At 50.4% G+C, this 230,686-nt stretch carries 191 protein-coding genes and 4 tRNA genes (1 of these 195 only partly in view); 70 read left to right on the top strand and 125 right to left on the bottom strand.

Annotation, left to right across the window (positions count from 1 at the left end; genetic code table 11):
• The 11 genes from OGY01_RS16395 to OGY01_RS16345 all read right to left on the bottom strand — a co-directional run.
• A protein-coding gene (locus tag OGY01_RS16395; RefSeq protein ID WP_045446722.1) for a YjiG family protein crosses the window boundary here: on the bottom strand, positions 1–21 show its beginning. The gene continues 444 nt to the left of window position 1, outside the view; 21 of the gene's 465 nt are visible here — the first part of the coding sequence; it begins with the start codon at positions 19–21; its stop codon lies beyond the left edge, outside the window.
• On the bottom strand, positions 18–737 hold the full coding sequence (locus tag OGY01_RS16390) for a nucleoside recognition domain-containing protein (RefSeq protein ID WP_045446725.1): 720 nt from the start codon (positions 735–737) through the stop codon (positions 18–20). Before OGY01_RS16390 ends, OGY01_RS16395 begins: the two co-directional genes overlap by 4 nt.
• A 291-nt stretch (positions 738–1,028) precedes the next feature.
• The gene (locus OGY01_RS16385) at positions 1,029–1,388 is read right to left on the bottom strand and encodes a hypothetical protein (RefSeq protein ID WP_045446728.1); all 360 of its coding nucleotides are present in this window, start codon (positions 1,386–1,388) and stop codon (positions 1,029–1,031) included.
• Positions 1,372–1,896 carry a chemotaxis protein CheW gene (locus OGY01_RS16380; RefSeq protein WP_045446731.1) on the bottom strand — a complete coding sequence of 175 codons (525 nt, stop codon included), beginning with the start codon at positions 1,894–1,896 and terminating at the stop codon, positions 1,372–1,374. The genes OGY01_RS16385 and OGY01_RS16380 overlap by 17 nt, the downstream gene beginning before the upstream one ends.
• Positions 1,893–3,584 carry a diguanylate cyclase gene (locus tag OGY01_RS16375; RefSeq protein WP_136345260.1) on the bottom strand — a complete coding sequence of 564 codons (1,692 nt, stop codon included), beginning with the start codon at positions 3,582–3,584 and terminating at the stop codon, positions 1,893–1,895. The genes OGY01_RS16380 and OGY01_RS16375 overlap by 4 nt, the downstream gene beginning before the upstream one ends.
• 14 nt (positions 3,585–3,598) lie before the next feature.
• A complete protein-coding gene (locus OGY01_RS16370; RefSeq protein ID WP_045446737.1) occupies positions 3,599–3,961 on the bottom strand; it encodes a response regulator in 363 nt (120 codons plus the stop codon).
• 22 nt (positions 3,962–3,983) lie between these two features.
• Complete coding sequence (locus OGY01_RS16365) at positions 3,984–6,110, bottom strand: hybrid sensor histidine kinase/response regulator (protein WP_048220680.1); 2,127 nt, start codon at positions 6,108–6,110, stop codon at positions 3,984–3,986.
• Between the two features lie 11 nt (positions 6,111–6,121).
• Positions 6,122–7,534: a CheR family methyltransferase gene (locus OGY01_RS16360; RefSeq protein ID WP_286493374.1), complete on the bottom strand. Its 1,413-nt coding sequence runs from the start codon at positions 7,532–7,534 to the stop codon at positions 6,122–6,124.
• Positions 7,531–8,598 carry a chemotaxis protein CheB gene (locus OGY01_RS16355; RefSeq protein ID WP_286493373.1) on the bottom strand — a complete coding sequence of 356 codons (1,068 nt, stop codon included), beginning with the start codon at positions 8,596–8,598 and terminating at the stop codon, positions 7,531–7,533. The genes OGY01_RS16360 and OGY01_RS16355 overlap by 4 nt, the downstream gene beginning before the upstream one ends.
• Entirely contained in the window at positions 8,595–10,685 is a 2,091-nt protein-coding gene (locus tag OGY01_RS16350) for a methyl-accepting chemotaxis protein (RefSeq protein WP_048220677.1), read from the bottom strand. The genes OGY01_RS16355 and OGY01_RS16350 overlap by 4 nt, the downstream gene beginning before the upstream one ends.
• A gap of 64 nt (positions 10,686–10,749) precedes the next feature.
• Positions 10,750–12,717 carry a sensor domain-containing phosphodiesterase gene (locus tag OGY01_RS16345; protein WP_353622515.1) on the bottom strand — a complete coding sequence of 656 codons (1,968 nt, stop codon included), beginning with the start codon at positions 12,715–12,717 and terminating at the stop codon, positions 10,750–10,752.
• A gap of 1,025 nt (positions 12,718–13,742) precedes the next feature.
• Here OGY01_RS16345 and OGY01_RS16340 point away from each other — a divergent pair.
• Genes OGY01_RS16340 through OGY01_RS16320 form a run of 5 tightly spaced genes read left to right on the top strand, consistent with a single transcriptional unit; the run spans position 13,743 to position 20,376 of the window.
• Positions 13,743–15,935, top strand: coding sequence for a putative bifunctional diguanylate cyclase/phosphodiesterase (locus OGY01_RS16340; RefSeq protein WP_048220675.1), 2,193 nt, complete (start codon positions 13,743–13,745; stop codon positions 15,933–15,935).
• A complete protein-coding gene (locus OGY01_RS16335; protein WP_286493371.1) occupies positions 15,901–16,860 on the top strand; it encodes an amino acid ABC transporter substrate-binding protein in 960 nt (319 codons plus the stop codon). Before OGY01_RS16340 ends, OGY01_RS16335 begins: the two co-directional genes overlap by 35 nt.
• 13 nt (positions 16,861–16,873) lie before the next feature.
• The gene (locus tag OGY01_RS16330) at positions 16,874–17,737 is read left to right on the top strand and encodes a transporter substrate-binding domain-containing protein (RefSeq protein ID WP_286493370.1); all 864 of its coding nucleotides are present in this window, start codon (positions 16,874–16,876) and stop codon (positions 17,735–17,737) included.
• Complete coding sequence (gene lapG, locus OGY01_RS16325) at positions 17,734–18,432, top strand: cysteine protease LapG (RefSeq protein WP_225761611.1); 699 nt, start codon at positions 17,734–17,736, stop codon at positions 18,430–18,432. The genes OGY01_RS16330 and lapG overlap by 4 nt, the downstream gene beginning before the upstream one ends.
• Before the next feature lie 9 nt (positions 18,433–18,441).
• Complete coding sequence (locus OGY01_RS16320) at positions 18,442–20,376, top strand: bifunctional diguanylate cyclase/phosphodiesterase (protein ID WP_286493368.1); 1,935 nt, start codon at positions 18,442–18,444, stop codon at positions 20,374–20,376.
• Positions 20,377–20,414: 38 nt separating this feature from the next.
• On the opposite strand, the gene OGY01_RS16315 is transcribed toward OGY01_RS16320, so the two are convergent.
• Complete coding sequence (locus tag OGY01_RS16315) at positions 20,415–20,696, bottom strand: hypothetical protein (RefSeq protein ID WP_045446764.1); 282 nt, start codon at positions 20,694–20,696, stop codon at positions 20,415–20,417.
• Between the two features lie 478 nt (positions 20,697–21,174).
• On the opposite strand from OGY01_RS16315, the gene OGY01_RS16310 reads away from it, so the two are divergent.
• The 3 genes from OGY01_RS16310 (at position 21,175) to OGY01_RS16300 (ending at position 26,157) form a co-directional block, all read left to right on the top strand.
• On the top strand, positions 21,175–22,518 hold the full coding sequence (locus OGY01_RS16310; RefSeq protein ID WP_286493367.1) for a TolC family outer membrane protein: 1,344 nt from the start codon (positions 21,175–21,177) through the stop codon (positions 22,516–22,518).
• Positions 22,519–22,604: 86 nt separating this feature from the next.
• Positions 22,605–24,797 carry a type I secretion system permease/ATPase gene (locus OGY01_RS16305; protein ID WP_286493365.1) on the top strand — a complete coding sequence of 731 codons (2,193 nt, stop codon included), beginning with the start codon at positions 22,605–22,607 and terminating at the stop codon, positions 24,795–24,797.
• Complete coding sequence (locus OGY01_RS16300) at positions 24,784–26,157, top strand: HlyD family type I secretion periplasmic adaptor subunit (RefSeq protein ID WP_048220669.1); 1,374 nt, start codon at positions 24,784–24,786, stop codon at positions 26,155–26,157. The genes OGY01_RS16305 and OGY01_RS16300 overlap by 14 nt, the downstream gene beginning before the upstream one ends.
• A 42-nt stretch (positions 26,158–26,199) precedes the next feature.
• Here OGY01_RS16300 and OGY01_RS16295 read toward each other — a convergent pair whose 3' ends face one another.
• Positions 26,200–26,805 (bottom strand): helix-turn-helix domain-containing protein, encoded by a 606-nt coding sequence (locus OGY01_RS16295; protein WP_045449769.1) that lies wholly within the window; start codon positions 26,803–26,805, stop codon positions 26,200–26,202.
• Positions 26,806–27,307: 502 nt separating this feature from the next.
• On the opposite strand from OGY01_RS16295, the gene OGY01_RS16290 reads away from it, so the two are divergent.
• From OGY01_RS16290 to mutS, 3 genes are all read left to right on the top strand, one after another.
• A complete protein-coding gene (locus OGY01_RS16290; RefSeq protein ID WP_048220668.1) occupies positions 27,308–28,093 on the top strand; it encodes a winged helix-turn-helix domain-containing protein in 786 nt (261 codons plus the stop codon).
• Complete coding sequence (locus OGY01_RS16285; protein ID WP_045446774.1) at positions 28,093–28,611, top strand: hypothetical protein; 519 nt, start codon at positions 28,093–28,095, stop codon at positions 28,609–28,611. Before OGY01_RS16290 ends, OGY01_RS16285 begins: the two co-directional genes overlap by 1 nt.
• Before the next feature lie 273 nt (positions 28,612–28,884).
• On the top strand, positions 28,885–31,452 hold the full coding sequence (gene mutS / locus OGY01_RS16280) for a DNA mismatch repair protein MutS (protein ID WP_045446776.1): 2,568 nt from the start codon (positions 28,885–28,887) through the stop codon (positions 31,450–31,452).
• 125 nt (positions 31,453–31,577) lie between these two features.
• Here mutS and rpoS read toward each other — a convergent pair whose 3' ends face one another.
• The 12 genes from rpoS to cysD all read right to left on the bottom strand — a co-directional run bounded on the left by rpoS (position 31,578) and on the right by cysD (position 41,369).
• Positions 31,578–32,570, bottom strand: coding sequence for an RNA polymerase sigma factor RpoS (gene rpoS, locus OGY01_RS16275; protein ID WP_000081498.1), 993 nt, complete (start codon positions 32,568–32,570; stop codon positions 31,578–31,580).
• Between the two features lie 61 nt (positions 32,571–32,631).
• A complete protein-coding gene (gene nlpD, locus OGY01_RS16270; protein ID WP_223307009.1) occupies positions 32,632–33,714 on the bottom strand; it encodes a murein hydrolase activator NlpD in 1,083 nt (360 codons plus the stop codon).
• Between the two features lie 185 nt (positions 33,715–33,899).
• Positions 33,900–34,526: a protein-L-isoaspartate O-methyltransferase gene (gene pcm, locus OGY01_RS16265; protein ID WP_045446783.1), complete on the bottom strand. Its 627-nt coding sequence runs from the start codon at positions 34,524–34,526 to the stop codon at positions 33,900–33,902.
• Positions 34,520–35,281: a 5'/3'-nucleotidase SurE gene (gene surE, locus OGY01_RS16260; protein ID WP_045446786.1), complete on the bottom strand. Its 762-nt coding sequence runs from the start codon at positions 35,279–35,281 to the stop codon at positions 34,520–34,522. Before surE ends, pcm begins: the two co-directional genes overlap by 7 nt.
• Positions 35,262–36,311, bottom strand: coding sequence for a tRNA pseudouridine(13) synthase TruD (truD, locus tag OGY01_RS16255; protein ID WP_045446790.1), 1,050 nt, complete (start codon positions 36,309–36,311; stop codon positions 35,262–35,264). Before truD ends, surE begins: the two co-directional genes overlap by 20 nt.
• Positions 36,308–36,787 (bottom strand): 2-C-methyl-D-erythritol 2,4-cyclodiphosphate synthase, encoded by a 480-nt coding sequence (gene ispF, locus OGY01_RS16250; RefSeq protein ID WP_003034167.1) that lies wholly within the window; start codon positions 36,785–36,787, stop codon positions 36,308–36,310. The genes truD and ispF overlap by 4 nt, the downstream gene beginning before the upstream one ends.
• Complete coding sequence (gene ispD, locus OGY01_RS16245) at positions 36,787–37,497, bottom strand: 2-C-methyl-D-erythritol 4-phosphate cytidylyltransferase (RefSeq protein ID WP_286493364.1); 711 nt, start codon at positions 37,495–37,497, stop codon at positions 36,787–36,789. Before ispD ends, ispF begins: the two co-directional genes overlap by 1 nt.
• Positions 37,498–37,515: 18 nt before the next feature.
• On the bottom strand, positions 37,516–37,827 hold the full coding sequence (gene ftsB / locus OGY01_RS16240) for a cell division protein FtsB (RefSeq protein ID WP_003034163.1): 312 nt from the start codon (positions 37,825–37,827) through the stop codon (positions 37,516–37,518).
• Between the two features lie 218 nt (positions 37,828–38,045).
• The gene (locus tag OGY01_RS16235) at positions 38,046–38,369 is read right to left on the bottom strand and encodes a DUF3561 family protein (RefSeq protein ID WP_045446796.1); all 324 of its coding nucleotides are present in this window, start codon (positions 38,367–38,369) and stop codon (positions 38,046–38,048) included.
• A gap of 49 nt (positions 38,370–38,418) precedes the next feature.
• On the bottom strand, positions 38,419–39,024 hold the full coding sequence (cysC, locus tag OGY01_RS16230) for an adenylyl-sulfate kinase (protein WP_045446799.1): 606 nt from the start codon (positions 39,022–39,024) through the stop codon (positions 38,419–38,421).
• On the bottom strand, positions 39,024–40,451 hold the full coding sequence (gene cysN / locus OGY01_RS16225; RefSeq protein ID WP_045446802.1) for a sulfate adenylyltransferase subunit CysN: 1,428 nt from the start codon (positions 40,449–40,451) through the stop codon (positions 39,024–39,026). Before cysN ends, cysC begins: the two co-directional genes overlap by 1 nt.
• Before the next feature lie 9 nt (positions 40,452–40,460).
• The gene (gene cysD, locus OGY01_RS16220) at positions 40,461–41,369 is read right to left on the bottom strand and encodes a sulfate adenylyltransferase subunit CysD (protein WP_003034152.1); all 909 of its coding nucleotides are present in this window, start codon (positions 41,367–41,369) and stop codon (positions 40,461–40,463) included.
• Between the two features lie 254 nt (positions 41,370–41,623).
• On the opposite strand from cysD, the gene OGY01_RS16215 reads away from it, so the two are divergent.
• Positions 41,624–42,661 carry an aminopeptidase gene (locus tag OGY01_RS16215; protein WP_045446805.1) on the top strand — a complete coding sequence of 346 codons (1,038 nt, stop codon included), beginning with the start codon at positions 41,624–41,626 and terminating at the stop codon, positions 42,659–42,661.
• 53 nt (positions 42,662–42,714) lie between these two features.
• Here OGY01_RS16215 and cysH read toward each other — a convergent pair whose 3' ends face one another.
• The 3 genes from cysH to cysJ form a co-directional block, all read right to left on the bottom strand.
• Positions 42,715–43,449 (bottom strand): phosphoadenosine phosphosulfate reductase, encoded by a 735-nt coding sequence (gene cysH / locus OGY01_RS16210; protein ID WP_048220666.1) that lies wholly within the window; start codon positions 43,447–43,449, stop codon positions 42,715–42,717.
• Positions 43,450–43,548: 99 nt separating this feature from the next.
• Entirely contained in the window at positions 43,549–45,261 is a 1,713-nt protein-coding gene (gene cysI, locus OGY01_RS16205) for an assimilatory sulfite reductase (NADPH) hemoprotein subunit (protein WP_286493363.1), read from the bottom strand.
• A complete protein-coding gene (gene cysJ / locus OGY01_RS16200; RefSeq protein ID WP_286493361.1) occupies positions 45,261–47,060 on the bottom strand; it encodes an NADPH-dependent assimilatory sulfite reductase flavoprotein subunit in 1,800 nt (599 codons plus the stop codon). Before cysJ ends, cysI begins: the two co-directional genes overlap by 1 nt.
• Before the next feature lie 305 nt (positions 47,061–47,365).
• Here cysJ and queD point away from each other — a divergent pair, with 305 nt between their 5' ends.
• Complete coding sequence (gene queD, locus OGY01_RS16195; RefSeq protein WP_045446818.1) at positions 47,366–47,728, top strand: 6-carboxytetrahydropterin synthase QueD; 363 nt, start codon at positions 47,366–47,368, stop codon at positions 47,726–47,728.
• 86 nt (positions 47,729–47,814) lie between these two features.
• Here the strand turns inward: queD and queE are convergent, their stop codons facing one another.
• From queE to OGY01_RS16180, 3 genes are all read right to left on the bottom strand, one after another.
• Entirely contained in the window at positions 47,815–48,486 is a 672-nt protein-coding gene (gene queE / locus OGY01_RS16190; protein WP_045446849.1) for a 7-carboxy-7-deazaguanine synthase QueE, read from the bottom strand.
• Between the two features lie 71 nt (positions 48,487–48,557).
• Positions 48,558–49,247 carry an N-acetylmannosamine-6-phosphate 2-epimerase gene (locus OGY01_RS16185; protein ID WP_286493360.1) on the bottom strand — a complete coding sequence of 230 codons (690 nt, stop codon included), beginning with the start codon at positions 49,245–49,247 and terminating at the stop codon, positions 48,558–48,560.
• Positions 49,247–50,803, bottom strand: a complete 1,557-nt coding sequence (locus OGY01_RS16180; protein ID WP_045446856.1) for a PTS transporter subunit EIIC — start codon at positions 50,801–50,803, stop codon at positions 49,247–49,249. Before OGY01_RS16180 ends, OGY01_RS16185 begins: the two co-directional genes overlap by 1 nt.
• Positions 50,804–50,968: 165 nt before the next feature.
• On the opposite strand from OGY01_RS16180, the gene OGY01_RS16175 reads away from it, so the two are divergent.
• Positions 50,969–51,793: a MurR/RpiR family transcriptional regulator gene (locus OGY01_RS16175; protein WP_045446859.1), complete on the top strand. Its 825-nt coding sequence runs from the start codon at positions 50,969–50,971 to the stop codon at positions 51,791–51,793.
• Between the two features lie 54 nt (positions 51,794–51,847).
• Here OGY01_RS16175 and eno read toward each other — a convergent pair whose 3' ends face one another.
• From eno to rlmD, 5 genes are all read right to left on the bottom strand, one after another.
• Positions 51,848–53,146 (bottom strand): phosphopyruvate hydratase, encoded by a 1,299-nt coding sequence (gene eno / locus OGY01_RS16170; protein WP_045446862.1) that lies wholly within the window; start codon positions 53,144–53,146, stop codon positions 51,848–51,850.
• Positions 53,147–53,233: 87 nt separating this feature from the next.
• On the bottom strand, positions 53,234–54,871 hold the full coding sequence (gene pyrG, locus OGY01_RS16165) for a glutamine hydrolyzing CTP synthase (protein ID WP_045446865.1): 1,638 nt from the start codon (positions 54,869–54,871) through the stop codon (positions 53,234–53,236).
• A 224-nt stretch (positions 54,872–55,095) separates the two neighbouring features.
• Positions 55,096–55,887 (bottom strand): nucleoside triphosphate pyrophosphohydrolase, encoded by a 792-nt coding sequence (gene mazG / locus OGY01_RS16160; RefSeq protein WP_048220657.1) that lies wholly within the window; start codon positions 55,885–55,887, stop codon positions 55,096–55,098.
• A gap of 117 nt (positions 55,888–56,004) precedes the next feature.
• A complete protein-coding gene (gene relA / locus OGY01_RS16155) occupies positions 56,005–58,239 on the bottom strand; it encodes a GTP diphosphokinase (protein WP_045446871.1) in 2,235 nt (744 codons plus the stop codon).
• A 125-nt stretch (positions 58,240–58,364) separates the two neighbouring features.
• Complete coding sequence (rlmD, locus tag OGY01_RS16150; protein WP_045446874.1) at positions 58,365–59,663, bottom strand: 23S rRNA (uracil(1939)-C(5))-methyltransferase RlmD; 1,299 nt, start codon at positions 59,661–59,663, stop codon at positions 58,365–58,367.
• A gap of 57 nt (positions 59,664–59,720) precedes the next feature.
• Here rlmD and barA point away from each other — a divergent pair, with 57 nt between their 5' ends.
• A complete protein-coding gene (gene barA / locus OGY01_RS16145; protein WP_045446877.1) occupies positions 59,721–62,477 on the top strand; it encodes a two-component sensor histidine kinase BarA in 2,757 nt (918 codons plus the stop codon).
• An 80-nt stretch (positions 62,478–62,557) separates the two neighbouring features.
• Here the strand turns inward: barA and OGY01_RS16140 are convergent, their stop codons facing one another.
• The 8 genes from OGY01_RS16140 to syd form a co-directional block, all read right to left on the bottom strand.
• Complete coding sequence (locus OGY01_RS16140) at positions 62,558–63,700, bottom strand: glycerate kinase (protein ID WP_045446880.1); 1,143 nt, start codon at positions 63,698–63,700, stop codon at positions 62,558–62,560.
• Positions 63,701–63,778: 78 nt separating this feature from the next.
• A complete protein-coding gene (gene gudD / locus OGY01_RS16135) occupies positions 63,779–65,119 on the bottom strand; it encodes a glucarate dehydratase (RefSeq protein ID WP_048220655.1) in 1,341 nt (446 codons plus the stop codon).
• Between the two features lie 20 nt (positions 65,120–65,139).
• A complete protein-coding gene (locus tag OGY01_RS16130) occupies positions 65,140–66,480 on the bottom strand; it encodes an enolase C-terminal domain-like protein (protein ID WP_048220654.1) in 1,341 nt (446 codons plus the stop codon).
• Between the two features lie 2 nt (positions 66,481–66,482).
• Positions 66,483–67,835 (bottom strand): galactarate/glucarate/glycerate transporter GudP, encoded by a 1,353-nt coding sequence (gudP, locus tag OGY01_RS16125; protein ID WP_045446889.1) that lies wholly within the window; start codon positions 67,833–67,835, stop codon positions 66,483–66,485.
• Positions 67,836–68,315: 480 nt separating this feature from the next.
• The gene (locus tag OGY01_RS16120) at positions 68,316–68,765 is read right to left on the bottom strand and encodes a flavodoxin (RefSeq protein ID WP_045446892.1); all 450 of its coding nucleotides are present in this window, start codon (positions 68,763–68,765) and stop codon (positions 68,316–68,318) included.
• 18 nt (positions 68,766–68,783) lie between these two features.
• On the bottom strand, positions 68,784–69,566 hold the full coding sequence (gene truC, locus OGY01_RS16115; protein WP_045446895.1) for a tRNA pseudouridine(65) synthase TruC: 783 nt from the start codon (positions 69,564–69,566) through the stop codon (positions 68,784–68,786).
• Positions 69,566–69,895 (bottom strand): YqcC family protein, encoded by a 330-nt coding sequence (locus tag OGY01_RS16110; RefSeq protein ID WP_045446898.1) that lies wholly within the window; start codon positions 69,893–69,895, stop codon positions 69,566–69,568. Before OGY01_RS16110 ends, truC begins: the two co-directional genes overlap by 1 nt.
• Before the next feature lie 632 nt (positions 69,896–70,527).
• Positions 70,528–71,073: a SecY-interacting protein gene (syd, locus tag OGY01_RS16105; RefSeq protein WP_286493358.1), complete on the bottom strand. Its 546-nt coding sequence runs from the start codon at positions 71,071–71,073 to the stop codon at positions 70,528–70,530.
• Positions 71,074–71,141: 68 nt separating this feature from the next.
• On the opposite strand from syd, the gene queF reads away from it, so the two are divergent.
• The 5 genes from queF (at position 71,142) to xni (ending at position 77,611) form a co-directional block, all read left to right on the top strand.
• The gene (gene queF / locus OGY01_RS16100) at positions 71,142–71,990 is read left to right on the top strand and encodes an NADPH-dependent 7-cyano-7-deazaguanine reductase QueF (RefSeq protein ID WP_045446904.1); all 849 of its coding nucleotides are present in this window, start codon (positions 71,142–71,144) and stop codon (positions 71,988–71,990) included.
• 113 nt (positions 71,991–72,103) lie between these two features.
• Complete coding sequence (gene ppnN, locus OGY01_RS16095; RefSeq protein WP_045446906.1) at positions 72,104–73,468, top strand: nucleotide 5'-monophosphate nucleosidase PpnN; 1,365 nt, start codon at positions 72,104–72,106, stop codon at positions 73,466–73,468.
• A gap of 562 nt (positions 73,469–74,030) precedes the next feature.
• Positions 74,031–75,320, top strand: coding sequence for an HAAAP family serine/threonine permease (locus tag OGY01_RS16090; protein ID WP_045446909.1), 1,290 nt, complete (start codon positions 74,031–74,033; stop codon positions 75,318–75,320).
• Positions 75,321–75,370: 50 nt separating this feature from the next.
• On the top strand, positions 75,371–76,738 hold the full coding sequence (locus OGY01_RS16085) for an L-serine ammonia-lyase (protein ID WP_286493356.1): 1,368 nt from the start codon (positions 75,371–75,373) through the stop codon (positions 76,736–76,738).
• Between the two features lie 117 nt (positions 76,739–76,855).
• Positions 76,856–77,611 (top strand): flap endonuclease Xni, encoded by a 756-nt coding sequence (gene xni / locus OGY01_RS16080; RefSeq protein ID WP_286493354.1) that lies wholly within the window; start codon positions 76,856–76,858, stop codon positions 77,609–77,611.
• Between the two features lie 76 nt (positions 77,612–77,687).
• Here xni and fucO read toward each other — a convergent pair whose 3' ends face one another.
• From fucO to OGY01_RS16045, 7 genes are all read right to left on the bottom strand, one after another.
• A complete protein-coding gene (fucO, locus tag OGY01_RS16075) occupies positions 77,688–78,836 on the bottom strand; it encodes a lactaldehyde reductase (protein ID WP_286493352.1) in 1,149 nt (382 codons plus the stop codon).
• A 26-nt stretch (positions 78,837–78,862) separates the two neighbouring features.
• Positions 78,863–79,510, bottom strand: a complete 648-nt coding sequence (fucA, locus tag OGY01_RS16070) for an L-fuculose-phosphate aldolase (RefSeq protein ID WP_045446921.1) — start codon at positions 79,508–79,510, stop codon at positions 78,863–78,865.
• 232 nt (positions 79,511–79,742) lie between these two features.
• Positions 79,743–80,741 (bottom strand): LacI family DNA-binding transcriptional regulator, encoded by a 999-nt coding sequence (locus OGY01_RS16065; RefSeq protein ID WP_045446924.1) that lies wholly within the window; start codon positions 80,739–80,741, stop codon positions 79,743–79,745.
• A 65-nt stretch (positions 80,742–80,806) separates the two neighbouring features.
• On the bottom strand, positions 80,807–82,387 hold the full coding sequence (locus OGY01_RS16060; protein WP_048220647.1) for an FGGY-family carbohydrate kinase: 1,581 nt from the start codon (positions 82,385–82,387) through the stop codon (positions 80,807–80,809).
• 53 nt (positions 82,388–82,440) lie between these two features.
• On the bottom strand, positions 82,441–83,391 hold the full coding sequence (locus OGY01_RS16055; protein ID WP_045446930.1) for an ABC transporter substrate-binding protein: 951 nt from the start codon (positions 83,389–83,391) through the stop codon (positions 82,441–82,443).
• A 73-nt stretch (positions 83,392–83,464) separates the two neighbouring features.
• Entirely contained in the window at positions 83,465–84,448 is a 984-nt protein-coding gene (locus OGY01_RS16050; RefSeq protein ID WP_045446933.1) for an ABC transporter permease, read from the bottom strand.
• 3 nt (positions 84,449–84,451) lie between these two features.
• A complete protein-coding gene (locus OGY01_RS16045; protein ID WP_200009919.1) occupies positions 84,452–85,951 on the bottom strand; it encodes a sugar ABC transporter ATP-binding protein in 1,500 nt (499 codons plus the stop codon).
• Between the two features lie 464 nt (positions 85,952–86,415).
• On the opposite strand from OGY01_RS16045, the gene fucI reads away from it, so the two are divergent.
• The 4 genes from fucI (at position 86,416) to fucR (ending at position 90,942) form a co-directional block, all read left to right on the top strand.
• Complete coding sequence (fucI, locus tag OGY01_RS16040) at positions 86,416–88,191, top strand: L-fucose isomerase (RefSeq protein WP_286493350.1); 1,776 nt, start codon at positions 86,416–86,418, stop codon at positions 88,189–88,191.
• A 118-nt stretch (positions 88,192–88,309) separates the two neighbouring features.
• Positions 88,310–89,728, top strand: a complete 1,419-nt coding sequence (fucK, locus tag OGY01_RS16035; RefSeq protein ID WP_045446941.1) for an L-fuculokinase — start codon at positions 88,310–88,312, stop codon at positions 89,726–89,728.
• A gap of 1 nt (position 89,729) precedes the next feature.
• Entirely contained in the window at positions 89,730–90,152 is a 423-nt protein-coding gene (gene fucU, locus OGY01_RS16030; protein WP_045446943.1) for an L-fucose mutarotase, read from the top strand.
• A 58-nt stretch (positions 90,153–90,210) separates the two neighbouring features.
• Positions 90,211–90,942 carry an L-fucose operon activator gene (gene fucR, locus OGY01_RS16025; protein WP_286493401.1) on the top strand — a complete coding sequence of 244 codons (732 nt, stop codon included), beginning with the start codon at positions 90,211–90,213 and terminating at the stop codon, positions 90,940–90,942.
• Positions 90,943–90,977: 35 nt separating this feature from the next.
• On the opposite strand, the gene rlmM is transcribed toward fucR, so the two are convergent.
• The 4 genes from rlmM to OGY01_RS16005 form a co-directional block, all read right to left on the bottom strand.
• Positions 90,978–92,078, bottom strand: a complete 1,101-nt coding sequence (rlmM, locus tag OGY01_RS16020; protein ID WP_045446948.1) for a 23S rRNA (cytidine(2498)-2'-O)-methyltransferase RlmM — start codon at positions 92,076–92,078, stop codon at positions 90,978–90,980.
• Positions 92,071–92,466, bottom strand: a complete 396-nt coding sequence (locus OGY01_RS16015) for a DUF423 domain-containing protein (RefSeq protein WP_045446951.1) — start codon at positions 92,464–92,466, stop codon at positions 92,071–92,073. The genes rlmM and OGY01_RS16015 overlap by 8 nt, the downstream gene beginning before the upstream one ends.
• A gap of 18 nt (positions 92,467–92,484) precedes the next feature.
• Positions 92,485–93,402 carry a glycine cleavage system transcriptional regulator GcvA gene (gcvA, locus tag OGY01_RS16010; RefSeq protein ID WP_005130970.1) on the bottom strand — a complete coding sequence of 306 codons (918 nt, stop codon included), beginning with the start codon at positions 93,400–93,402 and terminating at the stop codon, positions 92,485–92,487.
• 363 nt (positions 93,403–93,765) lie between these two features.
• Complete coding sequence (locus OGY01_RS16005; RefSeq protein ID WP_045446955.1) at positions 93,766–93,993, bottom strand: YgdI/YgdR family lipoprotein; 228 nt, start codon at positions 93,991–93,993, stop codon at positions 93,766–93,768.
• Positions 93,994–94,184: 191 nt separating this feature from the next.
• Here OGY01_RS16005 and csdA point away from each other — a divergent pair, with 191 nt between their 5' ends.
• Together csdA and csdE are read left to right on the top strand one after the other, a co-directional pair.
• Entirely contained in the window at positions 94,185–95,390 is a 1,206-nt protein-coding gene (gene csdA / locus OGY01_RS16000) for a cysteine desulfurase CsdA (RefSeq protein WP_048220644.1), read from the top strand.
• Positions 95,390–95,836: a cysteine desulfurase sulfur acceptor subunit CsdE gene (csdE, locus tag OGY01_RS15995; RefSeq protein ID WP_045446961.1), complete on the top strand. Its 447-nt coding sequence runs from the start codon at positions 95,390–95,392 to the stop codon at positions 95,834–95,836. The genes csdA and csdE overlap by 1 nt, the downstream gene beginning before the upstream one ends.
• Before the next feature lie 45 nt (positions 95,837–95,881).
• On the opposite strand, the gene tcdA is transcribed toward csdE, so the two are convergent.
• Together tcdA and mltA are read right to left on the bottom strand one after the other, a co-directional pair.
• Entirely contained in the window at positions 95,882–96,688 is an 807-nt protein-coding gene (gene tcdA / locus OGY01_RS15990) for a tRNA cyclic N6-threonylcarbamoyladenosine(37) synthase TcdA (RefSeq protein WP_200009922.1), read from the bottom strand.
• A gap of 133 nt (positions 96,689–96,821) precedes the next feature.
• On the bottom strand, positions 96,822–97,919 hold the full coding sequence (mltA, locus tag OGY01_RS15985) for a murein transglycosylase A (protein ID WP_286493349.1): 1,098 nt from the start codon (positions 97,917–97,919) through the stop codon (positions 96,822–96,824).
• A gap of 205 nt (positions 97,920–98,124) precedes the next feature.
• Between mltA and OGY01_RS15980 the strand changes: the two genes are divergently transcribed.
• The 3 genes from OGY01_RS15980 (at position 98,125) to OGY01_RS15970 (ending at position 98,524) form a co-directional block, all read left to right on the top strand.
• Positions 98,125–98,201 (top strand) — tRNA-Met (locus OGY01_RS15980).
• 80 nt (positions 98,202–98,281) lie between these two features.
• Positions 98,282–98,358 (top strand) — tRNA-Met (locus OGY01_RS15975).
• An 89-nt stretch (positions 98,359–98,447) separates the two neighbouring features.
• Positions 98,448–98,524 (top strand) — tRNA-Met (locus OGY01_RS15970).
• Between the two features lie 74 nt (positions 98,525–98,598).
• Here OGY01_RS15970 and amiC read toward each other — a convergent pair.
• Entirely contained in the window at positions 98,599–99,852 is a 1,254-nt protein-coding gene (gene amiC / locus OGY01_RS15965) for an N-acetylmuramoyl-L-alanine amidase AmiC (RefSeq protein ID WP_045446970.1), read from the bottom strand.
• Positions 99,853–100,086: 234 nt separating this feature from the next.
• Between amiC and argA the strand changes: the two genes are divergently transcribed.
• A complete protein-coding gene (gene argA, locus OGY01_RS15960) occupies positions 100,087–101,418 on the top strand; it encodes an amino-acid N-acetyltransferase (RefSeq protein ID WP_045446973.1) in 1,332 nt (443 codons plus the stop codon).
• Positions 101,419–101,462: 44 nt separating this feature from the next.
• On the opposite strand, the gene recD is transcribed toward argA, so the two are convergent.
• The 12 genes from recD to rppH all read right to left on the bottom strand — a co-directional run bounded on the left by recD (position 101,463) and on the right by rppH (position 119,962).
• Positions 101,463–103,295: an exodeoxyribonuclease V subunit alpha gene (recD, locus tag OGY01_RS15955; protein ID WP_200009923.1), complete on the bottom strand. Its 1,833-nt coding sequence runs from the start codon at positions 103,293–103,295 to the stop codon at positions 101,463–101,465.
• Positions 103,292–106,837, bottom strand: coding sequence for an exodeoxyribonuclease V subunit beta (recB, locus tag OGY01_RS15950; RefSeq protein WP_286493348.1), 3,546 nt, complete (start codon positions 106,835–106,837; stop codon positions 103,292–103,294). Before recB ends, recD begins: the two co-directional genes overlap by 4 nt.
• Positions 106,830–109,718: a pitrilysin gene (gene ptrA / locus OGY01_RS15945; protein ID WP_286493347.1), complete on the bottom strand. Its 2,889-nt coding sequence runs from the start codon at positions 109,716–109,718 to the stop codon at positions 106,830–106,832. The genes recB and ptrA overlap by 8 nt, the downstream gene beginning before the upstream one ends.
• Positions 109,719–109,894: 176 nt before the next feature.
• On the bottom strand, positions 109,895–113,263 hold the full coding sequence (gene recC / locus OGY01_RS15940; protein WP_286493346.1) for an exodeoxyribonuclease V subunit gamma: 3,369 nt from the start codon (positions 113,261–113,263) through the stop codon (positions 109,895–109,897).
• 12 nt (positions 113,264–113,275) lie between these two features.
• A complete protein-coding gene (locus OGY01_RS15935) occupies positions 113,276–113,599 on the bottom strand; it encodes a prepilin-type N-terminal cleavage/methylation domain-containing protein (RefSeq protein ID WP_286493345.1) in 324 nt (107 codons plus the stop codon).
• Entirely contained in the window at positions 113,584–113,991 is a 408-nt protein-coding gene (locus OGY01_RS15930) for a DUF2509 family protein (RefSeq protein ID WP_286493344.1), read from the bottom strand. The genes OGY01_RS15935 and OGY01_RS15930 overlap by 16 nt, the downstream gene beginning before the upstream one ends.
• A complete protein-coding gene (locus OGY01_RS15925) occupies positions 113,988–114,551 on the bottom strand; it encodes a prepilin peptidase-dependent protein (RefSeq protein ID WP_225761524.1) in 564 nt (187 codons plus the stop codon). Before OGY01_RS15925 ends, OGY01_RS15930 begins: the two co-directional genes overlap by 4 nt.
• On the bottom strand, positions 114,542–115,012 hold the full coding sequence (locus OGY01_RS15920; protein ID WP_045446998.1) for a prepilin peptidase-dependent protein: 471 nt from the start codon (positions 115,010–115,012) through the stop codon (positions 114,542–114,544). The genes OGY01_RS15925 and OGY01_RS15920 overlap by 10 nt, the downstream gene beginning before the upstream one ends.
• 185 nt (positions 115,013–115,197) lie before the next feature.
• Complete coding sequence (gene thyA, locus OGY01_RS15915; protein WP_045447002.1) at positions 115,198–115,992, bottom strand: thymidylate synthase; 795 nt, start codon at positions 115,990–115,992, stop codon at positions 115,198–115,200.
• A 6-nt stretch (positions 115,993–115,998) separates the two neighbouring features.
• Entirely contained in the window at positions 115,999–116,874 is an 876-nt protein-coding gene (gene lgt, locus OGY01_RS15910; RefSeq protein ID WP_045447005.1) for a prolipoprotein diacylglyceryl transferase, read from the bottom strand.
• A 298-nt stretch (positions 116,875–117,172) separates the two neighbouring features.
• Positions 117,173–119,419, bottom strand: a complete 2,247-nt coding sequence (ptsP, locus tag OGY01_RS15905; RefSeq protein ID WP_045447008.1) for a phosphoenolpyruvate--protein phosphotransferase — start codon at positions 119,417–119,419, stop codon at positions 117,173–117,175.
• Between the two features lie 12 nt (positions 119,420–119,431).
• Positions 119,432–119,962 (bottom strand): RNA pyrophosphohydrolase, encoded by a 531-nt coding sequence (gene rppH / locus OGY01_RS15900; RefSeq protein ID WP_045447012.1) that lies wholly within the window; start codon positions 119,960–119,962, stop codon positions 119,432–119,434.
• 684 nt (positions 119,963–120,646) lie between these two features.
• Here rppH and mutH point away from each other — a divergent pair.
• The 4 genes from mutH to OGY01_RS15880 all read left to right on the top strand — a co-directional run bounded on the left by mutH (position 120,647) and on the right by OGY01_RS15880 (position 123,643).
• Positions 120,647–121,339, top strand: a complete 693-nt coding sequence (gene mutH / locus OGY01_RS15895; protein ID WP_045447015.1) for a DNA mismatch repair endonuclease MutH — start codon at positions 120,647–120,649, stop codon at positions 121,337–121,339.
• 78 nt (positions 121,340–121,417) lie between these two features.
• On the top strand, positions 121,418–122,131 hold the full coding sequence (locus OGY01_RS15890) for a TerC family protein (RefSeq protein ID WP_045447018.1): 714 nt from the start codon (positions 121,418–121,420) through the stop codon (positions 122,129–122,131).
• A 144-nt stretch (positions 122,132–122,275) separates the two neighbouring features.
• Positions 122,276–122,494, top strand: coding sequence for a lipoprotein YgdR (ygdR, locus tag OGY01_RS15885; protein WP_000758660.1), 219 nt, complete (start codon positions 122,276–122,278; stop codon positions 122,492–122,494).
• Between the two features lie 108 nt (positions 122,495–122,602).
• Entirely contained in the window at positions 122,603–123,643 is a 1,041-nt protein-coding gene (locus OGY01_RS15880; protein ID WP_045447022.1) for an NADP(H)-dependent aldo-keto reductase, read from the top strand.
• Positions 123,644–123,693: 50 nt separating this feature from the next.
• On the opposite strand, the gene lplT is transcribed toward OGY01_RS15880, so the two are convergent.
• Together lplT and aas are read right to left on the bottom strand one after the other, a co-directional pair.
• Complete coding sequence (gene lplT, locus OGY01_RS15875) at positions 123,694–124,887, bottom strand: lysophospholipid transporter LplT (RefSeq protein WP_284097302.1); 1,194 nt, start codon at positions 124,885–124,887, stop codon at positions 123,694–123,696.
• The gene (gene aas, locus OGY01_RS15870) at positions 124,880–127,039 is read right to left on the bottom strand and encodes a bifunctional acyl-ACP--phospholipid O-acyltransferase/long-chain-fatty-acid--ACP ligase (RefSeq protein ID WP_045447034.1); all 2,160 of its coding nucleotides are present in this window, start codon (positions 127,037–127,039) and stop codon (positions 124,880–124,882) included. Before aas ends, lplT begins: the two co-directional genes overlap by 8 nt.
• Positions 127,040–127,629: 590 nt before the next feature.
• Between aas and galR the strand changes: the two genes are divergently transcribed.
• A complete protein-coding gene (gene galR / locus OGY01_RS15865) occupies positions 127,630–128,658 on the top strand; it encodes an HTH-type transcriptional regulator GalR (protein ID WP_045447037.1) in 1,029 nt (342 codons plus the stop codon).
• An 11-nt stretch (positions 128,659–128,669) separates the two neighbouring features.
• Here galR and lysA read toward each other — a convergent pair whose 3' ends face one another.
• On the bottom strand, positions 128,670–129,923 hold the full coding sequence (gene lysA / locus OGY01_RS15860; protein WP_286493342.1) for a diaminopimelate decarboxylase: 1,254 nt from the start codon (positions 129,921–129,923) through the stop codon (positions 128,670–128,672).
• A 118-nt stretch (positions 129,924–130,041) separates the two neighbouring features.
• Between lysA and OGY01_RS15855 the strand changes: the two genes are divergently transcribed.
• Positions 130,042–130,977 (top strand): LysR family transcriptional regulator, encoded by a 936-nt coding sequence (locus OGY01_RS15855; RefSeq protein ID WP_045447042.1) that lies wholly within the window; start codon positions 130,042–130,044, stop codon positions 130,975–130,977.
• On the opposite strand, the gene OGY01_RS15850 is transcribed toward OGY01_RS15855, so the two are convergent.
• Positions 130,964–131,656 (bottom strand): aspartate/glutamate racemase, encoded by a 693-nt coding sequence (locus OGY01_RS15850; RefSeq protein ID WP_286493340.1) that lies wholly within the window; start codon positions 131,654–131,656, stop codon positions 130,964–130,966. The two genes, OGY01_RS15855 and OGY01_RS15850, sit on opposite strands and share 14 nt — an antisense overlap.
• A 142-nt stretch (positions 131,657–131,798) precedes the next feature.
• On the opposite strand from OGY01_RS15850, the gene OGY01_RS15845 reads away from it, so the two are divergent.
• Complete coding sequence (locus OGY01_RS15845; RefSeq protein WP_045447048.1) at positions 131,799–132,125, top strand: cupin domain-containing protein; 327 nt, start codon at positions 131,799–131,801, stop codon at positions 132,123–132,125.
• Positions 132,126–132,239: 114 nt separating this feature from the next.
• Here the strand turns inward: OGY01_RS15845 and kduD are convergent, their stop codons facing one another.
• From kduD to OGY01_RS15825, 4 genes are all read right to left on the bottom strand, one after another.
• Positions 132,240–133,001: a 2-dehydro-3-deoxy-D-gluconate 5-dehydrogenase KduD gene (gene kduD, locus OGY01_RS15840; protein WP_045447052.1), complete on the bottom strand. Its 762-nt coding sequence runs from the start codon at positions 132,999–133,001 to the stop codon at positions 132,240–132,242.
• A 57-nt stretch (positions 133,002–133,058) separates the two neighbouring features.
• A complete protein-coding gene (gene kduI, locus OGY01_RS15835) occupies positions 133,059–133,895 on the bottom strand; it encodes a 5-dehydro-4-deoxy-D-glucuronate isomerase (protein WP_045447055.1) in 837 nt (278 codons plus the stop codon).
• A 691-nt stretch (positions 133,896–134,586) separates the two neighbouring features.
• Positions 134,587–135,765, bottom strand: coding sequence for an acetyl-CoA C-acetyltransferase (locus tag OGY01_RS15830; RefSeq protein WP_045447057.1), 1,179 nt, complete (start codon positions 135,763–135,765; stop codon positions 134,587–134,589).
• Positions 135,766–135,867: 102 nt separating this feature from the next.
• Entirely contained in the window at positions 135,868–136,752 is an 885-nt protein-coding gene (locus OGY01_RS15825; RefSeq protein WP_045447059.1) for a LysR family transcriptional regulator, read from the bottom strand.
• A 101-nt stretch (positions 136,753–136,853) separates the two neighbouring features.
• Between OGY01_RS15825 and OGY01_RS15820 the strand changes: the two genes are divergently transcribed.
• Complete coding sequence (locus tag OGY01_RS15820) at positions 136,854–137,309, top strand: multidrug/biocide efflux PACE transporter (protein ID WP_045447061.1); 456 nt, start codon at positions 136,854–136,856, stop codon at positions 137,307–137,309.
• 142 nt (positions 137,310–137,451) lie between these two features.
• Entirely contained in the window at positions 137,452–138,681 is a 1,230-nt protein-coding gene (locus OGY01_RS15815) for an amino acid permease (RefSeq protein WP_286493339.1), read from the top strand.
• A 52-nt stretch (positions 138,682–138,733) separates the two neighbouring features.
• Here the strand turns inward: OGY01_RS15815 and rcnR are convergent, their stop codons facing one another.
• The gene (rcnR, locus tag OGY01_RS15810; protein ID WP_016154292.1) at positions 138,734–139,006 is read right to left on the bottom strand and encodes a Ni(II)/Co(II)-binding transcriptional repressor RcnR; all 273 of its coding nucleotides are present in this window, start codon (positions 139,004–139,006) and stop codon (positions 138,734–138,736) included.
• Positions 139,007–139,125: 119 nt separating this feature from the next.
• Here rcnR and OGY01_RS15805 point away from each other — a divergent pair, with 119 nt between their 5' ends.
• Positions 139,126–140,034, top strand: a complete 909-nt coding sequence (locus OGY01_RS15805; protein ID WP_286493337.1) for a nickel/cobalt efflux protein RcnA — start codon at positions 139,126–139,128, stop codon at positions 140,032–140,034.
• Between the two features lie 55 nt (positions 140,035–140,089).
• Here OGY01_RS15805 and OGY01_RS15800 read toward each other — a convergent pair whose 3' ends face one another.
• From OGY01_RS15800 to OGY01_RS15770, 7 genes are all read right to left on the bottom strand, one after another.
• On the bottom strand, positions 140,090–141,472 hold the full coding sequence (locus tag OGY01_RS15800; protein WP_045447070.1) for an amidohydrolase family protein: 1,383 nt from the start codon (positions 141,470–141,472) through the stop codon (positions 140,090–140,092).
• A 12-nt stretch (positions 141,473–141,484) separates the two neighbouring features.
• Positions 141,485–142,435: a carbamate kinase family protein gene (locus OGY01_RS15795; protein WP_286493335.1), complete on the bottom strand. Its 951-nt coding sequence runs from the start codon at positions 142,433–142,435 to the stop codon at positions 141,485–141,487.
• Between the two features lie 26 nt (positions 142,436–142,461).
• Positions 142,462–144,012 (bottom strand): hypothetical protein, encoded by a 1,551-nt coding sequence (locus tag OGY01_RS15790; protein WP_048220624.1) that lies wholly within the window; start codon positions 144,010–144,012, stop codon positions 142,462–142,464.
• 120 nt (positions 144,013–144,132) lie between these two features.
• A complete protein-coding gene (locus OGY01_RS15785) occupies positions 144,133–145,548 on the bottom strand; it encodes a YlbE family protein (RefSeq protein WP_286493333.1) in 1,416 nt (471 codons plus the stop codon).
• Positions 145,548–147,095: an acyl-CoA synthetase FdrA gene (gene fdrA, locus OGY01_RS15780; protein ID WP_286493331.1), complete on the bottom strand. Its 1,548-nt coding sequence runs from the start codon at positions 147,093–147,095 to the stop codon at positions 145,548–145,550. Before fdrA ends, OGY01_RS15785 begins: the two co-directional genes overlap by 1 nt.
• Positions 147,073–147,948, bottom strand: coding sequence for an oxamate carbamoyltransferase subunit AllH family protein (locus tag OGY01_RS15775; protein WP_048220621.1), 876 nt, complete (start codon positions 147,946–147,948; stop codon positions 147,073–147,075). Before OGY01_RS15775 ends, fdrA begins: the two co-directional genes overlap by 23 nt.
• Positions 147,949–147,987: 39 nt before the next feature.
• Positions 147,988–148,593 (bottom strand): ankyrin repeat domain-containing protein, encoded by a 606-nt coding sequence (locus OGY01_RS15770; RefSeq protein WP_045447086.1) that lies wholly within the window; start codon positions 148,591–148,593, stop codon positions 147,988–147,990.
• Positions 148,594–148,978: 385 nt separating this feature from the next.
• Here OGY01_RS15770 and OGY01_RS15765 point away from each other — a divergent pair, with 385 nt between their 5' ends.
• Positions 148,979–149,908, top strand: a complete 930-nt coding sequence (locus tag OGY01_RS15765; protein ID WP_045447089.1) for a LysR substrate-binding domain-containing protein — start codon at positions 148,979–148,981, stop codon at positions 149,906–149,908.
• A 69-nt stretch (positions 149,909–149,977) separates the two neighbouring features.
• On the opposite strand, the gene OGY01_RS15760 is transcribed toward OGY01_RS15765, so the two are convergent.
• The 6 genes from OGY01_RS15760 to pgaA all read right to left on the bottom strand — a co-directional run bounded on the left by OGY01_RS15760 (position 149,978) and on the right by pgaA (position 157,010).
• Positions 149,978–150,250, bottom strand: a complete 273-nt coding sequence (locus tag OGY01_RS15760; protein ID WP_045447092.1) for a GNAT family N-acetyltransferase — start codon at positions 150,248–150,250, stop codon at positions 149,978–149,980.
• A gap of 11 nt (positions 150,251–150,261) precedes the next feature.
• Positions 150,262–150,492, bottom strand: a complete 231-nt coding sequence (yjdI, locus tag OGY01_RS15755; RefSeq protein WP_048220619.1) for a 4Fe-4S mono-cluster protein YjdI — start codon at positions 150,490–150,492, stop codon at positions 150,262–150,264.
• A 190-nt stretch (positions 150,493–150,682) separates the two neighbouring features.
• Positions 150,683–151,189, bottom strand: a complete 507-nt coding sequence (gene pgaD / locus OGY01_RS15750) for a poly-beta-1,6-N-acetyl-D-glucosamine biosynthesis protein PgaD (RefSeq protein WP_045447097.1) — start codon at positions 151,187–151,189, stop codon at positions 150,683–150,685.
• Positions 151,186–152,520 (bottom strand): poly-beta-1,6-N-acetyl-D-glucosamine synthase, encoded by a 1,335-nt coding sequence (pgaC, locus tag OGY01_RS15745; protein ID WP_045447099.1) that lies wholly within the window; start codon positions 152,518–152,520, stop codon positions 151,186–151,188. The genes pgaD and pgaC overlap by 4 nt, the downstream gene beginning before the upstream one ends.
• Positions 152,517–154,538, bottom strand: coding sequence for a poly-beta-1,6-N-acetyl-D-glucosamine N-deacetylase PgaB (pgaB, locus tag OGY01_RS15740; protein ID WP_200009933.1), 2,022 nt, complete (start codon positions 154,536–154,538; stop codon positions 152,517–152,519). The genes pgaC and pgaB overlap by 4 nt, the downstream gene beginning before the upstream one ends.
• A 9-nt stretch (positions 154,539–154,547) precedes the next feature.
• Entirely contained in the window at positions 154,548–157,010 is a 2,463-nt protein-coding gene (gene pgaA, locus OGY01_RS15735) for a poly-beta-1,6 N-acetyl-D-glucosamine export porin PgaA (RefSeq protein WP_048220618.1), read from the bottom strand.
• Between the two features lie 1,132 nt (positions 157,011–158,142).
• Here pgaA and OGY01_RS15730 point away from each other — a divergent pair.
• The 6 genes from OGY01_RS15730 to OGY01_RS15705 all read left to right on the top strand — a co-directional run bounded on the left by OGY01_RS15730 (position 158,143) and on the right by OGY01_RS15705 (position 163,130).
• Positions 158,143–158,652 carry a CSS-motif domain-containing protein gene (locus OGY01_RS15730; protein ID WP_286493329.1) on the top strand — a complete coding sequence of 170 codons (510 nt, stop codon included), beginning with the start codon at positions 158,143–158,145 and terminating at the stop codon, positions 158,650–158,652.
• A gap of 96 nt (positions 158,653–158,748) precedes the next feature.
• Positions 158,749–159,627: an EAL domain-containing protein gene (locus OGY01_RS15725; protein ID WP_286493327.1), complete on the top strand. Its 879-nt coding sequence runs from the start codon at positions 158,749–158,751 to the stop codon at positions 159,625–159,627.
• Positions 159,628–159,716: 89 nt separating this feature from the next.
• Entirely contained in the window at positions 159,717–160,079 is a 363-nt protein-coding gene (locus OGY01_RS15720; protein WP_045447111.1) for a helix-turn-helix transcriptional regulator, read from the top strand.
• Between the two features lie 558 nt (positions 160,080–160,637).
• A complete protein-coding gene (locus OGY01_RS15715; RefSeq protein WP_045447114.1) occupies positions 160,638–160,979 on the top strand; it encodes a DUF3302 domain-containing protein in 342 nt (113 codons plus the stop codon).
• 2 nt (positions 160,980–160,981) lie between these two features.
• Positions 160,982–162,118, top strand: a complete 1,137-nt coding sequence (locus tag OGY01_RS15710) for an HlyD family secretion protein (RefSeq protein ID WP_045447118.1) — start codon at positions 160,982–160,984, stop codon at positions 162,116–162,118.
• A gap of 91 nt (positions 162,119–162,209) precedes the next feature.
• Positions 162,210–163,130: a LysR family transcriptional regulator gene (locus OGY01_RS15705; protein ID WP_200009936.1), complete on the top strand. Its 921-nt coding sequence runs from the start codon at positions 162,210–162,212 to the stop codon at positions 163,128–163,130.
• Positions 163,131–163,171: 41 nt separating this feature from the next.
• Here the strand turns inward: OGY01_RS15705 and OGY01_RS15700 are convergent, their stop codons facing one another.
• From OGY01_RS15700 to actS, 10 genes are all read right to left on the bottom strand, one after another.
• Positions 163,172–163,480 (bottom strand): LysR family transcriptional regulator, encoded by a 309-nt coding sequence (locus tag OGY01_RS15700; protein ID WP_045447124.1) that lies wholly within the window; start codon positions 163,478–163,480, stop codon positions 163,172–163,174.
• 524 nt (positions 163,481–164,004) lie between these two features.
• On the bottom strand, positions 164,005–164,460 hold the full coding sequence (locus tag OGY01_RS15695) for a SphA family protein (RefSeq protein ID WP_286493326.1): 456 nt from the start codon (positions 164,458–164,460) through the stop codon (positions 164,005–164,007).
• A gap of 96 nt (positions 164,461–164,556) precedes the next feature.
• Positions 164,557–165,807, bottom strand: coding sequence for a low affinity tryptophan permease TnaB (gene tnaB / locus OGY01_RS15690; protein WP_048220614.1), 1,251 nt, complete (start codon positions 165,805–165,807; stop codon positions 164,557–164,559).
• A 110-nt stretch (positions 165,808–165,917) separates the two neighbouring features.
• Positions 165,918–167,333, bottom strand: coding sequence for a tryptophanase (tnaA, locus tag OGY01_RS15685; protein WP_045447130.1), 1,416 nt, complete (start codon positions 167,331–167,333; stop codon positions 165,918–165,920).
• A gap of 272 nt (positions 167,334–167,605) precedes the next feature.
• Positions 167,606–167,683, bottom strand: a complete 78-nt coding sequence (gene tnaC / locus OGY01_RS23695) for a tryptophanase leader peptide (RefSeq protein ID WP_197086135.1) — start codon at positions 167,681–167,683, stop codon at positions 167,606–167,608.
• Between the two features lie 726 nt (positions 167,684–168,409).
• The gene (locus tag OGY01_RS15680) at positions 168,410–168,886 is read right to left on the bottom strand and encodes a hypothetical protein (protein ID WP_286493325.1); all 477 of its coding nucleotides are present in this window, start codon (positions 168,884–168,886) and stop codon (positions 168,410–168,412) included.
• A 319-nt stretch (positions 168,887–169,205) separates the two neighbouring features.
• Complete coding sequence (locus tag OGY01_RS15675; RefSeq protein WP_286493324.1) at positions 169,206–169,895, bottom strand: hypothetical protein; 690 nt, start codon at positions 169,893–169,895, stop codon at positions 169,206–169,208.
• Positions 169,896–170,627: 732 nt separating this feature from the next.
• Complete coding sequence (locus tag OGY01_RS15670) at positions 170,628–172,262, bottom strand: site-specific integrase (RefSeq protein WP_286493322.1); 1,635 nt, start codon at positions 172,260–172,262, stop codon at positions 170,628–170,630.
• A 134-nt stretch (positions 172,263–172,396) separates the two neighbouring features.
• Positions 172,397–172,470, bottom strand: a tRNA-Gly gene (locus OGY01_RS15665).
• A gap of 79 nt (positions 172,471–172,549) precedes the next feature.
• Entirely contained in the window at positions 172,550–173,308 is a 759-nt protein-coding gene (gene actS, locus OGY01_RS15660; RefSeq protein WP_200041857.1) for an amidase activator ActS, read from the bottom strand.
• Positions 173,309–173,689: 381 nt separating this feature from the next.
• Between actS and xdhA the strand changes: the two genes are divergently transcribed.
• Genes xdhA through xdhC form a run of 3 tightly spaced genes read left to right on the top strand, consistent with a single transcriptional unit; the run spans position 173,690 to position 177,352 of the window.
• Entirely contained in the window at positions 173,690–175,987 is a 2,298-nt protein-coding gene (gene xdhA / locus OGY01_RS15655; protein ID WP_045447135.1) for a xanthine dehydrogenase molybdenum-binding subunit XdhA, read from the top strand.
• Between the two features lie 10 nt (positions 175,988–175,997).
• Positions 175,998–176,873 (top strand): xanthine dehydrogenase FAD-binding subunit XdhB, encoded by an 876-nt coding sequence (gene xdhB / locus OGY01_RS15650; RefSeq protein ID WP_045447138.1) that lies wholly within the window; start codon positions 175,998–176,000, stop codon positions 176,871–176,873.
• Positions 176,873–177,352 (top strand): xanthine dehydrogenase iron sulfur-binding subunit XdhC, encoded by a 480-nt coding sequence (gene xdhC, locus OGY01_RS15645; RefSeq protein WP_286493319.1) that lies wholly within the window; start codon positions 176,873–176,875, stop codon positions 177,350–177,352. The genes xdhB and xdhC overlap by 1 nt, the downstream gene beginning before the upstream one ends.
• Before the next feature lie 39 nt (positions 177,353–177,391).
• On the opposite strand, the gene OGY01_RS15640 is transcribed toward xdhC, so the two are convergent.
• Positions 177,392–179,170 (bottom strand): sigma-54 interaction domain-containing protein, encoded by a 1,779-nt coding sequence (locus OGY01_RS15640; protein WP_048220611.1) that lies wholly within the window; start codon positions 179,168–179,170, stop codon positions 177,392–177,394.
• Positions 179,171–179,646: 476 nt separating this feature from the next.
• Between OGY01_RS15640 and ygeW the strand changes: the two genes are divergently transcribed.
• Genes ygeW through arcC form a run of 5 tightly spaced genes read left to right on the top strand, consistent with a single transcriptional unit; the run spans position 179,647 to position 185,773 of the window.
• Positions 179,647–180,834 (top strand): knotted carbamoyltransferase YgeW, encoded by a 1,188-nt coding sequence (gene ygeW / locus OGY01_RS15635; protein ID WP_286493400.1) that lies wholly within the window; start codon positions 179,647–179,649, stop codon positions 180,832–180,834.
• A gap of 56 nt (positions 180,835–180,890) precedes the next feature.
• Complete coding sequence (gene dpaL, locus OGY01_RS15630; RefSeq protein WP_045447176.1) at positions 180,891–182,087, top strand: diaminopropionate ammonia-lyase; 1,197 nt, start codon at positions 180,891–180,893, stop codon at positions 182,085–182,087.
• Positions 182,088–182,143: 56 nt separating this feature from the next.
• A complete protein-coding gene (locus tag OGY01_RS15625; protein ID WP_048220609.1) occupies positions 182,144–183,355 on the top strand; it encodes a YgeY family selenium metabolism-linked hydrolase in 1,212 nt (403 codons plus the stop codon).
• Between the two features lie 52 nt (positions 183,356–183,407).
• Complete coding sequence (gene hyuA, locus OGY01_RS15620) at positions 183,408–184,793, top strand: D-phenylhydantoinase (RefSeq protein WP_286493317.1); 1,386 nt, start codon at positions 183,408–183,410, stop codon at positions 184,791–184,793.
• A gap of 47 nt (positions 184,794–184,840) precedes the next feature.
• Positions 184,841–185,773, top strand: a complete 933-nt coding sequence (gene arcC / locus OGY01_RS15615; protein ID WP_200041851.1) for a carbamate kinase — start codon at positions 184,841–184,843, stop codon at positions 185,771–185,773.
• 38 nt (positions 185,774–185,811) lie between these two features.
• On the opposite strand, the gene yqeB is transcribed toward arcC, so the two are convergent.
• Both yqeB and yqeC read right to left on the bottom strand, forming a co-directional pair.
• Positions 185,812–187,437, bottom strand: coding sequence for a selenium-dependent molybdenum cofactor biosynthesis protein YqeB (gene yqeB, locus OGY01_RS15610; protein ID WP_286493316.1), 1,626 nt, complete (start codon positions 187,435–187,437; stop codon positions 185,812–185,814).
• A 47-nt stretch (positions 187,438–187,484) separates the two neighbouring features.
• Positions 187,485–188,255, bottom strand: coding sequence for a selenium cofactor biosynthesis protein YqeC (gene yqeC, locus OGY01_RS15605; protein ID WP_286493315.1), 771 nt, complete (start codon positions 188,253–188,255; stop codon positions 187,485–187,487).
• Positions 188,256–188,358: 103 nt separating this feature from the next.
• Between yqeC and mocA the strand changes: the two genes are divergently transcribed.
• The 8 genes from mocA (at position 188,359) to ghxQ (ending at position 201,687) form a co-directional block, all read left to right on the top strand.
• Positions 188,359–188,949, top strand: a complete 591-nt coding sequence (gene mocA, locus OGY01_RS15600; protein ID WP_286493314.1) for a molybdenum cofactor cytidylyltransferase — start codon at positions 188,359–188,361, stop codon at positions 188,947–188,949.
• A gap of 309 nt (positions 188,950–189,258) precedes the next feature.
• A complete protein-coding gene (gene ygfK / locus OGY01_RS15595; protein WP_284096802.1) occupies positions 189,259–192,357 on the top strand; it encodes a putative selenate reductase subunit YgfK in 3,099 nt (1,032 codons plus the stop codon).
• Positions 192,358–192,359: 2 nt separating this feature from the next.
• The gene (ssnA, locus tag OGY01_RS15590; protein ID WP_200041848.1) at positions 192,360–193,688 is read left to right on the top strand and encodes a putative aminohydrolase SsnA; all 1,329 of its coding nucleotides are present in this window, start codon (positions 192,360–192,362) and stop codon (positions 193,686–193,688) included.
• A gap of 50 nt (positions 193,689–193,738) precedes the next feature.
• Positions 193,739–194,518, top strand: coding sequence for a molybdopterin-dependent oxidoreductase FAD-binding subunit (gene ygfM / locus OGY01_RS15585; RefSeq protein WP_045447207.1), 780 nt, complete (start codon positions 193,739–193,741; stop codon positions 194,516–194,518).
• Complete coding sequence (locus OGY01_RS15580; RefSeq protein ID WP_286493313.1) at positions 194,515–197,385, top strand: molybdopterin-dependent oxidoreductase Mo/Fe-S-binding subunit; 2,871 nt, start codon at positions 194,515–194,517, stop codon at positions 197,383–197,385. Before ygfM ends, OGY01_RS15580 begins: the two co-directional genes overlap by 4 nt.
• 164 nt (positions 197,386–197,549) lie before the next feature.
• Entirely contained in the window at positions 197,550–198,950 is a 1,401-nt protein-coding gene (xanQ, locus tag OGY01_RS15575; RefSeq protein ID WP_045447215.1) for a xanthine/proton symporter XanQ, read from the top strand.
• Between the two features lie 17 nt (positions 198,951–198,967).
• On the top strand, positions 198,968–200,284 hold the full coding sequence (guaD, locus tag OGY01_RS15570) for a guanine deaminase (protein ID WP_045447218.1): 1,317 nt from the start codon (positions 198,968–198,970) through the stop codon (positions 200,282–200,284).
• A gap of 35 nt (positions 200,285–200,319) precedes the next feature.
• Positions 200,320–201,687 (top strand): guanine/hypoxanthine transporter GhxQ, encoded by a 1,368-nt coding sequence (gene ghxQ, locus OGY01_RS15565; protein ID WP_045447221.1) that lies wholly within the window; start codon positions 200,320–200,322, stop codon positions 201,685–201,687.
• A 35-nt stretch (positions 201,688–201,722) separates the two neighbouring features.
• Here ghxQ and OGY01_RS15560 read toward each other — a convergent pair whose 3' ends face one another.
• Complete coding sequence (locus OGY01_RS15560) at positions 201,723–202,211, bottom strand: 4Fe-4S dicluster domain-containing protein (RefSeq protein ID WP_045447224.1); 489 nt, start codon at positions 202,209–202,211, stop codon at positions 201,723–201,725.
• Positions 202,208–204,130 carry a formate-dependent uric acid utilization protein YgfT gene (ygfT, locus tag OGY01_RS15555; RefSeq protein WP_286493312.1) on the bottom strand — a complete coding sequence of 641 codons (1,923 nt, stop codon included), beginning with the start codon at positions 204,128–204,130 and terminating at the stop codon, positions 202,208–202,210. The genes OGY01_RS15560 and ygfT overlap by 4 nt, the downstream gene beginning before the upstream one ends.
• A gap of 434 nt (positions 204,131–204,564) precedes the next feature.
• Here ygfT and uacT point away from each other — a divergent pair, with 434 nt between their 5' ends.
• The 3 genes from uacT (at position 204,565) to idi (ending at position 206,811) form a co-directional block, all read left to right on the top strand.
• Positions 204,565–206,013 carry a urate/proton symporter UacT gene (gene uacT / locus OGY01_RS15550; RefSeq protein ID WP_045447229.1) on the top strand — a complete coding sequence of 483 codons (1,449 nt, stop codon included), beginning with the start codon at positions 204,565–204,567 and terminating at the stop codon, positions 206,011–206,013.
• A gap of 1 nt (position 206,014) precedes the next feature.
• Positions 206,015–206,140: a protein YqfG gene (yqfG, locus tag OGY01_RS15545; RefSeq protein WP_136345252.1), complete on the top strand. Its 126-nt coding sequence runs from the start codon at positions 206,015–206,017 to the stop codon at positions 206,138–206,140.
• A 122-nt stretch (positions 206,141–206,262) separates the two neighbouring features.
• Entirely contained in the window at positions 206,263–206,811 is a 549-nt protein-coding gene (idi, locus tag OGY01_RS15540) for an isopentenyl-diphosphate Delta-isomerase (RefSeq protein ID WP_286493311.1), read from the top strand.
• Between the two features lie 43 nt (positions 206,812–206,854).
• On the opposite strand, the gene lysS is transcribed toward idi, so the two are convergent.
• The 5 genes from lysS to xerD all read right to left on the bottom strand — a co-directional run bounded on the left by lysS (position 206,855) and on the right by xerD (position 212,943).
• Positions 206,855–208,372, bottom strand: coding sequence for a lysine--tRNA ligase (lysS, locus tag OGY01_RS15535; RefSeq protein ID WP_045447234.1), 1,518 nt, complete (start codon positions 208,370–208,372; stop codon positions 206,855–206,857).
• Positions 208,373–208,381: 9 nt separating this feature from the next.
• A protein-coding gene (gene prfB / locus OGY01_RS15530; protein ID WP_136345251.1) for a peptide chain release factor 2 occupies positions 208,382–209,480 on the bottom strand; the annotation gives its coding sequence in 2 pieces (ribosomal slippage) (positions 208,382–209,404 and positions 209,406–209,480; 1,098 coding nt in all).
• 90 nt (positions 209,481–209,570) lie between these two features.
• Complete coding sequence (gene recJ, locus OGY01_RS15525; RefSeq protein WP_200009962.1) at positions 209,571–211,304, bottom strand: single-stranded-DNA-specific exonuclease RecJ; 1,734 nt, start codon at positions 211,302–211,304, stop codon at positions 209,571–209,573.
• Between the two features lie 5 nt (positions 211,305–211,309).
• Positions 211,310–212,023, bottom strand: a complete 714-nt coding sequence (gene dsbC / locus OGY01_RS15520; RefSeq protein ID WP_045447244.1) for a bifunctional protein-disulfide isomerase/oxidoreductase DsbC — start codon at positions 212,021–212,023, stop codon at positions 211,310–211,312.
• Between the two features lie 23 nt (positions 212,024–212,046).
• Complete coding sequence (gene xerD, locus OGY01_RS15515) at positions 212,047–212,943, bottom strand: site-specific tyrosine recombinase XerD (protein WP_045447247.1); 897 nt, start codon at positions 212,941–212,943, stop codon at positions 212,047–212,049.
• Positions 212,944–213,056: 113 nt separating this feature from the next.
• On the opposite strand from xerD, the gene fldB reads away from it, so the two are divergent.
• Positions 213,057–213,578: a flavodoxin FldB gene (fldB, locus tag OGY01_RS15510; protein ID WP_045447250.1), complete on the top strand. Its 522-nt coding sequence runs from the start codon at positions 213,057–213,059 to the stop codon at positions 213,576–213,578.
• 45 nt (positions 213,579–213,623) lie between these two features.
• Here the strand turns inward: fldB and OGY01_RS15505 are convergent, their stop codons facing one another.
• On the bottom strand, positions 213,624–214,031 hold the full coding sequence (locus tag OGY01_RS15505) for a protein YgfX (RefSeq protein WP_045447253.1): 408 nt from the start codon (positions 214,029–214,031) through the stop codon (positions 213,624–213,626).
• Positions 214,012–214,278, bottom strand: coding sequence for an FAD assembly factor SdhE (gene sdhE, locus OGY01_RS15500; protein WP_045447256.1), 267 nt, complete (start codon positions 214,276–214,278; stop codon positions 214,012–214,014). Before sdhE ends, OGY01_RS15505 begins: the two co-directional genes overlap by 20 nt.
• Before the next feature lie 256 nt (positions 214,279–214,534).
• On the opposite strand from sdhE, the gene ygfZ reads away from it, so the two are divergent.
• Entirely contained in the window at positions 214,535–215,515 is a 981-nt protein-coding gene (gene ygfZ, locus OGY01_RS15495) for a tRNA-modifying protein YgfZ (RefSeq protein ID WP_045447259.1), read from the top strand.
• 78 nt (positions 215,516–215,593) lie between these two features.
• On the opposite strand, the gene trhA is transcribed toward ygfZ, so the two are convergent.
• Positions 215,594–216,253: a PAQR family membrane homeostasis protein TrhA gene (gene trhA / locus OGY01_RS15490; protein WP_045447262.1), complete on the bottom strand. Its 660-nt coding sequence runs from the start codon at positions 216,251–216,253 to the stop codon at positions 215,594–215,596.
• Positions 216,254–216,416: 163 nt separating this feature from the next.
• Positions 216,417–216,728: a N(4)-acetylcytidine aminohydrolase gene (yqfB, locus tag OGY01_RS15485; protein WP_045447266.1), complete on the bottom strand. Its 312-nt coding sequence runs from the start codon at positions 216,726–216,728 to the stop codon at positions 216,417–216,419.
• A 51-nt stretch (positions 216,729–216,779) separates the two neighbouring features.
• Here yqfB and OGY01_RS15480 point away from each other — a divergent pair, with 51 nt between their 5' ends.
• Together OGY01_RS15480 and bglA are read left to right on the top strand one after the other, a co-directional pair.
• Positions 216,780–217,508 carry a MurR/RpiR family transcriptional regulator gene (locus OGY01_RS15480; RefSeq protein ID WP_045449772.1) on the top strand — a complete coding sequence of 243 codons (729 nt, stop codon included), beginning with the start codon at positions 216,780–216,782 and terminating at the stop codon, positions 217,506–217,508.
• 120 nt (positions 217,509–217,628) lie between these two features.
• Positions 217,629–219,062, top strand: a complete 1,434-nt coding sequence (bglA, locus tag OGY01_RS15475) for a 6-phospho-beta-glucosidase BglA (protein WP_286493309.1) — start codon at positions 217,629–217,631, stop codon at positions 219,060–219,062.
• Positions 219,063–219,121: 59 nt separating this feature from the next.
• On the opposite strand, the gene OGY01_RS15470 is transcribed toward bglA, so the two are convergent.
• From OGY01_RS15470 to OGY01_RS15430, 9 genes are all read right to left on the bottom strand, one after another.
• Positions 219,122–220,024: a transporter gene (locus tag OGY01_RS15470; RefSeq protein WP_286493398.1), complete on the bottom strand. Its 903-nt coding sequence runs from the start codon at positions 220,022–220,024 to the stop codon at positions 219,122–219,124.
• Positions 220,025–220,431: 407 nt separating this feature from the next.
• Positions 220,432–221,175: an SDR family oxidoreductase gene (locus tag OGY01_RS15465; RefSeq protein ID WP_045447275.1), complete on the bottom strand. Its 744-nt coding sequence runs from the start codon at positions 221,173–221,175 to the stop codon at positions 220,432–220,434.
• Between the two features lie 72 nt (positions 221,176–221,247).
• Positions 221,248–224,121: an aminomethyl-transferring glycine dehydrogenase gene (gene gcvP / locus OGY01_RS15460; protein WP_048220595.1), complete on the bottom strand. Its 2,874-nt coding sequence runs from the start codon at positions 224,119–224,121 to the stop codon at positions 221,248–221,250.
• Between the two features lie 117 nt (positions 224,122–224,238).
• The gene (gene gcvH / locus OGY01_RS15455; protein WP_045447282.1) at positions 224,239–224,628 is read right to left on the bottom strand and encodes a glycine cleavage system protein GcvH; all 390 of its coding nucleotides are present in this window, start codon (positions 224,626–224,628) and stop codon (positions 224,239–224,241) included.
• 24 nt (positions 224,629–224,652) lie between these two features.
• Positions 224,653–225,747, bottom strand: a complete 1,095-nt coding sequence (gene gcvT, locus OGY01_RS15450; protein WP_286493307.1) for a glycine cleavage system aminomethyltransferase GcvT — start codon at positions 225,745–225,747, stop codon at positions 224,653–224,655.
• 452 nt (positions 225,748–226,199) lie between these two features.
• On the bottom strand, positions 226,200–227,402 hold the full coding sequence (gene ubiI / locus OGY01_RS15445; protein ID WP_045447288.1) for an FAD-dependent 2-octaprenylphenol hydroxylase: 1,203 nt from the start codon (positions 227,400–227,402) through the stop codon (positions 226,200–226,202).
• Between the two features lie 70 nt (positions 227,403–227,472).
• Positions 227,473–228,651, bottom strand: coding sequence for a 2-octaprenyl-6-methoxyphenyl hydroxylase (gene ubiH, locus OGY01_RS15440; protein WP_286493306.1), 1,179 nt, complete (start codon positions 228,649–228,651; stop codon positions 227,473–227,475).
• On the bottom strand, positions 228,648–229,964 hold the full coding sequence (gene pepP, locus OGY01_RS15435; protein WP_045447294.1) for a Xaa-Pro aminopeptidase: 1,317 nt from the start codon (positions 229,962–229,964) through the stop codon (positions 228,648–228,650). Before pepP ends, ubiH begins: the two co-directional genes overlap by 4 nt.
• A 24-nt stretch (positions 229,965–229,988) precedes the next feature.
• Positions 229,989–230,567: a YecA/YgfB family protein gene (locus OGY01_RS15430; protein WP_136345249.1), complete on the bottom strand. Its 579-nt coding sequence runs from the start codon at positions 230,565–230,567 to the stop codon at positions 229,989–229,991.
• Between the last annotated feature and the right edge of the window lie 119 nt (positions 230,568–230,686).

Raw genomic sequence — 230,686 nt, 5'->3', positions numbered from 1 at the left:
ATTAGAGGTTGGTGCGCTCATGATGCTTCTCCCGGTACAGTTGATTCGGCTTTTTTATTGGTAAAGGTCAGAATCAGGCGCATCACGTTGGCGCCAACAATTTTCATAATGAACATCACAGCAACGCATGCACCAATGGATGCAGGCACCGCCGGTGTGCCGTCAACCGCCATCAGGGTGAACAAGATTGCACCTGAGGAGAAGAAATTGGTGATCATAGCCCCAGCGGAAAACTGGAACATGGCAAAGATATCTTTCTCATTTTCAGTGATTTCGCCCTCATCAGCCAGGTTACGCGTCAGAGATGCGCCGACGTCTGTACTCTGCAAACTGCCGATGAGCGCAAGGCCGGTATTCCCCGGGATCCCCATCAGCGGACGCAGCAAAGGCGTTAACAAACGACGCGCCGCACGCAGGGCACCGTAGTGCTCCAGCACGTTAATCATTCCCAACGCAAACATAACCGCGGGAATCAACCCTAACGCGAAGAGGAAACCATCCATAGCCCCGTGACCACCGGTACCGCGAAACGCGCTGGTCGCCGTTGTCAGCGTATCGCCGTCAAGGCTTGCTTTACTGACTACTTTGCCAAAAGCACCATTCAGGGTGGTGAAATCAAATACGCCGTACCACTCTTTTCCCCCGAGTAATCCGGAGAAAAATACGGCGGCGAATGCCAGGGCAAAATAAGCCCCCGGCCCAACCTTATTATCCTGGGAAGGTAAACTCATATCCATTTCCTTGTTATCGTAGAGAGTCACCAAACCATTTTGAGTAAATAAAGAATAAATAAAGTGATTTAAATCATCCCAAAAGCGCTGACCATCCTGAAAAATTTAAAAATGTGACATACCTGATATTACGACCGAAATAAAGTCATCATGTAGACATTTAAACTAATCATTATTTATGTAATGAACGGTAAATAAGACGCCAGGAAAGTGAGCGACTTTAAAAATAAAAAACAAAATGATTTACAGGTAAAATAAATCATGCATATGAAAACGTTCTTGCAACCATATATAAGATCAGCGCCAGCTTAACAATGGGCTAAACGTTTCGCTGCCTACCAATGCACGAAGGGCAGGCAGGCGACAACCGCGAGCCAGAAGTGGGGGAACCGCAAATATCGTATCACTGGATAGCATTACGTTTTCCAGTTGCCCCCATAAGTACCACCCGCACTCAACACCACTATCCGGGACAAACAGATGTAAATGGCTTCCCTCTTGCGGTTCATCTGCAATACCAAGCCACTGGCTAAAACGCGGGATCTCCGGCAAAACTTGCTCTACCCGCGCACAACGCTTTACCTGGTTTGCCGGAATGTAAAAATCCTGCACGCCCAGCGTCACGCGCACCGCATCCAGATTAATGAGAGACTTCATAGCCGCTGGTCTCCTGATAGCGGTCAAAGACCAGATCCAGATCGAGCAGGGTGAACCAGGTTTCTGCCACGTTGACCACCCCAGCCGCGATGGTTTGTAGCACCGGAGGAAGAGAATCACCTGGCTGATGAATCTGACTTTCTGCCACTTCAAGAACATCAATCAGCTTATCGATCAGGATGCCACTTTGCATTTTCTCACCGCAGCCGATCAGGATCGTACGTTTTCCCGCCGGGTTAGCTACGGGTTTATCAATGAGGCTATCCAGCCTCATCACCGACTCGACCCGCCCGCGATAGTTGATCACCCCTTCCAGCATTGGCGCACAGCACGGTACCCAGGAGATAGGACGTTCCGCGAGGATCTCTTTGATCTGAGCGCCATAGAACGCAAAATTATTCTCTGCCAGTTGAAATAACACCAGCGTACGCTGCGGCTCATCAACACTTTCGCACTCAGGCTTTTCACCATGATTCAGCGCGAGAATTTGCTCCAGTTGTTGGCTCATACTCTCTCCTTTTCTTCTGCAATACAGTAGGTATTGCGCCCCTTTTGCTTCGCGGCATACAGCGCCTGATCGGAACGTTCACGGAGTACTTCAATACGATCGCCAAATTGCCACTGCGCAATACCTGCGCTAAAGGTACTGTGAAAACGGGTGTCATTGACGGAGAAAACAACCTGCTCGTAATCCTTGCGTAATCGCTCCACCACCAGCGCGGCGGTTTCGCTTTTAGTATTAGGCATAATAATTGCGAACTCCTCTCCGCCATAGCGGCCCACAATATCTGTGCTGCGCAGGCGATGGGAAAACAGTTGTGAAATCCCCACAATGACCTGATCGCCGACTACATGACCGTAGGTATCGTTAATGCTTTTAAAGCGATCCAGATCGACCATCACCAGACAGAACGGTTTACCGCTGTAGTTTGCTTCAGCGATAGCGCTTTTAAGAAAATGGGTTGTCGTCGAGTGGTTATATAAACCGCTCAGGCTGTCCTGCGACATGCGGGCGCGCAAGGCGCGCATTCTTTCCGCCCGGATAGATACCGCGTGAATGAGCTCCTGAGGATCTGCCTGCTTGAGAATAAAATCCTCCGCACCGATGCGCATTGCGCCAAGCTGCGCCGTCTTGTTGGTCTCGCTGGAGAGATAGGCAATCGGCAGACCAATATGCTGCGGTATTTGGCGGATCAGCTTAGTCAGTTCCTCACCGCTAAACTCGGGCATATGGTAGTCCATCAGGACAAGGTCGACAGGATGGGAATTCAGAACATGCAGTAAATACTGGGGTTTCTCCAGAACATGCACTTCCATTCCCGCCATACGCAGCATTTCCGCATTGTATTCCGCGACCGCTGGCTCATCATCAATCAGCAACACCTGATAGGGCTTTTTCAGCGACGGCTGGGTCAAACGATGAAGCTCCTGCACTAAGTCAGTAATGGAAGCCGGTTTGACATAATAGCCGTCACAACCTGATTTAATGGCGTTAATCCGCGCCTTAAAGTCGCTATGGCACGAGAGGAACAGTACCGGAAAAGACGTTCCAACCTTATTCTTCAGATCTGACATGGTCAGCGGACCACCGTAGGCGTTATCCGGAAAACTGACATCCATGATCACCACCGAAGGCGGCTGCGACAGCACGGCCTGAGTAAAATCATCTGTGTTGGCGAAAACATGGCAGGTAAAACCAAAACAGCGCAACTGAGTAGCAAGCAGTTCAACCTGGTCGACATCATCATCACACAGATAGATCGGTTTGCTGGTCCGACGGACGAATCCTTCATTTGTGCGTGATGAGGCGATCGGTAATTTGAAATCCGTATCGCTGATACGATGTTCAAGATTGAGTTGCTCTTGCGTCAGGGTATACAGCCACCTGATTATTCGACGTAGCTCGTCGGAATGCAGTTTGCTTTGCTCCAGCACCGGATCTGCAAGTAAACGCTCACCTTCAGCAGAGGCATTCGCCAGAGGGGTAAAACCAAACGAGCCAGCCGAACCATGGATACTGTGTAGTAGAATGTGCAACTGTTTCCGACAACCTTCACTGGGTTCTTCGACCAGTTGAATCAATAACCTTTCCGCTTGAGCCAGCATGTCGGGGATACGGCGCAAAAACCCCTGCCGCAGACGCGATATCTTTTCCTGTGCAGCCGCCATGGCAATGTGCTTATTATCTTGTTTCATCGTAAGGTTATGGCTTATTCAGTAACAGCAGCAGGCTGCAGCAACGCATTAACCGCAGCGCCCAGATTTTCCGCCAGGTTTTCATCTTTCTTCACCCAACGGTCATACGGTACGTCACTTCCAGTGACTTCATTTGCACTCAGCAAAATGAAGGGTTTAGGCCAATCCTGAGCGCGCAGAAGCGCCAGCAGATCCAGTCCGCTAATTTCAGGCATATGCAGATCGCTAATGACCAGATCGATATTTTTTTCTGAATCAAGACACGCTAAGGCGGAGATTGCACTTTCCACAATCACCACATCGTAGCCGTCCATTTCCAGGAAAACAGACGCCAGTTCAGCCGCAAAGAGATCATCATCAACTAATAAAATTCGCATCTTCTCTCTCGATTTTGCGCCATCAGCACAAAAGCATTTTTAATGTTTTTATCAGGCTGTCCTGCTCAAAATCGCCCTTCGCGATGTAAGCATCCGCCCCCACCTGAATTCCCCGACGACGGTCTTCTTCCTTCGCACGGGAGGTCACGATAATGATCGGTGTGTGTTGGTAGTTCTTCTCCCCACGCAACGATTTCGTGAAGGTAAAACCGTCCATAAACGGCATTTCCACATCGGTAAGCACGGCATCAAACTGGGTCAGCTTTGCTTTTTGCAGCCCGGACAACCCATCCTCCGCCAGCGTGACCTGATAACCGTGAGCTTCCAGCACATTTTTCTCTATCTCTCGGGTATTCAGTGAGTCATCGACCACCAGCACATGCCATGCATTTTGTACGGCGTTAACCGGCTGAATGACCGGGCTGGTTTGTCGCGATTGTTGCGCCATCGCCATCAGAGCGGGGACTTGCAGAATGCTGACCAGTTGGTTATCCGGCGTCTGAACCATTCCGGACACCAGCGACTGCTGTTGCATATGCTTTGGTAACGGTTTGATCATCATCTTGCGTTCATCGAGCAGCTTATCTACCCGCAGCGCCATCTTGCTGTACTGGTTCTGCACGATGATTAAACGTTGCCCTGTCGATGGCAAACTCCCCTGGCGCTCCTGAATCCTCAGCAGAGCACCTGCGCAGACCACCGGAATAAACTCGTTATGCAAAATAATGGCCGGGCGTCCGGCAATATCGCTAATACTCTCGGGAGTACACTCCACCACCTCAACCACATACTGAGCCGCCAACCCGAACAGATGGCCTTGCTCTTCAAATTGCAGGATGCGCATCATCGTCAGTGAGACCGGTAAACGCAGAGTGAAGCTCGTTCCTACCCCCTGTCGGCTATAAACCTGCAGATCCCCCTGCAGATCGGTGACCACCGTTTTACGCACGACATCAAGACCTACACCGCGACCTGAAAGCTCAGAAACAATCTGGCTGGTAGAAAATCCGGGATGAAAAATAAGCTCGTTACACTCCTGTTCCGAGAGCTGTCCGGCCATGGAGGCAGGCACCAATCCTTTACTCACCGCTTTTGCGCTGATTGCCGGGTAATTCAGACCACGACCATCATCCTCCACGCGCAATAATATTCCGCTGCCATCTTGCTGCGTGGTAATGGTAATCGTGCCGCGCGTGGATTTACCGAGCGCCAGTCGCTCATCGATTTCCCCAATGCCGTGATCGACCGCATTACGCAGTAAATGCGTCAGTGACTCTGACAGTCGGTCAATTAGCTGACGGTCAATTTCCACTTCTCCCCCGACAAAGCGGCAAACCACCTGCTTGTTCAGGGTGGAGGCCAGTTCACTGACCTGGAGGGAGATCGGCTCAAATAAGGTTGAAAGCGGGAGCATACGGATCCGTGCCGCCACGTCGTACAGTTCGAACATTTGCAAATGCTGGACCTGAACGCTCTCCTTCAACTGGGCACTGAAATCGCGGATTTGCTGACGAAGCTGCTCTGCGCTCAGTCCTAACAGTCGCGGAACAAGCTGACTCAGGTTTTGTATCTGCTGTTCGAGGCGGTCATGGCCAGCGACAACTTCCCCCAGAATATCTATCAGACTGTCCAGTTTATTCAGTTTTACACGAACAAAATCAGCTTGTTTAATGCCGCCGTCCACAGCGATCGAGCCCGTCGAAGCCGCATTTTTTTCTGATTGCCCGCTTGCTTCCACCACCAACGAGACACTTTCTCCGCGGCTCGCACAGGCAAGTCGTTCACACAACCCCGAATCTGCTGGCGGCAGTTGGTTATCCCCCTCACTGACAAAGAGCTGGGTCAGTTGGTTTGAAAGATACTCCACGGACTCATGAATCAGGTTGCCAAGCCCCCTGTCAGGCGTCAGTTTTTTATCCCGCAGCTCGCTCAGAACGTCCTCAAGATGATGGGTGACATCTGCGATGCTCTGCAGTTTCAACATCCGTGCGCCCCCCTTCAGGGTATGCGCGGCCCGAAACATCTCACCGATTAAAGCATCGGTATGTTCATCAGCAGAGAGCAGAAATGCCCCCTCACTGATCGTCTGCAAATGACCTCTCCCTTCATCAATAAAACGCAGCACGAATTTTTTCAGATCGATAGCCATAATCGTTCTTGTTACCCGCTTTGATGGGCGAATTGCGCCAGTTGATGTTCGCAAAGAAAACGAAACGTATTGCCAGGAAAGACCATAGGTAAACGCAGACGACAAACCGTAGAAGGATTCTTCACTTCATCGTTGAGCAATTGCATCACCACGCGATACGTGCGCTGTGCGGGTTGCCGCAGCTCGCTTTGTCGATACATTTCGGCCAGATAATAGTGGGCGGGCCAATATCCAGGCTCCTGATAGACGACCTGTTTGAACCATGCGATTGCCTGCTGTGTCTGGTGCTGCCACATCATTGCCAGGCCGAGCAGCATTTTGGCTTCCGCTGACCACTCATCCTGCGCGAGGATCTGTTGCGCATTACCAGCGGTCTGAGAAAACTCGCACTGTTCGAGGGCAATCACCCCCTGAATAATCAGCGCATCCTGATTACATGGATCATTACGCAATACGCAGGCAATACATTCCTCAGCCTCAGAAAAGCATTTTTCATCGAGGCAGACACGTGCCTTTTTCAGCCAGTCATCAGACTTAAGAGCCGTTGGCGCAGGTGGTTCGATAACAACAGGAGGTGCTGTAAGTGGCGTTCGTACCGCAACCCTGGGCGTGGGTACGACCCGGAGAGATTCGCTATGGTGGCAAAAATAGAAGATACCGTCTTCTTGCTCCAGCTTAAGGATGTCGAAATTGTTGGCCAGCGTTTCCGCATTACCAAAGAACAACGCTCCCCGTGGCTGCAGCATCTTCAGCAAATTACCGTGCAGTTCGCGGCGTGTTGGCGTGTCGAAGTAGATAGACACATTGCGCAGCAAAATGATGTCAATCTCTGGCAGGAATTGCTCTTTTATAATGTTAGCGCGGTGAAACGTGACTTTTTCACGGATCGCATCATGCAGACGATACTGATTTCCTGTACGGGTAAAGTAGCGCTGCTGGATAAGCGGTTCGACGCCACGAAACGAGTAGCTGGAATAATTGCCATTTCTGGCTTTGGCCAGGATCGCCGGGTCAATGTCACAACCGTAGATTTCGACCCGCCCCGCCATGTCATCGTGGTATTTTTCATGCAACTTGATCGCCAGCGAGTAAGCTTCTTCCCCTGATGAACATCCTGCGCTCAGGATGCGTACCGGTCCGCTACGTTGCTGCAGGAGACGAGGCACCCATTTGTCACAGATTAAATCCAGCGTATCGCTTTCGCGAAAAAAATAGGTTTCGTTAATCGTAATCAGCGTAATGAAACTATCGAACTCATCCTGAGAAAGGCGGAGTTGCTCATAGTATTCATAATAATTACTGATAGCCCGCTCAGCCATTCGTCGACTCAGCGCCGATTTCAGCAGTGCTTCCATCGCATTATCAAAGTGCAAACCAACCCGGTCCTTTATCAACCGGGCATAATCAGGGAGATTGGGTATCATGGCAATTGGCTCTCGAAATGCCCGTGAAAAGCCATCGACAGCAGGACCTTTGCGAGACCATCCAGCGGGATCGTGCGATGTATCAGTTGCTTGTCGATAGCGTTCTTGTTCATACCAAAAACAACAGAACTTTCTTCATCCTGCGCCAGCGTTCTGCCTCCACGCTGGAAAATGAGTTCAATGCCACGACAGCCGTCGCTCCCCATCCCGGTCATAATCAACCCGACAGCTTTTTCACCGAACACTTCTGCGACCGACTCCAGTAGCAGATTACAGCTCGGGTGATAAACATCACTGTCCTGTCGCGGGATCGCTGCCAGACGTTGATCGCTTTTAACAATCAAATGTTGCTCAGGCGGTAATACATACACATACCCCGCTTCCACCCGATCATCTTCCTGCGCCAGTCGCACCTTCAGATCGGTCACGCTGTCCAGCCAGTGCACCATATTTTTCGCAAAACCATCGGCAATATGTTGGGCAATGAGTACCGGACAGGGGAACGTACCGGGTAAATCCTGCAGTAGCTTGCTTAGCGCCTGCGGCCCTCCGGTCGAGCAGGCTATCGCCAGCACAAAGGGCCAGTCTGCTGTAGTCTTTATCGCATCCATCACCGGGTGAATGACCGGGATTATCGACTCTGTAGGATGGCGTAATCCCTTGATATGACGGATCACTTTCACCCCCACCAGCAGTTCCACTTTGCGATGTAGCGCGTTTGTCGATAAAGGCGCATCGCTGCGTTGGTGCAATACCGCCAGCGCCCCGCGGGAAATGTAATCCTCATCCCCGTTATTTTCAGCCCCAAAGCGCATGACCAGTATGGGAATAGCTCTGGTCGCCATAATGGTCTCAACGACCTCGACGTTATCGGCGGTCGAGTTTTCCAGCGTCAGGATCAGCAGGTCAGGCATCAGTTGTTGCAACAGTCGAATCGCCTGTCGACGATGGGCGGATTGCCCCACGACCTTAATATGCGGGTGATCTTCCAGTTGCTTAACCAGGTCATTGCGCGAGACGCTGCCCAGGTCGAGGATCAGTACCCGAATGTTGTCGCTGTTCATGCATCCATATCCGTCAGGGTAAATGACGTCGAGGCCTCTTTCAGCGCCTTCGACAACTGCGTCATATCCTGACTTACGATCAGAATGTCTTTGATGGACTGCGAGGTATAGTTACTGGCGACGACAATTTCGCGTAGCGCCATCACCACTTGATTACTTGCCGTTTTCTGCTGCTGTGTTGACAGTGAAATTTGCAGCGCAGCCGTAGACGTTTGTTCTGCGGTAACAACGATATCGTTCAGATGTTCAGCGCTCACTTTACAGGCTCTGGCTCCTGCTTTGATGCTCTCACCGCCTTTTTCCGCATTCAGCACCAGGCGGTTGATCGCATTTTGTATTTCGCTGATCTTATTCTCGATCTCAACTGTCGACTCGGTTACCGAATCGGCCAGGCGACGGATCTCAGCCGCCACAACAGAAAAACGTTTTCCAGCTTCTCCGGCACTGGCCGCTTCCAGCGCCGCATTGAAGGCAATCAGTTTAGTTTGATCCGCGACGCTATTAATAATCACCATTACGCGACTGATTTCCGTCGACTTGTTGCCGAGCATCATGATTTCTCGCATGTTTTGCTGATTATCGTTGTCGATATCCGTCATACGCATCAGCAATTGCGACATGGAATCTGAGCCTTTGTTGCAATCTTCCAGCGTCTGATTTGCAATATCGACGACCGCGCGCGAATGCTCGGCTATCTGGGTGGAGGAGGCTGACAGCTCCTCCATCGTAGAGGTGATTTCCGCTACCGAAGATGACGTCTCCACGCTGGTTGATGCCTGTCCATCTACCGCTTCAGTAATATGCAGCGATGCCTGATGTACCGAATTGGCGTGAGAGACCATATCCCCCACCAGCGAGTGCAGGCGCTGACGCATCATTTCTACCGCGCCCAGCAGTTCGCCAATCTCGTCATGGTGGTCAACCTGGACATCAACTGTTAAATCACCTTCCGCGATGGTCTGGGCAATTCTCAGCACCCGATTTAAACGGCGTGAAATAAGGAAACGGCTGGCCACGGCAATAAGAAGTAAAATGACTGGCAACAGCAGAGCGGTAAACAGCAATAAACCATTGCGAACAAGGTTGCTGCTCCTGGCAACATCATCCACGTAGCTGGTCGTGGCAATGATCCAATTGATCCCTTCAATATATTCATAGACAGCGACTTTGGTCTTGGGAGCAGCACCATAACCGCTCACCCAGTTGTAATAGGTGATCCCATTTTTATGTTCGAGGATATCGGCAAAGAGCTTATAACCATTGGCGTCAGTAATATTGATAGCCTGTTGGTTACTTAGCGAAGGATGCGCCAGCATAAGTCCCGGTTCGAATCCGGCATCCAGCACGTAGGCGTAACCATTTTTACCAATATGCACATCCAGCAGTTGCCTGATAATCGGTTGCAGGGTTTGTTTGACATCAAAACCCACCGCAACAGCGCCAACAACCTGACCGTATTTATCGGCAATTGGCTCATAGTGGCTAATAAACTGCTTTCCAAATAGCGTGACAACGCCAGAAAAAGGTTTGTTTTTCAGCAAGAGCGGTAATGCAGGGTTATCGTGTCCCAATGCTGTCGCCGTCGCCGTGTTACCAGAACTCGCCAGTAACGTACTGCTAACACGAACAAACTGTTCGCCTTGCAAAACAAAAGTACTGGCGAATACGCTGGTTAACTCGGTGAAATGCGCGTTGGTATTTGGGTTGCTCAGAACCGCTTTTAATTCAGCTGCATCCATATAGCGCAGCGGTTTTCCTGCGACGTTTTGGTAGTTGTTAATATAAACATTGCTGTAATGCTCAGCATCTCTGGTGACCCTCTGAAACTCATTAGAAATACTATTATGGAAAATGCGCGTATTGGTCTTAATCATTTCCAGCGCATTGACCTGCAATTCTTTGGACAGATAAGACGATAAAATAAAAGAGGCACCAATCAATAGCGTGGCGATGCACACAACCAGAATCATTCCGAGCTTCATCGCAACACCAGGATGAATATCGCGCAATGAGGATAATAAGCGTGTCCCCGGCCCACCTCGTGATACGGTAACCGAACGTTCTTTTACTTTAATAATGTCACTCATAATTTTTGTTCTCTACCTGAGAAGAAACTGCTCTTTTTTGAGTCATAATTGCGTTAGCGCTACGCTATTCCAGCGTGAGCAGCGGCGTCGGCTTGCCGATGTGATATCCCTGTAACCACCCCACATTCATTTTTTCCAGGCATGCCTGAATATTGGCGTTTTCAACAAACTCAGCCACCACCTGCATATTCTTCATTTCGGCGACGCGGCAGAATGACTCAACGATGTAGTAGCTGATTTCACTTTCAGTGATCCGTCGAATAAATGAGCCATCTATTTTCAAAATATCTGCTTCGATATTCATCAGACGTGCATGACTGGCGAACCCGGTACCGAAATCATCAATCGCTACGCGGCATCCCAGCTTGCGAATTAAACATAGCGTTTCAACGGTTTGTTCTTTATCTGACAGCGTATCGGCTTCGGTTATCTCAAAAATAACCCGCTGGGGATCCACCGCGTAATCCTGTAAGAGTTTTGTGATCTGCGAGACAATGTTTGAACGGCATACCGTCACCGGGGCCAGATTAATAGAGAAACAACGTTTGGGGTGGCTCGACATCGCTTTCAGCGTATTTTCTATTACCCATAAGTCGATTTCTGGTGCCAATCCAGCCTCATGCGCAACCGGCAGAAAACTATTTGGTGGAATAAATTCCCCCTTATCATTCAGCATGCGGATCAATATTTCATGATACGGATCTTCACCATTGGTACTGACTATTGGCTGAGCCATCAGTACAAATGCATTGTTATCCAGTGCATTTTGTAATGCCGTGCGAATATCCGTTTTATCGACAATGTGGTTACCGAGGATCCGACTATGCTGCGCTTCAAGATTTTCAGGTCGGCCATTGGTCAGCGATAAACCCGCAGCCATGCCCAGTTTGCCAACCAATTGATAGATGTCATCGCTAATATCATTAATCAGGCAATAACCCAGGCCACTACGAAACCCCAGCCGCTGGTTGTTATGAAAGAGGCGAAAACTGTTGGCGGCCTGATACAAATCGCATAATCGCTCGTACGTACAATTTTCAAGCCTGATCAGCAGATCATAACCGGCGTGATAATAAACTTTCTCACTTTCAACTAAATATCGCTGCAGATGTTCAGCCAGAATCTTCTGGTAGCGCGCGCGAAAATGAAAACCATAGCGGCGGGAAAAGAGTTCCAGCTCAGGCAACTGAATCAGGCAGACCGTTGCGTGATCGGTAGTAAATAACTCTGTCTTCAGCGCCCGTAAATTCGCCATTCCCGTCATCGGGTCAGTCAGCCCCAACAACAAGGCTTGGCTAAACCGCTGACGGGTAAATTTAGCCAATGCTCCCATGACAACAATAGTGAGAGAAAAGACAATGATAAGCGTTGAAACCAGCGCCTGATGCAGCATAAAACTTTCGTCGCTGGCGATATAAGTGTCGGTATGCTTACCTAAAATAATTAACACGATTGTCCACACCAGCATGGTAAACGAGTGGCCAATCTTTATGGCTCCCCACAGCATTAACGGGAACAGTAGAATCAGGCAATAGAACGAGAAAAAAATATTCGTAATATTCGGTGATGTTAAACATAACATCAGACAAACCAGCAGCGTCCACCATGTAATAACACCGTATGCGCTGACATCACTTTTACCCTGATAGCCAGGGGACTTCTTAAATGTAAACAGATACGACGGACGACGCAGGATCCGAAAGACTTTGTAGAAAAAGGGAATTCCCGTCAGACAACCGCTGGTGATCCCCTGGATGCGCACCAGCATTTCCAGACTTAATACATGTAAATTAGCCACATCCGGGCGCAGGTTGTGAGGAAAAAATACGGCCAATATTTTACTTAAAGCCAGGTACAGTAAAATATTGAAGCCACATAACCAGACTATGCGATTTAGGCTGATTTTGATGCGACCAAAGCTGGCGCGGCTACGCTTGCCCGTTATTTTGCGGTAAATTGCATAGCTCAATGTTGATGCCATCGTCAGGCATAGCGCATCCACCCGTCCATCTTGTGGACCAACCAGAAACATTACCGTCAAAAACAGAATAAATCCTGGTAGTACCCGAAAACCAAAAAGTACCAACGCGGCGGAAAAAACGGCCAACTTGAGATCGTAAACTGTTAAAATATTATTATTGAAAATACAGTAACCGTTAAGATATTGTGCCAGCAGATAAAAAAGTCCAGGCAAGGCTAGTGGCAGGCACCATTCCTGAATACTTTTGACAGAATTTGTCTTTATTATTGCGTCCAAATCAATTTATCCGCTATACACCATGCTCTGGATAATTCGAGTTGCAGGGAAAGAGTGGCTACCGACGGGCTTACTGTAGTAAGTGATTCGGATGAATAAACGCAGCCAATGCTTATACAACTTAAAGTATGACGAGCATATACCAACAGGACTTTAATCCCGGCTTTAATGTTACAAACAAATCCATTTGGGTCATTCGATTAACTATCGTGAAGTTTTTAACATTGAACGCGCACTGAGAAAATAAAGTAAGGTTCTGTAATGAAGAAACTATCTTATTCAGTTCGAATCAGAAAATAAACCATCAGTTATAGATAAAAATGGACATTGCACGAGAGAAGAAATGCTCTTTAGCCTCATAAAAAGGCGCCTAATTTATTGACGCGCCTCAAGTTATAAGTTTCACGCCACTCATTCCAGGCACATCTTACCAGTGTGCGCGAATTTAATTCTCAGACAGTATTAATGTCAACTTTAATATAATGAAGGAATGATGATAGAAAATGTATTTTAATGTACAGTTTTGCCTGTTGACGAAATGGACAGCGTTACCTATATTCGTAATCCGTTATTTTTTCATTACCCTATCTGATCACCTGTAAATCACTTGTGGTGACAGAGGGATTTCATACCTTTCATCTATTGTAAACGGTTGAATACGGTTAGCGCGTAACAACCGGAGCATACATGTAGCGCTGCGCAGTTTCAATAAAGTAAGCGAAATAGCCTAATGAGACAGGCTCTGAGCAGTAAAAAGTCTATTCAGCATATATTAGTATTATCAGGAATTAACGAAATCCGTGGCAAAGTCTCTGTTTTCCCTTAAAGCAGTTAAGGGGTGGCAACATTCAATCACCGGCAAAATAACTCAGTTTTTGCTGGCGGGGATCATCATCGCTTTTAGCGCGGGGGCCTTTACCAGTTGGAGTTTGATAGACAACTTTTCCTATCAGCAGTGGGTGCAGAGAGCTGAGGCGAATGCCCAGATCATGACCTACATTATTCGCAGCGTATATACCAACGTTTCAGTTGAAACCAGCGACGCAGGGCAGATATCCCGTATCGTATCGGACAGGCAACTTGGTGATACTGACTCTATTCTCCAGACCGGTTATAACCCTGTAGATGTTCTGGCTCTGGCATCAGTACAAACACATAACCCTACCTGGCTGTTCCTCTATACGCCAGATAAGGGATTTGTAGGCATCAACAATAAATCAGAAGAGGGAGACGGGATAATCTCCTTCGCCGATCGTCGCCCCCATGACGTACTGGTCAATTACTATATCGGGTTCGCCCAAATTAACGGCGAAGAGTGCTTCATCAGTGCTGTGCCTATTCTGACGCCGTCAGGTGAAATCCTCGGTAGTCTGATCAGCAGCATCGGTAAGAAAAGCGATCTGTACGCTGCCTACGATGCGATGCTGAAAAAAAGCGGTGTCATTTTCGTATTAATTTTACTGGTGACGCTGGCGCTGGTAACAATGTTCATGCGTCGCTTATTCCGCCCAGTTCCGCTACTGATTAACTCCCTTACCCGCATTGCCAGGGAAGAAACCGACTGCGTAACCCCTTATCTCGATCAGGACGATGAGATTGGGCATCTGGCAGGCGCTATTGAAAAATTACGGGTTGCCATGAAAGAACGCGGCTATCTGCAGCGCATGCATGAAATGTCGCAAAAGATGGAACATATGGCCCATCATGACTCGCTGACTGGCTTACCAAACCGTGTCTCTTTTGGTCTGGCGCTGGATAAGCGTGTCAGTGAAATCCATCAGGAAGGAAAGCAGTTCAACCTGCTGTTGATTGACCTCGACAACTTCAAGCCAGTGAATGATACCTTCGGCCACAAAGCGGGCGATGAAGTGTTAGTCAGCGTTGCCCAGCGTCTGCAGTTACTGCTGGGACCGGATGATATGGCGGCCCGTCTGGGCGGCGATGAATTTGCTATTTTGCAACAGGTCAGCGATAACGCCGTCAAAGAAGCTAATCGCCTGTCAAAGCGCATCATCCGTGCGCTGAGCACACCATTTAGCTCAAGCTCCCACACCTTTTCTATTAGTTGCAGCATTGGCATCACCACCGCACCTTATCAGGGCAATAACACCTCGACATTGATGATCAACGCTGACCTTGCCATGTATGCGTCTAAACATCATGGCCGCGGTTGCTTCCATTTCTTTGAAGATGGCATGGTCATGAAGCAAACACACAGCCTGTTCATTAACCAGGAAATTATTGATGGAATTGATAACGAGGAGTTCGAACTGCACTATCAGCCCATCGTTAATCTGGAAGATGAAAGTATCTGCGGATATGAATCACTGATTCGCTGGAATCACCCGACCAAGGGACTGATTTATCCTGACTATTTTATCAATATTGCCGAAAGCTCTGGTCTGATTGTGCGTTTAGGCGAATGGATTATTCGCCAGTCCTGCGAAGCGGCCGCCAAATGGCCGGAACGAATCCGCATTGCTGTCAACGTATCAGCCTACCAGTTGCACAGCCCCGGGCTGGTCGACGTCATCAAAGATGCATTACGCACCAGCCATCTTTCGGCTGACCGCCTTGAAATAGAGATCACCGAATCCGAAAAACTGGATAAATCTATTGCGCTACCCGTTCTGCAAGAGATTCGCTCAATGGGGATCGACATCGCGATGGACGATCTGGGGACAGGATATGCGGCACTGGATTATTTGCTGATCTACCCTTTCACGCGGATCAAGATTGCCCGAACGCTTATCGATAAGCTCGAGCAGGATAATGCCAGTCAGTATTTGATTGTTATGCTGATCCAGTTTGCTCACAAATACAATATCTCAGTCACTGCGGAAGGCGTGGAAACACCGCTCCAGCGCGACATCCTGCGTGATATAAAGTGCAAAAATGTTCAGGGGTACTTCTTTAGCTATCCGCTTCGCGAACGCGAGGTACTGTCTGCTTTTGCCGATGTCCTTATCGAAGAAGAGCCAGCCCATGCCTGAGATATTACGTTTGACGAAGCAAATGCTGCTCGTCGTTTCTTTGTTACTCTCTCTCTCAGCGCACTGCGCAACGAGCCTTCCGCAGGGGGTGAACACACTTGAGCAGATTGCCAGTAAGAATACGATCAGCCTCGGTTACCAGGATGATGCGTTTCCGTTCTCTTATCTGGAGGGGAAATCTCCCACTGGCTATTCCATTGATATTTGCAAAAATATCGTCAGCGCACTCAAAACCAAGCTCCAGCTTAAAAATCTGAAAATTGAGTGGGTAAAAGCAAATTCGGCATCACAGTTTGTGCTGATTAAAAAACACATGGCAGATATCATGTGCATTCCTGCTTTTTATTCAAAAAGTCGACACAACCTCAGTGAGTTCTCACTGCCGTTTTACTTTTCCAGTACCCGCTATATGATGCGGAAAAATGAATACAACAACGCTCTGGAAGAACTGTCCGGACACAGCGTCCTGGTAAAAAGCGGAACGGTATACGTAGACCAATTACAAAAAATCAATGCGGCAAATGCCCTGAATATTAACATTGAACTTGATACCAACAACACTATCGCCTTCCATGAGATCCAGAGCGGTGAATATTCTGCGCTTATTTCCAGCACCGTATTACTTAAGGGTATGATTGCACAAGCTGAAAATCCTGAGGACTATAAGTTATCCAATATTGCGCTCAGCGATCCTCTTCCCGCAGGGCTACTAATCCCTTTACACGATAAAGAATTTAAAGAGTTTGTTGATAGCACATTATCCTCACTGATAACCAGCAATGAGTTCACCGTCCTCTACACTAAATGGTTTCAGTCTCCGATACCACCAAAAGCCATCAATTTAAACATCCCCATGTCAGACAATCTGAAAGCATTAACGGCGGCTAAAAAGAAGATCAGTTTTGATTATGAAAAGTATAATTAATAATGAGATGACAATGGTGAAACGCGCCATGCACTGGTTGATCTTACTGGTTGGCATTATCGTGTCCCCTGTACTGATGGCACAGCAGGATGCCTCGACGCTTGAGCATATTCAGAACAACAGCGTACTGAACGTCGGTTATCGTCAGCTCCCTCCCTTCTCCTTTACCGACCACAACGGTAAAGTTACAGGTTATACTATTGCGGTATGTAACATCATTGCGGATAAATTACGCCTGTATTTGAAGCTCGATACCTTGACCATTCATTATATTCCGGTGAATTTTGCTGAGCGATTTTCAGCGTTAAAAAATCGTAAAATAGATATGGACTGTAGTGTAAATGCTAATGCGCCAGAACGTATTTCCAGTGTTTCCTTTTCTGTCGATTACTATATCGCAAAAATGCGAATCATCTCTTTACGTAGAAATAATATACATACGATTGAAGATCTAACAGGAAGAACGGTAAGTCTGCCAGGCAGCTCGAAGGATTTACTGGAATTCAACAAGACCAACAGAGAGAAACATCTCAATATTTCAACGATGACTTCCACAACGATAAATGGTGCATTTAATAAAATGGCGCAGAATGAATCCGCGGCATTCTTTATTGATGATATCCTGGCCTATCCTTTGATTAATCATAGTGAACATCCTGAAATATTCAGTATATCCGCAGAAACAATCGGCACTGATATGCACTATGCGATTATGATGAGGAAAAACGACCCACGGTTTGTGGCGTTTGTAGACAGTACCCTGAAGACTATTTTTGCCTCACAGACAGACGTACAGTTGCGCAAAAAATGGCTGATGCCCTATTCCTGCCAAAATATGAAAAATCAGCCACCAATCGGTTGTCCACAGCGCAATTGAACATTATCAGCGTCTGTTCACTCCCTCGATTATTGCGCCTCTGGAAGCTTCCCGGGGCGCTATTACTGCTATTAGCGGTCAATTCGTTACGTGCAGCATGGGATTTCGCCACGATCATGCAGAAGACCGATGCACTCTATGGACCAGCCAATGCAGTCGCTCAACAGCGTATCAACGCCTGGCAACAGCTTTTAATTCAATTACGTAATGCAGACGAAAAAACGCAATTACGCGAGGTAAACCGGTTTTTTAATATTCAATTACGCTACGCCGAAGATAGCGACATCTGGCATAGCGTGGACTATTGGGCAACACCCGTGGAGTCCCTGCGCAAAGGTGAAGCGGACTGTGAAGACTACGCCATCGCGAAGTATTTCACTCTCCGACAGTTGGGCGTTGCTGACGATAAACTGCGCATCACCTACGTTAAAGCCCTGCGCTATAACAGGGCGCACATGGTGTTGACCTGGTATGCCACACCTGGCGCCATTCCTCTGGTACTCGATAGCCTGACAAACACCCTTTCACCTGCCACGCAGCGTATGGATTTATTACCTGTTTACTCCTTTAACGAGAGTGGTCTCTGGCTGCCTGGCAATCAGAACAATAAACGTATTGGGGACAGCAAGAGACTTTCTCGCTGGCAGCAAGTATTCACAAAAATGCGGGAAGAAGGCTTCCCAATGGATAAATAGGAATCGTCAGTGTCTCTTTTTAAACAGTTACTATTGGCAATCTCTCTCTTTATGATGATTGTGTTCAGCGGCAGCTTTATCGTGACGCTGGAGAGTTCTCGCAATCAGTACAGCAACCAGCTTCTTGCACATGCCCAGGACGCGGCAACGGCTCTGGGCGTTTCGCTCACACCAAACATCGACGATCCGGCAATGATTGAGCTGATGGTAAGCTCAATTTTTGATAGCGGCTATTACCAAAAAATCCGCATTGTTGATCTGACAAACGGAACAACGATGCTTGAACGGCACGCTGCGGCGTCAATACCGAATGTTCCCGGCTGGTTTGTTGATCTGGTGGATGTGGCACCACAAACAGGCCACGCGACAATCATGCGGGGCTGGCAACAAGGCGCACGCGTGGACGTCACCAGCGATCCTATCTTTGCGGTTCAGCGTCTGTGGAGCAGCACATTAGGTAATCTTATCTGGATGCTTTCCTGCAGCCTCGCCTGCCTGCTCGCAGGCATTCTGCTGTTGCGTAAACTGCTGCGCCCGCTCAATTATCTGGCGAAACAATCGGAAGCCATTACACGTCGCGAATTTTTGACGTTGCAAGAACTGCCTAAAACACCGGAACTACGGCGCGTCGTCGGAGCCATGAATTTGATGGCCACTAAACTCAAATCATTATTTGAAGAACAAGCCATCAACAGCGAGCGCCTGCACAATGAAGCTTATCTCGACAGCCAGACCGGTATTGCAAATCGTCGGGCGTTCGATATGCAGTTACAGGCGCGCCTGAGTGATACCGATACCGCACCAGGATATTTGATGTTGATCCGCGTTCAGGATTTAGGGGGGCTGAACCAGCGGTTTGGCGGGCCACATACCGATAAACTGTTGCTCAACATTGCTAACCTGCTGAATACGCATAAAGCAAAGTATGCTCCCCTCGACAGTACACTCGCCCGTATTCGTGGTGGCGAGTTCGCCCTGATCTGCCCAGGTGTCACGCTGGGTGAAATGCTGGAACTGCGCCATTCACTCACGCAAAAGCTGACCTCATTTTATGCCACTGGAATGTCAGACCAGCAGCCGGTCGCCTACTCAAGCATGGTGCCATTCAGCGCTGGAGATAACGCGCAATCGCTGCTGATTCAGGCCGACCGCCAGTTGGTGGAAGCAGAAACGCACACCGACCATCAGGGCGTTACCGCCATCGGGGTGGCAACGGTGAACGAAGATCAGCATTTGTGGTTTGTTCGCCTGGAACAGGCGCTGGAGAACCAGCAATTTCAGTTGGTTTATCAGCCCGTTGTGGATTGTCATCAGCCGGATAAGATCCTACATTACAAGGTACTGTCGCGCATTGTTGATGAACAGGGTAATACCATTAATGCGGGTCGATTCCTGCCGTGGATCCACCGCTTTGGCTGGAGTCATCGCCTTGACAAGGTAATGTTAAAACTGACCTTAAATCAGCTAAAAATCGCCCCCGGAATGTTAGCATTGAGTATTTCTGGCAGCTCGCTAGCCAGTGCCAGCGCTATTTCCGAGCTCTTAAATCCACTGAGATACTCCCCTAAGCTTGCCAGTCAGTTGATCCTTGAACTGGATGAAAGCCAGTTGCCAGGGCCGGGCCAGATGGCGATGTTTGTTAAAGCAGTGAGTCAGCTTCGCTGCTCGCTGGGCCTGCAACACTTCGGTAGCCGCTTCGATATGATTGGGCATCTTTCGCAATGGGGACTTGCCTGGCTGAAAATCGACAGCAGTTACATCCGCAATATCGATAAAGAAAAAGATAAGCAGTTGTTTATTGAAGTGTTGTGCAACGCCACACGCAGTATTGATTTACCGCTAATTGCTGAGCGTGTTGAAACAGAAGGTGAACTAAAAGTACTACAGGCATTGGGGGTTGACGGTGCAATGGGGCAGCTTTTGGGTGAACCCGCTCCACGTTGAAAAAACAGGCAGGCTGCGTAGTAGTCTGCCTGTTGAGATTAAAAAATGCGATCATCGCCGCCAAGTAATTGCTCTAACCCGCCAAGTTCCTGACGGGCGTTCGCACGATTCATCAGTTTAACCTGCGCCTTCGGCGGGAGATCCGTAATGGCAATAACACCTTTACGGATCAACAGGTAAATCAGATCGTCCAGCACGCGTACCATTTCCAGGTCACTCTTTTGCAGCATGGCGAGGAACTGTTGGTTATCAATTTCAGCGCTTTTGCTGTCGTTTTCACTCGCGGACTGCATGTTTGTATCAGGTGGTAGCGAATTCATGTTATTGCCTTGTATGTGATGTGACGCGGCTGCCCTGTCCCATAGAGAAGTAATTATTGTTTGGTGAATATGTTTTTTTGGCTATCGGTGAAAACGGCGTACCGTGAACAGCACTCGGCGTTAAGCACCTCGAGTAATTTCCTGACCATAACCTTACTCAACTCTCATCATTATTTTTATAACCCTATTAATAAACTCACAAACAAATATCACATTAAATTAATGTAAACATTAAACACTCAATATGGAAAAATACACATTTTTAAAAACGTATTTATATGAGACTTGACTGACAAATGAATATAATAAAAAATAACTAAAATTAAAACACGATATGACAGAACATGTTTCTGAATAGCCGCATGCAATATTCGATCTGGATAATTCATGTTTGTTAATTAATATCACGCATTTGTAAAAATAGATGATGGTGAAGACATATGGATGTCATAACCGTGAGATACAGGGCATTCATGTTATGAAGATATTTTTAGTTTTTCTGCTTTCGTTGTTTTCAATAAATTCAGCCTCTGCAGAAGACTTACGCAACACCGTTAAAGATGCATTAGCTAATCATCCAGAAGTTAATGCGGCGATAAATAGTCGTTACTCTTCAGAACAAGATCTTCGTGCCGCACAAGGTGGGTATTTACCGTCGCTGAATTTGAATGCGGAGGCTGGACGCAAAAATATTGATGATGCAACAACCCGCGCCGCTGGCAGCGCTAACGGTATGACCCAGTCTCCCAATGAGGCAACGCTTAGCCTGGAACAAAATGTGTTTAATGGTTTTGCAACCACCAGCGAAGTCGCCCGGCAAAAAGCCACCGTTGACTCACGCGCTTACAGCGTTATGAACACCAGCGAAAACACTGCATTCTCTGTGATTCAGGCCTACTTTGATGTGCTGCAACGTGAAGAATTTGTCCGCCTTGCCGAGGACGATCTGGCAAACCATGAACGAATTTACGATCAAATAAAACTTCGTACCGATCAGGGCGTTGGCCGTTCAGGCGACTTTATGCAAGCTGAAGCTCGCCTGGCGCAAGCGCGTAACAATTTGCTGACCGAGCAAACCAATCTTGAAGATGCGAAAACCACCTTTTTCAGCGTAACAGGTATGGATCCGGAAGGATTAAGCCAACCGGAAAGCATCGATACACAGCTCCCGACCTCGCTTGAAGACGCCAAAAGTAGGATGGAGAAAAACAGTCCATTACTGAAGTCTGCCAATGCGGATATTGAAGCCGCACAACAGCAGTACGAAGCGACAAAATCAACCTTCTATCCACGTGTTGACGTTGAACTGTCACGCGGGATCAGCAACAACACGGATACCACCAGCGCGCACGCGGAACAGTGGGAGGCGATGGTAAAACTGCATTACAACCTGTACCAGGGCGGCAGCGACAAAGCGACTATGGATTCTCGCGCCTACCTGCATAAGCAGGCTCAGGATGTGCGCAATAACACATTACGACAGATGAATCAGGAATTGCGTCTGGCCTGGACTGCATTACAAAACGCACGTGCCCAGCTACCATCGGCAGAAGAATATGCCGACCGTAGCGTAAAAGTACGTACCGCTTATCAGGATCAATTCAGTCTTGGCGAACGTACACTACTGGATTTACTTGATAGTGAAAATGAAGTTTTCTCATCAAAACGTCGGCTTGTTGAATTGCGATATCTGGCTGTAACCAGTGGATATCGTATTAGCGAAAGAACGGGTGAATTAATGAATGTTCTAAAAATCACCCCGCCTCCATCAGGGCAACCAGTGGATTCTGAAGAAGAAACCAACTTGCCCGAACTGCATTAATAATAAATTAAAATAAATCTCTGACTCCGCGCACTTATCATTAGCTTGCTATTATTTTAAGTGTGCGTTCAGAAATGGTTGCTAAAATGAGTGCACAAGCCGAATTATTAAATGATGTCCCCGAGAATACTTATCGCAGCTCGTCTCAACAGCACGATCCCCGTAGCCATAATGATGACCCGCTATTAGATAGTTTGCTTATTCTCTGCTCTCTGCACGGTAAGCAGGCCAGCCGTTCAACATTAAGCAGCGGCCTGCCATTAGAAAACAATCAACTCACGCTGAATATTTTTCCACGTGCTGCGGCACGGGCTGGTTTAAAAGCGCGAGTGGTAACACGCTCACTCGATAAGATCCCAGCGATGTCTTTGCCTGCCATCCTGATACTGCGTTCCGGCGGAACAGGTGTGTTGCTGGCATGGAACGACGATGGCAGTGCCCGTTTTATGCCCAGTGAAAGTGAAGGCGGGGAAATATGTGTCGATTTAACAACGCTTGAACACAACTATGGCGGAAAGGCTATTTTTGCTCACCCGCGCCACGAATTCGATTTGCAGACAGAAGCTTTTCTGCCTCGTACTAAATCCTGGTTTAAAGACACGCTCAGGCTATCACGCTTTCTGTATCTGGATGCTGTGCTGGCCAGCCTGCTGATCAACCTGATCGCTCTCGGCACGCCGCTTTTTACCATGAACGTCTATGACCGCGTTGTACCGAATCAGGCTACGGTCACGTTGTGGGTACTGGCAGTGGGAATCTGTCTGGCCTTTATATTTGATCTGATTTTGAAAATGCTGCGCGGCATCTGCCTTGATATTGCCGGCAAAAAGAGCGATCTCATTATTTCATCGACCTTGTTCGAACGCATTGTCGGCATGGAAATGAAAGAGCGCCCACCCCGGGTGGGTAGCTTCGCGCAAAACATCCATGAGTTTCAGTCTCTGCGTGACTTTCTCTCGTCACTCACATTGACGACGATTATTGACCTGCCTTTTACCCTGCTATTACTGATTGTCATTGGCATCATCGGCGGCGCACTGGCATGGATCCCCGTACTCACGCTACCCATTGCCCTGCTGTGCAGTTGGGCACTGCAAAACCCGGTCAATGCTGCGGTGGCAAAAACCATGAGCCTGGCCAGCGAACGCCAGGCGCTGCTCATTGAGACACTCAGCAGTCTGGACGCCATAAAAGTGAATAATGCGCAGAGCGAACGCCAGTTTCAATGGGAACAAACGTTGGGTAGCCTGAGCCGCCTGGAACTCCGGGTAAAAACTTTATCCAGCCTGGCGAGCAACCTGACTGGCTGGTTCCAGCAAATTTCAGGCGTCGTGATGATCGTCGTCGGCGTGTACATGATTATCGGCGGTAAACTGAGTATGGGGGGGTTGATCGCCTGCTATATGCTTAACGGCCGCGCATTAATGCCGATGGGTCAGCTTACCGGCCTCATTGCACGTTATCAGCAGGCAAAGCTGACCATCAAAAATACTGACAAGATGATGTCGCTGGCACAGGAACGTCGTGCAGATGAAAGCCCGCTCAATCGGGAACAGTTACAGGGCAGCATTGAATTTCGCGATGTAGATTTCAGTTACCCGGAACAAAAGAACCTGACACTGCACAAAATAAACCTGACCATTCAGCCAGGTGAACGTATCGGTATTATCGGGCGTAGCGGTTCAGGTAAAAGCTCTATCAGTAAACTTCTCGTCAATCTTTATCAGCCCTGCGCCGGAAACATTCTGATAGACGGTATCGATGCCCGCCAGTTAGACGTTAACGATCTGCGTCACAGCATCGGCTACGTGCCACAGGATATCCAGTTATTCAACGGAACACTGCGGGACAACCTGCTGTGCGGAGCACGATATGTTGATGATGAAACCATGCTGCGTGCAGCGGAACTGGCAGGGGTCAACGATTTTGCGCGCCTGCATCCTGATGGCTATAACCTGCAGGTCGGCGAACGCGGCTCCCAATTGTCCGGCGGGCAGCGCCAGGCGGTCGCATTAGCACGCGCGCTGTTACTTGCTCCCCCTATTCTACTACTTGATGAACCCACCAGCTCAATGGATAACACCAGCGAGGAGAGGCTTAAACATGCTCTTGCACCCTGTATCGCGGGTAAAACATTATTACTGGTCACCCATCGCGCCTCTATGCTGTCGCTGGTTGAGCGCCTGATTATTGTTGATAAGGGACGTATCATCGCAGATGGTCCAAAAGCGGTGGTGATGGATGCGTTAAAAAAGGGGCAGATAAATGCTTCTCACTGAGATCCTGACTCGTGCTCGCCACTATATGCAGCGCTACTTTCGCGGCCGCGATGAAAATCAAACCGACAGTATCAATGAAGTCAGTTTGGCCATTATTGATGACGCCCCCAGGGTTATTCGGCTCACGCTGTGGGTGATCCTCACGTTGGTTGTCCTGTCTTTCGTGTGGGCTGGTTTTGCAAAAATTGATGAAGTGACGCGCGGTGAAGGCAAAGCCATCCCCTCATCCAAACTACAAAAAATACAGAATCTGGAAGGCGGGATCGTGACCCGGCTTTATGTCCACGAAGGGCAAATCGTCAATGCGGGTACCCCGTTACTGCATCTTGATGACACGCGCTTTGCCTCAAACGTTGGTGAAACAGAGGCCGATAAACTCGGTTTACGGGCGAAGGTAGAACGGCTGACAGCGGAAGTGGAGAACCGGGATTTTATTATCTCGCAAGACATTGCGGCTCAAGCACCTGACGTCGCCAGGGGGGAAACCGAGCTGTATAACAGCCGTCGGGAACAGTTTCGCAACGAAATATCCGGGCTTGAAGAACAACTGGTACAGAAAAAACAGGAGCTACGAGACGTTGAATCGAAGCAAGATCAGTTTAAGCACAGCCTGGACTTAATCCGCCAGGAGATCAAAATGTCGGAGCCTCTGCTCGCTTCAGGCGCAATTTCTAAAGTCGAGCTGCTGCGCCTGCGCCGCACTGAAGTGGAAACCGCCGGGCAGTTAAATTCGACGAACCTAACGCTTCCCAAAGCCTCGTCAGAGATTAAAGAGATTGAGAATAAAATCGGCGAAAACCGCGGTCGTTTTCAAAGCGATGCGCTCGCACAGTTGAACGAAGCCCGCACCAATCTGAGTAAAGCCCAGGCCAGCGTAAAAGCCCTCGAAGACAGAGTTAACCGAACCATGGTCACGTCACCGGTGCGTGGTATCGTCCAGCAGGTGATGGTGAATACAATCGGCGGAGTTATTCAACCGGGAAGCGACCTGGTTGAAATCGTCCCACTGGATGACAAGCTCCTCATCGAAGCCAAAATACAGCCTCGTGATATCGCCTTCCTTCATCCAGGACAGCATGCAATGGTGAAATTTACCGCCTACGACTACACCATCTATGGCGGTCTGAAAGGTGAAGTGGTCCAGATAAGTCCTGACACTGTTACAGATAAACAAGGCCGAAGCTTCTACGTTGTTCGCCTGCAAACGGACAAAAACTACCTGGGGACAAAAGAGCATCCAATGTTGATCATTCCAGGCATGGTCGCGACTGTCGATATTCTAACCGGCAAGAAAACGATTTTAAGCTATCTGCTGAAACCGATTCTTCGGGCGCGCGCAGAAGCGCTCAGAGAGCGTTAATCACTTACTGCGCCCCTTTCATTAAGTCAGGGGCGCGTATATTCAGGAAGGGGTATAGGAAGAGAGTTTCCCGCGATTCAGGATGATTTTTCCGTCACTCACCAGCTCCTGTAACACCTTATGGATCGCGCTTCGGGAAATATGGTTTCGCGTCAAAATGAAGGTATACACAGATGTTTTTTCGCGCACATCCGGAGCCATCGCCCAAATGAACTTTACATGTTCGATAATCAGTTCGCGGATAGTGCGGTGAGACTGCAACGTTTCGCGCTGGAAATAGCGTTGCAGATGGTGCGTTAAAATATCAAACGCCTGCTTCCACAGATTTTTAGCGGTGAACAGCAGATCGGCATTCTGCACGCTCATTGCCCACATTTCGCAATCTGTATCGCAGCGTAAATAGTGTCCAGCTACCTCCGTTCGCATTTGCGGTAGCCCCAGAATCGCTGGTGCGGAAATACTCACTGTCACTAGATCATTTTCTACACGATAAACAGAGACCGTCCCTTTCTCCAGAAACAAGATATTTCCATCGACTTTCAGATCAATACGCTGGCGTTTTTTCCGTAAGGATAACCAGGCACTGTCTGATTTTTTGATTTCTTCACCGATAAGCACTACAGACTTTTCTATTTCGTTCTGGAACATGGGGCTCTCTAACGCAGTTTTATGTTTTACAAAAAAACAGAAATAAAAATAAATGTCAGCCTGAAAATATGCTGACATTTATTTCCATTTACATTAATCGTGTTAATCCGTATACATCGCACTACAGATACTGCAACAACTTAACTATTATAGTTTAACCACCATGCTTTCCCTGGTGCAGTGGCGCGTTAACGGCGTAAGCCATATTCTCGCGTGGTGGTGCCAAACAGTATATTGCGCTGTCCATAGAGAATTAATGCTTATCACCTTTGTAGCCATTATTTCTTCTTTCTCCTCTTTACGCAATAGCCAAAAAGATACAATTCATTGATTTTAATATGTTTTATTTTCATTAAAAAATTATCGTTGTTGTTATATTATGATACTAAAATGAAACACTTCATGGCTCTTGCTGCAAAACTGGCAGGCATTGGTGCCCTTTAGCCTCGAGTGTTTTCAATACTGACCAACCATTGGATGAATCATCAAGAGTAGAGACACCATGTCCGAGACTGGTACCGTCAGTTATCTGATTGAAAGAAAAATAATCTTTACACCAGCCACACAATACCTGGCGAGAGTGGACCAACCTGAGCAACAGATAAAGCTCAAGCAAACAGCATCTTTATGTCTTTTATTACTTATTGAAAATCAAGGAAAGGTTGTCTCACAGAACGAACTGCTGGAATTTGGCTGGGGTGAAAATCATCGTCAGGCGAGCTTCAATGCCTTCTACCAGAGCATTCTCTCGCTGCGTAAAAGTTTTCTTCAGTTAGAACTGGATCCGTCCTTTATCACAACAATAAAACGCAAGGGACTGATTATTAATGAAGAGATTAGGATTGAGGAGATAGAAACTCCGCAAATTCTCGCTTCAGTAGCAGAGGAATCATGCGTACTAAACGCTGACCTGACTGAATTCTCTGATGAGACACCGCATAAGCCGCTGATAACCAAAACAGAAACGATGCTCATCGCACTCACTATTATCATCTGTGGTTTGATACTGTATCCACGAACTGCCAGTGATGATTATTTTTCAGGCTATATCACCGCACAAAATAACCCTACTGATTGTCAGTATTATTTTAATCATGATGCCAGCAATTTCACCCGGCATACCTCTTTTATCGACAGAAACCCTGGGTTATGTCAGAGCAATAAATATATTTATATAACAACCTATCCTGAATCCAAAAAGTTGTCGGTGATCCTTTGCCGCTCCCCAATGCAGAGAGAGCAGAAAAATACTTGTCAGTCTATCTATTACCCACGGTACGATAGTTAATGAATATAAATATTCGCACTCCCCGACTCCGAATACAAACAGGTATTATCCTGCTACTTTGTGTCGTGGTTATTATTCTCACTGCGTTTTATCAGCACGGTAAAAATCATAATCATCTGCATAATCTTGCCTGCCGGGCAACTATTGAAATAGTACGCAATACCGCCTCATTTCGTGGGGTCATTGATATCAAAACCGGGGATAGTAAAGGCATTGTGAATATTGATGGCATTATCAAAGATGCAACGAATAATGATCAAACCGTGCAACGAATGGTGCTCTTTACACACTCCAGTTATGGTTCAAGTCCGGTCTGGGTATCGCAGGAAATCCATATCTCAAATCGTGAAACAGCTCCCACCAGTATTATTCAGGAGCTACTCCCCGATTTATTCCTGACCAACACAAGCATCTCCAATGTCGATCTATTCGCCATGAATAGTGAAACATATCTGATTACTAAAGAAGGGATCCCTTATCTTTACTGCCAGAATTACGCGTTGCCAGGAAATGAATAATGGCTCAGCTTTCTGACGCCAGCTCCCCGAATATCGGTTTTATCGTCCGGTTCACGATGACCGGTTGACTCATCCTCGCATTGCGCTAAATCCCACGGATGAATCTCTGGGGTGGTCGGTGATAAGATACCCCATTCAGGCTGAGTCTAAGCTCGCCGTTACTGCCTTCAGGCTGCTTTCGATATAAAAATTTATGGGTTTATGTGAGTTTACAGGGGTTCACATGAAACGACCCAGGTACCCAAAAAGATTAAAAAAACGAGCTGAATCAATATGAAAGAGTCACTTGATACGGACTTCACCAATCACACCCCCATGATGCAGCAGTATCTCAAGCTGAAGGCTCAGCACCCGGAGATACTGCTGTTTTACCGCATGGGCGACTTTTACGAGCTGTTCTACGACGATGCAAAACGTGCGTCGCAACTGCTTGATATCTCGCTAACAAAACGCGGTGCGTCTGCAGGCGAGCCGATCCCGATGGCGGGTATTCCTCATCACGCGGTGGAAAATTACCTCGCCAAGCTGGTCAATCAGGGCGAGTCAGTCGCCATTTGTGAACAGATTGGTGATCCGGCCACCAGTAAAGGGCCGGTTGAACGCAAAGTTGTACGCATCGTAACGCCTGGCACTATCAGCGATGAAGCGCTGTTGCAGGAACGTCAGGACAACCTGCTGGCCGCCATCTGGCAGGACAGTAAAGGCTACGGCTACGCCACGCTGGACATTAGTTCTGGCCGTTTTCGCGTCAGTGAACCCGCCGACCGCGAGACCATGGCAGCTGAACTGCAACGAACCAACCCGGCGGAACTGCTGTATGCCGAAGATTTTGCAGAAACATCACTGATCGAAGGTCGTCGCGGACTGCGTCGCCGTCCACTGTGGGAATTTGAGATAGACACCGCCCGCCAGCAGCTTAACTTGCAGTTTGGCACGCGGGATCTGATTGGCTTTGGCGTCGAGAACGCTCCGCGCGGGCTATGTGCCGCAGGCTGCCTGCTGCAATATGTAAAAGATACGCAGCGTACTTCTCTGCCGCATATTCGCTCCATCACCATGGAACGCCAGCAGGACAGCATCATTATGGATGCTGCTACTCGCCGTAATCTGGAGATTACCCAGAATCTGGCGGGAGGCGTAGAAAACACTCTGGCCTCAGTGCTCGACTGCACCGTCACCCCCATGGGCAGCCGTATGCTTAAACGCTGGCTGCATATGCCGGTACGCGACACTAACGTCCTGACTGAACGCCAGCAGACTATCGGTGCGCTCCAGGATGCCACAGCAGAGCTACAGCCAGTGCTGCGTCAGGTTGGTGACCTGGAACGTATTCTGGCCCGCCTGGCACTGCGCACCGCGCGTCCACGCGATCTCGCCCGTATGCGTCACGCCTTTCAACAATTACCGGAACTGCGCGCACAACTGGAGAGCGTTGATAGCGCTCCGGTACAGATGCTGCGCGAGAAAATGGGCGAATTCACCGAGCTGCGTGAACTGCTGGAACGCGCCGTGGTTGATGCACCGCCAGTGCTGGTCCGCGATGGCGGTGTCATCGCGCCAGGCTATAACGAAGAGCTGGACGAGTGGCGCGCACTGGCTGATGGGGCAACTGACTATCTGGACAGACTGGAGATCCGCGAGCGCGAACGAACCGGCCTGGACACGCTGAAGGTTGGATTTAATGCCGTACACGGTTACTACATTCAGATTAGCCGTGGGCAGAGCCATCTGGCCCCCATAAACTACGTGCGCCGCCAGACTCTGAAAAACGCCGAACGCTACATTATTCCTGAGCTCAAAGAGTATGAAGACAAAGTACTGACCTCAAAAGGCAAAGCACTGGCGCTGGAAAAACAGTTGTACGATGAACTGTTCGACATGCTGTTACCACATCTGGCTGATTTGCAGCAGAGCGCCAGCGCGCTGGCAGAGCTGGATGTTCTGGTCAACCTGGCCGAGCGTGCATATACGCTGAACTACACCTGCCCGACTTTCACCGATAAACCCGGAATTCGTATTACCGAAGGTCGTCATCCGGTGGTGGAACAGGTGCTGACAGAGCCGTTTATTGCCAACCCGTTAAGCCTTTCGCCTCAGCGTCGGATGTTGATCATCACCGGCCCGAATATGGGGGGTAAAAGTACCTATATGCGCCAGACTGCGCTGATTGCGTTGCTGGCCTATATCGGCAGCTATGTTCCGGCACAAAAGGTGGAGATCGGCCCAATCGACCGCATCTTTACCCGCGTGGGTGCTGCAGATGACCTGGCTTCCGGCCGTTCAACCTTTATGGTCGAGATGACTGAAACTGCCAACATCCTGCATAACGCCACCGAGAACAGCCTGGTTCTGATGGACGAGATTGGACGCGGTACGTCAACTTACGACGGCCTGTCGCTGGCATGGGCATGTGCAGAAAATCTCGCTAATAAAATCAAAGCATTAACGTTATTCGCAACGCACTACTTCGAGCTGACACAATTACCGGAGAAAATGGAAGGCGTTGCCAACGTGCATCTGGACGCGTTAGAACACGGTGATACCATCGCCTTTATGCATAGCGTACAGGATGGTGCAGCAAGTAAGAGCTACGGCCTGGCAGTGGCTGCACTGGCAGGTGTACCGAAAGACGTTATCAAACGTGCGCGACAAAAACTTCGCGAGCTGGAAAGTATTACACCAAATGCAGCCGCTACTCAGGTAGATGGTACGCAAATGTCGCTGCTTTCCGCTCCTGAAGAAACCTCTCCAGCCATCGAAGCTCTGGAAAATCTCGACCCGGATTCCCTGACGCCACGCCAGGCGCTGGAGTGGATCTATCGGTTGAAAAGCCTGGTTTAACAGGACGATGCCCTTATCAACCGGATGAGGCATTTACTCCTCCATCCGGTAATTGAGACTTCATACCTGCGCAGGTAAAAGAAAAAGGCCAGTCTCTCGACTGGCCTTTCTTGATAGAACTTTGCTTACTCGCGGAACAGCGCTTCGATATTCAGCCCCTGAGTCTGCAGGATTTCACGCAGACGACGCAGACCTTCAACCTGAATCTGGCGAACACGTTCACGGGTGAGACCAATTTCACGGCCCACATCTTCCAGTGTCGCAGCTTCATATCCCAGCAAACCGAAACGACGTGCCAGCACTTCACGCTGTTTGGCGTTCAGTTCGAACAGCCATTTGACGATGCTCTGTTTCATATCATCGTCTTGCGTGGTGTCTTCCGGACCGTTTTCCTTTTCATCGGCCAGAATATCCAGCAACGCTTTTTCGGAATCGCCACCCAGCGGGGTGTCTACCGAGGTAATGCGCTCGTTGAGTCGGAGCATACGGCTAACGTCATCAACCGGTTTATCCAGTTGTTCTGCAATCTCTTCTGCGCTCGGTTCGTGGTCCAGTTTATGCGACAACTCACGCGCGGTACGCAGATAGACGTTCAGCTCTTTTACAATGTGGATCGGCAGTCTGATAGTACGGGTTTGGTTCATAATCGCCCGTTCTATCGTCTGGCGGATCCACCAGGTTGCGTATGTTGAGAAGCGGAACCCGCGTTCCGGGTCAAACTTCTCGACGGCACGGATAAGCCCCAGATTGCCCTCTTCAATCAGATCCAGCAATGCCAGACCACGATTGCCATAACGACGGGCAATTTTAACCACCAGACGCAGGTTACTTTCAATCATGCGACGGCGAGAGGCAACATCTCCACGCAGTGCGCGACGCGCAAAATAAACTTCTTCTTCGGCTGTTAACAGTGGTGAATACCCAATCTCACCAAGGTAAAGCTGAGTCGCGTCCAACACACGCTGTGTGGCCCCTTGCGATAACAGCTCCTCTTCAGCCAGGTCGTTATCACTGGGTTCCTCTTCACTCAAGGCTTTTTCATCAAAAGCCTCTACTCCGTTCTCATCAAATTCCGCATCTTCATTTAAATCATGAACTTTCAGCGTATTCTGACTCATAAGGTGGCTCCTACCCGTGATCCCTAACGGAACTAGCAAGTGAAAGCCTGGTTCCGCCGAATTATCGCTGCGGTAAATAACGCAGCGGGTTTACGGATTTCCCCTTGTAACGAATTTCAAAATGCAATCGTGTTGAACTGGTTCCGGTACTACCCATGGTAGCTATTTTCTGCCCCGCCTTGATTTCTTGTTGTTCCCGGACCAGCATCGTATCGTTATGGGCGTAGGCGCTCAGGTAATCATCGTTATGTTTGATGATAATAAGATTACCGTAACCACGCAGTGCGTTACCGGCATATACGACGCGCCCATCTGCGGTCGCGACAATAGCCTGTCCCTTACTGCCTGCAATGTCGATCCCTTTATTGCCACCTTCGGTAGCCGCGAAGTTTTCGATCACTTTGCCGTCAGTCGGCCAGCGCCAGGTAGAGATTGGCGCGCTGGTAGATGTTGAGCTTGCAGTCGATTCGGTTGTGCTAACTGCTGGAGCCGTTACTGGCGCTGTGACAACTGTCCCAGCAGGCTTGTTGTTCGGCAACATTTTGTTAGCACTTTGTTCACCTGAATCCTCAGAATACGTAATTGTTGGTTTCGAAGCAACAGCAACGGTGGAATTTTGTGCAGGGTTGGTCACAACTCCTTGCTGTGCTGCATCCGCCTGAGTGATTGCATTACCACCGGTAATCGGTGCACCCGACGCGTTGCCCACTTGCAGAGTCTGCCCCACATTCAGGCCATACGGGGCCGGAACGTTATTTCGTTGTGCGAGGTCACGGAAATCGTTCCCGGTAATCCAGGCAATATAGAAAAGCGTGTCACCTTTCTTAACCGTATAAGTACTGCCGCCGGTATAACTACCTTTCGGAATGTTCCCATACTTACGATTGTACACAATACGACCGTTTTCCATCTGAACCGGTTGTTCCGCAACGGGTTGGATCTGTCCGGACTGAGTGACCGGACGCTGCACCGGTTGGATCTGTGGCGTTTGCTGTGCTGTCGCCGTTGTGCCCATTTTTGGTGGAGGCGTAATTAGCATGCCGGAGCTGGTGTTCGTTGAGCCGCCACCGCCAACAGAACTGACCGGCGCTGGTGGATTCGAGGTGTTAGAACAACCTGCCAGCCATAACGAAACCAGTGACAATGCCGCAATGCGGCGAACGGTAAATTTGTGGCTTCCCGCGCTCATTTATCCCCCAGGAAAATTTGGTTAAAACCCGTGACGTAATCACCGTGCAAAGCATCGGGCTGGACACTGGAAAACGTGACCACGATACGCTTACTAATTCCAGAATATCCAGGAAAACTCCAGGTATTCAGAACCTGTATCTACGCTAATTCCCCTTTCACTAAGGGAACAAAACGTACGGCCTCCACGGTGTCGATAATAAATTCGCCCCCCCGACGACGCACCCTTTTCAAAAACTGGTGCTCATCACCCACGGGTAGGACGAGAATGCCGCCTTCATCCAACTGCGTCATTAATGCTGTTGGGATCTCCGGCGGAGCTGCCGTCACAATAATAGCGTCAAATGGGGCTCGCGCTTGCCAGCCTTGCCATCCATCACCATGACGAGTCGAAACATTGTGTAAATCGAGCTGCTTCAGACGACGTCGCGCCTGCCATTGCAAACCTTTGATCCGCTCAACGGAACAAACATGCTGCACCAGATGCGCCAGAATTGCCGTCTGGTAACCAGAACCGGTACCAATTTCCAGCACCCGCGATTGTGGCGTTAACTCAAGAAGCTCGGTCATGCGGGCAACCATATAGGGCTGCGAAATCGTCTGCCCCTGGCCAATCGGCAGGGCGATGTTTTCCCAGGCCTTATGCTCAAACGCCTCATCAATGAATTTTTCACGCGGCACGGCAGCGAGCGCATCAAGGACATGCTCGTCTCTGATGCCCTGCGCACGTAATTGTTCAAGAAGAGTGTGTACGCGTCTGCTTACCATTGCGTGTTAACTCCCACGCTGTCTAACCAGTCAGAAACGACCTCATGCGCACCGTAAGCGGTTAAATCGACATGCAGCGGAGTGACCGAGACATAGCCTTCATCTACGGCAGCAAAGTCCGTATCCGGCCCGGCATCGCATTTTTCTCCCGGAGGTCCAATCCAGTACAGCGTGTTACCACGCGGATCCTGCTGTGGAATCACTTGATCCGCCGGATGACGACTACCACAGCGAGTGACGCGAATGCCTTTAATCTGATCCAGCGGCAAATCCGGTACATTAATATTCAGAATGCGCCCGGTTCGCAGCGGTTCACGGCTCAGCGCCCGCAAAATACGGCAAGTTACCGCCGCGGCAGTATCGTAATGTTTATGACCGTCAAGGGAGACGGCCAGCGCAGGGAATCCCAAGTGTCGCCCTTCCATTGCCGCAGCGACAGTCCCTGAATAGATAACATCATCGCCCAGATTAGGGCCTGCGTTAATCCCGGAAACCACAATATCCGGGCGCGGACGCATTAACGCATTTACGCCCAGATATACGCAGTCAGTAGGTGTACCCATTTGCACAGCGATATCGCCGTTATCAAAGGTAAAGGTGCGAAGCGAGGATTCCAGCGTCAGCGAGTTAGACGCGCCACTGCGGTTACGATCCGGGGCAACTACCTGTACATCAGCAAACTCACGCAGCGCTTTCGCCAGCGTTTGTATACCGGGTGCATGAACCCCATCATCGTTACTCAGCAATATACGCATAATCACCCATTGTGTTAATAAGTTCCCTTACAACACTGGTGGCGAAGCTACCTGCCGGTAGCCAGAAGCGCAACTCAACGGTTACATCATCCCACCAGTTCCAGCTTAATTGTTGTGGATACAGCAGCATAGCGCGACGCGATGCTTCAACTTTTTCACGTAATAACAAAGACTGCAGCGTAGTTTCATCAGCAATAGCAGCCTCTTCAAACGCCAGCGCATCGCGCTGAGTTCCCCACTCACCGCTGCCCGGTAATGCTGCTGTAATCATTAATTCCTTTTCATCGACACGACGCTGTAATTCAGCCTGTTCTTCCGCTGTCGCGACAAACCAACTTCCTCGTCCCGACAATTGTAGCGCATCGCCGTCAACAACTTGATTAAAGTCTGTTTTTTTCAACCGTTCGTTGACTATCTGATTAAACAACGCGCTGCGGGCTGCCGACAACCAAAAACTGCGTTTATTGCGATCGCGCACCGGAGCATCACTTTGTGCCCAGCGTAGCGCCCCTTGCAGGTTACTGCCGCCAATGCCAAAACGCTGCGCGCCAAAATAGTTCGGCACGCCGCGCTCGCTAATTGCCTGCAAACGCGCTTCAACGTCATCACGTGCGCTGACTTCGCGCAGAACCAACGTAAATGCGTTACCTTTCAAAGCGCCTAAACGCAGCTTACGCTTGTGGCGGGAGTACTCCAGCACTTTACAGCCTTCAAGCTCAAATTTGCTTAAATCAGGCATCGTATTGCCCGGCACGCGCGCGCACAGCCACTGTTCCGTGACTGCATGCTTATCTTTCTGCCCGGCAAAGCTCACTTCACGGGCATGGATTTTCAGGAATTTAGCCAGCGCGTCAGCCACAAAACGCGTGTTACAACCATTTTTCAGGATGCGAACCAGAACGTGCTCCCCTTCACCGTCCGGTTCGAAGCCTAAATCTTCGACGACCACAAAGTCTTCCGGATTTGCTTTCAGCACGCCACTGCCTTGTGGTTTACCGTGGAGATACGTCAGAGCGTCAAATTCAGTCATTTCGTTGCCTTTATGAGTAAGGCCACAGCTTCACAGGCAATCCCTTCCCCACGTCCGGTAAATCCGAGTTTTTCCGTGGTGGTCGCTTTCACGTTAACATCATCCATATGGCAGCCGAGATCTTCGGCAATAAATACACGCATTTGCGGAATGTGCGGCAGCATCTTCGGCGCCTGAGCAATAATAGTCACATCCACATTACCAAGGGTATATCCTTTGGCCTGAATACGGCGCCAGGCTTCACGCAATAATTCGCGGCTATCCGCCCCTTTAAAGGCCGGATCGGTATCCGGAAAGAGTTTACCAATATCACCTAACGCCGCTGCCCCTAAAAGGGCATCGGTCAGTGCATGGAGTGCAACATCCCCATCAGAATGCGCCAGCAACCCCTTTTCATACGGGATGCGCACACCACCAATGATAATTGGGCCGACGCCTCCAAAGGCGTGTACGTCAAAACCGTGTCCAATTCGCATTATGCATTCTCCAGATGGGTTGTTCGGGTCAGATAAAATTCGGCAAGCGCCAGATCTTCCGGGCGGGTGACTTTAATATTGTCAGCGCGCCCTTCGACCAGTTGCGGATGAAAACCACAATATTCCAGCGCCGAGGCCTCATCTGTAATGGTCGCGCCTTCATTTAGCGCCCGGATAAGGCAGTCGTGTAACAGCTCGCGAGGAAAAAACTGCGGCGTCAACGCATGCCATAAATCAGTGCGATCTACCGTATGGGCGATGTCTGTTTTACCCGGCTCCGCACGTTTCATCGTATCTCGCACCGGTGCGGCAAGGATACCGCCAGTACGGCTGGTTTCACTTATCGCCAGCAAACGGGATAAATCGTCCTGATGCAGACACGGCCTGGCAGCATCATGCACCAGTACCCATCGGGCTTCCCCGGCGGCTTGCAAACCGGCAAGAACCGAATCGGCGCGTTCATTACCGCCATCGACAACGGTGATTTGAGGATGTTGGGCCAGAGGAAGTTGGGCAAAGCGGCTGTCGCCAGGGTTGATGGCAATGACGACTCGCGTCACCCGGGGATGCGCGAGTAGCGCATGGACCGAGTGCTCAAGAATGGTTTTATTACCAATTGAAAGGTACTGCTTAGGACACTCTGTTTGCATTCGGCGGCCAAACCCGGCAGCCGGCACCACGGCGCAAACGTCCAATAAAGTGGCTGCCATGTTAGATCCCTGGATGGTTTATCGATTGTTTTGTCCTGCAGTCTGCGCGCGTTTAGACGCGTCAGGCACCAGACGATAAAACGTTTCGCCCGGCTTAGTCATACTGAGTTCGTTGCGTGCGCGCTCTTCAATCGCTTCCTGACCGCCATTGAGATCGTCAATTTCGGCAAAGAGCTGATCGTTACGCGCCTTAAGTTTCGCGTTTGTAGCTTGTTGCGCAGCCACATCATCGTTGACGCGGCTATAGTCATGTATGCCGTTCTTACCGAACCACAGCGAATACTGCAGCCAGACTAATAAAGCCAGCAACAGCAGCGTTAGTTTACCCATCCTGCCCCCTGAAAAACGGCATCAACATCCCATAATATCCGCAGACGACTTTACGTCCGCAGGTGGGAACGCCGCGACAACGCGGGCAAATGTACCACATTTGCCCGTTGTTACGTATACCCCGTGTAAGGAGAACATAATCTCATTGTTGGTTACGGTTTGAATTATGACCAGTCCGGCATATAGCCCCGGACGTCATTAAAAAGAAGGGAGCCAGCCTAACCCAGTAGCCACATGAACAGCGCTCCGAACATCAGCCCAACCGCCAGCAGCGTAAAAGTGATACTCAGCAGCAGTTTGCCCTTCACTAAAGAGTGTAGGGCAATACCCGCCACAATCGCGACGGGCAGCAGCGCCAGGAAAAAAGGCCAGGTATAAATAAAGAAAAACAGCGTGTTAGGACCATAAATTAGACAAGGGATCCCCAGAGCCATCATCCATGCCACAAAACCAACCACGGCCCCCGGTAATGACCAGGTGGTCTCGTCGTCGGTTTTGAAGGTATCTGACTCTGTAAAAGTAATGTTATGGCTATTACGCATATCTAATCCTGTGACCTTGACTGCCCGGGCATACAAGTCCGGTGGTGTCTCAGGATCTGATAATATCTTGCTGCTTCAGCAGGTCTAATAATTGAGAGACCAAATTTGTTACCAATTGTTCACCATCCAGATGAATTTCAGGCGATTCAGGCGCTTCGTACACCGAGTCAATTCCGGTGAAATTGTGTAACTCCCCTGCACGCGCTTTTTTATACAGTCCTTTTGGATCGCGTAATTCACATATTTCCAGTGGCGTATCGACGAATACTTCAATAAAACGCCCATCACCCACACGTTCACGCACCATGTGTCGCTCAGCACGGTGCGGGGAAATAAATGCGGTCAGCACCACCAGACCGGCGTCCACCATCAGATTAGCCACTTCCCCAACCCGGCGAATGTTTTCCTTACGATCGGCATCGCTAAAACCGAGATCGCTGCACAGACCGTGACGTACGTTATCGCCATCCAACAAATACGTGCTGACGCCTTGTTTATGCAAAGCCTCTTCCAGCGCCCCCGCCACCGTCGATTTACCGGAACCAGAGAGTCCGGTAAACCACAGCACAACACCACGATGTCCGTGGCGTTGCTCCCGCTGTTGCGGCGTAACAGGATGGGCATGCCAGACGACGTTTTCGTCATGCAGCGCCATTAGTTGCCTCCCAGCAAATCGCGCGCACCCCAGTGTGGGAAGTGACGGCGTACCAGTGCATTAAGTTCCAGTTCAAAGGCGCTAAACTGGGATGCAGTGACATGCTCCTGTTCGACAGGCTCACGTACCAGCCCGGCCCCAACGGTGACGTTGGTCAGACGGTCAATGATAATCAGGCCCCCCGTAACCGGGTTCTGCTGATAGGTATCCAGCACCAGCGGTTCATCAAAGGTCAGATCAACCAGACCAATACCGTTGAGCGGTAACGCATCAACTTCACGTTGAGTCAGATTGTTGATGTCGACCTGATACTGCACGTTATCAACACGCGCACGCGTCTTTTTGCCCGCAACTTTGATGTCATAGCTCTGCCCAGGCGACAGCGGTTGTTCCGCCATCCACACGACATCCACAGCCGCACTTTGCACTGCCGGCAATGTTTCGCTGGCATCAAGCAGCAGATCGCCACGACTGATGTCGATCTCATCTTTCAGCACCAGAGTGATCGCTTCACCCGCATGAGCTTCCTGTAAGTCTCCATCGAACGTGACTATCCGCGCCACACTCGACTCAACGCCAGACGGCAGCACTTTAATCCGTTGTCCAACTTTTACGCTACCAGAGGCCAGCGTTCCGGCGTAGCCACGAAAATCGAGATTCGGTCGATTCACATACTGCACCGGGAAGCGCATCGGCTGGGTATCGACCACACGCTGGATTTCAACCGTTTCCAGAACTTCCAGCAACGTTGGGCCGCTGTACCATGGCATGCTGGCACTTTGCGAAGCCACGTTATCGCCTTCAAGCGCGGAAAGCGGCACGAAGCGGATATCCAGATTGCCCGGTAGCTGTTCAGCAAAAGTCAGATAGTCTTCGCGAATCCGGTTAAATGTCTCTTCGCGAAAGCCCACCAGATCCATTTTGTTGATTGCCACGACCAGATGCTTAATGCCAAGCAGCGTGGAGATAAAGCTGTGACGGCGAGTCTGATCCAGCACGCCTTTGCGCGCATCAATCAGCAAGATCGCCAGATCACAGGTAGACGCACCGGTCGCCATGTTGCGAGTGTATTGTTCGTGACCAGGGGTATCGGCAATGATAAATTTGCGCTTCTCGGTAGAAAAATAGCGGTAGGCCACATCGATAGTGATCCCCTGCTCACGCTCGGCTTGCAGGCCATCGACCAGCAGCGCCAGATCGAGCTTCTCGCCCTGAGTGCCATGACGTTTGCTGTCATTATGCAGCGACGAAAGCTGATCTTCGTAAATCTGACGCGTGTCATGTAGCAGACGCCCGATCAACGTACTTTTCCCATCATCCACGCTACCGCAGGTTAAAAAACGCAACAGACTTTTGTGTTGTTGGGCGACCATCCAGGCTTCAACGCCGCCTTCATTGGCAATTTGTTGTGCAAGTGTAGTGTTCATGGCGGCTCCTTAGAAATACCCCTGACGTTTCTTCAGCTCCATGGAGCCCGCCTGGTCACGATCTATTACGCGCCCCTGACGTTCACTGGTGGTTGAGACCAGCATCTCTTCAATAATTTCCGGCAGCGTTTGCGCATTCGACTCCACGGCACCGGTTAGCGGCCAGCAGCCGAGCGTGCGAAAACGCACCATACGTTTTTTGATAACTTCGCCCGGCTGCAAATCGATCCTGTCGTCGTCAATCATCATCAGCATACCGTCACGTTCAAGGACCGGACGCTCCGCTGCCAGGTACAGCGGAACAATGTCGATATTCTCCAGCCAGATGTACTGCCAGATATCCTGCTCGGTCCAGTTAGAGAGCGGAAATACGCGAATACTTTCGCCTTTGTTTATCTGCCCGTTGTAGTTGTGCCACAGTTCCGGACGCTGGTTTTTTGGGTCCCAGCGATGAAAACGGTCACGAAAGGAGTAAATACGCTCTTTAGCGCGCGATTTCTCTTCATCACGACGAGCACCACCGAACGCGGCATCAAAACCGTATTTATTCAGAGCTTGCTTCAGCCCTTCAGTTTTCATGATGTCAGTATGCTTGGCGCTACCATGGACAAACGGGTTGATCCCCATTGCCACCCCTTCCGGGTTTTTATGCACCAGCAGTTCGCAACCATAAGCTTTCGCCGTACGGTCACGAAATTCATACATCTCGCTAAATTTCCAGCCGGTATCAACGTGAAGCAAAGGGAATGGCAGCGTGCCTGGATAAAACGCTTTGCGCGCCAGATGCAGCATTACGCTGGAGTCCTTGCCGATGGAATACATCATCACCGGATTAGAAAACTCGGCGGCCACCTCACGAATGATATGGATGCTTTCCGCTTCCAGTTGCCGCAGGTGGGTAAGTCGTTTTTGATCCATAACCGTTCCTATGTAATGCCGCTATTTTGCTAACGATACTCAGATAACTCGACTATAGGGAGCGCAGGGGAGCGAATGAAATTACGAATTGGAATGAGTAGTTCCTCAAAGGAATAACGATCTGGAAAAGCAAATATCAAAAAGTGCTTAAGCTACCGAATTTCGGGCATTTAGGAGCAAATGAAATTGTTTTACCGCGATCACGGTTTCATACTAGCGGTTAAAAATTTATGCTTGGTATTTAAGGACTCATTATGTTTTCCGCATTGCGCCACCTTCCTGCTGCCCTGGCGCTCGGCGTATGCTTTATCCTTCCCGCACAGGCAACATCCGAGAAACCCGGAGTTATCGCTAATACTCAGGCTCGATATATAGCAACGTTCTTTCCTGGGCGCATGACTGGTTCTCCCGCCGAAATGTTGTCCGCTGATTATTTGCGTCAGCAATTTGAACAGATGGGATACCGCAGTGATATTCGGACATTTAATAGCCGCTATGTTTATACCGCCAAAAATAATCGTAAAAACTGGCATAACATAACGGGAAGCACCGTAATAGCAGCGCATGAAGGCAAAGCGCCACAGCAGATTATTATTATGGCGCACCTCGATACCTATGCCCCACAAAGCGATGCCGATTCCGATGCCAATCTGGGTGGATTAACCTTGCAGGGAATCGACGACAACGCCGCAGGTCTGGGCGTCATGCTGGAGCTGGCAGAAAAACTAAAAAATGTACCGACGCAATACGGCATTCGCTTTATCGCCACCAGCGGTGAGGAAGAAGGCAAGCTCGGTGCGGAGAACGTGCTCAAACGCATGAGCGCAGCAGAAAAGAAAAATACGCTGTTGGTCATTAACCTCGATAACCTTATCGTCGGCGATAAGCTCTATTTCAACAGTGGACAAAAAACCCCCGAAGCGGTACGAAAACTCACACGCGATCGGGCGCTGGCTATCGCCCATAGCCGCGGCATTACCGCCAGCACCAATCCGGGTATGAATAAGGACTATCCGAAGGGAACAGGATGTTGTAACGATGCGGAGGTTTTCGACAAAGCGGGAATTTCTGTGCTCTCCGTTGAAGCAACAAACTGGAATCTGGGCAAAAAAGACGGCTATCAGCAGCGGGCCAAAAGCGCCTCATTCCCCGCCGGCAACAGCTGGCATGATATACGGCTGGATAACCAACAGCATATCGATAAAGTGCTACCTGGCCGTATTGAACACCGTAGCCGCGACGTAGTACGCATTATGTTGCCGTTGGTGAAAGAGCTGGCGAAAGCGGGTTAATACACAAAATTAATGCCCGGTAGCGGATAGAGCTTACCGGGCCTTTTACCACTTCAACCTTCGTGCAGGCCACACTCGCGTTTAAGCCCGAAGAAGCGCGTCTCTTCTTCTGCCATGCCCGGTTCCCATTTACGGGTAGTATGGGTATCGCCCACCGAGAGGTAGCCCTGATCCCACAACGGATGATATTTCAGCCCGTGTTGCTGCAAGTACTGGTACACCGTCCGGTTGTCCCAGTCGATAATCGGTAGCAGTTTAAATACCCCGCGCTGAATGGCCAGCACCGGTAAATGCGCGCGGCTTCCGGACTGTTCACGACGCAGACCTGCAAACCAGGTTTGCGCATTCAGCTCTTTCAGCGCACGGTTCATCGGTTCAACTTTGTTGATGTCATTGTATTTCTCAATGCCCTCAACGCCCTGCTCCCACAGTTTGCCGTAGCGCGCCTCCTGCCAGGCAGCGCTCTCCTTAGCCCGATAGACCTGCAAATTAAGCTTGAGCTTGTCTGTTAACTCGTCAATGAATTGATAGGTTTCCGGGAACAGATAACCGGTATCGGTGAGGATCACCGGAATATCCGGACGGATCTGATTCACCAGATGCAAGCTGACCGCCGCCTGAATACCAAAGCTTGATGAAAGCACATACTCGCCAGGCAGGTTTTCGAGCGCCCACGCCACTCGCTCTTGCGCGCTTAGTTTTTCCAGTTGGCTGTTAGTTTCCGCCAACGCCATGACACGCTCAACTTTTGGTAGCGCGTTCAATGCGTTTAGATCGAGTTCGGACATCGTTACCTCACTTATTGCCTGATGGTGCTGCGCATCTCAGGCCTACAATCGTGCAGCAGGCCAGATAAGACATTCATGCCGCCATCCGGCAATTTCACATTATTCCCAGAGATCCCGAGCGGGATCGAGCACCGGGCGAATAATGCCCGCACGCACCGTAAAGTCTCCGAAGCCTTCACCCGCTTCGCGTTCTTTCACCCAGCGCCCAATCAGTTCATCCATCAATGCCAGAATTTCCGGCTCGGTGATATTCTCTTTGAACATGCGCGGAATGCGCGTACCGATACGGTTTCCGCCCAGATGCAGGTTGTAACGCCCTGGCGCTTTCCCCACCAGCCCAACTTCCGCCAGCATCGCGCGTCCGCAACCGTTCGGGCAGCCTGTTACACGCATTACAATATGTTCATCACTCACGTCATGCTTCGCCATCAGCGTGTCGATGTTATCAATAAACGTCGGCAGGAAGCGTTCAGCTTCAGCCATCGCCAGCGGGCAGGTCGGGAACGACACGCAAGCCATCGAGTTTTCACGTTGCGGGGTAACAGCATTCATCAGGCCGCTGTCACGCGCTATCTTTTCAATCTTCGCTTTCTGATTGTCCGGCACACCGGCAATGATCAGGTTCTGGTTCGCCGTAATACGGAACTCACCTTTGTGGATCTTCGAGATTTCCAGCAGTCCCGTTTTCAGCGGACGTCCAGGATAATCCAGAATACGACCATTCTCGATAAACAGCGTCAGGTGCCATTTATTATCGATACCCTTCACCCATCCAATACGATCGCCGCGCCCCGTAAATTCATACGGGCGAATCGGTTCGAATTTGATACCTGCACGACGCTCAACTTCCGCTTTGAAGGTCTCCACGCCCACGCGTTCCAGCGTGTATTTCGTTTTGGCATTTTTACGGTCGGTACGGTTGCCCCAGTCGCGCTGAGTCGTGACCACCGCTTCCGCCACCGCTAAAGTATGTTCCAGCGGCAGATAGCCAAATTCACTGGCTGTACGCGCATAGGTTTTCTTGTTGCCGTGCTCAATAGAAAGCCCGCCACCGACCAGAAGGTTAAAGCCCACCAGTTTGCCGTTTTCTGCGACCGCCACAAAGTTCATATCGTTAGCATGCAGATCGATATCGTTTTGCGGTGGGATCACCACCGTGGTTTTGAACTTACGCGGCAGATAGGTTTGCCCCAAAATCGGCTCTTCATCGGTCGTTGCGACTTTTTCCTGATCGAGCCAGATCTCCGCATAAGCGCGAGTGCGCGGTAGCAAATGTTCAGAGATCTTTTTCGCCCACTCGTAAGCTTCCGCGTGTAGCTCAGACTCATACGGGTTGGAGGTGCACAACACGTTACGGTTCATGTCGTTGGCGGTCGCCAGTGCGTCCAGCCCGACCGAATGCAGCATCTGATGCACCGGTTTGACGTTCTTTTTCAGAATACCGTGGAACTGGAAGGTCTGGCGGTTAGTCAGACGAATGCTGCCGTAAATGGTGTTGTCGTGGGCAAACTTATCGATCGCCTGCCACTGTTTGGTGGTGATAACACCGCCCGGCAGGCGGCAGCGCAGCAGCATCGCGTGACGCGGCTCCAGCTTCTGCTCGGCGCGTTCGGCGCGAATATCGCGGTCATCCTGCTGGTACATCCCGTGAAAACGGATCAGCAGAAAGTTATCACCTTTGAAACCACCGGTGAGACCGTCATTTAAATCTTCGGCAATGGTGCCACGCAGATAGTTGCTTTCCAGCTTCATACGTTCAGCGTCGGACAGCTTACCTTCGACCACCAGTGGTCCTGGATGTTTTTCACTCATTAGTAGACATCTCGCTGATAACGGCGCTCAACGCGCAGCTCACTTAAAAATTCATCCGCCGCTTCGGTATCCATACCACCGAATTCGGCAATCACTTCCAGCAAAGCCTGCTCAACATCTTTCGCCATGCGATTGGCGTCGCCGCAGACATAAATGTGCGCACCGTCATTAATCCAGCGCCACAGTTCCGCACCTTGTTGGCGCAGTTTATCTTGTACGTAGACTTTTTCTTTTTGGTCACGAGACCAGGCGAGATCGATACGGCTCAGCACACCCTCTTTGACGTAGCGCTGCCATTCCACCTGATACAGGAAATCTTCAGTAAAGTGCGGGTTGCCAAAGAACAACCAGTTTTTGCCCGGCGCTTCATCAGCAGCGCGTTGCTGCATAAAAGCGCGGAACGGCGCAATGCCAGTGCCAGGACCAATCATAATCACCGGCGTTTCAGGGTTAGCTGGCAGACGGAAGTTGTCGTTATGTTCAATGAACACACGCACTTCACCTTCTTCTTCAACGCGATCGGCGAGGAAGCTGGAAGCACCACCAGCACGCGCGCGGCCTTCAACTTCAAAACGCACAGCACCAACGGTGACATGCACTTCGCTTTCCACCTCTGCCTGTGAGGACGCAATGGAGTACAACCGAGGTGTCAGCGGACGCAACAGACCCGTTAACGCGTTAGCGTCCAGTTGTGCCGGAGAGAAGCGCAGCATATCGACAATCGGAGTTGTCGCCGCGTAATGTTGTAATTGCGCTTTATCGCCTACCAGCGGCAGTAATGTTTCACTGCGCGTTAAGCTGGCGTAATTCTCCACGATATTGGCTGTGTTAACCGTCAGTTCGAAATGCCACTGTAAGGCTTCAGTGAGCGGTATTAATTTCCCATCAACCGTGACAGGTTCATCACCTTTCAGCCATAACAGTTCTACGATCTCTTTCACTAAGGCTGGATCGTTTTGATACCAGACTCCTAAGGCATCGCCCGGCTGATAACGCAGACCCGAATCGCCAAGATCGATTTCAATATGGCGTACATCTTTTTCAGAGTCACGTCCGGTAATTTTCTGGTTCACAGAAAGGGAAGCACTGAGCGGCGCCTCTTTGGTATACGGACTGGTATGCACCTCGTTCACGGCACCACTTGCTGCGGTCTGGACAGAAGATGCAGCAGGGGCACGAGCCTTCAGCACATCAACCAGACGAGCACGCCATTCTGCCGCCGCGGTCTGGTATTCAACATCCGCATCCACACGATCGAGCAAACGTTCACCGCCAAGCTCCGCCAGTTTGCTATCGAAGTCTTTTCCAGACTGGCAGAAAAACTCGTAAGAGGTATCTCCGAGACCAAAAACAGCAAAAGCGGTGTTTTCAAGCTTCGGCGCTTTTTTAGAGAACAGGAACTTATGCAGCGCCACCGCTTCTTCCGCTGGTTCACCTTCCCCCTGAGTCGATGCCACCACAACCAGCAATTTTTCGTTAGCGATTTGTTTGAACTTATAGTCGCCGGCATTGATCAGGGTGACATTGAGTTTCGCGGCGAGCAGATCGTCGCGCAGAGCTTCCGCCACACGGCGGGCATTGCCGGTCTGTGAAGCGGAAATAAGCGTGATCCCCGGAACGTCAGCGACAGGCGCAGGTGAAGCAACATTTGCGCCCGGCTGCTGATTCAGCACGCCCCAGAAATAGCCAGAAACCCACGCAAGCTGCGAGGGCGAGAGATCGTTCGTGGCCGCCTGAAGGCGTGCCAGTTGCTCCGGGTTTAGCGGAAGCAAAGCAGAAGGTGGGGCCTGTGTCGTCATGCGTTGTCATGTTCCAGTAAGCAAAGCGGATTTCAGCAATAAAACCCAAACTGAAGATAAGGTTAACGGTGGTGATAGTCACAACTAAAGAAGTGATGGAAATAACAAATAACCAAATGGACTAACTTGTTTTAGCTATAGTTATTAACAGCAAAAACGATTATCTAATCGCATGAAATTAAAGAAAATAAAAAAGTTAACATCGATAAATAGTGCAATCAGGTGCTGAACGCCGTTTTAGTTAATGATAAAAAACGTACTTTCCGGTACCCTACGGCGGTTTTTCGTATCATTGAGAGCTAATCATGACCACCACCCTGTTTAAAGATTTCACCTTCGAAGCCGCCCACCGCCTGCCGCATGTACCGGAAGGACATAAATGTGGCCGCCTGCATGGTCACTCATTTATGGTGCGTCTTGAAATTACCGGTGAAGTCGATCCGCATACCGGTTGGATCATGGATTTTTCTGAGCTGAAAGCAGCGTTTAAGCCGACATACGATCGTCTGGATCACTACTACCTGAACGATATTCCGGGTCTGTCCAACCCTACCAGCGAAGTGCTGGCAAAATGGATTTGGGATGAGGTAAAACCTGTCGTCCCTCTGCTGAGCGCAGTGATGGTGAAAGAGACCTGCACGGCGGGTTGCGTCTATCGCGGCGAGTGATTCAAGACACTTGCCGGAAGGCGACGCATATTGTCTTACCCGGCCTACGAATGCGCACTATGTAGTGCCGGATAAAGACAATATATCTAGGCAATATTCAAATACTTGTGCGTTTGCATCGACAAGCGCCAGTTGCGTGCAATACAGGTATCAATACACAGGCGCGTGGCATCTTCCTTCTGACTGATTGGCTGTAAGGCAATGATTCGCGGTTTATCATCAGTCAACGTTGCCAACAGTTCATCCAACGCTTCAATATCGCGAACACGGCCAACCGGGTGCTTGATTTCATTGGCACGTTCCAGCGCCTGTGACAGCACGTCGTAGCCACCGCGCATATTCACCTTCGGCGATACTGTCACCCAGGTATTCGGCGTGCAGCGCACTTCATGTGTGCCACTGGTCTCAATCTGGCAACTGAAACCGTTCTTTTCCAGCAAATCAGTAAGTGGCATCAGGTCATGGATACAAGGTTCACCGCCGGTAATCACCACATGACGGGCGGTATAGCCCTGACGCTGAATCACCGTCAGCAGATCTTCGCTGCTTGCCGCCCCCCACTTGTCACTTTCTTTAGTTTTCGCAAGGATGCTGTATAAGGAGACTTCCCGATCCTCAAGCTTATCCCAGGTGTGTTTGGTATCGCACCAGGCACAGCCAACCGGGCATCCCTGTAAACGAATGAAAATGGCGGGGACGCCGGTAAAGTAACCCTCACCTTGCAGGGTCTGGAACATCTCGTTAATCGGGTACTGCATAGTCTTCTCAATATGGGGATAAACGATAATTATCGCAGATCCCCACCAAAGTATCATGCCCGATCGTTGCTTTACGACGCGATTGCCGTGACAAAGCGTGCCGTTATTTGCTGTGGACGGGTGATAGCGCCCCCCACCACCACGGTGTATGCGCCCAATGCCAGGCATTGTGCGGCCCGTTCAGGGGTATCGACATTCCCCTCCGCCACCACCGGCAGAGTAACCGCAGCCAGCACCTCACGTAAAAAACCACAGTCATTATCCGCAAGCACATGCCCGACAGTCTCTGCCGTATAGCCATAAAGCGTTGTACCCACGCAGTCAAAACCCAGTCGTTCGGCAGTGACGGCTTCGTCGACGTTGGAGATATCCGCCATCAACAACACGGATGGGTAGCGTGCGCGGATCTGCACAACTAGCTCTTCCAGCGTTTGCCCACCGGGACGTGGGCGCGCAGTTGCATCAAGGGCGATAATCTCTGGCTCAACGACCATCAACTCATCCACCTCCTGCATGGTAGCGGTGATAAACACTTCGCTCCCCTGGTAATCGCGTTTGATGATCCCAATGATCGGCAGTGCGACGCTCTCTTTAATGGCGCGTATGTCCGCTATACTGTTTGCACGAATACCAGCCGCCCCACCCTGCGCTGCCGCCAGCGCCATACGTGACATGATAAACGGGCTGTGCAGAGGTTCATTTTCCAGCGCCTGGCAGGAGACAATTAACTTACCTTTCAGCGAATCTAATACAGTTTTCATTACGATAAGATCTCTTCAACTTCATTTTTGATAATGGTGACGTGCGGGCCATAGATCACCTGAACACCATTGCCACGAATAATCACACCACGCGCCCCGGTTGCTTTCAGCGCCGCTTCATTAACTTTGCTGCCATCTTTCACCGTCACGCGTAAACGCGTAGCACAACAATCCACCTCTTCCAGATTCTCTTTGCCCCCAAGTCCGGCGACCACGGCTGCTGCTCGTTCACTTTGAGGCAGTGTGTTTTCTACGGATGTTGCGTTCTCGCGGCCCGGCGTCAGCCAGCCAAAGCGATTTATCAAATAGCGGAAGGTGAAGTAATACAGGAAGAACCACGGCACACCCACCATAGGCACGTACATCCAGTTGGTTTTCGCTTCGCCCTGCAACACACCAAAGAGGATGAAATCGATAAGTCCACCCGAGAAGGTTTGACCGATGGTGATATGTAAAATATGAGCAATCATAAACGCCAGTCCATCGAAGAAGGCGTGAATGACATATAAGACAGGAGCCACAAACAGGAAGGAGAACTCAATCGGCTCAGTGATGCCGGTCAGGAAAGAGGTCAAGGCGGCTGACAGCAGCAGACCGGCGACAACTTTTTTGTTCTCTGACTTAGCGGTGTGATACATCGCCAGACATGCTCCGAGCAGGCCGAACATCATGGTGATGAAGCGCCCGGACATAAAGCGTGAGGTACCCACATAGAACTGCTGGGTGTTCGGATCGGCAAGCTGAGCAAAGAAAATACGCTGCGTGCCTTCGACCAGTTGGCCGTTAACGATTTCACTGCCACCAAGCGCCGTCGTCCAGAACGGCAGATAAAAGATATGATGTAAGCCCAATGGGCCAAGCATACGCAGAATAAAGCCGTACAGCAGCGTCCCCAGGTAACCTGTTGCATCCACAAGGCCACCCAGTCCAAAAATAAGTTTCTGGAAATGAGGCCAGACAACCGTCATAGCGGCACCCACGGCAATCGCCGCGAGCGAGCTAATAATCGGCACAAAGCGTGAGCCGCTAAAGAAACCCAGAAACTGTGGTAGCGAGACTTTATTAAAGCGACTGTGCAGCGCACAAGTGACCAGACCAATCACCACACCACCAAATACTCCCGTTTCCAGCGTCTGGATACCAAGCGTCATCCCCTGACCAACAGCCCCCGGGTTTTCATGCGCCAGCGTCCCGTTCAGGATCAGCAAGGCGTTGATGGTGGCATTCATCACCAGAAACGCCAACAGCGCTGCAAGCCCCGCCGTGCCTTTATCCGTTTTCGCCAGGCCTACCGCCACCCCAACGGCAAAGAGCACCGACAGGTTGGCAAACACAATGGAACCCGCGCTGGTCATGATAGTGAAGATAGCCTGCAACCAGTCGACATCTAAAAACGGATAGGCCGTCAGCGTATTAGGGTTCGATAATGCACCACCAATGCCCAACAGCAGTCCCGCAGCGGGCAAGATCGCAATCGGCAGCATGAACGATTTACCGAACCGCTGCGCCTTTTCAAACCACGCCCCAGAGGAAGCGCCGCTAAACATTTTCATCATTTTTCATTTCTCCTGATTGTTGATGAAAATTTTTACCATAATTAATTTAATAAATGAAAATTACCATCAAAAACCAGGAAGTCGATCATACTTTTTTAAAATGTCTGGCATCTCTCCCCAGCTTTCCGCCACACTATCGACAGAGAAACGTATTAAGGATTTTGCATGTCAGAAAATGAAAACCTGCTGCTGAGATTGCGCCAGGGTGTAGACGGATATAGCCGGACACAACAGAAGCTGGGTGAGTTTGTGCTGAGCGATCCGGCGAAAGTTGTCTATCTGACGATTACCGAGCTGGCTCGCGAAAGCGACACCAGCGAGGCAAGCGTCACGCGCCTGTGCCGCACGCTGGGATGTAAGGGATATAACGAATTTAAGATGGCGCTGGCACTTGATCTCCAGCACGGACAGCCCGTAGAACACAGCGGCGATGAGATTGACAACGTGGTCAATGAATCCGTTCAGGCGTTGCAGGACACAGCAAAATTACTCGACAGAACATTACTGGAAGCAGCAGCCCTCGCACTGCACCAGGCGCAGTCGGTACAGATTTATGGCGTGGCGGCCAGTGCGATTCTGGGGGAATATCTACATTATAAACTTTTGCGCCTTGGCAAGCCCGCACAACTGTTCAGCGACATGCATCGTGCCGCCATGAATGCCACAACGCTTTCCAAAAACTCGCTGGTGGTGGCAATTTCCAGTTCAGGTTCCACTCGCGATCTGCTGCATGTGGTTAAACTTGCGCGTACACACGGCGTCCCTGTACTGTCGCTGAGCAATACGCCGCGCAGTCCGCTGGCTTCTCTGAGTGATATCCAACTGGTTGCAGCCAAACCCGAAGGACCGCTGAGCGCCGGGGCGCTGAATGCAAAAGTGGGCGTAATGCTATTAATTGAATTGCTCACCACATCACTTATTGCGTTGGATGAACAGTACAGCGATGTCAGTCAGCAAACCGCCAGTGCGACTCTGCCACTGCTACTTTAAAGACATAAAAAAACCCGCCGAAGCGGGTTTTACGTTAAGAGCTAAAGAACAGGATTAAGCCTGGCCTTTGATCTCTTTACGACCGTTGTACGGCGCTTGCTCACCCAGAGCTTCTTCGATACGAATCAGCTGGTTGTATTTAGCAACGCGGTCAGAACGGCTCATAGAACCGGTTTTGATCTGGCCTGCAGCGGTACCAACAGCCAGGTCAGCGATGGTAGCGTCTTCAGTTTCGCCAGAACGGTGAGAGATGACAGCAGTGTAGCCAGCGTCTTTCGCCATTTTGATCGCAGCCAGAGTTTCGGTCAGAGAACCGATCTGGTTGAATTTGATCAGGATGGAGTTAACGATGCCTTTTTCGATGCCTTCTTTCAGGATCTTGGTGTTAGTTACGAACAGATCGTCACCAACCAGCTGGATTTTGTCGCCCAGAACTTTGGTCTGGTATGCGAAACCGTCCCAGTCAGACTCGTCCAGACCATCTTCGATGGACACGATCGGGTACTGTTTGGTCAGTTCTTCCAGGAAGTGAGTGAATTCTTCGGAGGTGAATGCTTTGTTGCCTTCACCAGCCAGAACGTATTTACCGTCTTTGTAGAATTCAGATGCTGCGCAGTCCATCGCCAGGGTGATGTCTTTACCCAGCTCGTAACCAGCGGCTTTAACAGCTTCAGCGATTACAGCCAGAGCTTCAGCGTTGGAACCCAGGTTCGGCGCGTAGCCGCCTTCGTCGCCAACTGCAGTGTTCATGCCTTTCGCTTTCAGAACTTTAGCCAGGTTGTGGAACACTTCAGAACCCATACGTACGGCTTCTTTCAGAGTTTTTGCGCCAACCGGCTGAATCATGAATTCCTGGATGTCGACGTTGTTGTCAGCGTGCTCACCACCGTTGATGATGTTCATCATCGGAACCGGCATGGAGTATTTGCCCGGAGTACCGTTCAGTTCAGCGATATGTGCATACAGCGGCAGGCCTTTAGCAGCAGCTGCTGCTTTGGCGTTAGCCAGGGACACAGCCAGGATGGCGTTTGCACCGAAGTTAGATTTGTTTTCAGTACCGTCCAGATCGATCATGATCTTGTCGATGCCAGCCTGATCTTTAGCATCTTTACCCAGCAGAGCCTGAGCAATCGGGCCGTTAACCGCTGCAACAGCTTTGGTTACGCCTTTACCCATGAAACGGGATTTGTCGCCATCGCGCAGTTCCAGTGCTTCGCGGGAACCAGTAGAAGCACCTGACGGAGCTGCTGCCATACCAACGAAACCACCTTCCAGGTGTACTTCGGCTTCAACAGTCGGGTTACCACGGGAGTCGATGATTTCACGACCGATGATTTTAACGATTTTGGACATTAGATTTTCCTCAGTACAAGTTAAACTAAAACTCCAGACAAACAATGCACCCGTGTGGGTGCATTGCCGTTCTAACTTTTCTACTTCTTACTTCGCCTGACGCTTCTGATGTTCACTAGCGGCTTTCACAAAGCCTGCGAACAGCGGGTGTCCATCACGCGGCGTGGAAGTAAATTCCGGGTGGAACTGACAGGCCACGAACCACGGATGATTCGGTACCTCAATGATCTCGACCAACTGATCATCACCGGAACGGCCTGCAACACGCAGACCCGCAGCTTCAATTTGTTTCAACAGCATATTGTTGACTTCGTAGCGGTGACGATGGCGTTCAACAATTGTCGGCGTGCCGTACAGTTGACGTACCAGACTCTCGTCGTCCAACTGACACTGCTGCGCGCCAAGGCGCATAGTGCCACCCAGATCGCTCTTCTCGGAACGGACCTCGACGTTGCCGTCTTCATCACGCCATTCGGTAATCAGGGCCACCACCGGGTACTTACAGTCTGGCACAAATTCCGTAGAGTTGGCGTTGTCCATCCCCGCTACGTTACGTGCAAACTCAATCAACGCAACCTGCATACCCAGGCAAATGCCCAGATAAGGAATATTGTTCTCACGCGCAAAGCGCGCTGTCGCGATTTTACCTTCAACACCACGGTAGCCGAAGCCGCCAGGGATCAGGATTGCATCGAGACCTTTCAGGATCTCAACACCACGTGTTTCGACATCCTGCGAATCAATCAGCTTGATGTTAACGGTGACACGATTCTTCAAACCACCGTGCTTCAGCGCTTCGATCACTGACTTATAGGCATCCGGCAGTTCAATATACTTGCCAACCATACCGATAGTCACTTCACCTGCCGGATTAGCTTCTTCGTAGATAACCTGTTCCCATTCTGACAGATTTGCTTCCGGACAGTTCAAGCTGAATCGTTTACAAATATAATCGTCCAGCCCCTGAGATTTCAACAGGCCTGGAATTTTATAAATAGAATCGACATCTTTCATTGAAATAACGGCTTTTTCTGGCACATTACAGAACAATGCAATTTTTGCACGTTCGTTGGCCGGAACCGCGCGATCTGAACGACAGATCAGAATATCTGGCTGAATACCGATGGAAAGCAGTTCTTTTACGGAGTGCTGAGTCGGTTTAGTTTTGACTTCACCTGCCGCCGCCAAATAAGGAACCAGGGTCAGGTGCATGAACAGCGCGTGCTCACGACCAATATCCACCGCCAACTGACGAATCGCTTCCAGGAACGGCAGAGATTCGATATCACCGACCGTACCACCGATTTCAACCAGCACCACATCATGACCTTCGCCACCGGCAAGGACGCGCTCTTTAATCGCGTTAGTGATGTGTGGAATAACCTGTACGGTTGCGCCCAGATAGTCGCCACGGCGCTCTTTGCGCAGGACATCGGAGTAGATACGCCCGGTAGTGAAGTTATTGCGGCGAGTCATTTTGGTACGAATGAAACGCTCGTAGTGACCCAGGTCCAGGTCGGTTTCAGCGCCGTCTTCAGTAACGAACACTTCCCCGTGTTGGATTGGACTCATAGTACCTGGATCAACGTTGATATACGGATCCAGTTTCATCATGGTCACGTTGAGGCCACGTGCCTCAAGAATAGCTGCCAGGGAGGCTGCGGCAATGCCTTTACCCAGAGAGGATACGACCCCGCCGGTCACAAAAATATAGTTCGTTGTCATGCTGGACCTGAGAAGTTAGGGTGAAACGATGGAATAACCAAGACGGGAAAGTAGTATACCCGAACATGACGAGCGCCACAAACTTTCATTATTCCTCCTCTTCACCAGGCTCACATTAACATCGGGAGTGAGAAAATAGCCCCTTTGGGGTAAATGTTTTTGACGTAAATCAATCGCTTGTTATTTAAAAAATCACACAAATCGCCCTTGACCGACGAAATCCTTTAGAGATCAATTTCCTGGCGTTTTACCTGTTGCCAGACTTCTTCCATAGTTTCCAGATCAACTCCAGTCATTTCCAGACCTCGTTCAGCAACAATTCGTTCAACTTCACGAAAACGTCGTTCAAATTTCTCGTTGGCTTTTTGTAATGCAGTCTCTGCTTTAGTGCCTAAATGACGCGCCATATTGACCGTCGCAAACAGCAAATCCCCCATTTCCTCCTCCAGTTTAGCCTGGTCGACAACGGCCTGCTTCGCTTCGAACATCACTTCGTCGATCTCTTCGTAAACCTTATCGACAACCGGTCCTAGCGTCTTCCAGTCGAAACCAACATTTGAGCAACGTTTCTGGATTTTTTGCGCGCGCATTAATGCTGGTAAGCTGCGAGGAATATCATCAAGCGCGGAATGCTGAGCTTTCTCTGCACGCTCTTCGCTTTTTATTTGCTCCCAGCGGGTTAGTACCTCTGTACTGTTGCTGGCAGAAACATCGGCAAATACATGCGGATGACGACGCTCGAGCTTATCGCTGATAGCAGCACAGATATCATCAAAATTGAAACGTCCTTCTTCCTGCGCCATTTGGGCGTAAAACACCACCTGAAACAGCAGATCGCCCAGTTCTCCGCGCAGATCGTCGAAGTCTTCACGCGCAATGGCATCGAGAACTTCATAAGTTTCTTCGAGAGTGTAAGGGGCAATAGTGGCGAAAGTCTGCTCTTTATCCCACGGACAGCCGTTTTCCGGGTCGCGCAGGCGCTGCATAATACCGAGCAGTCGGTCGATTTGATTCATGTGAAGATCCTGAAAACGATTCAATAGACAGGCCGGATAAGACTTACGTCGCCATCCGGCGCTTTCATGATGCCTGATAGTGACACCATTGCGTCTTATCAGGCCTACGAAGAAAAATTATCCACCGTGTAAACGACGCGCGTCGATCACATCGGGTACCTGATTGAGCTTGCCGAGTACGCGCCCGAGCACCTGCAGGTTATAAATTTCGATGGTCATATCGATAGTAGCAAGCTGCTGTTTAGTATCACTACGGCTGGCAACACCCAGCACGTTCACCTTCTCGTTAGCCAGAATGGTAGTGATATCGCGCAATAAGCCGCTACGATCGTTGGCCTGAACACGGACAACCAGCGAATACCCGGCAGAATAACTCTCACCCCAAACTGCATCGACAATTCGTTCCGGCGCATGTGAGCGCAGCTCCACCAGTTGTTCGCAATCGGCCCGGTGTACGGAAATACCACGCCCCTGGGTGATAAATCCAACGATCTCATCGCCAGGGATCGGCTGGCAGCAGCGAGCGATGTGATGCATCAGGTTTCCAACCCCTTCAACCACGACGCGACCATCATCTTTACGACGGCTTTGCGGCGCATGCGTTTTCTGCTGAAGCTGTTTCAGCGCCGCCGCATCTTGTTCGGCTGCACTCGGCTTATTAAACTGCGATTGCAGGAAGTTCACCATCTGGTTGAGGCGGATATCTCCCCCACCAATCGCGGCCAGCAGTTCCTCAAGTTCGTTGAAGTTGTAACGCGGAAGCAGGTGTTTTTCAGCCTCTTTCAGACTAATGCCCAAATGCGCCAGTTCGTCATCGAGGATCTGTCTTCCGGCCAGAATATTCTTGTCCCTGTCTTGTTTACGGAACCAGGCATGAATTTTCGAGCGGCCACGACTGGTAGTCACATAACCCAGGTTAGGGTTCAGCCAGTCACGACTTGGGTTTGGCTGCTTCTGGGTGATAATTTCAATTTGATCACCCATTTGTAGCTGGTAGGTAAACGGCACGATGCGTCCACCAATTTTGGCACCAATACAACGGTGTCCCACATCACTGTGAATGTGATAGGCAAAATCAAGCGGCGTGGAGCCAGCGGGTAAGTCCACGACATCGCCTTTTGGCGTAAAGACATAAACCCGATCGTCAAAGACCTGGCTGCGCACTTCGTCCAGCATTTCGCCGGAATCCGCCATCTCTTCCTGCCAGGCGATCAGCTTACGTAGCCACGCAATCCGATCTTCATGACCGGAGCGAGCCGCACCTGACGCGGTGCCCTCTTTGTACTTCCAGTGCGCTGCGACGCCCAGCTCCGCATCTTCGTGCATCTGTTTGGTACGGATCTGGATTTCAATGGTTTTACCGCCTGGCCCCAGCACAACCGTATGGATTGACTGGTAACCGTTAGGTTTCGGATTCGCGACGTAGTCATCAAACTCATCAGGCAGATGGCGATAGTGGGTATGAACAATCCCGAGCGCGGCATAGCAGTCCTGCAGACGTTCCGCCACGATACGCACGGCGCGCACATCGAACAGTTCATCAAAGGCCAACTGCTTTTTCTGCATTTTGCGCCAGATGCTGTAAATATGTTTCGGGCGACCGTACACTTCCGCTTTAACGCCTTCAATTTTCATTTCAGAGCGCAAATGTCCGACGAACTCATCAATGTAGTGTTCGCGATCGATGCGGCGCTCATGCAGCAATTTGGCAATGCGCTTGTATTCTTCCGGATGCAGATAGCGGAAGCAGTAATCTTCCAGCTCCCATTTTAACTGCCCGATCCCTAAACGGTTGGCCAGCGGAGCATAGATATTGGTGCACTCTTTTGCCGCCAGTACACGTTCATCTTCCGGTGCGTCTTTCACTTCACGCAGGTGCGCAATACGTTCTGCCAGTTTGATGACCACACAGCGGAAGTCGTCCACCATTGCCAACAACATGCGACGGACGTTATCGACCTGTTCTGATGAGACTGAGTCGGTATGCGTTGCTTTAAGCTGGCGGATCGCCGCCATATCGCGTACACCGTGGATAAGATTGACGATAGACGTGCCTACGCTTTCACGCAGAGTATCTTCGCTAACCACGCTGGCATCCGCCAGAGGAAACAGCATTGCAGCCCGCAGTGTGTCGATATCCATACTCAACATAGAGAGTATTTCCACCATTTCCACACCACGCCACAGCAGCAGATCCGCATCCGGATGCCCCTGTGTTTGCTGCAGGCAGTACGCCCAGGTTTCGGCTAAGCGTTCACACGACTGCTGGCTGGAGATCCCGAGACTCGCGATCCATTTCTTTGGATCAAACTCACCAGCTTTATTTATATGTGCACTTCTTACCGCAACCATCGTCCTCTCCTTAAGGGGCCAGGCCTGTCGAAGTCGACAAGCCATACCCACTGTCTTTCAGGCTGCATTTTTGTTGGCTTCTGACAGACTCAATGCAACCCGAAATTCATCGGGTAAAATATTTATTACAAACGCTCAAACAGGACCATTGATTCCAGATGTCCAGTGTGCGGGAACATATCGAGCATCGCCAGTCGTTGAATGGCATATCCCGCGTTAAGCAACGCTTCGCTGTCACGAGCCAGCGTAGCAGGATTACAGGATACATAAACAACGCGACCAGGTTTTAATTTTATAATATGTTGCATCACGCCTGCAGCCCCCGCACGCGCAGGATCGAGAAGGACTTTATCGAACCCATTTTTCGCCCACGGCTGCCTGGTGACATCTTCCTCAAGGTTTTCATGAAAGAATGTCACATTGTGTAATCCATTATTCAGTGCATTTTCCCGGCCTTTTTCCACCAGCGCAGGCACACCTTCAACCCCCACCACACTTGCAGCTCGTGCAGCCAGCGGCAGCGTAAAATTCCCCATACCGCAGAACAGATCGAGCACGCGATCCTCAGGCTGCACATCCAGCCATTCCAGTGCCCGGGCCACCATTTGTTGGTTCACCCCTTCATTGACCTGGATAAAATCACGCGGGCTGAAGGTTAAACGTAGTCCATTTGAGTCGTACCAGGGCGATTCCCCTGAGATTGATTCAAGTATCTCGCTTTGTGGAGCCAGAAACAAAGACAGTCCCTGGGAATGCGAAAAGCATTCCAGTTTTTCTTTATCGGCTGCACTTAGTGGTGCCGTATGCCGCAAAATCATCAGGGTGCCGTTACCCGCCTGCACCAGTTCAACATGACCAAGATGCCGAAGCCCCTGCAAACTCTCCAGGCACGCCCTGATGTCGGGCAGCAGCGCCTCAAGTTGGGGCACCAAAACAGGGCATTGCTTCACATCGATAATGTCGCTGGAGCCGGATTGACGAAATCCCATCTGCAACTGCTGTTCTTTGGGTCGATAGTTCAGACTTAAACGCGCCCGACGACGATAACCCCACGGAGTGCCAGAAATGATTTCTGAAACCTCACATTTCATCAAACGTGACAGCGCCGCACTTTTACTTCGCTGCTGCAGATGAATGCTTGCATGCTGCTGCTGGCAGCCGCCACACACACCGAAATGTGGGCAACGTGGCACTTCACGATCCGAACTGTCGTTTAAGCGACGTTTGACTTGCGCTCGGGCAAACTGTTTTTTATCTTCGGTTATTACGACCTCGGCGCTTTCCTGGGGCAATAATTCCGGTATAAACAGGGCCTTCCCGTTATGGCGAGCTACGCCCTGACCAAAAGGATCGAGGTCATTGACAGTAACGGTTATGATCTGACGCGTCGTCACGCGTCGCTTTGCAGAGTAGAATTGCGCCATCGACGAGATATTTCTCTATTTAACAGTGTGACCCTAATTGTCCCATAACGGAACTCCATGACCAACTACAGCCTGCGCGCTCGCATGATGATTCTGATCCTGGCCCCGACCGTCCTGATTGGTTTGCTGCTAAGTATCTTTTTTGTTGTGCACCGCTATAACGACTTGCAGCGTCAACTGGAAGACGCGGGTGCCAGCATCATTGAGCCACTTGCTGTCTCCAGCGAATATGGCATGAACTTGCAAAATCGGGAATCCATCGGCCAGCTTATCAGCGTGCTGCACCGCCGCCATTCCGATATCGTGCGGGCAATTTCTGTCTATGACGAAAATAACCGATTGTTCGTCACATCAAACTTTCATCTCGATCCATCGGAAATGCAGCTTGCTACCGGCGAGCCGTTTCCCCGCAAGCTGAGCGTTACCCGGCTCGGGGATATCATGATCCTGCGTACTCCTATTATATCGGAAAGCTATTCTCCGGATGAATCTGCCATTAGCGATGCGAAAAATACGAAAAACATGCTGGGATACGTGGCACTTGAGTTAGACCTCAAATCAGTGCGGCTACAACAGTACAAAGAGATCTTCATCTCCAGCGTTATGATGCTGTTTTGTATTGGTATTGCGTTAATTTTCGGCTGGCGTCTGATGCGTGACGTCACCGGGCCTATCCGCAACATGGTGAATACCGTCGACCGTATACGAAGAGGGCAACTCGACAGCCGGGTAGAAGGATTCATGTTGGGTGAGCTGGATATGCTGAAGAATGGCATCAACTCAATGGCGATGTCTCTCGCCGCCTATCATGAAGAGATGCAGCACAACATTGATCAGGCCACCTCCGACCTACGTGAAACACTGGAGCAGATGGAGATTCAGAACGTCGAACTGGATCTGGCGAAGAAGCGCGCCCAGGAAGCTGCGCGCATTAAATCTGAGTTTCTGGCAAACATGTCGCATGAACTGCGTACGCCGCTTAATGGCGTCATTGGTTTTACACGCCTGACGTTAAAAACTGAGTTAAACACCACGCAACGGGATCACCTGAATACGATTGAGCGCTCTGCCAACAATCTGTTGGCTATCATCAATGACGTTCTCGACTTCTCCAAACTGGAAGCAGGTAAGCTGATTCTGGAAAGTATCCCCTTTCCTCTGCGCAGTACGCTGGATGATGTCGTAACACTTCTGGCACACTCATCCCATGATAAAGGGCTTGAGCTGACGCTTAATATTAAGAATGATGTGCCAGACAATGTAATCGGCGATCCGCTGCGCTTACAGCAGGTCATTACCAATCTGGTCGGGAATGCCATCAAATTTACCGAGAGCGGTAATATCGACATTCTGGTCGAGAAACGCTCCCTCAGTAATACCAAGGTACAAATCGAAGTACAAATCCGCGATACCGGCATTGGTATTCCGGAACGAGATCAGTCCCGTCTGTTCCAGGCCTTCCGCCAGGCGGATGCCAGTATTTCACGACGCCACGGTGGCACCGGGCTGGGGCTGGTGATTACACAAAAACTGGTTAACGAAATGGGTGGGGATATTTCGTTCCATAGCCAGCCGAATCGCGGCTCCACTTTCTGGTTTCATATCAGTCTCGATCTCAATCCTAACGTTCTCAGTGAACGCTCACCAACCCGTTGCCTGGTCGGTAAACGGCTGGCCTACGTTGAACCCAATGCCACTGCAGCACAATGCACATTGGATATATTAAGTGAAACACCGCTGGAGGTGATTTACAGCCCGTCATTCTCCGCGCTGCCAGCGGATCATTACGATATTTTGCTACTCGGCGTACCCGTTACTTTCCGTGAACCGCTCACCATGCAGCATGAGCGACTGGCAAGCGCTGCAGCGATGTCAGATTTCCTGTTACTGGCGCTTCCTTGCCATGCGCAAATTAACGCGGAGAAATTAAAACAAGGCGGCGCTGCGGCGTGTCTGTTAAAACCACTTACCTCAACCCGCTTGCTGCCTGCACTCACGGAGTATTGTCATCTGAATCAAAGCGCAGAGCTGCTGCTGATGGATGAGAGTAAAATTGCCATGACCGTCATGGCTGTGGATGACAATCCGGCGAACCTCAAACTGATCGGCGCATTGCTGGAAGATAAGGTGCAGCACGTCGAACTGTGTGACAGCGGGCATCAGGCAGTAGATCGCGCCAAGCAGATGCAGTTTGATCTGATTCTGATGGATATTCAGATGCCGGATATGGACGGTATACGCGCTTGTGAACTGATCCATCAACTTCCTCATCAGCAACAGACGCCAGTTATTGCCGTAACGGCACACGCCATGGCCGGTCAAAAAGAGAAGCTACTCAGTGCCGGAATGAACGATTATCTGGCGAAGCCAATCGAAGAAGATAAGCTGCATAATCTGCTGTTACGCTACAAGCCCGGAGCAGTTGCGTTGACCCGGGCGATTGCCGTTGAACCCCTTGAGCCAGTCGTCAACCCGAACACCACGCTCGACTGGCAACTGGCATTAAGACAAGCCGCAGGGAAAAACGATCTGGCGCGCGATATGCTGCAAATGCTGATCGATTTCCTGCCTGAGGTTCGTAACAAAATTGAAGAACAACTGGTAGGTGAAAATCCCGAAGGCCTGGTGGATTTGATTCACAAACTGCACGGCAGCTGCGGCTATAGCGGCGTTCCTCGTATGAAGAATCTGTGCCAGCTCATTGAGCAGCAGTTGCGCAGTGGCACCAAAGAAGAAGATCTGGAACCTGAATTTTTAGAGCTTCTTGATGAAATGGATAACGTCGCGCGAGAAGCGAAGAAGATGTTGGGATAACGGTTTAACTACCCGGTGAGCTTAGTGCCGCCGGGTAAATCGCCGGATTGCGGCGTAAACACCTTATCCGGCCCAATAATTCAACGTAATTGTTGCCCTACTTTAAGCGTCGCAGCCACATTTCGCGCCGTCATCCGTACATTTTCGCTCGCATTATCCAGCGCCTCGTCCAGCGTACAAATGGTAAAAATCACGCTAAAAACAGCATCGATACCATGTTCATGCACCACACCAACATCCGGTGTCAGACTACCCGCAATACCAATGACGGGCTTATTGTAACGCTTTGCAACGTTCGCCACACCGACCGGCACTTTGCCATGAATCGTCTGGCTGTCGATACGCCCTTCGCCGGTCACCACTAAATCCGCATCTGCGACGCAGTCATCAAGGTGTAACGCATCGGTTACGATCTCTATGCCACAACGTAACTGAGCGCCACAAAACGCATACAGCGCAGCCCCCATGCCACCGGCAGCACCGCCGCCAGCCAGCTCCAGCACCTCAACATTCAGATCGCGGTCAATCAAATGCGCATAGTGCGTTAGCGCCTGATCCAAACGCGCAATCACTTCGGGTGTAGCCCCTTTTTGCGGACCAAATACCGCAGAGGCCCCCTCTTTACCAGTAAGCGGGTTGGTCACATCACATGCCACTTCGATGCGACACTCGGCAAGACGTGCGTCTAACTGAGAGATATCAATCCTGGCGAGCGCTTCCAGGCCCATACCGCCCTGTGCAATGTCGTTATTCTGCTCATCCAGTAATCTTGCCCCCAGTGCCTGCACCATACCGGCACCACCATCGTTTGTTGCACTACCACCAATCCCGATGATGATATGCTCAACCCCCGCATCCAGCGCATGACGTATCAGCTCTCCGGTACCCCAGGAGGTCGTTTTTAGCGGGTCACGTGAACCCGGTGGCACCAGCTCCAATCCACTGGCTGCTGCCATCTCAATAAACGCGGAACGTGCATCCCCCGATAAGCCATAAAATGCCTGAACATTGCTTCCCAGAGGACCAGTAACATCAACATGAACCAGGCGACCTGCCGTTGCAGCAACCATTGCTTCAACCGTTCCCTCGCCACCATCAGCAAGCGGGATCTTTACGTAATCAGCATCAGGCCAAATTTCACGAAACCCCTGCTCAATGGCAGTTGCCACCTCAAGCGCACTCAAACTTTCCTTATAGGAGTCCGGTGCGATCACTATTTTCATAAAGCATCCTTACGCATGTTGACGGTGTTAAGCATACAACAGGAGAAGTGCCGGTTCCTGTCAGAACCGGCATAACGCTTAGCGCACCATGCATGGGCGTTTATTATCAAAGGTCCAGTTCGGGATCAGATACTGCATTCCCATCGCATCGTCACGCGCCCCCAGTCCATGTTTCTGGTACAGTTCGTGCGCTTTCATTACTTGATCCATATCGAGTTCCACGCCCAGCCCCGGTTTCGCAGGTACCTGCACCATGCCACCTTTAATTTCAAACGGCTCTTTGGTCAGACGCTGGTTGCCTTCCTGCCAGATCCAGTGAGTGTCGATAGCCGTAATTTTACCCGGTGCCGCCGCTGCTACATGGGTAAACATCGCCAGCGAAATATCAAAGTGGTTATTGGAGTGAGAGCCCCATGTCAGGCCAAACTCATGGCACATCTGCGCCACGCGTACGGAACCCTGCATAGTCCAAAAATGCGGATCCGCCAGCGGAATATCAACGGATTGCAGAGACAGCGTATGCCCCATTTGACGCCAGTCGGTCGCGATCATATTGGTCGCCGTCGGCAGTCCGGTAGCGCGACGGAATTCTGCCATCACTTCACGCCCGGAGAAGCCCTGCTCTGCCCCACACGGATCTTCGGCATAGGCCAGCGAGCCTTTCAGGTATTTACCGATTTTGATCGCTTCATTGAGCGACCAGGCACCGTTTGGATCCAGCGTCACGCGCGCCTGTGGGAAGCGTTTCGCCAACGCAACAATAGATTCAGCCTCTTCTTCCCCTGCCAGCACACCGCCTTTCAGTTTGAAGTCATTGAAGCCATATTTTTCATACGCCGCTTCTGCCAGTCTTACCACTGCATCCGGAGTCATCGCCTCTTCATGACGCAGACGATACCAGTCACATTGCTCATCCGGCTGGCTCTGATACGGCAACGGCGTCGCTTTACGGTTGCCAACAAAGAACAGATAACCAAGCATTTCGACTTCGCTACGCTGCTGACCATCGCCCAGCAAAGAGGCCACGTTTACCCCCAGATGCTGACCCAGCAGATCCAGCATTGCTGCTTCGATCCCGGTAACAACGTGAATAGTGGTACGTAGATCGAAGGTCTGCAAACCACGCCCACCGGCATCGCGATCGGCAAATGTATTGCGTACGGCATTCAGCACATTTTTATATTCGCCAAGCGCTTTGCCGACTACCAGCGGGATCGCATCTTCCAGGGTTTTGCGAATTTTCTCGCCACCGGGAATTTCACCGACGCCAGTATGGCCGGAGTTATCTTTGATAATCACAATATTACGCGTGAAGAATGGGGCATGCGCGCCGCTCAGATTCATCAGCATGCTGTCGTGACCCGCAACCGGAATAACCTGCATAGCGGTAACGACTGGGGTAGTAAATTGTGTACTCATCATTGTGTCCTTATTCAAAATCAGTGACGGCCGAAAACGGGACGTTTACGGTCAAAAGTCCATCCGGGGATCAAATACTGCATCGGGCCTGCGTCATTACGCGCGCCACCGGGCAACGCCTTATACGCTTCATGTGCTTTTTGTACCTGATCCCAGTCCAGTTCCACACCCAGTCCGGGAGCGTCCGGAACAGCAATTTTTCCGTTCTTAATTTCCAGTGGATTTTTCGTCAGGCGGCAATCACCCTCCTGCCAGATCCAGTGCGTGTCGATAGCCGTCGGATTGCCCGGTGCAGCAGCACCAACATGGGTAAACATCGCCAGCGATATATCGAAGTGGTTATTCGAGTGGCAACCCCAGGTCAGGCCCCAGTCATCGCACAACTGTGCCACGCGCACCGCGCCAGAAAGCGTCCAGAAGTGCGGATCGGCCAGCGGAATATCCACAGAGTTGAGCATCACTGCATGACCCATTTCACGCCAGTTGGTAGCGATCATATTAGTCGCGACAGGCAGTCCCGTCGCACGACGGAACTCCGCCATCACTTCGCGACCAGAGAACCCTTGTTCCGCACCACATGGGTCTTCCGCGTAGGTCAGAACATCATTCAACCCTTTACACAGCGAGATAGCTTCATCCAGTAGCCAGGCACCGTTGGGATCGACCGTAATACGTGCGTCTGGGAAGCGTTTTTTCAGCGCACGTGCGGTTTCAATTTCCTGCTCACCTGGCAGCACACCGCCTTTGAGTTTGAAATCTTTAAAACCGTAGCGATCCTGCGACGCTTCTGCCAGACGTACTACCGCATCGCTGTTCATCGCTTGCTGGTGGCGCAGGTGATACCATTCATGATTACCCGGAGTACTTTCCAGATACGGTAAATCGGTCTTTGTGCGATCACCGACATAGAACAAATAGCCAAGTACGGTCACCGCGTCGCGCTGTTTACCCGGCCCTAACAGTTCGCAGACCGGTACATTGAGCGCTTTGCCTAGCAGATCCAACAGCGCAGCTTCCAGCGCCGCCACCGCGTTGACTCGCAGCTCAAAGGTCCAGGCGCCTTTACCAAAGGTGTCAAAGTCAGCCGCCTGATTTCCTTTATGTACCTGCTGGACCACTTTATTCAGCCGGGCGACCTCCTTGCCCAATACCATCGGGATGGCGTCTACCAGCGTCTGATAAATCACTTCCCCGCCCGGCGCTTCACCGACGCCGGTATTCCCGGCGTTGTCGGTGAGAACGACGATGTTGCGGGTAAAATATGCGTTGTGCGCGCCGCCAATATTAAGCAGCATGCTGTCATGCCCGGCCACCGGGATGACCTTCATGTCGGTAATTACGGGACTCGATTGTGTTGTCATGATCATTGCCCTGCTACAGGTTTCAGTTCGATACGCTTAATATCGCCCACCAGCACCAGATAGCTCAGTACGGCAATCAGCGCGTGAACACCCACGTAAATCAATGCGCCGTTGAACGAGCCAGTGGTGCCAACGATGTAGCCGATGGCAATCGGCGTCACGATGCCGGAGATGTTACCGAACATATTGAACAGGCCACCGCTCAGGCCGCTGATCTCTTTTGGTGCGGTATCAGCCATCACCGCCCAACCCAGCGCCCCAATACCTTTGCCAAAGAAAGCCAGTGCCATAAAGCCGATGATCATCCATTCAACGTTGACGTAGTTACAGAACACCATCACCATCGATAACAGCATCCCCATAACAATTGGCGTTTTACGGGCGATATTCAGCGAACCAGTACGGCGCATCAGCCAGTCGGAAATAATGCCGCCGAGCACGCCACCAGCGAAGCCGCAAATCGCCGGCACCGAGGCGACAAACCCCGCTTTCAGAATCGACATGCCGCGTGCCTGCACCAAATAAACCGGGAACCAGGTAATGAAAAAGTAGGTCAGGGCGTTAATACAGTACTGACCGATATAGATACCTACCATCATACGAGAGCCAATCAGTTGCTTAATTTGCCCCCACTTCACGCTGAACGGAACCTTGGCTTTGGCTGCGGCCTGATCCATGTTAATCAGCGCGCCACCTGCGGCAATATACTCAAGCTCTTTTTGGTTCACGCCAGGATGCTGGTTCGGTTCGTGGATAACCTTCAACCAGATAAAGCTAATCACGATCCCGAGGCCCCCCATAAAGAAGAACACGTGTGACCAACCCACTTCATGAGTCAGCCAGCCCATAATCGGAGCGAAGATAACGGTGGCAAAGTACTGTGCAGAGTTGAAGATAGCGACCGCCGTTCCCCTTTCCTGTGCCGGGAACCAGGCCGCGACGATTCGACTGTTACCGGGGAATGAAGGCGCTTCAGCGAGACCAACCAGGAATCGCAGAGTGAACAGCGCAACGATGATGCCGAAGCCGCTAAAGATGTCGACGAAGCCCTGCAACAGGGTAAACATGGACCAGATAAAGATGGACCAGAAATAGACACGTTTTGAACCGAAGCGGTCGAGCAGCCAGCCGCCGGGGATCTGGCCGATAACATAAGCCCATGAGAAGGCAGAGAAAACATATCCCATGCCAACCGCATCCAGGCCAATGTCTTTGGCCATTTCTGAACCAGCAATCGATAAGGTAGCGCGATCGCCGTAGTTGAAGGATGTGACGATAAACAGCATCACCACTATCCAGTAGCGAGCATTAGTGCGTTTTTCCGCACTGCTCGCTGCCTGACTTAATGAACTCATTGTTGCACTCCTGAATTTTCGTGTTAGCCACGCTCACTCTGAACTGCACAACCGGTAGGGAATCAGAGGTGACGTTTCATATATATGCAGCTTTTTATGAGGTCGTTCGCCTTGCATGCTGCGTTTTTATTTACTGGCATAAGCAGTATAAAAAGCGTCCCGCGCGCTCTCACCGTGCAACAACACAACATTTTGGCAGCGTATCACGTATGTTTGTGGCAAAAGCCCAGGGTACTGGAAGCAACTTCACGGAAATGAAATCCGATGGGTTGAAAAGGAGAATGTCAGGCGTGAAAAGAGAGGAGTGTGAAACAGGTCGCTTGACCCTATGAAAACGCCAGTAAAACCCCTTTCAAATGAAAGGCTTTTACTGGCATTTGCCCGAAGCTAACACGATTCAGTTTTATTAGGATAGAAACGGGTCGTTCTTTTGCTTGCTGGCACAGGCAAGGCACCCTCCCGGTAGGGGGAGGGTGAACCTTAAGACAGGAGGGTTCCCCAGTTTTCTACCCAGGGATTGGATTCACTTTCCGGCTCAGGGTGCTCACTGGCATCAATCAGCAGCATCTCACCCACGCGCTGGGCGCTCTGCTCCTGTAGCAAAGCGTCAAACTGTTTTCCGCCATTGCAGAAATTAACGTAGCTACTGTCACCCAGTGCAATCACGCCGTAACGCAGATTTGGCTGGAAACCAAGATTATCTTTAATCCCCTGAAACAGCGGCACAATGCTGTCGGGAAGATCCCCTTGTCCGGTTGTTGAGGTTACTACCAGCACATATTTTTCCTGATACGCCTGCCAGTCAGTCAGCTCAGGATCTTCAAACACCGTGGCTTTATGACCCTGCGCAGTAAGGATCGCTTCGGCCTCTTCGGCTACCAGCAGCGCGTTTCCGTACATCGTGCCGACAAAAATACCAATTTCCGCCATACCCTTTGTCTCCCTGAATTAAGAATCTATCTGCTCATCCTGACCCGACGGCTCGCTTAACTCAACCCTTTCATTCTCAGGGAGAAGTCCACGCCAGCCAAACTGTGATAACGCCTGCATCCAGACCTCGTCAAGTCCGGCGCGAATAACCAGCGGCTCCCCGGTAAACGGATGAATAAGTTCAAGCTGGCTGGCATGCAGCATTAATCGCTGGCAACCGAAATGCTCTGCAGCACTGCGATTTTGCCGCAAATCTCCATGCTTACTGTCGCCAATTATAGGGTGGCGCAAGTGAGCAAGATGGCGTCTGAGTTGATGTTTACGCCCTGTTTGAGGATCAAGCTCCACCAGCCCGTATCGGGTTGTCGGATACCGCCCGGTTGCCACCGGCATTTCAACCGTCGCCAGACCTCGATAATGTGTGACCGCTGGCTGCGGCTCTTTGTCCACGCGGGCAAATTTATCGGCGATTTTGTCCAACTCCTCCACCAGTGGATAATCCAGCACCGCATCATCCATCAGCCAGCCGCGCACAATCGCATGGTAACGTTTCTGGATTTGATGCTGTTCAAACTGCTGCGACAACAGACGCCCGGCTTCACTGGATAACCCCATCAGCAGCACACCAGATGTCGGTCTGTCGAGGCGATGAACGGTAAAAACATGCTGACCAATCTGGTCGCGCACCGTTTGCATCACCACCACTTTCTCGTCACGGTCGAGCCAACTACGGTGGACCAGCCAGCCAGAAGGTTTATTTACAGCAACCAGCCATTCATCCTGATAGAGTATTTCCAGCATCAGATGTTATCGCTTGTAAACAGCGCATCCAGATCCTGCAATGCCATCAGAATAACCTCACGCTGCGGGTGATCGGCTGCCAGCGCCATTTCGTAATACGGCGAGATGGCAAATGCCTCCGGAAGTGGCTGAGCATTATCCAGCAGGGCATGCATGCGGGGAATCAACACCCATTGCAGCCATTCAACTGGTTCCATGGTATCCATACAAAAAGGCTGCGTGCTGGTAAACAGATGCTCCTCTGGCTCATCCATCCGCCAGTGATTATGTTCACGCAGCAACGCTTCTAGCGCATGTAACTGCTCGCGCACACGGTCATGAGTCGTCATGAAATTAACCTCAATGATGAAAAATCTGGCGCGAAGAATAGCACTTGTGAGAAGGAAATAAAAAAAGGGAGCACTGTAAAAACAGTGCTCCCGGTTCGTTTCGCAGCATTCCAGCTACTTTTAGTGCTCCCTGCTCATCCGTGACAACTTTTCCTGTGGTCTTTCGACCTGTTCGTCCTGAACGTTTGCATCCTGCTCACACCACCCCGATGTGAAAACTTCATCCTGAAGTGTCCCTGGCCATCCTGACCCACCGGCTATCCTGACCGGCTCTCGTTCTCCTTCCTGGAGGTGTCCTTTAACGCATCCAGCGTTTTCCTCTTTGCTTCATCCTGAAGCCTGTCCTTGCAACACCATCCTGGTGTGTCCTGCAGAAGTGTCATCATCCTGATGTTCACTTCGTTGTGCGACTCCTTGTCGACAGAGATAGAATCGCCTGTTTCGCCTTATCTTACAAGACACTTACAGACAACCCCTTAAGCTTTTTTTCATATGAAAGCGGGTAGTAAGATAGTAATACGTTGATTTACATAAAATTAGTGTTAAATGGAACAACTAAACCTTTACTTATTACCTGGCAATCTCCTACAGGGTTTGTAAGAGATCTCTCACACGGTTCAGGGCAAACTGGACTACAGAACAGGCTTAAGTTGAGTGAGAAATTCCGCAAGCGAAGCCGCCAGTACCGTTCTGTTACGGGTACCCAGCGTTTCTTTGCACACTTCTCCTGACAGGTTGCACACGGAAATGACATCAAGTTCATTTTCTTGTGTGGCAATAAAAAGCGTAGGCGATAACTTGAGTCGCTTTTGCGTAACCAGATGGCCGATCAGGTTTTCCTGAACACGCCTGAAGTCATCTTCACTCCAGGTTTGCAGCAATGTCAGCTTTTCATCTGCAAACTGCGCGTGCATATCCCCGGCAAACTGGGTGGTATAAAAAGCATGAATAGCGGGTTGTATCACAATATCAAAGGCGCGTTCAACCGCATTTACGTTGGCGTCTCCCACAAAGGGTTGGGGTTGCCAGTACACCGCATCATTGGTGGAAGAAATAATGCACGGAGAAGGTACGCCGTACAGATCTTCGCTCAACGGCCAACTGTTATTTTGTTCATGCCATGCGTCGCAATAACGTGTCGTAAAGGCTGTCAACGCCTGCGCAGTCAATTCGTCCACTGATTTCTCTCTTCACAAAAGCCAGGATACACTTGTCGCATAGTGTATCTGGTTTATGACGGTGAAACATGTCTTCTTATGAAAACCATCAAGCGCTTGATGGCCTGACTCTCGGAAAATCAACAGATTACCGGGATAATTACGATGCCAGTCTGTTGCAGGGCGTTCCGCGCAGCCTGAACCGCGACCCGCTGGATTTAAAGGCCGATAACCTGCCTTTTCACGGTGCCGATATCTGGACGCTGTATGAACTGTCCTGGCTGAATGCTAACGGCTTGCCGCAGGTTGCCGTCGGTCATGTTGAACTGGATTACACCAGCGTTAATCTGATTGAATCGAAAAGCTTTAAGCTATATCTGAACAGCTACAACCAAACCCGGTTTGACTCCTGGGATGCGGTTCGCCAGACGCTGGAAAACGATCTGCGCGCCTGCGCTCAGGGTGATGTCAGCGTGGCACTCTATCGTATTGACGAACTGGAAGGGCAACCTATTGCCCATTTCAACGGTACCTGCATCGATGACCAGGACATCGTTATCGACAACTACGAATTCAGTACAGAGTATCTGGAAAATGCCGTTAGCGGTGAGAAAGCGGTGGAAGAAACCCTGGTCAGCCACTTGCTGAAATCCAACTGTCTGATCACTCATCAGCCGGACTGGGGCTCCATACAGATTCAGTACCGTGGACGGAAAATCGATCGCGAGAAGCTGTTGCGTTATCTGGTCTCTTTCCGCCATCACAATGAATTCCACGAGCAGTGCGTGGAACGCATTTTCAATGACATTCTGCGCTTCTGCCAGCCGGAAAAACTGAGCGTCTACGCGCGCTACACTCGACGTGGCGGCCTGGACATTAATCCGTGGCGAACTAACACCAATTTTGTCCCCGCCATCGGCAGACTGGTACGTCAGTAATCTTTTTTCTCAATTTTGCGTGTCGGATTCCGCACGCAAGGTTGTGAAAGATCATAAGCCAGGGCTATTGTAATCAATAGAGGATGATGTCTCTCGTCCCGTAAGGAGTTTACTTGATTACACATATTAGCCCCCTTGGCTCAATGGACATGTTGTCGCAGCTGGAAGTCGATATGCTTAAACGCACGGCCAGCAGCGACCTGTATCAACTGTTTCGTAACTGTTCTCTTGCCGTCCTGAACTCCGGCAGTTTGACTGACAACAGCAAAGAGCTGCTGTCACGTTTTGAAAGTTTCGACATTAACGTGCTACGCCGCGAACGTGGCGTGAAGCTGGAACTGATTAACCCACCTGAAGATGCGTTTGTTGATGGACGTATTATTCGCGCGCTACAGGCCAACCTGTTTGCCGTGCTGCGCGATATTCTTTTTGTCAACGGACAGATCAGTAACGCCGGTCGCTTTCAACATCTGGATCTTGAAAGCTCAGTGCACATCACTAACCTGGTCTTCTCAATCCTGCGTAACGCCCGAGCGCTGCACGTCGGTGAAGCGCCGAATATGGTCGTCTGCTGGGGCGGTCACTCGATTAACGAAAATGAGTACCTTTATGCCCGTCGCGTCGGCACTCAACTGGGTCTGCGTGAACTGAACATCTGTACCGGTTGTGGTCCAGGAGCGATGGAAGCCCCGATGAAAGGTGCTGCGGTCGGCCACGCCCAACAGCGCTACAGAGACAGCCGCTTTATCGGTATGACTGAGCCATCAATCATTGCCGCTGAGCCGCCTAACCCGCTGGTTAACGAACTCATTATCATGCCGGACATTGAAAAACGTCTGGAAGCGTTTGTACGTATTGCGCACGGTATTATCATTTTCCCTGGTGGCGTAGGAACAGCGGAAGAGCTGCTGTATCTGTTGGGGATCCTGATGAATCCGGCCAACAAAGATCAGGTTCTGCCACTGATCCTGACCGGTCCTAAAGAGAGTGCGGATTACTTCCGGGTCCTGGATGAGTTTATCGTGCACACGCTGGGAGAAAATGCTCGTCGTCACTACCGCATCATCATTGATGATGCTTCGGAAGTAGCGCGCTTGATGAAAAAAGCGATGCCGCTGGTGAAAGAGAATCGCCGCGACACCGGAGATGCCTACAGTTTCAACTGGTCGATTCGTATCGCACCTGACTTGCAGATGCCGTTCGAGCCGTCCCATGAAAACATGGCCAATCTGAAACTGTATCCTGACCAGCCCGTTGAAGTGCTGGCGGCTGACCTGCGTCGTGCGTTCTCCGGTATTGTTGCGGGTAACGTGAAAGAAGTTGGCATCCGTGCCATTGAAGAGTTTGGCCCGTACAAAATCCACGGTGACCGCGAGATGATGCGGCGCATGGACGATCTCCTGCAGGGCTTTGTTGCGCAACATCGTATGAAGCTACCTGGTACTGCGTATATCCCTTGCTACGAGATCTGCGCTTAACCTCCAACGACAGATTGACGCTGCTATCGCGGTGACAGATTTGTCCATATACAAGCCGGGATTGGCACCTCTGCCTCCCGGCTTTTTTAGTGATACCAGTCACATAGCACAACTCCAACACATAAATACCAATAATATCTCCTCAAAAAAGCCTCAACACGCAAACGTTTACCTTTCGAAGCCGACCGTGATTTATCGCCGCAAATTATTATTAGTCGCCAGAATTCACTAAAAATGACAGTTTTTACAGCGCAACGCTCGTATCTTCTCGCCTTACCTTTCATGGCATATGTCGTTAATGGTAGCCTTCGCGCCCGTAAATTCGCTTTGACTATTTTTTAACAGATTAATGGTCCAAATTTATCCACATAAAAGGTGGATTATTGCATTTGAGATCGCGATCACTGATACATTCATAACTAAAATGTATCTTTCCGCCCGAAAATTATTACGGCGAAAAATTATATAAAAAATCGCTAAACGAATTTCGTTTTACAGTCGGGTCTTTTTTCATTGGATTGAACCCAAACCTGACTTTTTAAGCTTCCTCCAGGAGAAATAGATGGAAAACACGCAAACCAGCACTATCGTTACGGGCCAGACCCGCAGCGCATGGCGCAAGACAGACACCATGTGGATGTTGGGCCTTTACGGCACGGCGATTGGCGCGGGTGTATTATTCCTGCCAATTAACGCAGGCGTTGGCGGTATGATCCCGCTGATTATCATGGCCATTCTCGCCTTCCCAATGACCTTCTTTGCTCACCGTGGCCTGACTCGCTTCGTGTTATCCGGTAAAAATCCGGGTGAAGACATTACCGAAGTTGTAGAAGAACACTTTGGCATTGGCGCGGGTAAACTGATTACCCTGCTCTACTTCTTCGCTATCTACCCTATTCTGTTGGTATACAGCGTTGCTATCACTAACACAGTAGAAAGCTTCCTGACCCATCAGCTAGCAATTACCCCACCGCCGCGCGCGATCCTTTCTCTGATCCTGATTGTCGGCATGATGACCATTGTTCGCTTCGGTGAGCAGATGATCGTGAAAGCGATGAGCATCCTGGTGTTCCCGTTCGTTGCTGCATTGATGCTGCTGGCTCTGTACCTGATCCCTCAGTGGAGCGGTGCGGTTCTGGAAACTCTGTCTTTTGACTCTGCGGCAACCACCGGCAATGGCCTGTTGTTGACCCTGTGGCTGGCAATCCCGGTAATGGTGTTCTCCTTCAACCACTCCCCGATCATCTCCTCCTTCGCCGTAGCGAAGCGTGAAGAGTACGGTGATGAAGCTGAGAAGAAATGTTCTAAGATCCTGGCATTCGCTCACATCATGATGGTATTGACCGTTATGTTCTTCGTCTTCAGCTGCGTATTTAGCCTGACCCCGGCGGATCTGGCTGCAGCGAAAGAGCAGAACATCTCCATCCTGTCTTACCTGGCGAACCACTTTAACGCGCCGATCATTGCCTGGATGGCACCGATCATCGCGATTATTGCTATCACCAAATCCTTCCTCGGCCACTACCTGGGCGCACGTGAAGGTTTCAACGGTATGGTAATTAAGTCTCTGCGTAGCAAAGGCAAATCCATCGAAATCAACAAACTGAACAAAATCACTGCGCTGTTCATGCTGGTAACCACCTGGATTGTGGCAACGCTGAACCCGAGCATCCTCGGTATGATTGAGACCCTGGGTGGCCCAATCATCGCGATGATTCTGTTCCTGATGCCGATGTATGCGATTCAGAAAGTACCGGCAATGCGTAAGTACAGCGGTCATATCAGCAACGTCTTCGTTGTGATTATGGGCCTGATTGCAATCTCCGCTATTTTCTACTCGCTGTTTAGTTAATCCCCTGCGCCGCCCTCGGGCGGCGCACCTCGTTACACAATGGACGCCTAATGATTAGCGTATTCGATATCTTCAAAATCGGCATTGGCCCTTCCAGTTCCCATACTGTAGGCCCAATGAAAGCAGGCAAACAATTCACGGACGACCTGATTGCGCGCGGAATACTCACTGACGTAACCCGCGTAGTGGTTGATGTTTATGGTTCTCTGTCTCTGACGGGGAAAGGCCACCACACCGACATCGCGATTATTATGGGCCTGGCGGGTAATCTGCCGGATACCGTAGACATCGACTCCATCCCGGGATTCATCCAGGATGTTAATACTCATGGACGTTTGCTGCTGGCAGACGGTCAGCATGAAGTTGAGTTCCCGGTCGATAAGTGCATGAATTTCCATACAGATAATCTGTTTCTGCACGAAAACGGGATGCGAATTACTGCGCTGGCGGGTGAAAAGGCCATATACAGCCAGACCTACTATTCCATTGGCGGTGGATTTATCGTTGATGAAGAACACTTTGGTTTACCGAATAACTCGCCGGTAAACGTGCCTTACCCGTATAAATCCGCAGCCGATCTGCAAAGACATTGCCAGGAAACTGGTCTGTCGCTTTCCGGTCTGATGATGCAAAACGAACTGGCGTTACACAGCAAAGAAGAGCTGGAACAGCACTTTGCCAATGTCTGGGAAGTCATGCGTAGCGGAATTGAACGTGGCATCACCACAGAAGGCGTGTTGCCGGGCAAACTGCGCGTTCCACGTCGAGCGGCAGCGCTGCGTCGTATGCTGGTTAGCAGCGATAAAACCACCACCGATCCGATGGCGGTTGTTGACTGGATCAACATGTTCGCGCTGGCGGTTAATGAAGAAAATGCTGCCGGTGGACGCGTGGTCACTGCACCGACTAACGGTGCGTGCGGGATTGTTCCGGCTGTGCTGGCGTATTACGACAAGTTCATCCGCGAAGTGAACGCTAACTCACTGGCACGCTATATGCTGGTCGCAAGCGCCATTGGTTCACTATACAAGATGAACGCCTCTATCTCAGGTGCTGAAGTCGGTTGTCAGGGTGAAGTCGGTGTAGCATGTTCAATGGCGGCGGCGGGTCTGGCTGAACTGCTGGGCGGTAGCCCAACGCAGGTATGTATCGCCGCGGAAATCGGTATGGAACACAACCTCGGTTTAACCTGCGATCCGGTTGCCGGTCAGGTTCAGGTACCGTGCATTGAACGTAATGCCATTGCCTCCGTGAAAGCGGTTAATGCTGCACGTATGGCGCTGCGCCGCACCAGCGAGCCGCGCGTGTGCCTCGATAAAGTTATCGAGACCATGTACGAAACGGGTAAAGACATGAACGCCAAGTACCGCGAAACTTCTCGCGGCGGCCTGGCAATGAAGATTGTTACCTGCGATTAATTCTCTTCAGATTGCCGGACTGGCGTTAACCGCCATCCGGCAAAATGTTGGTTTCTGATATTAGCCTCGCTTCGCCGTGAATGTTACCCTACACCCTGATTTTTAAGGGAGAACATTGTGGCCGTCCATCTGCTTATCGTTGATGCATTGAATCTCATCCGCCGAATTCATGCGGTTCAGGGTTCACCCTGTGTGGAGACATGCCAGCACGCGCTCGATCAATTAATTGTGCACAGCCAGCCCACGCATGCTGTTGCAGTATTTGATGATGAAGCACGTAACAGCGGCTGGCGTCACCAACGACTGCCCGACTACAAAGCGGGCCGTCCACCGATGCCCGACGAATTACATAATGAAATGCCCGCCTTACGTACCGCTTTTGAGCAGCGTGGGGTCTGCTGTTGGGTCTCAAGTGGTAATGAGGCTGACGATTTGGCCGCAACCCTGGCAGTAAAAGTCACCCAGGCTGGGCATCAGGCTACCATTGTCTCGACCGATAAAGGCTACTGTCAGTTGCTCTCCCCGACGCTGCGTATACGCGATTATTTTCAAAAGCGCTGGCTGGATGCACCGTTCATTGAGAAAGAGTTTGGCGTACTGCCTCAGCAGTTACCGGATTATTGGGGACTGGCGGGGATAAGCAGTTCAAAAGTACCTGGCGTCGCAGGCATTGGTCCTAAAAGCGCAACCCAGTTGTTAGTTCAGTTTCAACATCTGGAAGGGATTTACGCCCATCTCGATAATGTGCCTGAAAAATGGCGTAAGAAACTGGAGGCGCACAAAGAGATGGCATTTCTTTGCCGCGATATCGCCCGGTTGCAAACGAACTTACATATCGACGGGAATTTGCAGCAACTTCGGCTGATACGATGATAAATGAATTGCCGTGTGGCTGCGCTCATCCGGCTTACAGAACCAACAAACTGTAAGCCGGATACGTACATAAGAACTACCAGGCCATATGGTACAACTCGACAATATCGGCAAGGCTCGCTTCACGCGGATTTCCACCGGTACAAACATCATCGAATGCCGCCTGCGCCAGCGCCGGTATATCGTCTTTACGCACGCCAACGTCACGTAAGTGCAGCGGGATCCCCACGTCACGGTTAAGCGCAAACACCGCATCAACGGCGGCTTTGCGTGCCTCTTCCAGAGTCAGATTTTCCACCTTCACACCCATCGCACGGGCGATATCACGGAATTTCTCTCCAGTAAATTCAGCGTTGTACTGCATTACATGCGGCAACAAAATAGCATTGGCGACGCCGTGCGGTGTGTTATAAAACGCCCCCAACGGGTGCGCCATACCATGCACCAGCCCCAGACCGACGTTTGAGAACCCCATTCCCGCAACGTACTGGCCCAGCGCCATCGCTTCACCCGCCTGAAGGTCTCCGGAAACTGAACCGCGTAACGCACTGGCAATAATCTCAATAGCTTTAATGTGCAGCGCATCCGTTAACGCCCATGCTGCACGCGTGATGTAGCCTTCAATGGCGTGGGTCAGCGCATCAACGCCGGTCGCAGCCTTTAATGCGGCAGGCATGCCATCCATCATATCCGCATCAATAAACGCCACCTGCGGGATATCATGCGGATCGACACAAACAAACTTACGCCTGTTCTCCTCATCCGTGATCACGTAGTTAATGGTCACTTCTGCTGCCGTCCCCGCCGTAGTGGGGATTGCCATAACCGGTACGCTCGGGAAGCGCGTTGGCGATAACCCTTCCAGACTGCGTACATCGGCAAACTCAGGGTTATTATGGATAATGCCAATAGCCTTACAGGTATCCTGCGGCGAACCGCCACCAATGGCTATCAGATAGTCTGCACCACTTTTCTGGAAGACACTCAGCCCTTCTTGTACCACCGCAATGGTTGGATTGGGCATTACGCCGGAAAAAATGTCCCATTCCAGACCAGCTGCGTCCATCCGCGATGTTACCTTATCGACAACACCACACTGCACCAGATTAGCATCTGTCACAATCAGCGCTTTATGGTAACCACGGCGGATGACCTCATCGGTTAACGCCCCAACAGCTCCCCGGCCAAACCATGCCGTTTCGTTCAGAATCATTCTGTTCGCCATCGTTTTTCTCCTTTCGCTATGCGAAATTACTCTTCAATACGTAATCCATAGGATTTGAATTTCTCCAGCACAATAGCGATTTCTTCATCATCCAGTACCGGAACGGGATCGACAATCGCCAGCGTGCTCAGATAAAGACGGGCCAGAACTTCCACTTCTTGTGCCAGCCACAAGGCTTTTTCCAGATTCGCCTCGCAGGCAATCAGCCCATGATGCTGCAACAGTGTGGCTTTACGGTTTTGCAGGGCAACAACCACATGCTCTGACAGTTCGCGAGTACCAAATGTCGCATACGGCGCACATGGAATGGAGTTACCTCCGGCAGCCGCAATCATGTAGTGAATGGCAGGGATTGGACGGTTCAGAATCGACACCGCAGTGCAATGAATCGCATGATTATGCACGACCGCATTAGCATCTGGCCGTGTCTGGTAGGCAGCCAGATGAAAACGCCATTCGCTGGAAGGTAATTGTCCTTTATCATAATTACCGTCGTTATCGACATACACGATCATATTTTCTGTGAGTCTTTCATAAGGAATACCGCTGGGCGTGATCAACATTCCGTTCTCATAACGTGCACTCACATTTCCCGCCGTTCCCTGATTCAGTCCAAGGCTGGTCATTTCAAGGCAGGTTTCAATAATTTCTCGAGATAAACGCATTCTTTCCATAATGAATCTCCGGGTACAGTTTCCCCTCGTCTTTATTGCGAAATAATGCACCCGCAGAATAAGACGCGGTCAGGTTTCAGATATGAGCAACCACTGAATATTATTATTCAGATTCAGTAGGCTGAATTATTTTTGGTACATACACAAAATCATTCAAATTGCGTCAAGACGGCAAGTGAGCGAACGCAGCCAACGCGGAGGCAGCTTGAAGGATGACGTGTAGAGCTACGTGTTATTTCTGTCTGACACGCTTAATAAGTTTCATCTCAACTTTTACCGTTTCTTTAATTGGCTGATCGTCAATTGCACTCATCATCATATCGAATGCTTTTTCTGCCCAGACATTTTCGTCCTGCTGCATTGACCAGACATTATTGGCCAGGAATCCCAACATCGGATGTTCATCGAATGTCCCAATATTGATATCAGGTGGAATAACACCAAAACGGTTGCGAATCGCGATAACTGCACCTTCCAGCACGGGTAACGACGAGGCGATAAACGCCTGAGGGCAGCCCTGCTCGTTGATCAGTTTGTCCATGAGTCGATAGCCACCATCCGGGGTATTGTCCGGGCCTTCACGCACCCAATCCTGATGAGAAATACCATTTTTACTCAACGCATTTAGGTAACCTTTCAAACGATCGCCGATACTGGGTAAACCGGTATCCCCCACTAAAAACCAGATTGGCGATTTCCCCGCGTCAAACAAACTTTGCGTCAGCTTTTCACCACCCAAAATATTATGACTTTCAACCAGCGCGTTATCGGTGTACTTAAAATCACGGTCAAGTAACACCATTGGCTTTCTGACCTGGCGTAAATGGTGTTGCTGATTTTCTAATGTCGAAGGAACAATAAAGAGACCATCAACATTGCGTGCAATTAACGCTTTGGTTAATTTGTTTTCGTAATCCACATCATCGTAGGTACAGCTAATCGTTAGCTGATATCCAGAGCGACGACAGCGTTGCTCGAGTTTTTCTGCGAGCGTGGCAAAAAAGACGTTGGAAATATTGGGCACAATCAGACCCAGCGTATCCGTTTTATTGAGTTTCAGGCTACGGGCCGAATGGTTTATCACGTAACCATATCGCTCAACGTATTCATTAATGCGAGTCTGGGTTTTGACGCTGATCCGATATTGCTCAGCTTTCCCATTCAACACCAGTCGCACGGTCGTAACCGATAAATTCAGATCGCTGGCTATCTGTTCTACTGTTTTAGCCATCTATATGCCCCAGTCCACATCCAAAACGTCCATTCACAATCATAAAAGTATTTTAAACTTTTGTCTTACTGCATCAGTTGGTTAAGCGTCTGCTGTTGATCCCACATTGTAAGATAAGCCTGATATTTGCGGGTATAAAAGTCCTGCCGCTGTGGATTTGCCTTAATCACTTCACCTGGCGTAACCATCGCCTGGCACGCTGCTGGAAAATTCGACCACGCGCCGCTTGCGACCGCGCCGGTAATCGCCGCGCCTAATGTCACGGCATCTTCTTCCTGCATCAGATGGATATCGCATCCGGTAGCATCGGCATACTCTCGCAGCCACAAAGGATTATGCGTAGCGCCGCCACACAGCGTCAGTCGAGAAATGGTATGGCCGTTTTCGCGCATCACTTCCATAATATGCCGCGTACCGCAGGCGATCGCCTGTAATGTCGCCAGATACAAGCGGGCAAGCTGCCCCTCTCCTCGCTCAAGAGTCAAACCGCAGACGCTGCCCCTGGCATCGGGTCTTGCTCGCGGTGAACGGTTTCCGTGGTGATCGGCCAATACATGCAGATAGCGCCCCGGCTCCGATTCATTTTCTTCCAGCGCAGCAACCCATTCATTCACTAAAACGATCGGGTGACAACCCCGCGCTTCGGCTTTACGAAACAGCTCGGCGCTGGCTCCTGACTCCTGAAGTGTCCAGTCAACTAACGCACCGGCAGCACTCTGCCCACCTTCCGTCAGCCAGTAGCCTGGCAACATGGCGGACCAATACGGCCCCCATACACCCGGCGTATGAATTTCCTGTGCGCTGCATAACATATGGCAATTTGACGTTCCGCTAATCAGCGCCAGCGTTCCCGCAGGCTGAGCACCAGCAAGTGCAACTCCGCCAGCATGGGCATCAATCATTCCACTAGCGACCACTACTGCTGTCGTCAGCCCCAACGCCTGTGCAGCTTCTGGGCTAAGCGTACCAACAGCAGCTCCCGGCGGCAGGATCCGAGACGGAATTTTGCCCAGTAGATCGGTTAATTCAACAGCGTCGAGCAGGGAATGGCTAAAGCGTTGCTCATGTGCCAGATAGTTCCATTTGCAGGTCAGGGTACACAGTCCCGCCACATCATTATCGGTGGCTTTCCAGACCAGAAAATCCGCCAGATCGTAGAGGCGATGCGCACTCTGCCAGGTAGCGGGAAAATGATTCTTCAGCCAGAGTGCTTTAGGAAGCTCCATTTCTACACTAACTTCACCACCTACGTAGCGCAGAGCCGGATCCTTTGTCGCATTGATACACTGGGTCTCTTGCGCTGCACGGTGATCCATCCACATGATGATGTTATGGTCCGGCGATTCCCCAGGTGAAACCGCCAGCCCCTGCCCTTGCTTATCCAGCGCGACCAGAGAACAGGTGGCATCAAAACCCAGTGAACGGATCTCCTCTGCAGGAACGCCGGCTGACGACACAGCCCCTTTCACCGCACTGCAAACCTGCAGCCAGATTTCAGCAGAAGATTGCTCCACTCGCTCCGGGCCTGGTCGAAACTGCGAGATAGGGAAAGTCGCAAAGGCCAGGCGCTTGCCGCTGGCATCAAATACACCGGCCCTGACACTTGCGGAACCGACATCCACACCGAGGAAATATCCACTGCTCATAGTAACTCCCTGACGCTGGCTAAAAATGGGGCGAGAGTTTCGCCCCAACGGGCTTATTTCTTACCGAATGGGTGCAATAACTTCTCGATTTCCGGCGTGTTAATGTTCTTCGCGTTAACAAATTTCACGGGAATATCGATCTCTTTTGGTACGGACTGACCCGACACTGCGGCATTCAGCGTTTTGATACCCTGATAGCCAATCTGATAGGCATCCTGTACCACAAAGCCCTGGATAACTCCGGACTTCAGGAAGGCAATAATCGCCTCGGTACTGTCAAAGCCAATCACCTTCACTTTGCCCTTCAGGTTTTGACTATCAATAGCGTTAGCAACCCCCAAAGTTGAACCTTCATTGGTGCCATAGATCCCTGCGATGTCAGGGTTCGCCTGAATCATATCGATGGTCTTATCCATCGCTTTTTGCGGATCGCCATCGCTGTACTGGACAGGGAGAACCTGGATATCCGGATACTTTTCCTTCATGCGGGCAATAAATCCTTCCGAGCGTTCAATCGCTGAAGAGGTGCCTGCCACATGCGCAATAATGCCGACTTTTCCTTTGTTACCCACCTCAGCAGCAAGCGCATCTGCCGCTTCTGCCCCCGCTTTACGGTTATTGGTTGCCACAAAGCTGGCAGGAATATCGGAATTCACGCCAGAGTCAAACGTCACGACCTTAATGCCACGTGAGTTGGCCGTTTCCACCAGCGGTGCGAGTGCATTGGCATCTAACGCCGCCAGCAACAGTCCATTAGGTTTTTGCGCCATTGCATTTTCAACTAACTGAATCTGCTCAGCAATTTGGGTTTCATCCGCCGGTCCGACATAGCTGGTTTTATCACCCAGCTCTTTCGCTGCCGCTTCTGTACCCATTTTCACGGTTTGCCAGAATTCATGCTGGAAACCTTTACTGACCACCGGAAGATTCATATCTTTAGCCAATGCGCTGGAGGTCATGCAGGCCAGCAGAGATAACGCATAGACAAAATGCCTGGTTTTCATTGTTGTACTCCGTTCTGAGTGAGTCACCCTAAACGTCAGGGTTATGATGCCCCGTGACTACCGGGAGCGTTAATCAACGAATTTTCTTGCGTAATGTATCGAGGTAAACCGCAGCGATAACCACGACACCCATTGCTACCATTTGCCAGAACTGAGAGACACCCATCAGGTTCAGACCATTTTTCAGTACACTCATAATGAATGCGCCGATGATAGTGCCACCGATAGTCCCAATCCCGCCCATCAGGCTCGTACCGCCAATCACAACCGCAGCTATCGCTTCCAGCTCATAACCCACACCGACCGTAGGTTGTCCTGAGTTCAGACGAGAAGCCAGAATGACCCCGGCAATCCCGGTCAGCAGACCGCAAAAGGCGTAGACGAAAATTTTGACGCGCTGGACTTTGATCCCGGAAAGATGTGCTGCAACTTCGTTACTGCCCACAGCGTAAACATAACGACCAATGACCGTTTTCTTCAGGATATAAGCGGCAATCAGTGCGACAACAACAAGGTAAAAAACAGGATAAGGCAGCACATCGAACAGGCGTCCCTGCGCCAGCATTTTGAACGTAGGGTAATCAGCAAAGTAAATCGCGCGACCGTCAGTCATCACCATGTTGATACCCCTGACAGACATCATCAGTCCCAGCGTGGCGATAAATGGCGGTATCGTCATTTTGGTTACCAGTATCCCGTTGATATAACCGCATAATCCTCCGGCCAGAACACCTGCCAGGATACACACTGGCAACGGCAGGCCCAGCGTTGCGCATATCCCTACCGCTACCCCGGAAAAGGCGACGACAGACCCGAGAGAAAGATCGATCCCTGAGGTGATAATGACGAAGGTAACGCCAATTGCCATGATGCCAATCACCGAGGTTTGCAGGGCAATTGTCATAATGTTTTCAGTATTAAAGAAAAAAGGTGAGCCAAAGCTAAAAAATATCACCAGAATAATCAGGCTAAAAAGCGGCGCAAGGCGCATTAAAAGTTCTTTGTTAATTTTTATTTTCTTATTATTGCTGTCTGAAGAGGTTACAGAGATAGTCATAAATTAGTCCTCTAACGTCGCGTATTGCATGATTTTTTCTTGTGTGGCGTCATCAGAAGCTAACTCACCGGTAATACGGCCATTGCGCATAACTAAAATGCGATCGCACATACCCAGCACTTCCGGTAATTCAGAAGAAATCATGATAATTGATTTTCCTTTTGCCACCAGACGATTCATTAATTCATAAATTTCGAGTTTAGCCCCTACATCAATACCACGCGTGGGCTCATCAAAGATGAGAATATCAGTATCCTTACATACCCATCTGGCAATAATAATTTTCTGCTGATTACCGCCACTTAAATTCAACGCAGCCTGCTCAAGATGCGGCGTTTTAATTCGCAGAGTTTTTACCTGTTCCTGACTTATTTTCTGACAGCGTTTACTATCAACATTGCCATAGCGATCGGAATACTCCGGGTAATTGCCGAGCATAATATTACGCTCAACAGACAAGCCTAATGCCAGTCCTTCTTTTTTTCTGTCCTCGGTTAAATAGCTGATACCTTGCCTGATGGCGTCAGGGATATCTTTTACCACCGTCTCTTTGCCGCGCAGCTTAATCGTTCCACTATCTATTGGGTCAGCGCCGAAAATCGCACGCGCCAGTTCAGTACGACCTGCACCCATCAGACCGGCAAAGCCTAAAATCTCCCCCTGGTGAAGGGTAAAGTTGATGTCGTTCAGTACACCTTTTCGCGTCAGACCGCTCACCTCCAGCACCGGTTTGCGCTGGGATTGTGGTTCGCGACGAGGATAGATATTGCCGAGATCACGGCCAACCATCATCGCGATCAGATCGCTGATTTTTACCGCATCATAATCAACGGTGGCGATAAACTGACCATCCCGCATGACGGTGGCACGATCGGCAATCAGCGCCAGTTCCTCAAGCCGGTGAGAGATATAAACGATGCCAGTACCCTGTTCTTTAAGTAAACGGGTAACCTGAAATAAACTGTCGATCTCCGTTTCGGTTAGTGCAGCGGTCGGTTCATCCATAATTAGAACTTTGGCATTCACCGATATCGCTTTCGCAATCTCAACCATTTGTTGTTGCGCGACAGTGAGGTCGGCAACCAGAGTCTCTGGCGAGATATTCAGGTTTAATTTTTGCAAAATATCGATAGCAGCCTGGCGCTGTTGTTTTTCATCAAGGCGCCAACGGTTATTTTTGCAAAACTCCCTGCCAATAAATATATTCTCTTCAACCGTGAGTTCAGGAAAAAGATTAAATTCCTGGTGAATAATCGTGATCCCGGCTTTCTGGGCGCTCAATGGGTTCGCGAATGCAACGGGTTGGTCCTCGAAAACAATATCTCCCTCATCAGGTTGATAAACACCGGATAAAATTTTCATCAGGGTAGACTTTCCCGCGCCATTTTCCCCCAGCAGCGCATGAACCTCACCTTTGCGTAAAGCAAAATCCACATTACTCAACGCTAATACTCCGGGAAAACGTTTCGTAATATGACTCATCTGTAAAAATGTTTCGGACATTGCTGCTTTCCTCAATATACAGAAACTGCAGTCAGTGAATCAGGCGAAAACAGCGTTGTCAGGGAGCCATCGTCACCGTTGATGCGAATACTTCCTAAAGATCATATACGTTTTATCAAAAATGCTAACTCGAGTTAGCGATTTGCCTTTTAAAGCTATTTTAGCTGCCAAAAATAACCAAATCATTTGGTTTAAAATTGTGATGCCGGGCAGACAATTTATTCTATATCTCTGATTACAAATAAAATTATCTTAAATCAGTGATTTTGTTTATTTGACGCAGATCGAATTTTAACCACTTCTCGTGAAGCTTCTCACAGTTCCACAACAAAAAAGTTGTGCAAAAAACTCTCTAATACCTAAGCTAACTCGAGTTAGCAAAAATGAAAAATTCAGCCAACTGCGGCAGTGGTATCCAATATCCACTTCAGCTGCACGGCATAAAGTGAGATGAGGAACCTCGAATGAACAAAATCAGTTTACCGAAAATCGGTATTCGCCCGGTGATTGATGGGCGTCGCATGGGTGTACGTGAATCGCTCGAAGAACAAACCATGAACATGGCGAAAGCCACTGCCGCGCTTATCACAGAGAAACTTCGTCACGCCAGTGGCGCACAGATTGAATGTGTGATCGCAGACACCTGCATTGCCGGGATGGCTGAATCCGCCGCCTGTGAAGAAAAATTCAGCGGTCTGAACGTTGGTGTGACGATTACCGTTACCCCATGCTGGTGCTACGGTAGCGAAACTATCGACATGGATCCTATGCGTCCGAAAGCCATTTGGGGCTTCAACGGAACAGAACGTCCTGGCGCCGTTTACCTGGCGGCAGCTCTGGCTGCGCATAACCAAAAAGGTCTCCCCGCCTTCTCTATTTACGGCCATGATGTGCAGGATGCTGGTGACACCACTATCCCCATCGATGTAGAAGAAAAACTGCTGCGTTTCACGCGGGCGGGCTTAGCCGTTGCCAGCATGAAGGGCAAAAGTTATCTGTCCGTAGGGGGTGTTTCGATGGGGATTGCAGGATCTATCGTCGATCATAACTTCTTCGAATCCTGGCTGGGAATGAAGGTTCAGCCTGTTGATATGACCGAATTACGTCGTCGCATTGACAAAAAAATCTATGACGAAGCTGAACTGGAAATCGCACTGACGTGGGCGGACAAAAACTTCCGCTACGGCGAAGATCAGAATGCGCAGCAATACAAGCGTAACGAGGAACAAAGCCGTGCGGTACTGAAAGAGAGTCTGCTGATGGCAATGTGCATCCGTGACATGATGCAAGGGAATAAGAAACTGGCAGAAAAAGGCCTTGTAGAAGAATCTCTGGGCTACAACGCTATTGCTGCTGGTTTCCAGGGGCAGCGCCACTGGACGGATCAATATCCAAACGGCGACACCGCCGAAGCGTTGCTGAACAGCTCATTCGACTGGAATGGTTTACGCCAGCCGTATGTTGTCGCCACCGAAAACGACAGTCTGAACGGTGTGGCGATGCTATTTGGTCACCAACTCACCGGAACGGCGCAAGTCTTTGCCGATGTGCGCACCTACTGGTCACCCGAGGCGGTAGAGCGCGTAACTGGTAAACCGCTGACCGGTCTTGCTGAACACGGCATCATCCATCTGATTAACTCTGGATCTGCGGCACTGGACGGCTCCTGCAAACAGCGCGACAGCGAAGGCAAGCCAACCATGAAACCGCACTGGGAGATCTCGCAGCAAGAAGCAGATGATTGTCTGGCGGCTACCGAATGGTGTCCGGCAATCCACGAATACTTCCGTGGCGGCGGCTACTCTTCGCGCTTCCTGACCGAAGGCGGCGTGCCGTTCACCATGACTCGCATCAATATCATCAAAGGTCTGGGTCCGGTACTGCAAATCGCTGAAGGCTGGAGCGTGGAGTTGCCGAAGGATGTGCACGCGCAGCTTGATGAGCGCACCAACTCCACATGGCCGACAACCTGGTTTGCACCGCGCTTAACCGGAAAAGGACCATTCACCGATGTCTATTCAGTGATGGCTAACTGGGGCGCTAACCATGGCGTACTGACGATTGGCCATGTTGGCGCAGACTTTATTACGCTTGCCGCCATGCTGCGTATCCCGGTTTGTATGCACAACGTGGAAGAAGAGAAAATTTACCGTCCTTCAGCCTGGGCAGCCCACGGTATGGATAGCGAAGGCCAGGACTATCGTGCCTGCCAAAACTACGGGCCGCTGTATAAGCGTTAAGAGTTCCATCTCCATAACGACAGGGTTCTCATACCCTAAGTCATTCAAGCGCAGGACAAAAACACATTAGCATTTTTGTCCTGCAGTTTGAGGTATGACGGGTATGCCAGGAGCGATTATGAAACAAGACGTTATTTTGGTCCTCGACTGTGGTGCGACGAACGTGCGAGCCATAGCCGTTGACCGTCAGGGACAAATTATCGCCCGCGCCTCCACCCCCAATGCCAGTGATATTGCCGCTGAAAACAGTGTCTGGCATCAGTGGTCCCTTGATGCCATTCTGCAGCGCTTTGCCGACTGCTGCCAGCGACTCGCAACTGAACTCGCCTCCTGCCAGATCCGCGGGATTACGGTCACTACATTTGGTGTTGACGGCGCGCTGGTTGATGAGCATGGTGAGCTGCTTTATCCGGTGATCAGCTGGAAATGTCCGCGTACCGCCGCCGTCATGGCCAGTATCGATCGCCTGATATCACCACAGCAGTTGCAGGACATCTCCGGTGTCGGCGCTTTCAGCTTCAACACGCTGTACAAACTGGTGTGGCTCAAAGAGAACCACCCACGATTGCTGGAGCAGGCGCACGCCTGGCTTTTTATTTCATCGCTTATCAACCACCGCTTAACCGGCGAATTCACCACAGATATCACGATGGCGGGAACCAGCCAGATGTTGGAGATCCATCAGCGAGATTTCAGCCATGACATTCTGCAGGCAACTGGTATACCCCGCCGGCTTTTCCCACGCTTAGTCGAGGCAGGGGAACAGATCGGAACGCTGCAAAACGAAGCCGCAAAGCAGCTTGGGCTTCCGCCAGGTATTCCGGTTATTTCCGCCGGGCACGACACGCAGTTTGCGCTGTTTGGCGCAGGCGCGCAGCCGGATGAACCGGTGCTCTCTTCCGGCACATGGGAAATTCTGATGGTGCGCAGCGCACAAGTGAATACTCCCCTGCTCAGCCATTATTCAGGTTCCACCTGCGAGCTGGACAGTCAGAACGGACTGTACAACCCCGGTATGCAATGGTTGGCTTCCGGCGTGCTCGAGTGGGTGCGTAAACTGCTGTGGACGGCAGAAACGCCCTGGCAAACGCTGATAAGTGAGGCGCAAGCTATTCCAACAGGTGCTGAAGGCGTAAAGATGCAGTGCGATTTGCTCACCAACGCTAACGCAGGCTGGCAGGGTGTCACATTGAACAGCACTCGCGGACATTTTTACCGTGCAGCACTGGAGGGATTAACGGTACAGCTCCAGCAAAATCTACACACGCTGGAAACTATCAGCCACTTCAAGGCGACGGAGCTGCTGTTAGTTGGCGGAGGAAGTCGCAACGCGCTGTGGAATCAGATAAAAGCCAACGTACTCGGGATCCCCGTCAAGGTACTGGATGACGCCGAAACTACCGTCGCCGGAGCTGCAATGTTTGGCTGGTCAGGTATTGGTGAGTTTGCTACCCCGGAACAGGCCCGCGCACAGGTGCGCTACCGATATCGCTACTTCTATCCCCAAACCGAATCCGAACTCACAGGAGTCGAGTGAAATGCTTAAAACGATTTCCCCCTTAATTTCCCCTGACCTGCTGAAAGTGCTGGCGGAAATGGGACATGGCGATGAGATAATTTTCTCCGATGCCCACTTTCCGGCACACAGCATGGGACCACAGGTTATCCGTGCCGATGGTTTGCAGGTCAGCGATCTGTTGCAGGCCATTATTCCGTTGTTTGAGCTGGACAGCTACGCCCCACCGTTGGTGATGATGGCCGCCGTAGAAGGAGATTCTCTCGATCCGAACGTTGAAAGGCGTTACCGCGATGCGCTCTCTTTAACGACTTCCGGACCGGATATTACCCGCATCGATCGCTATGCATTCTATGAACGGGCGCAAAAAGCGTTTGCGATCGTCATTACCGGAGAGCAGGCAAAATACGGAAATATTCTTTTGAAAAAAGGGGTAACGCCGTAATCTCTGGTCAGAATGCCCGTCAGATACGGGCATTCATCAAATGATGAGGATCAGAACAGTGAAAGCGGCACGCCAGCAAGCAATAACAAACCTGCTAATTACCCATAAAAACCTGACAACCGAAGCCTTATCTTTACAACTTAATGTCAGCAAAGAGACTATTCGCCGCGATCTCAATGAACTACAAATGCAAGGGAAAGTGCTGCGCAACCACGGACGTGCCAGGATAATTCATCAGGAAAATCAGGACAGCGGCGAACCGTTTCATATTCGACGTAAAAGCCATTATGCGCATAAAGCGGATGTTGCCAGGGACGCATTGGCATGGATAGAGGAAGGAATGGTAATCGCTTTAGATGCCAGTTCCACCTGCTGGTATCTTGCCCGCCAGTTACCGGACATCAACATACATGTGTTTACTAATAGCCAGCCAATTTGTCAGGAACTGGGCAAACGTGAACATATTCAGCTCATCTGCTCAGGTGGACGACTCGAGCGCAAAGATGGCTGCTACATTAATCCGTCGCTCATCTCGCAGTTGAAACCTCTCGACATCGATCTGTTTATTTTTTCCTGCGCGGGGATCGACAGTAACGGCACTCTCTGGGACTCGACGGCTACTAACGCTGAATTCAAATCCATTCTGCTCAAACGGGCATCACAGTCATTGTTGTTGATCGATAAAAGTAAGTTGCATCGTTCTGGCGAGGCCCGGATCGGGCATCTGGAGGAGGTGACGCATGTGATTTCGGATGAACAGCAAACTGACGGTGTTCTGCCACAGGCCTGATAAGCGCATGCGCCATCAGGCCTGCAGGGAGGTCTTTATCGCTCGTCGCGACGACCGCCGACAGCGGCCCACAGACGACGCACGTGCACGGTCACTTCTTCGCGGTCATGATAAAGCTGACGTGCCTGAATCTGCGCATTGATGTTATGTTCATCCAACTGCGCCTGGATATAGGCCAGGTTTTGCGACACTTCTTCGTAGCGCTTTTTCATCGGCAACTTGAGATTGAAAATCGTCTCACGGCACCAGCCATTAACCAACCATTGTGCCATCAACGCGGCAACTTTCGCAGGCTTCTCCACCATATCGCAGACCATCCACGAGATGTTGTTGCGATTCGGACGGTATTTAAATCCGTCTTCACGCAACCAGGTCACCTGTCCGGTATCCATCAGGCTTTGCGCCATCGGACCGTTATCCACGGAGTAAACCCACATATTGCGTTTGACCAGCTGATAGGTCCAACCGCCGGGGCAAGCCCCTAAATCCACCGCATACATTCCATTTGCCAGACGCTCATCCCACTCATCGGCAGGAATAAAAACATGCAGCGCTTCTTCGAGCTTCAGTGTTGAACGGCTCGGAGCATCGGCCGGGAACTTCAAACGCGGGATGCCCATGTAAAACGGTGAATTATTGTCAGGCCAGGAATAACCGGTGTAACAACAACCTGGTGCGATAAAGAAAACATGGACTACCGGGCGCTTTGGCGTCTCGTATTTTGCCAGCACGCCCGCTTCACGCAGCGCCGCGCGCAGCGGCACGGTAAATTTGCGGCAAAACTTAACCAGCTCTTTGCTTTCGTTAGTGTCTGCGACTTCGACGCGCAGGTCACCACCTTTCTCTACAACGCCCTGCAACATACCGACAATCGGCGTAATGCGATCTTCCGGCGGCAAATATTGCAGCAATTCACCGACGACAAACATTTGACGGGCAAAAATCAGCGAACTGAACGGCAGCTCTTTGACCAACTTTTCAGCATCACCCTGCTGATAGCACTCATAAATGACGTAACCCGCATTGTCTTTCACGCGAGCAAAGCCAAACACTTCCCGACGAGTTGCTTTATCCGTAATTTCTGCGGCGCACTCTTTTTCAAAACCTGGGCGACACAACAATACAACCTTATTCATGGCTAACGCCCTTACGTTTCAATCGAATAGCACCAACTAACATCAGAACCCAACCTGCCAGGAAGCTGAAGCCACCAACAGGGGTAACAAACGCCCACAGGCGTAGATGAGACAGCGCGAGGCAATACAGGCTGCCGCTGAACAGCACCGTGCCTAATGCCATAAACACGCTACTCCAGTAAAACCAAATGCTAATACGTCGCTGCATAGCGACCGCGAGGCCAAAGATGGCCAGCGTATGGAACGCCTGATACTCAAGGCCCGTCTGGATCCACCCCATTTCAACGACGCCAAGGGTTTTACTCAGAACATGTGCCCCAAAGGCGCCCAGTGCCACAAAAATAAAGCCACTTACGGCGGCAAAAATCAGCATAAAACGGCTGGTCATGTTAATACCCTAAGTAAATTATTGTTCATAACGAAAGCGGAATTTTTCTTGTTCAGTGGCCGCTTTTGCCAGTATCCACTGACGGAAGGCGGCTATTTTACCCAGTTCTGCCTGACTGTCATGACAAACCAGATAAAATGCGTTCTTGCTGACCAGAACATCATTAAAGGGACAGACCAAACGCCCGGCTTCAATTTCAGACTGCGCCATAACGTTATTGGCCAGCGCCACTCCCTGTCCATGAATAGCAGCCTGAAGCACCATGGCACTATGGCTGAAGATAGGTCCCTGCTGTACGTTGATATGATTCAGGCCAAGCTGGCGCGTATAGGCTTGCCAGTCACGCCGCGAAGCATCGTGCAATAAAGTGTGTTTTGCCAAATCCTCTGGCGTCTTCAATGGTTTATCGCCAGTGAGTAACAGAGGCGAACAGACTGGCAATAAATATTCTGCGTACAATTTTTCCACACGCAGGCCAGGCCAGTTACCGCGCCCATAAAAAATAGCGACATCAACATCGTCAGCCAGTTTGTCTTCCTGGCGGTCTACCGCCTGGATCCTGACATCGATTCCCGGATAAGCTGAGTTAAAGCTAGAGAGTCTTGGCACCAGCCATTGAATTGCAAAACTGGGCAATAAACTCACGGTGAGCGCGCCTTTTGCACTGCGTGCCTGAAGTTTACGCGTCGCATCGGTTAATTGCGAAAAAATCTCTTTGATGTCGAGGAAATAGCTTTGACCTTCTTCCGTCAACAAGAGAGATCGATTGCGTCGACGAAACAGCTTAAGTCCCAAGAAATCCTCAAGTGACTTGATTTGATGACTTACTGCGGCCTGCGTCACAAAAAGCTCTTCGGCTGCGCGAGTAAAACTCAAATGACGCGCCGCAGCATCAAAAACACGTAACGCATTTAAGGGTGGTAATCGTTTTGACATGACTTTTTAGGCTTTGATGTTAAAAGAATTTAACAGTTACATAACAGCCTGTAACCTATTAGTTTTTTTAATCTGAGCCATTATAAATTGTCCGTTGAGGTTCTACCAGCAAATACCTATAGTGGCGGCACTTCCTGAAGCCGGAACGAAAAGTTTTATCGGAATGCGTGTTCTGGTGGGCTTTTGGCTTACGGTTGTGATGTTGTGTTGTTGTGTTTGCAATTGGTCTGCGATTCAGACCATGGTAGCAAAGCTACCCTTTTTCACTTCCTGTACATTTACCCTGTCTGTCCATAGTGATTAATGTAGCACCGCCAAATTGCGGTGCTTTTTTTTGTCCGAGTTTCTGTCGATGACGCCCGGCTATTTCTCCAGTTCCACCATCTCTTTCACATCGGTACGGTTAATCTGCTGTTTGTTGCCATTAGCGTCCTTGTAGGAAATCATTCCCGTCTCATTATCGGTCTTTGGCTTACCGTCAGACACGATCGACCGACCATCATTGGTGTGCATCACGTAATTCGAACCAGAACAGGCGCTCAGGGCAAAAGTCAGCATACATGCAGAGATAATTGCGGCAGTCTTTTTCATATTCTTCTCCTTAAAGCGATTTATGCTAAATAAAACGAATTCCATAACAGGCAAAAATACTCACCTAACACTATTTAGCATAAGCCACTGTTCTGACTTTACCAGGATATCCAGAGGATTCTGATAGTTAGCCTCCCCTTGTGTCTGCGCTCTTTTTGCGCCACGATCGGTTTATTGAACTGAGGAATACCATGAACGCTTTTAACCCCGCGCAGTTTCGCGCACAGTTTCCCGCTCTCAGCGATGCTGGCGTCTATCTCGATAGCGCCGCAACAGCGTTGAAACCACAGGCTGTGATTGATGCCACTCACCAGTTTTATAGCCTGAGCGCCGGTAATGTCCATCGCAGCCAATTTGCCGAAGCCCAGCGGCTGACCGCCCGCTATGAAGCCGCACGGGAGAAGGCCGCCTGCCTGATCAATGCACCGGATGATAAATCCATTGTCTGGACCCGCGGTACGACAGAGGCTATCAACATGGTGGCCCAAAGCTACGCACGCCCGCGCTTACAAAGAGGCGATGAGATTATCGTCAGCGTGGCGGAACACCATGCCAACCTCGTTCCCTGGCTGATGGTGGCGGAACAAACGGGGGCAAAAGTCATCAGACTCCCTCTCAACGCCCATTTACTGCCGGACGTGGAACGCTTACCAGAACTCATCACACCACGCAGCCGCATACTGGCGCTCGGGCAGATGTCTAACGTAACTGGCGGCTGTCCGGACCTGGTTCGCGCCATTTCGCTCGCCCACGCTGCGGGTATGGTGGTGATGGTTGATGGCGCCCAGGGCGTTGTACATTTCCCCGCAGACGTGCAGCAGTTGGATATTGATTTCTATGCTTTTTCTGGTCACAAGCTGTACGGGCCGACCGGGATCGGCGTTTTGTATGGTAAGCCAGAGTTGCTGGATGCCATGTCTCCCTGGCTCGGCGGCGGCAAGATGATTAATGAAGTCAGTTTTGCGGGGTTTACCACCCAGGCGGTTCCCTGGAAACTGGAGGCAGGTACACCTAACGTTGCGGGTGTTATTGGCCTGAGCGCTGCGCTGGAATGGCTGGCGGATGTCGACATCGAGCAAGCAGAAAGCTGGAGCCGTGGTCTGGCTACACTGGCAGAAGAGGCACTGGCGAAGCGCCCGGGATTCCGTTCTTTCCGCTGCCAGGACTCCAGCCTGTTGGCCTTCGATTTTGCCGGTGTTCACCACAGCGACATGGTGACACTGCTGGCCGAATATGGCATCGCGCTTCGCGCAGGACAACACTGTGCGCAACCGCTGCTGGCAGAACTTGGTGTATCAGGGACGCTGCGCGCCTCATTTGCACCTTATAATAGCCAAAGTGATGTGGATGCGTTGGTGACGGCGGTTGACCGCGCGCTGGAAATATTGGTGGATTAATGACAAACCCTCTGTTCGCCGAACATCCGTTTGGCACAACCGTGACCGAAGAGACTTTACGAGCTATCTTTGTCCCACTTACTCAGTGGGAAGATAAATATCGCCAGCTTATCCTGCTGGGGAAGCAACTACCGCCACTCCCGGAGCCATTAAAGGCCCAGGCAAAAGAGATCGCGGGATGCGAAAACCGCGTCTGGCTGGGGTATGCCGTACATGAGAATGGCACTATGCACTTTTTCGGCGACAGCGAAGGCCGTATCGTGCGCGGTTTGCTGGCTGTGCTGCTCACCGCGGTAGAAGGTAAAACCGCCGCCGAATTACTGACACGTTCGCCAATGGATTTTTTTGATGAATTAGGTTTACGCGCCCAGCTCAGCGCTTCGCGTAGCCAGGGACTGAATGCCCTTAACGCGGCGATTCTTGCAGCAGCGCAGCTGGTTGTATAGCTGTTTTGCCGGATAAGCGCTGGTGCCCCATCCGGCAAACAATCATTAAGCCTGACGCGCCGCCTTCGCCATCATCTTCTTCAACGCGTGTGACACCGCGACAAAGCCAAATGTCGCTGTCACCATCGTCGCAGCGCCAAAACCAGATGCACAATCCATACGCTTCGGCCCTTCTGCCGTCGCCTTCATCGCACACACTGAACCATCAGCCTGCGGATAGACCAGCGCCTCGGTCGAGAACACACAGTCCACACCCAGCTTGCCTTTGCTGTTTTTAACCACGCCAAAGTCACTTTTTAGCCGCTCACGTAGCTTCGCCGCCAACGGATCCTGAATAGTTTTGGCTAAATCAACGACCTGAATCTGCGTAGGGTCAATCTGCCCACCCGCACCACCGGTGGTGACCAGCGGAATTTTATTGCGACGGCAGTACGCGATCAGCGCTGCCTTCGGGCGTACACTGTCGATAGCATCAATAACATACGAAAAGCCCGCGTTCATATACTCTGCAACGTTATCCGGCGTGACAAAGTCATCGACCACACTGACCCGACACTCGGGATTAATCTGCCGTATACGTTCAGCCATCACCTCAGCCTTCGCCTGGCCCACGTTATCACGCAGAGCATGGATCTGCCGGTTAGTATTGGTAACGCACACATCATCCATATCGATGAGCGTAATTGCGCCAATTCCGGTACGCGCCAGCGCTTCCGCCGCCCACGATCCCACGCCGCCAATCCCGACCACACACACGTGCGATCCGGCGAACAGGTGCAGCGCATTTTCGCCATACAGACGCGCTGTGCCGCCAAAACGCTGACGCCAGGCATCACTTATCACAACAGACATACGACCTCAGAACAGAAAATTCAAAGAGCGGTGATCGCCACTCACTATAGTGGCGACAACACCGTTCTTGCGCCGAATGGCGCTTTGCTTATCCAGCCTGCTCGAAAAATGGCAGATCTGATAAGGCTATTTATTAACCGCTAAATACGTTACCCGCTCCGGCGCCACTTTTCAGCACCCAGACACGACCGTAGTGATTATACCAGCCCGCACGATGCCCTGCGTCTGCACCAATACCCTGATAGATATCGAAGTGCTGGCCTTTGATCGCTCCACCGACATCTAATGCCACCATCAGACGCAGTTCATACTGACCGGTAAATTTCCCGTTATTGTCCAGCAGCGGCACTTCTGCCAGTAACGTCGTGCCCGCAGGAACAATACTACGGTCAGAAGCAACGGAGGCCCTGCCAATCAGCGGCACTGCGCTGGCCCCTTTTACCGGGGCAAAAGATTGTGGTTTAAAGAAGACGAACGACGGATTCTGTTCCAGCAGTTCACGCACTTCAGCTTCGCTGTGCGTTTCACCCCAGTGACGGATCGCCTGCATCGACATATCTTCTTTCTTCACTTCGCCACGATCGATCAGCACTTTACCAATACTGCGATAAGCATGGCCGTTTTTGCCGGCATAGCTAAAGAAGTTAAGCGGGCTGCCATCACCGAAGTCGATGTAGCCACTGCCCTGAACATCCATAATGAAGTTATCCATCAGGGAGTTGCTGTATGCCAGGATATAGTTGTCACTCAACGCACCTGCGTAGATTTCAGCGCGGGAAGGTAAACGCCCACGTTTTGGCGGCATACGATAGATAGGGTATTGAAATTCCCCCTGACGCGTGTGCCGCGCCTGGATTACCGGCGTGTAATAACCAGTGAACTGAACGTTGCCATAGTTATCAGCCCCTTCCATCTGCCAGGCATCAATACCAAACTGGCGCATATTGCGCGTATCGCCACCAGCACGTAGCCACTCCTGGATAGCGTTGTAGACATTGCTTTGGTTGCCATACAAACGCGGAGAGGCGTTGCGGATCTGATTTACCTGCTCGGCGAAATCACCGGCATTGATTGGCGCGCCAACCGCATCAGGTTGGTTCACCAGTGAGAAAGGCTGGGTAAATTTCCCGTCTTTATACTGCTGTCCACGATCGGTGGGTTTAGAGGAACACGCAGCGAGCATCGCGACTACGGCCCCCGCCAGAAGATATTTTGCCCAACGTCCTTTCATTATTCTCGTCTTAAGTTGCCTGAATGCGAGATGAAGATAACAAACCCCCGAACCTAATGAAATGCGAATGCATACCCCATCGCAAATTTTGCGCAAAAAACAAACCGAAATGCTTTGTTTTTGTTCATTTTCATCCTTAAACCGTGATCAAGGTGAAAAAAGGGTTGCATGAAAACGTTAGCAGAGTATAGTGCGCATCCACGGACGCGGGGTGGAGCAGCCTGGTAGCTCGTCGGGCTCATAACCCGAAGGTCGTCAGTTCAAATCTGGCCCCCGCAACCAATTAAAATCAGAAGCAGTAATATTTCTGTTAAGCAGTTCGAATCACACATGTGATTTGAAATACGCAGCAGAAAGACGGACGCGGGGTGGAGCAGCCTGGTAGCTCGTCGGGCTCATAACCCGAAGGTCGTCGGTTCAAATCCGGCCCCCGCAACCAATTAAAATCTGATGTGATATTTTTGCAAGGTAGTTCGAATCACAGCAAAGCCAACGCAGATGTGGTTTGAATACGAAGCAAAAGACGGACGCGGGGTGGAGCAGCCTGGTAGCTCGTCGGGCTCATAACCCGAAGGTCGTCGGTTCAAATCCGGCCCCCGCAACCAATACATTGAACACCCTGACGGGTGTTTTTTTGTTTCTGCGGTCCGTAAAAAAAGCGCTTCTCAGCGCTTTTTTATTATCCCCTTCTCGCCAGCGTTGCCCCATCGGCAAAATACGCTTTGATCCCAGCCAGAATCGACTCAGCAACTTCCTGCTGGAAGGTCGCGGTTTTGAGCTTTCGCTCCTCTTCAACATTACTGATAAACGCCGTTTCCACTAGGATCGAGGGAATATCCGGCGCTTTCAACACCGCAAATCCTGCCTGCTCAACCTGATTCTTATGCAGATTATTAATCTTACCGAGCTTATTCAGTACCGCTTTACCAAACTTCAGACTGTCAGCAATCGTCAGCGATTGCACCATGTCGAACATGGTGTGGTCGACGTAGCGGTCACCACTCTTACTGACACCACCAATTAAATCCGAGGCGTTCTGGGTTTGCGCCAGATATTTTGCTGCGGTACTGGTCGCACCTTTAGTGGAAAGTGCAAACACCGACGAACCACTGGGCTGTCGACTGGTAAAAGCATCCGCATGAATGGAGACAAACAGGTCAGCGCGCTGCTTCTGGGCTTTCGCCACGCGGACTTTCAACGGAATGAAGATATCCTCATTACGCGTCATATAGACCTTCATATTGCCTTCTTTTTCGATCAGCGCGCGCAGGCGACGGGCTATCTGCAACACCACATCTTTTTCGCGCGTCTTGTATTTCCCCACGGCACCGGAATCTTCGCCACCATGGCCGGGATCGAGCATAATGACAATTGGACGGTCACGCCCCGCTTTACCGGGCTGCGGGCCACTTTGTGCAGGTGGCACCTGTTTATCGAGATCGCCCTTGTTGTAGTCTTCAAGTAACGCCAGCAGAGGATCCTGCACATCCTGGGCATTCGCGGGATAAAGATCCATCACCAGACGTTCTTTAAATCCTGCAACGGGTGCCAGGGCGAACAGCTGCGGCTTCACATCTTGTTTCAGCTCAAACACCATGCGCACGGTCTGTGGGTCAAATTGGCCTACTCTTGCTGACTTAATGTACGGATCGTCAGGGCGGATCTGCGTCCCGATCCCCTTGAGCACCGAGTTCAAATTAACGCCTTCAATATCCACAACCACACGCTCAGGATTACTCAGGGCAAACTGTTTGTATTTCAGCAGACGGTTGGATTCCACCGTGACGCGGGTATAACTGGAGGCAGGCCAGATGCGCACTGCAACGACCTGACTGACGGCGGCCAGACCGACCTGGCTGACGCTCAAAAGCCACATAGCACCCGCACCTTTCAGTAAACGGCGGCGACTGATTGCTGAATTGGATCCCGACATGCTTCTCCCGAGCAAAAGAAATCTTTATTTAGGTAATAGGTAAAACGTCCTAATTGACCGGAAACTTTAGCGAATGACGCATAATCTGTCATCTACAAAAGGGTAAACATTCTTTTTATATTCACGGCATTACTGAGAAAAATCTTCAGGAAGGGTAAAAATTACGCTTGCGCATGGAGCAAAAACAGAATAAAAATACACAAATTACGAATAATCATGCAATGAGGGTGTGCCGTGGTGAAGGAGCGTAGAACCGAACTGGTACAGGGATTCCGCCATTCTGTTCCCTATATCAATACCCATCGGGGAAAAACGTTTGTCATTATGCTGGGCGGCGAAGCCATCGAGCATGAAAACTTTTCCAGTATCGTCAATGACATTGGCCTCCTGCATAGCCTGGGCATCCGCCTCGTTGTGGTGTATGGCGCCCGGCCACAGATTGATGCCAATCTTGCTGCTCATCATCATGAGCCGGTGTACCACAAAAATACGCGCGTGACTGATGCCAAAACGCTGGAGCTGGTGAAGCAGGCTGCAGGGCTACTCCAGCTTGATATCACCGCCCGCCTGTCGATGAGCCTGAACAATACGCCATTGCAGGGCGCGCACATCAATGTGGTCAGCGGTAACTTTATTATCTCCCAACCTCTTGGCGTCGATGACGGCGTAGATTACTGCCATAGCGGACGCATCCGTCGTATTGATGAAGAGGCGATTCACCGTCAGTTGGACAGTGGCGCCATTGTATTGATGGGCCCGGTAGCCGTTTCCGTCACCGGAGAGAGCTTTAATCTGACTTCAGAAGAGGTCGCCACCCAGTTGGCTATCAAGCTGAAAGCAGAAAAGATGATCGGTTTTTGCTCCTCCCAGGGAGTTATTAACGATGATGGCGATATTGTTTCCGAACTTTTCCCCAACGAAGCCCAGGCTCGCGTTGAGTCACAGGAAGAGAAAGGCGACTACAGCTCCGGCACCGTGCGCTTCCTACGTGGTGCCGTAAAAGCCTGTCGCAGTGGCGTACGCCGCTGCCACCTGATTAGCTATCAGGAAGATGGCGCATTGTTACAGGAGCTGTTCTCACGCGATGGGATCGGGACGCAAATCGTGATGGAGAGCGCCGAACAGATCCGTCGCGCCACCATTAACGATATCGGCGGTATTCTGGAACTGATTCGCCCACTCGAGCAGCAAGGTATTCTGGTCCGTCGCTCACGTGAACAACTGGAAATGGAAATCGACAAATTCACCATTATTCAGCGTGATAACCTGACCATCGCCTGTGCCGCCCTGTACCCTTTCCCGGAAGAACGAATTGGCGAAATGGCGTGTGTGGCAGTACATCCGGACTATCGAAGTTCTTCACGCGGAGAAGTTTTGCTGGAAAGGATCGCCGTGCAGGCCAGACAAATGGGGCTTAGCAAACTGTTCGTGCTGACAACACGCAGTATTCACTGGTTTCAGGAGCGCGGCTTCACGCCCGTGGATATTGACCTGCTGCCAGAGAGTAAGAAACAGATGTACAACTATCAGCGGCGTTCAAAAGTGCTAATGGCAGATCTGGGGTAACCACAGTTGCCGGATAGCGTTAACGCTTATCCGGCCAACAAATCCTACTGTGCAATACCATCATTAAACAACGCCGACAGCCCACTGCGACGTTCAGTGCGAGTGGCAATGGCCCCACTCAATATCCGCTCATCGGCATACAGCGACAAGCGACGGCGCGCGCGGGTCACCGCCGTATAAACCAGCTCGCGGGTAACAACGGGCGAATGCTGGCTGGGTAAAATCAACGCCGCATGATCAAACTCGGATCCTTGTGATTTATGCACCGTCATCGCCCAGGTCGTTTCATGTTCCGGTAAACGGCTGGGCTGTACCGACTTGATATTGCCATCCGGCAACGCAAACCACACCCTTAAGCCCTGACCACGATCGAGCGCGATCCCGATATCACCGTTAAACAGACCCAGCGAACTGTCATTTCGCGCAATCATCACCGGTCGCCCCTCGTACCAACGGGTATGTGCGAGACGGGAAATCTTACGTTTTTGCACCATCACCTGTTCGATGCGCTCATTCAACCCACTCACGCCGAACGGACCTTCACGCAGTGCGCACAATAGCTGATATTCATTAAATGACTGAATAATAGCATCAGGCTCTGCACGCTCATGGAGCAACTCAAGGTAGTGCCCATAGCCCGCTAGCGCTTCATCAAGCATAGCTGCGTAATCTTCACTACTTTGCAGCGTGCGTTTTTCGATATCACTAAAACCTTGCTGGAAGACCGTTTTGATCGCGGCTTTATCACCCCGATTTATCGCAGAAGCCAGTTGGCCGATACCGGAATTACTGCCAAAACGGTAACTCTTTTGCAGCAGGCATAAGCTGTCACGTAATGATGCCGCCTGTGTTCCTGAACCCGCAGGAATGGTGCTACCGGTCAGGCGGCTCAGTTGTTTTGCGCGTTCCGCAGTAAATCCGGCATTCACAAAAGCACAGATATCCCCCAGCACAGCCCCCGCCTCAACGGAAGCAAGCTGGTCACGATCGCCAAGAAAAATCACCCGACCATGGGGAGGTAATGCATCAATAAGGCGCGACATCATAGGCAAATCAATCATCGAGGCTTCATCAACCACCAACACATCAAGATGGAGAGGATTGCCTGCATGATGGCGCAGTCGCTGGCTACCCGGCTGTGCGCCTAATAATCGGTGCAGCGTACTGGCGTCATCAGGAATACGTTTCTTTTGTTCATCGGTCAACGGCAACTCACGTAATGCAGCGCCCAGCGACGCAGTCAGTCGCGCCGCCGCTTTTCCCGTTGGAGCGGCCAGCCGGATACGACAGCGTTCACCATCCGCCATCTGAATCAACGCCGCCAACAGCCTGGCGACCGTTGTCGTTTTTCCCGTTCCCGGCCCACCAGAGATCACTGATATACGACGCGTCAGCGCTACAGCCGCTGCAACTTTCTGCCAGTTAATTCCTTCCGTATGCGGAAAAAGCGTCCCCAGCGTGTGGGTCAACCGCGATTCATCCACCTCGATTGCCTGGTTAACCTCACTAAAGAAGCGAGCCACCGTGCGTTCGTTATTCCACATTCGGTTCAGATACAGGCGATCGCCATACAGCACCAGCGGCGTCGGGCGCTCGCCGCGACTTACCGCATCAGAGGCAAGCAGACATTCAGCCCAGTCTTCAGGCTCCCCTTTTTCACTCATCCAGGAGGTAAGCAAAGGGTGGGCGTCTTCGCTTAAAGATAAACGCGAAAGCGGTAAACAGACGTGGCCTTCTCCCGCTTCGCGGCTAAGCAATGCCGCAGCCAGCGTGACGACCGGGTTGTCGTTTCCGGCAACCGCCAGCGCAAACTGGGCATCTAACGGCCGTAGCTGTTTCTGCTCCACAGCCTCCAGTAATCGCTTCTGGATTGTCATTGCATTTCCTCCAGTGCTGCGCCCGCAAACATCTCGTCCATCATCGCAATCAGCTCTCCGTCTGGTCGGGTCGCATAAATTCCCTGCTGAGGTTCCTCGCTATCAACACCGCGCAAAAAGAGATAGATAACGCCGCCAAAATGGCGTTCATAATCGTAGTCTGTAATGCGGTGACGTAAATAGCGGTGCAGCGCCAGAGTATAAAGTTGATATTGCAGGTCATAACGGTGTGCCTGCATTGCTGAGGCCATCGCCTGCTGGGTATAAGCGCTGCTGTCTTCTCCCAGCCAGTTAGATTTGTAGTCAAGCAGGTAATAACGCCCCTGGTGGCGGAACACGAGGTCAATAAAACCTTTCAGCATGCCGCGAACCTGCATGAAATCCAGCGGTGGACAGCCCGCCGAGAGAGGATCGTACTTGCGGATCAGCGCGTCCAGTTGGCTGGCTATCAGCGGCTGCGAAATGGGCAGATAAAACTCCATCTCCACCTGTTTTTCCCGTGCAGACAGAACGCTCAGACTCACGCCCGATTCGTTAAGCGGCGCACGCAAAATGGCCTCCAGCCAGTGGGTCAAAACCGGCGCCCAGTGTGCCTCATACCCACCCAACGCCAGTTTTTCCTGTACCCATTGCGTTTCAACCGGTTGGGTAAAATCCAGGTCCTCAAACAAGCTATGTAAAAATGTTCCCGGCGATGCACCTCGTGGAAACTGATGCGGTGTTAGTCCTGATTCCACAACCGCCTCACCCACGCCTGATGCATCAATGTCCAGCCGGGGGATCAGATCCTGCGCGATGCCATGTCCACGTTGTTGCAGGCCGGAATAGCTGGTCACGCGCCAGCTGTCACCGGGAGCGCGTTGCAGCGTTCTTGCACTCAATACCGAACTGGCGGGTTGCGAAACCAGCCAACGCTCACCGTCTGGCTCATTCGGCGTCAGGCAGGCAATATCTTCACTGCAAAGCGCTTCAATAGCAGCACGAAGCCCTGCGGCATCCTTCGGCTCGCCTTTTTGCAACAAGCGTCCCAGAGCACTCTGATGCACATCGGTATCACCTTTCTTATCACCCCGACGGCGCACCAGCGGCGCAACGCCGAGACTGCAATGCCATACCGAACGCGTCAGCGCAACATAAAGCAATCGCAGGTCTTCCGCCAGACGTTCAGCTTCTGCCAGCTCAATACTCTCATCCGCTTCGCTGAGATCCAGCACAGCTTCAAAAGAGCTACGATCATGGTAGAACGCCTGATCCTGAACGCGAAAATTAGTGATAAAAGGCAGCCAGACCAGTGGATATTCCAGCCCTTTCGATTTGTGGATGGTGACGATTTTAACCAGATGCTTATCGCTCTCCAGCCTCAACTGCTGACTGGAAGCATTGCTGTCAGGTTCCAGAATATGCTGGGAAAGCCAGCGCACCAGCGCATGCTCACTTTCCAGTTGCGATCCCGCTTCCTGCAACAGTTCACTGATATGCAAAATGTCGGTCAGACGGCGTTCGCCACCCGCCGTTGCCAGCAGGTTTTCTGCAATTTGACGCGCTGACATCAGCGCGCGCAGCATCGGCATGACGCCACGCTTATGCCAGAGCTGGCGATAACCGTCGAATTCCTCTACTACGGCATCCCAGGCATTCTCGTCATTGTTCAGCGCTTCAATATCCTGCGCATTAAGTCCCATCATGGACGTCGCCAGCGCGCTACGCAGTGTGTTTTCACGTTCCGGCGTCATCACCGCCTGCAGGATCCATAGCAGTTCCTGCGCCTCCAGCGTTTCAAATACACTGTCACGGTTGGAGAGATAGACCGACGGGATAGCCAGTTGCGTTAGCGCGTCGCGTACCAGCGCCGCCTCCTGGCGACTGCGGACCAACACGCTGATATCCGATGCGCGTACCGGATTGGACGCTTTACCGCTGACCAGCAACGCCTCACCAGACTGCCCGGCTTTAAGCCAGTCATGAATTTGCGTTGCGCACACCTGGGCCATATAGTTCTGGTAATCGCCCACGCCACAGCTTTCTCCTTCCATTAGCCACATGTTCATCGCAGGTTGCTTTTCACCGTGAAGTACAAACCGCAGCGATTGATTCTTCTCTGCGGATTTCACCGGGCTAAAGGGGATTTCGCGGAACATGAAGGCGTCGGTCATCTGGCTGAAGAGCGTATTGACGCCATTGACCATCCCAGGCGCAGAACGCCAGTTGGTATCGAGCGTGTAATGTGCGCTAACTTCACTACGCGCTTTCATATAGGTGAAGATATCCGCACCGCGAAACGCATAAATAGCCTGTTTGGGATCGCCAATCAACAGCAGCGCGGTTTCCGGCTGATGCTGCCAGATACGACGGAAAATACGGTACTGCTGCGGGTCGGTGTCCTGGAATTCATCGATCATCGCCACCGGAAAACGGGTTCGAATGGCAGTAGCCAGCGCATCGCCGCTTTCACTACCCAGTGCCGCGTCCAGCCGACTGAGCATATCGTCAAAGCCTAACTCTCCGCGTCGACGTTTCTCCTGCGCAACCGCTTCGCGGATCTCCGCCAGCGCCCGGGTAATCACCAGATCGCGGATCGTCAGCGGTTCGCTAATCAGTTCATCAATGGCGACAAATAGCGGATGCCGGGGCGTTACGCCGCCCGCTTTGGTGCGATCTTCTAAAAAGCGTTGAGAGAATTTCTCCAGCGCATCAGGGAGCTGGTAGCTTTGTGTCTCTTCCTGCGCCCAGGCACTGATCTTTTCGATCCACTTACCCTGATTACCACGATTAAATTTACGCCTGTCGATTCCGGAATCTTCAAGCAGACCTTCCAGCTCATCGACCGAATCGCGCCATTGCTGCTTAATCTGGTTGATACGCGCCAGAATTTTTTCGTGTCGGGATGCCAGCGTTTCATCCGTTGGCGGCGGCGCTTTAATGACCGGGGCTTCACCCTGCAGGTAGCGGTCGATATCTCGTAGCAGCGCTTGTGGGCCTTTCCACGTTTCGAAGATCACCTGCGCAATATCGCGAGAGAGCGGGTAACAATGTCGACGCCAGAAGTCCGCGCAGGCCTGGTAACGCAGCAGCGATTCATCTTCTATCAGTTGCTGTTCAAACAGCATGCCTGACTCAAAGGCGTTCAGACTAAGCATACGCTGGCAGAAACCGTGAATGGTAAACACCGCCGCTTCATCCATCTGTCTTTCAGCCAATAACAGCCAATGCGCGGCCTGTTTTTTATCGGCAATTTCATCTAACAAGCGGGCATAGAGCGGATTGTCGGTAGTTTCACGCAGGCAGGCAATTCGCAGCTCATGAATGTTGCTACGAATACGACCGCGCAGCTCTTCAGTGGCTGCCTCAGTAAAGGTAACCACTAACAGCTCTTCGACGGTCAGAGGGCGAGGAAAGGCGGCAGAGCCGCCCAGTCCAAGCAGTAAACGTAAATAAAGGGCGGCGATGGTAAAGGTTTTACCGGTGCCCGCAGAGGCTTCAATCAGTCGCTCGCCCGTCAGGGGCAAGCGCAGTGGATCAAGGGACTCAGCGGCATCATTCATTCTTTTCACTCATCAGGGGTAAGGTTTGCTGCAACGCGCTGACGGTCGGCCACACTTTCCAGCCTTCCGGGTGCACATACTCTGCTTTCCCGTTCTGACTGCCGGAAACCTGTGACAGTATCGCCATGCCTTGCGGCTCAACCACCGCCTGATGGAAGAAATCGGCAAGCTTTTGCGGCGTCAGCAGTTTAATCTGAGCCACGATTTTATCACGTGAATCGAAGCGCATATTACCTCGATCGAAATCTTTGCTTAACTGCGAAGCTTCTGCCCCCAACGTTTGGGGCGCCTGCAGCATTTGCGCAATGATGGCCTGCTGAATTTGTACGAATTCATCAGCTTTCATTGCCCGCAGTTTCGCTTCCGCCGTCGGGAAAAACGCTTTATACCGTTCCCACAGGTAAGACGGTTGCTTATCGCTGCTTTGCAGCAGGAAGCCCATTCCCCACTGACGGCCAACGCTCATTGGGAAAGCAAATACGGCGTAGCCTAATTGCTCTTCAGTACGCAGTTGATTGTAGAACCACGGCTGAACAATTTGCCCTAACATCGCGCTGTAGGCCGAACTGGTATACTCGTCATAACCGGTAGGCACAAATACCGCTGCCAGCGCGGAGTCCGTGCTGCTGCCCGCTTTTTCAAAAATGACGGACTGCTTTTTATCGACTACAACATCTTTGTTCCGGCACCATTCCGACCCGTTCGCACCAAGCTGTTTCTGAATATCACGTGCCATGGTTTTCGCCTGAGCTTCGCTCATGTTACCAATCACCAGAAATTCAGGACGCGCACCGGCTTTTAAGGTGTCACGGTAAGTCATCACTTCTTGCAAAGTAATGGATGGCAACAGTTTACGGCGTTCATCGCGTGAGAAGTACGGCACCTGAGAAAGCATCTGTACCGGCATAATTGCCTGATCATAGGCTTTGCCTTTCTCTGCAGAGTCCATCATCTGGGCGTACCAGGATTTCGCCTGCTCCAGCTGTTCGTCCGTAGCGGTGTAGCTGAAATAGCCTGTCAGCAGCGCCTGAAAAAGCTGCGGTAAACGTTGGGTATAGCCGTTTGCGTTAAGCATCAGACCATTGTTAGCATTCGTTGAGAAACCAATCCCCCCCACCGCAGCCTGATTGCTTAACTGGTCGAGCGCAATACCGGCCAGATAATCGTTCAGTGCGAATAACACCTGATTTTTGGCGCTATCCATCGCTTTCGGGTTGCGCAGAATCACGCTGACATCGGCCTTTGGCTCACTGGCAAAATACTGACTCGGCGCATATACCACGCGTAAATCAGGCTCATCAACGATCAAATCCGGATGGGCGTATTTTTTATCCGTCTTAATCAGCGTGAAATCATCAGGGATATAGGGGTTCAACTCCGGCAGAGAGAGCGCAATGCCCTGGGCTTTTTGCTGCCAGTCGGCGAAGGTTTTTTCGCTGATTTTATCCACCTGATAAGGGGCATCGACAAAATAAGCGGTTTTATTATGTGGCTCTTTCGGACTGATATACCAGATACGCGCATTTTGCGTTGTCATCATTGCCAGACGTTCCTGAACCGCCTTAGCATCATATTGATCGGCAATATTCACCGCATCCAGCGTATGTTCGACGGGAACGCGGATCATGGTATCAGCCAGCCATTCCACGTAGTCCATATCACGCGTGATAGAGGGATAACGGAAGTCGAGATCCAGTACGTGTGCCAGTTCGTCAAAATAGCGTTTATCAACGCCTTTTTCACGCAACAGATTGAGATAGCTAAAGATAGCAGCAACAACTTCATCGCGATTCGCCAACCCTTTGTCGGTTAACGTCGCCGAAATAGCCAGCACACCGCTGTTACCATTGACAACCGGATCGGAGTCAGCACGAATGCCTTCAACCAGCCCCTGCTTTTGCAGCCAGTCGGACAACGTCCCCGGACTGCGGTTGCCAATCAAATAGGTAACGAGTTCGTCGGTTTTACTACGAAACTGTGCGCTGTTGTTATCGATACGAAATTCTACGCGCAGCACTTTACGCGGCATTGCAGGGACATAGTGGATGACGACGCCCTTTTGCGCGTCAGTCACAACCGGTACGGTAATTTCCGGTTTTTCGACATTTTTATTCGGTACTCGCCCGAAGGTATCAGCCGCGATCCGCGCCAGCTCTGGCAGGGGTTTATTACTGTAAATCACCGCTTTCATCAGGTTCGCGGAGTAGTACTTTTCATGGAATGTCTGCAAGGCTTGCAGTACCGGGTTACCCGGTTTATCGCTTAATGTCTGCAGATTTCCGCCGGAGAAGCGCGAACCAGGGTGTGCCGGGTTTATTGTTTCTGCGCTCACCTGTGCCATACGCATACCGTCCCGGGTACGCGCCAGCGTCAGCTCAGAATTAACGGCATTTCGCTCGCGATCGGCATATTTTTTATCGAGCAGCGGCGAGGCAATAGCGTCAGCCAGACGATCGACGGCCCCCGCCAGCGCATCGTTTTCAACTTCGAGATAGAAAGCCGTGCGATAGGGCGCAGTGCTGGCGTTGTGGCTGCCGCCGTGCATTTTGAGGAATTCAGCTAAGCTGTCCGGCTGTGGGTATTTTTTAGATCCCATCAGGCACATATGTTCAAGGTAATGCGCCAACCCCTGGTGATCGTCGGGATCTTCCAGAGACCCCACCGGGACCACCAGTGCAGAGAGAGACTTAACGGCCTGAGGGTCGGATACCAGCAACACGACCATGCCGTTATCAAGGCGCACGGCCTGATACTGGCGAGTGTCTTTATCGCTTTTACGGATGGTTTCAGCTAAAGGCTGCCAACCAGTATCTGCCTGACTTACGGGTACCCAAAGGGCAACGAACAACAGTAATGCGCTGAACCAGGTGCTGCGGGGCATTCACAAACCTCATCATTAACGTATTCACCTGTTCACTACAAACTACGCATTAAGCGTGGTCTGAACAGGGCAAGACTCTGTGCTGAACGAGTCAGCATCTTATGTGTAAGAATCAGTCCGTGACAGAAAGCGCATCATAGTAGAAGTCATCAATCTGTGCAATTTTTATACAATCATCATGACTGATTAAAGCGAAATAACGGTAACAAATAGCGCTGAGACTGCGACACAATGGTCTCCAGAGTTTCAGGAGCCAGCTGACGCCACAGGCGTTGATACCAGATATCATCGCCTTCACCACGCACCATCATGTTGCCTTCATAAGCCTGCAAAAACTTACTGCGTGCTTTTTGCAGCGTATCATCGTCATCTAACATGGCATCATTTACGGCGTCATAACAGGTTTTTATCCACGCCCCACCACTTTCCGGTAGCACCAGCAAAGGCGATGACATGCCTTCCCGATACCCCTCAATAAGTTGTGACAGATACAGTAACGCCTGCTCTGCTTCCAGTGGAGGGAAACGCCATTCCCCGTCTTTACGCAGGAACAAACGGCTCTCTCCCGCTCCGCCACTGGCACAATAGACAAGATGTTCCAGCCAAAGTTGCACCCCCTGGGACACACTTATCAAAGATGGGCGCCAGCGCAACAAACCATCTTCCTGGACCTGTGGTAACCAACCCGTGATTTGCACACCGTTGCAGCTCAGATCAATTTCCATGCTCTGGCAAGGCTGGCGAGAGGCAATAATGCGATCGGCAAGCGACTGCATCTCCTGACGTTGGGTATCCCAAAGAATCTCACCAAATGCCCCATAAGGAAGCGAGCCAGCCGCACGGAAGCGACGGAACAAATGCTCGGCGTCGTTCTCTTCCACCAGCGTGTTAAGCAACTGCTGGTTAAGCTGATAGCGGGTTAACCCCTCAAGGTTAAAAGGCTCCGTTTCCGGGATCTCACTCTCTTCAGAACGGAAATTCACTCGTAGCCGCATCTGGAAGAAGGCCCGAACCGGATGAGCCCAAAATCGTTGTAGCGTTTCCAGCGTCAGGGTTTCAGGCATCGTAAAGGGGAGTGGCTGAACAAAATCAGCGTGTGCCTTACCTGACATGTTCGCCGCTGGCAGCCATTCACGCGCATAACTTTGCTGTTCGCCTGGCTGAAAGTTTTGTACATCAAAAGGCATACGGGTGTGCAAACGGGTAATGTGGGCTTTTACTTTGGTTTCGCTTTCATCGCTGGTGAGCAATTCATCACCCGGTAAGTAGTGGCTTTGCCCAATATAGTCCATTAACTCCTGCACCAGTACCGACGGAAAGCGTTCACTGTTGTCCTGAATTGAACGCCCAATGTAGCTGATATAGAGCGTTTGCTGCGCCGAGATCAGTGCTTCCAGAAACAGATAGCGATCATCATCACGACGACTTCGGTCACCCCGCATCGGCTTTTGACTCATCAGGTCAAAACCCAACGGCGCAAGCTGGCGCGGATAAACACCGTCGTTCATGCCTAACAAACACACCACTTTGAAAGGAATGGAACGCATTGGCATCAGCGTACAAATATTCACCGGACCAGCAAGGAAGCGCTGACTGATACGTTCCTGGTCTAGCCGCAGGGCTAGCTCATCGCGTAACAGTGAAAGTGGAATAGCATCGCGATACTCGGCCCCCAAACCTTCGCCAATAATAGCCTGCCACTGTTGTTCAATGAGCGTCATCGCCGCTTCGGTTTCTGCATCCGGCAGGAAGAAATCATTGAGCATGTCACGACAGACGGGTAGCCATTCCTCCAGCGGACGCTCCTGGGCCAACCCCCGGCGCCAGAGATTTAGCTGCATCAATAGCGAAGCCAGATGCCCCACCAGCTCGGCAATCAAACCGCTGGATTCATCATACGGCAATACCGATTGCCACTCGCCCTGCGTGCTTTCCATCGCATAGCCCAGCAGCATACGCGTCAGACCAAATTGCCAGGTGTGCTGGCCTGTCGGTGGTAGTTCCAGTTCGCGAACGTTGTCGTCGTCAATTCCCCAACGAATACCTGACTCATTAACCCACAGGCGAAGATAGCGTAATCCCTCTTCGTTGATGTTGAAGCGCGCCGCCAGTACTGGGACGTCCAGTAATGCCAACACATCTTCTGAGACAAAACGGCTGTCCGGCAACGACAGCAGGCTGATAAAGGCCTGTAAAACGGGATGGGACTGACGTGCACGGCGGTCAGAAATGGCAAACGGTAAATATCTATCAGCTGGCGCGCTGCCAAAAACGGCCTGAATGAATGGGCTGTAGCTGTCGATATCCGCTACCATCACAATGATGTCACGCGGCGTCAGAGTAGGGTCCGCTTCCAGCATCGCCAGCAAACGGTCATGGAGGATTTCCACCTCACGCTGTGGGCTATGGCAGACATGGAAACTCACACTGGTGTCATTCGGCTCAAGCAACCGTTTATTGTCGCTACGCGAATACTCCTCCAGATTGACGCCTGCCACAGCCCGGCTTTCCAGCTCAAGGATGTCCGACTGAATGTTACGCAAAAGGTTGTCGGGCGTGATATCGACAAACGCATCCAGTTCCTGGCTGTTTTCCAGCTCAGACAGCAGGTAAATATAGTCACGCCCCAGTTTTCCCCACGAGGCCAGCAGCGGATTGCTGACATCCTGCTCGCCATCACTGTTAAACAACCCCTCGGCATTTTGGCTATCACGAAACAACGGCAACTCTCTTTCTTCAAAGCTGTGCCGACGCTGGCGCGCCAGCAGCTTCGCCAGATACGCAGGATCTTTGATGTCACCCCAGTAGAAACGACACGGATTAGTGAATAACAGGTGAATTTCGATATGCTTACCCAACGCCTGCAACGCCTGAAGATAAACAGGCGGCAACGCCGAAATACCGCAAATAAAAACGCGCGAAGGTAGCCCTTCCGGGCAGCTTGTTGCACTTTCCAGGGTCTGAATAAACCGTTGATATAAATTAGCGCGATGCCAGCGTGGTTGTCCCAGTTCAGCGGTATATTCCACCAGCGCTTTCCACAGTGGTGCCTGCCAGGCCTGAGACTCACCTAAACCTTCAACCAGCCTTCCCTCCTCCCACTGCGTTAACCAGTCCGGACGGTAGACTAAATATTGGTCAAAAAGGTCGGCTGCGCGTGAAGAAAGCTGAAACAGCTTACGCTTGTCGGTATCGTCAGTCAGATAGTGACGCAGCAGCGTGAAGTCATCTTTTTCCAGTAATTGCGGCAGCAACGTCATCAGCTTCCAGCTCATACTCTGTTTACTGAACGCACTCTCTTTCGGGATCTCCGGCAATACGCGCACAAACATATCCCAGATAAAACTCGCAGGTAGCGGAAAATCAATGTTGGCGGCAATACCAAACTTCTGTGCCAGGGTCATTTGTAACCATTGCGCCATACCGGTACTTTGAACCAGGATCATCTCCGGTTCAAAAGGGTCGTCCAGTCGCTCCCGCTCGACGATATATTCCATTAACGCTTCCAGCACATCCAGGCGATTGGAGTGGTAGACCCTTAACATAGCGACTCCTGACTACTGACGATTTGAGCAGTGCAGACGTGTCATTTGACCCTGCCTGCCCATAGGGGACGTAATTTTAACATTGATGCTGACACATCCCGCCTGCGTTGTCTGCATTCGGTTTACCTGCCAGTTCAAAGGCGGCGAAAACACATGCAGTTGGCTTTGCTGCCACGCGTAACGCCAAAGCTGCTGGTACTGATTTCTGCCCAAGAAACTGTTCATCAATGCTCGTTGATACCCCGACAGTATGGTCACAATCATGATCATCAACACCATTGCCAACATGACTTCCGGCAGGCTAAATCCACGTTGCCGGTTCAGGGGATCTGGCATAATGCCAGCGTCTTTAACGGGCAGAAATCGCTCCAGCCATGTGCAGAAAACTTGATATTGCCGTCTACAACCTCGCCCTGACGCCATAGAGATATCCCTTCGTATTGAGCAATAAGCAACACGTTATTATTAGCAAGCAGTCGCAGACAAACGTCTGCATTCTGCATTGCATAGGACCGACACTGAACATCGGGTTGCAAAAGCCAGCGTTGCATACGCCCCCATTCCATCGCAGATTGCGCCACGGCCTGGCGTTGCAAAGACTGGTTTTCCATTGCAACGCGAGAGGCAAAACTGGCTTCCTGTCTGCTAACGCCCTGCAACAACAGACTACCGAGCACCAGAAGTAAAAGTACCAGCGCAAGGGACGATACACCTCGTTCCCGGTTCACAGATTAAATCCTGTCACGCTGTACAGCGCTTCGATCACTCTTTGTGGTTCGACTTTACTGGAGCCACGCAGACGCAGAATGAGGACGGGCGCAAACCCGCTAACATTCTGGCGTTCCACCTGAAATGACTCAATCTGAATGGTTACAGGATCGGTCATGCTATCCCAGCCCTTTCCTGCGCACGACGTCGCACCGCGCAATGTCTCCAGCGCCTTGTTTTGTAGGCGAAATCCAATCTGCTCGGCTTCTTTCGCCGGATTCGTCTCCCAGATACCGTTACTGTTTGCATCCCACTGCACAATAACGCAATCGCGCTGACCCGATATTTCCAGCCCTTCACCGTGACAGCGTCCGTGACAGTAGCCCGCCCGCTGGAGATGCTTCGCTACGGTATAAACACGTTGCCAGACCTCATCTTCAAGCACTAACTGGTGTGTATTGTGCAAAATACCGCGCTGCAGGGCAGGTAAAAATCGCGCTGAACCCAGGAGTAAAACACTGCTTATCGCCATCGCAATCAGCACCTCCAGCAGTGAAAAACCGCGTTCGTTTAGCGACATAGATTTGCCTCATCGCGCTCGCAAAGTCTGATTCTCCCCCAACCTGATACCACCAGATTCAATTCACCAGCCGCATTTTTCAGGCGAATATGCCCAGCCCATGCCGTGTTCCGTAGGCCAAAAAAAGCCAGCGAAGGCGTTATCTCCACCATCTCAATATCGTCCCAGAGCGGCATAAACAGCCACGGCGAGGAAGGCTTACATGACTCATGAGCATCGGCAGAGCTAACAAAACACCATGACGCTCCCTCTCTGATAACACTGATAACGTGGTCGCGGTTATGCCAGTTGGCATCTTCACGAAGTTGCAGCAAATAATCCCGTACCTGACAGGCGGTTTGCCACAACCGTTGTTGCTGCTGCCAGCGTTGCCAGCCATAAAGTCCTGTGGCACTTAGGGCGACAATAATGAGCATCGCAACCAGAGTTTCAATCAGCGTATAGCCTTGTTGTTTTTTCATGTCGCCAGTATGGCGTGAGGGAATGAAATAACGAGCAGTGAATTCGGGTTATTCGGCGGGCTGCGAGGAATATTTTCCATGTTGCAGCGTATTACAACTTTTGCAGGAATCAGCATCGAAAAACTGACGCGAAGGCAAAAAAAACCGACGCGCTATGGCGTCGGTCGTGGCAGCATGACGTTCGATCAGATGGCGACCGGCGCTTTGATGCCTGGGTGCGGATCGTAGCCTTCAATTTCGAAATCGTCGAAACGATAGTCGAAGATAGACTCAGGTTTACGCTTGATAACCAGCTTCGGCAGCGCGCGGGGTTCACGGCTAAGCTGCAGGTGAGTTTGTTCCATATGGTTGCTGTACAGGTGCGTGTCGCCGCCAGTCCAGACAAAGTCACCAACTTCAAGATCGCACTGCTGCGCCATCATGTGGACCAGCAAAGCGTAGCTGGCAATGTTAAACGGCAGGCCGAGGAACACATCGCACGAACGCTGGTACAGTTGGCAGGAGAGCTTGCCGTCAGCCACGTAAAACTGGAAGAATGCGTGGCACGGTGCCAGCGCCATCTTATCCAACTCACCCACGTTCCACGCGGAAACGATGATACGGCGAGAGTCCGGGTCGTTTTTCAGCTGGTTTAAAACAGTCGTAATCTGGTCAATATGGCGGCCATCCGGCGTTGGCCACGCGCGCCACTGTTTGCCATAAACCGGGCCTAAATTGCCATTTTCATCGGCCCATTCATCCCAGATTGAGACATTATTTTCATGCAGATAAGCAACGTTGGTGTCGCCCTGCAAAAACCACAGTAGTTCATGAATAATGGAGCGCAAGTGGCAGCGTTTAGTTGTAACCAGCGGGAACCCTTCCTGCAGGTTAAAACGCATCTGATGGCCAAAAATGGAAAGCGTTCCGGTTCCGGTACGATCGTTTTTCTGTGTGCCTTCATCCAGCACTTTTTGCATCAGTTCTAAATACTGTTTCATGGTTCCTCAGGAAACGTGTTGCTGTGGGCTGCGACGATACGCCCAAACCATCATGATAATACCGGCGACAATCATCGGGATAGACAGGATCTGCCCCATGCTGATGTATTGTACCCATGCGCCGGTAAACTGCTGATCCGGTTGGCGGAAAAATTCAACGATGATACGAAACGCACCATAGCCAATCAGGAACAACCCGGAGACCGACCCCATCGGGCGCGGTTTACGAATAAACAGATTAAGTATGATAAACAGCACAACCCCTTCCAGCGCCATCTCATAGAGCTGGGAAGCGTGGCGTGGCAGTGAGCCGTAAGTATCGAAAATAGACTGCCATTGCGGATTAGTTTGCAGCAGTAAGATATCTTCTGTACGCGAACCAGGGAACAGCATGGCATAGGAGAAGTTCGGGTCGACACGTCCCCACAACTCGCCATTAATAAAGTTGCCCAGACGACCGGCACCCAGGCCAAACGGAATCAACGGTGCGATGAAATCAGAAACCTGGAAGAACGAGCGCTTGGTACGTTTGGCGAAGATAATCATCACCAGAATCACACCTATAAGACCGCCGTGGAAGGACATACCGCCATCCCAGACGCGGAACAGATACAGCGGATTATCAAGGAAGAGAGGGAAGTTGTAGAACAGTACGTAGCCGATACGCCCACCGAGGAAAACCCCGAGGAAGCCTGCATAGAGTAAGTTTTCTACTTCGTTTTTGGTCCAGCCACTCCCTGGGCGATTAGCACGGCGAGTCGCCAGCCACATCGCAAAAATAAACCCCACCAAATACATCATGCCGTACCAGTGAAGTGCGACGGGTCCAATTGAGAAAATGACCGGATCGAAATCCGGAAAATGCAGATAGCTACTGGTCATCTGTCACCACAAGTTCTTGTTATTTCGCTGAAGTCAGACAGCAATTGATAAGCGCGCCTGCATAATGCAGGCGCTCCGAAGTTGCGAATGATAGCACAAGGGGATCACAGCGGATGCCGATTACAGTTAAAAGATATGTATACGCCCTCGTCTTTCAAGCTGCATCTTTGTTGGTTGCATTCACTCACCGAAGGCAGCCTCCGGCTGTTCAAATCCGTTCCTGACGAATTTGTCACGGACTTACCTGTTCAATGCACTCAAAATACATTGGGTGTAGCTACTGTTTCCCGCCCTGGTTTCATAATCCCCCGCGAATTAAACCGCCCATGCCACGACGCTCCATAAATGCCGCCACCTGATGGCGTACTTCTGTCGCTAGCTGCGCTTCCAGGCTGCGCTGAGCCAGCGTTTGCGCTTCATCAAAATCGATATGTCGCAGCAGATATTTTACTCGCGCCACGGAACGACCGTTCATCGACAAATGACGGAAGCCCAAACCGATTAGAATAGTTACACACATCGGATCGCCCGCCATTTCACCACACAGGCGCAAATCGATACCACTTCGCTCAGCTTCCTGCGCAATCATCGCCAGGGCACGTAACATTCCCGGATGCAGGCTGTCATAAATGCTGGCGACACGTGTGTTGTTGCGATCGACCGCCAGAATATATTGAGTAAGATCGTTAGTCCCGACCGATATAAAATCGATCCTGTTCGCCAGATGCGGCAACATAAATACCATCGACGGGACCTCCAGCATAATGCCGATGCGTGGTTTCGGGATCGCATAGCCGATCATCTCTTCCACTTCGCGTCCGGCACGTTCAATCAGACGTCGTGCTTCGTCCACCTCATCAATACTGGTTACCATCGGCAGCAAAATACTTAGATTGCCGGTTGCTGCATTTGCCCGCAGCATCGCTCGTACCTGGATCAGAAAGATCTCCGGCTGATCGAGTGTAATGCGGATCCCACGCCACCCGAGGCACGGATTCTCTTCACTGATTGGCATGTAAGGCAGCTGCTTATCCGCCCCGACATCCAGCGTGCGCAGCGTCACAGGCTTGTCGTTAAACATTTGCAGCATCCCTTGATACTGCGCAACCTGCTCTTCTTCCGATGGAAAGCCACTTTGCAGCATGAACGGGATTTCGGTGCGATACAGGCCAATACCGTCGATCCGACTACCCAGCTTCTGTTCATGTTCGGGACTAAGTCCGGCATTGAGCATCACCTTAACGCGCTCGCCGCTTTTCAATTGTGCAGGTTGATTAACGTCATCTTCTGCCAGGCGACTCAGCTCATTCTCTTCACTGATGAGGCGCTGATATTCCTGTATCAATACAGGTTCCGGATCGACCAACACTTCGCCGCGATAACCATCCACCACCAGCGTGCGACGATGCAATACCGATGGCTGGATATCAGCCCCCATCACGGTGGGGATACCCAACGCACGAACCATTATCGCCGCATGGGAGTTGGCGGCACCGTCCCTGACCACAACACCCACAAGCCGATCCTGTGGAAGTTCCGCCAGAGTGGTAGCTGAGAGTTCATCGGCTACCAGCACAAAACGCTCAGGCCAGGCATTCGGCCCCTGGATGGAGTCATCAAGATGGAACAGCAAGCGCTGACCGAGCGCACGTAAATCCCCGGATCGCTCTTTAAGATAGCTATCACTCAGGGCAGCAAACTGTTCGGCAAACTTCTCGATGATCGTTTTAACGGCCCACTCTGCCACTGAACCGTTATCCACTTCAGCAAACAGTTCACGGCGTAAACGGGTATCAGAAAGCAGGTGCGAGTAGAGATCAAAGATCGCCGCCGTTTCTTTCTGCGCCCCGGCAGCAAAACGCTTACTGTAGCGGCGGAATTCGTTAGCAGCTTCTTCAAGCGCTCCGGTCAGTCGTTCTCGTTCCAGCGCAGGATCCAACGTTGACGCCTGATACACCTGCTCCATCAACGGCAGCGTGGCATCCTGCCAGCCTTCAGCAATTGCCACACCGGGCGCTGCAGGCAGCGCACGAATGCGCGTTTGGCGGTATTGACCGAACAGCGCGGTAAGCTGCGACTGAGAAAGAATGGCTGCCATTTGCGTGGCAAGCGTGACCAGGAAGGACTCTTCACTTTCATCGTACTGGCGCAACTCGCGCTGCTGTACGACCAGCACACCTAATAGCTGGCGGCGCTGGATGATCGGGACGCCTAAGAACGCACGAAAACGCTCTTCTTTCACCGAAGGAATATATTTGAAGCTCGGATGTTTTTGCGCATCGGCAAGGTTGATAGGTTCCGCCAGCCTGCCAACCAGGCCAACGATCCCTTCATCAAACGCGAGTGCAACAGTGCGACCGCGTGGTTTTTTGAGTCCCCGGGTCGCCATGAGGTAATAACAACGTCGGTCGTGGTCGGCCAGATAGACCGAGCAGACCTCTGTATCCATCGCAAGACAGATGTCAGTAACCAGAATATTCAGCGCCTCATTAAGGCGTGGAGCACTGGCTACCTTTTCGACTATTTCGCGCAGGCGGGTGAGCATAATTTGCGTAGCTTAACCTCTTTTACGTCTGTACGCAGGCGGGCTTTGCGGCTTAGGAGTACTTTCCTGAAGCGCCATCACAACACTTGCGAATTCTTTCATCACCCTGCGATAAACATCGCGTTTAAATGACACCACCTGTCGAACCGGATACCAGTAACTCACCCAGCGCCAGCCATCAAACTCAGGTGTACTACTGGTTTGCATATTGATTTCAGCATCGCTACTGATCAATTGCAGAAGAAACCATTTTTGTTTCTGGCCGATACAAACCGGCTTCGTGTCCCAACGCACCAAACGTTTCGGTAACTTGTAACGCAACCAGTTACGAGTAGAAGCGAGGATCCGTACATCTTTACGGCTGAGCCCCACTTCTTCAAAGAGTTCCCGGTACATCGCCTGCTCTGCTGTCTCTCCTGCGTTTATCCCACCTTGTGGAAATTGCCAGGAGTGCTGACCAAATCGCCGGGCCCACATGACCTGCCCCTGGCGGTTACAAATTACTATCCCTACATTCGGGCGGTAGCCATCGTCATCAATCACCGGACTACCTCAACATAAACCTTATATACAAACGATTGTTTCACACTCCTGGGAGGCGGTAAACCACTCTGTTAAGGACACGATACTCTAATAACAATTGAATAACTCACAGCAAAGGCCCGAGTTATAAACAGAGGGAGCACTGCCAGGACGATTTTATTCACCTTTTCTGTGGATATAGTTGTGAAGAAGTACGGAATTACTATGGGAAAACCCGGAACAGTCTGAATAAGACCTTCGTCACACATAAAAAATAGTCTTATATATTCATTAAGTTAAAATCGGAATCAGGAGATAATCACACAGAAACGTGACGATCATCACGCATACGATCTTCGAGCTGATGAAAGATCAACCAGCGTTGGTTTTATCCACAGATTATGCCAATAAGTTAGGCACAATTTGTGTAAAAATTCGATTTTCGTCGCACGTCAAGGCTGTAAATTGAAACAGTAGTAGGGTTTTTTCACAGTTATCCCATCTTTCTGTGGATAACATGGTGTAAGATCCTGTTCATTGTCAGTGACCAGAATTGGAAAACCTGAATTGTTGTTGCGCAACTCCGCGAATTGAAATCTAAAAACCAATATAAATCATATAATTGAATATAGCATGTGGAAAAAGATAAACTCTGTCCACACGGTATAAAATCATTGCTCATTTTTTCGCCTAAGGTATAACCCAATGCCAGAACTCCATCCGTTACTTTTACCTCCTGAATCTGAGACTCAGTTGCTTACCCAGGCACGACAACTCTCAGGCTACGCTTTGGGAGAGTTGGCGACGATGGCGGGTCTTGTTACGCCAAAGGATTTAAAGCGGGACAAAGGCTGGATTGGCGTGCTGCTGGAGATATGGCTTGGCGCCAGTGCGGGCAGTAAGCCAGAACAGGATTTTGCCGCGCTCGGCGTGGAGCTGAAAACAATCCCTGTGGACAGTCTTGGCAGACCGCTGGAAACCACCTTTGTTTGCGTAGCGCCACTGACCGGCAATACAGGCGTAACGTGGGAAACCAGCCATGTCCGGCACAAACTCAAACGCGTACTGTGGATCCCCGTTGAAGGTGAACGCAATATACCGCTGGCTGAACGGCGCGTCGGCTCTCCGCTACTGTGGAGCCCAAATGAAGAAGAGGACCGACAATTGCGTCTGGACTGGGAAGAGTTAATGGACATGATTGTGTTGGGTCACGTCGAGCGCATTACCGCTCGCCATGGGGAAGTACTACAACTACGCCCAAAAGCCGCCAATGCCAGAGCGCTTACCGAGGCAATTGGTGCCAATGGCGAACCAATCCTGACCTTGCCACGCGGGTTTTACCTTAAAAAGAACTTCACTCGTGCCTTACTGGAGCGACATTTTTTATTCCAGCCCTAATAGGCACTGCCCGGCCTTTCACCCGCCGCGTTACGGGCCTATAATTAGCGCTTCTTTTTTTTGGCAGGACTTTGTTCGATGTTATTTGCATGGATAACCGATCCTAACGCCTGGCTTGCGCTCGGTACGCTGACGCTGCTGGAGATCGTTCTCGGGATCGACAATATTATTTTCCTCTCTCTGGTAGTTGCCAAACTTCCGACCGCGCAACGCAGTCACGCCCGACGTATTGGGCTGGCGGCAGCGATGCTCATGCGTCTGGCTTTGCTGGCCTCTATCGCCTGGGTAACTCGTTTGACAAACCCGTTATTCGAGGTGTTTGGCGAGGCGATATCCGCACGAGATCTCATACTTCTGCTCGGTGGATTATTCCTGATCTGGAAAGCCAGCAAAGAGATCCACGAGTCGATTGAAGGTGAAGAGGAGGGGCTGAAAACTCGCGTATCCTCTTTCCTGGGTGCGATTGTGCAGATCATGTTGTTAGACATTATTTTCAGTCTGGACTCCGTCATCACCGCGGTAGGCTTGTCCGATCATCTGTTTATCATGATGGCGGCGGTGGTCATCGCCGTGGGTGTGATGATGTTTGCAGCACGCCCAATAGGCGAGTTTGTGGATCGTCACCCTTCGGTAAAAATGCTGGCACTCTCTTTCCTGATTCTGGTTGGTTTCACGCTGATTCTGGAAAGTTTCGATGTCCATGTACCGAAAGGATACATTTATTTCGCCATGTTCTTCTCTATCGCGGTAGAGACCCTGAACCTGTTGCGCAATAAAAAAAATCCGCTCTGATAAAATCTGTCGCTCCCCGCAAGGGGAGCGAATAGCCTCATCATCTTCCCCTTCTCACAGATTAAGATTTTCCCTCTTTCGTCCTGCATAACTTCGCGTTATTACTAAACTATTGTCAGACGCAGGCCATGTGAGGATAAACAGATGAAAAAATGGGCAGTTTTAATTTCCGCCGTAGGATTGGCTTTTGCAGTTTCCGGATGCAGCAGTGATTATGTGATGGCGACAAAAGACGGTCGTATGATCCTGACCGACGGTAAACCGGAAATTGATGACGATACCGGTCTGGTGAGCTATCACGATCAGCAAGGCAACGCGATGCAAATTAACCGTGACGATGTGTCTCAAATTATTGAACGTTGATGGTTGAGGTCAGCAATGCTGCTGGCCTTAACAATTTTTGCTTCCCTTTTTCCCTTCCCTCAGCCATTTTTATAATCCTTATGTCGTGATTATAAAAAGGAAACGGCTATGCAATATCACCGTATACCCCACAGCTCGCTGGAAGTCAGTACACTGGGGCTGGGCACAATGACGTTTGGTGAACAAAATAGCGAAGCCGACGCACATGCACAGCTCGACTATGCCGTTGCACAAGGCATAAATTTAATCGACGTTGCCGAGATGTATCCGGTACCGCCTCGCCCTGAAACTCAGGGGCTCACAGAAACTTACGTCGGCAACTGGCTCGCCAAACATGGTAGCCGTGAAAAACTGATCGTGGCCTCGAAGGTCAGCGGTCCGTCACGTAACAATGACAGCGGTATTCGCCCCGATCAGGCGCTGGATCGTAAAAACATTCGCCAGGCGCTGAATGACAGCCTTAAACGCCTGCAAACCGATTATCTGGATCTGTATCAGGTACATTGGCCTCAGCGCCCTACCAATTGTTTTGGCAAACTTGGCTACAACTGGACGGATTCCACACCGGTAATTACTCTGCTGGAAACACTGGAAGCTCTGACTGAATTTCAGCGTGCGGGGAAAATTCGCTATATCGGCGTTTCCAACGAAACCGCATTCGGCGTGATGCGCTATCTGCACCTTGCTGACAAACACGACCTGCCACGCATCGTCACCATCCAGAACCCGTACAGCCTGCTGAACCGCAGCTTCGAGGTTGGGCTCGCGGAAGTCAGCCAATATGAAGGGGTTGAACTGCTGGCCTACTCTTGCCTGGGTTTTGGTACCTTAAGCGGTAAATATCTGAACGGCGCTAAACCAGCCGGAGCACGTAATACACTGTTTAGCCGTTTCACGCGCTACAGCGGTGAACAGACGCAAAAGGCTGTCGCCGCTTATGTAGATATCGCGAAACGTCATAATCTGGATCCAGCCCAGATGGCGCTGGCGTTTGTTCGTCGCCAGCCGTTTGTCGCCAGCACTCTGCTGGGAGCCACGACGATGGAACAGTTAAAAACCAATGTCGAAAGCCTGCATCTGGAATTAAGCGAAGAGGTACTGGCGGAGATTGAAGCGGTGCATCAGGTTTATACCTACCCGGCACCGTGATAATGCGCATTGTGTGCCGGGTAAAGCCAAACCGCTACCCGACACACAAATTAATGACGGCGTTGCCAGACCCACAGCGCCGTAATCGCCAGCGCAAATAAGCCGCCAAACCCGATGCCAATCGCGACCGCCGGAAGCCCCACCAGAACCGCTAACGAGTAGATGCCGAGCATTAGCAGCATAGCGCTGTTTTCGCCCAGGTTTTGCACCGCAATAGCATTACCCGCACCAACGCTTTTTTTGCCCCGCTCCTGCAACAACGCATTCAGAGGCACAACAAAAAAGCCGCCCAGTACACCGATAAGCATCAGCAACGCATAGGATGGAAGCAGCGCATGTTGCAGAGACAAAAACAGCACCCCCACGCCAATCAGGATCCCCGCCGGCATGCAGCGAGACACCGTTTCCAGCGTTACCAGCTTAGCTGCCGCTCCGGCACCAACCACAATCCCGATAGCCACCATAGCATTGAGATAGGTTGGCGTGGCGTTATCAGTGATGCCCAGAGCCACCGGTACCCATAACACCAGCAGAAAACGCAACGTCACACCTGCGCCCCAAAAAAGGCTAGTACCTACTAACGAAAAACGTGTTTCACCGTCACGCCATAACGAAGACGCTGCGCAGAAAAAACTACGCGTCATTTTCCCCAGATGCCACGATTGCCCGGGACGAGCAGCGGTCAGTTTTGGAATATACAGGTTAGCCAGGACGGCTCCGGCGTATGCCAGCGCGCAAACAGAGAGTGCGGCAATGACATGCCAGTCTGCCAGAACGCCGCCAGCGACAGATCCCAGCAAAATAGCTGCGATGGTTGAAGCTTCCATCAGTCCGTTGGCTTTCACCAGTTTGTCGCCAGTGGTCAGCTCGCCGAGAATGCCATATTTGGCCGGTGAATAAGCCGCAGCGCCAATACCCACCAGCGTATACCCCAGAAAAGGGTTAAAACCGAAGCAAATACTCGCCGCACCCAATAGCTTGAGGCCGTTGGCGAACATCATCACTCTGCCCTTGGCAAAGCTATCCGCCACCTGTCCGACAAAAGGCGCAAAAAGAATGTAAGCGCCCACAAACACCATTTGCAGGATCGGTTGGCTCCAGTCCGGGTAGAATTGCGCCTTCAGCAACGCCAGCGTGGCGAACAGCAACGCATTATCGCCAAACGCCGACAGAAACTGCGCGGCGATAACGGACAACATCCCTTTAGACCAGATTGAAGTGTTAGTGTGTACTGACTCAGGCATGTTGTTCTTCCGGTTCATCAACCCAGCTTTTTAGCGTGACAAAATCAGGCTTACCGCTGCCAAGTAGAGGGAGTTGTTTCAGGTGGCGGATATCACGTGGCACGGCAAGTTCCGGAACGCCATGGGCGCGCGCATACTGCAGCAATTTATCTCGCGTCAGCTCTCCATCCGTGGTGAACAGCACCAGCGCCTCGCCTTTACTGGCATCACTCTTGATAGCCGTAGCATGCATTTTGTCGGCGGATACCGCCAACGCCAGTTGCTCAACCATTTCAAGTGAGACCATCTCGCCGGCAATTTTGGCAAAACGTTTAGCACGCCCCTGAATTTGCACGAAGCCGTTCTCATCAAAGCGCACGATATCACCGGTGTCATACCAGCCGCGTTCAAGCTCGCCTTGCGCATTCTCTGCCGTCGGCACTTCCAGTACACCGGGTTTTTCGACGCGCAAATAGCCGTTCATAATATTAGGGCCTTTCAGCTGTAAACGCCCACCCTCCTCAATCCCGGGAACCGCCAGCAGTCGGGCATCCATCCCCGGTAGAATACGCCCTACCGTGCCCGATTTTGCCGCCATCGGCACGTTAATCGAGACGACTGGCGCACATTCCGTCACCCCATAGCCTTCGAGGACACGCAGACCAAACTTCTCCTGCCACAACTGCCTGGTACTGTCTTGCAGCTTTTCTGCTCCCGCCACAACATAGCGCAGGCGGTGGAAATCATAAGGATGTGCGAAGCGTGCGTAGTTACCGAGGAACGTTGAGGTACCAAACAACACAGTGCAGTTCCGGTCGTATACCAGTTCTGGCACGATGCGATAATGCAGAGGACTGGGATAAAGAAACACTTCAGCACCAGTCAGTAACGGTGTGAACAGCCCCACAGTCAGACCAAAAGAGTGAAACAACGGTAGCGCTGACATAAAGCGATCGTCAGCGGTAAAATCGGCAATAGTTTTAATTTGCTCGACGTTAGCCAGGATACTTTTGTGGCTGTGCACTACGCCTTTCGGGTGACCCTCAGAGCCAGAGGTAAAGAGGATCACTGCAGCCTCTTCAGGTTGCTGCTTGACCTGCGCCAGATGCGGCATCAGCAAATGAGAAAAAATCCACAGCTTGTCACCCAGGGTAACATCGGCTTTTAAATCTTCCAGATAAACCCAGCGTACCTGAGTAATCTGCTCCGGCAGATGCCAGAGTTTGCCTTTATCGAGAAACTGTCGGGAGGTAAAAATGGTTTTGATTTCAGAAGCGGTAATTGCGCTGGTTAACCCTTTTACGCCCGCCGTGTAGTTCATCATTGCCGGGATGCGTCGGCGAGCCATAGCGCCAAAGATAACGGCTGCGCTGATACCCGCGTTTGGCAGCATCAGGCCGATTTTCTCGCCTTCCGCGCTGTACTTTTCCAGAATGCGGGCAACAAACAGCGTTTTAGTCAGCAGTTTGCGATAGCTATCCGGAGTAAAGTTAACGTCTTCAATGCAGTTTTTACCTGCGCCAAAGCGGTATTTCGCCGCCAGAAGGGATTCATACAACGTTTCGCGAGGGCGCACCGCCATGCGCGCTTCCATCATAATCTGATGCAACATTTCACCGGCAATCTTGCGACGGTCGCGCGCGCGCGGCGCTTCAGGCATTGGCAGTGCCGTTGGCGGCAAAATGTGTAGCCGGATACGTGGGAAGAATCGCTGCTTAACCAGACCCTTCAGCCGGCTGAAGTGACTAAGTTCAGCCCCTTCAATGCGCACAGGTACCACCGTCGCCCCTGATTTTGCCGCGACAAAACCGGCACCGTCATAGATTTTCATCAATGATCCGGTCGTTGAAATACGGCCTTCCGGGAAGATAACCACCGGGCGTCCCTGCTCAACCAGGCGAACCAGATGTTTAATCGACATCGGTTTAGTTGGGTCCAACGGAACGAAATCAATCAATGGGGTTAACCAGCGCATATACCATTGCTGGCTGATAGAAGTATAAACGGCAAAGACAGGGCGAATGGGCAGGAACAGCGCCAGAAGAATACCATCTATAAATGAGACATGATTGGGAGTGATTAGGATGCGTTCTCCCTGTAGCGCACTAACATCGCCCATGACGCGAACACGAAAAAGTACGCGAAACAGAATACGAAATAACCCAAATAGCATCTCAACTCCCTGTACCATCAATTATCTAAAGATGAATGGTGGCAGATTATACGAGTTGGGGATTGCGTGCGACAGGTAAATAGAAGACGAAAAAAAACCTGCGCATCCGCGCAGGTTGGTGCAAGAGACAGGTACGAAGTGCGTACCGAATAATCTCACCAATCAATACCTCTGGGATCTTGATTGTGGTCGTCACCCGACTGATTCGCCAGTACGAAAACGCAAAGGAATGAACGTAAATGCAACCAGTTGTGTAAATTATCGGTTACTGTTACAGATACGCCTGAGATAAAAAAAAACCTGCGCATCTGCGCAGGTTGGTGTAAATCTTGTGATCAACCCGAAAGTTGATTTCACCTATCAATACCTCTGGGATCTCAACTTTAGCAATGTGGCCAGTTCCCTCACCAGCGAACAATCGCAACAGCCCATCGCAAAGTGTAAGCAAAGGTTTTCATTTTCCCCTTTCTGTCTTACTTCGCTCGTGCGCGCTCACATTTGCGACGTTCTGGCGGGCAATCTGCTTGAACAGCCAGCCATTTTCCGTAACACTGGCGGAATGTAAGCGTTTACCCACAACAGGTACTATCATGGCGACCATAAAGGACGTAGCCCGACTAGCTGGTGTATCAGTCGCCACCGTTTCTCGAGTGATCAATGATTCCCCTAAAGCCAGTGAAGCCTCGCGCCTGGCTGTAATGAGTGCCATGGAATCACTCAGCTACCACCCCAACGCCAATGCGCGTGCGCTGGCACAACAATCCACTGAAACCATCGGACTGGTGGTAGGTGATGTGTCAGATCCTTTCTTTGGGGCAATGGTAAAAGCTGTCGAGCAGGTGGCCTATAACACCGGAAACTTTTTACTGATTGGCAACGGCTATCATAACGAACATAAGGAGCGTCAGGCGATTGAGCAGCTTATTCGTCACCGTTGCGCCGCTCTCGTTGTACACGCGAAAATCATTCCGGATGCTGAACTTGCGTCGTTAATGCAGCAGATCCCCGGCATGGTGCTCATCAACCGAATCCTGCCCGGCTTCGAGCAACGCTGCGTTGCCCTGGATGACCGTTACGGGGCATGGCTTGCCACCCGGCACCTTATCCAGCAAGGCCATACACGCATCGGTTATCTGTGCTCCAATCACACCATTTCGGATGCAGAAGATCGTCTGAAAGGCTATTACGATGCATTAGCAGAAAGCAATATACCGGTGAACGAACGGCTGGTGACCTTTGGTGAACCGGATGAAAGCGGCGGGGAACAGGCCATGACCGAGCTGCTTGGTCGTGGAAAAAGCTTCACTGCGGTAGCCTGTTATAACGACTCAATGGCAGCCGGTGCCATGGGCGTATTAAATGATAATGGTATTGATGTACCGGGCGAAATATCACTGATTGGCTTTGATGATGTGCTGGTTTCACGCTACGTGCGCCCACGGCTGACAACGGTACGTTATCCTATCGTAACGATGGCAACGCAGGCCGCTGAACTGGCGCTGGCGCTGGCGGAAAAACGCCCGGTGCCCGAAATTACCAATGTATTTAACCCAACTCTGGTACGCCGACATTCCGTTTCAACGCTGACAGAGCCAGGGAATTCATCGTCAAACGATTAAACAGGATTGCGTCATAGTTCCAGCGCTAAGAGTTCGTTAATGGTCTGGCGACGGCGAATCAGCCGCGCCACTCCGTTATCAAACAGGACTTCCGGCAGTAGCGGGCGGCTATTATAGTTCGACGACATCGACGCACCGTACGCCCCGGTATCATGCAGTACCAGATAATCACCCGGTGCCACCGCAGGCAGCAGACGGGTCTCAACTTTACCGCCCTCCTGCTGGGTAAACACGTCGCCGGACTCGCACAACGGACCCGCAACAACGGTTTCTCGTTGAGGCTCCAGCTCCAGCGAACGACCATCCCCCGCCAGCGCGGAGATATGATGATAACTGCCATACATCGCCGGGCGCATCAGATCGTTAAAACCTGCATCGATCAACACGAAGTGGCGGCTCCCCATCTCTTTTACGCTGCGCACCTGCGCTACCAGTACGCCCGCTTCCGCGACCAGGAAACGTCCCGGCTCAATCTCAAGCTTCACCGGATGCCCAAGATGTCTGGCGATCTGCTCACGCGCGGCGTTCCACAAACCGAAATAGTGGTCGGTATTGATCGCCTCTTCTCCTTCGCGGTACGGGATCGATAAACCACCGCCTGCAGAGATCGCCTCGAGATCCTGGCCAAACTCCATCACCTGGCGCACCATCGCGCCACATACCTGCTCCAGGTGTCCGTAGTCCACGCCAGAGCCGATATGCATATGAATACCGACCAGATTCAGTTTATAACGCTGAATGACGTCCAGCGCTGCTGGCAGATCGCTGTACCAGATTCCGTGCTTGCTGTTTTCTCCACCAGTATTGGTTTTCTGACTGTGCCCGTGACCAAATCCAGGATTGACGCGCAGCCATACGCGGTGACCCGGCGATACCTGACCAAGCTGTTCCAGCATATCCACTGACCCGGCATTAACCGGAATTTGTAACTCATGCACCCGTGCCAGCGTCGCTTCATCAATCATATCGGCAGTAAAAACGATCTCATCTTTACCCGCGACATAGCCTGCAGCCAGCGCACGTTCAATCTCACCTAACGATACCGAGTCCACCTTCACGCCCTGCTCGCGCATCAGACGCAGAATATGAATGTTCGAACATGCCTTCTGGGCAAAGCGCACCACGTCGAACTGATTCAGTTTAGCGATCTGCTTACGGATAATCTGCGCATCGTAGACCCATACCGGGCAGCCAAATTCGGCAGGCAGACGCAGCAGGTTGTCGGCGGTCAGGTCAGTATCGGTGTTATTAAGCGAGCGTGGCATAGCGGACTCCGGTATTCATTTTTTTATGATTACGCCACAAGCTAAAGAGAATAAAAAATATCGTTTTATCGCGAGTCTATGCAAAAATGATATGGACTACCTGATTCGAGGAACGCCCATGCCTGCCGTTAACCTGCGACACATTGAAATCTTTCACGCCATCATGACAGCGGGCAACCTGACGGAAGCCGCACGGATGCTACACACTTCGCAACCCACAGTCAGTCGGGAACTGGCGCGATTTGAGAAAGTATTGGGGTTAACGCTGTTTGAACGTACTCGTGGTCGACTGCAGCCAACGGTACAGGGCCTACGGTTATTTGAGGAGGTGCAACGCTCCTGGTATGGCCTGGATCGCATTGTTAATGCCGCAGAAAGCCTGCGAGAATTCCGCCAGGGCGAGCTGTCAATTGTTTGCCTGCCGGTGTTTTCACAATCGTTTTTACCTACCCTACTGCAACCGTTTCTGGCTCGCTATCCGGACGTGAGTCTGAACATCGTTCCGCAAGAGTCACCGCTGCTTGAGGAGTGGCTTTCAGCCCAGCGCCACGATCTGGGATTGACGGAGACCTTGCACACGCCCGCAGGCACTGAACGTACTGCACTGCTGACGCTTAACGAAGTGTGTGTCCTGCCTTCAGGACACCCGCTAAGTGCGAAAGCCATACTAACGCCAGAAGACTTTCAGGGTGAAAATTACATCAGCCTGTCACGCACAGACAGTTACCGTCAGTTGCTGGATGCCCTGTTTAATGACCATCAGGTTAAACGTCGAATGGTCCTGGAAACGCACAGCGCCGCGTCCGTTTGCGCGATGGTTCGTGCCGGCGCAGGGATCTCGGTCGTAAACCCACTCACTGCATTGGATTATGCCGCCAGCGGCGTTGTCGTTCGACGTTTCAGTATCGACGTACCGTTTACCGTTAGCCTGATTCGCCCGTTACACCGACCGGCATCCGCACTGGTCGATGCATTTACGGCACATTTGCAAGCCCATCTTCCTGCTCTGATCGATCCGCTGGATGCTATTTTGGATCCGCTTACGACAGCATAAACTCCACCGCATCAGCCGCGTGAATCGCAGCCGTATCAAACACCAGCAGCGGACTCATCTGCGCCGGAACCAGTAGGCCAATCTCGGTACAGCCAAAAATGACGCCTTGCGCGCCCTGACGAGCCAGGCCATCAATCACATTAAGGTAATAATCTCGCGAAGTGTCACTGAATTCACCCAGGCACAGCTCTTCGAAGATTATCTGGTTAATCTTCTGCCGGTCATCCTGTTCGGGGATCAACGTGTTAATACCAAACTCTTGCTGTAGGCGTCCACGATAAAACTCCTGCTCCATGGTGTAGCGCGTACCGAGTAGCGCCACGTTAGACATTTTCTGCTGGCTGATGGCCCTGCCCGTTGCATCAGCAATATGCAGGAACGGCACCTCGCAGGCCGTTTCAATCGCCCCGGCGACCTTATGCATCGTGTTGGTACACAGAACGATCCCTTGAGCCCCCGCCTGCTGAAGCCCCATGGCGGCCTGCGCCAGAATCTCACCAGCCTGCTGCCAGTCGCCACTTGACTGGCAAGCTTCAATCTCGTGGAAATCTACGCTATGCAGCAGGATCTGCGCCGAATGCAGGCCTCCCAGACGTTTCTTCACACCTTCATTAATGAGTCGATAATAAGGAATAGTGGATTCCCAGCTCATACCGCCTAACAGACCGATAGTTTTCATCTTTTTTTCCTTGTTCGTTGTTGTCGCTCCAGTGAACCAAAGATGTGATCAACTTTCCACATCTGTGAGCCTGCGTTTCCTTTTAATTATTTTTGATATAAATTTAATGAAACAATGTTTCAACATAATACAGGACCGCCGGATGTTTATTTTTCATAAAGAAACCACCCTCGAAGATCTGGGCAACGGCGTTACCCGCCGCATCCTGGCTCACGACGGCAAAATGATGGCTGTTGAAGTGAATTTCGAGCAAGGCGCAATTGGTCCGATGCACAACCACCCGCACGAACAGCTCACTTATGTGTTATCCGGCGAGTTTGAATTTACCATTGGCGAAGAAAAGCATGTTGTCCGCGCAGGCGACACGCTGTACAAGCGACCCAATATTATGCATGGCTGCGTTTGTTTAAAACCAGGCACACTACTGGATACTTTCACCCCCGTACGCGAAGATTTCCTGAAAGCATAATTCCACCGTTCTCAGGTCACCCTTTTAGCTTCTTATCTGAAATGTAAGGGATAAAAGATAAAAAACCCTGCTGTTTGGCAGGGTTTTTGTTTGTAGATACAGGAAGAAGACCCGTTAACGTGCCAGCCAGCCGCCATCGACTGCAACGGTATAGCCGTTGATGTAGTCAGATGCACTGGACGCCAGGAATACAATTGGCCCTTTCAGATCGTCTGGTAATCCCCAACGTCCCGCCGGGATGCGATCGAGAATTTCTGCACTACGTTGCTCATCAGCACGCAGCTGTTGCGTGTTGTTGGTTGCCATATAGCCCGGAGCAATCGCATTAACGTTGATGTTGTGTTTTGCCCACTCGTTCGCCATCAGACGAGTTACGCCCATTACACCACTTTTTGATGCGGTATAAGACGGAACGCGGATGCCGCCCTGGAAAGAAAGCATAGAGGCGATGTTAATAATTTTGCCGCCCTTGCCCTGCGCGATGAAGTGCTTAGCCGCAGCCTGAGACATAAAGAACACGCTCTTAATGTTCAGATTCATCACGTCGTCCCAGTCTTTTTCGCTGAAATCGATCGCGTCGTCACGACGAATAAGACCTGCGTTATTGACCAGAATGTCGATATGACCGAATTCTGCAACTGCACGCTCCAGCAGCGCCGGGATACCGTCGATTTGACGCAGGTCTGCAGTCAGACTTAAAAAGCGGCGGCCCAGTGCGGTAACACGTTCGATAGTTTCAGTCGGCTCAACAATATTGATACCCACGATATCGCAACCCGCTTCAGCCAGGCCCAGCGCCATACCCTGCCCCAGACCAGTGTCACAACCTGTCACAACGGCGACTTTACCTTCAAGAGAGAATGCATTCAAAATCATTATTAATCCTTACTTTTTATAATGCCTGTCACAGACAGGCAGGGTTGCCGCCCGCAACTAGCGCAGATCTTTTACTGCAACGTGGTCCATATCATCGAAGACCTGGTTTTCACCGACCATGCCCCAAATGAACGTATAAGCTTTTGTACCGACGCCAGAGTGAATAGACCAGCTTGGAGAAATTACTGCCTGCTCGTTATGCATCACAATGTGACGCGTTTCCTGAGGCTGCCCCATCATATGGAAAACACAGGTGTCTTCTTCCATGTTGAAGTAAAAATAAACTTCCATGCGGCGTTCATGGGTATGGCACGGCATGGTATTCCACAGATTACCAGGTGCCAGTTCCGTCAGACCCATGCTCAACTGGCAGGTTTCCAGTACGTCTGGTACAAAATATTTATTGATGGTACGACGGTTACTGGTGAGATCATCACCCAGAGTCACTGGAGCAACATCGGCTGGGGTCACTTTTTTGGTTGGATAGGCTGTATGTGCCGGTGCGCAGTTATAGTAGAACTTGGCTGGTTTTGTCGCATCGATGCTTGCAAACACAACTTCTTTCGCCCCTTTTCCCACATACAACGCATCGCGGTGACCGATTTCATAGCACTGGCCGTCAACGGTAATTGTGCCCGGACCACCGATGTTGATCACACCGAGTTCGCGACGTTCCAGGAAGTAGGTTACGCCCAACTGTTTGCCCACTTCGCCACCCACGGAAACGGTTTTTGCCACTGGCATAATGCCGCCAACAATAATGCGGTCGATGTGGCTGTAAACCATGGTGTATTCGTCAGCGACAAACACTTCTTCTACCAAAAACTCATTGCGCAGCGCCTGAGTGTCCAGGGTTTTAGCATGCGCACTATGGATGCTTTGTCTTACGTCCACATTTACCTCCAGTGATAAATTGACCGTGAATTCTTGAACGGATAACAAAACACCGTTCCGTTTTTAACTAATGGGTTAATGATATCCCTCCCGGAACACGTTTTCAATTACAACTAAAACGATGTTTCACTTTTTCTGCATCTTATTATCAAAAGTGTAGTTGCGATCACGTTAGGGTCTCAAAAATAGCGGAAAAAATGATAGTAAAGGCATATAAAAACCATATAAAACAATAAAATAGATTATTAATTAAATAGTGATTCAGCAGTGGTTGAGATAATGCACTGAAAATACAGAGTTAACCAGGACGGCTACCGAAGAAGGAGATGTTGCAGGTTATAAAGACGACGGTGGCGTACGCGCCAAGTCAAAGCCCCTGCGGAAGGTAAAACTATACCCAAAATAATTCGGGTGGCCTGTAGGTGACAACAGAGCGAAGCCCCGGGAGCTTACACAAGTAAGTGACTGGGGTCAGGAGCCGCTTTGAACACTGCGGAGCTGCGGTCCCGTAAGGGCGAGACTCATGGTAAGCCAAGTAACGCACAGCTAACACCCAGGCAACTTGAAGTATGACGGTATACAAACATGAATTCTTGTGTGCTTGTATTAAAGATATCACTCACCGACGCTGTCACATTTGCATGGGACAGCGCAGCAGAAGAGCGTGTTTGAAAGGGGAGTATAAAGCGCTTCAGTCTCGTTCAATGGCGAGCGCGACGCCCTGGCCGCCACCGATACACAGCGTAGCCAGGCCTTTTCGCGCCTGACGTTTGACCATCTCATGTACCAACGACACCAGAATACGACAGCCGGATGCGCCAATAGGATGGCCAAGCGCGATGGCTCCACCATTGACATTGACCCGCCTCTCATCCCATTCCAGCACTTTTCCCACCGATAACGCCTGGGCAGCAAATGCTTCGTTAGCTTCGATAAGATCAACATCAGCCAGCTGCCAGCCGACTCGTTCAAGACAGCGACGGGTAGCATACACTGGCGCAATCCCCATTAGCGCAGGATCGACCCCGACGCTGGCAAAAGCTCGAATACGCGCCAGTATGGGCAAATTCAGCTCCTGCGCCTTGGCTTCGCTCATCATCATCACGGCTGCGGCGCCATCATTTATCGACGACGCATTGCCCGCCGTGACAGAGCCTGAACGATCAAATGTGGGATCCAGTCGCGCCAGCCCTTCAGCACTGGCATCCGTTCTCGGCTGTTCATCGGTATCAACAACGATCGATTGTCCGTTACGTTGGGTCACGACCGGCACAATCTCATCTTTAAAACGCCCGGCGTCGATCGCCATACGCGCTTTATGCTGAGAGCGAAGCGCGTAGTCATCCTGCAATTCGCGGCTAATTCCGTATTCCCGCGCCAGGTTTTCGGCGGTGACGCCCATATGGTAATCGTTGAAAGCGTCCCACAAACCGTCATGCACCAGGCTGTCCACCAGTTGGCTATTGCCCAATTGCGCGCCGGTGCGGCTGTCGGTGAGAACATGCGGTGCGCGGCTCATATTCTCTTGTCCACCAGCAATCACAATATCGGCTTCACCACACTGGATAGCCTGCGTTGCCAGATGCAGCGCTTTGAGGCCCGAACCACAAACATCGTTAATAGTGATAGCAGAAACGGTATTGGGTAATCCCCCATTGATAGCAGACTGGCGCGCGGGATTCTGCCCGGCTCCTGCAGTGAGCACCTGCCCTAGGATCACTTCGTCAACAGCATGGACATCCACGCCTGTGCGTTCCAGTAACGCCCTGACCACCATGCTGCCTAGCTCAACGGCAGAATGACGCGCCAGCGTCCCCTGGAAGCAGCCAATTGGTGTCCTTAACGCCCCCACTATCACAACCTCTTTCATCACCACCTCAGCGCAAAATAACATCGCAATAGTAGATGATTGTTAAAGATAGTTATCACAGTTGTTTAAAAATGGTGATTTTTATCACAAAGGAATTTCGTATCATTTATTGGTCATCTGAACGCCACTCTGCTGTAAATGGTCGCGTAACCAGCTTCCCGCCACGCCAGGAGGCGATTTCTTATTCCACAGCAGGTCGATAGAGATAGCCTTTGGCCAGCCGGGCATCTTCAACTGTACCAGCGGTTTTTGTGCCGCAAATTCTTCCACCAGCGCGCAAGGTAGCGCGCACCAGCCAAACCCCTGAACCGCCATACTCAGTAATAACAGATAGTTAGGAGCAGACCATACGGGACCACGCGCCACGTTAGTGCCGCTTTCCAGATAGGTATTCAACCGCAGTTCGCGCCAGGTGTGGAGCTGCTCCCATTGCAGGTTGTTTTGCGTAGCCAGCGGATGCGAGGCCGCCACATATAACCCCATCCAGGTTTGCATTGGCAGACGAGTGACGCCCATATCCGTTGGATAGTCCTCGCGCGCCTCAATAAGCCCAACCTGAGCTCGTCCCTTTTGCAGCAGATCGATCACATCTTCATCTTCGCCAATCAGACATTCAAACTCGGTATGGGGAAACAGGCGGTCAAACTGCACCATCAATTCTTCCAGCACATCCGGATGCAGCGTGTCAGAAAGCACAAACGTCAAACGCGCTTCCGTTGCGCCTGAAAGTGAAATAGCAGCTTCATCCAGACGATCGCTCGCTGACAAAATCGCCTGAACGTAGCCAAGTACCCGTTTACCTTGTTCAGTGAGCGTCGGCTGGCGCGAGGAACGATCAAATAGCGCAAAACCGAGATCGGCTTCCAGATGCGCAATCGCCGTACTGATAGTGGACTGACTTTTACGCAGCCGCCGCGCTGCCGCAGAAAATGAACCGCAGGAAACGGTCTCAACAAATGCTGTTAATGCTTCGGGAGAGTAACGCATAACCTATCTACTTTATCGATGGATTCTATCTTTTAGATATCACATAAAACGATAAAATTTCCACCATTCCGTTATCCGGGCATCAAAGAAGGTTTTACGTTATGCAACACGATACAGTCCAACGCCGTTCGTTACTGGAACGTATTTTTCACGCCGTCTGTTTTGAGGGCATTGCCACCGCTATTCTCGCACCAACCACCGCATGGTTGATGCAACGTTCGGTGCTGGAAATGGGCGGATTGACCGTACTCCTGGCTACCACAGCGATGATCTGGAATATCATTTATAACGCCCTGTTTGATCGCTTGTGGCCGTCACACCTGGTGAAACGTACGGCGAAAGTACGGGCATTTCACGCCTTAGGTTTCGAAAGTGGTTTTATCGTTATCGGGGTAACCATCGTGTCGTATGTGCTGAGCGTCAGTCTGCTGCAGGCATTCACGCTAGAAATAGGTTTCTTCCTGTTCTTCCTGCCGTACACCATGTTTTATAACTGGGCATACGACACGGTGCGTGAACGCGTGATGAAGCGCCGTCAACAGCGCGTTACTGCCTGATAATTCAACGAATAGTCGGAATTATCCCGATTCCGGCTATTCATCCATTCACCAGCCCACTTGTTCACACCTCCCCCAGCACCTCTCATTTGTGGTAAATTGCGCTTCTTTTTGTTTATTTTATAGTTGATACGTTCAAATAATGTCGAAAATTTGGTCAAAAGAAGAGACTCTCTGGAGCTTCGCGTTATATGGGACTGCCGTCGGCGCAGGAACCCTATTTCTCCCCATACAACTGGGTTCTGCTGGGGCGGTCGTATTGTTTATCACCGCACTTGTTGCCTGGCCTTTAACTTACTGGCCACACAAGGCTCTGTGCCAGTTTATCCTGTCATCGAAAACGTCAGCTGGTGAAGGGATCACCGGTGCGGTAACGCACTACTACGGCAAAAAGATTGGTAGCTTAATCACCACTCTCTATTTTGTTGCCTTCTTTGTGGTCGTGCTGATCTACGCCGTGGCAATCACCAACTCCCTCACAGAACAGCTGGCAAAACATATCACCGTGGATCTACGCATCCGCATGCTCGTCAGCCTTGGCGTGGTGCTGATACTGAATCTCATCTTTCTGATGGGGCGACAAGCCACTATTCGGGTGATGGGATTTCTGGTGTTCCCACTCATCGCTTACTTTTTGTTCCTTTCGCTCTATCTGACCGGAAGCTGGCAGCCTACGTTACTCACCGGCCAGATGTCTTTCGATCAACACACGCTTCATCAGGTATGGATATCAATCCCCGTGATGGTTTTTGCTTTTAGCCATACGCCAATCATCTCCACGTTTGCCATCGACAGACGCGAGAAATACGGCGAGCAGGCCATGGGTAAATGCAAAAAAATCATGAAAGTAGCCTACGTCATCATCTGCCTGAGCGTGCTGTTTTTCGTCTTCAGCTGCTTACTTTCTATTCCAGTAAATTATATTGAAGACGCAAGAAATGAAGGCGTGACGATTTTGTCAGCGCTCTCAATGATGCCGAACGCCCCTGCATGGCTGTCGATTTCAGGGATTATCGTAGCCATTGTGGCGATGTCAAAATCGTTTCTGGGTACGTACTTTGGCGTGATTGAAGGAGCAACCGAAGTCGTAAAAACGTCGTTGCATCAGGTGGGAGTGAAGAAAAGCCGGGCCTTTAACCGCGCCCTGTCGATCATGCTGGTCTCGACGATCACGTTTATCATTTGCTGCATTAACCCGAATGCCATCTCAATGATTTACGCAATCAGCGGGCCGCTCATCGCCATGATTCTTTTCATCATGCCGACGCTGTCGACCTATTTGATCCCGGCTCTGAAGCCGTACCGTTCAGTGGGCAATTTGATTACCCTGATTGTGGGTCTGCTGTGTGTTTCGGTGATGTTTTTCGGCTAAAAATGTTATGCAACGGCTCATTCATCAGTGGGTGAATGAGCCGCATATCGCCTTACTTGATGTAGGAATCCAGTACCTTCAGCACCACATCCAAATCTTCTTCGCGTTTTATTTCATCGCCCTGATGCACAATATGCTCAGTCAGGTGACCTTTAATCACTTCTCGCATTAACCCGTTTACCGCCCCGCGGATCGCCGCAATCTGTTGTAACACCGCCGCGCATTCATGCGGTTCATCAAGCATGGTTTTCAGCGCCGCCACCTGCCCCTGAATCTTACTGGCACGGGCCTTGAGCTTTTGTTTGTCGCGGATCGTATGTGACATCGTCCTGTCCCCGTTGCATAAATCACGGCTCACTATACCGCGCCGATCTACTGGGGGGTAGTATTCTGTACTGGGGGGGAGTAGAATCTGGCGAAACAAAACAACTAAGAATCATTCTCATGGGTGAGTTTTCTACGCTTCTTCAGCAAGGTAATGCCTGGTTCTTTATTCCCAGCGCGATTTTATTGGGCGTGTTACACGGTCTGGAACCGGGACATTCCAAGACGATGATGGCGGCATTTATTATCGCCATTAAAGGAACCATCAAACAGGCGGTGATGCTGGGGCTGGCGGCCACGCTGTCACATACCGCTGTGGTGTGGTTGATTGCGCTCGGCGGGATGTATATCAGCAAAGCGTTTACCGCCCAGGCCGTCGAACCCTGGCTGCAGTTTGTCTCTGCCATCATCATTCTGGGCACGGCATTGTGGATGTTCTGGCGGACATGGCAAGGCGAACAGAACTGGCTGACCCAGACGCATCACGAGCACGACCATGATCACGAACATAACCACCATGAGCACCATGAGCACCATGAGCACCATGAGCACCATGAGCATCATAACCATGATGACGATCACCACCATCATCACGACCACGATCATGACCATGCCGCGCTGGCAGGACTCACCGAAGGTTCGAAAGAGTATCAGGACGCTCACGAACGGGCACATGCCACCGACATCCAGCGTCGCTTTCAGGGTAAAGAGGTCACTAACGGGCAAATTTTACTTTTTGGCCTGACCGGGGGGCTAATCCCGTGCCCAGCCGCGATTACGGTCTTGCTGATCTGCATCCAGCTCAAAGCCTTCACGCTGGGAGCAACAATGGTGCTGTGCTTTAGCCTCGGGCTGGCGCTGACGCTGGTGACGGTAGGTGTCGGTGCGGCAATCAGCGTGCAGCAGGCGGCAAAACGCTGGAGCGGATTTAACACACTGGCACGTAAAGCCCCCTATTTTTCCAGCGCACTCATCGGCATGGTCGGATTGTATATGGGGATCCACGGCTATATGGGCATCATGGGTTAGGAACGAAAAAGAGAGGAAACGCGCAGCAACCTGTGCCACTGCGCGTGGAATGACGCTAGCTGGCGACATTTCCCCACACCAGTTGCCCTTTATGGAAGGTCGCTGTACGTGGAGAGATCCTTGCAACCGCTTCTGCTGAGCAGGAGGCATCTACCAGTACAAAACTGGCCTCATCCTGCGCTTTTGGCCAGACGCGCTCACCTTTATCATTCAACGGCAGCACATCGCCGGTGGCGAGGAACAGCGCCCGTGACAGATTCAGCTCATTAGGACGAATATAGAGCTGCGCGTATAAATTCGCCTTCTCCAGCATGTCCCCCAGCCCATACGGTGACCAGTGGTCGATCACGCTGTCGGTACCGGTAATCACCACCACACCTTTGTCACGCAGTTGTTTCAACGGCATGTGCATCGTGCCAATCGGCACCGTCGAGGCAATAGTAATTTGCTGAGCCACCATGCGGGTCGCCAGTTCATCCACCTGCTGCTCATTAAGCGTAGACAATGCAAAAGCGTGGCTGATGGTCAGTTTACCCTTCAGCTGTGGCGTTTTCTCCACGGTCTCCACCATGTAATTCACCGCCGCAACGCCAGCCGGACTGGTTTCATGCAGATGGATATCCACGCCTTTATCGTAATCCAGCGCAATCTGGAACATGGTATCGAGGGATTTCTCCATCGCCCCATCCACGCTGGTCGGATCCAGCCCGCCAACGTAGTGTGCTCCCGCCTGCATCGCTTCACGCATCAGCGGTTCAGACTTTGATAACAGCAGACCATGCTGGGGAAACGCCACGATCTCACAGGCAAAACCGGGCTGACGACGCGCCAGCACCGCCTGTAAGTTTTCCAGATTTTTCAGTCCGGAAACCGGCTCAATATTGCAGTGGCTGCGCGCAATCGATGTACCTTTTGACTGCAGCAGGTCAATAAGCTTTTCCGCGCGCTCCTGGGTGTACGGTTGTAGCTCAGGCAGCAGCTTTTGCTCCAGGCGGATCATATCCTGAATGGTAGTGCCCGCAGGACGATTAAGTGAGCGCCACGGGCCACCATAAAAAGTTTTATCCAGATGGATGTGCATATCTCGCATGGCAGGAAGCATCAGCTTTCCGCCTGCATCGTAGTGTGGCAACGTCGCATCCGGATGCTGCTTATTCTCACGCAGCGCAACAATCTTTCCGTCCTGAATTTCGACAGTTTGTAGCGCAGTACGGGTATGTACCACCACGGCGTTTTCGTAATCAAATCCCGCTTCCAGCAGAACGTTATCCAGATAATAGTGTTTATCGTTAATCGTCATTGTGCTTTTCGCGCCACTGGTTGTCCCGACAGGATTAGCAGCATACGCGACCGGGGCCACCGCGCCAAACAACGCGGCAGCGGTCACCATTTTTCCGCTCTGGCTTAAAAACTCACGGCGGCTGTTACTTTCCTTCATTCGCATCTCCTCTCAGGAATGGACAATATGGGTACCCGTTTCACCACGCAGCGCGGCAGGAAGACATTCTGGCGTGGTGATAATCACCCGCTTACCGCCACGCGCCAGGAATGTCAGGCTGGCAACAATTTTGGGTAACATGCTGCCCGGCGGGAAATGCCCTTCCTGCATGTAACGGGTCATCGTCGCGATATCGACCGTGTCCAGCGCCTGCTGGTTAGGTTTGCCGAAGTGAATACACACTTTCTCTACACCGGTGGTGATCACCAGGATGTCAGCGCGGATCTCCTGCGCCAACAGCGCGGTAGAGAGATCTTTATCAATCACCGCGTCCACGCTGTGATAATCCCCCTGCTCGCTACGCACTACCGGGATCCCACCGCCCCCCGCGCCAATCACCACAAAGCCCTGCTGGGTCAGCGTTTTAATCGCCTCCGCTTCGACAATGCGCTTTGGCTCCGGAGACGCAACAACACGACGGTAACCGCGCCCGGAATCCTCCACAAAACGCCAGCCCAGATTGACCCGCTGTAGCTCATCACGCTGCGCTTCGCTAAAGAACGCCCCGATAGGCTTGGCCGGATTAGCAAAACCGGGATCGTTCTTGTCGACCTCCACCTGCGTCACCACGGTCACCGCTTTCTGCTCCCCGCGACGCGCCAGACGGTTATTTAACGCCTGCTGGATCAGGTAGCCGATGCCCCCCTGGGTATCGGCTACGCAGTTGGCCAGCGGGGTGAGTGGTAAACCTTCACGCTCATGCGCGATTTCCGCACGCCGCAGATCGAGTCCAACCTGTGGCCCGTTACCGTGCGTCAGCACAATGTTGTAGTCCGATGCCAACATCTCCAGCACCGTATCTGCGACCGCTTTCACCGCTTCAGCCTGGTGCTCAATCGACTGGCTGGCGTTATCTTTGATAATGCTGTTGCCGCCAATGGCAACGACCACAAGTTCTTTCATAGTGTCATCTTCCGCTTGCAGGCGATTCAGGTAGTTTTCGTTGGTTCCTGCTCAGGCGCAGTTACCGCTTCACGACTGTCGAGAACATGTTTGATGACAAACATGCCGCTCATCATCAGGTAGGCCAGAACAAACATCATCGAACTGCCTTCCGCAAAGCCAACCGCCGGGGAGTGGATCACACCAAACAGCGACAGCAGTGCGCCGAAGGCTGCGGCAACCGCACCGCGCAGTGGCTTGTTCATAATGGCGAAGATAGCGACACAGCCCCACAACATACTGGCCAACGGCGCGCCGCTTCCCAGATGAACCAGCCCGTCGTAATACACGCCTTTGCTGTGCAACAGATCGCTACCCAGTTTCGCCGCTGACGTTCCGGCCGCGCCCATCACGCTGTTGACGATGGTCAGCGCCCAGTTGGCAATCCATGGGAACAGACAGATGAAGATGACGGGGACCTCGACTTTGGGCGTTTCTCGTACCACCTGATTGGCGGTCACTACGCCGATAAACACCAGGATCGGCACTATCGCGGTCATCGGAATAATGGCGAGCATAAACGCCCCCAGACCAAACAACGGCACCAGGAACATGGTGATACCCGATGCGAGGGTATAACCAATACTGGCTCCCATCGCTTTCCAGCCCGCATGTCCAACGTAGACGGTGACCGGGAACGGGTTCCCCAACATACAGCCAAGCATGGATGCAAAACCGTTCGCCATCATGACCTTACGGGTGTTGTACTCATCTCCCGCCGCGTGCGCACTTTCAATATTCTCAAGGTCAAAAATATAGTTCGCCAGACCCAGAGGAACCGCAGAAGCCAGATACGGCAACGCGTGCGGCAGGCCTTGCAGGAAGCTGTCGACATGGACTTCCGGCGGGTTAAAGCCAAAAGAGGACATTGAGGCTTTGATCGCTTCAGGGCTTTGCAAGCCGGAGATCCACGCCAATGCCGTACCGGCAATCAGCAGCAGCAAACCGGTAGGAATGCGGGCAAAAATCGGTTTCTTACCAAACCAGTTAATGAAGATCAGCAGCAGGACGATGAAAGAGACAGTTGGCGCTTCAAATGCCTGCAACATCGGGTTCATTGCCAACAGCAACAGACCCAGGCCAGATAAACAGGAAAGCAGCACTGTGCGCGGTATCATTTTGCGGATGGTCTCACCGAGGAATGAACCACCGACCAGGATCAACGCTTCAACAAAGCACCATACCAGCGCTATCTGAATAGCGAAGTTGGCGTCTTTCGTTTGCTGATACACCGGCATTAATACCAGGAAGGTCACAGTAAAGATCGACGGTGCGCTTGGCCCGGACGGCAGCGCCGTCACGTCGTTACGCCCGGTATGTTTCGCCATCTGCAAGCCAAACCAGGCATAACAGATGCTGGCCACCAGCACCGCCAGACCAAAGGCGGGTGCAATTCGGCCGTAGACAATTTCAGTAGGGATCCCGACAACAAAAATGAGTAGCCCCATCATTGTCAGCAGGTTAGTCAGGTTGTTGGTCATCAGCCCGAAGTAAGCCGCCCAGTCACCACGTTTCCATTCTAGTTTTATGTTGTTCATGGAATATCCTTTACAGGTTAAGCATCGTTTGCGATCACGGAGATCGCCCAGCCCTGCAGGTAAGCAACGTTTTTCTCTTCGCTACCGTGGGGCTAACGGTGTTAGCCCCTGTGGTTGTTATTAGCAGTAGTGGTCACGCCAGTTGAGGATCGCCTTTTCAAAGCAGGCGAACGGCGGGTGTACTATTCCGGCGCCGATCATGCCGATCCCCGCATCTTTGTGCGCAATGGCGGTGTTGATCACCGGCAGAATACCGGTGCTGCCCACACGCGTAATGTCGATCGCGGTTGGCACGCCCATAAAACCGAGCAGCGGAATGGTGACGTTTGGGTTTTCACCGAGGGTGATTTCACGCATCTGGCGGGAGAAGTCGACGGCTTCTTCAACCGTACCACCCACCAGCGCCACGATGGCTGGTGCGGTGGCCATCGCGAAGCCGCCAATACCGTAGGTTTCGGTAATGGCGCTGTCGCCGATATCACGCCCGGAGTCTTCCGGCTTATAGCCCGCGAACATCGGGCCAATCACCTGCTGTGCCGGACCGGTAAACCACTGGCCCGGTAAGCCGCTGATACGCAGGCCGAACTCAACGCCATTACGCGCCATCGTCGTCACCACCGTGCTGTATTCAATGCCGTGCGCAGCATCCATGGCGGCTTTACACATCGCCATCCACGTTGGACCGGAGAAATAGTCGCTGCTGAGCACAAACTCGAACACTTCACGTTGTTGCTCAACCGGATAGCCGGTCTGGATAATCCACGGAGTCAGCGCCTGAATTAACAGTGCCGTACCGGCGTTGTTGCGGTTATGGCACTCATCGCCCATGTGCAGCGCCTGTGCCAACATCAGGCGTAAATCGATTTCACCCGCCAGTTTCATCGCATCACGCAGCATCGGTCCCATCACATCACGCATCCAGTTAAGGCGATCGATAACGCTTTGATCGTTCGCTCCCATGCGCAGGATCTTTGCCATCTGCTCGCTCATATTGGTATATGCGCGGTTGCCGTAAGTTTTGTTCTCCACGATGTGCATGAACATCGACGCGGACGTTACGCCCGCCATCGATCCCACGCAGTCATGTTCGTGGCACGGCGAGAAGTTAATTTCGCCCGAAGCGGCAAGCTCGGCGGCTTCATCCAGATCTTTCGCCAACCCTTCAAATACCAGCGCGCCGGTGACTGCACCTTTCATCGCACCGCACATTTTTTCCCAGCGGATCGGCGGCCCGGCATGCAGAATCGTGTTACGGGTCATTCCAGGTACCACATTGATGGCCTGGTCATAGCCAATCAGCACCGGATGCGACTTAATAATACGTTCCAGCGCCTGCTGGTTAGCGGCGGCAATCTTGTCTGCCAGCGGTGAATCAGCAATCTGATCCAGTGCCGCAACCACCTGCATATTGCCCTGGCCTGGCGGTGTCCAGTCGAGTTGAGTAACGGGCACGTTCTGCTTTTTCAGGTCATCGCTGAACATCGCGATACCGACGTTAATCACATTCAGCGGCTGGTTAAACAGTGTCTGGCTCATCAGGCTTCCTCCCCTTTACAGATAAATTCACGCGCCAGCAATCCGGTGTTGGTGCTACTGCTCGCCCAGATAACGCCGGCATCAGTCAGCATCTGGCACTGTTTTTCCAGCGATGGCGTATCCAGGTCGGTCCCCAGAACATAGCCGAGAATTTCCAGAGGACGACCGTCAGCGGCAGCGATGGCTTTCGCTTCATTGATCGCGTCGATCATCACGCCAACCGGATCTTCATGCGATCCAAATCCAAGGACGAAATCCATCACGATCACGCCGACTTCAGGATCTCTCGCTTCCTGCAACAAACGACTGATGCGGTTGGTCGGATCGATCATTGGATGGGGCTTGCCGTTGGTGAAATCATCATCACCAAAATCAAGGAAGGTATGCGCCACACTACGGTTGAGATCCTGCAAGCGGAACGCCGGGTCCGGATGAATGTTGCTGTACACCTCGGCATATTTTTCCATGGCGGCAAACATCGCTTCATCACACAGCGTGCCGCCACAGAACAGTCCGCGAATATACTTTTGCTGCGGCGTCAGACGGGCGCGAACTTCTTCAATCAGCGGCCAGTTGAGCGGATGCAGATCAAGACTCTCTTTTTTCACGCCACTCAGCAGCACTGCTTTCAATGCCGCTTCTTTAGTGCCGCGAGCGAACTGCAGACCCTCTTCGTCCGCAGGCGCAGCTTCACGTCCGAGGAAACAGACCACCACCGGTTTAAAGCAGGCGCGCGCACGTTCCAGCACCTTACGGGCTACCGCAGGTGCTGGCGGTTTAGAGATCAGCGCAATGATCTCAGTTTGTGGATCGGCCTCCAGCATACCTATCGCATCGAGCATCATCAGGCCGCCAATCTTCTCGCTCAGATCGCGTCCACCGGTGCCGATCAACTGGGAAATGCCACCGCCAAATTCGTGAATGCGCACACTGAGCTCCTGACTACCGGTGCCTGATGCCCCAATAATGCCGATATTGCCGCGACGCACCGCGTTCCCAAAACAGAGCGCCGCGCCGTTAATAATGGCGGTACCGCAATCAGGCCCCATCATCAACAACCCTTTTTCATGCGCCAGCTGTTTAAGAGCCAGTTCGTCATCAAGGGAAACGTTGTCAGAAAACAACATTACGTTGAGGTTGTTTTGCAGCGCCTGACGCGCCTCGCGGGCCGCGAACAGACCATTTACCGATATCACCGCGAGGTTGCTGTCGGGGACATGTTTTTTAGCACTGGCGAGCGTGGCATAACGTGCTTCGTGCTGCCCACCTTGTTCCTTATGCGTGAACAGTTCCTCTATCGCCACCAACGTTTGCTCGTTCGCGGCCTCACTCGCACCTTTAATGACAATCATTAGATCGCCACTCTTTGCCTCTTCCAACTCAGGCGTAAGCAGACCGAGATTCTTCAGCACGCCCTTGTTCATTTCCGTTGCCATCGCCACGAACGCCTGCTCCACACCATCAAGCTTATTAGCGCGCGTAGAGATAGACATCAGTGAGACAGAATCAAAATACGTGTTCTTTTTAACAACTATCCTGATCGACATAATTCCCTCCGGACCGTTGGCTCAGGGCGCAGGCATCCGCCATGCCGTACAGCATGTCGCAGCCAGAACTTGAGCCGATATTTTTAATGTCAGTAATAAATTTCGTAGCAACGTGTGGTTGCTCAGTAATAATATGGGTCACCAACCGCGTGACACTTTCCCGATAACGTTGATGAAACGCCTCTTCCAGCGTTATTTTGCTGAGTAAGGTTGTGTTATTTCCGGCAATCTGTAATGCCGTTAAAAAATCTTGTCGATACTTATTCAGCGGATGCCCACTAATAAATAAAATTGTACTCAGGCCTACTAAATAATCATCAGACGATGGCGTCAGCCCTATTCCAAGACCAATTAAATCGCTGACCGCAACACAGATATTTTCTCCCGTACTCAGCGCCGTTATTAAACTTTGGCGGCGCAGTTGTAATTCACGAGTAATTTCCTGGTAAAACGGATTATCCCCCTGGTACAGAAATAATGTGTCGTCGCGATTAAGCTGTTGGCGGATAACCTCTGCCCAGTGGCGCCAGGATATTGTGGTGAAGCGCTCTGCATCTGGCGACCCACGAGGCATTTGCCACATCAGGCAACCAGAGGTCTCTATCCATTTATCATAACCAACAGCGATCCCTGACTGCGTAAAACTCACCGGCTCACCGGGTTGAAACAGATCTTCGCAATGCGTCAGCGCCAGCCGACAGCTGTTAGGCGCGTTATCGCAGCACTCACTCAATAACGTAAACAATCGCTGCTGTTCCGGTATGAACAGGTTCACCGCGCGGGAAAAAACCTGTTCAACTCGCCCCGTTCCCCGATACGCAAGAAACGCGCCGTCTGCAGTTAGCGCCCGCACGCATCGCCGTGATGGCGTGGCGATAGTGGCGCTCCTCTGTCAGGCTCCGGCGGCAATCAGCAGCTCGGCGATTTCATGGAACCCTTTCTCCCGCGCCAGTTCCAGCGGGGTTTTACCGTATTTATCCGTCATGTGCGGGTTAGCGCCATTGTCGAGCAGCAGCTTGACGATTTCCTGCTGCTTCGCGCCGCCATCATTAAGTACGATGGCTTCCAGCAACGGCGTCCAGCCGACAAAGTTGGTATGGTTTACATTGATATCGGTACGCTGCAGTAATTCACGTACGATCTCAACGTGACCTTTTTCGCTGGCTGGCGTAATACCAACGCCGCCAAAACGGCTCAGTCGTTCGAGATCGGGATTGGCAGGTAATACCGTACGCAGCAGCGTTAAATCATTAGTCAGGCAGCTAATCAGGAAGGGGTTAAAACAAGTTTGATCTTGTTTATTAATATCGGCACCGGCGTCAATCAATAAAGAAACGCAGTCATAATGCTTATTCAGGCTGGCAATAATTATGGCGGTACGGCCCTGGCGGTTAGTAGCATTAATATCCACATTATTTGCCAGACAGGATTTTAATCCTTCGGCATTGCCCTGTTCTGCCGCCAGCAGAAATTCAGTAATGAGTTCTTTCTCTGACATAATCGCTCTCCTGCAGTTTTTTAGACTTTTTAAATATCCGATAACCTGAGAATAGCAACAGAGTACGGAGAATAACATCCGCTTAAATTTCATTCATCGTAAGTGAGTCGATTGTTGAAACAAATTTAATAATGAGAACAAAATGTGCTGTAGTGCAATCTTTCTCTTATGACTAACGGTCTTTCAGCCATTAATCAGTCATAGGGGAAATAAAGCGGTATGCTGCACGGATAGCGGCCTGCAACTAAAACACAGAAGTGTGATTGCCTTCAAATCAAATGTAACCCTAGTGTTAAATTCTGTTCAAAACTGATTGCTCTCCATAAGGATTACAAATACATTCAACAATCATCGTATCGCGGGTTGTGGACTCAGGGGAGAAGGAATGAATTCAATATTTACCGAGGAAAACCTGCTGGCGTTTACGATGGCTGCCCGCTACAGCAGCTTCAGCAAGGCCGCCGAGGAGCTGGGTTTAACCACCTCCGCCATCAGTTATACCATCAAGCGCATGGAAATGGGGCTGGATGTGGTGCTGTTTACCCGCAGTACCCGCAGCATTGAGCTGACCGAGTCCGGGCGCTATTTCTTTCGTAAAGCGACAGACCTGCTCAACGACTTTCACGCCATCAAGCGCAGCATTGATACGATCTCCCAGGGCATTGAGGCTCGGGTGCGCATTTGTATTAATCAACTGCTGTATACCCCGAAGCATACCGCGCGACTGTTACAGGTACTTAAGAAACAGTTTCCAACCTGCCAGATAACCGTGACCACGGAGGTCTATAACGGCGTCTGGGATTCCATCATCAATAACCAGGCCAATATCGCCATTGGCGCGCCAGACACGCTACTGGACGGTGGCGGGATCGATTACACCGAGATTGGCGCGATCCGCTGGTCGTTCGCCATCGCACCTGATCACCCGCTGGCCTTTATGCCTGAGCCGATTTCAGAGAGTCAGCTGCGTTTGTATCCGAACATCATGGTAGAAGATACCGCGCACACTATTAACAAGAAGGTCGGCTGGCTGCTGCACGGGCAGGAATCAATCCTGGTGCCCGATTTTAATACCAAGTGCCAGTGTCAGATCCTCGGCGAAGGCATCGGTTTTCTACCCGACTATATGGTGCGCGAAGCAATGGAAAAATCGCTGCTGGTGACGCGACAGATCCATAACCCACGCCAGGATTCGCGCATGCTACTGGCGACCCAGCACTCGGCAACCGGGCGGGTGACACAGTGGATTAAAAAGGAGTTTGGCCCACAAGGGGTACTGACGGGGATTTATCAGGATCTGCTGCATCGGGAGTAATATGCCCGATGAGGGGAACTATTGTGGACGCACCGGATGCGCGTTGCGTCATCCGGTGAAAAGTAAAACTCAGGCACGAATGTCGTCGTACTCGCGAGTTTTATCAAACTCATGTTTGGCAAACGGACAGAGCGGGATCACTTTACGGTTTTCGCGGCGCATTTTTTCCACCACTTTCTCCACCAGCAGCTTGCCGACTCCCTGACCTTTCAGGCTGGGGTCAACATCAGTATGTTCAATGATGCTCAGATGTTCACCCGTCGGCACGAAGACAATCTCAGCAACCTGATTGCCCTCAGCATCGTTAACATAAAACTTGTTGTGCCCTTCAAGAATATCCATGGTCTTCTCACTCATTTCTGGCGATATTTAAGCGCACCGCTCGGACAGGTATCGATAACCTTAATGACCGTCGCGACATCAACTTCATCCGGGATGATCCACGGTTTACGTTTCAGGTTAAAAAGCTTCGCGCTTCCCCGCACACAATTACCCGAATGCTGGCATATCGCCGTATTGAAATAGACATCAACCTTCTCGCCGGTATAGGCCCGGTAACCTGCTTCCAGTAACTCTTTATCCACGACATTACCTCAGTTATTTTTATTGTCCTGGGAGTAATCATAGACCCAGGCGAGTCTGAAGGCTGCTGCTGGCGGCTGAAATTGTCGCAGATTAGCTCCGGCACACGATTACGTTCACCTCATGTTCTTCACTTCTGTGGAACGATACAACCCGTGAACGTAATCCAGTCCAAGGGTCAAAGGTTCTCTGTCACCGATTCATTTCTTCGTGCAACCGTTCCCTGGCTGACGGTAGCATCTCAAGCATTGCAGGTGTTGGCGGCGGCAAGCGGTTATCGGCAATATGCCTGTCCACTTCCACATAGTCGATTTCACCATTCTCATGGTGATGAACCGTAAGCACCCTCGCCTTATTCAGCTCGGTAACCAGTTCTCGGGTAATTCGCAAACTTTCTGCCAGCTCATGATCTTCAAGCCCAGGCCTGCGACTGCGTCGTTCCACACGGAAGCGATACTGGTTGTACTTCGCCCAGCCAATGAGCACCAGACCGTTTATCAATGCGATCAGGATGTAAAAAGTGACCGTATCCAGAGTTGTGAAAAACGGCCTCACGCCCATAAAGGGTGAATGAGCCAGTGCCGTAATCAGCCCTTTATAGATCAGGTACAGAAATCCAACCCAGGCAAAAAACGTTAGCAGAACGTCTATTACACGTGGCAGAAGTCGCTGTTCGGTAAAGATGAGTGGCTGGCTCATGATTCTATCCTCCCAATTCCACGGTCAGGGCTTACCCAACGCGCTCTGCCGCGTTTGCGTTTAAGCATCACTTTGGGGAAAGCGACCAGCGTGGTGAACAGACTCAGCATCCAGTACACCACCGGGAACCAGATGATCCAGAACAACGAAGCGCCGATACCTTTTTCATAGCGCCGTTCAATCATCAGACTCACCGCAAACTGCAGCAAGCAAACCACGCCGAGTATTAGCCCGGTAAATGCTGGCGGGAACAGGTTTTGCACGTATAGCGAGTCTGGCATTGGGAAAAATAACCCGCAAAGGAACAGCACAATGCTGACCGCATAGGCAAATGACCAGGCGGTAGAAAAACAGAACTCAAGGAACAGCGGCCACATGCGGCGAAATTCCCAAGACCACAGGCGACGCATGTTAACAATAAATACTTCCGCACCACCTTGAGCCCAGCGCAGACGCTGTTTCCACAATCCTCTTAACGTTTCAGGCATCAGGATCCAGCACAGTGCTCGTGGTTCAAAGAATACTGACCAGTGGCGCAATTGCAGCTTCCAACTGATATCGATATCTTCAGTGATCATGTCCGGGCTCCAGTACCCCACCTCAGCCAGAGCACGACGACGAAATGCCGCAATGACGCCAGAAACGGTAAAGATCTGCCCATAGACTCGCTGAGTGCGCTTAATCAAGCCGATAATCGAGGAGAATTCACCGACCTGTACACGACCAATTAACGTGGAACGGGTACGAATGCGCGGGTTTCCGGTCACCGCCCCGACACGCGGGAACTGTATCAACGGGGCGACAATATAGGCGACGGCATCGCGATCCAGTAAAGCATCACCATCAATGCAGACAAGATAATCACTGCGGGCCGCCGCTGCGCCGGTCCTGAGCGCCAGGGCTTTCCCCTGGTTCTCGGCTAAATGAATCACCCGCAGGCTCGGGTATTCCGTTGCCAGTTGTTCAAGCACGTCGTGCGTGTCATCTGTCGAACCGTCGTTAATGGCAATAACTTCAATATTTGTATAACGCTGCGCCAGCGCTGCACCGATCGTTTCACGCGCATTGATCCCTTCGTTATAACAAGGGATCAAGATCGAAATCAGCGGATTTCCTTCAAGCGTCGGCGGCGGTGTTTCCTCTCCCCATTTCCAGTGGCGTTCACGGTAAAACCAGAAGTAAACCCCACCGCTTATCCACAAAGCCGACATGAACAAGGGCCAGAAGAAGACGAAGTTCAGCATCACTTCACCTGTAAAAACGACAGCCACGCCAAACGGCAGACTGAACATCAGGCAAAGAATCAGGAAAGCAATAATGCGATCGGTCATTTTTGCGGGTACCAGTATGATGAGAACGTCGAGCGAATCTCTGACATCTCGGGTTTGTCGCTGATGAAATCATCCGGGTAATAACCATAGTTACCCGCACCGCTTAACTTAAGCTGGCGCATCCACTCGGCTATTTGTTTACCGCTGATTTCGGCCTGTTCCCCGGACTTACGCCAGTCTCGTGCTTGCAGTTCAAACACGGTCTTATCCAGCGCTCCGGGCGTTTGTGCAACGGCATTCACCAGTCTGTCCAGCCAGGCGTTGGCATCATTGGCCGGAATATTCTCCATCAATGGCATTGCCATCGGTGCTGTCCAGTCATAGGTATTGAGGAAATCATTCAGGTTCTGCGCGAACCAGGCTTCACTTTCTGGTTCCAGCACCGGCATGGCGTAAATATTGCGTGCGGTTTGTACCTGTGGGCCGCGAATATTACGTACCGCGCGGGTCAGTTCCTTTGTAAAGTCGGTCAGCATCTTACTTTTCAGGCGAGTCCAACGTTCGAATGCCTGAGGATCGTTACGAATTTGCTCAATACTGCCCGGAAGGCCTGCGGCACGGTATGCGGCTAAAGCCTCCGGCGACGCATCTTCAAAATCCGTCAGGAAAGCATCATCATGGAACAGAATCCCTTTGAAACTGGCATGCTTCGCCAGATCTTCATAAATCTCGGTGATACGCTTACGCGCTTCGCTATCCCAGGGAGAAAGACGAACATACTGCTCACGATTAATCGCGCTACGTCCGGTTTTCGGATCCCATGCCGTCACGCGTGGAATAGCGTCGTCGAGACCAAAAGCTAGCACCGGCATCCAGGCATAAACGGTAACCCCTGCCCGAGTTTGTAATTGCCAGGAGATATAGTTAAAGAGATCGGCACGCATCGGCAGCCAGCGGTTAGGGAAATAAAGCTCGTGAATATTTCCGTCACCTTGTGGATCGGCATACGCCTGCAGGAAAACATGAGAAATACGCATGTCATAGACACGCTGGATCAGCTTGTCGATATTTCTACGTTGTTGGGCAGGATCTTTGTCATACACATAATCCAGATCGATATGCATAACGCGCATCGTCTGAGGTTCACGCACCTGGCCGACCTGGCTGGCAAAGCGCTTAAGGGATGGGTTATCAGATATCAGAACACGGGGGATATCATCCAGAAACGCGGCATTTGCCAGCCCTTCGTTGAGCGTAAACGCCATCTTGTAACCGTGCTCTTTGGCCAGACTTAATGTCGTGCCATTGGCTGCGCCATAAGGCCAGACCCATGCGCGTGGCGATTTCCCGGTTACAGATTTTATTTTGTTTGTGATTAAAGAGATATCAGTGTTAATACGGCGATTGTACTGTTCGTCCGTTTCGTAAGTGCCGGTCTTTTTATCGTACAGACGGTTTGCCACAGCAGGTTCTTTACTTCCCTGCGGGTTCGCTTCACCACCGAAATGCGATGCCCATGTATGCGCACCAATTTCAACCAGCGGCGATTTCCCCATTTCCTCGACCATTTTCCAGGTGGCAAATTTGTCTCGCGCCGTCATCAGCCCACCAAAATCAACTTTTTTATTGGCGGGAGAATCAACCCAGCTGCCCACCGGTGCCCACAGTGCTGGCCAGTTATAGGCTTTCAGCAGCGGCCACACGCGGGTATAAAAACTGCTATAACCATCATCAAAGGTGAGTAATACCGCTTTTTCCGGCAGCACGATTTTCCCGTCATGCGCATCCAGAATTTGCTGCACGCTGATCGGGTTATAACCGTTGTCACGTAGCCATCCCATCTGATCGCTCAGCGCACTGGTACGCACAGAGAGGTATCGCTGATCTGCCGCGCCGTCCTCTACATCGTGATAGCCCAGCACCAGGAAGCTATTTTTCGGCCATGGATGATCAGCAGCAAGCGGAGATCGCTCCGCCGGAGGAACGTAGCGCGGGGTCGTATTGTGCGCGCTACTGCACGCAGTGATCATCAACCAGCCAGCGATTAATGCGCTAACCCATAGGCATCTTTTAAACATGTACAGTCCTTAAAACCTGACATTCAAATCGAAAGCGAGGGAGATATTCCGCTCACGTTTACCGTCGTAGGGGCGTTTATCCCACACCAACATCACCCCGCCATCCACGACGTTGTTCCATTTAAGCCGCTGTCCGTATCCCACCTGAACGATGGCGCCCACGTCTTCACCTTGCTGCCAATAGCCACCTACGCCAGCCACGCCTTGCTGCGTCCACACAGTGTCATAGTGGCGGTAAAGAACCTGCTCTGCGGCAAGCCCTGGTACAACGGAAAAATCACTCTTAGGGTTGTAATACGGCACATTCTCTTTGGTGTTGGTACTTCCGCCGATGCCCGGTGTGAAGTCCAGCGTGAAGCGCGGCGTCGTCCACATGCGCTCTTTTCCGCTCAGCCCGTACTCGATACGATCGTTACCATCCGAGAAATGTGATGCGGCAAACGACAACTGATACTCTCGTCGTTCATTTTGATACCAGCGGACAAACATATCCCCGCCGTTTGCGTACACACCGCTACGCAGCGCGCGCAGCGGGGTATTACGTGAAAGACGCTCCGCCGAACCGCCAACGCGCCAGTTATCATTAAAATCATGCCAGGCTGAAAGACGCCCACCAATTTTCTGACCATCGCCATAGTTACGGCCCGAAACTTCCATTTCCGCCCAATTATCGCGTGAGGTCCATTCCGCACCGGCAGCCAGGTCACGGTTGATACCCTTTCCTTCTTCAAATTCACCAGTGGCAAAGTTGAATCCGGTAAACAGTCGCCAGTTATCATTGATCGGCGGGCTGTAAATGGCGGTATTGATGTTGAAGTCATTCTTACCACTGACCGGGCTATCGGAGGAAATCCCCTGCGTGCCGCTGATCCGCAGCTCTGACATTTTGTGAACATCGCGTATGCGGGCCAGGCGCAGCGTTGCTTCATCATCCGGGCTACGGGCAATGACGTCATCGGTAAGTTCATCGGCCTGCCGCCATTCCTGAAGATCCAGCGCTACATAGGCCTGCTGGCGTTCCAGTTCCAGGTTGCTTGGCTCAATAACTTCGGCCAGTTTAAGCTCTTTCTCTGCAGCTCGAGGCAGACCACGGGCTTCAAGCACTGAAGAATAGGTTATACGCAGCCCCTGGTTACCAGATCCCGTGCGCGCCAGATGTTCCGCGAGTTTTTCTGCCTCAGGCAATTCATTGGCAGCAATGTGATATTGCGTGAGCAACGTCTGACCAAGCAGCCAGTTATCGTTAGGCTGTGGCGTAGGTGAACCATAAATCCGTCGCAGATACGGACTCTCTTTGATTAAATTGTCGACCTGCTTTTTGGCTGCAGCAAAGTTTTCATTATCAATATGCGCATAAAAAAGATCCTGCTGATCTTCAGGACTGAGAGGAGTGACTGGAAGCGGTCCATGCGGATAGTAGATGCTCATCAGCATCGCTTCGGTTTTTTCCGGCTGACGTTCGCTTAGCCACGCCGAAGCGACCCAACGTTTCGCATAGTTAGGCACCTCCCCGCTCGCTTCAAGTGACTCATATTCTTGAATCACTTCGGCAGTACGCTTGCGCACCAGCAAAGCGCCCATACGGTCAATCCTTGCCCGGCGAACATCATCCTGAGCGGACGGTTCATCTTTCCAGGCCGCGAGCAGTTGGGCATATCGGGCAAGCGCTTTATCTGCCACGATAAAACGTTCTTCTTCATTACGCGCGGAAGTATATGAGGAGCGAACGATTTCTGCTGCCGCATCAAGTTCAAGACGACGTTTAACAGGATCTGACGTCGGAACCACCTCCGTTAGCCCTAACGCAGGCCCGGATACACGGTTAGCTGACAGGGCAGATAACAACGTAGATTTTGCATTTTTGTTGCTCGGATCGATATCATTGGCCTGGCTGGCGACTAACAATGCATCCCAGTTTTTCCCCTGCGAATGGTATACATAGGCCACCAATGCATCGGAGTCAGCTCCCGGGTGCGCCTGCGCCCATTTATTCGCTTCGGTGAGCGCCTGCTGATTATAGCGAGCATCTGCAAGCGTCATTATCCAGCCGGTACGTACATCCACGTTATCAGGATCTTCCTGCAAAACGTTTTCCCAGATGGCTAACGAATCATTCCATTTTTTCTGATTGCGAAAAGCCCGTGCAGCGGCGATTTGCCCACGCGCAGGCACAGCCATCTGCCCACGATATCGCAGCCAAATATCAATCGTTTCTTTATCGCTGTTATTGGCCCAACTGGAGACTTGCAACCAGTCAGCGACCTGATTTGGCGTTAGTGAGGATTTCTTTTCCTGTTCCTGAAGGTAGCGCATGAGCGGCGCACTATTACCTTCACGAGCTTCAATAATCAAACCGTCATAATCAGATGCTGCCGCAGAAGTTTGAACAGGAAAAAGAACGCAGGCCGTAAATAAACAGGTTACAGACTTAAAGCTTTTAATGAAGTTGGTATGTCGACGCATACTGAACATATCTGCCCTTATGTCTTACATCAGAGTAAAAATAAGCGTTTTCAATAAGTTAACTTAATTTCTTAACGATTGTCGACCATCTTATATGCACTACCGCTTATTTCGTAATAGGGTTGCAAACCATTTTAATTCTTTCGTCTTATTGACTACCTGCGCCTCATCCTCTAGTTACCGGAATGGGGCAAAAACTCATAAATTTTAACACTCAGCGTACACCGTGGCTACATGATAAGAAAACCCTTAGGCAAAAAAAGTATTTTAGACCAGAATATCCTAATACTCTTGGGATCGAATTCTGAACTCGCTTTAAGACCAGGCGGAAAAGTTATGTAACTCAGTTTACTATTACTTTAAAATATAAAAACACAACGTAATTGTATGCCTGTTAACTATTAAAAGAGTTTATCCCTTTCAGGGGGCCCGGCGCCTTCATCTATACCATTATCCAGCAGTGTACCCATCATGACAGCGCTCATGACGTTACATGGAGTGGTAACCAGTATGAGTCAGCGAGGAAACATCCATAATAATGAAATAACGAAAAGTATTTTCTCGCCATTGAGACGAAAGTGAATAATAAATGCCTACAAAATGCAAAAACAGGCCCTTAGAATATCAATATTAATATTAATATTATCAACAGCCGTTCCGGAAGCATCCTGGCTATCAATACCGATTAATAATCGCAAACCACAAAAATCAATAATGATTTATATTATTTAAACTTTAATGTTATTCAAAACAATTATAATAATGAGATATTTTTTAGCATGTAAAATTCATCTTATTGATAAATATGGATATTTTACAAACAAACTTATATATAAAAAAGAATGCACCAGTGCATATAATACTGATGCCTTTACCTGCCTAAAAATTATAGTAGCGTATTAATCCCGAAATAAAATATTCTACAGGAAATTGAATATAATATTCTTCGCTGACCGTTCTTATAACCGCAGCTAAGCCAGTATCACTGAATAGCAAGGGTCGTCATGTACTTTTAAACGACACTAAAATCTGGCACCACCTTCTGGTGACGTAACAGTAAAGCTAAAGCGCAGTTCATGTAGGGTATAGAGGTAATGTCATGCCATTTGGTCTGTTAAAGAAGCGTCAACTCAGGTACCGAATGGTTCGCACCATACTTGTGAGCCTGCTTTGCATCCTGTTGGGACTCATCAGCACCTTCTGGCAGGCGGCAGCAAATCTCAAACGAACCACTAATATCCGGATGACAAATGCCCGGCAACTGGTGGAAGGAACGCTGGACAGTGCCAGGCATGCTGCTTACGCCGTAAAAGACAATCTTGGTCGGCCCTGCCTTGAGTCTGTCGCGATGAAGCTCAGGACGCAGGTAGCGTACTCGCAGAATGTGCGCAGCGTAAACCTGGTACAGGGGAATAAAATCTATTGTTCATCTCTGTACGGTAGCAATGAAGAAAATATTAACTTTGATAGTTATACCAACGGGATGCTCTACCTGATGAGCGACATGCTGGTCAGGAAAGGACAGCCACTGATTATCTACCGAATGGTTGTCGGTAATAACAGTATTGTGGTCCGACTCTATGGCGAGAGGATCCTTTCCGAACTGAGTGTTATGAGCATCAATTTACCCCTGGGCCTGGTTGTTGGATAACAGCAATGGCAGACTCCAGAGATTCCTTCGTTCTCCCCCGGTACGTCTGGTTATCTGGAACAAGCCTCGACCAGATATCCATTCCGGATAGTTACGGTGATTTCCGCTGCCGATTATGCCCATTACTTCTGGATCTTCTCACGATTCTCTCTTGTTTCCTGGGCCTTGCTGGCCGCTATTCTTGGTTTCAGCGCATTTCGCTGGACAGGGCGACAGATAACTGCAGAACATGAATTACATGAGGCTCTGGAATTGCAGGAATTTATTCCTTACTTCCAGCCAGTGGTATCCGCAGAGCATACTCACTGGGTCGGTTGCGAGGTTCTAATGCGCTGGTCACATCCAACGCTCGGTATCATCCCTCCAGACAATTTCATTCCTCTGGCAGAAAGCTGTAACCTTATTATGCCGATGACTCAGGCGTTGATGGTTCAGGTACGTCAACAGTTTTTACCATTAATACATTTACTGCCGAAGGATTTTCATTTCGCTTTCAATATCAGCGCCAGTCACTTAAGAAATTTCAATCTGGTGGAAGACTGCCGGGTATTCATCCAGGCATTCAGGGCTAATCCTGTTAAGCTGGTTCTGGAGTTAACTGAGCGGGAATTACTTGTTACAGATGGTGTGACAGAAAGGTTGGTGGCAGAACTGCACAAACTGGGTGTGCTTATCGCTATCGATGATTTCGGCACCGGCAATTCCAGCCTTAAATACCTGCAAAACTTCGAGGTCGATATTCTTAAAATCGACAAAAGCTTTGTCAGCAATATAGGTATTGATTCGCATTCTGTTCATATCATCGACAATATTATTGACCTCGCCCGCCGATTACACCTGCAAACGGTGGCGGAAGGAGTAGAAAATGAAATTCAGGCAGCTTATTTGAAAGCACACAACGTTACTTTTCTGCAAGGATATTTATACGGTAAGCCCATCCCCATGGAGGATTTCACCAGACAATTTTATTCCTGATGTTGAATAGTAACATCAAAACGTAGTCATCATACCGTGCAGAGACACTCGCCAGTATATAAACATCTCGATGATAGAGGTAAAAACATATGGAATGTTCAAAAAATAATTTATTTACCAAAGAAGTATCTAACCAACTGATTATATTTATTAATGAAAGACGGAAAGACAAGTTACAGATTGACGATCTGGCTGCTATTTCTGGCTTTTCAAAATTTTATCTGCAATCTTTTTTTAAAGCTCATACCGGGATACCACTTGGCCGTTTCATCAAGGATACCTACCTTAATCATGCAGCTCATGAACTCATCAACTCCCAGAGCACTATTCTGACTATTGCTTTAAATGCCGGATATGGTTCTCAGCAGTCATTTTGCCGGGCGTTTCGTAAAAAATACAAAATAACGCCCAATGAGTTAAGGAAATCAGGTGCGACACATAAGATTTTATAATATGAAGAGTAAATATATCACTGATTATTTACAGCGTATGACGCTGGTGTCTTTAATAATTTCAAAACAATACATAAAAAAAGACCGCACGGGTGGCGGTCAAAATGACACTTCAAAAATATAATTTTATTTCTTAGACACATTCATGCTTGTTTCATAAATATCATCAATGTAATTTTTCTCCTCACTTGAGATACCTTATAAAACATTTTCAATATAAAACCAAAAAGTTCACCATGCAATTTATTTATAAAAATTAAGTTCCATTTAATGGAATCATTCCATAAATCTAAACGATTAATGCTAGCGAGACTAAGTGAATAAGGTATCCTACATTCATTAATGTATGTACAAGGCATTTTTAAACAACCCAAAATCACTAAAACAGCCACTAAAACAACACAAAATAAAAACGACGCATCAGGTTCATTGCCTTAAAAAGCACAAGCACGCTGTCCTCAGCGTACTATTCCCTGGAGACACCACGAAGGGGTAATACGTCAATAACCAGAGAGGCGAGCTTAGTTTTACCCAACCGACGAAGGGAGGAGGAATAGTATGTTCCTTAATTACTTTGCACTTGGAGTGCTAATCCTGGTATTCCTGGTAATTTTTTACGGTGTCATCATCATCCATGATATTCCTTACGAGATCGCCAAAAAGCGAAATCACCCGCATGCCGATGCCATACATGTCGCTGGATGGGTAAGCCTGTTCACTTTACATGTCCTGTGGCCATTCCTATGGATATGGGCCACGTTGTATCGCCCCGATCGTGGATGGGGAATGCAGAACGCACAGCAACCACAGTATGAAAATTTGCAATTACGTATTGCTGAACTTGAACGGCAATTCAAAAAACAACAACACGCTGACTCAGATAACACTCAAGGTAATTAATTGTGGATTTATTAATTATTCTGACTTACGTAGCCCTGGCATGGCTGGTCTTTAAAATATTCAAAATACCGGTCAATAAATGGAGTATCCCAACAGCCGCTCTGGGCGGGATCTTTCTGGTTGGGGCACTGATTTTGTTAATGAACTATAACCACCCATATACCTTTAAGGCACAAAAAGCGGTGGTCTCCATTCCTGTTACGCCACAAGTGACAGGTATTGTTCGTACCATCACGAATAAGTCAAACCAGCTAATTAAAAAAGGTGAAGTCCTTTTTGAACTGGATCCAACGCGTTATCAGGCTCGTGTTGCGCGACTTGAGGCCGATCTTGTCACCGCGATCCATAGTGCCGACTCGCTGCAATCACAACTGGATGAAGCCATCGCCAATACGTTAACAGCAACTGCACAACGTGACCGGTTATACAAAGATTACCAACGATATTTACAGGGCAGTAAGGCAAAGGTGAATCCGTTCTCAGAAAGTGATATTGATCATGCCCGGCAAAACTACCTCGCTCAGGATGCAGCAGTAAAATCATCGGTTGCCGAACAAGCACAAATCAAAAGCCAGCTTGATAGCATCCTCAACGGCGAACAATCACAAGTTGCCAGCCTGCGCGCTCAACTGGCAGAAGCAAAATACGATTTGGAGCAAACCGTTGTCCGTGCGCCCAGCGACGGCTACGCCACTCAGGTATTGATCCGTCCCGGTACTTTTGCGGCAGCGCTGCCGCTGCGCCCGGTTATGGTATTTATTCCCAAACAAAAGCGACAGATTGTGGCGCAATTCCGTCAGAATTCATTGTTGCGCCTGAAAGCTGGTGATGAAGCAGAAATCGTTTTTAATTCGTTGCCCGGCCAGGTCTTTACAGGAAAACTGGCTGGAGTCCTTCCCGTGATCCCTGGCGGTTCTTATCAGGCCCAGGGGACGCTTCAATCCTTGACTGCTACCCCAGGGAGCGAGGGGGTTCTCGCTCTTATCGATCTGAATCCAGATGAGAATATTGATGCATTACCAGATGGCATATATGCGCAAGTTGCGGTCTATTCGGATCATTTTTCTCATGTAGCCATTATGCGTAAAGTTTTACTACGCATGACCAGTTGGATGCACTACCTCTATCTGGACCATTAAGCCGTTCATTGTGCCTTGTTGATATCGGGTAATTATATCAGGACGTAGATCATCTACACTGAAAGCAAGGCACTATCCTCACAGAACAGCCATGATGAAACAATTAAAAATCAGAGATTTAAAAATACTCCTGGACCTTGTTGAAACGAAAAGTTTCAGTCTGTCTGCTAAAAATGTCGGCCTGACCCAGGCCAGCATCAGTAAAAGTATTGCGGCAGTAGAAGAAACGTTAGGAATCAAAATAATTGATCGAGAGAGTCGTCCGGTCAGGCTGACTGCATTCGGGGAAACTCTTCTGCCTAACATTAGAAAGTACATTATTGAAAATGATGAACTCTTTGAACTAGTCGACCATTATAAGAAAGCGCCATCTGGTGAAGTTAATATTTTTTCTCCTTCCGGTATGCAGGCTTATCTTGCAGAGAATATTCTGCCGCCATTGTTTCAACGATTCCCCGATTTGAACGTGACAATAACAACATCCAATCACTATAACGCAGACTACTTTAAGGGCGTGAGCTTTAATAACTCCTGTGACATGCTCATATCCTATTCCCCACCACATAATCAGAATCTGATTGCCCGAAAAGTAAAGCGGATACGGATGGATGTTTTTGCTACCCCAGCGTTTTTTGAACATCACCCTTTCACGACGCCAGAAGAGTTATCTCGCCATCCTTTCATTTTATTAAGTTCGATGGCCAATAACAGCTATGAAAATGCGCTGGAGTTCACCCATGAAAAAACGGCTGAAGTGAAATCAGTCAACGTCACGGGGAAACTAAAATTTGACAATATCTATACAGCCATCAACTGCTGCAGAAATGGAATGGGATATATGGTGACATCCCATCTACTTCTCAAAGACACAAGCGGAATAATGTCTGTACTTCCTCCAGAATGGGGAGTTTTTATTGATTGCTACGTTATTTACAGAAACCGGAAAAATCTTCCGCTACGAGTACAACTATCGTTGGATTATATAATTGAACTAATGACAAAAGAAAAATGAGATGCCTGTAGATTTACTCTGAGTGATAATTAAGACAATGCTCATTTAAAAATCGTAACTTTTCGAGGATCATTGCTCATAGCCACAGAAAATTTCAAAAATGTTTCTCCGATCATTTTATCCAGTTCTACCGCATATTTCGTCGGGCTCAGGCAACGACCTTCTCTCTCAAACAATGGAACGGGAAAGTAAGAACAAAAGCGTTTGAGCATGATGCTAACTGTTGGCGCAGAACAGTTTAATACCACACTAGCATTAAAAATTGTCTTATAACTCATCACCGCAGAAAAGTAGAGTGCTGAATTTAAATCAATGTTCTTTATACATTCAAAATCATGTTTTTCAAGCATACTTATACTCTCAACGCTATCAATATTCACTTGATCAGTGTCTCATATAACAATACAAAAAATAAGTATTTTAAATTATTAATCAAATAATCACTAACACTATAAGTGTTAGTGATTAGAGCCATATAGTTCTGGAAAAGGTTAAGTGACCAGGTGACTTATTTCAGATAAATCAGTGATTTTAAACAATAACTCCAACTCATCAGATTAATTAAACTATTTGATAGACTACAATAGTTTTCATATTGCTATCTTTATTTAGAAAAAGGCCGAATCCAAGAACAGTTCACAAAGATTACCAAAACCACAAAAAAGATAAACAATTAAAAGATACAAAACAGTGAATACTATTATTCCAAAATTAGTATGGCTCTGGGCTTGCTAGCATGCAGGCTCTTTTTCAACGAACCGAAGAACGACTCAGACACCACGTACTATTTTTGAGAATATGGTTTTCAGAACGGAATAGTCGCTTTTAGATATAGCTGGGAGCCGACTGGCCGATTGCGAACATTCGTTTCCTTCTACCATTTCAATATAGGTAGCCAGTTCTTATCGTTGGCGTCACGGACAGAAGGACCAACTGAAAATGCCCGCACCTTTGCCTGCGCTGCATTAGGCCCGTCATCATCCGTTGTTTGAATGAAGTTATAGCCACCAAGACCAATCACCCAACCATTGCCAAAAGCCCATTCCAGGGCATAATCGGCATGAAACGCCTGACCTGAACGCGTACGGGTCTTACCATTGCGGAAATTAAAGTCGTACATCATTTTGATATCAGCATTGACGCCTTTTTGAGGGATATAGCTGATCGCCCATACCGGTTGTACCACCCAGTAATTTCGCCCCAGGCTGGAAAGATCAAACTGGTTATAGTCGCCTGTTGGCACATACATATCAAAGCTCAAAACATAGTGAAGATCCCGGGTGGGATGAAAGCCCAATGCAGTACCCAGCGTGATATCCCCTAACCCCATTGATTCTATTTATCTGTAGGAAATTTGAAGCAATGATTGTGTGTAATAGTAAAATCAGGACAGGTTTCATAAAAACCTGTCCGTCACGAACTCAAGTTACACCAGTTTTGGTAAAATATTCAGTACGTTACCAAACCAGCAAAAGATAACGACAATGCCAAAGATAATCACTACGGCTGGAATAATGCGCCCACCCCATACTGTAAACATCTGATTGGGAAATTTTTTACGTGACTTCAATGCGAGTACCGCAGGAATAATAACAGCCCATATCGTTGCACATAACCCTGCGCCACCTATCCCATAGATAAAACCGTTAGGAAATAGCAGATAAAGCAGTGTTGGTGGCAGGAAGGTAAGAAGGATTGTTTTAAAACGACCAGTATGTGAGTTGTCAAATTTGAATAAATCAGCAAGAAAATCGAATAATCCCAGCGTCACACCAAAGAAAGAACTCGCCACTGCTAAATTAGAGAAAACGAGTAAGCAGAACTCAATCATGCCACTCTGATTTGTCCCAAGAAATGATCCTACCAGAGCATCAACATTTCCACCGGAAGCAATGATACCTTTGAAACTCTCGCGCGGAATATTCCCCATTGTGCAATACAGCCAAAACAAATAGATAACCAACGCCAGAAAAGACCCCAATACAACACTTTTTATTAATTTATCTTTTCTCTTCCCATAACAAATGATAAGACTGGGAATATTACCATGAAAACCAAAGGATGCCAGACATACTGGAACCGCCATAAATATATAGAGGAAGTAGGAATGACTAGTTTCATTTACGCCACTGATACCACTTAAAATTGAGTAATCGACCTGAAAGAAAAGTGAACCAAAAACAATAACGAAGGCAATGATTTTTATACCGAGAAAAAGCGAAGTAATCCGACTCGCAGCTAGCGAACTAAACCATAACACCCCGGCCACGAACAGAGCGGTACAAACACCTATAATTCTGGGGTTAACATGTTCTCCTGAATGCATAGATATCGTTTCACTAATAATAGCTCCGTTTGCTGAAATATATGCATACGTTAATATGTATAAAACAAAGGCAACCGTAGCGCCACTAATGATATTCCATTTGTTACCAATTAGATCTTTAGTAATAGTATTAAAACTGGAACCCACTGGATAGTTTAAGTTTGCTTCCAGTAGTAACAATCCTGAGTGTAACATTGAAAACCAGGAGATTATTAATATAAACGCGCCCCAAAAAAACCAGGCACCTGCAAGATCAACGGGTAAAGCAAACATCCCTCCACCAATTACGGTTCCGGCAATAACCATAACTCCCCAAAAGGATGAATGCTTTGAACTGGAATTTTCTTCCATGCGAGCCTCTTATCTTGAGTTATATATCTTCATTGTCATGTCATTTTTATAGAGCGAGATAGAACATGAATGGCCATTAAATATGGCCATTCATATTCGGTTGCTAATTATCAGATTTCTTTCAGTCGGGCAGTAAAGTGACGCAGAACTTTAGGTTCATAGGTGAATGTTAATCCTTTAATATTATTGGCATTTTCTTTCACATGACCAAACGCCTCAATAATAAAGTCCATATGTGATTGCGTATATGTAGCGCGTGGAATGGTTAAACGGAGCAATTCTGCCGGACAAGGTAATTGAATCCCTGTTTTAGGATCTCTTCCCAATAAGAACGATCCAATTTCAACAGCCCGAATCCCAGCAACTTTGTAAAGCTCACACGCCAGGGCCTGTGCAGGAAACTGTTCGGCAGGGATATGAGGTAACAACTTTCCTGCATCCACGAAAGCGGCATGTCCGCCCGCCTGCTGACAGATGACACCAATGGCTTCAAGGCCATCAACCAGGTACTGGATCTGTGCGATGCGATATGCCAGCCAGTCCTGATTCATACCATCATAAAGACCAACGGCCAGACGCTCCATTGCCCCGCCTTCCAGACCACCATAGGTTGGAAAACCCTCCTGGACCACGCAAAGTGTTCTGCATTCGGTGTAGACATCAAAATAACTGTCATCTTTAATGCATAACAATCCGCCCATTGGCACCATTGCATCTTTCTTCGCCGACATAGCTAACATATCAGCATATTTATATGTTTCGCGGGTTATGTCTTCAATGCTCCAGTCTTTATAAGCGGCTTCTCTTTGTTGGATAAAATATGCGTTTTCAGCGAATCGCGCTGAGTCCATTACTACCGGAATGTCGTACTTTTTCGCTAACTGGTACGTTGCTTTCAAATTTGCCAAAGATACCGGCTGACCGCCTGCGGAGTTGCATGTAATAGTGGCAACAATATAGGGGACATTATTTGGACCTACTTCCTGGATTCCTTTCTCCAGTTTATCAAGGTCAAAGTCTCCTTTAAAATCACAACGAACTGAAGTATCAAATGCTTCTTTGATATAAACATTACGAACGGTACAGCCATTTATTTGACTATGCCCTTGGGTGGTATCGAAGAAATAATTTGAAAAAACAACCATTTTGCTTCTGTCGAGTCCTTTTTCCTGCTCACGTTTACGAATTAATACAGGAATATAAATCTGCTCGGCCCCCCTTCCCTGGTGCGTTGGAATAGTATAATGATATCCAAAAATATTCTTCACTGCCTCAGCAAGTGCATAGTAACTTCGACTTCCGCTGTATGCCTCGTCTCCCCGTAGCATTGCGGCTTGCATATTTTGGGTAACTGCGCCTGTACCACTATCTGTCAGCAAATCGATAAATACATCTTCACTGTCAAGCAGGAACGGGTTCATCCCTGATTTGAGAATGGCATTTTCACGATGATCCCGTGTTGTACGTTTTACGGGTTCAATAACACGAATACGGAATGGCTCTGGCAAATGTTTGAAGTTATTCATGGAATAGTCCTATATTAGATAAAAGACATGTCAGCCTGCAGCAACTCATTAAGCATGAATTACCGATATAATTTATTTAAAACCCGCAAAATTAGTCCATGGAGATATTATTAGCACACCAAGCATTCCCTTATCACAGGCCTTTTTCAGGCATACAGACAGAGAAACGTGATTGTGCAGACAATAATTTATGGATTATTCAGGGCATGCAAAACAGACAGATTTTTTAATCTGCTTCTGTCCTTCATTGCATTTATAAAGAGGAAGGGAACTTATGGGCGATGATTGACAATGATGGTATCAATGTTGAACCATTTGGAGGTCGTGTATGTATTAATTAAGCTAATCATTATATGTCAACCCTTATTAAACATGCTGACATCATTATAGTGTGGAGAAAATTTGTCTATTAGCAGATAAACTTAATGTGATAAAAGTCACTATAAATTTATTATACACAATAAGGAATTAATTAACAGATACAGGTTTACAGCTGATTGACATTACCTCAGTAAGACCTGGTCAACATACAGGAATTTGTACATTCGACCCGAAAATTGTCCAGGTTTTAGTTTTGCGTTAACGAGCATTTCACCCAACGAATGCTATTGCAACACTTGTACTGTTATTGCTGAGTTAAGCAACGGGTGAAAGCCACAGTCACCGACCAGTTAGCAGGAAGAAAAATAGAGCTCAACTGACGAACAGAATGCAATAACTGCTTATTTATCAAGGGTAAATTGAGTTCGGTAGATTTCAGGAGAATTGAATTTGGAGCGGGCGAAGGGAATCGAAGTATCGAAGACAATCACTCAATAACCATTTGTTTCTTAAAGATATAATGAATCCATTTGGTTACAGTTATGGTTACACACTGAGTGATCTCTGGTCAAGGTCGAATGCCTGTAATATTCCTATAAATGGAATAGAACCAAGGCCAGAACATCTGGAAGGGTCCCAATGTTTCAACTTCAAGGGGGTAGCCTCCCTCGCTTCAGGGAAAACTCAAGGAGGGCTACGGGGACAACACGAGAGGATGAACTATTAGATAGACGCTCAGATTTTTGTAGGAAATTTTAATCCCGCATTAAATAGTTCATGAGCCCTATTACAGGTTTATTCTCACATACCTCATTAAAAGCTTTCGCAAGACCAGTCATATAGAGCTCGTACGTAACATGAAATTCATGGTCTGGTGAGGAGGCTTCGTTACAGGCTATATAAGTTACCATGGCGTCATGAGACTTATCATCACCAAAAATGACTGAAAAAATAAGCCCAAGCATTTCCGACGTAAATGCCATCCTGTTAGCCTCAGTTTGAGTAACCGCATCCAAAATGCCAGTGATATACCCAATAACCCAAGGAGTAATGTACCCCGCAGATAAATACGGAGAGCCCTCTAACTCTCTGCGCTCCTTATCCACCATTGCATCGAACATCACAGTTTGTTTGCTTACCAGTCCAGATGACATCACGACCAATTCGTACTGAATGCGTGTCACATCATATCGTCTTTCCGTTTTTGTCTTTTTCTTAAAAAGCCCAAACACATTTATATCCTCAAAATTTCAGAAGGGTGCCCAAAGGATAACGTGATTACAGCCACCACGCCGATCGTTTATCTCGATCGATAATTTGAAATTGATCGCCGACACCTATATCAACCATGAGAATCTTTAGATGATAATCCCACAACAACTATAATGAGGCACAAAGCAGCCTTTACGTAGACAGGGTTCATCGAGAGGGGGGGGGGCAAACCCAAAGTGGGCACAATGGAAGCACTATCGACTGTCATCAGGTGTAACGCTTTGCGGCTTTCTGGTGTACGAGGGCCAAGCTTGATACTCTTATTCATAACTCTACAGCCTACCGCGCTTTCGACTGCAATAGACGTTGCTTGTCAATATCAGACCCGTATTGCTCAACAAGGATTTCCCGGAAGCGGGCCACACGGTCGGGTTGTGAGAAGAACTCCACCCCCTTGGTGTTCAACCTGAAGTTGATACCTGTAGAGCTGAACTTCGCATCATTATATTTGATGATCCGAAAGTATTGCGCAAAATGCGGATGAACCGTGACAGTATTATCCATGCGCCAGCGTAATAGGCGTCCCTGCTTCCTGAGCGCAAGTAGTAGTTCCTGTGCGGGTAGCTCGTTGGCCTTACAGAAATCACCCCACGTTACGCCACGACGGTTAGCTGACTGGATAGCTGCTCGTTTCTTCTGGTCTTCCAATAACTGCTTAGCCTTCTCAATTCGTCGAATGTACTCCAGAACCTTACGACGCACAGCTTTAGACTCTCGCATACCGACCAGAAGTAATTGGTCTCCATTGAGGATGACGTTCTCCATAGGAGTACCACCTCCGGCTGGTGTAACCATATCGCTTACCAAATTTTTGCAACCGTCCAATTCATCACGGACACGCTCTATAAAGGCATTATTTCGGACAGGTTTCTCCCCTGCTTCTTCACGGGCTGGATTGATAATCGTGGTCAGAAACTCGTAGGAAGACATTGAGAATTCATTATTAAAGCTAATTACTTGTTGAGCCATATCGTTGTACTCCTTTGTTTGCACCCTGAGCCACAACCCACTGACCTGCCCAAGGTCCTCAAATGAAGGAGGACCAGCAGAACAAAGGGTAAACATTGTGGATGTCTTTGAGATTGATAGGAGCGGTGTCTTGTGGGGACATCGTTAGTTATTACAAAAGTGAATTATGACAAGATTAAATGATAGATAATCATAAGTACTCTTAAAGTTATTCTTTAAGTTTTTATTATTATCTTGTGTAAACAAGTAATATAACTTTAAGGTCTTTAAGTAAACTTTAAGTTTAGCCCCTGTAGACCAGAGACCATAGTTAATATGATGTCTATTGCTATTCACTTATCGACTGACCCAGAGCACACAGGAAGCATTCACTTTAATTAGAACGCTTGGTGTCTGTAATTGGTCATCCCGCCCCTGAAAGGATGCGATAAGTTACGGTTAGTGTTAAGCCTGAAAGAAGGCAGTGAATGGTTCGATAGGTGGGTACGGTAAGAAATAATTTTCGCCCCTCCCAATAGTGAGTCCTATTAATTTTCCCTTGACAATAGGCGAAAACCTCCAGTGAACTTACAGCGATTGAAGGTTTTTTGATCATTGTTCAATCGGTAGTCGACTAATAGTTAACCTTGTGATGAGGACTCCCGTCTTCGCTTTGGCACTTCTGGAACCCCAAAGTTAAGCAAGGAGAAGTATGTCCTCCTCTCATTTGCGAGTCGTATTAATTTTACCATGTTAATCAGTAAGTTGAATTGTGGTGCTTCTGCTGGTCATCAAGGCATTCTGGAGCGCTGCTGCCAGTCTATCAACCTCAACCTCTTTAGCGTAACGGTCGTAAGTAATAGACCCAGAGCTATGGCCCATAATCGCCTGAGCATAGGCCAATTCAATACCATGTTGTTTTAGCTGAGTCGCAACTGTATGCCTGAACGAATGGAAAGCTAATCCTTCACGGTCAGCAAGCACCTTGGGCAACAACGTCCGGTTAAACCATTTACTCACCTGCTCACCGTAGCCATTCTTCATAAGGCGAAGGCCATCAAACAGCATAGCATTATCACCATTAACGCCTCTACGAGCCTCAACCAGCCTCATAAAGTCAGCCAATACAAATCCGTAGGCTCCATCGACAAGTGGCACACAGCGATCACTGTGGGCGTTCTTGATGCTCTTACCGGGTAAGCTACTGTCGTCTTCATTGATATGGATATAAACGGTCCCAGCTTCTGTGGTCCTGACATCTTTGACCTGTAGCTGAGCGACTTCATTGAGTCTTGCCCCAGTGATAGCAGCCAAAGCGGTAACGTAGTAATGATACGGCTTACCAGAGGACTTCAGAGAGTAGGCTTTAGCGGCTTCCATAAGTTGCCCTGCTTGCTCCGTAGAGAAGGCATTACGGGCCTCAGAGGCTTTACGCTGGGGAACCTTAAGTTCCAGCCCTTCTGTCATATTCTTTTTAATCAGGTCGTTGCGCAAAGCCCACTTGAAGACAGCCGCCATCTTAATGAGATATTTATTATTGATGGTGACTACATCCAGACAATCTGTCTTATCTTCACGGCTCAGCAGGTCAACCAATGGGGTATCCTTGAAGCGCTGTTTACGGTTCTTTGGTAACTGTTGGAGAACATCACGAACTCTGAGTATGTCTGCCCTGCTGGCTTCAACATTGAGACCCAGATAGTCGAATATTTCGATTAATGCAGCATGGGACGCTTTGTTTTCCCTTAAGGTAGCAGGCTTCCAGTTCTGAGCGTTTTCCGCTTCGTACTGCTCAAAGAGGCTCGCTACTGTAACGCTTGGTGTAACTTCTGGTTTTCCCTTAGGAGCACTTACAGATAAGGACACGTAGGCTTGACCATCTCGCCGATCAATATCATTAAAACGATCGACGTAATCTATCAATTGTTGACTGTCTCCCGCTTCTATACGTCTCATACAAGCCTTGAGCACCTTCAGGGCCTCATGAATATAGCGATGCTGGTCAATACTAAGCGGTTCACTCGCCAAGGCATCCGTAAGGTTCTCACCGAGTTCTCCGTACTGGTCACGATACAGGTCTCTCATGTCCGGCTCAAAGAGGTCTGAACGCCCAGTAGACAATTCCCACTCAGCGATGTCCCTAAGGTGTTCCCTCATTTCCTCATATGAGGCGTCTGGTCTGTCTGCATGGATTGCCCGAAGAGCTGCCTTGATGTGCCGAGAGTGAGCCATAGCGGTACGCCTGTCCTTGGTCCGTAATGATACTGACGCTATCTTATATCTGTTTGTTTTGGACGTCCAGACATCTTTACGCCTATTATCTTTCATCCTAAGACGGATATAGAAGACGCCATTACGCTGATAAAGGTAAGTTCTGGAATTGAGCATGTACTGAGACCTTAGGTCTGCTCACTACTTCAACAAAGTTAGTCACAGTGTTAGTTACAGTGAGTAAAACTATCGGAAGGCTTAAAGCCATATCCCTTAGGATTCAGTAAGTTGAGATACTTTAAGAATGGTCATGGAGCGGGCGAAGGGAATCGAACCCTCGTATAGAGCTTGGGAAGCTCTCGTTCTACCATTGAACTACGCCCGCATTGAAGTGCGTAAGGGATTATAAACCTTACACTCTTCTTGGCAAGGTGCTAACCGACTGACTGGCGATTAATTCACCGTCAACATTTAGGTTTACTCCCCTGTGGCGGTAAATAACGCAGCGGATCGATAGCGGTTGCACGATAGCGGATCTGAAAATGCAAACGCACAGACGCCGCATCTGAGCTGCCCATGGTGGCAATTTTCTGCCCGGCCTTCACGCTTTGTCCGTTGTTCACCAGCAACGTGTCGTTATGGGCATAGGCGGTGATGTAATCCTCACTGTGCTTAATCATGATGAGGTTACCATAGCCCCGTAGCTGATTACCGACGTAGACCACCTTCCCTGCTCCGGCCGCATAAATCGGTGTACCACGCGCAGCAGAGATATCAATCCCTTTGTTGCCGCCGTCCGCTGTTGAATAAGGCAATATCACCTTACCACTGGCTGGCCACTGCCAGCAGCGTTGCCCTACCGGCGGCCAGGATGACTGAGGCACGGATGAAGACGGTCTGACCGCTGCGGTTTTCGTGGAGGATTTGTTTTTTGTTTTACCAGACGTCATAGTGGATTTCGCGCCACCGCTGACCTTCAACCTTTGCCCCACTTCAATGGTATAAGGAGGAGAAATGTTGTTCAGGCGGGCAATCTCTTTTACGCTTGTCCCGGTAGCGCGCGAAATACGATATAGCGTATCTCCCCGTTTCACGGTGTAAACGGAGCCGGAATACGTTCCTGTTTCTGATGATTTGCTACCTGAACAGCCCGCCAAAAGCAGCCCTATCGATAACAACATCACGATACCCAGAGTGTGTTTATTCGGGCGTCCTGCGCTCAAAATCTTTCCTCGCTCAAAAAACAAGACGCTATATCATAGCAGTCCCCCGCCGGATCCCCAATCCATTGCTCTGGAAAACGCCTGTACAATACAAGTTTTGTTAATGAATCTCTTTCCGATTAACCTCCGACCAACAAAAACGATAAATACAATTTTCAGATAATCCCAAAGGCTTATTTATCACAATGATTTTTTATCACGCTCATATTGATACACTGCCCCTCTTTCATTACTGATAAAATCGCATCACCTCTGTCATTTTTTAAACGACATCACACTTCCCTCCTCCCCTCACGCTTATAGTCGTTTCTGGCGTAATTCTTGCCTGCATTGACTTAACCATTGCCATAAGAACTAAATGTTCAAATCAAGGGGATTTAAATGGAAGCGCGGGAAGCAACTGCTACAGGTGAATCATGCATGCGCGTAGATGCCATTGCCAAGGTCACCGGGCGGGCACGATATACTGATGATTATGTTATGGCAGGCATGTGCTACGCGAAATATGTACGTAGCCCAATTGCACATGGTTATGCCGTGAGTATTAATGATGAAGAAGCCCGAAGCTTGCCTGGCGTGCTGGCCATTTTCACCTGGGAAGATGTGCCCGACATTCCCTTTGCTACAGCTGGACATGCCTGGACACTGGATGAGAATAAACGTGATACCGCCGATCGCGGTCTGTTAACACGCCACGTTCGCCATCACGGTGATGCGGTTGCCATCGTTGTTGCCCGGGATGAACTTACGGCAGAAAACGCGGCGCAGCTAGTCAATATTGAATGGCAAGAATTACCGGTTATCACCTCACCGGAAGCGGCACTGGCAGAAGACGCTACACAAATTCATAACGGCGGCAATTTGCTTAAACAAAGTGCTATGTCGACAGGCAATGTCCAGCAAGCGATCGATGCGGCGGATTACCAAATCCAGGGACACTACCAGACACCAGTCATCCAACATTGCCATATGGAAAGCGTGACATCGCTGGCGTGGATGGAAGATGACACCCGGATTACGATCGTCTCCAGCACCCAGATCCCGCATATTGTCCGCCGGGTTGTCGGTCAGGCGCTGGATATTCCCTGGTCATGCGTGCGGGTAATTAAACCCTTCGTCGGCGGCGGTTTTGGTAACAAACAAGATGTGCTGGAAGAACCTATGGCGGCATTCCTGACCAGCAAACTTGGCGGTATCCCGGTGAAAGTTTCCCTAAGTCGTGAGGAGTGTTTCCTGGCGACACGTACCCGCCACGCCTTCACCATTGACGGACAAATGGGTATAAACCGTGACGGTACGTTGAAAGGCTATAGCCTGGATGTTCTTTCCAACACCGGTGCTTATGCCTCTCACGGCCATTCCATTGCTTCTGCGGGCGGTAACAAAGTCGCTTATCTTTATCCTCGCAGCGCCTACGCTTACAGTTCAAAAACCTGCTATACCAATTTCCCCTCGGCTGGCGCGATGCGTGGCTATGGTGCGCCGCAAGTGGTTTTCGCCGTAGAATCACTGCTTGATGACGCAGCCGAAGCATTAGGTATTGATCCGGTAGAAATTCGTTTACGCAATGCTGCCCGTGAAGGTGATGCAAATCCGCTCACTGGCAAACGTATCTACAGCGCAGGATTACCTGAGTGCCTGGAAAAAGGGCGTGAAATCTTTGAATGGGATAAACGTCGCGCGGAGTGCCAGAACCAGCAAGGTAATTTGCGGCACGGCATCGGCGTTGCCTGCTTTAGTTACACCTCAAACACATGGCCCGTCGGTGTTGAAATTGCTGGCGCGCGCCTGTTGATGAACCAGGATGGAACGATCAACGTACAAAGCGGCGCAACGGAAATCGGCCAGGGTGCCGACACCGTATTCTCGCAAATGGTAGCTGAAACAGTGGGGGTTCCGGTTAGTGATGTACGCGTAATTTCGACACAAGATACCGATGTTACTCCTTTCGATCCCGGTGCATTTGCCTCACGTCAAAGCTACGTTGCCGCGCCGGCGCTGCGCAGTGCGGCACTGCTATTAAAAGAGAAAATCATTGCTCACGCAGCGGTGATGTTGCATCAGTCAGCGATGAATCTGACTCTGATGAAAGGCAATATCGTGCTGGTTGAAAGACCAGAAGAACCGTTGCTGTCGTTAAAAGATCTGGCGATGGATGCTTTTTACCATCCCGAGCGCGGCGGGCAGCTTTCTGCCGAAAGCTCGATCAAAACCACCACCAACCCGCCCGCATTTGGCTGTACTTTTGTTGATCTGACCGTCGATATCGCGCTGTGTAAGGTCACCATTAATCGAATCCTCAACGTCCACGACTCGGGTCACATCCTTAATCCACTGCTGGCAGAAGGCCAGGTTCACGGCGGAATGGGAATGGGTATCGGCTGGGCATTATTTGAAGAGATGATCATCGATGCAAAAAGCGGCGTGGTACGTAACCCAAATCTACTGGATTACAAAATGCCGACCATGCCAGATTTACCACAACTGGAAAGCGCGTTTGTCGAAATCAATGAGCCGCAATCCGCATATGGACATAAGTCACTGGGTGAGCCGCCAATTATTCCTGTTGCCGCAGCAATTCGTAATGCGGTGAAAATGGCCACCGGTGTTGCAATCAATACTCTGCCGCTAACACCAAAACGGTTGTACGAAGAGTTCCATCTGGCAGGATTGATTTGAGGAAAACATCATGTTTGATTTTGCTTCTTACCATCGCGCGACCACGATTGCAGATGCTATCAACCTGCTGACCAACAATCCGCAGACAAAACTGCTCGCGGGTGGCACAGATGTGCTTATTCAGCTCCACCACCACAATAGCCGTTATCGCCATATTGTTGATATCCACAATATGGAAGAACTGCGGGGAATTACGCTGACAGAAGATGGCGGACTGCGAATTGGCTCTGCGACAACATTCACACAGTTAATTGAAGATCCGTTAACCCAACGCCATCTCCCTGCCCTGTGTGCCGCAGCTTCATCCATCGCTGGTCCGCAAATCCGTAATGTCGCCACCTATGGTGGTAATATTTGCAACGGCGCAACCAGCGCAGACTCTGCCACACCGACGCTCATTTATGATGCCAAACTGGAGATCCATTCATCGCGCGGGGTACGTTTCGTCCCCATAAATGGCTTTCATACCGGGCCAGGTAAGGTTTCCCTTGAGCATGATGAAATCCTGGTCGCTTTTCATTTTCCTCCACAGCCGAGAGCATATGCTGGTAGCGCGCATTTTAAGTATGCCATGCGTGATGCGATGGATATTTCAACGATCGGTTGTGCCGCCCATTGTCGGCTGGATAACGGCAACTTCAGTGAGTTGCGTCTGGCGTTTGGGGTTGCAGCCCCTACGCCGATCCGCTGCCAGCATGCCGAACAGACTGCGCAAAATGCGCCATTAAACCCGCAAACGCTTGAAGCTATCAGCGAATCCGTCCTGCAAGATGTTGCCCCACGTTCTTCCTGGCGTGCGAGTAAAGAGTTTCGTCTACATCTCATTCAGACGATGACCAAAAAAGTGATTAGCGAAGCCGTCGCCGCGGCGGGGGGAAAATTGTAATGAATTACAGCGAAACGATTACCATTGAATGCATTATTAACGGCATGCCTTTTCAGCTTCACGCAGCGCCGGGCATGCCGCTTTCTGAACTGCTCCGCGAACAAGGGCTGCTTAGTGTCAAACAAGGGTGCTACGTTGGTGAATGCGGTGCTTGTACAGTAATAGTTGACGGAACGGCAGTCGACAGTTGTTTATTTCTGGCCGCATGGGCTGAAGGTAAAGAGATCCGCACGCTGGAAGGCGAAGCAAAAGGCGGCAAACTTTCGCGAGTTCAACAAGCTTATGCGAAATCAGGCGCGGTGCAATGCGGGTTTTGTACGCCGGGGCTTATTATGGCCACTACAGCAATGCTGGCTAAACCACGCGAAAAACCGTTAACCATTACGGAAATTCGTCACGGTCTGGCGGGTAACCTCTGTCGCTGTACCGGATATCAGATGATTGTAAATACAGTACTGGATTGCGAGGAAACGAAATAAAACAATCTCCGGCCTGAATTCAGGTCGGATTTTTTACAATTACGTATCCAACAACTCATATTTTTTAATTTTGCGATAGAGCGTGGCAATTCCAATACCCAGCTCATCAGCGACTTGCTTCTTGCTGTTATGACGTGAAAGCGCATCGCGGATCATCTGTTTTTCCATCTCCTCCAGCGCCGTACCGCCAGCATCATCCAGAGCCAGATGCCCCTCGCTGGCTTCAGTCACTACACTTTGTTCCATCGTGGCATTATTTAGCAGATTTGGTGGCAGAAGCGTGTTGTCGATAACTTCACCAGAAGGAACAACGTTAACCAGATACTCCATCAAATTGCTTAACTCACGTAGATTTCCCGGCCAACGATGCTTACGCAATAATTCAACAACATCAGGAGCAATGCCAGGATAAACCGATCCCAGGCGACGCGTATGCAGATGTAAAAAGTAATGGACCAGCAGTTCAATATCTTCCTGACGTTCGCGCAGCGGCGGTAAAGTTAACGGAATGACATTCAAGCGATAGAACAGGTCTTCGCGGAATTTACCTTCGGTAATAAACTGGGCCAAATTCTGGTTAGTTGCAGAAATGATACGAATATCGACTTGTATTGGACTACTGGCACCAATAGGTAGGATCTCGCGTGCCTCAATAGCCCGCAGTAATTTTGCTTGCAGCATTAACGGCATATCGCCAATTTCATCAAGAAATAGCGTGCCCGTGTTTGCCGCCTGAATCAACCCTGTTTTGCCATTGGCTGAAGCGCCAGTAAATGCGCCTTTGACATAACCAAATAATTCACTTTCCAGCAATTGCTCCGGAATCGCCGCACAGTTAATCGCGATAAACGGTTTGTTACGCCGTCCACTCAATTTATGGATAGCACGAGCCACCACTTCTTTCCCGGTCCCACTTTCACCAACGACCATAATGCTGGATGGGCTGGGTGCGATGCGGCTAATGAGTCGTTTTAATTGCCGCATAACCCGACACTCACCCACCAGTTGCTCAATATGCGGCTCGTCTGTGGTGTTTGCTACGGAAAAACTGGTATGGGACTGGTGAAATGCCATTAAAAATAGCTGTCGCCCCTGAATGTTATGTAACTGACCAATAATCAATTCACTTTTATCATCCCACGAGACAATATGTTGCATATGACCATGGGTAAAATTGCTCTCATATGTTAATGGCCTAAAACGAATAGATTTCCCTATTATATTATTTTGAACAACACCGAGAGTTTTTAACACCGTCTGGTTAGCAAACTGAACATGGTTTTCTTCATCTATAACTAATACACCCTGATCCATATTATCAATCATGGTAGCGAATATTTTACTGATGCTATCTCCCGGCCCTTGATCCTCCAGAAGTTTCGAGACAAAAATAGTCGATATATGGCGAACATAATCAGAAAACTCGCGTAAATTATCACTGATATGTTCTTGTTGCTCATGGGTCACAGCAATCAAACTTATCACACCGACACAACGATCTTGCAGAATGACGGGCGTGCCGAGAAATGCTTTTTCGCGACAACTTTCTTTGCTGTCACAGCCTTCACACAGAGGATCGAAACGGGACTGTGTCACGACCTTTTCGGTTTTGGTTTCGAGGACATAACGGAGCAACCGGGAGTTGCTGCTCAACTGGCGGCCAAGAAATTTCCCATACGCGCCAGTTCCCGCGACGCGACACAAGTTTTCATCAACGATCTCAACCTCAAGTTGCAAAACGCTGGCAAGCATTCTGGCAAAACGCTGAATTGTTGGTTGAATTTGCATCAATACTGACTGCGTAGTAGCAAGCTCCATAACCTTACCTTCCAGAATCGCTTATAGGTTGATCGTTGAAGACGTTGATGATTCACGGATCATGATGATATTAACTCAGGCAAATTTTGCTTTGATAAGAACATAAGATTTTTATCACTTTCTAATGAAATTATGGAAGAGATATCACATTTCTATATCAATATGAGAATTACATGGGTGAATTTATCAAACTGACGAGGGATAAACTGTTCTGTTATCTTATTCCTGATAATTAGCAGCAAATAAATAACGCCACAAAAAAGCCAAACGTTTTCGTATATTATGAACATTCAGCAACAGTCCCCAATTCGTGATCCAATCCACATATTACCCGTCAAATTAGCATTTCACTCCCTGTTAGATAATTCTGGCATGTTTATTGTTAGTCCCAGGTATAGCTGTGAAAACACCAACCATTTGGCACGTCACAGTGAAATAAACCACTTTGCCTGTCATTCCACTACCGGGATTTTATGATGAAAACTGTTATTGAGCTGATAAAGGATATCAATTCGCTGACCTCTCACCTGCACGAGAAAGATTTTTTGTTGACGTGGGAACAGACACCCGACGAATTGAAACAAGTACTGGACGTTGCTGCAGCGTTAAAAGCATTACGTGCTGAAAACATCTCGACCAAAGTCTTTAATAGTGGATTAGGTATTTCCGTATTCCGCGACAACTCCACCCGTACTCGCTTCTCTTATGCTTCCGCGCTTAACCTGCTCGGCCTTGCGCAGCAAGATCTCGACGAAGGTAAATCACAAATTGCCCACGGCGAAACCGTTCGCGAAACCGCCAATATGATCTCTTTTTGCGCCGATGCTATCGGTATTCGTGACGATATGTATCTGGGTGCGGGTAACGCCTATATGCGTGAAGTTGGCGCTGCACTCGACGATGGCTATAAGCAAGGCGTACTGCCGCAACGTCCGGCATTAGTTAACCTGCAATGTGATATCGACCACCCAACCCAGTCTATGGCTGACCTGGCATGGTTGCGTGAACACTTTGGTTCACTGGAAAACCTGAAAGGTAAAAAAATCGCCATGACCTGGGCGTATTCCCCAAGCTACGGCAAACCACTCTCTGTACCACAGGGCATCATAGGTCTGATGACCCGTTTCGGTATGGATGTCACCCTGGCACATCCAGAAGGTTACGACCTGATCCCAGATGTGGTTGAAGTGGCTAAAAACAATGCTAAAGCGTCTGGCGGTAGCTTCCGTCAGGTAACCAGCATGGAAGAGGCATTCAAAGACGCGGATATCGTATATCCGAAGTCATGGGCGCCTTACAAAGTGATGGAACAGCGAACTGAACTGCTGCGCGCTAACGATCATGAAGGCCTGAAAGCCCTGGAAAAACAGTGTCTGGCACAGAACGCACACCACAAAGACTGGCATTGCACCGAAGAGATGATGGAACTCACTCGCGACGGTGAAGCCCTGTATATGCACTGTCTGCCGGCTGATATCAGCGGCATATCCTGCAAAGAAGGTGAAGTGACTGAAGGCGTATTCGAAAAATACCGTATCGCGACCTACAAAGAAGCCAGTTGGAAGCCTTATATCATCGCCGCGATGATCCTTTCACGTAAATATTCAAAACCTGGCGCACTGCTCGAACAACTGCTGAAAGAAGCGCAAGAACGCGTGAAATAACCCCTCGAGCCGATCGACAGGTCGGCACTCTATTTCCAGAGGCCAAAGGATAGGATATGTCCGTTTTCTCATTGAAGATTGATATCGCCGATAACAACTTTTTCAACGGCGAAACATCATCGCTCTTTTCGCAAAGCCAGGCAAAACTGGCGCGCCAGTTCCACCAAAAAATCGCTGGCTATCGCCCAACACCACTTTGTGCACTGGACGATCTGGCAAACCTTTTTGGCGTGAAGAAAATTCTCGTTAAGGATGAATCAAAACGATTCGGTCTGAATGCATTCAAAATGCTCGGCGGCGCCTATGCCATCGCTCAGTTACTGTGCGAAAAATATCATCTTGATATCGAAACACTGTCATTTGAGCATCTGAAAAATGCCATTGGCGAAAAAATGACGTTCGCTACGACTACCGACGGCAACCACGGGCGCGGTGTGGCATGGGCTGCCCAGCAACTCGGCCAACATGCGGTGATTTATATGCCGAAAGGTTCTGCTCAGGAGCGTGTGGATGCCATTCTGAACCTCGGCGCCGAATGCATCGTCACCGACATGAACTATGACGACACCGTTCGGCTGACCATGCAGCACGCTCAGCAACGTGGCTGGGAAGTGGTACAGGATACCGCCTGGGAAGGCTACACAAAAATCCCAACCTGGATCATGCAAGGCTACGCCACGCTGGCGGATGAAGCCGTTGAGCAAATGCGCGACATGGGCGTAACACCGACGCACGTTCTGTTGCAAGCTGGCGTTGGCGCGATGGCTGGCGGCGTGCTGGGTTATCTGGTGGATGTCTATAGCCCACAAAATCTGCACAGCATCATTGTTGAGCCTGATAAAGCTGACTGTATTTATCGCTCTGGCGTCAAAGGCAACATCGTCAACGTTGGCGGCGATATGGCCACTATCATGGCTGGCCTGGCCTGCGGCGAACCTAACCCACTGGGTTGGGAAATCTTACGTAATTGCGCGACCCAATTCATCTCCTGCCAGGACAGCGTTGCCGCATTAGGTATGCGCGTGCTGGGTAACCCATACGGCAACGATCCGCGCATCATCTCCGGTGAATCTGGTGCTGTCGGTTTGGGTGTTCTCGCGGCTGTTCATTATCACCCGCAACGTCAAAGCCTGATGGAAAAACTGGCGCTAAACAAAGATGCCATCGTGCTGGTGATCAGCACTGAAGGCGACACCGACGTGAAGCACTACCGCGAAGTTGTCTGGGAAGGCAAACACGCTGTAGCACCTTGATCCCCCTATTGGAACAACTCCCTGCCAAACAGGGAGTAAAAAATCTGGAGAAAATAATGGCTAAGAATATTCCATTCAAACTGATTCTTGAAAAAGCAAAAGATTATCAGGCAGACATGACTCGCTTCCTGCGCGATATGGTTGCGATTCCCAGCGAAAGCTGCGACGAAAAACGCGTTGTGCATCGTATTAAAGAAGAGATGGAAAAAGTCGGTTTCGATAAGGTTGAAATCGACCCGATGGGTAATATTCTCGGTTATATCGGCCATGGTCCGCGCCTGGTTGCTATGGATGCTCATATCGATACCGTGGGTATTGGTAATATCAAAAACTGGGAATTCGACCCATACAAAGGCATGGAAACCGATGAACTGATTGGCGGTCGTGGTACTTCCGACCAGGAAGGCGGCATGGCATCAATGGTTTATGCCGGTAAGATCATCAAAGACCTGGGTCTGGAAGATGAATACACTCTGCTGGTAACCGGTACTGTACAGGAAGAAGACTGCGACGGGCTGTGCTGGCAGTACATTATTGAACAATCCGGCATTCGCCCGGAATTTGTGGTCAGTACTGAACCGACCGACTGCCAGGTATACCGTGGTCAGCGCGGTCGTATGGAAATTCGCATTGATGTACAGGGTGTTAGCTGCCATGGTTCTGCGCCAGAACGCGGTGATAACGCCATCTTCAAAATGGGCCCGATTCTTAGCGAATTACAAGATCTGTCTCAACGTCTGGGCTATGACGAATTCCTCGGCAAAGGCACCTTGACCGTTTCTGAAATTTTCTTCACCTCCCCAAGCCGTTGCGCTGTTGCAGACAGTTGTGCCGTTTCCATTGACCGTCGCCTGACCTGGGGAGAAACCTGGGAAGGCGCACTGGACGAAATCCGCGCCCTGCCAGCGGTACAGAAAGCGAATGCTGTCGTTTCTATGTACAACTACGACCGTCCGTCCTGGACTGGCCTGGTTTACCCAACTGAATGCTACTTCCCGACCTGGAAAGTGGAAGAAGATCACTTCACCGTTAAAACGCTGGTTAATGCCTACGAAGGCCTGTTTGGTAAAGCGCCGGTCGTTGATAAGTGGACCTTCTCTACTAACGGCGTATCCATCATGGGTCGCCACGGCATTCCGGTCATCGGCTTTGGCCCGGGTAAAGAACCTGAAGCCCATGCGCCAAACGAAAAAACCTGGAAAGCTCACCTGGTGACCTGCGCCGCCATGTACGCCGCAATCCCATTAAGCTGGCTGGCAACAGAATAATTACTCTTCACCTAATTCCCTCCGGTTCGCCGGAGGGTTTCTGGAGTTTGCTATGCGCGTATTGATTAAAAACGGCACTGTCGTTAACGCAGATGGACAAGCAAAACAGGATTTGCTGATTGAAAACGGTATTGTTCGCCAGTTGGGTCGCGATATTTCGCCGCAGCTCCCATGTGAAGTAATTGATGCCACTGGATGTTACATCCTCCCTGGCGGCGTGGATGTTCACACGCATTTCAATATTGATGTCGGCATCGCGCGCAGTTGTGATGATTTTTTTACCGGTACCCGCGCAGCCGCGTGTGGCGGTACAACAACCATTATTGACCATATGGGATTTGGCCCGAGTGGCTGCCGGTTACGTCATCAACTGGAAGTGTATCGCGGTTATGCCGCCCATAAAGCAGTCATCGACTACAGCTTTCATGGTGTTATCCAGCATATCAATCATGCCATCCTCGACGAAATCCCGATGATGGTTGAGGAAGGGCTCAGTAGTTTTAAACTCTATCTAACCTATCAATACAAACTCAACGATGATGAAGTTTTGCAAGCGTTACGCCGTCTACATCAGTCTGGCGCACTGACTACTGTACACCCAGAAAATGACGCCGCTATTGCCAGTAAGCGTGCCGAGTTTATCGCCGCTGGGTTAACTGCGCCGCGCTATCACGCGATGAGTCGCCCTCTGGAATGCGAAGCGGAGGCCATAGCCCGCATGATTAACCTGGCGCAGCTTGCCGGTAACGCCCCGTTATATATCGTCCACTTGTCTAACGGCTTAGGCCTGGATTATTTACGTCTTGCCCGCGCAAATCACCAGCCAGTCTGGGTGGAAACCTGCCCGCAATATCTTCTGCTGGACGAGCGCAGTTACGATGCAGAAGACGGCATGAAATTTATTCTTAGTCCGCCGCTGCGCAACGTTCGTGAGCAGGACAAACTGTGGTGTGGCATCAACGATGGCGCGATTGACGTGGTCGCTACCGATCACTGCACCTTCTCAATGGCTCAGCGCCAGCAGATTTCAAAAGGCGATTTCAGCCGTTGCCCAAATGGCTTACCCGGCGTGGAAAATCGCATGCAGTTACTGTTCTCCAGCGGCGTAATGAGCGGGCGTATTTCACCGGAGCGTTTTGTCGAATTAACCAGCGCGATGCCTTCACGACTGTTTGGTCTGTGGCCACAAAAAGGGTTACTGGCACCCGGTTCAGATGGCGACGTGGTGATTATCGACCCCAATAAACGCCAGCAAATTCACCATCGTCATCTTCATGACAACGCCGACTACTCGCCCTGGGAGGGCTTTACCTGCCAGGGTGCAATTGTCAGAACCCTATCCCGTGGTGAAACGATTTTCTGTGACGGCACCTTTACAGGCAAAGCCGGACGGGGACGTTTCCTGCGACGCAAACCGTTTGTCCCTCCCGTGTTCTAACCACTGCCAGGGATCTATACACAATCAAGAATGATGAGTGAGGAAAAATGAGTAAGAAAATTGTTCTCGCCCTGGGCGGGAATGCGCTGGGCGACGATCTGGCCGGGCAAATGAAAGCGGTCAAAATTACGTCTCAGGCAATTGTTGATTTAATTGCCCAGGGGCATGAAGTTATAGTCACTCATGGTAACGGGCCGCAGGTGGGCATGATTAACCAGGCCTTCGAAGCCGCAGCTAAAACTGAAGTGCATTCACCAATGCTGCCGATGTCTGTCTGTGTCGCCTTAAGTCAGGGATATATTGGTTACGACCTGCAAAACGCCCTGCGCGAAGAACTGCTCTCCCGAGGCATTCATAAACCCGTTGCGACTCTGGTCACGCAGGTCGAAGTCGACGCCAACGATCCGGCTTTTCTTAACCCGACTAAACCGATCGGTTCGTTCTTTACCGAGCAGGAAGCAGAACGACTGACAAAACAAGGCTACACTCTGAAAGAAGACGCAGGTCGCGGCTATCGTCGTGTAGTTGCCTCACCTAAACCGATTGATATTATTGAAAAAGAGACGGTGAAAGCACTGGTAGACGCCGGCCAGGTAGTGATTACCGTTGGTGGTGGCGGTATTCCTGTCATTCGTGAAGGTAACCATCTGCGCGGCGCCAGCGCCGTTATCGACAAAGACTGGGCAAGTGCACGTCTGGCAGAAATGATTGATGCAGATATGTTGATAATCCTTACCGCAGTCGAAAAAGTGGCGATTAACTTTGGTAAAGAAAATGAACGGTGGCTGGACCGTCTGTCATTGAGCGATGCTGAACGCTTTATTGAAGAAGGACATTTCGCGAAAGGTTCCATGCTACCTAAAGTGGAGGCCGCCGCGTCATTTGCTCGCTCACGTGCGGGTCGCGAAGCACTGATTACCGTGTTGAGTAAAGCGAAAGAAGGAATTGAAGGTAAAACCGGAACGGTGATTTGTCAGTAATTCAAAGGCCGGATGCGATGTCATCCGGCCAACTTGATTTAAGCAACTTCAAGCACTTCTTTCGTCGCTTTTACGCCCTGATGCATCAGCATCATCAACGCTTCCAACACTCCACCACCAATTGCTCTGGCTTTATCAGAAACACTGGTGAAATCAGCCGTTTTGCCACGAGGGTCGATATCACCGATTTTAAAACCACCGACCACAGCCAGTCCATCGTTCAGCAAGCCACGCACCATGCCCGTCAACGGCGCTTTAACTTCATGCTCGCCAATCCAGGCTATGACATCCCCCTCCTCCACCAAATCGCCTAATTTAACGTTCGAACGCATCATGCCCGCACCCGGAGCGCGAATAACCCGCCGGGTGGTATGTCCCATAATATTGCCAGGAACGCCGGTATTCTCCTGCGCACAACCAGAATAAATGACTTGCCCGAGCCAGTGTCCGCGATTTGTTTCAATCACCGCATGACAATCTACTCCTGCGGTAAAACCAGGCCCAAGTGCAATTGTCACTGGTGCCATATCAGCACGCATACCCAAATTCTGTTTCGCCAGAATGGCGTCCACCACGCAGAGCGGTTTAAGTTCATCGAGCTGCGCACAGGTGGGATCGACCATCACCGGAATAAACCCACGCTCAGTCAGCTTCGTTGCCTCCGCAGAGCTGGAGACCAGCCGAGCAGTGACACCTTCAACCGTCATTTCGCCATCAAATACGGCCTGGGCAAACGCCACGCTGCAGCGAATCACCGTCGGTTTTTCCACTTCCAGCATGATCACTTTGAAACCCGCATGATACAGCCGCAGCGCCACCCCAGTGGCGATGTCTCCCGCCCCGCGAATCACCACTAATTGATGTCCGGAAGGATGTGAAGGTTTCATCATCAGCCCACCAGGCGCGTTATTTTTAACTTGTAAGATCTCTGCCAGCACGCTGATGGCGATCTCCTGCGGTGTTTCGGCACCGATGTTGTAGCCCACCGGCGCATGCAAACGGGCAATATGGTCTTCTGACACACCTTTCTCACGCAACTGGCGCAGGAATAGTTGAACCTTACGGCGGCTTGCCAGTAATCCCAGCCATGCGACTGGCTGTTCAATGAATTTATCGAGAACTTCACGATCCTGATTATTGGTGGCAATAAGAACAAAATTATCAGGTCGAATTTCCAGCGCCTCCACCGCAGCGCCAAACGAATCGGCATGCAGTAATGTTGTTGATGGCGGGAAAAGTTCAGGATTCAGACTTTCACGATAAATATCGGCAACGGCGATATCAAACCCCAACAGAGCCGCACTCTGGGCAATGGCCCGGTTGACATGCCCCGCGCCGATTAATACCAGCCGTGGACGCATACCATGTACGCTAATAAATACTGACATTGCACCTCCGCAATCTGACCCGACAGCATCCGCTCCGTTACGGGCCATGCGTCCATGGAATAAACGCGGCTTACGTTCCTGCAATGCCTCCAGCGACTCTTCAATCACCTTACGCTCAACCATTCCTCCACCAATCGTACCGACGATGGAACCGTCTGCACGCACTAACATTTGTGCAGAATGGCGAGGTGTAGAGCCTCGGCTATCAACAATTTGCGCTATCACAAACGGACAATTTTGATCTTCTAATTTTGCAGCCTCTGTGAAAATATTCATACCAACCTCAATGGATATCCTTTCAGTTACCCGGAATGCCCGGGCTGCTATTTCACAAATCTGCGCGCGATTGCAGGATTTTCTTGTATATCGCCCAGCCAGATTGCCTCTACGTCATGTTGTTGCAGTGGCTTGAGTAGCTCACTTTGTACGATCACATTCTCACATTGAGAAAAACGGTTAATAAACCAGACTCTCCGACAACCTGAAGGCACGTTTTTAAACGCGCCCAGAGGATGGCGAACCAGCGAAACGAGATCGCTAAATTGCAAGGTCGACCCCGGCGTCAGCCCGGTGATGTTGGCAAACTGCGGCCAGCGATGGATATTTTCTGCGTCAATTATCGTGCCCAGTAAATGCCCACTCATCACAGCAATCACGCAACAACTGCTTTGTGGTATGCAAGGTTCGTGCTCATCCGGCGCTTTTAACGGCAATCCACGCGAGCCATCTGCCTCAACGAGAATCACATCACATTCCGGACGTTGCGCCAGCGCATCAATGACGTCTGGTGCAAACCCCTGGGCTTTCCCTGACTGCGCTTTCCAGCGGTTAAAACAAAATGAAACAGGCGACGTGAGAGACACATGAGGAAGCATTACGGGATCGCGGCAGAAAATCACAGGCCAGCAGGAATCGGGCAAAAACATATGTGTGGTCGTAGTGATTAAAACGCGCCTGCCGCTGGACTGAAATAACTGCGCCAGCCAAAAAAGCAGGCTGGTTTTTCCCCCTGCACCAACAACAGAAATGACTGCGGGGTGTTTCTTTGCGCCTAAATCAATGAATAACATTGCCGGGTCAATTATACTTTTCACGAGCCTTCTGGGACCTCTCTGAGGTAAATTAGCCCCATCACTTTATTTGTAGGAAAGTGACACAATTTTCAGGTATGACTTGCCAATAAATAATGGAAACTCTATGTCAGCCATCGACTGTATAATTACCGCTGCCGGATTATCATCAAGAATGGGGCAATGGAAAATGATGTTACCCTGGCAACAGGGAACAATTCTTGATGCAAGTATCAAAAATGCGTTGCAGTTTTGTAGTCGAATTATTTTAGTAACCGGTTATCGTGCTGATGAACTGCATAATCGCTACGTAAACAATGCCAATATCACTATTATTTATAACCCTGATTATGCGCTGGGCTTGCTGACCTCGGTGAAAGCCGCAGCCCCCTCGGTTGAAACAGCGCATTGTTTTATCACCCATGGCGACATGCCCAATCTGAACACCGATATTTTCCGAAAAATCTGGGTATTACGTAACAATGGCGCAATACTCCCTCAGCACAACGGCATACCTGGACATCCGATTTTAATGTCGAAATCGTGCCTGATGCAGGCGGTCCAGCGACCTAATGTTAGCAATATGCGTCAAGCATTGCTGATGGGTGAACACTATTTCGTCGAAATGGAAAATGAAGAAATAATTTTAGATATTGATACTCCCGAAGATTTTATTAATGCACAAAAAAGCATGCTTAAATTTAGAAAACCCAGTTAAACGATTGCGTTCAAATATTTAACCCACTCACTACGCCTTTATCATAATGATAAGGAATCACTGTTTTTGAGAAACGAGAAAAGGTGATAAAAACCCTGGCAATAATAAACCTCAGGAGTGATTTTAATTCTCATTTGGCTACTGTGAGATAATTCACAAAAAGCGTTTAACTTTCGAATCGCCTCACATTTTTTTATATTACCAGGCAAAGTTGGCAAGAGTGGTGCGATTGTTGCTCTATCCCTCTAAACCACCGGATTTCTCAATACCGGTCACTCAATGATATCTGTGTAAGCTAAGGAGAGGGTTATGGGGGATATTATGCGTCCCATTCCGTTTGAGGAACTTTTGACGCGCATATTTGATGAATACCAACAACAACGCTCTATCTTTGGTATTCCTGAGCAGCAGTTTTACTCACCCGTAGAAGGTAAATCTGTCAACGTATTCGGTGAAACCTGTGCTACCCCCGTCGGCCCTGCCGCTGGCCCGCACACGCAACTCGCACAAAATATCGTCACCTCATGGCTGACCGGCGGACGATTCATCGAACTAAAAACGGTACAAATTCTTGACCGTCTGGAGCTAGAAAAACCCTGTATCGACGCAGAAGACGAGTGTTTTAACACCGAATGGTCTACCGAATTCACTCTGCTTAAAGCATGGGATGAATACCTTAAAGCCTGGTTTGCCTTGCATCTGCTTGAAGCCATGTTCCAACCTTCCAACTCCGGTAAATCGTTCATCTTTAATATGAGCGTCGGTTACAACCTCGACGGTATTAAACAACCACCAATGCAGCAATTCATCGACAATATGATGGACGCATCTGCACATCCGAAATTCACCCAATACCGCGATACGCTTAATAAACTGCTCCTGGATGATGCGTTTTTAGCCCGCCACGGTTTGCAGGGTAAACGCGCGCATTTACAGGCACTACCGGCACGTATCCCTACCAGCATGGTGCAAGGCGTAACCCTCTCCACTATGCACGGCTGCCCTCCACATGAAATCGAAGCCATTTGCCGCTACATGCTGGAAGAAAAAGAGCTGAACACTTTCGTGAAACTTAACCCGACTTTGTTGGGCTACACACGGGTACGTGAAATTCTTGATGGCTGCGGGTTCGATTACATCGGCTTAAAAGAAGAGTCTTTTGATCATGATCTGAAGCTGACACAGGCGCTGGAGATGCTGCAACGCCTGATGGCGCTGGCTAAAGAGAAATCGCTCAGCTTTGGCGTCAAACTGACTAACACTCTCGGCACTATCAACAACAAAGGCGCCTTGCCTGGTGAAGAGATGTATATGTCCGGGCGTGCGCTGTTCCCGCTCTCTATCAATGTTGCAGCAGTTCTGTCCCGCGCCTTTGATGGCAGACTGCCTATCTCTTATTCCGGTGGCGCCAGCCAACTGACTATCCGCGATATTTTCGATACTGGTATTCGCCCGATCACCATGGCAACTGACCTGTTGAAACCCGGCGGCTATCTGCGTTTAAGCGCCTGCATGCGTGAACTGGAAGCGTCAGATGCCTGGGGTCTCGACCATGTTGATGTTGAACGGCTGAACAAGCTGGCGGCAGACGCGTTAACCATGGAGTACACCCAGAAACACTGGAAGCCCGAAGAGCGTATTGAAGTGGCGGAAGATCTGCCGCTGACCGACTGCTACGTTGCACCATGTGTCACCGCTTGCGCCATCCAACAGGATATCCCTGAATATATTCGCCTGCTGGGCGAGCACCGCTATGCCGACGCGCTGGAACTTATCTATCAGCGCAACGCCCTGCCCGCCATTACCGGTCACATTTGCGATCATCAATGCCAGTACAACTGTACCCGCCTGGACTACGACAGTGCGCTGAATATCCGCGAACTGAAAAAAGTCGCGCTGGAAAAAGGCTGGGATGAGTATAAACAGCGCTGGCACAAACCAGCGGGTTCCGGTTCACGCCACCCAGTCGCCGTGATTGGCGCGGGCCCGGCGGGTCTGGCGGCAGGTTACTTCCTTGCCAGAGCCGGTCATCCGGTCACGCTATTTGAACGCGAAGCCAATGCGGGCGGCGTGGTGAAAAATATCATTCCCCAGTTCCGTATCCCGGCGGAGTTAATTCAGCACGATATCGATTTTGTCGCTGACCATGGGGTGAAATTTGAGTATGGCTGTTCATCGACTTTAACCGTCGAACAATTAAAAAATCAGGGCTTCCATTACATTCTGATCGCTACCGGCACCGATAAAAACAGCGGTGTAAAACTGGCGGGCGACAATCAACACGTCTGGAAATCTCTCCCCTTCCTGCGCGAATACAACAAAGGTGCAGCGCTCCACCTGGGCAAGCATGTGGCGATTGTCGGAGCTGGTAACACCGCGATGGACTGCGCGCGCGCCGCATTACGCGTACCTGGCGTCGAAAAAGCGACCGTCATTTACCGTCGTTCACTGCAAGAGATGCCAGCGTGGCGTGAAGAGTATGAAGAAGCACTGCACGATGGTGTAGAGTTCCGTTTCCTGAACAACCCGGAACATTTTGATGCCGACGGTACCTTAACACTGCGCGTCATGTCGCTTGGTGAACCTGATGAGAAAGGTCGTCGCCGTCCGGTTGAAACCAGCGAAACAATGACGCTGCATGTAGACAGCCTGATTACCGCCATTGGCGAACAGCAGGACACTGAAGCCTTGAATGCTATGGGCGTACCACTGGACAAAAACGGCTGGCCAGATGTCGATCACAACGGTGAAACTCGCCTCGCTGACGTCTTTATGATTGGTGACGTTCAACGCGGGCCGTCCTCTATTGTCGCAGCGGTTGGAACCGCACGTCGGGCAACGGATGCCATCCTTAGCCGGGAAAACATCCGTTCACACCAGAGCGATAAATACTGGAACAACGCCAACCCTGCGGAAATCTATCTACGCAAAGGCGATATCTCTATCTCCATGGTAAATAGCGACGACCGTGACGCATTTGTCGCTCAGGAAGCCGCACGCTGCCTTGAATGTAACTATGTTTGCAGCAAGTGCGTCGATGTCTGCCCGAACCGCGCCAACGTCTCTATTCCGGTTCCAGGATTCCAGAACCGTTTCCAGACACTCCACCTCGATGCCTACTGCAACGAATGTGGTAACTGTGCCCAGTTCTGCCCATGGAATGGCAGACCATACAAAGACAAAATCACCGTCTTTAGCCTGTCGCAGGATTTTGATAACAGCAGCAACCCTGGCTTCCTGGTGGAAAATGACCGGGTGCGCGTACGTCTGAATAACCAAAGCTGGAATCTGAACATCGACAGCGAAGGGCTGTTTAACAACGTGCCACCGGAGCTAAACAATATGTGCCGCATTATCAGCCATATCCACCAGCATCATCATTATCTGCTGGGCCACGTGGAGGTGTAATCATGTTGATTCTGAAGAATGTCACCGCAGTTCAGCTACACCCGGCAAAAGTACAGGAAGGCGTCGATATCGCCATCGAAAATGATGTCATCATCGCTATCGGCGACACCCTGACGCAACGCTATCCTGACGCCCGCTACAAAGAGATGCATGGTCGAATTGTGATGCCAGGCATTGTCTGCTCGCATAACCATTTTTACTCGGGTTTGTCCCGAGGAATTATGGCGAATATCGCCCCCTGTCCGGATTTCATCTCGACGCTGAAAAATCTCTGGTGGCGGCTCGATCGCGCTCTTGATGAAGAGTCGCTCTATTACAGCGGGCTAATTTGTTCACTGGAGGCTATCAAGAGCGGATGTACCACGGTTATCGATCATCATGCTTCCCCTGCCTATATCGGAGGGTCGCTCTCTACACTGCGCAACGCATTTTTAAAAGTTGGTTTGCGTGCGATGACCTGTTTTGAAACCACCGATCGTAACAACGGCATCAAAGAGTTACAGGAAGGGGTAGAAGAAAACATCCGTTTCGCCCATCAGATTGACGACGCGAAGAAATCCGCAACGGAGCCGTATCTGGTGGAAGCACATATCGGCGCTCACGCACCATTTACTGTTCCAGATGCAGGTCTGGAAATGCTTCGCGAGGCGGTAAAAGCAACGGGACGTGGTTTACACATTCACGCAGCGGAAGATTTGTATGACGTCTCTCACAGCCACCACTGGCACGGCAAAGACCTGCTGGTACGCCTGGCGGACTACGATCTCATCAACAGTAAAACGCTGGTCGCTCATGGGTTGTATCTGTCGAAAGAGGATATCGATCTGCTTAATCAGCACGATGCGTTCCTGGTGCATAACGCCCGTTCTAACATGAACAACCATGTCGGCTATAACCATCACCTTAGCGATATCCGCAATCTTGCGTTGGGAACTGACGGCATCGGTTCAGACATGTTTGAAGAGATGAAATTCGCCTTCTTTAAACATCGTGACGCTGGTGGTTCGCTGTGGCCTGACAGTTTTGCCAAAGCCCTGGCTAACGGCAACGAACTGATTAGCCGCAACTTCAGCGCAAAATTTGGCCTTCTGGAGGTCGGTTATAAAGCCGATTTAACCATTTGCGATTACAACTCACCGACACCACTGCTGGCAGACAATATCGCCGGACATATCGCCTTCGGTATGGGTTCAGGCAGCGTTCACAGTGTGATGGTCAACGGCGTGATGGTTTATGAAGACCATCAGTTTAACTTCGACTGCGATTCCATTTATGCGCAAGCCAGAAAAGCTGCCGCCAGTATGTGGCGTCGGATGGATGCGCTGGCATAAATGACAGATCCCCTCTTCTTTCAGAGAAGAAGGGAAATTAAGGAAAGAAGATGATTGAACAATTTTTCAGACCCGACTCGGTAGAACAGGCGCTGGAACTAAAGCGCCGCTACCAGGATGAAGCTGTCTGGTTTGCCGGGGGCAGCAAACTTAATGCCACACCAACCCGGACGGATAAAAAAATTGCCATTTCTTTGCAGGATCTGGAACTGGGCTGGGTTGACTGGGATAACGGGGCACTGCGCATTGGCGCAATGTCGCGCTTACAGCCTCTGCGCGATGCACGCTACATTCCAGCGGCGCTGCGGGAAGCGCTCGGTTTTGTCTACTCCCGCCATGTCCGTAACCAGTCCACTATCGGTGGCGAAATCGCCGCCAGGCAGGAAGAGTCCGTGTTACTTCCGGTACTGCTGGCGCTGGATGCTGAGTTGGTTTTTGGCAACGGCGAAACACTGTCGATTGAAAACTATCTTGCCGATCCACGCGACCGACTGCTGACTGAAATTATCATAAAAGATCCGTATCGCACTTGTGCTACTCGCAAAATTAGCCGTTCCCAGGCGGGGTTAACCGTGGTTACCGCAGCAGTTGCATTAACAGATCACGACGGTCTGCGGATCGCGCTGGATGGCGTCGCCAGTAAAACACTGCGCCTGCACGACGTAGAAAAACAAAATCTGGAAGGTCGCGCACTGGAGCAAGCCGTCGCCAGGGCGATTTTCCCCGTGGGGGATATTCGGGGTAGCGTCGCGTATAAACGCTATATCACGGGAGTTGTAGTTGCCGACCTGTATACCGACTGCCAACAGGCTGGGGAGGAAGCCGTATGATCATCCACTTGACTTTAAATGGCGCTTCCAGGGAACTAAAGGTTAATCCTGCTGAAAACGTACAAAAGCTGTTGTTTAACATGGGCATGCACTCTGTACGCAACAGTGATGATGGTTTCGGTTTCGCCGGTTCTGATGCGATTATTTATAACGGCAACATCGTCAACGCCTCCCTGCTTATCGCTGCTCAGTTAGATCAGGCAGAAATCCGCACCGCTGAATCCTTAGGTAAATGGAACGAATTAAGTCTGGTTCAGCAGGCAATGGTTGATGTCGGCGTAGTCCAGTCCGGTTACAACGATCCGGCAGCATCTCTGATTATCAGCGATCTACTCGATCGCGTTGCAGCACCAACCCGCGAAGAGATCGACGACGCGCTTTCTGGCCTGTTCAGCCGCGACGCTGGCTGGCAGCAATATTATCAGGTCATTGAACTGGCGGTTGCGCGAAAAAATAACCCACAGGCGACGATTGATATCGCTCCGACTTTCCGCGACGACCTTGAGGTCATTGGTAAGCACTATCCGAAAACCGATGCCGCTAAAATGGTGCAGGCAAAACCCTGCTATGTTGAAGACCGCGTGACAGCTGACGCCTGCATCATCAAAATGTTACGCAGCCCTCACGCCCACGCGCTGATTACACATCTGGATGTCAGCAAAGCCGAAGCTTTGCCAGGCGTCGTTCACGTTATTACTCACCTGAATTGCCCGGACATCTACTACACCCCGGGCGGTCAAAGCGCACCAGAACCTTCACCGCTCGACCGTCGCATGTTCGGCAAAAAAATGCGTCACGTTGGCGATCGCGTAGCCGCTGTTGTAGCCGAAAGCGAAGAGATTGCGCTGGCAGCACTGAAACTCATCGACGTTGAATATGACGTTCTCAAGCCGGTGATATCAATTGACGATGCGATGGCGGAAGATGCCCCAGTAGTACACGACGAACCGGTAATTTATGTCGCTGGCGCGCCAGATACGCTGGAAGAAGACAATAGCCATGCAGCCCAGCGTGGCGAGCATATGATCATTAACTTCCCAATCGGTTCACGCCCACGCAAAAATATCGCGGCCAGCATTCATGGCCATATCGGCGATATGGACAAAGGTTTCGCCGATGCCGATGTGATCATTGAGCGAACCTATAACTCAACTCAGGCTCAGCAGTGCCCTACTGAAACTCATATCTGCTTTACCCGTATGGATGGCGATCGTCTGGTGATCCACGCCTCTACTCAGGTACCGTGGCACTTGCGCCGTCAGGTAGCGCGCCTCGTCGGCATGAAGCAGCATAAGGTTCATGTCATTAAAGAACGCGTTGGCGGCGGCTTTGGTTCCAAACAGGACATTCTGCTGGAAGAAGTATGCGCATGGGCAACTTGCGTGACCGGACGTCCGGTTCTGTTCCGCTACACCCGCGAAGAAGAGTTTATTGCCAACACCTCGCGGCACGTAGCGAAAGTCACCGTTAAACTGGGGGCGAAAAAAGATGGTCGCCTGACGGCAGTGAAAATGGATTTCCGCGCCAATACAGGACCTTACGGAAACCATTCACTCACCGTACCGTGTAACGGACCGGCCCTGTCGTTGCCGTTATATCCGTGCGATAACGTCGATTTCCAGGTCACCACCTACTACAGCAACATTTGCCCAAACGGTGCTTATCAAGGTTACGGCGCGCCAAAAGGTAACTTCGCCATCACCATGGCGTTAGCAGAACTGGCGGAACAGTTGCAGATTGACCAACTGGAAATTATTGAGCGTAACCGGGTACACGAAGGGCAAGAACTGAAGATCCTCGGCGCTATCGGCGAAGGCAAAGCGCCAACCTCCGTCCCTTCTGCCGCCAGTTGCGCGTTGGAAGAGATCCTGCGACAGGGACGTGAGATGATCCAGTGGTCTTCGCCGAAAGCGCAGGAAGGTGACTGGCGTGTGGGGCGAGGCGTCGCCATTATCATGCAGAAATCGGGGATACCAGATATCGATCAGGCTAACTGCATGATCAAACTGGAATCTGATGGCACGATTATTGTCCATTCAGGCGGTGCAGATATTGGCACCGGCCTGGATACCGTGGTGACAAAACTGGCGGCAGAAGTGCTACATTGCGCGCCACAGGACGTACATGTTATTTCTGGCGACACCGACCATGCGTTATTTGACAAAGGCGCATATGCCTCGTCCGGCACCTGTTTCTCCGGGAATGCAGCACGTATGGCGGCGGAAAATCTGCGCGAGAAAATCCTCCTCCACGGAGCCAACATGCTGGGTGAACCACTGGAAGATGTCCAACTGACCACTCCGGGCATCGTCCGCGGGAAGAAAGGAGAAGTCAGTTTCGGAGAAATCGCTCATCAAGGAGAAACCGGTACTGGTTTTGGTTCACTGGTGGGAACCGCCTGCTATATCACACCTGATTTTGCCTTTCCGTATGGGGCAAACTTTGCCGAAGTTGCCGTAAACACCCGTACGGGTGAAATCCGTCTGGATAAATTCTACGCTTTGCTGGACTGTGGCACACCGGTCAACCCAGAGTTAGCGCTGGGTCAGATCTACGGCGCCACCATGCGTGCTATCGGTCATAGCTTGAGTGAAGAAATCATTTACGACGCCGAGGGTCACCCATTGACACGCGATTTGCGAAGTTATGGTGCGCCAAAGATTGGCGACATTCCGCGTGATTTCCGCGCCGTTCTGGTACCAAGTGACGATAAAGTCGGCCCATTCGGTGCTAAATCGATCTCAGAAATTGGCGTAAATGGCGCAGCTCCGGCGATTGCAACTGCTATTCACGATGCCTGCGGCGTCTGGTTACGCGAATGGCATTTCACTCCGGAGAAAATACTCACCGCACTGGAAAAAATATAAACCATAAATGGCCGCTCCGGCGGCCAGTTTCCCTGTTTTATAGATAACTAAATAGTGACTGCGAAAATGAGATAAGCCGTTCTCAAGGCGTCCTGCGCCCCAAATTCGTGGGAATTTATTTTACTGATTCAGATGATCAAATTTACTTTAAAAGGAGTGAAGGGATGTCTGATATAAACCGTGCAGGCTCCGACCTTATATTTGAACTGGAGGACCGCCCTCCCTTTCATCAGGCAATCATTGGCGCAATTACTCATCTACTGGCAATTTTCGTTCCGATGGTGACACCCGCGCTAATTGTGGGTGCGGCATTACAGCTTTCCGTAGAAACCACTGCCTATCTGGTTTCCATGGCGATGATCGCTTCCGGCATTGGCACCTGGTTACAGGTAAACCGTTATGGCATCGTGGGTTCCGGTTTACTCTCCATTCAGTCAGTCAATTTTTCATTTGTTACGGTCATGATTGCTCTGGGCAGCAGCATGAAAAGCGACGGTTTCCACGAAGAATTAATCATGTCGTCGCTACTTGGCGTCTCCTTCGTGGGCGCATTTCTCGTGGTCGGTGCTTCATTTATTCTCCCTTATTTACGCAGAGTGATTACTCCCACCGTCAGCGGTGTCGTCGTGTTGATGATTGGCTTAAGTCTGATTAAAGTCGGCATCATTGATTTTGGTGGCGGCTTTGCCGCCAAAAGTAGCGGCACGTTCGGCAGTTACGAACATCTTGGCGTCGGATTGCTGGTTCTGATTGTGGTTATCGGTTTTAACTGCTGCCGCAGTCCGCTTCTGCGCATGGGCGGTATCGCCATTGGTTTATGCGTTGGCTATATCGTTTCGTTATGCCTGGGCATGGTTGATTTCAGCAGCATGCGCAATCTGCCGCTCATCACCATCCCACATCCATTCAAATACGGATTTAGTTTCAGCTTTCATCAGTTCCTGGTTGTCGGCACGATTTATCTACTTAGCGTGCTGGAAGCGGTAGGCGATATCACCGCCACAGCGATGGTTTCCCGCCGCCCAATTCAGGGGGAGGAATATCAGTCGCGTCTGAAAGGAGGCGTGCTGGCGGATGGACTAGTCTCTGTCATTGCCTCCGCGGTCGGTTCATTGCCATTAACCACCTTTGCACAGAACAACGGCGTGATTCAGATGACTGGCGTCGCCTCACGTTATATTGGACGGAGCATCGCGATAATGCTGGTGATCCTCGGGTTATTTCCAATGATCGGCGGCTTCTTCACCACTATTCCCTCAGCGGTTCTGGGTGGCGCAATGACGCTGATGTTTTCCATGATTGCAATTGCCGGTATCCGCATCATTATCACCAACGGATTAAAACGACGTGAAACATTGATCGTCGCTACCTCTTTGGGTTTGGGTCTTGGCGTTTCATATGACCCCGAAATTTTTAAAATCTTACCCGCCTCTATTTATGTATTAGTTGAAAATCCTATTTGTGCCGGAGGGTTAACCGCAATTGTTTTAAATATCATTCTCCCAGGAGGCTACCGACAAGAAAACGTTTTGCCAGGTATTCCCTCAGCGGAAGAGATGGATTAACAGTAAAGGAGTTAATGATGTCAGGCGAACACACGTTAAAAGCAGTTCGAGGCAGTTTTATTGATGTCACCCGTACGGTTGATAACCCGGAAGAGATTTCCTCTGCGTTGCGATTTATCGAAGATGGATTGTTACTGATTCGCCAGGGGAAAGTGGCATGGTTTGGCGAGTGGGAAGAGGGAAAATATCAAATCCCTGACTCCATTCGTGTCCGCGACTATCGCGGCAAGCTGGTAGTCCCGGGCTTTGTCGACACGCATATCCATTATCCGCAGAGTGAAATGATCGGCGCCTATGGCGAGCAGTTGCTGGAATGGCTGAACAAACACACCTTCCCCACCGAGCGTCGTTATGAAGATTTAGAATACGCACGCGAAATGTCGGCGTTCTTCATCAAGCAGTTATTACGTAACGGCACTACCACGGCGCTGGTGTTTGGTACTGTTCATTCGCAGTCGGTGGATGCATTGTTTGAAACCGCGAGTCATATCAATATGCGAATGATTGCCGGCAAGGTAATGATGGATCGCAACGCGCCAGATTATCTACTCGACACGGCAGAAAGCAGCTATCAGCAAAGTAAGGAGCTAATCGAACGCTGGCACAAAAATGGCCGCCTGCTGTATGCCATTACGCCACGTTTCGCCCCCACCTCAACGCCCGAACAGATGGCGATGGCACAACGCCTGAAAGAAGAGTATCCCGATACGTGGGTACATACTCATCTGTGTGAAAACAAAGATGAAATTGCCTGGGTGAAATCACTTTATCCTGAACACGATGGCTACCTGGATGTTTATCATCAGTACGGTCTGACAGGTAAAAACTGCGTCTTTGCTCACTGCGTCCATCTGGAAGAAAAAGAGTGGGACCGCCTGAGCGAAACCAAATCCAGTATCGCTTTCTGTCCGACCTCCAACCTTTATCTTGGCAGCGGCTTATTCAATCTACAAAAAGCATGGCAGAAAAAAGTGAAAGTCGGCATGGGAACTGATATTGGCGCAGGAACCACCTTCAACATGCTGCAGACGCTGAACGAAGCGTACAAAGTGTTGCAGTTACAGGGGTATCGCCTCTCAGCTTATGAAGCGTTTTATCTTGCCACCCTGGGCGGTGCGAAATCATTGGGGCTCGACAACCTGATCGGCAACTTTATGCCAGGTAAAGAAGCCGATTTCGTGGTGATGGAACCGACAGCAACGCCGCTTCAGCAACTGCGCTATGACAACTCTGTTTCTTTAGTCGACAAATTGTTCGTGATGATGACGTTGGGCGATGACCGTTCTATATACCGCACCTACGTTGATGGTCGTCTGGTGTACGAACGCAACTAATAATAAAACCTTAACATCCTCGTGAGGACATCATTATGTCTGGAGACATCCTACAAACACCGGACGCACCAAAGCCCCAAGGCGCGTTGGATAATTATTTTAAAATTACAGCTCGTGGCAGTACCGTTCGTCAGGAAGTGCTGGCGGGTTTGACCACCTTTCTGGCCATGGTTTATTCCGTTATCGTGGTTCCCGGCATGCTAGGAAAAGCGGGGTTTCCTCCTGCGGCAGTTTTTGTCGCCACCTGTCTGGTCGCAGGTTTCGGCTCCCTGTTGATGGGGTTATGGGCTAATTTGCCGATGGCGATTGGCTGCGCCATTTCACTTACCGCATTTACCGCATTTAGCCTGGTGCTCGGGCAACAAATTAGCGTGCCTGTCGCGCTGGGCGCGGTCTTTCTGATGGGCCTCATCTTCACCGCCATCTCCGTAACGGGTATTCGTACCTGGATATTGCGTAATTTACCAATGGGTATTGCACACGGTACAGGTATCGGTATTGGTCTGTTCCTGCTGCTGATTGCCGCCAACGGCGTCGGTATGGTCATCAAAAATCCGATTGAAGGCTTACCTGTGGCGCTTGGTACGTTTACCTCTTTCCCGGTGCTGATGAGTTTGCTGGGATTAGCGGTTATCTTCGGTCTGGAAAAGCGCCGCGTTCCAGGCGGGATCTTGCTGGTCATTATCACCATCTCGATCATTGGCTTAATTTTCGATCCAACGGTGAAATACCACGGTCTGGTAGCCATGCCCAGCCTGACTGGCGAAGATGGAAAATCCCTTATATTCAGCCTTGATATTATCGGTGCGCTTCAGCCAACCGTGCTCCCGAGTGTACTGGCACTGGTGATGACCGCAGTGTTCGATGCCACTGGCACCATCCGTGCGGTTGCTGGTCAGGCAAATCTTCTGGATAAAGACAATCAGATTATTAACGGAGGTAAAGCACTAACCAGCGATTCAGTAAGCTCGATATTTTCAGGCCTGGTAGGCGCAGCCCCGGCAGCTGTCTATATCGAATCTGCGGCTGGGACTGCTGCCGGTGGCAAGACAGGTCTGACAGCGACTGTTGTAGGCTTTCTATTCCTGTTGATTCTGTTCTTATCACCGTTGTCGTTTCTGATCCCCGGTTATGCCACAGCCCCCGCACTGATGTACGTTGGTCTGCTGATGTTAAGTAACGTCTCGAAACTGGACTTCAATGACTTTATTGATGCTATGGCAGGACTGGTTTGCGCGGTATTCATCGTCCTGACCTGCAATATCGTTACCGGTATTATGCTGGGCTTTGTAACGCTGGTGGTGGGCCGCGTATTTGCGCGCGAATGGCACAAACTGAATATCGGTACTGTTATCATTACCGTCGCCCTGGTCGTGTTTTACGCAGGTGGTTGGGCAATCTAAGAGAAGCTCCGCGCCATACAAGCGCGGGGGTTTTATCAGAGAAGATTCTCGCCGCTGGCAGCAATACGCTGCTGGCGGATCCGCTTAAGTTCTCCCTCCGTCATCAACTGTAACGCCTGTGTCGGGCAGGACTCGACACAGGCAGGCCCTTCAACCCGATGTTCGCAAAGATCGCATTTCACGATCAATGGACGTACATTTCCCGGCAACATCTGAATGGTGATCATGCCAAACGGGCATGCACAGGCACAACTCTGACAACCAATACAACGGTCGGCGTTTGCCTCCACTAGCTGCTCCCCCATGGTCAGCGCCTGTACCGGGCAAGCCCCTACACACGGCGCATTTTCACACTGGTGACACATCACCGGTGCGCTTACGCTATCCAGACGCTGTACCTTTAAGCGCGGTAGAAAAAAACTGGCATTCAACTCCAGTTCTAACGGATGAGCAACCACGCAAGCCACTTCGCAAGTACGGCAACCAATGCAGTCATTTTGATTGACAATAATTAACGATTTCATTGCGATGCCTTCGTATCAAACATAGCTAACATATCGCGCGCCGCCTGCCTTCCTGCCGCCATTGCGGTGACCACCAGGTCTGCGCCATGAACGGCATCACCCCCCGCAAAGACTTTTTTCAGATGCGTTTGGGTAGATAAATGTCCCGCGTCGCCGGCTTTAATCAGGCCATATTTATCGAGTTTAATACCGCTACCTTGCAACCACGGCATCGCATGCGCCTGAAAACCAAATGCCATAATCAGGACATCGGCGGGCAGCTCAAATTCAGAACCAGCCACCGGGCAAGGACGACGTCGACCATCTGGCCCCGGTTCTCCCATTGCGGTGCGGATCAAACCAACCGCAGTTAAGTGCCCGTCATCATCACAGGCGATATATTGCGGCTGAACATTAAACTGGAATTCAACCCCTTCTTCGCGTGCATTGACTACCTCTTTGCGGGAACCAGGCATACTGACTTCATCACGACGATAAGCACAAATCACGCTGGCGGCATTCAGACGAATGGAGGTACGCAGGCAATCCATTGTCGTATCTCCGCCACCCAGCACCACAACCCGTTTACCTGCAACATCCGTCTGCGGATACTCTTCAGATTCAGGCAGCCCCATCAACTGGCGGGTATGCGCAGTAAGGAACGGCAATGCCTGAATCACACCGGGTGCATCTTCATTCGGCAACTCCGCACGCATCATGCCGTAAGTACCAACACCAAGGAAAACGGCATCATATTCCGCCGTTAAATCGCTAAAGGAAATGTCGCGGCCAATTTCACAGTTGAGATGAAAGTCGATCCCCATCGCCGTGAAAATCTCCCGCCGTTGGCTTAATACCGTTTTGTCCAGCTTGAAGGACGGAATACCAAAAGTCAGCATACCGCCGATTTCGGGATGCCGATCAAACACATCCGCATGCACGCCAGCACGCGCAAGAATATCGGCACAGCCCAGCCCTGCGGGCCCTGCGCCAATCACCGCCACTCTTTCCATGCGAGGTATAACCTGGCTGACATCGGGGCGCCAGCCCATCGCCAGCGCGGTATCAGTGATGTAACGTTCCAGATTACCGATAGAGACTGCGCCGGTGTGATCTTTCAACGTACATGCCCCTTCACAAAGCCGGTCCTGTGGGCATACCCTGCCACAGATTTCTGGCAAGGAGCTGGTCTGGTGGCAACGTTCTGCCGCTTCGATAATCCGTCCTTGTTGCACCAGTCGAATGTAGTCTGGAATGGCGTTATGCAGCGGACAATGCCAGTTACAGTTAGCTTTTTCGGCGCACCAGACACAGCGGTCACTTTCATAAGCAGCTTGTTGTTGATCCAGCCCACAATAAATTTCGCCAAAGTGCGTTTTCCGCTCGCTCGCTGAAATTTTATCTGCACCTTTGCGCGGATTAACAGGGAGTAACGCCGCGCGGCGGGATGATTGTAGTTCCTCTGCTGCTTTTCCCTCTGCGGCTCTACGCTGACGCCTCATTTTTATCTGCTGTAACCCTTTGCCATCCATCAGCCGTAACGCCTGCGTTGGGCAAACTTCAACACAAGCTTGCGCGCCAGAATCTCGCTGAAAACAAAGGTCGCATTTCAATGCGACCACGTTATTCATCTCAATGACACCAAAGGGGCAAGCGATTGCGCATCTTTTACAACCAATACACTTTTGTTCATCCAGCTGTACGCTATCTGGTTGAAAAGTTAGAGCATTAACGGGACAAGCCGTAACGCAAGGGGCATTATTGCAATGATGGCAAGCAACGGGATTTGCGGCCAGTCCTTTCCCAACAACATGGAGACGAGGTCGAAAATCACTCTGACTCTGTGGCCAGTTTTCATGATTATGCGCCACCGCACAGGCAATTTCGCAGGCATGACAGCCTATACATTCCGCAGCATCAGCAGCGATAAACTTATTCATTCGTATCCCTTTCACTTGATGAGTTTTTGTCTTCTCAAATGTTGCGATGCAATAAACGGGCATATATTAGGTAGCGTATCTGTATTAATTGCAATTTTGGAACTTAGATCAAATTATTGCTCCGCAATCTATGCCGCTTTCATTAATTGATCATCGTAACCAAAAATAGGGACTTCAGGATTAAAAGTAATAAATGCGAGAGCTCGGTATGCCAGAATGATTAAAGAAATATCAATATGAGAAAATTAGAGATAATTTCACTACCCATTTATTTTCTCATCTATTCTGTTTAACTACGATTATGTGATTACCTCCGCATTTCCACCTTATAACCTCGCCTCCTCGCTAAAACTGGCATCCCACGAGCATGTCTTTATTCAGTTTTATGAAGGTAAACGGTTGCTTTTTAATTTGGCGAGCTTAAGGAGAGACGCATGAGCGCCATAGATTCTCAACCTCCCTCATCTTCAGGGCTAGAGCGCCCCACTGATGAAGTTGACCGCATATTATCACCAGGAAAGCTGATCATACTCGGTCTGCAACACGTGCTTGTTATGTATGCAGGTGCGGTCGCTGTACCGCTGATGATTGGCGACAGGCTTGGCCTCTCCAAAGAGGCTATCGCAATGCTCATAAGCTCCGATCTCTTTTGCTGCGGTATCGTCACATTGTTGCAATGTATCGGCATCGGTCGTTTTATGGGCATTCGCCTGCCCGTCATTATGTCGGTAACCTTCGCTGCCGTGACACCGATGATTGCCATCGGGATGAACCCAGATATTGGTCTGCTGGGGATTTTTGGCGCGACCATCGCAGCGGGTTTTATCACCACATTATTAGCACCGCTCATCGGCCGCTTAATGCCATTGTTCCCACCGCTGGTTACTGGTGTGGTAATTACCTCTATCGGTCTTAGTATCATTCAGGTTGGCATTGACTGGGCCGCAGGCGGTAAAGGTAATCCGCAATATGGTAATCCCGTCTATTTGGGGATCTCCTTCGCCGTTTTAATTTTCATCTTGCTCATCACTCGCTATGCGAAAGGATTTATGTCCAACGTCGCCGTATTACTGGGGATTGTATTTGGTTTTTTCCTGTCGTGGATGATGAACGAAGTTAATCTGTCCGGATTATATGATGCGTCGTGGTTCGCGATTGTCACGCCAATGTCGTTTGGCATACCGGTGTTCGATCCCGTCTCTATTCTGACCATGACCGCTGTGTTAATCATCGTGTTTATTGAGTCTATGGGGATGTTCCTGGCCCTGGGGGAAATCGTCGGTCGAAAACTCTCTTCACAAGATATTATTCGCGGGCTGCGCGTAGATGGCGTCGGGACAATGATTGGAGGTACGTTTAACAGCTTTCCGCATACTTCATTTTCGCAAAACGTCGGTTTGGTCAGCGTAACGCGCGTTCATAGCCGCTGGGTGTGCATTGCTTCTGGCATCATTTTGATGTTATTCGGCATGGTGCCAAAAATGGCGGTGCTGGTGGCTTCTATTCCGCAATTCGTTCTTGGCGGCGCGGGGCTGGTGATGTTCGGCATGGTGCTGGCAACCGGGATTCGTATTCTGTCGCGTTGTAACTACACCACCAACCGTTACAACTTGTATATCGTCGCAATCAGTCTTGGCGTGGGTATGACCCCGACACTTTCTCATGACTTCTTTTCTAAGCTGCCGGCCGTACTGCAGCCCTTATTACATAGCGGCATTATGTTGGCAACCTTTAGCGCCGTTGTACTGAACGTCTTCTTTAATGGCTACCAGCATCATGCCGATCTGGTTAAGGAATCTGTTACTGATAAAAATTTGAAAGTCAGAACAGTCCGTATGTGGCTTCTGATGCGCAAGCTAAAGAAAAATGAGCATGGAGAATGATATGAATCTTTTAATACGCGCAATATTCAGTCTGCTGTTGCTCTTTCTGATTTCTATTCCTGTCATTTCTGACTGCGTTGCAATGGCCATTGAAAGCCGTTTCAAATATATGATGCTGCTTTTTTAATTACCTTTCCTTGTCGGCATCCGCATTGCTACCGTCGGATGCCGATAAACACTCACATGGTTAATCATTTCACTCTTCTGTTATCTATAATGACGAGTGACTAGAATTAAATGTGAGAAATCATGCAAACGGAACATGTCATTTTGCTGAATGTAAAGGGAATTCCCTCGGGTACGCTGGAAAAATATACCGCGCACACGGCTGATACCCCATTACATCTGGCATTTTCATGCTGGCTTTTTAACCGTGAAGGCCAACTATTAGTAACCCGCCGCGCATTGAGTAAAAAAGCGTGGCCCGGCGTGTGGACCAACTCGGTTTGCGGTCACCCACAGCAGGGAGAAAGTAATGAGGAGGCGGTGATCCGTCGTTGTCGCTTTGAGCTGGGTGTGGAAATAACGCCTCCCGTGTCGATCTATCCTGATTTCCATTACCGCGCCACCGACCCGAATGGCATCGTCGAAAACGAAGTGTGCCCGGTTTTTGCCGCACGAATTACCAGTGAATTGCTGCCAAACAGTGATGAAGTGATGGATTATCAATGGTGCAATTTATCGTGTGTTTTGCGTGGAATTGATGCTACGCCATGGGCGTTCAGTCCGTGGATGGTAATGCAGGCGACGAATAGCGAAGCGAGAAATATGTTGTCTTCTTTCGCGCAGCAAAAGTAAAAAACCCCGACAAATGCCGGGGTTGCGTGCTTTCGCGTAATGCTTATTTTACCGGACGCATAGCCGGGAACAGGATCACGTCGCGAATGGTGTGGCTGTTAGTAAACAGCATAACCATACGGTCAATACCAATACCCAGGCCAGCTGTCGGCGGCAGACCGTGTTCCAGAGCGGTTACGTAGTCTTCATCGTAGAACATCGCTTCGTCATCACCAGCATCTTTGGCGTTAACCTGATCCTGGAAACGCTGCGCCTGATCTTCTGCATCATTCAGCTCGCTGAAGCCGTTACCGATTTCACGTCCACCAATGAAGAATTCGAAGCGGTCAGTGATTTCCGGGTTTTCGTCGTTACGACGCGCCAGCGGAGACACTTCTGCCGGATACTCAGTAATGAAGGTCGGTTGAATCAGATGCGCTTCCGCAACTTCTTCAAAGATCTCAGTTACGATACGACCCAGGCCCCAGCTCTTCTCAACCTTGATACCGATAGATTCAGCAATAGCTTTAGCTGAGTCGAAGTTGTCCAGATCCGCCATATTGGTTTCCGGGCGGTATTTCTGAATCGCTTCGCGCATGGTCAGTTTTTCGAATGGTTTACCAAAGTCGAAAACTTCATCGCCGTAAGGCACTTCAGTCGTACCCAGAACGTCCTGTGCCAGCGTACGGAACAGAGATTCGGTCAGTTCGATCAGATCTTTATAGTCCGCATAAGCCATGTAGAGTTCCATCATGGTGAACTCTGGGTTATGGCGAACGGAGATCCCTTCGTTACGGAAGTTACGGTTAATTTCGAACACACGCTCAAAGCCGCCAACCACCAGACGCTTGAGGTACAGTTCCGGCGCAATACGCAGGTACATGTCCAGATCAAGCGCATTATGATGGGTGATGAACGGACGCGCTGCGGCACCGCCTGGGATCACCTGCATCATCGGAGTTTCAACTTCCATAAAGCCGCGACCAACCATGAACTGACGAATGCCCGCCATGATCTGTGAACGCACTTTAAAAGTATTGCGGGATTCATCGTTGGAGATGAGATCCAGGTAACGCTGACGATAACGCGCTTCCTGATCCTGCAAGCCGTGGAATTTATCCGGCAGCGGACGCAGAGCTTTGGTCAGCAAACGCAGTTCGGTGCAATGAATAGACAGTTCACCAGTTTTAGTCTTGAACAACTTACCTTTCGCACCGAGGATGTCGCCCAGATCCCACTTTTTGAACTGCTCATTGTAGACGCCTTCCGGAAGATCGTCGCGTGCAACGTACAGCTGAATACGCCCACCAACGTCCTGCAGCGTAACAAAGGATGCTTTACCCATAATGCGGCGGGTCATCATACGACCAGCAACAGATACCTCGATGTTCAGCGCTTCCAGCTCTTCGTTTTCTTTCGCGTCGAAGTCAGCGTGCAGTTGGTCTGAGGTATGATCGCGACGGAAATCGTTCGGGAACGGGATCCCCTGCTCGCGCAGGTTGGCCAGCTTCTCACGGCGCGTTTTCAGTTCATTGTTAAGGTCGGCTACCGCGTCAGCGCCCTGTGCGTGTTGTTCAGACATTTTGGTTCCTCATAACCCTGCTTTCAAACTTGCTTCGATAAATTGATCCAGGCTGCCATCCAGCACCGCCTGCGTGTTACGGGTTTCAACCCCGGTACGCAGGTCTTTGATGCGGGAGTCATCAAGGACATAAGAACGAATCTGGCTACCCCAGCCGATATCGGACTTGGTGTCTTCCATCGCCTGTTTCTCGGCATTCTTCTTCTGCATTTCCAGTTCATAAAGCTTTGCTTTCATTTGCTTCATGGCCTGGTCTTTGTTCTTGTGCTGGGAACGGTCGTTTTGGCACTGCGTCACTATCCCGGTAGGGATGTGGGTGATACGCACCGCAGATTCCGTACGGTTAACGTGCTGACCGCCCGCACCGGAGGCACGATACACGTCAATACGCAGATCCGCCGGATTGATGTCGATATCGATATCATCGTCGACTTCCGGATATACAAATGCAGAGCTGAACGACGTATGGCGGCGACCGCCGGAATCGAACGGACTTTTACGTACCAGACGATGCACACCGGTTTCAGTACGCAGCCAGCCGTAAGCGTAATCGCCAGCAATTCTGATGGTCACGGATTTAATACCCGCCACTTCACCTTCAGATTCTTCAATAATTTCTGTTTTAAAGCCGCGTGCTTCAGCCCAACGCAGATACATACGCATCAGCATGCTTGCCCAGTCCTGGGCTTCAGTACCACCAGAGCCAGCCTGAATATCGAGATAGCAGTCGGCACTGTCGTATTCGCCGGAGAACATGCGGCGGAATTCCAGCTGCGCCAGTTTATCTTCCAGCGTATCGAGTTCAGCAACGGCTTCGTTAAAGGTTTCTTCGTCGTCGGCTTCTACAGCCAGCTCCAGCAGGCCGGAAACATCTTCCAGGCCCTGGCTCATCTGGTCGAGCGTGTCGACAATGGCCTCAAGGGAGGAACGTTCTTTGCCCAGCGCCTGAGCGCGATCTGGTTCGTTCCAGACGTCTGGCTGTTCCAGCTCGGCGTTTACTTCTTCCAGACGCTCTTTCTTGGCATCATAGTCAAAGATACCCCCTAAGAACGTCAGAGCGCTCCGTGAGGTCCTGAATGCGGTTATTTACCGGATTAATTTCAAACATGGTCTGATTTCTTTTATTGGACTAGTCAAAATGCGGTGATAAGAGCGGGATTGTACCCAATCCACGCTCTTTTTTATAGAGAAGATGACGCTAAATTGGCCAGATATTATCGATGATGATTTGCAGGCTTCGGTTACCGCGAAACTCGTTGATATCCAGCTTATAGGCAAGCGTAACTTCACGAACGCCGTTGTCCGGCCAGCAACTGGTATCAACATTAAACGCAATACCGTCGAGCAGTGGCCCTCCGTCAACGGGTTCCACCATCACCTTCAAATGACGCTCGCCGACCAGGCGTTGCTGAAGCAAGCGAAAACGCCCGTCAAACAGCGGCTCCGGGAACATTTGTCCCCACGGTCCGGCATCACGCAACATTTGCGCGACCTCCATGGTCATTTCCGCTGCACTCAACGGGCCATCCGACACGACTTCCCCCTGCAGTAAAGCTGGGTCGAGCCATTCAGTCACCAGCTCACCAAAGCGCTGCTGGAAACGTTCAAACTGTGCTTCCTCCAGCGATAAACCAGCCGCCATAGCGTGGCCGCCAAACTTAAGGATCATGCCCGGATAGAGAGTATCCAGCCGCTCCAGCGCATCACGCATGTGCAGTCCCTGAATTGACCGACCAGAACCTTTAAGCGTGCCGTCACCGGCAGGAGCAAAGGCGATTACCGGACGATGAAAACGCTCTTTTATGCGCGATGCCAGAATCCCTACCACACCCTGATGCCACTCAGGATGATACATTGCCAATCCACCGGGCAACGCCTCACGACTACGCTCAAGCTTCTCGCACAACGTCAGCGCTTCCGTCTGCATACCCTGCTCAATTTCTTTTCGCGTCTGGTTGAGTGCATCCAGTTCATTGGCAAGCACTCGCGCCTCGCCAATGTTATCGCACAGCAATAGTGCAACACCGACGGACATATCATCCAACCGACCAGCCGCATTCAGGCGTGGACCCAGCGCAAAACCTAAATCGCTGGCGGCCAGCTTTTGCGGATCGCGGTTCGAAATCTCAAGCAGCGCCTTAATACCAGGACGACATTTTCCTGCGCGAATACGGCTTAACCCTTGCCACGTCAGGATGCGGTTATTCGCGTCCAACGGCACAACGTCGGCAACCGTGCCTAATGCCACCAGATCAAGCAAATCCGCCAGGTTTGGTGGTGCGATACCGCGTTCATCAAACCAACCTTTATCACGCAGGAAGGTGCGCAGTGCCAGCATCAGGTAAAAGGCAACACCAACACCCGCCAGCGATTTCGACGGGAATTCACAGTCGTGCAGGTTAGGGTTGATGATGGCTTCTGCATCCGGCAGGGTATCTCCAGGCAGGTGGTGATCGGTCACCACCACCGGTATCTTCAACGTTCTGGCATGTTCAACACCAGCGTGGGAGGAGATGCCATTGTCGACAGTCACAATCAGTTGGGCGCCCCGGGCATGAGCCTGATCCACCACTTCCGGGCTTAAACCATAACCGTCTTCAAAGCGGTTGGGCACCAGGTAGTCAATGTTGCTACAGCCTAATGCACGCATAGCCAGGATGCTCAGCGCCGTACTGGTCGCGCCATCAGCGTCGAAATCCCCCACTACAATAATGCGAGTTCCCTCGCGAAATGCGTTATAGAGGATCTCAACCGCTTTTTCGACGCCGTTCAAATGCTGCCACGGCAACATCCCTTTCACGCTACGCTCAAGCTCCTGGGCACTGCGTACACCACGACTGGCGTACAAACGACGTAGCAAAGGCGGTAATTCTGCAGGCAGTTCGGCTGTCTCGTCGGCTTCACGTCGACGAAGTTGTATCTGTTGTTTCACGCGAATTATTTACCGCTGGTCTGTTTTTGGTGCGCATCCAGGAACGCTTTCATCTCTTTTGGTCCCTGGTAGCCTGGAACAACATAGCCGTTGCTCAGGACAATCGCCGGAGTTCCACTCACGCCAAACTGCACGCCCAGCGCGTAATGGTTAGCAATATCCACATCGCAGGTCGCCGGTTTCACACTCTTGCCTGCCATAGCATCATCAAAGGCTTTGTTTTTGTCTTGCGCGCACCAGATAGACTTCATGTCCTGCTCGGCCTGGCTCTCCAGTCCCTGACGCGGGAAGGCCAGATAGCGCACGGTGATCCCCAGCGCATTGTAGTCTTTCATCTCTTCATGCAGCTTGTGGCAGTAGCCGCAGGTGATGTCGGTGAAAATGGTGATAACGTGTTTTTCCTGCGGCGCTTTATAGACGATCATCTCTTTTTCCAGCGCGTTCAGATGTTTCATCAGCAGCTGATTGGTGACGTTCACCGGACTTGCGCCACTTACGTCGTACATCGGTCCCTGAATAATATGCTTACCGTCTTCAGTGACGTACAGCACACCACTGTTGGTCAGTACGGTTTTCATTCCCGCAACTGGGGCGGGCTGAATTTCGGTGCTTTGTACGCCCAGCTTAGTTAATGACTGGCGAATCGCCGCATCGTCTGCATGCACCATGCCTGAAAACGCCGTAGCCAGCAGGGTGAGCATCATAAAACGTTTTTTCATAACCTATCCTTTCCTGTCAGCACTCACGCTCGCGGGTGATGCTGTTGATGTAATTGACGCAAGCGCTCCGTTGCGACATGAGTATAAATCTGTGTGGTTGAGAGATCGCTATGCCCAAGCAGCATCTGCACCACGCGCAAGTCAGCGCCATGGTTGAGCAAATGCGTAGCAAAAGCATGCCGCAACACATGTGGTGACAGCTTTTCGCTGTCTATCCCCGCTAACACAGCATAGTGTTTAATACGATGCCAAAAGGTCTGACGGGTCATTTGTTGTGCACGCTGGCTGGGAAATAACACGTCAATCGAGACGCCATTCAGCAACCACGGACGACCATGTTCCAGATAAGTTTCCAGCCAGTACACAGCCTCTTCACCCAGTGGTACGAGCCGCTCTTTGTTACCTTTACCGATCACGCGCACCACGCCCTGACGTAAGCTAACATCACTCATTGTCAGCCCCACCAGTTCTGAAACGCGCAAACCCGTCGCATACAATACTTCCAGCATGGCTTTATCACGTAGCTCCAGCGGCTGTTCAATCAGCGGAGCCTGCAACAACCGTTCTACCTGTGCTTCACTGAGATCTTTCGGCAGACGCTGCGGCAGTTTAGGTGAGGCGAGCGAGGCGCTGGGATCATCGTCGCGAAATTTTTCGCGGTACAAATGCTGAAAAAAACGCCGCATTGCACTCAATAATCGCGCGGAACTGGTGGCTTTATACCCGCCATCCATCCGCTCGGCCAGCAGTGCCTGCAGGTCATCACTTTGCGCTGTCGCCAACGATACACCACGATGGTGTAGCCATTCGACAAGCATGGTCAGATCGCGACGATACGCACTTAACGTATTCTCCGCCAGATTTCGTTCCAGCCACAGGGCATCAAGAAATTGCTCGATGCGCGCCAGATCCTGTTCCACTCGCGCCCCTTATATCATTCTCACTTTTGATGCATTATGCCTCATTGTGCCGCGATTGCGGCGATTCTGATACACTACCCGCAACGCTACAGCAGAATTGAGATGTTTACGTAATGAACATGGGTCTTTTTTACGGTTCCAGCACGTGCTACACCGAAATGGCAGCAGAAAAAATCCGCGATATCCTTGGTCCCGAGCTGGTGACATTACACAACCTCAAGGATGATTCCCCGACCTTAATGGAGCAGTACGACGTGCTCATTTTGGGTATCCCAACCTGGGATTTCGGTGAAATTCAGGAGGACTGGGAAGCGGTCTGGGATCAGTTGGATAACCTCAACCTGGAAGGCAAAATTGTCGCGCTTTACGGCATGGGAGATCAACTGGGGTACGGCGAATGGTTCCTGGATGCGCTGGGTATGCTGCATGATAAACTCGTCACCAAAGGCGTAAAGTTTGTCGGCTATTGGCCAACAGAGGGCTATGAATTCACCAGCGATAAACCCGTCATTGCCGATGGGCAGTTGTTTGTTGGTTTAGCGTTGGATGAAACCAACCAGTACGATCTCAGCGATGAACGTATCCAGGCCTGGTGTGAACAAATTCTCGGAGAAATGGCCGAGCACTGGTCCTGAGTTGCTTCTGACTGACGGTTAAGGTCTGTAGCCTTACCGTCAGTGTTATTTCTGCGGCGCCTGTTGCAACATTAACCGCCGTAAATCCCGCCACTCAGCGTCATCCATACTGTCCGCCGCCAGCCACAGATGCTGACGTTTTCCGGCCTCTGAACGCAATCGCAACATCATGCCTGTTTTAATCATCCAGGGTGCGCTGACGATAGTCCACTCTTGCCCTTGCCAGCGTAGACGACCATCCATCAAGAGTCTGATCTCTCCCTGACAGGCGTTAATACGACGCTGGCTGCGCACGCTGTCGAACACTACAAGAGAGAGCAACACCAGCCATAATGGGGTGTAGCTCAATGGCCAGGGCATCAATAAAATAAGCACCGCGACCAGCCCGTGAATAAGTAACGAAAGCCACTGTGCGCGCCATGAAACGCGTAAATCAGATTGCCACTGGACCACGTTCCCGATTCCGTGTCTGGATGAGCCGTACCATCTGCTCCAGCTGTGGATCAGCCGGTTTCCCATGATTCATCAACCAATTAAATAAATCCGGGTCATCACATTCCAGCAGACGGATAAAGATCCGTTTTTCGTCGTCACTCAAGTTGTCATACTCGTGTTCGAAAAACGGCATAATTGAAATGTCCAACTCACGCATGCCGCGACGGCATGCCCAATGAATACGTGCTTTGTTGTTAATATCCATGTTCTTCTCTCTGTCTCACGAAAACGAAGTACTCGGCTATTGTAACGTGTTTTTCACGCTCTTTTGCGGGAATATCAGTAATCGGAAGCACGAACGCAAAATAAAACCACATTAAGTTAAAGGGTTCACCATTTTTGGATGTCTCTTCGCAAAGCTTAATATATGGCACAAATAGGGTGTTTAAACCGCTTGCAATGGGCTATAGCTCTTTTACCATTAGTCATTATTACTGCGTTAAGCAAATCAGGACATTATTATGGCTTTTACATCTTTTCCTCCTCGCCAGCCTTGTGCGTCAACTCGTTTGCCTCTGACGCTGATGACGCTTGATGACTGGGCTCTCGCCACCATTACGGGTGCCGACAGTGAGAAGTATATTCAGGGTCAAGTCACTGCGGATGTCAGCCAGTTGACCGAGCACCAGCATGTGCTGGCAGCTCATTGTGATGCCAAAGGCAAAATGTGGAGCAACCTACGTTTGTTCCGTCACGGTGACGGATTTGCGTGGCTTGAACGCCGCAGTCTGCGCGACACTCAGCTTACTGAGCTGAAAAAATACGCCGTTTTCTCCAAAGTGGTGATTGCCCCTGACGACGAGCGCGTTCTGCTGGGCGTCGCTGGGTTCCAGGCACGTGCAGCGCTGACCGGCCTCTTTAATGAACTACCGGGCAGCGATAAACAGGTAATTACCGAAGGCACATCCACGGTATTATGGTTCGAACATCCAGCCGAACGTTTCCTGCTGATCGTCGATGTCGCAACGGCAGAAATGCTCGTCGAGAAACTTCGCGGCGAAGCAGAGTTAAATAACAGTCAACAGTGGCTGGCGCTGGATATCGAAGCAGGAATTGCGGTGATTGATTCCGTCAACAGCGGGCAGTTTATTCCGCAGGCTACTAATCTACAGGCTCTGGGTGGGATCAGCTTTAAAAAAGGCTGTTATACCGGCCAGGAGATGGTCGCCCGTGCGAAATTCCGCGGCGCCAACAAACGCGCGCTTTGGTCGCTGGCAGGCGCCGCCAGTCGGGTGCCGGAAGCCGGTGAAGACCTGGAACTAAAAATGGGTGAAAACTGGCGCCGTACGGGTACCGTTCTCGCTGCGGTGCAACTGGCAGATGGTCAGTTGTTGGTACAGGTTGTGATGAATAACGACATGGAAGCCGACAGCGTGTTCCGCGTTCGTGACGACGCCAAAACATTGCATATTGTACCGCTGCCGTATTCGCTGGAAGAATAAAAGAATAATGCCTGCTGGCACGCAGACTTATGGCCTACTATCCCGTAGGCCAGATGTGGCGTTAGCGGCCATCCGGCATTAAGCCTGCCCCACGTACAAGTAAATTGCCAGGAAGTGGCAAACGCTGCCCCCCAGCACAAACCCGTGCCAGATAGCATGGTTGTATGGGATACGTTTGCAGACGTAGAAAATGACGCCCAACGAATAAATCACACCGCCAACCGCCAACAACGTCACGCCGCCTACCGCCAGTTTTATCGCCAGTTGATATACCACAATCAGTGATAGCCAGCCCATTGTCAGGTAGGTCACCAGAGACAGGATCTTAAACCGGTGGGCGATGGTCAGTTTGAACAAAATACCGAGCAGAGCAAGGCTCCAGATAACAACCATCAGCCCTCGCGCCAGCGGTGAATCCAGGCCCACCAGCAGAAATGGCGTATAGGTCCCGGCGATCAGCAGATAAATAGCGCAGTGGTCGAATTTTTTCAGCCAGACCTTCGCTCTCTGATGCGGAACCGCGTGATACAAGGTTGAGGCGAGGAACAGCAGGATCATACTGCCGCCATACAGGCTATAGCTGGTAATGGCCATAGCGCTGGCATTGGTATCCACCGCCTGAACCAGCAACAGCACCAGTCCAACGATCCCAAACACCAGCCCGATACCGTGACTGATGCTGTTGGCTATTTCCTCAGCCAGCGAATATCCCTGCGCGATTAATGGTTTCTGAACCATAAGTTACTCCGGAGAAACGAACACTTTCGTGATTGCGCCTCTAGCGTAACTGAGAATGGTTCCAGTGAACACCTGTTAGCTAAAATATTTACCAGATAATAAATAATTAATATAAATCATATAATTAGTTTTTATTTTTCAGCTAACAGCCGTACCAAAATACTCAAAGGCATTTAAAATCAATCACATAAAATTGCGTTTGATGCGGATAGATCTCTGCAATCACGCGCTTAAGCTCATCAAGCGTCATATTTTCCTGCCGGGCATGTTTTTCCGTCAGCGTATCAAGTGTGATAGTCGATGTACCGACAACTTCGATAGTGCAGAAATAGCCGTCATCTTCGAAGCGCCCAACTCGCAGGATGTCGCCCGTTTTGAAATGTGATTCGGACTCATCGCGTATAGTGATTGTTTTGCGTCCGGCCAGAATGTCATCCTGGAAACGCTGAAAAAAAGTGATGTCATTTGGCTGCATGTTATTATCCCTGTAAATGAAGTCTGATGAGTGAGTTTTGCCATTGTGAGTATGTTCTCCCACGCCGCCATCGCCAGTCTCAACAATCTTGAGATGCTGGTCTACAACTATGTCATCAAGAACCGTGACAAAGTCATGTACATGACCATCCGCGAACTGGCCGACGCTGCTGGAGTCTCCACCACCACCGTACTGCGCTTTTGTCGCAAACTGAAGTGTGAAGGTTACTCGGAGTTCCGCGTACGCTTTAAATTATATTTAGAACAGAATGAACCACAACAGAGTAATTTTGGTGCCAGCGAAATTATCAGCTTCTTTAAAGGCGTGAATAACGACGAGTTTGATAATCTACTCAATCAAGCTGTCGATATTATATTATCTTCCGAACGTATTATATTTGTTGGCGCAGGTACCTCAGGAGCCTTAGCAAAATATGGTGCTCGTTTTTTCTCTAATGTAGGAAAATTCAGCAACCATATTGATGATCCTTATTTCCCGGTTACCAATGATATGGCCCGAAACGCACTGGCAATCGTCCTTTCCGTTTCCGGTGAAACAGAAGAGATCCTGCGTTTCGCCAGCCAGTTCAGCCTGCACAACTGTAAAGTGCTCTCTGTCACCAGCCATGAACACTCACGACTGGCGAAGCTGGCTGACTTTAATCTTTCCTGGCACGTCCCGCAGACCCGAATTGCGGGCGTATATGATATTACTACACAAATCCCCGTCATTTATATTCTGGAATCACTCGGACGAAAACTGGCGAAAAAATTAGTGTAAAAAAACAATCTGTTTTTTTGATGTAACAAATCACATTGGCGCTATTTTGTTATATCGTGACATTTATCTTTCCTTTGTTAGACTCAAAATCAGATTGTATTAATTTGAGACTGAGCGCAGATGAAAAAACTTACCTTACCGAAAGATTTTTTATGGGGCGGCGCGGTTGCGGCGCATCAGGTTGAAGGCGGCTGGAACAAAGGCGGCAAAGGGCCCAGCATTTGTGACGTACTCACCGGCGGTGCCCACGGCGTTCCGCGCGAAATCACCCGGGACGTTGTACCAGGCAAATACTATCCGAATCATGATGCGGTCGATTTTTACGGTCACTACAAAGAAGACATTAAGCTGTTTGCCGAAATGGGCTTCAAATGCTTTCGTACATCCATAGCCTGGACCCGTATATTCCCGAAAGGCGACGAAACCCAACCGAACGAAGAAGGACTGAAGTTCTACGACGACATGTTCGATGAACTGCTTAAGTACAAGATCGAGCCAGTCATTACCCTCTCCCACTTCGAAATGCCGCTACATCTGGTACAGCAATACGGTAGCTGGACCAACCGCAAAGTTGTCGATTTCTTTGTTCGGTTTGCTGAAGTCGTCTTTGAACGCTATAAGCATAAGGTCAAATACTGGATGACCTTCAATGAGATAAACAACCAGCGTAACTGGCGCGCTCCATTGTTCGGCTATTGCTGTTCAGGCGTGGTGTACACCGAGCATGAAAATCCGGAAGAAACCATGTACCAGGTACTGCATCACCAGTTTATTGCCAGTGCACTGGCGGTGAAAGCAGCGCGTCGTATCAATCCACAAATGAAAGTCGGTTGTATGCTGGCGATGGTCCCACTGTATCCTTTCTCCTGTAAGCCGGAAGATGTGATGTTCGCGCAGGAATCAATGCGTGAACGCTATGTCTTTACTGATGTTCAACTTCGCGGCTATTACCCGTCCTATGTGCTTAACGAATGGGAACGTCGTGAATTCACCATCAGAATGGAAGATGGAGATGAGCAGATCCTGCGTGAAGGCACCTGCGATTATCTTGGCTTCAGCTACTACATGACCAACGCCGTGAAAACGGAAGGCGGCAGCGGAGATGCGATTTCCGGTTTCGAAGGCAGCGTGCCTAACCCACACGTCAAAGCCTCCGACTGGGGCTGGCAGATTGATCCAGTAGGTCTGCGCTATGCTTTATGCGAATTATATGAGCGCTATCAAAAACCCCTGTTTATCGTAGAAAATGGCTTTGGCGCATACGACAAAGTAGAAGAAGACGGCAGCATTAACGACGATTACCGTATCGACTACCTACGAGCCCACGTTGAAGAGATGATGAAAGCCGTTACGTATGATGGCGTGGATCTGATGGGATACACGCCGTGGGGCTGCATCGACTGCGTCTCTTTCACGACCGGCCAATACAGCAAACGCTATGGCTTTATCTACGTGAACAAGCACGATGACGGTACCGGCGACATGTCGCGTTCGCGCAAGAAGAGTTTTAACTGGTACAAAGAAGTAATTGCCAACAACGGTGAGAAGCTTTAACCACACAGGATAAAACGTACTTACCTGCGTGATGCCAGGTAAGTACGTAAACAAAGAGATCACCAGGTTTTACCGATTTTAAATTCCCAACGTACATTTTCCATTTTGGTCGCCGATTTGGCTTCTTGCATTACAGGGAAGAATGAACCAAAACCAAGCCATACATTTATTGAATCAATAGCAACATTAAAAGAGGGGCCGATAGCCCACTCGGTGGTACCTGAATGATTATTTATCACATGGCCCGTTGAGAGTTCCCGGGTACCTGAATCATTATGGCTATATGTACTCTCCACTCCAATATCCCACGGCATTTCGCTACACATATAGCGGAGTTGGGTATTCCATTGAAACTCATTTCCACGTTTAACCTCCTGATTTCCCCGTTCAAACGGACCCTGGAATATAAAATCCATATCACCTTTAATATTCGGGGTAAAAAACGTCGTTAAAGAAACTGATGCCCGAGCACCCCACGCCCCATTACCGGGTAAATGGTTATCTCCATCCTGTCCTGTCGGTAGCAACACCGCGCCACCAACTGTTAGCCAAAATGGCGCCCCCGCCCGCTGGCTCAATAATGCATAACTCATACCAACTGACTGATCGCCTAACCCTTCTATGTGTTCGGGAGACATATTGTCGCGTCGATTGTTAATATAAGACCCAACAGTCACACCTTCGAGCCTGTCAGTAAAACCGTAACGAATTTTAAGTAGCCATATTTGTGAGTAGATATCAGGGCTTCCACTGCCTTTTATTTGATCATCCTTATCACGGAATGAACTGTTTACTGCTGTCAGTAACATTCCCTGCGGGAGTAACGCTCCTCCTGAAATTGCTGTATTAACAGGAGCACCTAACAACTTACTGGGGGGTGATGGCTTATCCATTATTTCCGCCCCCAGTGAATTCATAGATACAAAACATATTATTAATGATAATAAATTTAATCTCTTCATCATTCCTTCCTGAAATGAAAAATAAAAACACCGAAATAACTTCACAATAAATACATTTGAATCACTTATGGAATTTAATACGCTATAAATCAAAGAGGATTTAAAACCAAGCGAATTTAATGTACTGGAAATTATGCGGAAAAATTGAGATACAAATTCCGATTTAAGAGTTTATATGTTTCGCTGAAAGAGAATTTATTTACTTCCGTATCTCTGTCGCCAGATTCGGTATTTTCTCAGAGGGCTAATACTGGATGGCGTCCTTGTAAATGCAAATTATCAGGAAAACCAATTCATGGCACTGCTGGTTCAACACCTGTGGAGAACGGCAGTCCGTTGCATAAATCTACGGAACGGGTTGCGAACCTGTGTTCCGATTAGCGCAACGCCGTCCGGCAATGAACACATTACTTCCCTCCTGCCAGCTCCAGAAAACTCCCCGTAACATAAGATGCTTTCTCACTTAACAGCCAGGCGATCGCCTGAGCGACCTCTTCCGGTTGCCCGCCACGCTGCATCGGTAACATAGACTTCACACGATCAACTCTGCCTGGTTCACCGCCAGAGGCATGCATTTCGGTGTAGATAAGGCCAGGACGCACGCAATTCACACGTATCCCCTGTGCCGCCACCTCAAGTGCCAGACCGGTGGTGAGCGTATCTACCGCCCCTTTCGACGCAGCATAATCGACGTACTCAAAAGGGGCGCCAAGCCGCGATGCTGCCGAAGAGACATTAACAATTGCCCCACCCTGACCACCATGTTTTAAAGACATCCGCTTTACGGCCTCCCGACAACAGAGGAAATATCCAGTGACGTTAGTAGCCAGTACACGATTAATACGCTCGGCGGATAAGTTTTCCACAGTACTCTGTTCAAACAAAATCCCGGCATTATTCACCAGTGCAGTTAGTGGTTCTCCTTCGCGGTCGATGGCTTCAAACATCGCCATAACCTGATTTTCATTACTGATATCTGCCCGCAGGGTAAACGCCTTACCACCCGATGCGATAATGCTATTCACGACTTCTGTTGCGGCAAGAATATTGTGGTGAAAGTTAACCGCGACCGTGTAGCCCTCTTCTGCAAGTTGCCGCGCAGTGGCGCGCCCAATACCGCGACTGCCGCCTGTCACTAATGCGATTGCCATTTCGTATTCTCCAGAAATAAAAAAGCCGGGTGGCGCATGCGCTTACCCGGCCTGTCGTTCATACCTCAGGTATTACTGATATTCGCTCATCGGCACGCAGGAGCAGAACAGATTACGGTCACCGTAAACGTCATCAAGACGCTTCACTGTCGGCCAGTATTTATTCGCAACACCTGTCGGGAACACCGCTATTTCGCGGCTATAACCGTGATTCCACTCAGCAACCAGTTCGTTCTGCGTGTGCGGAGAGTTAACCAGCGGGTTATCTTCCAGTGACCACTCGCCTGCTTTCACGCGATCGATCTCTGCGCGGATTGCAAGCATCGCATTAATAAAGCGATCCAGTTCCACTTTACCTTCAGACTCCGTTGGTTCCACCATCAGCGTACCCGCCACCGGGAAAGACATAGTCGGCGCATGGAAGCCGTAGTCGATCAGGCGCTTAGCAATATCCAGTTCACTGATGCCGGTTTCTTCTTTCAGTGGGCGAATGTCGAGAATACACTCGTGCGCCACACGGCCATCGCGGCCGGTATACAGTACCGGATAGGCATCTTTCAGACGGCTGGCAATGTAGTTGGCATTCAGAATCGCCACCTGGCTCGCCTGTTTCAGACCTTCTGCCCCCATCATGCGGATATACATCCAACTGATTGGCAGAATAGATGCGCTGCCGAACGGTGCAGCAGAAACTGCGCCCTGACGGGTGAGCATACCTTCAATCTGTACAACACTGTGCCCCGGTACAAACGGTGCGAGGTGCGATTTAACACCAATTGGTCCCATACCCGGACCACCACCGCCGTGCGGAATGCAGAAGGTTTTATGCAGGTTAAGGTGCGATACATCCGCGCCGATAAAGCCCGGCGAGGTGATACCGACCTGGGCGTTCATGTTCGCGCCATCCAGGTAAACCTGACCGCCATACTGATGCACAATCTCACACACTTCACGGATGGTTTCTTCATAGACGCCGTGAGTGGACGGATAGGTCACCATAATGCAGGAGAGGTTTTCGCCCGCCTGCTCAGCTTTGGCACGCAGATCAGCCAGATCGATGTTGCCGTTTTTATCACAAGCCACTACTACCACCTGCATACCCGCCATCTGCGCGGAAGCAGGGTTAGTACCGTGAGCAGAGGCCGGGATTAGACAGATATCACGATGCCCTTCGTTACGACTTTCGTGATAATGACGAATAGCCAGCAGGCCCGCATATTCGCCCTGTGCACCGGAGTTCGGCTGCATACAAACGGCATCATAACCGGTCAGTTTTACCAGCCAGTCGGACAGCTGACCAATCATTTGCTGGTAGCCTTCCGCCTGTTCCGGGGGGCAGAACGGATGCAGTTCAGCGAATTCTGGCCAGGTAATTGGGATCATCTCGGCGGCAGCGTTCAATTTCATGGTACAGGAACCCAGCGGGATCATCGCCTGGTTCAGCGCCAGATCTTTACGCTCCAGCGAATGCATATAGCGCATCATCTCGGTTTCGCTATGGTAGCGATTAAATACCGGATGGCTCAGGATCGCATCATCGCGCAGCATGCTGTCCTGAATAGAACGGCTGTCGAGGGCCACGTCTTTATCCAGAGCATCAATGTTCAGACCGTGGCTGTCGCCCAGCAGGACACTGAACAACTGCACGACATTTTCACGGGTGGTGGTTTCGTCGAGCGTAATACCTACCGCGTTATGAATATCACTGCGCAGGTTGATTTCTGCCGCTTCAGCGCGCGCCAGTACGGCAGCTTTGTCGGTTACTTCTACGCACAGGGTGTCGAAGTAGTGTGCGTGACGCAACTTCAGCCCTTTCTGTTGCAGACCTGCCGCCAGAATATCGGTCAGGCGATGGATACGATTCGCAATGCGTTTCAGTCCAACCGGGCCATGATAAACGGCATACAGGCTGGCGATGTTTGCCAGCAGAACCTGCGAGGTACAAATGTTGGAGTTCGCTTTCTCACGGCGGATATGTTGTTCGCGAGTCTGCATCGCCATACGCAGAGCAGTGTTACCCGCTGCATCTTTCGATACGCCGATAATACGGCCTGGCATGGAGCGTTTGTATTCGTCTTTTGCCGCAAAGAATGCCGCATGCGGGCCGCCATAGCCCATCGGTACGCCAAAGCGCTGTGCAGAGCCAAACACAATGTCGGCGCCCTGTTTGCCCGGAGCAGTCAGCAGCACTAACGCCATAAAATCAGCCGCAACGCTGACCACGACTTTACGGGATTTCAGTTCAGCAATCAGTTTGCTGTAGTCGTGAACTTCACCGGTGGTACCAACCTGTTGTAACAGAACGCCAAACACATCCTGATGATCCAGCGCTTTTGCCGCATCATCAACAATGACATCAAAGCCAAAGGTTTCCGCACGGGTGCGAACCACATCCAGCGTTTGCGGATGAACATCAGAAGCGACAAAGAAACGGTTGGCATTTTTTAGTTTGCTGACGCGTTTTGCCATCGCCATAGCTTCCGCTGCGGCAGTGGCTTCATCCAGCAGAGAAGCGGAAGCCATATCCAGACCGGTCAGATCCAGCGTGACCTGCTGGAAGTTCAGCAGCGCTTCCAGACGACCCTGGGAAACTTCTGGTTGGTACGGCGTATAGGCGGTGTACCAGCCTGGGTTTTCCAGCATGTTGCGCAGAATAACTGGCGGCAATTGCACGGCGGTATAGCCCATGCCAATGTATGACGTGAAGCGCTTGTTACGTCCGGCAATGGCTTTTAATTCAGCCAGCGCAGCGTATTCGGTCGCCGCCTCGCCCACCTGCGGCGGGGTTGCAAGCTGAATGTCTTTCGGCACAATCTGGCCGATCAGCGCGTTTAACGACTCGGCGCCAACCGCATTCAGCATCTCTTGCTGCTGCGCGGCGTCCGGTCCGATGTGGCGTTCAATGAAAGCGCCGCTGTTTTCAAGCTGGCTTAACGTCTGTGTCATGGGCGATGGTTCCTGAAACGTGCAGTGAATCGTAGGTGTATCTACTTACCTGAATACACGAAATAATTCACATTGCAGGACACAACGGCTTCCTGCAACGTGAAGAATGAAGCGTATTTACTCGTCTTCTAACAGTGCTTCATATGCAGTCGCATCCAGCAGCGACTCAATTTCGCTTTCATCGCTGGCCTTGATCTTAAAGATCCAGCCACCGGTATATGGCTCGCTGTTCACCAGTTCCGGGGAATCACTGAGCGCGTCGTTAACCGCAACAATTTCACCGCCCACCGGCGCATAAATGTCGGAAGCCGCTTTTACGGATTCTGCAACAGCGCAGTCATCGCCTGCGCTGACAGTCGCGCCAACTTCTGGCAGATCAACAAAAACCATATCGCCCAACAGCTCCTGAGCGTGTTCGGTGATACCAACGGTGTAAGAGCCATCAGCTTCTTTGCGCAACCATTCGTGTTCTTTACTGTATTTCAGTTCTGCTGGTACGTTGCTCATCAATCAATCTCCAAAAAGGATGAATCACGCGACGGCTTTGCCGTTACGCACAAAAATAGGTTTAGTCACTTTTACCGGCATTTCACGGTTGCGGATCTGCACTATCGCTGTCTCGCCGATACCTGCTGGAACGCGCGCCAGCGCGATGCTGTAGCCCAGCGTTGGAGAGAATGTACCGCTGGTGATAACTCCTTCCTGCAGGTTGCCCTGAGCATCAGTGAAACGCACTGGCAGTTCATTACGCAGTACACCTTTCTCCGTCATCACCAGGCCAACCAACTGTTCATGGCCTTTTTCACGTTGCATTTCCAGCGCTTCGCGGCCAATAAAGTCACGATCAGCAGGCTCCCACGCAATAGTCCAGCCCATGTTGGCCGCCAGCGGAGAAACACTCTCATCCATTTCCTGGCTGTACAGGTTCATACCTGCTTCCAGGCGCAGCGTATCACGTGCCCCCAGCCCGCAAGGCTTAACACCGGCTTCCACCAGCGCGCGCCAGAAATCCGCCGCTTTTTCATTCGGCATGGCAATTTCATATCCCGCTTCGCCGGTATAACCAGTGGTCGCGATAAACAAGTCACCAGTCTGCACACCGAAGAAAGGCTTCATGCCCTCTACCGCATGACGTTGTTCTTCATTAAACAGCGTGGCTGCTTTTGCCTGCGCATTTGGCCCTTGCACCGCAATCATCGACAGGTCGTCACGAACGGTAATGTCGAGGGCATAAGGTTCAGCGTGTTGGGTAATCCAGGAGAGGTCTTTTTCGCGGGTGGCGGAGTTTACAACGAGGCGGAAGAAGTCTTCAGTGAAGTAGTAGACGATCAGGTCATCTATCACGCCACCCGAAGCGTTAAGCATACCGGAATAAAGGGCTTTGCCGGTTTTCGTCAATTTCGCGACGTCGTTTGCCAGTAGATAGCGCAAGAACTCCCGGGTGCGGCTTCCGCGCAGATCGACGATGGTCATATGCGAAACATCAAACATACCAGCATCGGTGCGGACAGCATGGTGCTCATCGAGCTGAGAACCATAATGCAGGGGCATCATCCAGCCATGGAAATCAACCATGCGCGCGCCACATAGCGTGTGTTGTTCGTACAAAGGAGTCTGTTGAGCCATCTTTTCCTCGTTGAATAAGCGGGGCTACCAACTCTTTCGTGGTGAAATCTTCGCCACGAAACCCAGCACCGCAGCCGCTCCGGGGGCTGCGACGCAAACGTTCTCTTTGCCTTGAACTTACCACCGAAATAGACGCTAAACCATAAGTCAAAATTAACCATCACATTAGCTTATGACTAAAAATGACAGGATCTGCATCAGAATAAAAAACCACATAAAGGCCATTAAATCAGCGCAATTGATATGAAAAAGTTGAAATAATCAGCATCAATCCATATTAAATATGGAAAAAATGTTAAAAATGGCGTTATGAGAAAATAGTAATATTAAAAAAACTAATGCGAAAAAAGGTGTGGAATTAGATTATTTCAAATGAGATAAGTGTCCCGGCGCGCAGGCCGGGAGAGGAAAGTGTGACGGGTCTCAAACTCTTAAAATTGTCCTTTCGGACGTTAACGTAGCCACTCAGGAAGGTCGTTTAATCCCATTGCCTGACGGAGGAGTTGTGGTTTTACGCCAGGGAGGGTATCAGCCAGTTTCAGACCAATATCACGCAGCAGTTTCTTCGCCGGGTTTTCTCCTGCAAACAGTTCGCGGAAACCTTGCATACCAGCAAGCATCAGCGCCGCGCTATGCTTACGGCTACGCTCATAACGACGCAGGTAGAGATGCTGGCCAATGTCTTTCCCCTGGCGTTGCAGGCGCTTAAGCTCATCAATCAGCTCTGCGGCATCCATAAAGCCAAGATTAACCCCCTGACCCGCCAGCGGATGGATGGTATGCGCCGCATCGCCAACCAGTGCCAGACGATGGGCGGCAAACTGGCGAGCATAGCGCCCCGTCAACGGGAACGTCTGACGTTCGCTTTCGAGTTGGCATAACCCCAGACGATTATCAAAGGCAATGTTCAGCGCCTGGTTAAACTCTTCAACGCTTGCCTGCTGCATACGCTCAGCTTCCTGCGGCGAGAGTGACCAGACAATAGAGCACAGATGCGGGTCACTGAGCGGTAAAAATGCCAGAATGCCCTCACCATGGAATGCCTGGCGAGCAACAGCACCATGTGCTTCCTGCGTACGAATAGTCGCGACCAGCGCATGATGCCGGTAATCCCAGAAGGTCAGCGGGATATCTGCTTTATTACGCAGCCAGGAGTGAGCGCCGTCTGCACCAATCACCAGGCGTGCGGTCAGCATCGATCCGTCCTTCAGGGTCAGAAAAGCATCGTTCTCACCCCATGCCACCTGCTGCAGTTCTGCCGGGGCCATAAGCGTAATATCCGCCGACTGCTGTGCCTTTTGCCACAATGCGTAATGGACCACCGCATTTTCTACAATGTGTCCCAAATGGCTGTACCCCATGCTTTGGTCATCAAATTCGATGCGCCCAAAACTATCTCGATCCCACACTTCCATACCGTGATAACAACAGGCACGGCGGGCGACGATGTCTGACCATACGCCAAGGCGGGTAAGCAGTTTTTCGCTGGCAGCATTAATTGCCGACACACGAAGCTGAGGAGGAGCATCCGTCGCCAGAGGGTGTGGAACATGTTGTTCTAACACTGCAACGCGTAACCCGCTGCCCTGCAAACCGCAGGCAACCGCCAGTCCTACCATGCCGCCACCAACAATTGCTACATCAACACTTTGCACTGTTTGCTCCTGAAAACGGGACGATCAAATACCGTAGGCCAGATAAGGCCTACTGGTCTACAGGCCATCATTAACGCGCAACCCACCCCAGGGTCCGCTCTGCCAGCGCATCTCGCGCGGGGGTAAATAATTCCATCGCCATTAATCCGGCATTACGCCCAACGATCAACGGAGCCCAGCAATTGGCAAACAGATACACCAGGCTATTCGTCACGCCAATCGTCGCTTCACGGTCAGTCTGACGACGTCGCTGATAACGTGACAAAACCGCATAATCGCCTACATCTTCGGCGGTGCTATGTGCCTGAGTCAGCGTTTCAGCAAGACTCATGACATCACGCATTCCAAGGTTAAAACCTTGTCCGGCAATCGGATGAAGCGTTTGTGCAGCATTGCCGACCAGAACAGTACGATGGGTCACTGCCTTCACTGCTGTGGTTAATGAAAGCGGATAGGCACTGCGTTTACCCGCTTGCGTAATATGACCCAGCCGCCAGCCAAATGCTGTTTGCAGTTCACGGCAAAACCGTTCGTCGGACCAGGCCAAGATCTCATCACGCCGCTCAAGCGGATGACACCACACCAGTGAGCATCGGCCATCTGACATCGGCAACATTGCCAGCGGGCCATGTTGCGTAAAGCGCTCAAACGCCCGTCCGTTATGCGGAACGGAGGTTGTGACGTTGGCAATCACGGCCAACTGTTCGTAAGGTTGCTGTTGCCACTCAACACCGCACGCGGTAGCCAGCGCAGAGCGAGTACCGTCAGCCGCTACCAGCACGCGACCGGTAATCACTTCGCCATTCTCCAGCGTGACCTCAACGCATTCCTGGGTGCGCGACACGCTGGCAACCCGATCAGGACAATGCAGCGTAACACCACGCGCTTTGCGCAACAGTGCGAACAAACGCAGCCCAACATCATGCAGTTCCACCACCTGACCCAGTGCCGGTATACGGTATTCGTGCGCATCAAGCGTAACAAACCCGGCATGTCCACGATCGCTGACGTGTACTGTTTTAATCGCCGTTGCGCAATCGGCTATTGCCTGCCAGACGCCAATTCGCGCCAGCTGTTGACAGGTACCTGCCGCTAGCGCAATCGCCCTGGCGTCAAACCCCGGATGACAATCGCCCTCTGGATCGCTCGCTTCAATCAGATGAACCGGTAGCGTCCCATGGGTAAGCTGAGAAATGGCCAGCGCCAGCGTCGCGCCGACCATACCACCACCAACGATAATTACGCTCATTGCAGTCGCGCCGCAGCCATTAAGGCTTCAATCTCATCCGCCCTCTTAACCACACCGGAAGTAAGGTTTTCATTACCGTCTTCGGTAATGAGGATGTCATCTTCAATACGAATACCGATACCGCGATAAGCGGGCGGTACGTCGGCGTCAGGTGCGATGTACAGCCCTGGCTCTACGGTAAGCACCATCCCCGGTTCAAGAATACGTGAGCGATCCTGACCATAAACACCAACGTCGTGTACATCCAGCCCCAACCAATGGCTAAGACCATGCATAAAGAAAGGACGGTGTGCGTTATCGGCTATCAGTTGGTCAATTTCACCATGCAGAATACCGAGCTTCACCAGACCGGTAATCATGATACGTACCACTTCACCTGTGACCTCCTGGATGGAAGTACCGGGGCGATACAGACGCAAGCTGGTTTCCAGCGATTCCAGCACAATGTCATAGATTTCGCGCTGTGCAGGGGTGAATTTGCCGTTTACCGGGAAGGTACGCGTAATGTCGCCTGCGTAGCCTTTGTATTCACACCCGGCGTCAATCAACACCAGATCGCCATCGCGCATTTCACTTTCGTTTTCGGTGTAATGCAGGATACAGCCGTTTTCGCCACTGCCGACAATGGTGTTGTAGGACGGGTAACGCGCACCATGACGGGTGAATTCGTGGTGAATTTCCCCTTCAAGTTGGTATTCAAACATCCCTGGACGACATTTTTCCATCGCACGGGTGTGCGCAAGAGCAGTGATTTCTCCGGCGCGACGCATCACTGCGATCTCTTCTGGCGATTTAAACAGGCGCATCTCATGCACCATTGGGCGCCAGTCAATAATAGCCACCGGCGCTTTCAGATTTTGTCTGGAACCTTTACGCAATTTTTCCAGTGCAGTGAAGACTATCTCATCTGCATACGCATATTCGCCTTGTGCGTGGTAAACCACGTCCAGACCATTAAGCAGCTGGTGCAGTTGCTGGTTGATTTCGCTGAAGGCTAACGCCCGGTCAACGCCCAGTTTCTCCGGCGCAGCATCCTGCCCCAGACGACGGCCAAACCAGATCTCTGCGGTAAGGTCACGTACCCGATTGAACAAAACGCTATGGCTATGAGTGTCATCACTTTTAATCAGCACCAGCACAGCTTCAGGTTCGTTAAAACCAGTGAAATACCAGAAATCGCTGCTCTGGCGATATGGATATTCACTGTCCGCACTGCGCGTCGCTTCAGGGGCGGCGAAAATCAGTGCGGCGCTGCCGGGTTGCATTTGCGCCAGTAAAGCCCGGCGGCGGCGGAGATACTCTTGCTGCGTCATAACACTCTCCTTGGCGTTTCGTTCTTAGTGCAAAGTCGGTTTACGTACTTCTGGTGCAGTCGGCTGCTGACGTGTAAATGTGTCATGACATAGCAGAGCCGCGACACGCACATACTCAATGATCTCTTCGAGCGACATTTCCAGCTCTTCCTGATCTTCGTCTTCGTCGTATCCCAACTGAGCGATATTACGCAGATCGTCGATAGCTTCGCCGGTTTCGCCGGTCACTTTATCGAGCTTAGGTTGGGTGACACCGAGACCAAGCAAAAAGTGGTTTACCCAACCTGCCAGCGCATCGGCACGTTCGAAGACGCTGACATCGTCTCCCTCAGGCAGATAAAGCTGAAAAAGAAAACCGTCGTCTTCCAGGGCATCACTGGTGGCTGAGTGCATTTTAACCAGAGCCTGGGCCAGCTCATGACCAAAGGCCAGGCCTTCATTCGTCAGGTCGTGCAACAGCGGCTGCCATGAGCTGTCGTTGTTACCGCCGCAAATCATCCCACTGATCAAACCGTGCATTTCGGCAGGGGTCAATCCAGCCCCTTGTTGGTTCAAAAACTGGCTAACTTCGTTGTAACCAGGCATTTCGTTCTGTATAGACATAAGCATTCGTCATCAAAGGGAGGATATTCATGATATGCTACCACTTTGGACCCTGGTGGACCAGAAAAGGGCTTGTATCTTGATACCAGGGTAGCTATAGTGTCGCCCCTTCGCAGACC

It is taken from the genome of Citrobacter sp. Cm038 (assembly GCF_030333105.1).
GTDB classification, from domain to species: domain Bacteria; phylum Pseudomonadota; class Gammaproteobacteria; order Enterobacterales; family Enterobacteriaceae; genus Citrobacter; species Citrobacter murliniae.
The sequence above is the reverse complement of the archived record's forward strand: the minus strand, read 5'-3'. Positions and strand labels throughout refer to the sequence as shown.

Bases quoted from the DNA above. Each gene is read 5' to 3' on its own strand.
- OGY01_RS16390 (WP_045446725.1), bottom strand. From the start codon at position 737: ATGGATATGAGTTTACCTTCCCAGGATAATAAGGTTGGGCCGGGGGCT.
- OGY01_RS16385 (WP_045446728.1), bottom strand. From the start codon at position 1,388: ATGAAGTCTCTCATTAATCTGGATGCGGTGCGCGTGACGCTGGGCGTG.
- OGY01_RS16380 (WP_045446731.1), bottom strand. From the start codon at position 1,896: ATGAGCCAACAACTGGAGCAAATTCTCGCGCTGAATCATGGTGAAAAG.
- OGY01_RS16375 (WP_136345260.1), bottom strand. From the start codon at position 3,584: ATGAAACAAGATAATAAGCACATTGCCATGGCGGCTGCACAGGAAAAG.
- OGY01_RS16370 (WP_045446737.1), bottom strand. From the start codon at position 3,961: ATGCGAATTTTATTAGTTGATGATGATCTCTTTGCGGCTGAACTGGCG.
- OGY01_RS16365 (WP_048220680.1), bottom strand. From the start codon at position 6,110: ATGGCTATCGATCTGAAAAAATTCGTGCTGCGTTTTATTGATGAAGGG.
- OGY01_RS16360 (WP_286493374.1), bottom strand. From the start codon at position 7,534: ATGATACCCAATCTCCCTGATTATGCCCGGTTGATAAAGGACCGGGTT.
- OGY01_RS16355 (WP_286493373.1), bottom strand. From the start codon at position 8,598: ATGAACAGCGACAACATTCGGGTACTGATCCTCGACCTGGGCAGCGTC.
- OGY01_RS16350 (WP_048220677.1), bottom strand. From the start codon at position 10,685: ATGAGTGACATTATTAAAGTAAAAGAACGTTCGGTTACCGTATCACGA.
- OGY01_RS16345 (WP_353622515.1), bottom strand. From the start codon at position 12,717: ATGTTTCTGGTTGGTCCACAAGATGGACGGGTGGATGCGCTATGCCTG.
- OGY01_RS16335 (WP_286493371.1), top strand. From the start codon at position 15,901: ATGTCCTTATCGAAGAAGAGCCAGCCCATGCCTGAGATATTACGTTTG.
- OGY01_RS16330 (WP_286493370.1), top strand. From the start codon at position 16,874: ATGGTGAAACGCGCCATGCACTGGTTGATCTTACTGGTTGGCATTATC.
- OGY01_RS16315 (WP_045446764.1), bottom strand. From the start codon at position 20,696: ATGAATTCGCTACCACCTGATACAAACATGCAGTCCGCGAGTGAAAAC.
- OGY01_RS16310 (WP_286493367.1), top strand. From the start codon at position 21,175: ATGAAGATATTTTTAGTTTTTCTGCTTTCGTTGTTTTCAATAAATTCA.
- OGY01_RS16305 (WP_286493365.1), top strand. From the start codon at position 22,605: ATGAGTGCACAAGCCGAATTATTAAATGATGTCCCCGAGAATACTTAT.
- OGY01_RS16300 (WP_048220669.1), top strand. From the start codon at position 24,784: ATGCTTCTCACTGAGATCCTGACTCGTGCTCGCCACTATATGCAGCGC.
- OGY01_RS16295 (WP_045449769.1), bottom strand. From the start codon at position 26,805: ATGTTCCAGAACGAAATAGAAAAGTCTGTAGTGCTTATCGGTGAAGAA.
- OGY01_RS16290 (WP_048220668.1), top strand. From the start codon at position 27,308: ATGTCCGAGACTGGTACCGTCAGTTATCTGATTGAAAGAAAAATAATC.
- OGY01_RS16285 (WP_045446774.1), top strand. From the start codon at position 28,093: ATGAATATAAATATTCGCACTCCCCGACTCCGAATACAAACAGGTATT.
- mutS (WP_045446776.1), top strand. From the start codon at position 28,885: ATGAAAGAGTCACTTGATACGGACTTCACCAATCACACCCCCATGATG.
- rpoS (WP_000081498.1), bottom strand. From the start codon at position 32,570: ATGAGTCAGAATACGCTGAAAGTTCATGATTTAAATGAAGATGCGGAA.
- pcm (WP_045446783.1), bottom strand. From the start codon at position 34,526: ATGGTAAGCAGACGCGTACACACTCTTCTTGAACAATTACGTGCGCAG.
- surE (WP_045446786.1), bottom strand. From the start codon at position 35,281: ATGCGTATATTGCTGAGTAACGATGATGGGGTTCATGCACCCGGTATA.
- truD (WP_045446790.1), bottom strand. From the start codon at position 36,311: ATGACTGAATTTGACGCTCTGACGTATCTCCACGGTAAACCACAAGGC.
- ispF (WP_003034167.1), bottom strand. From the start codon at position 36,787: ATGCGAATTGGACACGGTTTTGACGTACACGCCTTTGGAGGCGTCGGC.
- ispD (WP_286493364.1), bottom strand. From the start codon at position 37,497: ATGGCAGCCACTTTATTGGACGTTTGCGCCGTGGTGCCGGCTGCCGGG.
- ftsB (WP_003034163.1), bottom strand. From the start codon at position 37,827: ATGGGTAAACTAACGCTGCTGTTGCTGGCTTTATTAGTCTGGCTGCAG.
- OGY01_RS16235 (WP_045446796.1), bottom strand. From the start codon at position 38,369: ATGCGTAATAGCCATAACATTACTTTTACAGAGTCAGATACCTTCAAA.
- cysC (WP_045446799.1), bottom strand. From the start codon at position 39,024: ATGGCGCTGCATGACGAAAACGTCGTCTGGCATGCCCATCCTGTTACG.
- cysN (WP_045446802.1), bottom strand. From the start codon at position 40,451: ATGAACACTACACTTGCACAACAAATTGCCAATGAAGGCGGCGTTGAA.
- cysD (WP_003034152.1), bottom strand. From the start codon at position 41,369: ATGGATCAAAAACGACTTACCCACCTGCGGCAACTGGAAGCGGAAAGC.
- OGY01_RS16215 (WP_045446805.1), top strand. From the start codon at position 41,624: ATGTTTTCCGCATTGCGCCACCTTCCTGCTGCCCTGGCGCTCGGCGTA.
- cysH (WP_048220666.1), bottom strand. From the start codon at position 43,449: ATGTCCGAACTCGATCTAAACGCATTGAACGCGCTACCAAAAGTTGAG.
- cysI (WP_286493363.1), bottom strand. From the start codon at position 45,261: ATGAGTGAAAAACATCCAGGACCACTGGTGGTCGAAGGTAAGCTGTCC.
- cysJ (WP_286493361.1), bottom strand. From the start codon at position 47,060: ATGACGACACAGGCCCCACCTTCTGCTTTGCTTCCGCTAAACCCGGAG.
- queD (WP_045446818.1), top strand. From the start codon at position 47,366: ATGACCACCACCCTGTTTAAAGATTTCACCTTCGAAGCCGCCCACCGC.
- queE (WP_045446849.1), bottom strand. From the start codon at position 48,486: ATGCAGTACCCGATTAACGAGATGTTCCAGACCCTGCAAGGTGAGGGT.
- OGY01_RS16185 (WP_286493360.1), bottom strand. From the start codon at position 49,247: ATGAAAACTGTATTAGATTCGCTGAAAGGTAAGTTAATTGTCTCCTGC.
- OGY01_RS16180 (WP_045446856.1), bottom strand. From the start codon at position 50,803: ATGATGAAAATGTTTAGCGGCGCTTCCTCTGGGGCGTGGTTTGAAAAG.
- OGY01_RS16175 (WP_045446859.1), top strand. From the start codon at position 50,969: ATGTCAGAAAATGAAAACCTGCTGCTGAGATTGCGCCAGGGTGTAGAC.
- eno (WP_045446862.1), bottom strand. From the start codon at position 53,146: ATGTCCAAAATCGTTAAAATCATCGGTCGTGAAATCATCGACTCCCGT.
- pyrG (WP_045446865.1), bottom strand. From the start codon at position 54,871: ATGACAACGAACTATATTTTTGTGACCGGCGGGGTCGTATCCTCTCTG.
- mazG (WP_048220657.1), bottom strand. From the start codon at position 55,887: ATGAATCAAATCGACCGACTGCTCGGTATTATGCAGCGCCTGCGCGAC.
- relA (WP_045446871.1), bottom strand. From the start codon at position 58,239: ATGGTTGCGGTAAGAAGTGCACATATAAATAAAGCTGGTGAGTTTGAT.
- rlmD (WP_045446874.1), bottom strand. From the start codon at position 59,663: ATGGCGCAATTCTACTCTGCAAAGCGACGCGTGACGACGCGTCAGATC.
- barA (WP_045446877.1), top strand. From the start codon at position 59,721: ATGACCAACTACAGCCTGCGCGCTCGCATGATGATTCTGATCCTGGCC.
- OGY01_RS16140 (WP_045446880.1), bottom strand. From the start codon at position 63,700: ATGAAAATAGTGATCGCACCGGACTCCTATAAGGAAAGTTTGAGTGCG.
- gudD (WP_048220655.1), bottom strand. From the start codon at position 65,119: ATGAGTACACAATTTACTACCCCAGTCGTTACCGCTATGCAGGTTATT.
- OGY01_RS16130 (WP_048220654.1), bottom strand. From the start codon at position 66,480: ATGACAACACAATCGAGTCCCGTAATTACCGACATGAAGGTCATCCCG.
- gudP (WP_045446889.1), bottom strand. From the start codon at position 67,835: ATGAGTTCATTAAGTCAGGCAGCGAGCAGTGCGGAAAAACGCACTAAT.
- OGY01_RS16120 (WP_045446892.1), bottom strand. From the start codon at position 68,765: ATGGCGGAAATTGGTATTTTTGTCGGCACGATGTACGGAAACGCGCTG.
- truC (WP_045446895.1), bottom strand. From the start codon at position 69,566: ATGCTGGAAATACTCTATCAGGATGAATGGCTGGTTGCTGTAAATAAA.
- OGY01_RS16110 (WP_045446898.1), bottom strand. From the start codon at position 69,895: ATGACGACTCATGACCGTGTGCGCGAGCAGTTACATGCGCTAGAAGCG.
- queF (WP_045446904.1), top strand. From the start codon at position 71,142: ATGTCTTCTTATGAAAACCATCAAGCGCTTGATGGCCTGACTCTCGGA.
- OGY01_RS16090 (WP_045446909.1), top strand. From the start codon at position 74,031: ATGGAAAACACGCAAACCAGCACTATCGTTACGGGCCAGACCCGCAGC.
- OGY01_RS16085 (WP_286493356.1), top strand. From the start codon at position 75,371: ATGATTAGCGTATTCGATATCTTCAAAATCGGCATTGGCCCTTCCAGT.
- fucO (WP_286493352.1), bottom strand. From the start codon at position 78,836: ATGGCGAACAGAATGATTCTGAACGAAACGGCATGGTTTGGCCGGGGA.
- fucA (WP_045446921.1), bottom strand. From the start codon at position 79,510: ATGGAAAGAATGCGTTTATCTCGAGAAATTATTGAAACCTGCCTTGAA.
- OGY01_RS16065 (WP_045446924.1), bottom strand. From the start codon at position 80,741: ATGGCTAAAACAGTAGAACAGATAGCCAGCGATCTGAATTTATCGGTT.
- OGY01_RS16060 (WP_048220647.1), bottom strand. From the start codon at position 82,387: ATGAGCAGTGGATATTTCCTCGGTGTGGATGTCGGTTCCGCAAGTGTC.
- OGY01_RS16055 (WP_045446930.1), bottom strand. From the start codon at position 83,391: ATGAAAACCAGGCATTTTGTCTATGCGTTATCTCTGCTGGCCTGCATG.
- OGY01_RS16050 (WP_045446933.1), bottom strand. From the start codon at position 84,448: ATGACTATCTCTGTAACCTCTTCAGACAGCAATAATAAGAAAATAAAA.
- OGY01_RS16045 (WP_200009919.1), bottom strand. From the start codon at position 85,951: ATGTCCGAAACATTTTTACAGATGAGTCATATTACGAAACGTTTTCCC.
- fucI (WP_286493350.1), top strand. From the start codon at position 86,416: ATGAACAAAATCAGTTTACCGAAAATCGGTATTCGCCCGGTGATTGAT.
- fucK (WP_045446941.1), top strand. From the start codon at position 88,310: ATGAAACAAGACGTTATTTTGGTCCTCGACTGTGGTGCGACGAACGTG.
- fucU (WP_045446943.1), top strand. From the start codon at position 89,730: ATGCTTAAAACGATTTCCCCCTTAATTTCCCCTGACCTGCTGAAAGTG.
- rlmM (WP_045446948.1), bottom strand. From the start codon at position 92,078: ATGAATAAGGTTGTATTGTTGTGTCGCCCAGGTTTTGAAAAAGAGTGC.
- OGY01_RS16015 (WP_045446951.1), bottom strand. From the start codon at position 92,466: ATGACCAGCCGTTTTATGCTGATTTTTGCCGCCGTAAGTGGCTTTATT.
- gcvA (WP_005130970.1), bottom strand. From the start codon at position 93,402: ATGTCAAAACGATTACCACCCTTAAATGCGTTACGTGTTTTTGATGCT.
- OGY01_RS16005 (WP_045446955.1), bottom strand. From the start codon at position 93,993: ATGAAAAAGACTGCCGCAATTATCTCTGCATGTATGCTGACTTTTGCC.
- csdA (WP_048220644.1), top strand. From the start codon at position 94,185: ATGAACGCTTTTAACCCCGCGCAGTTTCGCGCACAGTTTCCCGCTCTC.
- csdE (WP_045446961.1), top strand. From the start codon at position 95,390: ATGACAAACCCTCTGTTCGCCGAACATCCGTTTGGCACAACCGTGACC.
- tcdA (WP_200009922.1), bottom strand. From the start codon at position 96,688: ATGTCTGTTGTGATAAGTGATGCCTGGCGTCAGCGTTTTGGCGGCACA.
- mltA (WP_286493349.1), bottom strand. From the start codon at position 97,919: ATGAAAGGACGTTGGGCAAAATATCTTCTGGCGGGGGCCGTAGTCGCG.
- amiC (WP_045446970.1), bottom strand. From the start codon at position 99,852: ATGTCGGGATCCAATTCAGCAATCAGTCGCCGCCGTTTACTGAAAGGT.
- recD (WP_200009923.1), bottom strand. From the start codon at position 103,295: ATGACAATCCAGAAGCGATTACTGGAGGCTGTGGAGCAGAAACAGCTA.
- recB (WP_286493348.1), bottom strand. From the start codon at position 106,837: ATGAATGATGCCGCTGAGTCCCTTGATCCACTGCGCTTGCCCCTGACG.
- ptrA (WP_286493347.1), bottom strand. From the start codon at position 109,718: ATGCCCCGCAGCACCTGGTTCAGCGCATTACTGTTGTTCGTTGCCCTT.
- recC (WP_286493346.1), bottom strand. From the start codon at position 113,263: ATGTTAAGGGTCTACCACTCCAATCGCCTGGATGTGCTGGAAGCGTTA.
- OGY01_RS15935 (WP_286493345.1), bottom strand. From the start codon at position 113,599: ATGCCAGATCCCCTGAACCGGCAACGTGGATTTAGCCTGCCGGAAGTC.
- OGY01_RS15925 (WP_225761524.1), bottom strand. From the start codon at position 114,551: ATGTCGCTAAACGAACGCGGTTTTTCACTGCTGGAGGTGCTGATTGCG.
- OGY01_RS15920 (WP_045446998.1), bottom strand. From the start codon at position 115,012: ATGAAAAAACAACAAGGCTATACGCTGATTGAAACTCTGGTTGCGATG.
- thyA (WP_045447002.1), bottom strand. From the start codon at position 115,992: ATGAAACAGTATTTAGAACTGATGCAAAAAGTGCTGGATGAAGGCACA.
- lgt (WP_045447005.1), bottom strand. From the start codon at position 116,874: ATGACCAGTAGCTATCTGCATTTTCCGGATTTCGATCCGGTCATTTTC.
- ptsP (WP_045447008.1), bottom strand. From the start codon at position 119,419: ATGCTCACCCGCCTGCGCGAAATAGTCGAAAAGGTAGCCAGTGCTCCA.
- mutH (WP_045447015.1), top strand. From the start codon at position 120,647: ATGCCAGAACTCCATCCGTTACTTTTACCTCCTGAATCTGAGACTCAG.
- OGY01_RS15890 (WP_045447018.1), top strand. From the start codon at position 121,418: ATGTTATTTGCATGGATAACCGATCCTAACGCCTGGCTTGCGCTCGGT.
- ygdR (WP_000758660.1), top strand. From the start codon at position 122,276: ATGAAAAAATGGGCAGTTTTAATTTCCGCCGTAGGATTGGCTTTTGCA.
- OGY01_RS15880 (WP_045447022.1), top strand. From the start codon at position 122,603: ATGCAATATCACCGTATACCCCACAGCTCGCTGGAAGTCAGTACACTG.
- lplT (WP_284097302.1), bottom strand. From the start codon at position 124,887: ATGCCTGAGTCAGTACACACTAACACTTCAATCTGGTCTAAAGGGATG.
- aas (WP_045447034.1), bottom strand. From the start codon at position 127,039: ATGCTATTTGGGTTATTTCGTATTCTGTTTCGCGTACTTTTTCGTGTT.
- galR (WP_045447037.1), top strand. From the start codon at position 127,630: ATGGCGACCATAAAGGACGTAGCCCGACTAGCTGGTGTATCAGTCGCC.
- lysA (WP_286493342.1), bottom strand. From the start codon at position 129,923: ATGCCACGCTCGCTTAATAACACCGATACTGACCTGACCGCCGACAAC.
- OGY01_RS15855 (WP_045447042.1), top strand. From the start codon at position 130,042: ATGCCTGCCGTTAACCTGCGACACATTGAAATCTTTCACGCCATCATG.
- OGY01_RS15850 (WP_286493340.1), bottom strand. From the start codon at position 131,656: ATGAAAACTATCGGTCTGTTAGGCGGTATGAGCTGGGAATCCACTATT.
- OGY01_RS15845 (WP_045447048.1), top strand. From the start codon at position 131,799: ATGTTTATTTTTCATAAAGAAACCACCCTCGAAGATCTGGGCAACGGC.
- kduD (WP_045447052.1), bottom strand. From the start codon at position 133,001: ATGATTTTGAATGCATTCTCTCTTGAAGGTAAAGTCGCCGTTGTGACA.
- OGY01_RS15830 (WP_045447057.1), bottom strand. From the start codon at position 135,765: ATGAAAGAGGTTGTGATAGTGGGGGCGTTAAGGACACCAATTGGCTGC.
- OGY01_RS15825 (WP_045447059.1), bottom strand. From the start codon at position 136,752: ATGCGTTACTCTCCCGAAGCATTAACAGCATTTGTTGAGACCGTTTCC.
- OGY01_RS15820 (WP_045447061.1), top strand. From the start codon at position 136,854: ATGCAACACGATACAGTCCAACGCCGTTCGTTACTGGAACGTATTTTT.
- OGY01_RS15815 (WP_286493339.1), top strand. From the start codon at position 137,452: ATGTCGAAAATTTGGTCAAAAGAAGAGACTCTCTGGAGCTTCGCGTTA.
- rcnR (WP_016154292.1), bottom strand. From the start codon at position 139,006: ATGTCACATACGATCCGCGACAAACAAAAGCTCAAGGCCCGTGCCAGT.
- OGY01_RS15805 (WP_286493337.1), top strand. From the start codon at position 139,126: ATGGGTGAGTTTTCTACGCTTCTTCAGCAAGGTAATGCCTGGTTCTTT.
- OGY01_RS15800 (WP_045447070.1), bottom strand. From the start codon at position 141,472: ATGAAGGAAAGTAACAGCCGCCGTGAGTTTTTAAGCCAGAGCGGAAAA.
- OGY01_RS15795 (WP_286493335.1), bottom strand. From the start codon at position 142,435: ATGAAAGAACTTGTGGTCGTTGCCATTGGCGGCAACAGCATTATCAAA.
- OGY01_RS15790 (WP_048220624.1), bottom strand. From the start codon at position 144,012: ATGAACAACATAAAACTAGAATGGAAACGTGGTGACTGGGCGGCTTAC.
- OGY01_RS15785 (WP_286493333.1), bottom strand. From the start codon at position 145,548: ATGAGCCAGACACTGTTTAACCAGCCGCTGAATGTGATTAACGTCGGT.
- fdrA (WP_286493331.1), bottom strand. From the start codon at position 147,095: ATGTCGATCAGGATAGTTGTTAAAAAGAACACGTATTTTGATTCTGTC.
- OGY01_RS15770 (WP_045447086.1), bottom strand. From the start codon at position 148,593: ATGTCAGAGAAAGAACTCATTACTGAATTTCTGCTGGCGGCAGAACAG.
- OGY01_RS15765 (WP_045447089.1), top strand. From the start codon at position 148,979: ATGAATTCAATATTTACCGAGGAAAACCTGCTGGCGTTTACGATGGCT.
- OGY01_RS15760 (WP_045447092.1), bottom strand. From the start codon at position 150,250: ATGGATATTCTTGAAGGGCACAACAAGTTTTATGTTAACGATGCTGAG.
- pgaD (WP_045447097.1), bottom strand. From the start codon at position 151,189: ATGAGCCAGCCACTCATCTTTACCGAACAGCGACTTCTGCCACGTGTA.
- pgaC (WP_045447099.1), bottom strand. From the start codon at position 152,520: ATGACCGATCGCATTATTGCTTTCCTGATTCTTTGCCTGATGTTCAGT.
- pgaB (WP_200009933.1), bottom strand. From the start codon at position 154,538: ATGTTTAAAAGATGCCTATGGGTTAGCGCATTAATCGCTGGCTGGTTG.
- pgaA (WP_048220618.1), bottom strand. From the start codon at position 157,010: ATGTTCAGTATGCGTCGACATACCAACTTCATTAAAAGCTTTAAGTCT.
- OGY01_RS15730 (WP_286493329.1), top strand. From the start codon at position 158,143: ATGGTTCGCACCATACTTGTGAGCCTGCTTTGCATCCTGTTGGGACTC.
- OGY01_RS15720 (WP_045447111.1), top strand. From the start codon at position 159,717: ATGGAATGTTCAAAAAATAATTTATTTACCAAAGAAGTATCTAACCAA.
- OGY01_RS15715 (WP_045447114.1), top strand. From the start codon at position 160,638: ATGTTCCTTAATTACTTTGCACTTGGAGTGCTAATCCTGGTATTCCTG.
- OGY01_RS15705 (WP_200009936.1), top strand. From the start codon at position 162,210: ATGATGAAACAATTAAAAATCAGAGATTTAAAAATACTCCTGGACCTT.
- OGY01_RS15700 (WP_045447124.1), bottom strand. From the start codon at position 163,480: ATGCTTGAAAAACATGATTTTGAATGTATAAAGAACATTGATTTAAAT.
- OGY01_RS15695 (WP_286493326.1), bottom strand. From the start codon at position 164,460: ATGGGGTTAGGGGATATCACGCTGGGTACTGCATTGGGCTTTCATCCC.
- tnaB (WP_048220614.1), bottom strand. From the start codon at position 165,807: ATGGAAGAAAATTCCAGTTCAAAGCATTCATCCTTTTGGGGAGTTATG.
- tnaA (WP_045447130.1), bottom strand. From the start codon at position 167,333: ATGAATAACTTCAAACATTTGCCAGAGCCATTCCGTATTCGTGTTATT.
- tnaC (WP_197086135.1), bottom strand. From the start codon at position 167,683: ATGATTAGCTTAATTAATACATACACGACCTCCAAATGGTTCAACATT.
- OGY01_RS15675 (WP_286493324.1), bottom strand. From the start codon at position 169,895: ATGGCTCAACAAGTAATTAGCTTTAATAATGAATTCTCAATGTCTTCC.
- OGY01_RS15670 (WP_286493322.1), bottom strand. From the start codon at position 172,262: ATGCTCAATTCCAGAACTTACCTTTATCAGCGTAATGGCGTCTTCTAT.
- xdhA (WP_045447135.1), top strand. From the start codon at position 173,690: ATGGAAGCGCGGGAAGCAACTGCTACAGGTGAATCATGCATGCGCGTA.
- xdhB (WP_045447138.1), top strand. From the start codon at position 175,998: ATGTTTGATTTTGCTTCTTACCATCGCGCGACCACGATTGCAGATGCT.
- xdhC (WP_286493319.1), top strand. From the start codon at position 176,873: ATGAATTACAGCGAAACGATTACCATTGAATGCATTATTAACGGCATG.
- OGY01_RS15640 (WP_048220611.1), bottom strand. From the start codon at position 179,170: ATGGAGCTTGCTACTACGCAGTCAGTATTGATGCAAATTCAACCAACA.
- ygeW (WP_286493400.1), top strand. From the start codon at position 179,647: ATGAAAACTGTTATTGAGCTGATAAAGGATATCAATTCGCTGACCTCT.
- dpaL (WP_045447176.1), top strand. From the start codon at position 180,891: ATGTCCGTTTTCTCATTGAAGATTGATATCGCCGATAACAACTTTTTC.
- OGY01_RS15625 (WP_048220609.1), top strand. From the start codon at position 182,144: ATGGCTAAGAATATTCCATTCAAACTGATTCTTGAAAAAGCAAAAGAT.
- hyuA (WP_286493317.1), top strand. From the start codon at position 183,408: ATGCGCGTATTGATTAAAAACGGCACTGTCGTTAACGCAGATGGACAA.
- arcC (WP_200041851.1), top strand. From the start codon at position 184,841: ATGAGTAAGAAAATTGTTCTCGCCCTGGGCGGGAATGCGCTGGGCGAC.
- yqeB (WP_286493316.1), bottom strand. From the start codon at position 187,437: ATGAATATTTTCACAGAGGCTGCAAAATTAGAAGATCAAAATTGTCCG.
- mocA (WP_286493314.1), top strand. From the start codon at position 188,359: ATGTCAGCCATCGACTGTATAATTACCGCTGCCGGATTATCATCAAGA.
- ygfK (WP_284096802.1), top strand. From the start codon at position 189,259: ATGGGGGATATTATGCGTCCCATTCCGTTTGAGGAACTTTTGACGCGC.
- ssnA (WP_200041848.1), top strand. From the start codon at position 192,360: ATGTTGATTCTGAAGAATGTCACCGCAGTTCAGCTACACCCGGCAAAA.
- ygfM (WP_045447207.1), top strand. From the start codon at position 193,739: ATGATTGAACAATTTTTCAGACCCGACTCGGTAGAACAGGCGCTGGAA.
- OGY01_RS15580 (WP_286493313.1), top strand. From the start codon at position 194,515: ATGATCATCCACTTGACTTTAAATGGCGCTTCCAGGGAACTAAAGGTT.
- xanQ (WP_045447215.1), top strand. From the start codon at position 197,550: ATGTCTGATATAAACCGTGCAGGCTCCGACCTTATATTTGAACTGGAG.
- guaD (WP_045447218.1), top strand. From the start codon at position 198,968: ATGTCAGGCGAACACACGTTAAAAGCAGTTCGAGGCAGTTTTATTGAT.
- ghxQ (WP_045447221.1), top strand. From the start codon at position 200,320: ATGTCTGGAGACATCCTACAAACACCGGACGCACCAAAGCCCCAAGGC.
- OGY01_RS15560 (WP_045447224.1), bottom strand. From the start codon at position 202,211: ATGAAATCGTTAATTATTGTCAATCAAAATGACTGCATTGGTTGCCGT.
- ygfT (WP_286493312.1), bottom strand. From the start codon at position 204,130: ATGAATAAGTTTATCGCTGCTGATGCTGCGGAATGTATAGGCTGTCAT.
- uacT (WP_045447229.1), top strand. From the start codon at position 204,565: ATGAGCGCCATAGATTCTCAACCTCCCTCATCTTCAGGGCTAGAGCGC.
- yqfG (WP_136345252.1), top strand. From the start codon at position 206,015: ATGAATCTTTTAATACGCGCAATATTCAGTCTGCTGTTGCTCTTTCTG.
- idi (WP_286493311.1), top strand. From the start codon at position 206,263: ATGCAAACGGAACATGTCATTTTGCTGAATGTAAAGGGAATTCCCTCG.
- lysS (WP_045447234.1), bottom strand. From the start codon at position 208,372: ATGTCTGAACAACACGCACAGGGCGCTGACGCGGTAGCCGACCTTAAC.
- dsbC (WP_045447244.1), bottom strand. From the start codon at position 212,023: ATGAAAAAACGTTTTATGATGCTCACCCTGCTGGCTACGGCGTTTTCA.
- fldB (WP_045447250.1), top strand. From the start codon at position 213,057: ATGAACATGGGTCTTTTTTACGGTTCCAGCACGTGCTACACCGAAATG.
- sdhE (WP_045447256.1), bottom strand. From the start codon at position 214,278: ATGGATATTAACAACAAAGCACGTATTCATTGGGCATGCCGTCGCGGC.
- ygfZ (WP_045447259.1), top strand. From the start codon at position 214,535: ATGGCTTTTACATCTTTTCCTCCTCGCCAGCCTTGTGCGTCAACTCGT.
- trhA (WP_045447262.1), bottom strand. From the start codon at position 216,253: ATGGTTCAGAAACCATTAATCGCGCAGGGATATTCGCTGGCTGAGGAA.
- yqfB (WP_045447266.1), bottom strand. From the start codon at position 216,728: ATGCAGCCAAATGACATCACTTTTTTTCAGCGTTTCCAGGATGACATT.
- OGY01_RS15480 (WP_045449772.1), top strand. From the start codon at position 216,780: ATGTTCTCCCACGCCGCCATCGCCAGTCTCAACAATCTTGAGATGCTG.
- bglA (WP_286493309.1), top strand. From the start codon at position 217,629: ATGAAAAAACTTACCTTACCGAAAGATTTTTTATGGGGCGGCGCGGTT.
- OGY01_RS15470 (WP_286493398.1), bottom strand. From the start codon at position 220,024: ATGAAGAGATTAAATTTATTATCATTAATAATATGTTTTGTATCTATG.
- OGY01_RS15465 (WP_045447275.1), bottom strand. From the start codon at position 221,175: ATGGCAATCGCATTAGTGACAGGCGGCAGTCGCGGTATTGGGCGCGCC.
- gcvP (WP_048220595.1), bottom strand. From the start codon at position 224,121: ATGACACAGACGTTAAGCCAGCTTGAAAACAGCGGCGCTTTCATTGAA.
- gcvH (WP_045447282.1), bottom strand. From the start codon at position 224,628: ATGAGCAACGTACCAGCAGAACTGAAATACAGTAAAGAACACGAATGG.
- gcvT (WP_286493307.1), bottom strand. From the start codon at position 225,747: ATGGCTCAACAGACTCCTTTGTACGAACAACACACGCTATGTGGCGCG.
- ubiH (WP_286493306.1), bottom strand. From the start codon at position 228,651: ATGAGCGTAATTATCGTTGGTGGTGGTATGGTCGGCGCGACGCTGGCG.
- pepP (WP_045447294.1), bottom strand. From the start codon at position 229,964: ATGACGCAGCAAGAGTATCTCCGCCGCCGCCGGGCTTTACTGGCGCAA.
- OGY01_RS15430 (WP_136345249.1), bottom strand. From the start codon at position 230,567: ATGTCTATACAGAACGAAATGCCTGGTTACAACGAAGTTAGCCAGTTT.